The following is a 197,444-nucleotide window of genomic DNA, read 5'->3' on the forward strand; positions in this document are numbered from 1 at the left end:
GCAGGGGGGACCCTGTGGGAGAGTAGGACGCCGCCGAACAATTCTTGAGAGAAGCCCCGCCCGGGGACACCGGGCGGGGCTTCTCGCATTTCCGGATCAGATCCGCGCGACCAGGGCGTACCGCTCGTCGGAGACCGGCCCGCCCCAGAGGGTCGCGTCCTGGCTGAGCGGCGTCACCGTCAGTTCGGTGACGTGCGGGCGCAGTGCGTCGGCGAGGTCCCGGGCGCGGACGCCGCCGGCCCAGGGCAGCGGGTGGGCTCCGGGTTCGTACGGGGAGGCGGTGTCGCCCGCCTCGCGCCAGCGGCCCTCGACGAGCACCAGGGTGCCGCCCGGGCGCAGCAGGGTCACCCAGTGCCGCAGGGTGGCCGGCGGGTCGGCGAGGGTCCATGCCAGGTGGCGGCAGAGCAGGGCGTCGTAGCCGCCGGAGCGGGCGGGCGGGGTGTCGGCGTTGCCGACGTGGAAGGCGGCCTCCAGGCCCGTGGCGGCCAGTTTGGCGCGGGCCCGGGCGATCATGCCGGGGGCGAGGTCGATGCCGGTGACGTGGTGGCCCTGGTGGGCGAGCAGGAGGGAGAGCGAGCCGGTGCCGCAGCCGAGGTCGAGGACGTGGGCCGGCGGGTCGGGGAGCCATCCGTGCAGGCGGGAGGCCCAGGCGGCACGGACGGCGGGGTCGTGCAGGCCGTGGTCGGGCTCGTCGTCGAAGGTGTCGGCTGCTGCGTCCCAGTAGGCCGCGATCGGGGCGTGGGGGTCGGTCATCGGTCGAGTCTGCCAGGGGGGTACGACAGTCGCGGCCGACGGATCCGGGTGCCGTGCGGTGTCTACTCCTGTGCCGGCAGGGCGAGTTTGAAGCCGAGGTGGGAGGCGGTGAAGCCGAGGCGTTCGTAGAAGCGGTGGGCGTCGGTGCGGGTGGCGTCGGAGGTGAGTTGGACGAGGGAGGCGCCGAGTTCGCGGGACCGCTCGACGGCCCACTCGATCAGGGTGGTGCCGAGGCCGCTGCCGCGTTCGCCGGAGTGGATCCGGACGCCTTCGACGATCGTCCGGGTGGCTCCGCGGCGGGAGAGGCCGGGGACGACGGTGAGCTGCAGCGTGCCGACGGTGCGGCCGTCCCGTTCGGCGACGACCAGGTGCTGGTGGGGGTCGGCGGCGATCCGGGCGAGGGCGGCGCGGTACGGCGTGAGGTCGTCGGGGGACTCGCGGCCGGCGCCGAGCGGGTCGTCGGCCAGCATGGCGACGACGGCGGGCAGGTCGGCCTCGGTCGCGGGCCGGATGACGAGGTCGCTCATGGACCGACCCTACGCCGGTCCGACGGGGCGTCACCCGGCGGGGTGGTGCGGGGTCGCGCGGGTGGCCGTGAAGCGCCCCGGGAGCGGTGTTCTCCCCGGTGAGGGGCCCGGCTGTCCGCAGCGGGAGGTACCGTGCGTGGCACAACGGTCGCCGGCGTCGGGTGTGAGCAGGACTGGGAGGGCCTCGTGACCACGGAGCAGCAGCGCACGGGGCAGCAGCGCACGGGGCAGCCCGGCGCCGCGGGACAGGGCGCGGCGCAGCAGGGTGCCCCGCGGCAGCTCGCCCAGGTCGAGGGCGTGCTGGAGCGGATCACGTACGCGAACGAGGAGACCGGCTACACGGTGGCCAGGGTGGACACCGGGCGCGGCGGGAACGACCTGCTGACGGTGGTGGGGGCGCTGCTGGGGGCGCAGCCGGGCGAGTCGCTGCGGATGTTCGGGCGGTGGGGGTCGCATCCGCAGTACGGGCGGCAGTTCACGGTGGAGAACTACACGACGGTGCTGCCGGCGACGGTGCAGGGCATCCGGCGGTACCTGGGATCCGGGTTGATCAAGGGGATCGGGCCGCGGTTCGCGGAGCGGATCGTGGACGCCTTCGGGGTGGACACGCTGGAGGTCATCGAGAACGAGCCGGGCCGGCTGATCGAGGTGCCGGGGCTGGGCCCGAAGCGGACGAAGATGATCGCGGCGGCGTGGGAGGAGCAGAAGGCCATCAAGGAGGTGATGGTCTTCCTGCAGGGGGTCGGGGTGTCGACGTCGCTGGCGGTGCGGATCTTCAAGAAGTACGGCGACTCCTCGATCGGGGTGGTGAAGAACGAGCCGTACCGGCTGGCGGCGGACGTGTGGGGGATCGGCTTCCTGACGGCGGACCGGATCGCGCAGGCGGTGGGGATCCCGCACGACTCTCCGGAGCGGGTGAAGGCGGGGCTGCAGTACGCGCTGTCGCAGAGCAGCGACCAGGGGCACTGCTACCTGCCGGAGGAGCGGCTGATCGCGGACGGGGTGAAGCTGCTGCAGGTGGACGTGGGGTTGGTGATCGACTGCCTGTCCGAGCTGGTGGCGGAGGAGGGCGTCGTCCGGGAGCGGGTGCCGGGGGAGGGCGGGGAGCCGATCACGGCGGTCTACCTGGTGCCGTTCCACCGGGCGGAGGTGTCGCTGTCGAACCAGTTGCTGCGGCTGCTGAACGCGGAGGGCGACCGGCTGCCGGGCTTCGCGGGGGTGGACTGGGAGGCGGCGCTCGGCTGGCTGGCGCGTCGGACGGGGGCCGAACTGGCGCCGGAGCAGCGGGAGTCGGTGAAGTTGGCGCTGACCCGGAAGGTGGCGGTGCTGACCGGTGGTCCGGGCTGCGGGAAGTCGTTCACGGTGCGGTCGGTGGTGGAGCTGGCGCTGGCGAAGCGGGCGAAGGTGGTGCTGGCGGCGCCGACCGGGCGGGCGGCGAAGCGGTTGGCGGAGCTGACGGGGGCGGAGGCGTCGACGGTGCACCGGCTGCTGGAACTGCGGCCGGGAGGGGAGGCGGCGTACGACCGGGACCGGCCGCTGGACGCGGACCTGGTGGTGGTCGACGAGGCGTCGATGCTGGACCTGATCCTGGCGAACAAGCTGGTGAAGGCGGTGGCACCGGGGGCGCACCTGCTGTTCGTGGGGGACGTGGACCAGCTGCCGTCGGTGGGGGCCGGCGAGGTGCTGCGGGACATGCTGTCGGAGGGCAGTCCGATCCCGTCGGTGCGGTTGACGCGGATCTTCCGGCAGGCGCAGCAGTCGGGGGTGGTGACGAACGCGCACCGGATCAACGAGGGGCTGCCGCCGGTGACGGAGGGGCTGCCGGACTTCTTCCTGTTCGCGGAGGAGGACGCGGAGCGGGCGGCGGGGCTGACGGTGGACGTGGTGGCGCGGCGGATCCCGCAGCGGTTCGGCCTGGATCCGCGGCGGGACGTGCAGGTGCTGGCGCCGATGCACCGTGGTCCGGCGGGGGCGGGGAACCTGAACACGCTGTTGCAGGGGGCGGTGACGCCGGCCCGGGAGGGGCTGGCGGAGCGGCGGTTCGGCGGGCGGACGTTCCGGGTGGGGGACAAGGTGACGCAGATCCGGAACAACTACGAGAAGGGGGCGAACGGCGTCTTCAACGGCACGGTGGGGGTGGTCGTCTCACTGAGCGTGGAGGAGCAGCGGCTGACGGTGCGCACCGACGAGGACGAGGAGGTGCCGTACGACTTCGACGAGTTGGACGAGCTGGCGCACGCGTACGCGGTGACGATCCACCGGTCGCAGGGGAGCGAGTATCCGGCGGTGGTGATTCCGGTCACTACATCGGCATGGTCGATGCTCCAGCGAAATCTTCTCTACACGGCTGTGACGAGGGCGAAGAGACTGGTTGTACTGGTGGGGTCACGGAGGGCGATCGGGCAGGCGGTGAGGGCCGTCAGTGCAGGTCGCCGGCACTCCGCGCTTGATCATCGGCTGACGATTGGATGATCCGCCGGGGGTGCGGTACGGTCCCGGGTTGTCTTGACGTGAAGAGATTTAGGGCGGAACCTGGTCTGGTGCCGATCTTGTCCGGTTCACACCGGCTTCGGCGACAGGTTTTGTATGGCGGGCCCCTTTTCGGCCCACCCCGGGTGCGCGGCTGTCCTCCGGATGGGGGATCGTAGGAACGTCAGGGCACTCGGATGAGGATTCATTTCGTCGGTGAGGAAGACGTGAGCGACAACTCGGTAGTACTGCGGTACCAGGACGGCGAGTACGAGTACCCCGTCGTCGAGAGCACTGCGGGCAACGCCGGCTTCGACATCTCGAAGCTGCTCCCGCAGACCGGCCTGGTCACCCTGGACAACGGCTTCGGCAACACCGCCGCCTACAAGTCCGCGATCACCTTCGTGGACGGCGACAACGGCATCCTGCGCTACCGCGGCTACCCGATCGAGCAGCTCGCCGAGCGCGGCAACTTCATCGAGACCGCGTACCTGCTGATCAACGGTGAGCTGCCGAAGGCCGAGGAGCTGACGGCCTTCAGCGACGAGATCACCCAGCACACCCTGCTGCACGAGGACGTCAAGCGCTTCTACCAGGGCTTCCCGCGGGACGCCCACCCGATGGCGATGCTGTCCTCGGTGGTCGGCGCCCTCTCGACGTTCTACCCGCAGAGCCACAACCCGTTCGACGCGGACCAGCGCCACATGTCGACGGTGCGCCTGATGGCCAAGCTGCCGACGATCGCGGCCTACGCCTACAAGAAGGCGATGGGCCAGCCCTTCGTCTACCCGCGCAACGACCTGAGCTACGTCGAGAACTTCCTGCGGATGACGTTCGCCGTCCCCGCCGAGGACTTCGAGATCAACCCGGTCATCGTCAACGCCCTCGACAAGCTGCTGATCCTGCACGCGGACCACGAGCAGAACTGCTCGACGTCCACCGTGCGCCTGGTCGGCTCCAGCCACGCCAACCTGTTCGCCTCGATCTCGGCGGGCATCTCGGCGCTGTGGGGCCCGCTGCACGGCGGTGCGAACCAGGCCGTCCTGGAGATGCTCGAGCAGATCCAGAAGGACGGCGGCGACGTCGACGCCTTCATCCGCAAGGTGAAGAACCGCGAGGACGGCGTCAAGCTGATGGGCTTCGGCCACCGCGTGTACAAGGCGTTCGACCCGCGTGCCGCGCAGGTCAAGCTCCTGGCGCACGAGGTGCTCGGCCAGCTCGGCAAGAGCGACGAGCTGCTCGACATCGCGCTGAAGCTGGAGGAGCACGCGCTCAGCGACGACTTCTTCGTCTCGCGCAAGCTGTACCCGAACGTGGACTTCTACACGGGCCTGATCTACCGCGCCATGGGTTTCCCGACCAGCATGTTCACCGTGCTGTTCGCGCTGGGCCGGCTGCCCGGCTGGATCGCCCACTGGCACGAGATGATCAACGACCCGACCAGCCGCATCGGCCGTCCGCGGCAGATCTACACCGGCACCGCGATCCGCGACTACGTGGACCTCGGCGACCGCTGACCCGGTCCGTGCGAAGGGCCCGGCCGCTCCCCTCGGGGCGGCCGGGCCCTTCGGCGTTCCGTCGGGCCCCGGGGCCGCCGGGAAAGACCCGGCGCACGGCACCCGGGTGCGACCGTGCCAGGAACGGCCGCTCAAAGCGTCCCTGACCTTCGCACCCCGGCGCCGTGCGCTGTGCCACCGAACTCGTCGGCGGCGGTACCGGGGCCCGCCGGAGCCCCGTTCGCGGCAGCGCGACCGGTGCGGAGGCGTGAAGCCGTTCGCCACACCGCCGCCGGCCGGAGACAACTGCCGCAGTACACACGGTATGACGTATCCGGGGTCCGGGAGTTACGTTCCCGGAGTGTGACTTGCCTCTCTCCACGCTCCGTGTGCGCGCGGTGCCGGAGCGAGCCGAGCGGTCCGTCCCCTTATCACACGCTTTCCGGCGCGCTGCGTCACCCTCCCCGCAGTCTTCGCAACCCAGCGTGATAGGAATCGACCCATTCCGGTACGGACCGTCCGCACGTGTCTGCGGCGGCGTCGGAGCAGGGAGGGAGAGCGCGGATGACCAGGAACGTCGTCGTCACCGGTGGTGGCACCGGCATCGGGTACGAGGTGGCCCGCCGCTTCGCCGAGGCGGGGGAGCGCGTGGTGATCGTCGGGCGCCGGCGCGCGGTCCTGGAACGGGCGGCCGCCGAGCTCGGCGAGAACGTCTCCCCCCTGGTCTGCGACCTCGCCGACCCGGACGCGGTCGAGCACGCCCTGGACTCCCTGCCGGCGACCGTGGACGTCCTGGTCAACAACGCGGGCAGCCGGGAGACCGTGATCGGCGCCGGCCCGCACGCCGTACTGGCGCGCTGGCGTGGCGACTTCGAGCGCAACGTGCTCACGGTGGTGCTGCTCACCGAGTCGATCCGGGAGCGGCTCACGCCGGGTTCCGGCCGGGTGGTGACGGTCAGTTCCATCGCGGCGCTGCGCGGCGCCGGCTCGTACGGGGCGGCGAAGGCCTCGCTGCACGCCTGGAACAACTTCCTGGCCGCCCAGTTGGGCCCGTCCGGGATCACCGCGAACATCGTCGCCCCGGGCACCGTCTCCGGCACCGAGTTCTTCGGCCCGCGGCTGGACGAGGCGGAGGTCTCGCGCCGCGCGGCGCGCACCCTGCTGGGGCGGATCGGCGAGCCGTTCGAGGTCGCCGCGGCGGTCCACTTCCTGGCCTCGCCGGAGGCCGGGTTCATCACCGGCGAGATCCTGCACTGCAACGGCGGCGAGCTGCTCGGCCGCTGAGCACCACGGCGACGGCCCCGGGCGGAGATCCGCCCGGGGCCGTCGGCCTGGGCCCTCTCTTTCGGATCACGCCGGGCGTCCGCGGTGATCCGAAAGAGAGGGCCTTGTGCGGACGCCTCAGGAGGAGGCGTCGAAGCGGCGCAGCCGCAGGCTGTTGGTGACCACGAAGACCGAGGAGAAGGCCATGGTGGCGCCGGCGACGACCGGGTTGAGCAGCCCGGCCGCGGCGAGCGGGATCGCCGCGACGTTGTAGGCGAAGGCCCAGAACAGGTTGCCCTTGATGGTGCCGAGGGTGCGGCGGGCGAGCCGGATGGCGTCGCCGGCGGTGCGCAGGTCGCCACGGACGAGGGTGAGGTCGCCGGCCTCGATCGCGGCGTCCGTCCCGGTGCCCATGGCGAGGCCGAGGTCGGCCTGGGCGAGCGCCGCGGCGTCGTTCACGCCGTCGCCGACCATGGCGACCGAGCGGCCCTCGGCCTGCAGCCGCTTCACCGCGGCGACCTTGTCCTCGGGGAGCACCTCGGCGAGGACGTCCTCGGCGGGGATGCCGACCTCGGCCGCGACGGCCTCGGCGACGGCCCGGTTGTCGCCGGTGAGCAGCACCGGGCGCAGGCCGAGCGCACGGAGGTCGGCGACGGCGGCGGCGCTGGTCGGCTTCACCGTGTCGGCGATCTCCAGGACGGCCCGGGCGGAGCCGTCCCAGCCGACCACGACGGCGGTGCGGCCGGCCCGCTCGGCGGCGACGCGGGCGGCGGCCAGCTCTGCCGGCACCGGCAGCGAGCGGGCGGTCAGCAGGGCCTCGCGGCCGGCGACCACGGTGCGGCCCTCGACGGTGCCCTGGACGCCGAGACCGGGGACGTTGGCGAAGGCGTCGACCGGCGGCAGCTGGCCGGTGCGCTCGGCCGCGGCGGCGGCGATCGCGGCGGCGACCGGGTGCTCGGAGGCGTGCTCGACGGCGCCGGCCAGGCGCAGCGCCTGCCGCTCGTCGGTGCCGTCGGCGGTGTGCACGGCGACCAGGGACATCCGTCCGGTGGTGACGGTGCCGGTCTTGTCGAGGACGACGGTGTCGACCCGGCGGGTGGTCTCCAGCACCTCGGGGCCCTTGATGAGGATGCCGAGCTGGGCGCCGCGGCCGGTGCCGACCATCAGCGCGGTCGGGGTGGCCAGGCCCAGCGCGCACGGGCAGGCGATGATCAGCACGGCGACGGCGGCGGTGAACGCCGCGGTGGGGTCGGCGTCGGCCAGCAGCCAGGCGACCAGCGTGCCGAGGGCGATCAGGATGACGACCGGCACGAAGACGGCGGAGATCCGGTCGGCGAGGCGCTGGGCGGCGGCCTTGCCGTTCTGCGCCTCCTCCACCAGCCGGGCCATCCGGGCGAGCTGGGTGTCGGCGCCGACCCGGGTCGCCTCGACGACGAGGCGACCGCCGGCGTTGACGGTGGCGCCGGTGACGGTGTCGCCGACCGAGACCTCGACCGGGACGGACTCGCCGGTGAGCATGGAGGCGTCGACGGCGGAGGCGCCCTCGACGACGGTGCCGTCGGTGGCGATCTTCTCGCCGGGGCGGACGACGAACCGCATGCCGGGGACCAGCCGGGCGACCGGGACGCGCTGCTCGCGGCCGTCGCGCAGCACGGCGACGTCCTTGGCGCCGAGGTCCAGCAGGGCGTGCAGGGCGGCGCCGGCCCGCCGCTTGGACCTCGCCTCCAGCCAGCGGCCGAGCAGGATCAGGGTGGTGACCGCGGCGGCGGTCTCCAGGTAGAGCGTGGAGGAGGCGTCGCCGGTGCCGACCGCGAGGGTGAAGGCGTGCCGCATGCCCGGCATCCCGGCGTCGCCGAGGAACAGGGCCCACACCGACCAGCCGAACGCGGCCAGGGTGCCGAGCGAGACCAGGGTGTCCATGGTCGCGGCGCCGTGCCGGAGGTTGGTCCAGGCGGCGCGGTGGAAGGGCAGACCGCCGTACACGACGACCGGGCCGGTGAGGGCGAAGGCCAGCCACTGCCAGTCGTCGAACTGCAGGGCGGGGACCATCGACAGCAGCACCACCGGCACCGTCAGCACGGCGCTGACCAGCAGCCGCTCGCGCAGCGGGTCCGGCTCCCGGGCGGCGTCCGCCGGGGAGCCGGCGGCCGGTTCGGCGGCGGGCTCCGGGGCGGGCGGCGGCGGGAGCTCCGCGGTGTAGCCGGTGCGTTCGACGGTGGCGATCAGGTCGTCGACGGTGACGCCGTCGGTGAAGTCCACCCGGGCCTTCTCCGTGGCGAAGTTGACGGTGGCCTCGACGCCGTCCATCCGGTTGAGCTTCTTCTCGATCCGGGCGGCGCAGGAGGCGCAGGTCATTCCGCCGATCGACAGCTCGACGCGCTGCTGGGCGGTGTCCCCGGTGGCGTGCATGGTCGTGCTCATCTCATCTCCTCGGACGAGCGTACCGGGGGCGCGGGCTCGGGCCGCGCCCCCGCGGCGGTCTCAGGCGGTGCGGCCGACGAGCTCGTAGCCGGCCTCGTCCACGGCGGCGCGGACCTGCTCGTCGTCGAGCGGCGCGGCGGAGGAGACGGTGACGGTGCCGGCCTTGGCGTCGGCGGCGACCTCGGTGACACCGGCGATGCCGGACACCTCGGCGGTCACCGACTTCTCGCAGTGGCCGCAGCTCATGCCGGCGACGGTGTAGGTGACGGTGCTGGACATCGGTGCCTCCGGGCGGTGTCGGGGCGCGGCCTTCTGCCGTGCGCCTGCCTCTGCCAACACCATACCCCCAGGGGGTATTCCAGGACCGGCGGGTCGGCTGTGGCGTGGATCTCGGAACGTACACCGCTGCGGCGGGCGCGGGCCGTGCTGGCGCGCTCCGCGCATCCGGCGTGCGCGCGGGTGTCACCCCGTCGGCGGGCGGCCGTGGACGGCGCGATGCGGCCTCGCGTCCGATATGTTCGGTATGTGTTCCGGAGCAGCCGAGTCCAGCGCGCCGCCGTGCGCGACGCCACCGGGCTGGCCCCGGCCCGCCGCAAGTCCGCCCTGCTGGCCACCGACCTCCAGGACCTCTCCTTCCGCCGCCGCGCCACCCCGGCGCTGCTCGCCGTCCTCGCCATCTCGCTGGTCGACTTCTTCACCGGCCAGGACCGCTACCTCGCCCCGCTGATGGTCGTCGTCCCGCCCGTCTCCGCACTGCTGCTCACCCCCGTCGAGCTCCTGCTGGTCTGCGGTGTCGGCTTCCTCTCGCTGCTCTGGCTCAGCAACTACGACCAGGTCGCCAACTTCCACGACGGCCGCTTCCTGATCGGCGCCATGGTCAGCTACGTCGCGCTCACCGCGATCAGCGCGTACATCGCCGAACTGCGCATGCGCCGGGCCGCCGCCTTCGCCGCCGTCAGCTCCGTCGCCGAGGCCGCCCAGCGCGCCCTGCTGCGCCGCCCCGGACCCAAGGTCGGACCGCTGCGCCTCGCCGTGCGCTACGTCTCGGCCGCGGACGAGGCCAGGATCGGCGGCGACCTCTACTCCGCCCTGGACACCCCGCACGGCACCCGGCTGCTGGTCGGCGACGTCCGCGGCAAGGGCCTGGGCGCGGTGCAGACCGCCGCGGTGGTGCTCGGCGCCTTCCGCGAGGCCGCCTACGACGAGGAGAAGCTCAACCGGGTCGCGGCCCGGATCGAGGCCAGCGTCGAGCGGCACGTGCCCGACGGGGAGTTCACCACCGCCCTGTTCGCCGAGTTCGGCGCGCCCGGGACGGTCGAGCTGCTGCACTTCGGCCACGTCCCGCCGATCCGGGTCGCCGCGGACGGCACCGTCGCCGTGCTGGAGGCCGCCGACCCGTGGGTGCCGCTCGGCCTCGGCCCGCTCGCCACCGGCGAACCCACCGCCGTCCGGCAGCCCTTCGGGCCCGAGGACGTGCTGGTGCTCTGCACCGACGGCGTGGTCGAGGCCCGCCACCACCGCACCGGCGAGTTCTACCCGCTGGCCGAACGGGTCGGACCGCTGGTCCGCGGCACCGCCCGCTCCGCCGCCGAACTGGAGTCCGCGGTCGGCCGGGTCTACGCCGACCTGCTGGTGCACACCGGCGGCGCGCTCGGCGACGACGCCCTGCTGATGCTGGTCAGCCGCCCCGGCGACCACCCGCAGCACCCGTAGCACGGGCACTAGGGAGTGTCTTCAAGGCGTACGGGGTGCACTCCCAGGGGGCGTGGGACACCTCTCGGCCGAAGGCCGGGGAGAACTGCGCGATTCGGATGCGGGCCACCGTGGGGACCTGGGCCGAGCCGGATCTGTCAGGGGCGCCGCTCCCGGACTGCGCAGTTCCCCGCGCCCCCGGGGGTGCACCCCGTACGCCTTGAAGGCAGGTCCCAGGGAGGGCCCCGTCACGGCTCCCGGCAGGCCTCGGCCAGTGCGGTGAACAGCAGGGCCGTCGACGCCGCCCCCGGGTCGAGGTGGCCCGCGCTGCGCGGCCCCAGGTACGAGGCACGGCCCTTGCGCGCCACCAGCGGCACCGTCGCCCGCGCCCCCTGCTCCGCCGCGGCGGCGGCCGCCCCCGAAGCCGCCGTCAGCCCCTGCTCCGCCGTCTCCGCGAACGCCGCGGCGGCCGGCGTCCACGCATCGACCATCGTCTTGTCGCCGGGCCGTGCCCCGCCGAGCGCCTGCACCGCGCCGAGTGCCTCGGCCAGCGCCGCCGCGAGCTCGCCCGGCCCGGCCGTCGCCCCCGGCAGCGCGCGACCGGCCGCGCGCAGCGCACTGCCGTAGAGCGGTCCCGAGGCGCCGCCGACGGTCGAGATCAGGGTGCGGCCGGCCGCGGTCAGCAGCGCGCCGGGGGAGCGGTCGGCCCCCTCGGCGCCCCGGGCGTCCAGGCCGGCGAGGACGGCGGTGAAACCGCGGCGCAGGTTGCTGCCGTGGTCGCCGTCGCCGATCGCGGTGTCCAGGGCGGTGAGTTCGGCCTCCTGCGCGGTGACGGCGGCGGCCGCGGCGCGCAGCCACGCCTCGGTGCGGGCGCTGTCCAGCTCCATGCGGGGCTCCTACCGGTCTGCCGGGCGCGGGTCGGGTCAGGACCAGGTCAGGGCAGGGGTCGCGACCGGCGCGTCCCAGAGCCGCAGCAGTTCGGCGTCGGCCCGGGTGAGGGTCAGCGAGAAGCCGGCCATGTCGAGGCTGGTGACGTAGTTGCCGACCAGGCCGCGGGCGATCCGCACCTCGGCGTCCGCGAGCCGGGCCGCGACCTCGCCGAAGACCACGTACAGCTCCAGCAGCGGCGTCGCGCCCATGCCGTTGACCAGGGCGATCACCTCGTCGCCCGGCGCGAGCCCGTGGTCGGCCAGGACGGTGTCGACCACCTCGGCGGCCAGCTCCCGGGCCGGGCGCAGCGGCTCGCGCCGGCGTCCCGGCTCGCCGTGGATGCCCACACCGGCCTCGATCTCGTCCTCGGGCAGGTCGAAGCCGGGCCGTCCCACGGCCGGCACGGTGGCAGCGGTCAGCGCGACCGCGTACGAGCGGGAGGCGGCGTTCACCCGGCGGCCGAGCGCGGCGACCTCGGCGAGCGGTGCGCCGAGTTCGGCGAGCGCCCCGGCGGCCTTCTCCACCACCAGGGTCGCGCCGGTGCCGCGGCGGCCCGCGGTGAAGGTGGAGTCCTGCACGGCCACGTCGTCGTCGACCAGGACGGTCGCCACCTCGATGTCCTCCTCGGCGGCGAGCTCGGCGGCCAGCGCGAAGTTCATCACGTCGCCGGTGTAGTTCTTCACCACGAACAGCACCCCGCCGCCGGTGTCGACGGCCCGCGCGGCGGCCAGCATCTGGTCGGGGACGGGCGAGGTGAAGACCTCGCCCGGGCACGCGGCGTCCAGCATGCCCGGGCCGACGAAGCCGACGTGCAGCGGCTCGTGGCCCGAGCCGCCGCCGGAGACCAGGGCCGCCTTGCCGGGCGCGCCCGGACGGGCCCGGCGCACCACCCGGGCCGCGGTGTCCACGGCCAGCTCGGGGTGGGCGGCGGCGAGCCCCGCGAGGGCGTCCGCCACGACCGTCTCCGGACTGTTGATCAGCTTCTTCACGCGGCACTCCCTCGGGCCCGGCTCTCCGCGCCCGACGTTACGCCCGGCACCCCCGGTCACCGGGCGCTGCGACACGCCGGAACGCCCCGGAGCGGCCCCGCCCCGGGGCCCCGGCACCGGGCTAGGGTGCGGGGCATGACCGCACCGGTGGGCGTCGTCCTGGTCTCGCACAGCCCCGCGCTCGCCGCCGGGCTGGCCGAACTGCTGGCCGAGCTCGGCGCCGGTGAGGTGCGGGTGGCGGTCGCCGCGGGCAGCGCCGACGGCGGGCTCGGCACCAGCGACGAGAAGATCGCCCGGGCGATCGACGAGGCCGACGGCGGTGGCGGGGTCGCCGTCCTCGCCGACCTGGGCAGCGCGGTGCTGACCGCCCGGCTGGTGCTCGCGGAGCGGCCCGGCGCGGTGCTGGTGGACGCGCCGTTCGTCGAGGGCGCCGTCGCCGCGGCGGTGACCGCCTCCACCGGCGCCCCGCTGGACGAGGTGGTGACCGCCGCCGAGGAGGCCCGCGGCCACCGCAAGCTCTGACCCCGCCCGGGCCCTACTTGGCGTCGGCGTAGCAGTCGACCACGGCGGTGCTCATCGGGAAGCGGACGGGGGTGTCGCCGAAGACCAGCAGCCGGGCCTCCTCGGCCGCGCCGGCGACCTCCTCGGCGACCCGGTCGGCGAGGTCGGCCGGGGTGTGCACCACCACCTCGTCGTGCTGGAAGAACACCAGGTGCGGCCGGTCCGCGCCGGAGGAGAGCGCGGCCAGCCGGCGGCGCAGCGCGGCGAGCAGGGCGAGCGCCCAGTCCGCGGCGCTGGCCTGGATCACGAAGTTGCGGGTGAAGCGGCCGCGGGCCCGCGCGGAACGGCCGCCGGCCTCGCCCGCGGTCTCGGGCGCCTCGGTGAGGTCCAGCCAGTCCGCGGACGGCGGCGGGCAGGTGCGGCCGAGGCGGGACCGGACGACGCCGCCGTCCTCGCCCGTCCGGGCGGCGGCCTCCACGTAGCCCATCGCGGCGGGGTAGCGGCGGCGCAGGGTGGCCAGCAGCGGGCCGATGTCGCCGCTGGTCTGCCCGTACATCGCGCCGAGCAGGCCGAGCTTGGCCTTGGACCGGTCACCGTGGAAGGCGGTCGCGGCGAGCGCCTCGTACAGGTCGCCCTGGGCGGCGGTGCGGGCGAGGCCGGCGTCCCCGGAGAGGGCGGCGAGGACGCGCGGTTCGAGCTGGGCGGCGTCGGCGACGACCAGGGACCAGCCGGGGTCGGCGACCACGGCGCGGCGCAGGATCCGAGGGATCTGCAGGGCGCCGCCGCCGCGGGTCGCCCAGCGGCCGGAGACCACCCCGCCGACCACGTACTCGGGGCGGAACCGGCCGTTGCGGGCCCAGGCCGCCTGCCAGGCCCAGCCGTGCGCGGCGTGCAGCCGGGACAGCTCCTTGTAGCGGATCATCAGCTCGGCGGCCGGGTGGTCGACCCGGCGCAGCTCCCAGCTGCGGGTGGAGCCGAGCTGGATGCCCCGGTCGGCGAAGGCGCGCAGCACCTGGCCGTGCGAGTCGGGGTTGAAGGGGCGGCCGCCGAGGGAGCGCTGCAGCTCCGCGGCGAGTTCGGCCAGCCGGCGCGGCGGGGCGCCGGGGACCTGCGGGCGCGGGCCGAGCAGTTCGGTCAGCAGCCGGTCGTGCAGGTCGCTGCGCCAGGGCAGGCCGTCGCGGGCCATCTCGGCGGCGAGCAGGCCGCCGGCCGACTCGGCGGCGGCCAGCAGCCGGAACCGGTGGCGCTCGGCGGGGTCGGCGATCGCGGCGGTGCGGCGCAGCTGCTCGGCGTGGACGGCGACGACGGCCTCCAGCGCGTCGGTGCCGGGCGGCAGCTGCAGCCGGTCGGGGGCGAAGAGGCCGTCCTGGTCGTCCTCTGCGGCGCTCTCCGGCAGGTCGGCGGGGACGGGCAGCCCGCGCAGCCGGGCCCAGGCGGCGCCGAGCGAACGGGGCTCGCCGAAGCGGCCCTCCTGGCCGAGCAGCAGCGGCTCGGTGAGCCGCAGGTCGTGGCTGCGGGCGAGCCGGACGGGCAGCAGCGGCGCGTACGCGCCGTCGGTGGCGGCGAACACCCAGCGCGGCCGGTCGGCCACCTCGCGCTCCGCGACGGCGGCGGCGAGCGCGGGGACGTGCTCCGGCGGGCCGAGCGGGGTGCCGTCCTCGGCGAGCGGCCGCAGCCGGCCGCCGGGGCCGTGCTGGTCGGGGACCAGGGCGTACCGGGGGGCCATCGGCGGGCCTCCTTCCTCGCTCGTACTCGTCGTGCCGGTGTGCGACCGGGCCGGGGAGGCCCTCATGCCGACCGTAGCGCGCGGCACCGACAGGGCCCGACCGGCGCGGCGCTCCGGGGGGCCGGGAGCCGGGCCCGCGGCGAGGTTCCGCCAGCGGTCGGAAGCCGCCTCCGGAGGCCGTAGGCAGCGGTGGTGACAGCGCATAGGGTCGGCGAAATGAGCGACAACCCCTTCTTCGCGACCAGCACCCTGGTCCACGAGCTGCCGCCCTTCGCCGAGATCCGCGAGGAGCACTACCTGCCGGCCTTCGAACAGGGCATGGCGCTGCAGCTCGCCGAGATCGCCGGGATCGTGGCCGACCCGGAGCCGCCGACCTTCGACAACACGGTGGTGGCGCTGGAGCGTTCGGGTGCGATGCTGAAGCGGGTCGCCGCGGCCTTCGAGAACCAGGGGGACTCCGACACCAGCCCGGGGCTGCAGGAGCTGGACGCCGAGATCAGCCCGCGCCTCGCCCGGCACCGGGACGCCGTCCACCTCGACGCCGGGCTGTTCGCCCGGATCGACGCGCTGTACCGCCGCCGCTTCGAGCTCGGCCTCGACCCGGAGTCGCTGCGGCTGCTGGAGCGCCGGCACACCGCGTTCGTCCGGGCCGGTGCCGAGCTGCCCGCCGCCGACCAGCAGCGGCTGCGCGAGATCAACGCCGAACTGGCCGCCGCCGCCACCGCCTTCCGCCGCAACCTGATGGACGACACCCGGGCCAGGGCGATCGTGCTGGACGGGCCCGAGCAGCTCGCCGGGCTGTCCGCGGACGCGGTCGCCGCGGCCGCCGAGAACGGCCGGGCGCTCGGCCGGGACGGCTCGTACGTGCTCAGCCTGAAGAACTTCTCCAACCAGACCGAGCTCGCCCAGCTCACCGACCGGTCGCTGCGCGAGCGGCTGCTGGCGGCCTCGCTCGGCCGGGCGGCGGAGGCTAACGGGCCGCTGGCGATCCGGACGGCAGGGCTGCGCGCCGAGCGCGCCGCCCTGCTCGGCCACCCCAGCCATGCCGCGTACGTGGTGGCGGACGAGACCGCGGGCAGCGTCGCCGCCGTGGACGCGATGCTCGCCCGGCTGGCCGGCCCGGCGGTGGCCAACGCCGAGCGGGAGGCCGCCGAACTGCTCGCCGCCGCCCGCGCGGACGGCCTCACCTCGATCGCGGCGCACGACTGGGCGTACTACGCGGAGCGGGTGCGGCAGTCCGCGTACCAGGTGGACGCGGCGGAGCTGCGCCCGTACCTGGAGCTCGAACGGGTGCTGCACGACGGCGTGTTCTTCGCGGCGCAGCTGGTCTACGGGGTGGTGCTGCAGGAGCGGCCGGAGCTGGTGGCGTACCACCCGGACGCCCGGGTCTTCGAGGTGTTCGACGGGGACGGCGGCTCGCTCGGCCTGTTCATCGGCGACTTCTTCGCCCGCGACTCCAAGCGCGGCGGCGCCTGGATGAACGAACTGGTCCAGCAGTCCCACCTGTTGGGCAAGCGCCCGGTGGTGGTGAACAACCTGAACATCGCCAAGCCGGCGCCCGGCGAGCCGGCGCTGCTCACCTGGGACGAGGTGCGCACGCTCTTCCACGAGTTCGGGCACGCGCTGCACGGGCTGTTCTCCGACGTCCGCTACCCGCTGTTCGCCGGCACCGAGGTGCCGCGGGACTTCGTGGAGTTCCCCTCGCAGGTCAACGAGATGTGGATGGTCCGGCCGGAGGTGCTGGCCAACTACGCCCGCCACCACGCCACCGGGGAGCCGCTGCCGGCGGAGCTGGTGGAGCGGATGGCGGCGGCGGAGTCCTTCGGGCAGGGCTTCCGCACCGTCGAGTACCTGGGCGCGGCCGTGATCGACTGGGCCTGGCACACCCTGCCGGCCGGCACCGAGGTCGCGGACGCCGAGGAGTTCGAGGCGCAGGCGCTCACCCGGGCCGGGCTCGCGGTGGCCGCGGTGCCGCCGCGCTACCGGACGGCGTACTTCAGCCACGTGTTCGCGGGTGAGTACAGCGCCGGGTACTACGCGTACATCTGGTCGGAGGTGCTGGACGCGGACACCGTCGAGTGGTTCGCCTCCAACGGCCTCGCTGCGCGGGAGAGCGGCGAGGTGTTCCGCCGCGAGCTGCTGGCCCGCGGCGGCAGCCGGCCCGCGCTGGACTGCTTCCGCGCGGTGGTCGGCCGCGACCCGGAGATCGGCCCGCTGCTGGCCCGCCGCGGCCTGGCCTGAGGCCGCCGCCGGACTCGCGGCGGCGGCCGGCCGGGCGTCCGGCGGTCAGGGTGTCAGCAGCACGGTGACCGGGGTGCCGGGCCGGGCGGCGGGGTACTCCAGCCGCACGGATCCGGCCCGGTCGCCCTGCGGCCGGCGGACCTCCACGCGGGCGCCGGGGGCCTGCACCCGGAAGCCCTGCGGGAAGGCGCCGGCGGGCACCACGACCGTGGTCGCCGCGCCGCGCCGCCCGGTGGTGAGGGTGAGGCGGTAGCGGCCGCCCTCGAAGGTCTCGGTGCCGGGCCGGCCGGCGAGGGCGGCGGCGTACGGGCCGAAGGCGGGGCCGTCGCCGGGGGCGGGGCGGCCGTCCGGGCCGAGGGCGCAGTACCCGCCGTCGCCGTGGCACCAGTACCACATCGTCCAGCCGGCGGCGAAGCCCGTCATGGCGGCGACCTGGCGTTCCACCAGGCGTGCGTTGCCGGGGGTGCGGGCGCTCGGCGGGCCCCACTCGCCGACCAGGACGGGCAGCCGGCCGGCCCGGGGGTAGCCGGTGACCGCCTCGGTGTAGCGCTCGACGAAGCCGCCGGCCGGGTCCCAATCGTGGCCGGCCTCCACGGCGGTGTCGTAGAAGTGCGGGGCGTAGCCGATCCGGGCCGCGCCCGGGCGGGGGTCGGTGAACTGCGGCAGCCGGGTCGGCACGCCCTGGCCGACCAGCACGGTCGGCTCGACGAACAGCCAGGCGCGGTCGTCGACCCGGCGCACCGCGGTGATCAGCCGCCGGTACATCCCGGCGAGCCGGCCCTGCTCAAGTTCGGCCGCGGCGGCGGCCAGCACGGCGGGGTCGGTCGGGTCGCCGTCGACCGGCCCGAACGGCTCGTTGAACAGGTCGTAGCCCAGCAGGGCCGGGTGGCCGCGCAGTTCACGGGCGACGGCGGTGTACAGCGAGGCCTGGGCACGGCGCAGGTCGGCGTCGTCGTAGAGGTGGCGGAAGGCGGCCTGCACGGCGGGTTGGAAGTAGCCGGCGAACCAGTCGTCCGGGTCGGGTTCGAAGGGCAGTCCGTCGTCCCGGGTCGCCCAGACCGGGACGCCGCGGTCGCCGCCGCCGAAGGCGGGCCCGTACACGTCCTGGTGGAAGTCGACCACGGCCAGCAGGCCGTGCCGGGCCGCGGCGTCCAGCAGCCGGTGGACGCGGGCGAGTTCGGCCCGGTCGTAGCGGCCGGGGGCGGGTTCGAGGCGGGTCCAGGAGACGGCGATCCGGACGAGGGTGAAGCCCCGGGCGGCGATGTCGGCCAGGTCGGCGGCGTCGGCCTCGGCGTACTTGTCGAGGTTGAAGCCGCGTAGCTGCAGGACGCGGCCGTCCCGGTCGGTGAAGAGCGTCCGCCCGTCGGGCGTGGTGGTGGTGCCGGCCGGTGTCCGGGTGGCGCCCGGGGCGGGTCCGGCGGCCGCGGGCGGTGCGGCGCCGAGCAGGACGGCGGCGGTCAGGAGCAGTGCCGCAGCGGTACGGAGGACGCGCACGGGCCACCTCGCACGGGGGAGTGGGTGTGAGCGCGATGATGCGCCGTCAGTTCCCGCCGCCGCAAGAGGTGAGCAGTGCTCAGGTTTACTCGGGGGCGGCCGGTTCGGCGGCGTCCTCGGGGCCGGGTGCGGGGGGCGCCACCACCGGCGGCAGGGCGGCGGCCGCGGCGAGCCGGCCCCAGAGCAGGTCGGCCAGCGCCTGCACCATCCGCGGCCGGGGGCAGGGCCGCTGGTCCAGCCACCAGTCCCCGGCCGCCAGCACCATCCCGGTGATCGCCCGGCCCCAGGCCTCGGAGAGCAGCGGGGTGTCGGCACCCAGGTCGACCTGGGTCTGCACGGCCCGGGTGATCTCCTCGGCGATCTGCTTCAGCGCCGGCGCCAGCGCGTTGCCCGCGCCGGTGGGGTCGCCCGGCTCGGGGTGGGTGAGCAGCCGGTACACCTGCGGGCGGGACTCGATCGCCGCCAGGTAGGTGTCGATGACGTGCTCGACCTGGTCGCGGCGCTCCAGCGGCTCGCTCAGCGCCGCGCGGACGGTCTCCAGCAGGCCCGCGGTGTGGCGCTCCGTCAGGGCGGCGATCAGGCCGTTCCGGTCGCCGAAGTGCCGGTAGAGGATCGGCTTGGTGATGCCCGCCTCGGCCGCGATGGCGTTCATGCTGGCGCCCGGTCCCTCGCGCTGGACGACCCGGTCGGCGGCGTTGAGCAGCTGCTCGCGACGGGGTTCGCCGGCCGGTGCTGCGGCGGGGGTCGACACGGTGCTGCGTCCTCCTCGGTCGGGCGTTGACATCGCTACCAATGAGTAGCAGACTCCCTCGATGTTACCCGAGGTAACACCCTGTTGCGGCGCCGCCGCCCCTCCTTCCCCCTGTGCACGCTGCTGCGGAGGCCTTCCCGATGAGCACCTTCTCCCTGGACCCCGGACCGGACCAGATCGCCGTCCGCGACTGGCTGCACGGCTTCGCCGCCGACGTGATCCGACCGGCGGCCGCCGAGTGGGACGAGCGCGAGGAGACCCCCTGGCCGATCATCCAGGAGGCCGCCAAGGTCGGCATCTACTCCCTGGACTTCTACGCCCAGCAGTACTTCGACCCCTCCGGCGTCGGCATCCCGATCGCCATGGAGGAGCTCTTCTGGGGCGACGCCGGCATCGGCCTGGCGATCGTCGGCACCACGCTCGCCGCCGTCGCCGTGCTCGCCAACGGCACCGACGAGCAGATCGGCACCTGGGCCCCGCAGATGTTCGGCACCCCCGACGACGTCAAGGTCGCCGCGTTCTGCTCCTCCGAGCCCGACGCCGGCTCCGACGTCTCCGCCCTGCGCACCCGCGCCGTCTACGACGAGGCCAAGGACGAGTGGGTGCTGAACGGCACCAAGACCTGGGCCACCAACGGCGGCATCGCCGACGTCCACGTCGTCGTCGCCACCGTCGACCCGGCCCTCGGCGCCCGCGGCCAGGCCTCCTTCGTCGTCCCGCCCGGCACCCCCGGCCTCTCCCAGGGCCAGAAGTTCAAGAAGCACGGCATCCGCGCCTCGCACACCGCCGAGGTCGTCGTCGACGGCGTCCGGGTGCCCGGCCACTGCCTGCTCGGCGGCAAGGAGAAGCTCGACGAGCGGCTCGCCCGGGCCCGCGAGCGCGCCGCCGGCGGCGCCGGTTCCGCCAAGGGCAAGAACGCCGCGATGGCCACCTTCGAGGCCTCCCGCCCCGCGGTCGGCGCCCAGGCCGTCGGCATCGCCCGGGCCGCCTACGAGGTCGCCCTCGACTACGCGAAGACCCGGGTGCAGTTCGGCCGTCCGATCATCGACAACCAGGGCGTCGCCTTCCAGCTCGCCGACATGAAGACCCGGATCGACGCCGCCCGGCTGCTGGTCTGGCGGGCCTCCTGGATGGCCGCCACCAACCAGCCCTTCCACAACGCCGAGGGCTCGATGTCCAAGCTCTACGCCGGTGAGACCGCGAAGTGGGTCACCTCGCAGGCCATGCAGATCCTGGGCGGCAACGGCTTCACCCGCGAGTACCCCGTCGAGCGGATGCACCGCGACAGCGCGATCTACACCGTCTTCGAGGGCACCAGCGAGATCCAGCGCCTGGTCATCTCCCGCGCCATCTCGGGGGTGCCGATCCGCTGACCCGGGCGGCGCCGGGCCCCGGCTTCAGAACCGGGGCTCGCGCCGCTCCAGGAAGGCGGCCAGCCCCTCCCGGACGTCCGGCGCCTCGCGGGACTTGCGCTCCCACGGCGCCACCGCCGCGGCCGCCTCCTGCGCCGGCACCGACAGCGCCGCCTTCACCGCGCCGATCGTCTGCGGCGAGCGCTTCGCCAGCAGGCCGGCGAACTCCCGTGCCCGCACGTCCAGTTCGGTGGCCGGCAGCACCTCGTCCACCAGCCCGAACCGCTCCGCCCGCTCCGCGGTCACCAACTCGCCCGAGAACAGCAGGTACTTGGCCCGCGCCGGCCCCACCAGCGAGGCGAGCCGCACCGTCGGCACCGACGGGTACACCACGCCCAGCTTCGCCGGGGTGATGCCGAACCGCGCGTCGTGGGCCGCGAACCGCAGGTCGCAGGCGACCGCCAACTGGCAGCCCCCGCCCACGCAGGCGCCGTGCACCACCGCGAGCGTCGGGTGCGGGAAGGCGGCCAGCGCCTCCTCCGCCGCCACGTTGTCCGCGTGGTACGCGTCCGCGCGGGCCGGATCGCCGTACACCTCGGACAGTTCGCCGATGTCCGCGCCCGCGCAGAACGTCCGCGCCGCACCCGTCACCAGCAGCGCCCGCACGCCCGGCTGCGCCGCGATCAGCCCCAGCACCCCCGGCAGACCCCGCCACATCGCCAGCGTCATCGCGTTGCGCCGCTCCGGCCGGTCCAGCACCAGCGTGGCCACCGGGCCGTCGACTTCCGCACGCAGCCCGGCGACGCCGGTGTCGAGCACGTGGACCATCACTGCCTCCGGGGACGGGTCGGGACGCCCCTCACCCTTCCACAGCGGCGTCCTCGCGGACCACGGCGGTCACTGTGATCTCCACCAACTGGCCGGTGTAGCCGAGGCAGGCCACGCCGAGCAGCGTCGACGTGTGCGGGCCGTCGGCCAGGCCGGAGGCGTTCACCACGTCCCACACCTCGGAGAGCGGCCCGGGCTCCGGCGAGACCACGTAGACCGTGCTGGCCACCACGTCGGCGAGGGTGCTGCCGACGTGCCGCAGCGCCTCCTGGAGGTTGGCCAGCACCTGGCGGGCCTGCGCCGGGCCGTCACCGGGACCGACCAGCTTCCCGTCCGCGTCCAGCGGCACCCCGCCGGCCAGGAACACCAGGCGGGTGCCGGGCTCCACCACCGCCGTGTGCGCGTAGCCGGGCGGCGGGAAGAGGCTCGGGACGATGCTGCGCTGGACCATGCGAAAGCTCCTCGGGCTCGGCGGACTCGGCGCCGGCATCGGCCGACCCCCGATCGTCCGTCGGCGGAGCAGCCGCTGTCACCCGGTTTTCGGCCGGGCCCGGCCGGGCGGGTCCGCGGGCCGGGTCACCCGGGCTGCGCGCCCTCGCCGGCCCGCCACTCGCGGGCCAGCACCGACCACACCTCGTAGTCCTGCCGCACCCCGTTGTGCAGCACGTGCTCGCGCATCGTGCCGTCGTGGTGCATGCCCATCCGCTGCGCCACCGCCCGGCTGCGCGCGTTGCCGCTGCTGTTCCACCACTCGACCTTGTGCAGCCCGCGCTCGACCAGCGCGTAGTCGATCAGCCGGCGGACGGCGGCACTGATCAGCCCCCGGCCCTCACCGTCCTTTTCCGTCCACGCACCGATTTCGCAGACCCCGGTGGCGGCGTCGAAGTGCACGAACATCACACCGCCGACCAGCCTGCCGCCGAGCCGGATTCCGAAGATCCGACCGGTGTCCGCGGCCTGCCGATCGGCATATCCCTGCAGCGTCGCCCGGGCCGATTCGAGATCGGTGGAGCGGGTGGCCCACGGTATCCACGGGTCGGTGTTGCCCCGGGCGCGCTCCATGTGCTCGAAGAATTCCACGGCCTGCCACGGCTCCAGCGGGGTCAGCTCGGCATCATCGGCGAGCGGTACGGCGTACACGGCGGTCGTCCCTCCGGTCGGCGGCGACCGGCGGCGGATCGCGCCACCGGTACGTAACAAACGTTTGGTAGGTACCATAGCGCGCATGACGCCAGCCCGTGGGGACCACGACGCCCGCCGCCGAGACGTCTCCGAGGCGGTCTGGCGGGTGCTCGCCGACCGTGGCTTCGGCGGGCTCACCCTGCGCGCGGTGGCCGCCGAGATGGGCGCCAGCACCGGGCTGCTCACCCACTACTTCCCCAACAAGCGCGCCCTGGTGGCCCATGCGCTGGAGGTGCTGGACCGGTGGACGGCGGCCCGGCCGCGCCCCGCGGCGGAGAGCGCCGCACCCGCCGGCGGCCTGCCCATGCTGCGCGCCGTCCTGCTGGACGTGCTGCCGCTGGACGCCGCGGGCGCCGCCGACAACCGGATCTGGGTCGGCTCCTGGGACGCCGCGCTGGCGGACGACGGGCTGGCCGGCGAGCACGCCGGGCGCTACCGGAGGTCCCGCGAGCGGATGGCCGAACTCGCCGCCGAGGCCCAGCGACTGGGCGAACTGCCGCCCGGACCGGCGCCGGAGGACGTCGCGGCCGCCGCGCAGTCCTTCGTCCTGGGGCTGGTGGTGCAGGCGCTGTTCGCCCCGGAGGAGTTCCCGGCGGAGCGCCAGATCGCGCTGCTGGACGGGTACCTCGCGGGCGTGGCCGCGGGCTGACCGCCCGCCCGCGCGGGCGCTGCCGCGCTCCGCGCCCGACCGGGCCGGTGTGACTGGCGCCCCCAGCAGGATTCGAACCTGCGACCTACCGCTTAGAAGGCGGGTGCTCTATCCGCTGAGCTATGGGGGCATGGGTGGCGCGGCCCGGAGGCTGCCGACCTGGGCGACGGCGGTCTGCGGGCGTTCGGGCGGTGCCCGCGCGGGGCTCCTGGGTACGGCGGGGTGGGGTGGGGCCTCGGCCCGTCCGGCACGGGACGCCCGGGACAGGATAAGGGTGACCGCATCCTCCGCCGGGCCTTCCGGCGCCGCGTCGGGTGTGTCGGCCTCGGCGGAGCGGTCCGATAATCGCAGGTGGCGGCCGGACGTGCAGCGGTCTGAGGGGATCTGGACCCGGACGTTGTGCAGTCGTTACGGGGCTGCCTCCCCACCTGTTATGGATTCGGCGTGTGAATCGTCCGGCGGTCCGCGCGGTGGGGGTCGGATTTGGGTTACTTCGGTTGGATGACCTGGCCGGAAGCGGACGGCGGCCACCCGTTAGGGGCCCGGTGGGCGGCGTGGACCGGGCGCGGTGTTGTCATGACCTCGCGGGATGGGCCGTTCCCGGAACCTGGAATTCCTGTTCATATTCACTCGGCCGAGTGGCCGCGGTTTTCCACAGCCGAGGGTTTTCCACAGGTTTCCGCGAGGCCGCCCGGAAATTCCGCCGGTGCGACAGCATCCGGGTGCGAGCGATTCGGCTCGGACATTTTCCGCCCGGAGGGGAGTTCCCGTGAATGAGACCCTGGTGACGATCGTCGGCAATGTCGCGTCGACGGTCACGTACGCGCAGACGCCGGCCGGCGTGCCGGTGGCCAACTTCCGGATGGCCACCACCGAGCGCCGCTTCGACCGCGGCACCGGCGACTGGGTCGACGGTGAGACGAGCTGGGTGACGGTGGTGGCCTGGCGATGGCTCGCGACCAATCTGGTGAGCTCGGTGAACAAGGGCGATCCGGTGGTCGTCAGCGGCCGGCTGCGGGTCCGGGAGTGGGGCGAGGAGGACCGCCGCCGGACGTCGGTGGAGATCGACGCCCGGTCGGTGGGCCACGACCTGTCCCGCGGCACCTCCGCCTTCCGGTGGGCCGTCCGCGGACGGCCCGACCAGGAGAAGGGCGGTTCGGATGCGCTCGGTCAGTCCGGCGGCCGACGGGCGGGTGATCCCGCGCCGGTCGGCGAGGCGGTGCCGGAGTGGATCGTCGCCGCGGTGGAGGCCCGGCGGGCGGCCGGGCGGGCTACTGCCGGATCACCTGCGGCAGTTGGCCCGGTGTCACCGCCGGTGCTCGCGGGTGCCGCGGGCGGCCCGGGCGCCGAGGCCGGCTGACGGTCCGCGATCCCGTCCTCCGCGGCCGGACCGAGGGATCGACAGGGCCGCCGCAAGGACGGTCCGATGACGACCCGTGGGATCTGGTGAAGCGTCAACCAAAACGGTTGTCCGACGGCTTGATAACGGAACGGCAACGGAACTGTCCTGGTTCAGTACAACTGTGGGAAGTGTCTCAACCCTCAATATGATGCGTCGGGTCCACACATGTGCAGCGGTGTCACAGGGGGCACCGCTTTGCAGGGCGGGCTGCCATCGGCAGGGCCCGGCCCGGAGGGATCACTCATGTTCCACAGCCAGAAGCGGGCTGTCTCCCGCATAGGTACTGTCATGCTCGCGACCGGCATCGCCGTGGCGAGCGGCCTGTCGTTCGCCGGCGCGGCGTCGGCCGACAGCGGCGCGGGCATCACCGCGACGATCCAGCCGACCATGGTCAGCGGGGCCGTCGACACCGGTGGCGGCCACGTGATCCAGGGCGGTCTTTTCACGCTGAAGACGGATGACGGCAAGCTCATCCAGACGTACTGCATAGACATCGACCACGGCGTCAAGATCAAGGACGCGGTCAAGTACCAGGAGTCGAACTGGGCCTCCAGCTCGCTCGGCGCCCCGGGCAAGGAGGAGGCCGCGGGCAAGATCCGCTGGATCCTCGAGCACTCCTACCCGAAGCTCTCCCTCGACGCGGTGAAGGCCGCCGTCGGCATCAAGGGTCAGTTCACCAAGGAGGACGCGGCGGCCGGCACCCAGGCCGCGATCTGGCGCTTCTCCGACAACAAGACCGGGGCCACCCCGGTCGACGCCGAGGCCAAGCAGCTCACCGAGTACCTGGCGGGCAGCAACAACACCGGCCTGAAGGAGGAGCCGGCGCCCTCGCTGGACCTCGACCCGGCGTCCGTGAACGGCAAGTCGGGCAGCAAGCTCGGCCCGTTCACCCTCAACAGCAGCGCCTCGACGGTCAAGCTGGCGCTCTCCGGCGACACCTCCGGCGGCAAGGTCAAGCTGGTCGACAAGGACGGCAAGGCCGTCTCCGACCTCAAGGGCCCGGTCGCCAAGGACACCAAGCTGTTCCTGGACGTCCCCGCGGGCACCGCGGCCGGCTCGGCCACCGTCAAGGCCTCCGCCACCACCTCCGTGCCCACCGGCCGCGTGTTCCTCAGCGTCGGCTACACCCCGGAGAAGCACAGCCAGACCATGATCCTGGCCGGCTCCGAGGTGCTGAGCGTCGGCAAGACCGCCAAGGCCGCCTGGACGCAGGCCAAGGGCCCGCTGCTCGAGGCCACCTCCAAGGTCGACTGCACCAAGAACGGCGTCCAGGTCACCGTCACCAACAACGGTGACGAGCAGGCCACCGTGACGATCACCCCGGGCAAGTCCGTCACCGTCGGTGCCGGCAAGACCGAGACCGTGCTCGTCCCGGTCGCCGAGGACGCCACCTACGACATCAAGGTGAGCGGCCCGAACCTGAACGAGGAGTTCAAGGGCATCCTCGACTGCAAGACCACCAGCACCACCGGTGGTACCACCGGCGGCACCACGGGTGGCACCACCACCGGCGGTACGACCGGCGGCAGCACCGGCTCGACCACCGGCGGCAGCCTGGCCAGCACCGGTGGCGGCAGCCACACCGGCATGATCGCCGGCATCGCGGGCCTGCTCGTCGCCGCCGGCGGTGGCGCGGTGTTCGCCCTGCGCCGCCGCGGCCGCCACGGTCGCTCCGCGGCCTGAACCCTCCCGGGTGCGGGCCGTCCCCACGGCAGCGGCACCCGCGGTACGACCCCGGGGGTGAGACCCGGGTCGTGACACCGGGCCCGGCCCCGTCCTCCGACACCGGAGGGCGGGGCCGTCGCCTTTCCCGCCCCGGGGCCCTGCCCGAGGTCCCGGGAGACGACCCGCCCGCGGCCCGCGCTCCGGGGCCCGGCCGTGTGACCGGCGGGAGTTCGGGCGGTGCCGTGCGGTGCGGCACAATGGAAGGCTGCAAGCCGAATACACCCGACGACGCCGGAGCGATCTCACGTGGCGGAATACATCTACACCATGCGCAAGGTGCGCAAGGCACACGGCGACAAGGTCATCCTTGACGACGTGACGCTCTCCTTCCTCCCCGGAGCGAAGATCGGCGTCGTCGGCCCCAACGGCGCCGGTAAGTCCACGGTGCTGAAGATGATGGCCGGGCTGGAGCAGCCGTCCAACGGCGACGCCTTCCTCTCGCCGGGCTACACCGTCGGCATGCTCCTCCAGGAGCCCCCGCTCGACGAGTCCAAGACGGTCCTGGAGAACGTCCAGGACGGCGTCAAGGAGGTCAAGGGCAAGCTCGACCGGTTCAACGAGATCGCCGAGCTGATGGCGACCGACTACTCGGACGCGCTGCTCGAGGAGATGGGCCGCCTCCAGGAGGACCTGGACCACGCCAACGCCTGGGACCTCGACGCCCAGCTGGAGCAGGCCATGGACGCCCTGGGCTGCCCGCCCGGCGACTGGCCGGTCACCAAGCTCTCCGGTGGTGAGAAGCGCCGCGTCGCGCTCTGCAAGCTGCTGCTGGAGGCCCCCGACCTGCTGCTCCTCGACGAGCCCACCAACCACCTCGACGCCGAGTCGGTGAACTGGCTGGAGCAGCACCTGGCCAAGTACGCCGGCACCGTCGTCGCGGTCACCCACGACCGGTACTTCCTCGACAACGTCGCCCAGTGGATCCTGGAGCTCGACCGGGGCCGCGCGTTCCCGTACGAGGGCAACTACTCCACCTACCTGGAGACCAAGCAGACCCGTCTCAAGGTCGAGGGCCAGAAGGACGCCAAGCGCGCCAAGCGGCTCAAGGAAGAGCTGGAGTGGGTCCGCTCCAACGCCAAGGGCCGCCAGGCCAAGTCGAAGGCCCGCCTCGCCCGCTACGAGGAGATGGCCGCCGAGGCCGACAAGATGCGGAAGCTGGACTTCGAGGAGATCCAGATCCCGCCGGGCCCGCGTCTGGGCAGCGTCGTCGTCGAGGTGGACAACCTCTCCAAGGGCTTCGGCGAGAAGCTCCTGATCGACGACCTGAGCTTCACCCTGCCGCGCAACGGCATCGTCGGCGTGATCGGCCCGAACGGCGCCGGCAAGACCACGCTCTTCAAGATGCTGCAGGGCCTGGAGACCCCGGACGACGGCAAGGTCAAGGTCGGCGAGACCGTCAAGATCAGCTACGTCGACCAGAACCGCGCCAACATCGACCCGAAGAAGACCCTGTGGGAGGTCGTCTCGGACGGCCTCGACTGGATCAACGTCGGCCAGGTCGAGATGCCGTCCCGCGCCTACGTCTCGGCGTTCGGCTTCAAGGGCCCGGACCAGCAGAAGCCGGCCGGCGTGCTCTCCGGCGGTGAGCGCAACCGCCTCAACCTGGCGCTCACCCTCAAGCAGGGCGGCAACCTGCTGCTCCTCGACGAGCCCACCAACGACCTGGACGTCGAGACGCTCTCCTCGCTGGAGAACGCGCTGCTCGACTTCCCGGGCTGCGCCGTGGTCATCTCCCACGACCGCTGGTTCCTGGACCGGGTCGCCACCCACATCCTCGCCTACGAGGGCGACAGCAAGTGGTTCTGGTTCGAGGGCAACTTCGAGTCCTACGAGAAGAACAAGATCGAGCGGCTCGGCCCGGACGCCGCCCGTCCGCACCGCGCCACCTACAAGAAGCTGACCCGCGGCTGACTGTCCCCGCGACGACAGCCGCCGGCAACGCCGGTGCGACAAGGGCCGGGCAGGCTGCCCCTCGGGGCGGCCGGCCCGGCCACCCGCCCGCGGTCCGGCCGCGGGCGACCCGGAGTATGAGGAGATCCTTCGTGGCACGCCACATCTACGCCTGCCCCCTGCGGTGGTCCGACATGGACGCCTTCGGCCACGTCAACAACGTGGTCTTCCTGCGCTACCTGGAGGAGGCCCGGATCGACTTCATGTTCACCCAGGCCGCCGAGGCCGGTGCGGGGGAGTTCGCGGGCGGCTCGGTGGTGGCGCGCCACGAGATCGAGTACAAGAAGCCGCTGGTGCACCGCCCCGCCCCGGTGACGATCGAGACCTGGGTCACCAAGATCGGCGGCGCCTCGCTCACCGTGTCCTACGAGATCAAGGACACCGCGGCGGACGGCACCGAGACGGTCTACGTCAAGGCGTCCACCGTCGTCGTCCCCTACGACCTGGCCGAGGGCCGGCCGCGCCGGATCAGCCCCGTCGAGCGGGAGTTCCTCTCCCGCTTCATGGACGCCGTGCCCGCCGCCGTGGCCGTGGCCTGAGCCGGGCGGTACCAGCGACGTGAGCAGCACCCCCGTGACAGGTCGGCCCGCCGGACTCCTCCTCGCCGAGAGCGGCGGGGCGGCGGACCTCGCCGCGTTCCTGCGCCGGCTGCTGCGCTTCGACCGCGCCGCCGCCGTCCGCCTGCAGGCCGTGCCCGGCCGGGAGTCCGGCGGCGTCCTGGCGGTGTTCGGCCGGCTCCCGCTCGGCACCGCCGGGGCGATCGCCGTCCGCACCGCGCGCCTGGCCGGTCCGACGGCCGGGACGGACACCACCGTCTCCGCCGGGCAGCTGCTGGAGGCCGTGGACGCGGAGGTCGGCAGCGTCGTGGTGCCGCCTGCGGTCACCGGCCCGGCGTGGGCCGGTCTGCTGCCGCCCCGCACCGGCTGGCGGCTGATCGCCGAGCCGCAGGCCTTCGAGGTGCTGCCCGAGGTGTCCGCCGCGGTCGGCGAGTTCCGCCGGCGCAGCGAGGAGGTCCCGGAGCACCACCGTTCGCGGCAGGTGCTGGACGCGCTGGCCGACGAGATCTGGTCGCGCCCGCTGGGTGCGGTGCCGGAGCTTCCGCTGCGTGCCGCGCACGCGGCCTACGTGATCGGCTTCCTGCGGCCCGCGGTGCCGCTGACGGTGCACCGTGCGGGCGGCTGGCTGCGGTTGAGCGCGCCGGCCGGTTCGGTCGCCGTCCGCAGCGCGGCCGCGCCGGGCGCGGGCCTGGGCCTGAGCCCGCTGCGCTGAGGCGGCGCGGCCGGCCCCCGTTCAGCCCGCGGTGTTGATCATCGAGGCGGCGGCGTAGGTCAGGTAGTCCCAGAGCTGGCGCTCGGCGTCCTCGGGCAGGTCCAGCTCGTCGAGGGCGGTGCGCATGTGCCGCAGCCAGGCGTCGTGGGCGGCGCGGTCCACCTTGAACGGGGCGTGGCGCATCCGCAGCCTCGGGTGGCCGCGCTCCTCGCTGTACGTCCGGGGCCCGCCCCAGTACTGCATGAGGAAGAGGGCGAAGCGCTCCTCGGCCGGGCCGAGGTCCTCCTCGGGGTACATCGGCCGCAGCAGCTCGTCCGTGGCGACGCCCTGGTAGAAGCGGTGCACCAGCCTGCGGAAGGTGGCCTCGCCGCCGACCGCGTCGAAGAAGGTCTCCTCGGAAAGCGTGCTCTGCGGGATCTCGTTCACCCGACCATGGTCGCAGACGGCCGCGGGGGCCGTACACCGGTCTTCCGGCCTACGACCCCCGCCGCCCCGGGCGCGGCCCGGGGCGTTGCGCCGCTCACCGACTACACGTCGTCCCAGTTGAAGAAGCGCCAGGCGATCAGGCAGAGCACGGCCGAGAAGGCCAGCAGTCCGCCCATCGCCGGCAACGCGTCCATGACGCCGCCGCCGCGGCTGAGCACCGACTGCGAGGCGGTGACCAGGTAGCGCAGCGGGAAGACCTTGGAGACGGTCTGCAGCCAGCCCGGGCTGCCGTCGAGCGGGATGAACGCGCCGCCGAGGAAGGACATCGGCAGGATGATCAGCTGGTTGATGCCGTTCGCCGCCTCCTCGGTCTTGGCGAGTCCGCCGGTGAGCAGGCCGATCGACATGAAGGCGATGGTGGCGCAGAGCACCAGCGGAACGATCAGCCACCAGTTGCCGCTGAGCTTCAGCCCGAAGAACGGCGTGGTGGCGATCGTCAGGAAGATCGCCGTCTGGGCGAGGGCGATCACGCAGTTCACCGCGACCCGGGCGCCGATCACCGCCGGGATGGAGACCGGGGCGAGCCGCAGCCTGCGCAGCACCCGCTTGGTGCGCCAGTTGATCAGGGTGAAGGAGGCGCCGTAGACCGCGCCGGAGGCGATGGCCCAGCCGAGCAGGCCCGGGGTGAGGTACTGGATCGGCTTGAGCGACTGGTCCTCGACCTGGACGGAGGCCATGGTGAACGCCGGCGGCTTGCCGGACGCGGCCTGGTTGGCGGCCTTCACCAGGTTGTCCACGATCGCCTGGACGCTGCCGGCCTTGACCGGGTCGGCGGCGCTGTGGCGGACCACCACCTGGCCGTTCGGGCCCTGCTCGACGAGGGCGTCGATGTCTCCCTTGCGGACCTTCTCCAGGGCGGCGGCCTCGTCGTCGATCTTCGTGACGGTGAGGACCTTCTCCAGCTCCTTGCGGTCCTCGCCCCGCACGGAGTCGAGCACCTGGACGGCGCCGACCTGGGCGACCTTCACGTGCGGGGCACCCGCGCTCTTGAAGAGCGTGCCGAACATCAGCAGGAAGATCAGCGGCATCAGCAGGGTGAAGAAGAGCGCGCCGCGGTCGCGCACGAAGCCCAGCAGCATGACCCGGGCGAGTCCGACGAAGGCGCTGGCGCGTTCCGGCGCCTCGGGGGCCGGGGCGGCCGGCTCGCGCTCGGTCGCGGTGGGGGCGGTCGCGGTCATGCCCGGTACTCCCGTCCGGTCAGGCGGAGGAAGACGTCCTCCAGGGTGGCGCCGCGGACCTCCAGGCCGCGCAGCGCGTTCTGCTCGGCGAGCACCGACAGCACCGGCGCCGGGACGCGGGTCGACACCGACAGCGAGACGCCGTCGTCCTCCAGGCCGGCCAGTTCGGCGCCGGCCGCGGTGAACAGCTCGCGGGCGGTGTCGGCGGCGAGCAGCCCGGACTCGACGCTGATCCGGACGGTGTCGTCGATCTCCCGGACGAGTGCGGCCGGTGCGCCGGTCTTGAGCACCTTGCCGTGGTCCATCACGGACACCCGGTCGCAGAGCACCTCGGCCTCGTCGAGGTAGTGGGTGGTGAGGACGACGGTGCGGCCCTCGGCGTTGATGTCGCGCAGCAGGTCCCAGAGGTTGCGGCGGGCCTGCGGGTCGAGACCGGTGGTGGGCTCGTCCAGGAAGACGAGCTCCGGGTCGTGGACGAGTGCGCAGGCGATGGACAGACGCTGCGCCTGGCCGCCGGACATCTTCTCGGTCTGGACGGCGGCGGAGTCGGCCAGGCCGACCTTGTCCAGCATGGCGTCGGCCCGCTTCGGGCCCACGCCGTAGAACGAGGCGAAGGTGCGGATCGTCTCGCGGGCGGTCAGCCGGTTGAAGAAGGACGAGGCCTGGAACTGCACGCCGATGCGCGGCAGCAGTGCGGTGTTGCGCGGCCAGGGCTTGAGCCCCAGCAGTTCGACGCGGCCCTCGTCGGGCTCGCGGATCCCCTCCAGGATCTCCAGAGTGGTGGTCTTTCCGGCCCCGTTCGGCCCGAGAATCCCGTAGAACTCGCCCGCCTCGACGGTGAGTGACACACCGTCGACGGCCTGGACGTCCCCGTACCGCTTCCGTATTCCGTCGGCGGATATAGCTGCAGTCATGGTGCATGACATTAGGGGGTTCCGTGCCGGTGCGGTGGTGGTTACCAGGCAAAACCCCGGGAAAACCCGCCGGGCGGGGCCGGTCGGCGACCGGCCCCGCCCGACGGTCCGTCAGGCACGGTGCAGCGTGATGGTCGTCCAGGCGCCGACGTGGATCCGGTCGCCGTCGTTCAGCGGGATCGCGGTGTGCGGCGGCACCGGGTCGGCGCCGCCGTTCATCGTGGTGCCGTTGGTCGAGTCCTGGTCCACCAGCACCCAACTGCCGTCGGGCTGTTCGGCGAGCATGGCGTGCAGGTGCGAGGCGCCCGGGTCCTCCGGCGGCACCGACAGGTCGATCTCCGGCACGGTGCCGCGCTGCTGGCTGCGCCGGCCGATCCGCAGCTGGCCGCGGCCGGTCAGCGGGATGCGCCGCTCGGGGCAGTACGGCGGGAAGAACAGCCCCGATGCGTCCGGGCCGCTGCGCGCCATCATGTCGGCGAAGTAGTCCCGGTCGGCGCTGACCACCGCGATCCACTGGGTGCGGACCGGCGGGGGCGGCGGGGCGGCCGGACCGGCGCCGGGGTGGCCCTGCGGACCGTGCGGGCCCGGCTGGCCGTGCGGCGCCTGCTGGCCCGGCCCGGGCGGGGCCAGCCGGAAGGAGGTCCCGAAGCCGTCGCTGCCCGGGCCGCCGGCGGGGTCGGCGTAGACCGGGCCCGTCCGCTCGTAGCCGTCGGGCTCGGCGAACGGCGCCGGGGCCGGCCGGTCGAAGCCCTGCTTCTCCAGGTTGGGCGGCGGGTAGCCGGACGGCGCGGGCGCCGGGGCTCCGGCCGGCGGCGGGTAGCCGTAACCGCCGCGCGGCGCGGTCGGCGGGGGCGGCGGCGGAGCCGCGGGCGGGGCCGCCGGGGGCGGGGTGGGCGCCTGCGGCCGCTGCGGCGCGGACAGGTCGTAGTCGTAGCCGCACTCCTCGCAGTACCGGCCGGTCTGCGGGCTGCGGCAGATCGGGCAGGTGACCAGGCCCGCGGTGATGTCCGGGCCGCCGTGCGACGGCTGGCCGTGGCCGTGACCGTGGCCGTGACCCTGGCCGCCGCCGATGGACAGCCCGCCGAGGCCGCCGCGGCGCTCGTAGGGCGGCTCCTCGTAGGACGGCTCCTCGTAGGGCGGCTGCCCGTACCCGGAGTCGCGGCCGGCCGGCTCGTAGGGAGGCCGCTCGTAGCCGCCCGGGCCGCCGTACGCCGGACCGCCCGGGGGCGGCCCCGGCGGGGCGGAGGCGGGCGGGGGCGGCGGGTAGCCGGACCCGGCGGGAGCGCCGAACGGCGAGCCCTGGGCCGGCGGGGCGCCCGGGACGGCCAGACCGGGCGGCGGAGTCATCGGGAAGCCGCAGAAGTCGCACCAGTCCTCGGCCTGCGACTCATGGCCCCTAGGGCAGATCGGCATCAAATCCCCCACATCAGCAGGTCCGGCCCAGGGAATCGGCCGGTCATCTCTTCACTCGCACGGTCTTGGTCGACCGGGTCTCGAGTGTCATCGAGTCGGCCTCGCTCACGTTCTTACGGAATCGAACCGTACCCTCCTTCGGATCCACCACGTCGACCACCTTCTCCAGCAGACGGAACGTGCCGTCGTTGCCGGTCACGTGGGCGAGCCGGACGGCCGCGCCCAGCTTGGCGGTGGCCCGGTCGACGTCCCCCGCACGGTGGGCGGCGAGGCCCTCCTGGATGGACGCGGCCAGCTCGGCCTGGCCGGTGTAGTGGGCCACCTGCTGGTTGATCCGGGTGGAGGAGGCCAGGTCGTCGGTCCACACGGCCCGGACGAGGCCCTGGGAGAGCGTCTCGGCGGTGCCGTCGGGCAGCGGCAGCACCAGGCTGACGCGGGCGGCCAGCATCTCGTCGCCGACGGCGGCGGCCGGCACCTCGATGCAGACGTGGTAGTCGCGGCTCTCGTCGCCCCAGGAGCCGGTCGGGTAGTCGCCGGCCCGGGGGCCGGTGTCGGTGCGGCGGCCGGTGAGGTCCTCGACCGAGGGCGCGACCTGCTTGACGTACTTCACCACGGCGTTGGCCGGGGTCCAGATCCGCAGCGCGACGTCCGCGACCTGCTTGCCCATGGTGGCGGACATCATCGCCCGGAAGTCGTCCGCCAGGCCGGAGGGCTCGGCGACGATGTCGACGGTGCCGAGCAGCGCGGAGGAGATCCGGCGCAGCTCGTCGACCTCCCAGTCGGTGCCGACGCCGCGGCAGTCGGCGGTGAAGTACCCGGCGGCCCGCTCCAGGACGGCCTGCAGCTCGGCGGGCTTCTCGTGCTCGTTGCGCCCGTCGGTGAGCAGGATGCCGTGCCGGATGGAGCGCTCCGGGCGGCTCTCGAAGAGCCGCCGGGCGAGGGCCAGCCAGGTGCCGATGGCGGTGCCGCCCATCGGGGTGAGCTTGCGCAGGGCCGTCCTGGCGGCGGCCCGGGTGGACGGGTCGGCGACCGCCAGCCCGCCGCCGCCCGGGTAGACCTCGGCGGCCTCGTGGGTGCCGGCCACCACGGCGAAGGCGACGCCGTCGCGCAGGGTGTCGATCGCGGCGGCGGTCGCCTCGCGGGCGTTGCGCATCTTGGAGGCCGGGTAGTCCATCGAGCCGGAGCAGTCGATCATGATCACCACGGCGGCGTCGCCGCCGTCGGCGGAGGCGGGCAGCCGTCCGCCGGCGGTGCCGCCGCCCGTGGCGGTGACGGTCACGATCGCGTTGACCTCGCGGGCGCCCTCGGCGAGGTACTCGTTCTGGAAGATGTCGACGTCGAATCGGGGCGCGTTCGGCTTGGCCAGACTTGCCATGGGCTGAGGGCTCCTGTCGAGCGGGCGGGCGGGCGGTCCGGTGGGGTCGTCGTGCGGTGGTCGGGTCGTCGTGCGGGTGTGTGGGGCCGCGTCGGTGCGGGCGCGTGGCGGCGAGGGCGCGCCGGACCGCGGCGCGCCCGGGTGCGGCCGTCCTCAGTCGAGCGGTGCCGGGGCCGGCGGGAAGGGCGGCATCGGAGGTGCGGGCGGTGCGGGCGGCGCCGGGGGCGGCCCGTCCGGCAGGGTGGCGTCGTGCCCCTGCGGTGCGGGGGCCGCCTCGGCGGCGGGCCGCTGCACGGGCAGGTCGAGCAGGGTGGGCTCGTGCTCGGGCTCGCCCGGGGTGATCGGCAGCACCGCGACGGTGATGTTGTCGTGCCCGCCCGCGGTGACCGCGAAGTCGACCAGGGAACGGGCGGCGGCCAGCGGCTGTGTCCGGGCGTCGGCGCGGACGAAGAAGGCCAGGTCGGTGGCGGCCTCCGCGTAGTTCCACAGGCCGTCGGTGCAGATCAGCACCACGCCGGGCACGTGCGGGGTGAAGGCGACGGTGTGCGGCAGGAGCTCCTCGGCGTCGGCGCCGAGCCAGCCGGTGATGGCGTGCGCCCGCGGGTCGGCGTACGCCTCGGCCTCGCCCATCAGCCCGGCGGCCACCATCCGGGCGGCCCAGGAGTCGTCCTCGGTGAGCCGGTAGGGCTCGGCCGACTCGCGGTCGTCCGGGATCCAGTAGGCGCGGGTGTCGCCGACCCAGCCGATGGTGACCAGGCCGTCCGCCGCGATGGCGCTGACGTAGGTGCAGGCGGGCGCGTTGAGTCCGCCGTCCGGCCGGGCGCGGTTCTTGTCGTCGTAGGCGAGCTCGGTGACGGCCCGGGCGGCGTCGGCGATCGCGCGGCGCATCGCGGCGGTCGGGTCGTCGCCGCGTTCCAGCGAGCTGAGCAGCGACTCGGAGGCGGCGTCCACGGCGGTCGCGGAGGCCTCGTCCGGGCGGGCGGAGGAGGAGACGCCGTCGCAGACCACGGCGACGACGGCGGGCCGGCCGCCGGGCAGCGAGGTGCCGGCGACGGTGAAGGCGTCCTCGTTGCGGTGGTGGCGCAGGCCGCGGTCGCTGACGCCGGCGACGCCGGCCATGGCCCGCTCCTGGTGGTCCCGCGGCCGCGGCTGCGCCTTGCCGCAGGACTCGCAGTACCCGTCGGGGGCGAGGCCGGTGGCTCCGCAGTGCGCGCAGGCGCCCGCGGCCGGCCCGGCCGGCTGGAGGTCGGGCACGGTCGCTCCGGGCTCCCGGAGGTCGGTCACCACCCGGGCCCCGGCGGGTGCGGCGGGCTCGGCGGTGCTGTGTCCGCACGCGCCGCAGTAGGCGTCGTCCGGGGCCAGCGGCTCGGCACAGCTCGGGCACACGGTCTGCTGCTGCGGCATTGCTCACACCCACGTCCGTGGACGGGCACGGTTGGCCCGCTCCACCATCTCGATCCTCGTTCCGGCCCGGTCGGACAACCGTGCCAACACCCGGTAGGAGTGCTCCAGGGCGAAGCGCAGTTCCCGTTCGCCGGCAGGATGTCCGAGCACTTCGTAGGCCGGGTCCGCGCTGCCCGCGGCGGCCGTTCCGGAGCTGCCCGGCCGGCCCGCGACGACCCAGCCGAGGGCGGCGTCCAGCAGCTCGACGGAGAGCTCCTCGTGCCGCCGGGCGTCCAGGCCGAGCGCGGTGATCTGCTCGGAGCAGCGCACCAGCTCGGGGCCGAGCGGGTCGGTCGCCGGACGGCCGCTCAGCCGGGCGCGGACGGCGGCGATCCGTGCCGCGGTGTGATGCGCGGAGGCCTCCGGCACCGCCTCCAGGGCGGCGACCGCGCCGGCCCGGTCGCCGGCCGCGAGCCGGACCCGGGCCAGCCCGAAGGCGGCGCCGACGTAGCTGCGGTCGGTGGTGGCGACCAGGCGGTGGAACTCGGCGGCGTCCTCGCCGTTGCCGAGCAGTTCGGCGCAGAGGGCGAGGGCCAGCTTGGGCGCGGCCTCGCCGGGGAACGCGTCGTACATCGCGTCGAAGGCCTCGGCGGCGGCCCCGGCGCGGCCGGCGGCGAGGGCGGTGAGGCCGCGGTACCAGACGGCCCGCCAGTCCCCGGGGTGGTCCTGCTCGACGGCGTCGAGGTCGCGTGCGGCGGCCTCCGGGTCGCCGAGTTCCAGGTGGGCGCGCAGGGCCCGCAGGCGCAGTTCCAGCGAGGGCGCGGGGGCGGTGGCGAGCGCGGCCAGCGCCTCGCCGGGGGCGGTGCCGGCCAGGGCGGCGAGGAAGCCGGCGTTCGGGTCGGCGGTGTCCACCCGGGGCACCGGCAGGGCGAGGGCGGCGGCGGCCGGGTCCGGCGGGCCGGCGGCGGGGTCGGTGTCGAGCACCCGGACCTCGGGCCCGAACAGCGTGGAGAGCGCGGGCCGCGGCCGGCCGTCCTGCAGGGCGAGCACCTCGCGCAGGACGCCGGTGAGCTGGTCGGCCATCTCCTCGGCGGAGCCGAAGCGGCGGGCCGGGTCCGGGTCGGTGGCCCTGACGAGCAGTCGGTAGTACGACTCGTAGGCGGCGAACAGCGGGGCCTCGTCGGGGCCGGGCAGGTCGTGCCGGTGGGTGGTGTCGTAGCCGCGGAAGTCGAGGCTGAGCACGGCCAGGGTGCGGGCCACGGTGTAGAGGTCGGAGGCGGGTGACGGTCCGTCGGTGGCGATCTCGGGTGCCTGGTAGCCGACGGTGCCGTAGATCGGGCCGTCGTCGTCGAGGCGCCGGACGGCGCCCATGTCGATGATCTTGAGCGAGTCCTCGCTCTGGATCACGTTGTCGATCTTGAAGTCGCAGTACACCAGCCCGCGGGCGTGCAGGTGGCCGAGCGCCGGCAGCGCCTCCAGCGCGTACGCGATCGCCTGCTCGACCGGCAGCGGGTCGCGCCGGCCGTCCGGGGTGCGGCGCTCGTTGGCGATGTCCTTGAGCGACTTGCCGCCGACGTACTCCATCACGATGTAGCCGTCGGTGGCGCCCGTCCGCAGGTCGGGGTGCTCGGCGAAGTTGATGATGCGGACGATGTTCGGGTGGTCCACCTCGGCGAGGAAGCGCCGTTCGGCGAGCGCGACCGCCAGCGCGTCCTCGTCACCGGTGTCCAGCAGGCCCTTGAGGACCACCCACTTGTCGCTGACCCGGCGGTCGACCGCCAGGTAGATCCAGCCGAGCCCGCCGTGCGCCAGGCAGCCCACCACCTCGTACTGGCCGCCGACCAGGTCGCCGCGGCGCAGCTTGGGCGTGAACGAGTAGCCCGTGCCGCACTTGGTGCAGAAGCCCTCCGGGCGGCCCGGCTGGTCGCCCTTGGACCGGCCGACCGGCGCGTCGCACCTGGAGCAGAACCGCTTGCGCTCCGGCACCTCCGGGTCCTCCAGCACGGCCGCGGACGGGTCGGGCCGCGGCACCGCGGGCACCGTCACCAGGCCGGCGCCCAGGTTGCCGCGGCGGCCCGTCCCGGCGGTGCCGCCGCTGCTGCGCACCGAGACCGAGCGCCCGGTGCCCGTCCGGGCGGAGCGGTGCGAGCGGGACCGGCCGGACATCGTCCGCGAGGAGCCGGTGCGGGACGAGCCGGCGCGCTCGGAGTCGGGGGAGACCCGGGCCCCGGGCACCCGCGGTGCGCCGGCCTCGGCGGCCAGCCCGCACTCGTCGCAGTAGCCGTCCGCGTCGACGGTGCCCGGGCAGTCCCGGGTGCACCGCCCCGGCGCCGCGCCGGTCGCGGCCGGTGCGGCCGCCGTGCCCGCCGCCCCCGCGGCCCGTCCGGTGCCCGCCGCGGCGGCCAGGCCGCACTCGTCGCAGTAGCCGTCCGCGTCGATCACACCGCTGCCGGAGCACTCCGGCCGCGTGCACGCCTCACCCATCGCCGTCCCCGCCCCCTTCGAACTCCCCCGCCGGCCGGGTGTCCTGCACCGCCGGGGCCTGGTGGTCCTGCCCGTTCCCGCCGTCCGCGACACCCGGACCGGCCGCGACCCCCGGACCGGCCGGCAGCGCCGGCGCCGGCCGCACCGCCTGCTGGAAGCGGGCGACCGCCTCCGCGGCGGCGCGCAGGTCGCACGGCGCGCTCCACAGCAGCCAGCGCGCCTTCTCGAACCGCTCGACGACCTCCGGGTCCTCGGTGATCCGCAGCCGCGCCGCCATCGCCTTGTACGCCTCCAGCCGCCCCCGCAGCTCGGCCCGCACCGCCAGCGGCTGGGCCACCTCGGTCAGCGAGTGCCGGGCCCGGGCGAGCTCCTTGGCGGCCGCGTCCTCCAGCGCGTCCAGCAGCGGCCCCAGCCGGTACCACTGGCCGCCGTGCTGGAGTTCCACGGCCTGGCCGATCCGCTCGCGGAGCGCCGAGGCCGGGCCCGGCACGGCCGGCACCTCGGTCGCGGCGATCTTCGCCAGCACCTCGCCGCGGGCCCGCCGGGCCTCGGCGAGCGTGGCGTCCGCCCGCTGCAGCAGGTCGGCGACCTGCTGCAGCCGCTCGTGCGACTCGTCGCGCAGCCGCAGCAGCCCCTCCAGCTCCACCCGGACGTCGTCCAGCGCCCGGCCCGCCCGGTCGAAGCGGGCGGTGTCGACCACCCCGGAGACCGTGCCGGCCGTCATCGCGGCCGCGGCCGGCCCGTCCTCGGCGCGCTGCGCGGGCACCCGGGCGGGCCGCCACAGCGCCAGCGGGTCCGAGACCACCTCGGTGCGCTGCGCCGCCAGGTCCCCGGCCAGTTCGGCGAGGTCGTCGGCGAGCGGGTGGCCCCCCGGCCGCACGCCGACCGACAGCGCCAGCATCTGCACCCGGTGCAGTTCGGCGAGCAGCAGGTCGATCCGGGCGGGCAGCGCCGACCAGACCGCGTCCGCGGCGGCGACCACCTCCAGCACCGTCGCGTACCAGGCGTTCATCCGCTCCAGCAGCTCGGCGAGGCTGATCCGTTCGACCAGCCGGGCCGGTGCGCCGAGCCGGGCGCCGCCGTCCGGCAGCTGCCCGCCGGAGACGGTGACCGAGGCCCCGCCGAGCAGTTCGCCGAGCTCCGCCAGTTCGGCGGAGCCGGGCCGGTTGCGGCGCGAGCGGACGGCGCGCGCCGAGGCCAGCGCCTCCGAGTAGCGGTCGAACAACGACCACAGCACGGACAGGCCCTGCCCGGCGACGGACCACCGCTCCCGGGTGCGCCCGGTGAGGGCGGCCCCCTCCAGCAGCCGGCGGCCCGGATGGTCCTGCAGGTCGAGCAGCGCCGCCTCCACGGCGTCGCGCTCGGCGCCCAGCCGCGCGAGTGCGCGGTCCACCTCCTCCCGGCTCATCGCCGGGCCGGCAGTTCCTGCCAACGGTCCTTCCTCTCCGGTGCGGTCGCCCGGTGCCGGTGCGGCACCTCCCGCGCCCTGCGGCGCGGCCCCCGGTGACGGTGCTTCGTGTGACGGGGCGACGGGTGACGGGACGGTCGGTCGACGGGACGATCGGGTGACGGGGTGACGAGACTACGGCAGGTACGGTGCGGCGGAGGCACCCATGGTGGGCGCCAGCCAGCGCGCGTAGCTGCGCTGCCACCCCCCGCCCGTGCGGTACTCCGCCAGCACCTGGTTCACCCAGGCCACCAGGTCGGGCGCCGCCTTGTTGACCGCCACCCCCATGTAGGCGTCCGAGATGCTCTCGTCGAGCACCTGCACGGTCGGGTCCTGCGCGGCCTGCGCGGCGGCCAGCGAACCGTCGGTGAGGGTGGTGTCGACCTGGCCGAGCTGCATCAGCACCAGGCAGTCCAGCTGGTTCTCCACCACCCGCACCGCGCTGGTGCCGCGCGGGTCCCGCTTCAGCTCCGCCTCCGAGGAGGACTGCGCGGCCACGCAGGCCCGCCGGCCCTTGAAGGCCGCGGCCAGCGAGGTCACCTTGGCCGACCGCTCCACCACCACCTGCTGGCCGGTGCGGAAGTACGGGGCGGAGAAGGCCACGTCCTTCAGCCGCTCGCAGGTGATGGTCATGGTGCGGGTGATCAGGTCCACCTCGCCGTTCTTGACCGCCTCGATCCGGCGGGCGGTGGGCACCGTCCGGAAGGTGATCTTCTCCGGGTCGCCCAGCAGCGAGGCCGCGATCGCGTGCGCCAGGTCGATGTCGAAGCCCTCGATCCGGCCCGTCCGCGGATTGCGGAAGCCCCAGTTGAAGCTGTTCTGGTCGACGCCGACGACCAGTGAGCCGCGCTGCCGGATCCGCCGGACCGCCGCCCCGTTCGGGTCCTCGGCGGGCGGCGCGCTCCTGGTCACGTCGCAGTCCGCGGCCGGTGCCAGCGCGGGCGCGGCAGCGGCCGCCGGGGCCGTTCGCACCGCCGCGGGCGCGGCCGGGGCCGCCGTACCGCCCCCGAGCAGCCCGGCGGCCACCGCGAGCGCCGCCGCGGCCGCCGCTCCGGCCGTGATGCCCGCCCGCCTGCCGCGGGCCGACCTCGTGCGCTCCGTCATCCCCCGCCCCCTCACCGGTACTCGGCCAGTCGGCGGCCGATGCCCCTGACCACGCCCGCCGCCGCCAGTACGGCCAGCACGGCCGCCCCTGCGGCGAGCGCCTCGTACCCGCCGGCCACGCCGGAGGTCTTTGCACCGAAGCGGTCCTGCTCGGCCGCGCCCGCGGCGGCCAGCTGCCGGTCCATCGCGGCCCAGGCGGCCTCGGTGGTGGTGTCCGAGGCGACCGCCACGGTCGCCCGCAGCGCCGCCTCGTAGTCGCCGGCCCGGTCGCTGGCGGCGGCCGCGTCGTGCCGGGAGTCCCACTGCGCGAACTGCTTGCGGGCCTCGTCCAGCCGGTGCTCCGCCTCACCCGCGGGGGCGAGGGCGGCCGCCCGGTCCAGGGTGCCGCCGCCGGCCCGGCCGCCGCTCGGCGTCGGTGCGCCGCCGAGCGACCCGGTGACCGTCTGCCAGCGCTTGCCGTAGCTGTCGCTCGCCCCGCGGGCGACCAGGTTGAGGTTCTCCGCGGCGCGGGCCTGCAGGGCCTCCGTCCGGGCCTGGCCGAGCACCCGCAGCGGCTCGGCGCCCCCGGTGCGGCCCGCGGCCAGCGAGGCGGAGGCGACCGCGCCGCCCACCGCCAGCCACAGCACCGCGGCCAGCACCGCCGCGGAGGCCGTCACCAGGCCCGGGTTGAACACCCGGTTGGTCCGGCGGAACAGCAGCACCTGGTACCCGCCGAGCGCGGCCAGCGCGGCCAGCCCCAACAGCAGCGCCGCCACGGGCATCGCCCCGGCCGCGTCGAAGTCCTCGTCGAGCTGCCCCGACTCGGCGGTGACCAGCTGCTGCGCGGACGGCAGCATGGTGTTCTGCATCAGCCCCGAGGCGTACCGCAGGTAGGCGCCGCCGAGCGGCAGGCCGAGCCGGTTGTCGGCCCGGGCGGTCTCCACCAGGCCCGCGTACTGGGGGAGTTGGCGGCTCAGGTCGTCGATGCGGTGCTGCGCCTCGGAGTTGGCGGCCGTCCGGGCGGCGGCCCGGGTGAGCAGTTCGCCGGCGGTGGCGAGGTCGTCCTCGTACCGTTTGCGCAGCTCGGCCGGTTCGTCGCCGGCGAGCAGGAAGCCGCCGGCCGCCGTGGTGTCGGCGTCGGCGAGGGAGCGGTAGATCTCGGCCGCGTCCCGGCTGAGCGGCTGGCTGTGCCCGACCACCCGGTCGGTGGCCCCCGCCCGCCGGTCGGCCTGCCAGGCCGCCGTCCCCCCGAACAGCAGCACCAGCGCGACCAGGGCGGCGCCGGCCAGCCGCAGCCGGCCCGGCGGGGTGTCCGCCGCGCGCCGCAGTGCGGCCAGCCGCTCGCCGGCGTCCTGCAGCCCGGGCAGCCGTGCCGCGGAGTCGCGCCCTGCCGGCTCCGGCAACGGCGCCGTGCCTTCGACGACCGCCGGTCCCGTCACCCGCCCCACCCCCCTGTGTGCCCCGTGTCCCCGTGCGTCCCGCGGGACGCCGGCCCCCTGATGCCAGCAGTATGGCCGCCGGATGTGACGACCACACGCGAGTTGTGCCGATCTTGAGATTGCGCCAATGGGCCGATCCGCCCGAACGTGGACGTTCCGTGCGCGCAGCGCCCGGGCGGCCGCTCCGAACCTCCCGCCCGGGGCGCCGCGGGGGCGGTCGTAGCATGGCGGCATGCGTCTGCTCGGCACCATCACCCCGGACCGTCCACTGCTCGTCGTCGCCGTCCGGGAGGAGGCGGCCCACCTGGGCGAGCGCCTCCCCGTGCTGCTCACCGGCATCGGCAAGATCAACTCGACGGCCGCGCTGGCCACCGTGCTGGCCGGGGGAGTCCGGCCGGCCGAGGTGGTGAACCTCGGGACGGCGGGCGCACTGCGCCCCGGCCTGGCCGGCACCATGCACGAGGTCTCCCGGGTGCTGCAGCACGACATCGACACCCCGGTGCTGCGCGCGCTGACCGGCCGCAGCTACGGCGCGCCGATCACCCTCAACGAGGGCGTCGGCCCGACCCTGGCCACCGGCGACCTCTTCGTCTCGGACGGCGCGGCCCGCGACCGGCTCGCCGAGCGGGCCGACCTGGTCGACATGGAGGGCTACGCGATCGCCACCGTCGCCCGCCGGGCCGAGGTGCCGGTCCGGCTGGTCAAGTACGTCAGCGACGAGGCCGACGACGGCGCGGCGCACACCTGGCGCGAGTCGGTGGACGCCTGCGCGAAGATCCTCGCGGCCTGGGCGGACGAGCACCTCGGCGACCGCTGAGGCGCGCACCGCGCACACGGCGGAGGCCGGGACCGTTGCGGTCCCGGCCTCCGGCCGTTCGTGGCGGCGGGATCAGCCGGTGATCTGCACGCCGGTCAGCGCGGGCACGAACTGGTCCAGCTCGGAACGCCAGTAGCGGGCGACGTTCAGGCGGGTCGCCTTCTGCTCGCCGGGGAAGTGGAACTGCATCGAGCTCCACATCGCGGCCCGCTTCACCTCGGTGATCAGGGTGCGCGCCTGCTCCAGCGGCACCACGTGCACCAGCTCCTGCGGCCGGTTGCTCATCCGCGAGGCGCGGTGCACGACGACCACGCGCTCGGTGAGGGTGACGAAGTAGTACTTCACGAACAGCTGGCCGATCAGGCCGAGCTGGCTCATCAGCCACGGGCTCGGGCCGGTGACGGTGTGGAAGGTGACGACGGGCCGGTCGTTCGGCTCGATCGCCGCGATCGCCTCGGCGACCTGCTCCTGCATGGTGGACTTGCGGATCGCCATCTGGCGCTTCCCCCTGGGGATCGGGTGGGCGCCCCGTGGACGGGCGCCGTACGAAGCCGGGAGCGTAGCGTTCGTGGGACCGTCCTATCAACGTTCAAACCTCCGCACCCGCATTCTTGACCGGCCCTTGACCGGCCGGCCACCCGCGGGACACCGGTGGCCCGCCGCCCGCCCCGGGGTGTGCGGGCCCCGGGGCGGGCGGCGGGAGAGCGGGCACCCGGCGGCCGGGACGCGGCCGACCGGACGCCGGAGCGCCGGACGGCCGGTCAGGCGGCCGCCGGGTGCACCGGTTCGTAGGCGGCGCGCAGCCGCAGCTGCGCGCGGTCGTCGGCGCCGATCCGGTCGAGGCCGAGCAGGGCTGCGCCGAGGACGGGCGGTGCCACCACGATCCGCGGCTCGGCGAGCGGCGCGGCGGCGGCCAGCCGGGCCGTCACGTTGTCGACCAGCAGCGGCAGCCGGGCGGCGAGCACGCCGCCGCCGAGCACCACCGGGACGGCCTCGTCCAGCAGGCCGAGCCGCCGCAGCGCGACGGTGGCGAAGCGGACGATCTCGTCGGCCTGCCGGTCGACCAGGCCGAGCGCCACCCGGTCGCCCGCCCCGGCGGCGGCGAACAGCACCGGGACGAGCTCGTGCAGCCGCTCCGCGGCGATCTCGCCGAGGTGCATCCCCTCGGCCACGGCGGTGGCGGAGGGCCGCCCGAAGTGCGCGCCGATCGCCGCGGCGAGCCCGGTCGGCGTGCCCCGGCCGTCCTCGGCCCGGGTGGCGTGCCACATCGCCTCGGCCGCCAGTCCGCCGCCGCCGCCCCAGTCACCGGTGAGCCGGCCGAGCGCGGGGAAGCGCGCGGTGCGCCCGTCCGGCAGCAGGCCCACGCAGTTGATGCCGGCGCCGCAGACCACGGCGACGCCGCGCGGGCCGTCGGTGCCGGCCCGCAGCAGGCCGAAGGTGTCGTTGGCGACGGCCGCGGTGGTGCCCCACCCGCGGGCCTCCAGGGCGGCGAGCAGCCGCTCCTCCTCGACCGGCAGGTCGGCGTTGGCGAGGCAGGCCGAGACGTGCGCGGCCACCGGGGCACCGGGTCTCAGGCCGGCCTGTGCGGCGACCGACTCGACCAGCGGGGCGAGGCCGCCGACGGCCTCGTCGGCGCCGTCGAGCTGCGGCTGGAAGCCGCCGCCGCGGGCGGAGCCGAGCACCGTGCCGTCGGCGGCGACCAGCGCCACGTCGGTCTTGCTGTTCCCGGCGTCGACGGCGAGGACGCCGGGGAGCGGGGCGTCGTGCTGGCGGTTCATCGGTTCTCCCCGGGGTGGTGCGAGGCGGTCATCGTCGGGTCACGCCCAGCCGAGGTGGGCGCGGTTGTGGGCGATCAGCCGGTCGGTGAGCCGGTCGGCGAGGTCGATCTGGCCGACCAGCGGGTGGGCGAGCAGGGCGTCGAAGACCCGGTCCCGGCCGCCCTTGAGCGCGGCGTCCAGCGCCAGGTGCTCGTAGGCGGTGACGGCGGCGATCAGACCCGCGTAAAGCGGCTCGACCGGGCGCTGCGGCAGCGGTCGCACGCCCTGCGGGTCGACCTCGGCGGGCACCTCGATCACCGCGTCCTCGGGCAGGAAGGGCAGCACGCCGTCGTTGCGGGTGTTGACCACCTGGACGCCCGTGGTGCCGTCGGTGCCGAGCAGCGCGGCGATCAGCTGGACGGCGGCCTCCGAGTAGAAGGCGCCGCCGCGCTCGCCGAGCAGTTCGGGCTTGGCGTCCAGGGCCGGGTCGGCGTACATCTCCAGCAGCTGCCGCTCGATCGCGGCGACCGCGGCGGCCCGCGAGCCCTGCACCCTCAACTCCTCGACCACCAGGTCGTGCTGGTAGAAGTAGCGCAGGTAGTAGGAGGGCACCACGCCGAGCCGGCGGACGACGTCGAGCGGCAGGTGCAGGTCGGCAGCGATCGCCTCGCCGTGGCCGGCGAGCAGTTCCGGCAGCACCTCGCGGCCGGTGGCGGCGCCGGGGGCGTCGAGCAGGGTGACGCCGCGCTCCCAGGTGAGGTGGTTGAGGCCGACGTGGTCGAGGCGGACGCGCTCGGGTTCGACGCCGAGGTGGCCGGCGAACTTCCGTTGGAAGCCGATCGCCACGTTGCACAGGCCGACGGCCTTGTGGCCGGCGGTCTGCAGGGCGCGGGTGACGATGCCGACCGGGTTGGTGAAGTCGACGATCCAGGCGTCCGGGTTGGCCCGGCGCACCGTCTCGGCGATGTCCAGCACCACCGGGACGGTGCGCAGCGCCTTCGCCAACCCGCCCGCACCGGTGGTCTCCTGGCCGACGCAGCCGCACTCCAGCGGCCAGGTCTCGTCCTCGTTGCGGGCGGCCTGTCCGCCGACCCGCAGCTGCAGCAGGACGGCGTCCGCCCCCTGCACGCCGGCGGCGACGTCGGAGGCGGTGGTGACCCGTGCGTCGTGGCCCTGCCGGGCGAAGATCCGCCGGGCGAGGCCCGCGATCAGCTCCAGCCGGTCGGCGGCCGGGTCGACCAGGACGAGCTCGCCGATCGGCAGGGTGTCCCGCAGCCGGGCGAAGCCGTCGATCAGCTCGGGTGTGTAGGTGGAACCGCCGCCGACGATTGCCAACTTCAGTGCGGACATCAGCCCTTGACCCCTGTCAGTGTCACGCCTTCGATGAAGGCCTTCTGTGCGAAGAAGAAGAGGATGATCACCGGCGCCATCACCAGCAGGGTGGCGGCCATGGTGAGGTTCCAGTCGGTGTGGTGGGCGCCCTTGAACGACTCCAGGCCGTAACTCAGCGTCCAGGCGCCCGGGTTCTCGCTGGCGTAGATCTGCGGGCCGAAGTAGTCGTTCCAGCAGGAGAAGAACTGGAAGAGCGCGACCGCGGCGATCGCCGGCCGGGCCATCGGCAGGACCACCCGCAGCAGGGTGCGGACGTCGCCGCAGCCGTCGATCCGGGCGGCCTCCAGGTACTCGTTCGGCACGGTCAGCAGGAACTGCCGCAGCAGGAAGATCGAGAACGCGTCGCCGAAGGCCATCGGAACCACCAGCGGCCAGAGCGTGCCGGTGAGATGGAGCTGCTTGGCCCAGAACAGGTACATCGGGATCACGGTGACCTGCGGCGGCAGCATCATCATCGAGACCACCGCCATCAGGGCGAGCCGGCGGCCGCGGAAGCGGAACTTGGCCAGGGCGTACGCCACGGGCAGGCTGGAGACGACGGTGAGCAGGGTGCCGAGGCCCGCGTACAGCAGGCTGTTGCGCCACCAGGTGAGGAAGCCGGGGGTGCGCCAGACCTGCGCGTAGTTCTCCCAGTGCCAACTCGTGGGCCACATATCGGAGGTGAGCGCCTGACGGTCGCTCATCACCGAGGTGAGCAGCACGAAGACGAAGGGCAGCAGGAAGAACAGGGCGGCGGCGATCGCCAGCGAGTGCACGGCGATCCATTCGAGGGCGGCGCGGCGGCGGGCGGTGCGGGCGGCGGCCGTCCGGGCACGGGCCGGCAGCGGCAGGGCGGGGTTGAGGGTCACGGCTCAGTCCTCCACCAGGCCGGAGCCGCGCCGCAGCAGCAGGGCGGTGAAGGCCGTCGAGATCGCGAACAGGACGAGGGCGGCGGCGCAGGCGGTGCCGGTGTCGAAGCGCTGGAAGCCGAGGTTGTAGACCATCTGCGGCAGGGTCCAGGTCGAGCCGTGCGGGTAGCCGGGCTCGAACTGCTGGCCGGAGCCGCCGATCACGCCGCTGGCGACCTTCCCGGCGACGATCGCCTGGGTGTAGTACTGCATGGTTTGGATGACCCCGGTGACCACGGCGAACAGCACGATCGGGGTGATGTTCGGCAGGGTGACGAAGCGGAACCGCTGCCAGGGGCCCGCGCCGTCGAGCTCGGCGGCCTCGTACTGCTCCTTCGGTACGTCGAGCAGCGCCGCCATGAAGATCACCATCAGGTCGCCGATGCCCCACATGGCGAGCAGGGTGAGTGCGGGCTTGGACCAGTCGGGGTCGGTGAACCAGCCGGGCTGCGGCAGGCCGAGGTCTCCGAGCAGGTGGTTCACCGGGCCCGTGCCGGGGTTGAGCAGGAAGGCGAAGGCCATCGTGGCGGCCACCGGCGGGGCGAGGTAGGGCAGGTAGAAGGCGGTGCGGAAGAAGCCGGCGCCCGTCCGCACCTTGGTGATGAGCACGCCCACGCCCAGGCCGAAGGCGACCCGCAGGGTCACCATGACGGCCACCAGCCACAGGGTGTTGCGCAGGCCCTGCCAGAAGAACGGGTAGTGCGCGAAGAGGTACGTCCAGTTCTTCAGGCCGTTGAAGGTGGGCGCGGTGAAGCCGTCGTACTTCATGAACGAGAAGTAGGCGGTGGAGACCAGCGGATAGGCGAAGAACAGGCCGAAGCCGATCAGCCAGGGGGAGAGGAAGGCGAGGGTGCGGGCCCGCTCCCGGCGGCGCTTGCTGCGCAGCGCCGCCGGCCGGGGGGTGTCGGTGAGTGCCATGGTGCGTCCGTCACTTGGCCTGGTCGATGGCCGCGTCGATCTCCTTGGCGGTGGCGACGAGCCCGGCCTTCAGGTCGGTGAGCCGGCCGGACTCGTACTCGTAGCCGAGGTTCTGCAGGGAGACCTGGTACGCGCCGCCGTTGACCGAGGCGGGCGTGGTCGAGGAGTTCGGGTTCTTCGCGATGGCCAGGAAGGTGCGGAAGTTCGCGTCGGCGTCGAGCTTCGGCGAGTCGAGCGCGGCGAAGGTGCTGGGCACGTTGTGGATCGCGTTGGCGAAGCCGACGACCGCGTCGGTGTCCGTGGTCAGGTACTTGACGAGCTGCCAGGCGGCGGTCTGCTTCCGGCTGCCGTTGGCGATGCCGATGACGGTGCCGGTCTGGTAGCCGCGGCCGTAGGAGGCCGCCTGGTCGTCCGGGACGGGGAAGGGCGCGGTGGCCCACTCGAAGGCCGGCTTGTCCTCGGCGAGCGAGGCGGTGCGCCACTCGCCGTCGATGGCCATCGCGACCTGCCCGGTGGTGAACGGGTTCTTGGCGCTGAACTCGTCGCCGAAGCCGGTGCGGTACTTCTCCAGCTTCTCGAAGCCGCCGAGCTTGTCGACCAGGCCCTTCTGCCAGGCGAACATCGCGGCGACCTTCGGGTCGGCGGCCACGTCGGACTTCCCGTCCTGCCCGAAGTAGCCGGCGCCGTACTGGCCGAGGAAGTGCGAGGGGGTGGACTCGTAGCCGTGGTAGTTCGGCATGAACCCGAGCTGCTGGTAGCCGTCGCCCCGGGCGGTCGTCAGCTTGACGGCGTCCGCCTCGAACTCGGAGAAGGTCTTCGGCGGGGCGGTGATGCCGGCCGCGGCGAAGGCGGCCTTGTTGTAGTAGAGGCCGTAGGCGTCGCCGAGCAGCGGCAGCGAGCACTGGTTCCCGCGGTAGCCGCTGTAGGAGAGCATCGCGGCGGGGAAGGTCTTCGCCGGGTCGATGCCGTCCTTCTTCAGGAAGGGCGTCAGGTCGGCCCAGACCTTGGCGGAGCAGAACTTGCCGACGTTGTCGGTGGTGAAGGACGAGACCACGTCCGGGGCGTCGGCGCCGCCGGCCCGCAGGGCCTGCTCGCTCTTGTCGTCGGCGATGTTGCCGACCACCTTGACGTGGATGTTGGGGTGGAGCTTCTCGAAGGCGGCGATGTTGGCGTCGATCGCCTTGGTCTCGTTCTCCTGGCTCCAGCCGTGCCAGAAGGTGATGGTGACGTCCTTGCCCTCGGCGGAGCCGTCGTCCCCGCCGCCCTGGGGGGTGCCGGTGCAGGCGGTGAGCAGGGCGAGGGCGGCGGCGGCACCGGTGGCGGCGGTGGCGGCGGTGAGCGTCCGGCGGGTTCTGCGCGGGGTGTGCACTTCGGGTCCTCCTGGGGGGACGCGGGCAGGGGGCATCGCCCCTCGGCCCGTGTGCGGGAGACGGTGGCGTGGCGGTGGTGCGGGTCGGCGTGGCGGTGGTGCCGGTCAGTGGGTGCTGAAGGCCGCTTCCCGGGCGGTGGCCAGGGCGCGCTGCAGCGCGCCGTGCAGGACGGGGGAGCCCGGGACGGTGCTGCGGCGCACCTCGGGACGGGGGATGGAGATCAGGGCGAGCGCCTCCTCGACGAGGGCGCGCAGCCGCTCGCCGCCGGCGGTGGGGATGCCGCCGGAGAGCACCAGCAGTTCGGGGTCGACGACGGAGACGATGACGGCGAGGCCCACCGCGATCCGCTCGGCGAGCTCCGCGAGGAAGGCGTCGCCGTCGCCCTCGGTCCGCAGGGCCAGGTCGACGGCCTCCTCTGCGGTGCCGGCGGCGAGGCGGTGCGCGGCGGCGAGCTCCAGGACGGCGTCGGCGCCGGCGAGCTCCTGGAAGCCGCCGGAGTTGCGCCGCCGCACGTCGCGGACGACCGGGGCGCCCGGCACCGGCATGTAGCCGACCTCGCCGGCGCCGCCGGTGAAGCCGCGGTGCAGCCGCCCGGCGATGACGATCGCGGCGCCGATGCCCTCCTCGGCCCAGAGCAGGACGAAGTCCTCGCAGCCGTGTGCGGCGCCGAGGGCCTGCTCGGCGATCGCGGCCAGGTTGACGTCGTTCTCGATCGAGAACGGGGTGCCGAGCGCGGCCTCCAGGTCGGCGAGCAGCCGCGGGGAGTGCCAGCCCGGCAGGTGGGAGGCGTAGCGGAGCCTGCCGGTGGCGGGGTCGAGGGCGCCTGGTACGCCGATGACGACCTGGTGCAGGCTGCCGTCGGCGAGACCGGCCTCGCGGACGGTGGAGGCGAGGGCCTCGCCGACCTTCTCGACGGTGCCGGCCGCGGACCAGCCCTTGGTGGCGACCTGGTGCTCGGCCAGCGTGGTGCCGGTGATGTCGGCGACGGCGATCCGCACGTGGGTGGTGGTGACGTCCAGTCCGGCGACGTACCCGGCGGCCGGGTTGACCTGGTAGAGCTGGGCGTTCGGCCCGGGCCCGCCGGCGGTGGTGCCGACCGGCACGACGAGTCCGGCGGCCTCCAGCCGGGTCAGCAGCTGGGAGGCGGTGGGCTTGGAGAGGCCGGTGAGGGTGCCGATCTGGGTTCTGGAGAGCGGGCCGTTGGCGAGCAGCAGTTCCAGGGCGGCGCGGTCGTTGATCGCGCGGAGCAGGCTCGGGGTGCCGGCGAGCGGGGGGCGGGTGGTGTCGGTCACGGCTCGATCCTCCTCTGCGGGTCCGGCCCGGTCACCTGCGGGCCCGGCAGGTGGCACGGCGAACTGTTAGGAAAGTTTCCAATTGCTTCGAGAGGACCGTAGATCCCGGCCGGAGCAGGTGTCAATGACCCGATGTCGAAGCGTTACCCCGGGTACGCGGCCCGGGTATGCCGAGGGCCCCGCTCCCACCCGGGAACGGGGCCCTGCTGAAGTCGCACCGCCAGGGGCGCGCCAGCGCCTTGAAGGCGGCTCCTGCGGCTACTCCACCGACTGCGCCGGTATCGGCTTGACCGCGGCGGACTGCGGCGACAGCGGGTCCGACAGCGCCGAGGGCGCCGCGATCTCCGCCGCCGGGACGGCCGCGACCGGTGTCGCCGACACCGTCACCGCCTCCTCCTTGAGCTTCACCCCGGCCTCGTCGAAGGCCTGCTTGAGCCGCTGCCGCAGCGCCCGCGCCACCTGCGGCGACTTGCCCGGTGTCGTCCGCGCCTCGACCTTGAGGACCAGCGAGTCGGTCGCCACCGAGTCCACGCCCAGCACCTTGGCCCGGCCCCAGATCAGCTCGTCGTACGGGGTCTCCTTGGACAGCTGCTCGGCCGCCTCGGTGATCAGCGCCTCGACCCGGAGGAGGTCCTCCTTGTAGCCGACCTGGACGTCCACCGTGGCGGTGCCCCAGCCCTGGCTCATGTTGGCGATCCGCTTCACCTCGCCGTTGCGGATGTACCAGATCTCGCCGCCCGCGCCGCGCAGCTTGGTGACCCTCAGGCCGACCTCCAGCACCGTGCCGGAGGCCACCCCGGTGTCGATCTCGTCGCCGACGCCGTACTGGTCCTCCATGATCATGAAGACGCCGGACAGGAAGTCGGTCACCAGGTTCCGCGCGCCGAAACCGATCGCCACACCGGCCACACCGGCGCTCGCCAGCAGCGGTGCGAGGTTCACGCCCAGCGCCGACAGCACCATCAGTGCGGCCGTGCCGAGGATGGTGAACGAGGCCACGCTGCGCAGCACCGAGCCGATCGCCTCCGACCGCTGCTGGCGGCGCTCGGTGTTCACCACCCCGCTGTTGGCCAGCAGACCGCCGAGGCGGCCCATCTCCTCCTCGTCCTCCGAGGGGCGGCCCATCCGCGCCACCAGCTGCGATATCAGCTTGCGGACGACCGCGCGCAGGACCAGCGCGAGGACCACGATGAAGACGATCCGCACACCGCCCTCGACCCAGCTCTGCCAGTTCTGGTCGAACCAGCTGGCGGCCTGCTTGGTGGAGGCCGTCACCTCCTCGGCGCTGGTCGGCAGCTTCAGGTCGAGGGTGGGTTGGGCTGGCGAAGGGGTGGCTTCGGCCAGGAGGCCGGTGACACCGGAGCGGAACACGTGCGGGCCTTCCGTGGTGCGGGGTACGGCCGGCGCGCGGCACCGGCACGGCCCGGCTGGCGGACCGTCCCGTCCAACCCTAGCGGCCCGCACGGGCACCCCCGGACGGCCCGTCAGCCTGCCCCGGCCCCCGCGCACGCCCCCTCACCGGCGGCGACGCGTGCACCGGGCCCGGCGCGCGGGCATACGTCCTATGACGGATTCCACATCCGGTCCGTTACACAGGAGTGGTGGCGCCGTACGAAGGCGTAAGGCGACACTGGGGGAGATCGCGCCGCAATGCGATCACCCGCTCGTCCCGGCGCGAGCCACGCGCCGCAGGCGTCCAAGGAGGCATCCGTGCCGCATGTCCTGGTCCTCAACGCGTCGTACGAACCACTCGGAGTGGTCTCCACCCGCCGCGCCCTCATCCTGGTCCTCAACCACAAGGCGGTCAGCCTGGAGGACTCCGGAACCACACTGCACAGCGCCACCACCACCGTGACGGCACCGTCCGTCGTCCGTCTGACCCGCTTCGTGCGGGTCCCGTTCCGCGGGCCCGTCCCGCTCACCCGCCGCGCCCTGTTCGCCCGCGACCACGGGCGCTGCGTGTACTGCGGGGCCGCCGCGACCAGCGTCGACCACGTCATTCCGCGCAGCCGGGGCGGCCAGCACCGGTGGGACAACGTCGTGGCGGCCTGCCGCCGCTGCAACCACGTCAAGGCCGACCGCCACCTCACCGAGCTCGGCTGGCGGATGAAGCGCGCCCCCGCCCCGCCCAGCGGCCTGGCCTGGCGGGTCATCGGCACCGGCATCAAGGACCCCCGCTGGCGCCCCTACCTGGAGCCCTACGGCGGCCTCGACCAGTTCCGCGAGTACGAGCACCACGACCATACCGACCACGCGGGTGCCCTGCCGGCTCCGGCCACGAGGACCCACCCGACCCGCCGCCGCGGAGAGCCGGAACCGCTCTCCGCCTGACAGACAAGGGCCTGCCCGTCACACTTCGGTACGCCTCATGGGCCGCCGGCGCACCCCCAGCGGGAGCGTCGGCGGCCCGCCGTCTGCATCCCTGGAGCCCGCACCGTGCCGCCCGAGAGCCGCCCCCGCGCCACCGGCCCCCTCCCCTTCGGCGCCGTCCCGTTCGACGCCGTCCCCTTCGACGCCGTCTCCTTCGACGGCGACGACACCCTCTGGGACTTCGCCGCCGCGTTCGCCCCGGCCATCGCCCACGCCGCCGACCTGCTCGGCGCGGAGCTCGGCGGCCCACCGGTGGAGGTCGACTGGCTGCAGCGGATCCGCGAGGAGGTCGCCGCCGACCTGCCCGGCGCCACCCTGCCCGAGCTGCGCCGGGCCGCCTTCGCCGAGGCCGTCCGCCGCCGCGCCCCCGGCCGCCCCGAACTCGCCGACCGGATGTTCCTCGCGTTCATGGCCGCCCGCGCCCGCTCCACCCGGCTCTTCCCCGAGGTCGCGGAGGTCGTCGCCGCCCTCGCCGCCCGGATGCCGCTCGCGCTGACCACCAACGGCAACGCCGAACTCTCCTGGACGGGCCTCGACCCCTACTTCAGCGCGGTCGTGCGCGCGGTGGACTGCGGCCGCTCGAAGCCCGACCCGGCGATCTACCTGATCACCGCCGAGCGGCTCGGCGTCGAGCCGGCCCGCATCCTGCACGTCGGCGACCACCCCGTCGAGGACGTCGACGGGGCCCTCGCCGCCGGGTTCCAGGCACGGCTGATCGACCGGACGGGCCGCACCCCCGGCGCCCTCACCTCGCTGGCCGAGCTGCTCAGCCGGTGACGGCGTACAGCTCGACGCCCCACAGCGAGTAGCCGTACTTCGTCGCCCGGGTCACCCCCTGCACGCGCAGGAAGCGGGTGCCCGGCGCGTCGAAGCGCACCGTCTCCGTGCCGCCCGCGCCGTCGTCCACGGTGGCCACCGTCGTCCAGGTCACCCCGTCCGCCGAGGTCTGCACCTTGTAGGCGGCCGCGTGCGCGTCCTGCCAGTGCAGCACCGCCGAGCCCAGCCGCGCCGCCTGCGGCAGCTCCAGCTGCACCCACGCGCCGTCGGAGGCCGGCGAGGACCAGCGGGTCCGCGGGTCGCCGTCGTTGATGTTGGAGGCCGGGAAGGCCGGCGTCTCGTCCGCCGAGGAGGTGGCGGTCGCGCCGCGCGCCAGGTCCGGTCCGCCGGCCGGCGGCACCACGTGCACCAGCAGGTCCTGCCGGACGGTCAGCGTGCCCGCGGTGAACGTGACCGGCAGCCGGTAGGTGCCCGAGGGCGTCCCGGCGGCCGCCACCACCTGCAGCGGCACGCCCACCCGGCCGCCGCGCGGCACCGCCACCGCGGTGCCCTGGGTGACGGTCAGCCCCTTGGCGACCGCCGGCACCTCCACCTTCAGCTCGCCGCTGGTGCCCTCCGGCCGGCCGGTCTCCAGCACCGCCTTCGTCACCTGCGGCACGGCCTGCCCGGTCACCACGTCCAGGCTGGAGTCCGAGAGGCTGAGCCGCGCCGCCGGGGTGTCCGCGTACCAGGGCACGATCTGGTTGACCACCGGCGCCTGGAAGCCGGGCGCCCACACCAGCCGGATCGCGTCGGCCGGGCGGCCGCCCGCCGGGAGCTCGTTGTAGCCGGGCTTCAGCGTGCCGATCGCCGTCCAGAGGCCGTCCGCGCCGCGCACCGCCACCGTCGCGACCGCCTGCACCGTCGGGTCGGTCAGCACGGTGACCCGGTCCAGCGGGCGGGCCGAGCCCAGCTCCACCGTCAGCGGCTCCGAGGCCGCCGTCGGCGCGTCCGCGGCGCGGAACGCGGTGTCCGGGTCGCCGTCCAGCACCGCGTCCGGCGAGGAGCCCGGCGCCGCGGCCGGGCCGGTCACCACCGCCGGCGTGTCGTCCGGTGCCGCGACCGAGAACTCCCGGACGGCCACCGCGGTCTTCTGCGCCGTCCGCGCGCGCAGCCGCACCGCCTTGGCCACGGTGCCGGCCGGGGCGGTCACCGACACGCTCTTCTGGCCGTGCACCACCGCCAGCTGCTTCCAGCCGCCGCTGCCCGTGGAGTACTCCAGCACCCCGTCGCGCAGGTAGTCGTCGGCCGCGCTCGCCGCGTCCGGACCGTCGCCCCACGAGCCCATCAGCACGGTCACCCGGCCGAGCGGGCGGCCGTTGCCGAGGTCCAGGCCGACCGCGTCGCCGACCTGCGGCGGGGACGCGCTCCAGTAGAAGGTGTCCGCGGCGCCGTCCGTCATCAGCGCCGGGCCGTGGTCGTTGGCCGTGCCGATCGTGGTCGTCGGGGTGCCCGAGCCGGCGTCCACACCGGCCCAGGTGTCCGCGTCCTTCAGCGCCCGCTCCAGGAACGGGTCCAGCACCCCGGCCCCGAGCGTCACCGTGCCCTGCCCCAGCTGCTCGCGCAGCTGCCGCAGGTCCACCCGGGCCTGCCAGGCCGCACTGCCGTCGCCGCCGCGCTGCGCCAGCAGCATCGCGACCGCCGCCTGCCCGGCCCGCCCGTAGGTGGCCAGCCGGACGAGCCACGGGCCCGCGTCCTGCGCCACCGCGTCGCCGGCGAGGGCCTGCGGCGCCCCCGCCATGGTCGCGAAGGCCTCCTGCAGCGGTGCGGCCGCCGCCTGCAGCGCCGCGTGGTCCGGGGTGTCGCCCGAGGACGGCTCCAGGGCCGTCCAGAAACGCTCCATCAGCGGCGCCAGGTAGCCCGACTCCCGCTTGTCCAGCGGCGAGGACGAGCTGTTCCCGGCCAGGGCGGCGAGCGCCGCCTCGGCCGCGCCGCCGCCCGACATGGCGTGCACCGCCTGCTTCACCGACTCCTCGGCGCGGTAGCCCTCGGGCTTCCAGCCGAAGTCGGCGGCGGTCGCCAGCGGCAGCCGGGACGCCACCGGCTGCGCCATCGCCGCGGTCAGCAGCACCGCCGACCGGGTCGCCACCGCGGGGTCGCGGCTGGTGTAGCCGCCGAGGAACAGCCGGTCCGGCGTGGAGTCGTTGACCGGGTAGTTGTCCATGGTCACCAGCGGACGGTCGAACAGCGCCGCCGTCTGGGCCAGCTGGTCGCCCGTCACCTTGGGCGCGATCACCGCGCCGCCGCTCCACGCCACCTGCACGCCCGCCGGCAGCGCCGCCGCCAGCGCCTTGCGGTACGGCGTCGCACCCTGCTTCTGGTACTCCGTCGGCACCACCGACAGCGGCGCCAGCTCCGGGTGCGCCGCGATCAGCCGCGTCTGCACCTTCGCGGCCAGCTCGGCCTGGGCCTTGGCCGCCGCGGCCGGGCCGGTGCCGTAGGTGCGGCGGTCGCCCGGGCAGTGCCACTCGTCGTAGCTGACGTCGAGGAACTGCAGCTGGAAGGCGCCGAAGCCGAGCCTGCGCAGCCCGTCCAGCTTGGCGACCAGCGCGTCCACGTCCTTGCCGGAGCCGTAGCAGAACGACTGCCCCGGGTCGATCGAGTAGCCGAGCACCACGTGGTTGTCCCGGGCCCGCGCGGCGAGCCGGCGCAGCGCGTCCTGCTGCGCCTGCGGGTAGGCCTCGCGCCAGCGGGAGGTCCGGTACGGGTCGGCGCCGGGCGCGTAGAGGAAGAAGTTCTGTTTGGTGCGGCCGAGGAAGTCGAGCTGCTCCAGGCGCTCCGCGGTCGTCCACGGGGTGCCGTAGAAGGACTCGGCGGTGCCGCGGACGGGCGCGCCCGTCGGCCAGTCCCGCAGGACGACCCCGGGGAAGCCCCGGCCGGCCTCGGCCGGACCCTGGCCCTGGCCGCTCTGGATCGGCGCGAGCAGCTGCCGCAGGCTCTGCGCCGCGTAGAAGGTGCCGGTCGCGTCGGCGCCGGACAGCACCACCGCGCCGTACGTGCCGCCGCCCGCGGCGGGCAGCTGCCCGGCGGCCAGGACGTAGCCGCCGGTCGGCAGCCCGGTCACCGACACCTCCGAGGCGGCCCGTCCGGCGGCCGCGGCGAGCCGGCGCAGCACCTGGTCGGTGTCGCCGCCGGCGCCCTCCCCGGGGCCGCCCACGTACACCACCAGCGAGCCGGCGGCGGGGCTGACGGAGGGGTCGGCCTCGACGATGTCGGTGGCGCCCGCGGTGCCGAGCACCTGCCGGACGGCCGCCAGGGCGGGGCCGTCGGCGCGGCGCGGCGCGACCAGGGCGACGGTGTCGGGCACCGCGACGGCGCCGCCCGCGGCCTGCAGCTGCTGCGGGCGCGGGTAGACCTGCGGCTCGGTGATCGAGCCGAGCGGGGTGACCGGGGCGCTGGTGACGGGGCGGTCGCCGATCGACGGTGCGGCGAGGGCGGCCGGACCGGCCAGCAGACCGCCGACCACGGCGGCCGCGGAGAGCGTCGCGGCGAGCTGCAGGGCGCTGCGGCGGCGGCTGGCGGGGGTGCGCCGTTCGGCGCGGACGGAGGCGAGCAGCGGCTCGGTGCCCTTGATGTCGGCGATGAAGCGGTCCGCGGCCCGGGGCGCCAGCTGGCGTGCCGTCCGGGCGGCCGTTCGGCGTGCCGTCAGCGCGGCCGGATGGTTCAGGAGTTCGCGCAGCGCGGGGCTCTGGTCCAGCTGCTGCCTCAACCGCCGCCCGGCGGCCACCGACACCCGTGCCTGCACCGGACCTCCTCCACGCCCCGGACAGCCGGTCCACCGGGCCCGCCACCCGGTCACCGCCGTACCCGCCTCAGCGGGCCAGCCCACCAGGTGACCGGCCGGGTGTCAACGCCGGTGGCGGGTATGCCCGATTTGCGTATCCGTCGGCCGGTGACCGGGCCCGGCCCGGCGCGCGTGGGCCGCTCCGCGTCGGCGCGCCCCCTCGGCGCCGTGTCGGTCGGGGTCGCACGGCGTGCGGGCGGGTAGGACTGTGCCTGTTCGCGTTCGGTGATGTCCCGACTCCAGGGAGCCGCGAGTGGCCGCATACCTTGACCGTGACCAGGCAGCCGGGGAGCAGGTCCCCGCCGAGGACGCACCGCCCCCGCCGCCGGACCTGGTGGCGCTGGCGCACGCGTACGGGGTGGACAGCACGTACAACCCGGGCGGCGGTACGGTCCCGGTCGGCTCGGACACGCTGGTCGCGGTGCTGGCCGCGCTCGGCGTGGACGCCTCCACCCCGGAGGCCGTCCGGGCGGCGCTGCACAGCCACCGGGTGGAGACCGCCGCCCGGCTGCTGCCGCCGACGGTGGTGGTCCGTCAGGGCCGCCGCACCGCACTGGACGTGCCCGCCGAGGCGGAGCTCGCCGTCGAGCTGGAGGACGGCGGCCGCTGGGACCTCCCGAAAGGCCACTCGCACTGGCTGCCCGCCGACCTGCCGCTCGGCCGGCACCGCCTCACCGCCAAGGCCGGCCCCCGCCACGGGTCCGCCGCGCTGATCGTCGCCCCCGAGCGGCTGCCCGAGCCGCCCGGCCGCTCCTGGGGCTTCCTCGCCCAGCTCTACTCGGTGCTCTCCGACCGCTCCTGGGGCATGGGCGACCTCGGCGACCTGGCCGACCTCGCGCAGTGGGCCGGCCACGCGCACGGCGCCGGCTTCCTGCAGATCAACCCGCTGCACGCGGGCATGCCGGGCGCCCCGTCGGACCCGTCGCCCTACCGCCCGTCCTCGCGCCGCTTCGCCGACCCGGTGCACCTGCGGATCGAGGCGGTGCCCGAGTACGCGTACGCCGACGCCGGGATCCGGGACGTCGCCGAGCGGGCCGGCCGGCTGCGCGCCGAGGTGCTGGAGCACGACGGCCTGATCGACCGGGACGCCGTCTGGGCGCTCAAGCGGGAGGCCCTGGAGGCGCTGTACGCGGTGCCCCGGACGGTCGGTCGCCGGGCCGCGCTGGACGCCTTCACCGCCCGCGAGGGCGAGTGGCTGGAGCGGTACGCCACCTGGTGCGCCCTCGCCGAGCAGCACGGCCCGAACTGGCACGCCTGGCCGAAGGGCCTGCGGCGTCCCGACGGCCCGCACCTCGCCGCCGCCCGCGCGGAACTCGCCGAGCGGATCGGCTTCCACCGCTGGCTGGCCTGGCTGGTCGACGAGCAGCTCGGCCGGGCCCAGCGGGCCGCCGAGGACTCCGGCATGGCCGTCGGCCTGATCCACGACCTCGCCGTCGGCGTGCACCCGGACGGCGCCGACGCCTGGGCCCTCCAGGACGTCCTGGCCCACGGCATCTCGGTCGGCGCCCCGCCGGACGCCTTCAACGCGCACGGCCAGGACTGGGGGCTGCCGCCCTGGCGGCCCGACGCGCTGGCCGCCACCGGCTACCTGCCCTTCGCCGAACTGCTGCGGGCCGCCGCCCGGCACGCCGGGGCGCTGCGGATCGACCACGTGATGGGGCTGTTCCGGCTCTGGTGGGTGCCGGCCGGCCACCCGCCCACCCGCGGCGCCTACATCCGCTACGACGCGGAGGCGATGCTCGGCGTGCTCGCCCTGGAGGCGCACCGGGCCGGCGCGTACGTCATCGGCGAGGACCTGGGCACGGTGGAGCCGGGCGTCCGCGAGGAGCTGGCCTCCCGGGGCGTCCTCGGCACCTCGGTGCTCTGGTTCGAGCGGGACTGGCAGGCCAAGGGCGAGATCCTCCCGCCGGAGCGCTGGCGGGCTGGCTGCCTCGCCACCCTGACCACCCACGACCTGCCGCCGACCGCGGCCCGGATCGGCGGCGAGCACGTGGAGCTGCGCCACCGCCTCGGCCTGCTCGCCCGCCCGCTCGGCGAGGAGCAGGAGGCGGCCCGGACCGAGCTCGCCGAGTGGGCCGCCGAACTCACCGCCCGCGGCCTGCTCCCCGAGGGCGCGGAGCCGACGCCGGAGGCGCTGTACGCCTTCCTGCTCGCCACCCCGGCCGCCCTGGTCGGCGTCTGGCTGCCGGACGCGGTCGGCGACCCGCGCCCGCAGAACCTGCCCGGCACCTGGGACCAGTACCCCAACTGGCGCCTCCCGGTGGCGGACGGGGAGGGCAACCCGGTGACCCTCGACGCCCTCGCCGCGGCCCCCTCCACCGCCCGCCTGGTGGTCGGCCCGGCGGCCCGGCTCGGAAGGCCCACCCCGCCGAGCGGCTCCGTGTGAGCGGCCGGTACGGTGACGACGTGGACAAGAGGAACGCTATGCGCGCCGGTGCGGTCACCGCGGCGGCCACACTGATGATGCTGATGACGTCGCCCGCGATGGCCCTGACCCGCGACGACGGTGACCAGCCGGGCTCCGGGATCAGCACCGCCGAGGTCGTCGGCATCTACGTGCTGCTGCCGATCGCGCTCTTCCTGCTGATCGCCGGCCTGGTCTGCCTGCCCTCGCTGAAGAACAAGGGCAAGAACAAGTAAGACGTCCGTCCGAGCGCCGTCGGGGGCCCGCCCCGGCGGCGCTCCGGCATGTCCGGGGGAGTTCCCGGGCCTGCGGCCGGTACGCGGGAACGCACCCGCGACGGGGCGGCGGGCCCGAATCCGGCCGGGCGGCCCCGGTGGGGCGGTCAGGAGGCGGTGGCCGGGTGCCAGTCGGCGGGGCCGGCGGCCGGGAGGTGCCGGGCGAGGCCGTCCGTCCAGCGCTTGGTGCCGTCGGGCAGCACGGCGAGCGCCTCGACGCCGGGCCGGCGGGCGGCCCAGGCGAGGGCGCGGTCGGGGCCCATCGCGAAGGCGGCCGTCGCCCAGGCGTCCGTCCGGGCGATGCCGGTGCCGGGGTCGCCGACCAGGGTGAGCGAGGCGAGTCCGGCGGCGGGGCGGCCGGTGCGCGGGTCGACGACGTGCGCGCCGCGTTCGGCGGTGCCGGAGGTCGCCACCGCCAGGCCGCGGCCGCCCAGGACGGCTGCGAGCCGGCCCGGCCGCAGCGGGTGGGCGATCCCGACCCGCCACGGCCCGCCCGCGGTCTGCACGTCGCCGCCGCCGCTGACGCAGTGCTCCCGGGAGCCGGAGGTGTGCAGCATCCGGGCGGCCTCCTCGACCGCCCAGCCCTTCACCCAGCCGCTCGGGTCGAGCCGGCCGCCGGGCCGCTCGGTGAACCAGCCGTCGGTCTCCGCCGCCACCTCCCGGCAGGCCGCGAGCACGGCCGGCACCTCCGGGTCGCAGGCGCCGAGGGAGAGTTCGCCGCGGTCCAGACGGCTGATGTCGGAGTCGGCGCGGTACGGGGAGAAGACCGCGTCGATCCGGTGCAGCCGTTCGGCGATCCGGTCGAGCACCCCGGGGGTGTCCGGGCCGGGGTCGCGTACGGCGAAGGAGAAGACGGTGCCCATCACGGGCTCGGCACGGCGCAGCACGGCCCGCTCACCGCCCGGCCTTGTCGAGGGCGCTCTGCAGCGAGCGGGTGTAGCCGTCGCTGGTGAAGGTCGCACCGCTGACCACGTCGATCTGGGCGCTCTGTGCGGCTATCGCCTCCTGGTTCAGCAGCGGCAGCGCGTAGCTGTTGATCTCCTGGTCGCGGTGGTCGCTCGAGGGGTACTGGACGACGTCGATGGTGGTGATCCGGCTTCCGTCCAGGGTGACCTTCACCTGGACGGGGCCGTAGCGGGTGTTCGCGGCGTCCCCGGTGACCGTTCTCGTCGACGTCGACGACGAGCCCGAGGAGCCGGACGAGCTGCCCGACGAGCTGCCCGACGAGGTGTCGGTGGCGCCGCCGGCGCCGCCCGAGCTGATCACCGGGGCGGCACCGGCCCCGTCGTGCGGCTTCAGCGAGAGCAGCAGCACGATTCCGGCCGCGGTGGCGGCGCTGCTGACGACGGCTCGGCGCATGGGGTCCTCCTGGGGACGGGGGATCAGAGGGCGAAGGACTCGCGGTGGATGCGGTTCGGCCGCACGCCGGCGACCCGCAGCGAGCGGACGGCCTCCTCGGCCATCCCCTCAGGGCCGCACAGGTAGACCTCGTGCTCGGCGAGGTCGGGGACGAGCCGGCGCAGCGCCGTGCCGAGGTCGCCGACCTGGCTGCGCGACCCGACCAGGGCGTGCACCTGCCCGCCGCGCCGCCGGGCGACCGCCTCCAGCTCCTCCCGGAACATCAGGTCCTCGGGCCGCCGGGCCCGCTGCACCAGGGTCACCCGGCCGGGCAGGGTCTCGAACAGCGCCCGCAGCGGGGTGATCCCGACCCCCGCGCCGAGCAGCAGCACCCGCTGCTCCCGCTGCAGCCGACCGGTGAACGCCCCGTACGGGCCCTCGGCGCGCACCCGGGTGCCGGGGCGCAGGGCGGCCACCGCGGCGCTGTGCCCGCCCAGGTCCTTGACGGTGAACCGGAGGAAGTTCGGGTGCGGCGGCGCCGAGAGCGAGTACGGGTTGGCGGCCCAGCGCAGTCCGGGGGCCTGGAACTGCAGCCGGAAGAACTGTCCGGGTTCGGCCCGCAGTTCGTCCAGCCGCCGGCCGGTCAGGAAGAGCGACACCACTCCGGGAGCCTCCGGGCGGACCTCGGCGACCTGCAGCCGGTGCCGGCGGTCGAGCAGCCAGGGCCGCGCCAGCCGGTACCAGCCGACGAGGACGGCGGTGCCCAGGTAGAGCGCGTACCAGAGGGCCTCGGCCTTGAGGTCGCCGAAGTCGGCGCCGGTCGCGAGCTGGTGGCCGAAGGTGAGGGCGACGGCCACGTAGGTGGCCAGGTGCAGGTAGTACCAGGTCTCGTAGGAGAGCCGGCGGCGGGCCGCCCGGGCGGAGACCGCGCCGGTGCCCAGCAGCAGGAGCGTGCCCAGCGTCGCCTTGATCATCTCGGGGTGGTGGAACACGATGTCCACGCCCTCGGCGACCACCCCCGGTCGTTGGTCAGGGCGTACCCCCAGGTGATCGTCAGCACGTGGACGGTCACCATGGACACCATCCACCGCCCGCCGAAGGCGTGCCAACGGGCCAGTCGGTCGGCGCCGACCTCCCGCTCCAGCGGGGGCAGCCGGGCCATCAGCAGGATCAGCACGGGTGCGGCGTAGCCGGCGAGCAGTCCGGTGAGCCGGCCCGCGTTGGTGAGCCAGCCGGCCGCGCCGGCGACCGAGGCGGTGTCCTTCCACCAGAGCGCGGTGACGCCGAGCGCTCCCGCCGCGATCAGCGCGAGCACGGCGGCCGGAGCGGCGGCGACCGGACGGCGCGGGACCGCCCGGTGCGTCCGGGCCGCGGACCGCGGTGGGGCTGCGACAGCCATCGGGAACCTCCTTCGAACCCGGCGGTGAGTGCCGCCGAGGTGGCCCACGATGGCACCGCAAGCTCTCAGTTGCCTCTGAGTGCGCGGCCTCCCGGCGGCTCTCACGGAGCGCGTCCGCGCAGGTCAGGGCAGGTTCGGCGGGCGGGCAAGGGCTCCGGGGATCTCAGCGCTTTCTCATCGCTGCGGGCCAGAATGAGAGTCCGTGACAGCGCACCGAGGGAGCACCATGGACGACTCCGCCGACCGGCAGGCCTGGCGGGTCCTCGTCGTCGACGACGAACCGGACCTGGTGGAGGTGGTCTGCGGGGCGCTCCGCTACGAGGGCTGGGAGGCCGTCGGCGAGACCACCGGCGAGGCCGCCGTCCGCACCGCCGCCGCCTGGCGGCCGCACGCCGTGGTGCTCGACATGATGCTCCCCGACCTCGACGGCATGGAGGTGCTGCGCCGCATCCACGCCGCGCGGCCCGAGGTGCGGGTGCTCTTCCTCACCGCCAGGGACGCCGTCGAGGACCGGATCGCCGGGATCGCGGCGGGCGGCGACGACTACGTCACCAAGCCGTTCAGCCTGGCCGAGGTGGTCGTCCGGCTGCGCGGGCTGCTGCGCCGCACGGCCCCGCCCGCGCCCGCCGGGCAGCCGCCCGCGCACGCCCTGGTCCTCGGCGACCTCGTCCTCGACGAGCGGGCCCGCGAGGTCACCCGCGGCGGCGAGCCGGTCGACCTCAGCCCCACCGAGTACGCGCTCCTCGCCCACCTCATGCACCACCCCCGGCAGGTGCTGAGCAAGGCGCAGCTCCTGGACGCCGTCTGGTCGTACGACTTCGGCGGGCAGGCGCACGTCGTGGAGCTGTACATCAGCTACCTGCGCAAGAAGATCGACGCGGGCCGGACGCCGATGATCCACACCGTGCGCGGCGCCGGCTACCTGATCAAGGCGTCCCCGTGACGGCCGCCCGGCCGCGGACCGCGCGGCTGCGGGCGCGGGCGGAGCGGCTCGTGCCGCGCACCCTGCGGGCCAGGCTGATCGCCGGACTGCTGGTGCTGCTGGTCGTCACCTGCGCCGCGGTCGGCTTCGCCACCACCGCGGCGCTGCGGCACTTCCTGGTCGACCGGCTGGACCAGCAGCTCGCCGACACCGGTGGCCGCTACGCCGCCAGCCTGGAGCACGCCGACCGCGGCGGTGCCAGCGACACCCGGGCGCAGACCCCCGGCACCTTCGGCGCCCGGCTGCTGGACGGCCGGGCCACCGCGGCCGGTGTGGTCGACGGGGACGCCGACGACGCCGACCGCCCCAACGCCGACGACACGGTCGACCTCTCCGCGGCCGATCAGCGTGCCCTGGCCGCGCTGCCGGTCGGCGGCCCGGCGCGCACCGTCCGGCTGTCGGCCCTGGAGGGCCCGTACCGGATGCAGGCGGTCGCCGGCCGGGACGGCGACGTACTCGTCAGCGGTCTGCCGCTGCATCAGGTCGAGGACACCGTGGAGCGTCTGACGACCCTGGAGCTGACGGTCTTCGCGGTCGCCGTCACCGCGGCGGGGGTGGCCGGGGCGCTCTGGGTCCGCTGGTCGCTGCGGCCGCTGGACCGGGTGGCCGGGACGGCCGAGCGGGTCAGCACGCTGCCGCTGGCGAGCGGCGTCGTCGACCTCTCCGTGCGGGTGCCCGACGACGACCCGGCGACCGAGGTCGGCCGGGTCGGCGCCGCGCTCAACCGGATGCTCGGCCACGTCGGGGCCGCGCTCGCCCGCCGGCACGCGGTGGAGGAGCGGCTGCGGGCGTTCGCCGCCGACGCCAGCCACGAGCTGCGCACCCCGGTCGCCGCCGTCCGGGGCCACGCCGAGCTGGCGCTGCGCCATCCCGGTCCGGTGCCCGAGCCGGTGGTGCACTCGCTGGAGCGGATCGGCGCCGAGGCGGGGCGGATGGGCGCCATCGTGGAGGACCTGCTGCTGCTCGCCCGGCTGGACGCGGGCCGGCCGCTCGCCGACCAGGAGGTCGACCTGACCCGGATCGCCCTGGACGGCGTGGCCGACGCCCGTGCCGCCGGGCCGGACCACCGCTGGCGGTTGGTGCTGCCCGAGGAGCCGGTGCTCGTGCGCGGCGACGCCGACCGGCTGCGCCAGGTGACGGCCAACCTGCTGGCCAACGCCCGCACCCACACACCGCCCGGCACCGCGGTGGAGCTCGCCCTGGAGCGGGCGGGCGCGGAGGTGCGGCTGTCCGTCGCGGACACCGGCCCGGGCATCCCGCCGGAACTGGCGGACCGGATGTTCGAGCGTTTCGTGCGCGGGGACCGGGGCCGGTCGCGGGCCACCGGCTCGACCGGACTCGGCCTGTCGATCGTGCAGGCCGTGGTGCAGGCGCACGGCGGCACGGTGGACGCGGCGAGCCGGCCGGGCCGTACGGTCTTCACCGTCCGACTGCCGGCCGCGACGGCGCCGCAGGCGTGAACCACGGGGGTGAACCGCAGGCGTGAACCACGGGGGTGAACCGCAGGCGTGAACCACGGGGGGTGACCCGCGGCGGGACCGCCGGCGGCCGGGCGGGACGGGCCCGCCCGGCCGCCGGAAGGGTCAGTGGCGCTCGCCGGCCGCGCGGTCGGCGGCCTGCGCCCGGAGGGCGCGCTCGACGCCGGCCCGGGACTCGACGACCTGGCGGCGCAGGGCCGGCGCCGGGTCGGCCGAGGCCAGCCAGGCGTCGGTGGCGTCCAGGGTGGCCTGCTCGACCTGGTAGGCCGGGTACAGGCCGACGATGATCTGCTGCGAGATCTCGTGGCTGCGGCTCTCCCAGACGCCCTTCACCGCGGCGAAGTACTTCTCGCGGTAGGGGGCGATCAGCTCGCGCTGGTCGGGCTGCTGGAAGCCGCCGATGACGGCCTCCTGCACGTAGTTGGTGAGCTTGTCGGACTCCACCACGGAGGCCCACGCCTCGGCCTTGGCCCCGGCGGTCGGGCGGGCGGCCCGGCAGCTCGCGGCGTGCTCCTGGCCGGAGGAGGTGTTGTCGCGCACCAGCTCCTCGTCGACGGCCTTGTCGTCGGCGCGGCCGGCGGCGACCAGGCGGGCCAGCAGGCTCCACCGCAGCTCGGTGTCGACGGCCAGGCCCTCGATCACCTCGGAGCCGTCGAGCAGGCCGGCCAGCAGGCCGAACTGGGCGTCGGTGCGGGCGGCGGCGGCCAGGGTGCGGGCCCAGGCGAGCTGGTGGTCGCTGCCGGGGGCGGCGGCGCGCAGCTGCTCCTCGGCGGCGGCGGCCCAGCGCTGCAGGCCCTCCTCGCGCCACGCCGGGTCGGCGTACATCTCCAGGGCGAGCTTGACCTGGCGCTGCACGGACTGCACGACGCCGATGTCGGACTCGCGCTGCAGGCCGGAGAGGGCGAGGGCGAGGTAGTCGCGGGTGGCGAGCTCGCCGTCGCGGGTCATGTCCCAGGCGGAGGCCCAGCACAGGGCGCGCGGCAGCGAGTCGGCGAAGTCGCCGAGGTGGCCGGTGACGACGGCCAGCGAGTCCTCGTCGAGGCGGACCTTGGCGTAGGACAGGTCGTCGTCGTTGAGCAGCAGGACGGCGGGGCGGTGCCGGCCGACCAGCTCGGGCACCTCGGTGCGCGGGCCGTCGACGTCGAGTTCGATCCGGTCGGTGCGCACCAGGGAGCCGTCGACCAGCTCGTACAGGCCGACCGCGATCCGGTGCGGGCGCAGCACGGCCTCGCCGCGGGCGCCGGCGGGCAGCGCCGGGGCCTCCTGGAGGACGGCGAAGGACTCGATCTCGCCGTCGGTGTTGATCCGCAGCTCGGGGCGGAGCACGTTGATGCCGGCCGTCTCCAGCCAGGCCTCGGACCAGGTCCGCAGGTCGCGGCCGCTGGCCTCCTCCAGGGCGCCGAGCAGGTCGGGGAGGGTGGTGTTGCCCCAGGCGTGGCGCTTGAAGTAGGCCTGCACGCCCTGGAAGAACGCGTCCTGGCCGACGTAGGCGACCAGCTGCTTGAGCACCGAGGCGCCCTTGGCGTAGGTGATGCCGTCGAAGTTGACCTGGACGTCCTCCAGGTCGTTGATCTCCGCCATGATCGGGTGGGTGGACGGCAGCTGGTCCTGCCGGTACGCCCAGGTCTTCATCTGGTTGGCGAAGGTCGTCCAGGAGTGCGGCCACTTGGAGCCGGGGGCCTCGGCCTGGCAGACGGCCTCGGCGAAGGTCGCGAAGGACTCGTTCAGCCAGAGGTCGTTCCACCACTCCATGGTCACGAGGTCGCCGAACCACATGTGGGCGAGCTCGTGCAGGATCGTCGCGGCGCGCATCTCGTAGGAGGCGTCGGTGACCTTGGAGCGGAAGACGTACTGGTCACGCAGGGTGACGGCGCCCGCGTTCTCCATCGCGCCGGCGTTGAACTCCGGAACGAACAGCTGGTCGTACTTGGCGAACGGGTAGGCGAAGTCGAACTTCTCCTGGAAGTAGTCGAAGCCCTGCTTGGTGACCTCGAAGATCGCCTCGGCGTCCAGGAACTCGCGCAGCGAGGGGCGGCAGTACACGCCGAGCGGCACCCGCTGGTCGCCGTCGGCGTACTCGTCGAAGACGCCCACGTAGGGACCGGCCACCAGCGCGGTGACGTAGGTGGACATCCGCGGGGTGGGCTCGAAGGCCCAGGTGCGGGTCGCGCCCTCGCCGGCCGGCTCGGGGGTGGGGGAGTTGGAGACCACGACCCAGCCCGCCGGGGCCGTCACGGTGAAGCGGAAGGTCGCCTTGAGGTCGGGCTGCTCGAAGGCGGCGAACACCCGGCGGGCGTCCGGGACCTCGAACTGGGTGTACAGGTAGGTCTCGCCGTCCACCGGGTCGACGAAGCGGTGCAGGCCCTCACCCGTGTTGGTGTAGGCGCAGTCGGCGACCACCCGGAGCTCGTTCTCGGCCCGGACGGCGGGCAGGGCGATCCGGCTGTCGGCGAAGTTGGCGAGGTCCAGCGACTCGCCGTTCAGCACGATCTCGGAGACGCCCGGCGCGACCAGGTCGATGAAGGTGGCGGCACCCGGGGTGGTGGCGGAGAAGCGGACCACGGTGGTGGACCGGAAGGTGCCCCCTTCGGGGGCCGAGCCCAGGTCGAGCTCGATGTCGTACGACTCCACATGCAGGAGTGCGGCCCGGGTACGGGCCTCCTCACGGGTCAAGTTGGTGCCAGGCACTCGCAGGACTCCTTCGTCAGGCTTGGTTGGGGGCATCCTTTCACGAGCGTCCCCCGCGCGGACCTGCGATTTCCGGGGCTGTCGGGCGGTTCGGGCGTTCGGCTACGACACTCGACGTAGGGCGGTGGCTGAGGTTTCGCAACGATCTGCCTTCGCCCTTGACTCTGTATTGCGGACTTGGCTGAGCTTAGAGTTCAGAAGTTGAAGATGAACGCCCGGTTGAGGATTCGACACCGCAGGGTGACGGCCCGGCCGGCCACAACGAGCTCCGCCGCAAGGGCGCGGCAGGGGCGGGAGCGGTCGGGTTCCCGTGCCCTGGGAGGGTGAATCATGTCGATGGACACGCCGGGATCGCAGTCCTCGCTGCACCGGGCGAACCTCGAGAGGGTGCTGCGGGCCGTGCGGATGGCCGGCTCGCTGACCCAGGCCGAGATCGCCAGGTCCACCGGGCTGTCGGCGGCGACGGTGTCCAACATCGTCCGCGAGCTGAAGGAGAGCGGCACCGTCGTGGTCGCCGACACCTCCTCGGGCGGAAGACGGGCGCGCAGCGTCTCGCTCAGCGGGGACGCCGGGATCGTGGTCGGCGTCGACTTCGGCCACACCCACCTGCGGGTCGCGGTGGGCAATCTGGCGCACCGTGTGCTGGCCGAGGAGAGCGAGCCGATCGACACCGACGTGTCGGCGCAACAGGGCTTCGACCGGGCGGAGACGCTGGTCGGGCGGCTGCTGACGCAGGCCGGCTTCCGGCCGGACAAGGTGATCGGCGTCGGACTGGGCGTGCCCGGCCCGATCGACGTGGAGACCGGCGCGCTCGGCTCGACGGCGATCCTGCCGGGCTGGACGGGCGTCAACCCGGGCCGGGAGCTCTCCCAGCGCCTGGGCATGCAGGTGTACGTGGACAACGACGCGAACCTGGGCGCCCTGGGCGAGTTGGTGTGGGGCGCGGGCCGCGGGCTGAGCGACCTCGCGTACATCAAGGTGGCCAGCGGCGTCGGCTCCGGACTGGTCATCAACGGGCAGATCTACCGGGGCCCCGGCGGTACCGCCGGGGAGATCGGGCACATCACCCTGGACGAGGCCGGACCGGTCTGCCGCTGCGGCAACCGGGGCTGCCTGGAGACCTTCGTCGGCTCGCGCTACCTGCTCAACCTCTTGAACGCGAGCCACCCCGGGGAGTTGACGCTCACCAAGGTGGTGCAGCTGGCGCAGCAGGGCGACCTGGGCTGCCGGCGGGTCATCGCGGACGCCGGACGGCAGATCGGGTCGGGAGTCGCGACCCTGTGCAACCTGCTGAATCCGCGTCGGGTGATCCTCGGCGGCGAACTCGCGGAGGCCGGTGAGCTGGTGCTCTCCCCGATCCGGGACTCGGTGGCGCGGTACGCGATCCCGAGCGCGGCGCGGCAGCTCTCGGTCGTCCCGGGCACGCTCGGCGGTCGGGCGGAGGTGCTCGGCGCGCTGGCCCTGGTGATGAGCGAGATGGGTGAATCGGGCGCGATCCGGCACACCGGACTGGCCTCCGCGTCCAGTGCCTGAGCACCCCCGCGAGCCGGCCCCGAACTGCTCCTGAGCGGCCCCTGAGCTGCGCCGATCGGCCCCCGACCTGTCCCGGCAGGCGGGGGCCGCGGCCGTTTGATCTCGGCTTCGCCTTCAGGAAGATAACGAAAGGGTTCGGATCACCGCAGTTGCGGTTTTACTTATTGACGACAAGGTGCGGGCCGGGTTGACTCCACTCAACCTCGCCGCAAGGTTGCGGCACTGTCAGGGAGGCACCCCCACCATGAACGCAATGATGCGTCGCGCTGTCATCGGCACCGCTGCTGTTTCGATGGCTCTCTCCATGGCCGCCTGTGGCAAGGCCGGCAGTGACAAGAAGGACGACGCCAAGGGCGGCGACAGCAAGTCGATCGGCCTGCTGCTCCCGGAGAACGCGTCCTCCGTGCGCTACGAGTCCTTCGACAAGCCGTTCATCGAGGCCAAGGTCAAGGAGCTGTGCGGCGACTGCACCGTCAAGTACAGCAACGCCGAGGGCTCGGCCGCCAAGCAGAAGCAGCAGTTCGACACCCTGATCGCCCAGGGCGTCAAGGTCATCATCCTGGACGCGTTCGACGCGGCCTCCACCCAGTCCTGGGTGAAGGAGGCGGCCGACAAGGGCGTCAAGGTCATCGCGTACGACCGCCTGGCCACCGGCCCGGTCTCCGCCTACGTCTCCTTCGACAACGAGAAGGTCGGCGAGCTGCAGGGCCAGGCCCTGGTCGACGCCCTCGGCGCCAAGGCCGCCGACGCCAACATCGTCATGATCAACGGTGACGACGCGGACCCGAACGCCGGCAAGTTCAAGTCCGGTGCGCACAAGGTCCTCGACGGCAAGGTCAAGAAGGTCGTCTACGAGCAGTCCGGTGAGTGGAAGCCCACCGTGGCCGGCCAGAAGATCGGCGCCGCGATCACCCAGCTGGGCAAGGACGGCTTCCAGGCCGTCTACTCCGCCAACGACGGCATGGCCGCCGCGATCATCACCCAGCTGAAGTCCGCGAACATCAACGTTCCGGTCGGCGGCCAGGACGCGGGCCTCGACGCCATCCAGCGCCTCGTCAGCGGCGAGCAGTCGTACACCATCTACAAGGCGTACAAGCCGCTGGCCGACTCGGCCGCCGAGCTCGCCGTCGCGCTGCTGCAGGGCAAGGACGTCAAGGCCATCGCCTCCGCCAGCATCGACAGCGACACCGACAAGGGCATCCCGGCCAAGCTGCTCGACCCGAAGGTCGTCACCAAGGCCAACATCAAGGACACCGTGATCGCCGACAAGCTGTACACCGTCGCCGACATCTGCACCGGCACCTACGCCGACGCCTGCAAGGCCGCGGGCCTGCAGTAAGTCCACCCGGGTGGGCGCTCCCCGGCGGGAGCGCCCACCCTGCGGCGAGACCGGCTCCCCACCTCCGGCGGCGGGGCTCCACCCGGGCCCCGGCCGGTCTCCACCCCTTTTCTCGCACTAACCTTCGCGCCCGGGTCGGCGCGCGGCAGGCCGTGTCATGCCCATATCCGGGGGCTGGCGCGGAACGAAGGAGATGGTTCACGTGACAGGCGCACCCGTACTGGCGTTGCGCGGTGTCTCCAAGCGCTTCGGTGCCGTCCAGGCGCTCACCGATGTGCACCTGGAGGTCCACGCCGGCGAGGTGGTCGCCCTGGTGGGCGACAACGGTGCAGGCAAGTCGACGCTGGTGAAGACGATCGCCGGCGTGCACCCCATCGACGAGGGCGCGATCGAGTGGGAGGGCAGCAAGGTCGCGATCAACCGGCCGCACGACGCCCAGGCCCTCGGCGTCGCCACCGTCTACCAGGACCTCGCACTCTGCGACAACCTCGACGTGGTCGGCAACCTCTTCCTCGGCCGCGAGCTGCGCCGCTTCGGCGCGCTCGACGAGGTCGCCATGGAGAAGCGCGCCAAGGAGCTGCTCGACACCCTGTCGATCCGCATCCCCAGCGTCCGCATCCCGATCGCCGCCCTCTCCGGCGGCCAGCGCCAGGTCGTCGCGATCGCCCGCGCCCTGGTCGGCGACCCCAAGATCGTGATCCTGGACGAGCCCACCGCCGCCCTCGGCGTCGAGCAGACCGCCCAGGTCCTCGACCTGGTCGAGCGCCTGCGCGACCGCGGCCTCGGCGTGATCCTGATCAGCCACAACATGGCCGACGTCAAGGCCGTCGCGGACACCGTCGCGGTGCTCCGCCTGGGCCGCAACAACGGCGTCTTCGAGGTGGCCAACACCTCGCACGAGGAGATCATCTCCGCCATCACCGGCGCCACCGAGAACGCCGTGACCCGGCGTCAGGCACGTATCGCGGAGGAAGCGAAGTGACCACGGACCAGACCACCAACGCCGCGGAGAAGGCCCCCGAGCCCGCCGCCGCGCCGGCCGCCCCGGCGGTCGACCCGCGCCTCCTCGTCCGCGAGGCCGGCTTCGCCGGCTACGTCGCCGAGTTCAAGCGCAAGATGAAGAGCGGCGACCTGGGCTCCGTCCCCGTCGTGCTCGGCCTGATCCTGATCGGCGCCATCTTCCAGGGCATCACCGGCGACTTCCTCAACGCCGACAACCTCACCAACATCACCAAGTGGGTCGCCGGCCCCGGCCTCATCGCCGTCGGCATCGTCTTCGTGCTGCTGCTCGGTGAGATCGACCTCTCCCTCGGCTCGGTCGCCGGCGTCTCCGCCGCGATAGCCGCCGTCCTCTCGGTGCGCTCCGGCCTCAACGAGTGGCTCGCCTGCCTGATCGCCATCGTGGCCGCGCTCGCCATCGGCGCCCTGCACGGCTTCTTCTTCGCCAAGATCGGCGTCCCCGCCTTCGTCGTCACCCTGGCCGGCCTGCTCGCCTGGAGCGGTCTGCAGATGTTCGTCCTCGGCGACAAGGGCACCGTCAACGTCCTGAACGACGGTGTGCTCGCCAACCTGGACACCTACTTCCTCGGCGACGGCGACGTGGCCTTCACCTGGGGCTTCGCGGTCCTCGGCATCGCGCTCTTCGGCGCCGGCCAGTTCCTGGACGCCAAGCGCCGCGGCGACGCAGGCCTGCCGGCCCGCCCGATGAGCGAGATCGCGCTGCGCACCGGCGTGATCGCCGTCATCGGCCTGGTCGCCGCCTACATGCTCAACCAGGACCGCGGCCTGCCGCTGCCCCTGGTGATCTTCCTGTCGATCGTCGTCATCACCGACTTCGTGCTCCGCCGCACCGGCTACGGCCGTCAGATCTTCGCGGTCGGCGGCAGCGTGGAGGCCGCCCGCCGGGCCGGCATCAACGTCGCCTGGGTCCGGATCTCGGTCTTCATGATCTCGGCCGGCATGGCGGCCCTCGGCGGCCTCTTCATCGCCTCCCAGCAGGGCTCCGCCGACAAGCTGCTCGGCGGCGGCAACGTCCTGATGAACTCGATCGCGGCGGCCGTCATCGGCGGCACCAGCCTCTTCGGCGGCCGCGGCAAGACCTGGTCCGCCCTGCTCGGCATCCTGGTCATCCAGTCGATCATCACCGGCCTCGACCTGGTCCACGTGAACCAGGCGATCCAGTACATGATCACCGGCGCGGTGCTGCTCGGCGCCGTCGTGCTCGACTCCGTCTCCCGCCGGACCCAGAAGTCCAGCGGCCGGGGCTGACGACACGCCCGGAGCAGTGTGAGGCCCGGCACCCGAACCGATCGGGTGCCGGGCCCCGTCATGTGTAACCGGAGCCCCCATGCGCCGCATGGTGTCCGCCAGCCGGACATTAGACTCTTGCAGTCGGGGAAGCCCGGCCAGGCCGGACAGAGAGGTCTGGAACAGTGAACGAGGAGGAACGGGTGGCCCTGCTGACCCGCATTAGGGGACCGCGCGATCTCGACCGGCTCACCCCGGCGCAGCTGGCCGACCTGGCCGAGGAGATCCGCGGCTTCCTGGTCGAAGAGGTCTCGAAGACCGGTGGCCACCTCGGCCCGAACCTGGGCGTGGTGGAGCTCACCATCGCGATGCACCGGGTCTTCGACTCGCCGCGCGACCGGATCCTGTTCGACACCGGCCACCAGAGCTACGTCCACAAGCTGCTCACCGGCCGCCAGGACTTCTCCCGGCTGAAGATGAAGGGCGGCCTGTCGGGCTACCCGTCGCGCGCCGAGTCCGAGCACGACGTGATCGAGAACTCGCACGCCTCGACCGTCCTCGGCTACGCCGACGGCCTCGCCAAGGCCAACAAGATCCAGGGCCACAAGGACCGCCCGGTCGTCGCCGTCATCGGCGACGGCGCGCTGACCGGCGGCATGGCCTGGGAGGCGCTCAACAACATCGCCGACGCGAAGGACCTGCCGGTCGTCATCGTCGTCAACGACAACGAGCGCTCCTACTCGCCGACCATCGGCGGCCTGGCCAACCACCTCGCGACCCTGCGCACCACCCAGGGCTACGAGCGGTTCCTCTCCTGGGGCAAGGACGCGCTGCAGCGCACCCCCGTCGTCGGCCAGGCGATGTTCGACACCCTGCACGGCGCGAAGAAGGGCCTGAAGGACTTCATCGCCCCGCAGGGCATGTTCGAGGACCTCGGCCTCAAGTACATCGGCCCGATCGACGGCCACGACCTGGTGGCGCTGGAGTCCGCGTTCGCCAAGGCCCGCGGCTTCGGCGGCCCGGTGATCGTGCACTGCATCACCGAGAAGGGCCGCGGCTACCACGCCGCCGAGAACAACGACGAGGACCGCTTCCACGCGGTCGGCGTCATCCACCCCGACACCGGCCTGCCGGTGAAGTCCTCCGGCAAGGACTGGACCTCCGTCTTCGGCGAGGAGATGGTCGCCCTCGGCCGCGAGCGCAAGGACATCGTGGCGATCACCGCCGCGATGCTCCACCCGGTCGGCCTGGCGCCCTTCGCCAAGGCCTACCCGGACCGCATCTTCGACGTCGGCATCGCCGAGCAGCACGCGGCCGTCTCCGCCGCGGGCCTGGCCACCAACGGCCTGCACCCGGTCGTCGCCGTGTACGCGACCTTCCTGAACCGCGCCTACGACCAGGTGCTGATGGACGTCGCCCTGCACAGGCTGGGCGTCACCTTCGTCCTCGACCGGGCCGGCGTCACCGGCACCGACGGCGCCTCGCACAACGGCATGTGGGACATGTCGATCCTGCAGACCGTCCCGGGCCTGCGGCTCGCCGCCCCGCGCGACGCCGACCAGGTCCGCGCCCAGCTGCGCGAGGCCGTCGAGGTGCCGGACGCGCCCACCGTCGTCCGCTACTCCAAGGGCAGCGTCGGCCCCGCCGTGCCCGCGATCGGCAAGGTCGGCGGCATGGACGTGCTCCGCGAGAGCGGCGAGGGCGGCGGCGACAGGCGCGCCGACGTGCTCATCGTCTCCGTCGGCGCGATGGCCCCGCTCTGCCTGGAGGCCGCCGAGCTGCTCGACGCCCAGGGCATCACCTCCACCGTCGTCGACCCGCGCTGGGTCAAGCCGGTCGACAAGGCGCTGCCCGGCCTCGCCGCCGAGCACCGCGTCGTCGTCACCGTCGAGGACAACGGCCGCGTCGGCGGCGTCGGCTCCGCGATCGCGCAGGCCCTGCGCGACGCCGACGTCGACCTGCCGCTGCGCGACTTCGGCATCCCGCAGGAGTTCCTCGACCACGCCAAGCGCGAGGAGATCCTCGCCGAGATCGGCCTCACCGCCCCGGACGTCGCCCGCCAGGTGACCGCCCTGGTGGCCCGCCTCGACGCGCAGCCCGTCCAGGCCTGACCGCCGTCCGCCGGAGCCCCGGGTGCAGCCGCGCCCGGGGCTCCGGCGCGCCCGGAACCGGACGTACAGGGCGCGATCACGGGACCAGCGCGCCCGCCGACACGGGTGCCCGGTAGGTTGTCACCCGTGCCCACACCGACCTCCAGCCGCCCCGCCGTGACCGCCCGCCTCCGCGAGCAGGTCCGGACGGGCTACTGGACGAGGCTGGTGCCGGTGCTGGCCCTGCTCGCGGCGGCCACCCACGTCCCGTCCTTCCTGCGGCCGGTGTGGAGCCCCGACGAGGGCTACCTCGCCACCCAGGCCCGCATGCTGGCCGACGGCGGGGTGCTCTACGACACCGTCGTCGACCGCAAGCCCCCGCTGCTGCCCTGGCTCTACCAGGCCTGCTTCGCACTGTTCGGCTCCGGCTCGCTCTGGCCGCTGCGTAGCCTGGCGATCGTCGCCCACCTGGTCACCGCCGTCCTGCTGGCCTCCATCGCCCGCGGGCGCTGGGGCAACCGGGCGGGCGGCGCCGCCGGCGTGCTCTACCTGCTGCTGTCCATCGGCCTGTCGCCGGAGGACACCCAGGCGGCGACCTTCGAGGTCTTCATGCTGCCGGCCATGGTCGCCGCCTTCCGGTACGCCGAGCGGCGCCGCTGGCTGGCCGCGGGCATCGCGGTGGCGCTCTGCTCGCTGACCAAGCAGACCGGCGGCGCGGTGCTGCTGCCGGTGCTGTGGATGCTGCTGCAGGACGCCCGCCGGCGCGGGGTGCGCTGGCCCCCCGTGCTGGCCGCGATCGGCTTCGGGTTCGCGCTGCCGATAGCGCTGGTCGCGCTGATCCTCACCAAGCCCAAGGGCTTCCTCTTCTGGGTGGTCACCGGCAGCGGCGACTACGCCTCGCTCGGCGGCGCCTGGCTGCAGATGACCGGCCGGGCGCTCGGCAACTCCGCGATCCTGCTCGCCGCCGGACTCGGCTTCGTGGTGCCGATCGGGTACCGGCTGTGGCTGCGGCGCGGCCGCCGCGCCGTCCCCGGGGCGGGGGAGGAGCACGGCTCCACCACCGACCTGTGGGTGTGGCTGCTCTCGTCGGCGGTCGCGGTCAGCGTGGGCTTCCACTTCTTCGGCCACTACTACCTGCAGCTGATGCCGCCGCTGGTGCTGCTCGGCGTCGGCGCGGTCTCCACCTCGGCGGTGCGCTGGCGGCCGGTGCTCACCTACTCGGTGGTCGCCTGCACCTTCTTCTGGGGCCTCGCGGTGTTCTGGCCGGGCCAGAAGCTCACCCAGACCACCGAGGTGGCCACCGCGGTCGCCAAGCAGACCACGCCCAAGGACACCGTGCTGGTCTGGGGCATGCACCCCGAGCTGTACTGGCTGGCCGACCGCCGCCCCGCCAGCCGTTACCTGACCGCCGGCTTCCTCACCAACTTCAGCGGCGGCAAGGACGGCCAGAAGGTCGGCGAGCAGTACAGCGTCAGCGAGGCCTGGCAGACCTTCGACGAGGAGCTCGCCGCCAAGGGCCTGCCCGAGATCGTCGTCGACGACTCCGGCACCGCCCCCTACCAGCCGCTGCTGATCCCCCGCATCGAGAGCCTCCTCGACACCCACTACGAGGTCGTCGGCGTCACCGGCGACACCGTCATCTACCGGCTCAAGAAGAAGTAGCCCCCGAAGGCCCCGGAGACGACCTCAGGGTGCCTCCAGGACCGCTCCCGGACATGCGGAAGGCCCCCGCCGGGTGGCGGGGGCCTTCGTGTCGCTACGGGGCTCAGGCCGGGACGGAGGCCACGCCCTGGGCGAGGAAGCGCTTGCCGTTCACGCGCTCCGAGACGCCCTCGCGGTCCAGGTACGGCGTGATGCCGCCCAGGTGGAAGGGCCAGCCGGCGCCGGTGATCATGCACAGGTCGATGTCCTGCGCCTCGCCGACGACGCCCTCGTCCAGCATCAGGCCGATCTCCTGCGCCACGGCCTCCAGGGCGCGGGCGAGGACCTGCTCCTCGGTCAGCACGGTGTCGCCGAAGGTCAGCAGCTCCAGCACCTCGGGGTCGAGGACCTGCTGGCCGTCCTGCCAGACGTAGAAGCCGCGCTTGCCGGCCTTGACGAGCTTGCCGAGGTTCTCGGAGACGGTGAACCGCTCCGGGAAGGCGCCGTGCAGGGTCTCCGACACGTGCAGGGCGATGGCCGGGCCGACCAGCTCCAGCAGCACGATCGGGGACATCGGCAGACCGAGCGGCAGCACGGCCTTCTCGATGGTCTCGATCGGGGTGCCCTCGTCGATGGCGCCCTGGATCGCGTCCATGAAACGGAGCAGGATCCGGTTCACCACGAACGCCGGGGCGTCCTTGGTCAGGACGGCCGTCTTCTTCAGCTTCCGGGCCACGCCGAAGGCGGTGGCCAGCGAGGCGTCGTCGGTCTTCTCCGCGCGGACGATCTCCAGCAGCGGGAGGATCGCGACCGGGTTGAAGAAGTGGAAGCCGACGACCCGCTCCGGGTGCTCCAGCTTGGAGGCCATCTCGGTGACCGACAGCGAGGAGGTGTTGGTCGCCAGGATGGTGGTCGGCGAGACCACGGCCTCCAGCTCGGCGAAGACGTTCTGCTTGACGCCCATCTCCTCGAACACGGCCTCGATGACGAAGTCCGCGTCGCCGAAGGCGACCGCCTTGTCCAGGTGGCCGGAGACCAGGCCCTTGAGCTTGTTGGCCTTGTCGCCGTTGATCCGGCCCTTGGCGAGCAGCTTGTCGACCTCGCCGTGGACGTAGCCCACGCCCTTGTCGATGCGCTCCTGGTCGATGTCGGTCAGCACGACCGGCACCTCCAGGCGGCGGGCGAACAGCAGCGCCAGCTGCGAGGCCATCAGGCCCGCGCCGACGACGCCGACCTTGTTGACCGGGCGGGCCAGCGACTTGTCCGGCGCACCGAAGGGGCGCTTGGCGCGGCGCTGCACCAGGTTGAAGGCGTAGATGCCGCTGCGCAGCTCGCCGCCCATGATCAGGTCGGCCAGCGCCGCGTCCTCGGCGTCGAAGCCGGCCTGCAGGTCCTGGTCCTTGACCTGCTGGATGATGTCGAGCGCCTTGTAGGCGGCCGGCGCGGCGCCGTGCACCTTGGCGTCGGCGACCAGGCGGCCCCAGGCGACGGCGTCGTCCCAGGCCTTGCCGCGGTCGATCTCCTCGCGCTCGACGGCGGTCTCGCCGGTGAGCACGGAGGCCGTCCAGTGCAGCGACTGCTCCAGGAAGTCGGCCGGCTCGAAGATCGCGTCCGCGATGCCGAGCTCGAACACCTCCTGGCCCTTGAGCTGCTTGTTCTGGCTCATCGAGTTCTCGACGATGACCTTGACGGCCTTCGCCGGGCCGATCAGGTTCGGCAGGATCGTGCAGCCGCCCCAGCCCGGGACGAGGCCGAGGAAGACCTCGGGCAGCGAGAACGCCGGGATGCCGGAGCTCACGGTGCGGTAGGTGCAGTGCAGGCCGACCTCGACGCCGCCGCCCATCGCCGCGCCGTTGTAGTAGGCGAAGGAGGGGACGGGCAGCGCGGCGATCCGCTTGAAGACGTCGTGGCCGCCCTTGCCGATAGCCAGCGCGTCGCCGTGCTCCTTGAGCACCTCGACGCCCTTGAGGTCGGCGCCGACCGCGAAGATGAACGGCTTGCCGGTGATCGCCACGGCGGCGATCCCGCCCTCGGCGGCCTCGGCCTCGACCTGGTCCAGCGCCTCGGAGAGCTTCGCGAGCGAGCCCGGGCCGAAGGTGGTCGGCTTGGTGTGGTCGAAGCCGTTGTCCAGGGTGATCAGCGCCAGCTTGCCGGCCTGCTTGGGCAGGTCCAGGTGACGCACGTGCGCGGTGGTGACGACCTCGCCGGGGAACAGCTCGGCGGCGCGCTTCAGCAGCTCGGTGGTGCTCACGGTCACTTGTTCCCCTCGAAGTGCGGGTTCTCCCAGATGACCGTGCCGCCCATGCCGAAGCCGATGCACATGGTGGTCAGGCCGTAGCGGATGTCGGGGCGCTGCTCGAAGCGGCGCGCCAGCTGGGTCATCAGGCGGACGCCGGTGGAGGCCAGCGGGTGGCCGTAGGCGATCGCGCCGCCGTACGGGTTGACGCGCTCGTCGTCGTCGGCGATGCCGTAGTGGTCGAGCAGCGAGAGGACCTGGACGGCGAAGGCCTCGTTGATCTCGAAGGCGCCGATGTCGTCGATGGTCAGACCGGCCTTGGCCAGCGCCTTCTGCGTCGCCGGGACGGGGCCGATGCCCATGACCTCGGGCTCCACGCCGGCGTAGGCGAAGGAGACCAGGCGCATCTTGATCGGCAGGCCGAGCTCCTCGGCGACGTCCTCGGCGGCCAGCAGCGAGGCGGTGGCGCCGTCGTTCAGACCGGCCGCGTTGCCCGCGGTGATGTTGCCGTGCGGGCGGAACGGGGTCTTGAGGTTCGCCAGCGACTCCATGGTGGTGCCGGGGCGCATCGGCTCGTCCGTCGTCGCCAGGCCCCAGCCGGTCTCGCCGACCTCGGGGTTGGTGTTGCGGATCGCGATCGGCACCAGGTCCGGCTGGATGTCGCCGTTGGCGTACGCCTTGGCGGCCTTCTCCTGGGAGCGCACGGCGTAGGCGTCGCAGCGCTCCTTGGTGATGTGCGGCAGGCGGTCGTGCAGGTTCTCCGCGGTCATGCCCATGAACAGGGCGGACTCGTCGACCAGCTTCTCCGACACGAAGCGCGGGTTCGGGTCCACGCCCTCGCCCATCGGGTGGCGGCCCATGTGCTCGACGCCGCCGGCGACGGCGATGTCGTACGCGCCGAAGGCGATGCCGCCCGCGGTGGTGGTGACGGCGGTCATCGCACCGGCGCACATGCGGTCGATCGCGTAGCCCGGGACGGACTGCGGCAGACCGGCGAGCAGGCCCGCGGTGCGGCCGATGGTCAGGCCCTGGTCGCCGATCTGCGTGGTCGCGGCGACGGCGACCTCGTCGATGCGCTCGACGGGCAGGTTCGGGTTGCGGCGCACCAGCTCACGGATGCACTTGACGACCAGGTCGTCCGCGCGGGTCTCGTGGTAGATGCCCTTCGGGCCGGCCTTGCCGAACGGGGTGCGGACGCCGTCGACGAAGACGACGTCCCTCGCGGTACGAGGCACGGGGGCTCTCCTCCCAGGGGACATGACGTTAAGCGCAGTCCGCACGGCTCACGGGTGGAGCGGCGCTGCTTCAGAGCCATGCTACCCGCCGGTAACTAACTTGCCCAGGGGCCACACCCCCCGGACGGGGTGTGTCGCCCGACACGTCGGTGGACCGGCGAGGGCGGGAAACCGGAAGGGGCGCGGGAAACTGCGCGGGACGGAAGGTGCGCACCGCTGCCGTCCGTCCCGCGCGGTTCCCCGCGCCCCTGTGGGTTGCCCCTGATCCCGGGCTGCGCCCTAGCTCGCGGCCTGGTCGAAGGCGGTCGCGAGGGCCGGGGCGACCAGGTCGGTCTGCCACTGGCGGGCGCCGAGCCGGCGCAGCGAGGCGGCGATGTTGTCGGCGTCGGACACCGCCGGAGGCTCCCAGCAGACCCGCCGCACGAGGTCCGGCGTGATCAGGTTCTCCGCCGGCAGGTGCTTCTCCTCGGCCAGCGCCGTCACCGCGGCCCGCGCCGCACTGAGCCGTGCCGCCGCCACCGGGTCCTTGTCGGCCCACGCCCGCGGCGGCGGCGGCCCGTCGTGCGGTGCCGTGGCGGCCGGCAGCTGCGACTCGGGCAGTTCGCGGGCCCGCTGCAGCGCGGCGAGCCACTGCTCGACCTGGCGGCGGTTCACCCGGGGGCCGAAGCCCTGGACGGCGACCAGGCCGGCGGCGTTGGTGGGCATGGCGAGGGCGGCGTTGACGATGGCGGCGTCGGGCAGCACCCGGCCGGGGGAGACGTCCCGCTCGCGGGCCATCCGGTCGCGGGTCTGCCAGAGCTCGCGGACGGCGGCGAGCTGGCGCCGCCGCCGGACCTTGTGCAGCTGGGAGGTGCGCCGCCAGGGGTCGACCCGGGGGGAGGGCAGCGGTGCCGCGGCGAGCGCCGCGAACTCCTGCAGCGCCCAGTCGAGCTTGCCCTGGGCGTCCAGCTCCTGCTCGAGTGCGTCGCGCAGCTCGACCAGCACCTCGACGTCCAGAGCGGCGTAGCGCAGCCAGGGCTCGGGCAGCGGGCGGGTGGACCAGTCGACGGCCGAGTGCTCCTTGGCCAGGGAGAGGCCGAGGACGTTCTCGGTCATCGGGCCGAGGCCCACCCGGGGGAAGCCGGCGAGCCGCCCGGCCAGCTCGGTGTCGAACAGCGTCCGCGGGCGCATGCCGACCTCGCCGAGGCAGGGCAGGTCCTGGGTGGCGGCGTGCACCACCCATTCGGCGTCGGCGAGGGCCGTGCCGAGGGCGTGCAGGTCCGGGCAGGCGATCGGGTCGATCAGCGCGGTGCCCGCGCCGTCCCGGCGGAGCTGGATGAGGTAGGCCCGCTGGCCGTAGCGGTAGCCGGAGGCTCGCTCGGCGTCGACGGCGACCGGGCCCCGCCCGGCGGCGAAGGCCGCGACCGTGGCGGCGAGCGCCTGCTCGTCGGCGACGACGGGTGGCAGCCCCTCCCGCGGTTCGAGGAGCGGGACCGGGGCTGTCTCTTCTGGGATGGCTGCTACGGCGTCGGTCACCCCCCAAGGGTACGACGGCGTACGGGGCCGGGAGTGTTGTCGGACTGGTCAGACTGCGTTCGGACATATGCCCCCGGCCCGTGGCCGGTCGGCCACCGGTGCCCGGACGGGTGGGCCGACCTGGTCCGGACCGGCCGATCACCGGTCTTCGGACCGGGCGGAGGCCCGGAGGAAACGTTCCTCCGGGCCTCCGCCGGACGGTTGCGCCGGAGCCGGCCCGCGCGGGGGCCGGGCCGGTCCGGTCGTCAGTGGATGATGCCGGTGCGCAGCGCGACCGCGACCATGCCGGCCCGGTCGCCGGTGCCCAGCTTGCGGGCGATCCGCGCGAGGTGGCTCTTGACGGTCAGTGCGGACAGGCCCATCGCCACGCCGATCGCCTTGTTGGACTGGCCCTCCGCCACCAGCCTCAGCACCTCGACCTCGCGGCCCGAAAGCTCCCGGTACGCGGTGGGCTGCGCACCGGGGGCGCCCGGCGCACCGGGGGCTCCGGGCGTGCCCGCCGCTCCGGGGGCGCCGGGGACTCCCGGCATGCCGGGACGGCGCATCCGGCCCGCCAGGTGGGCGGCGCCGAGCGGCAGGCCGGGCCGGCCGGGCATGGCGAGGTTGGTGCGGGTTCCGGTGACCACGTAGCCCTTGACGCCGCCGGCGAGCGCGGAGCGGACGGCCCCGATGTCGTCGGCCGCGGAGAGCGCGAGGCCGTTGGGCCAGCCCGCGGCGCGGGTCTCGGCCAGGATGGTCAGCCCGGAGCCGTCCGGGAGGTGCACGTCGGCGATGCAGATGTCGCGTGGGGTGGCGACCCGCGGACGGGCCTCGGCGATCGAGGAGACCTCGATCACGTCGCGCACACCCAGGGCCCACAGGTGCCGGGTGACGGTGTTTCGGACGCGCGGGTCGGCGATGACCACCATGGCGGTGGGCTTCGTCGGACGGTACGCGACCACGTTTGCGGGGTGCTCGAGAAGGACCGACACCAGGCCTCCTGTGGGGAGTGGCGGACGGAACCCCGATGGGGGCGGTCGGAGTGTTCCGCGTTCGGAAAGGGTCACTGACACCTTCGGCATCATCCGTGCCCGGCTTTAGCGAAAGATCACGATCTAGTGAGTAACAATACGGACAAATCGCGCAGGTGACTGATACGACATGCCCTGGAATCGCACGGATTCGATCGCAACCGGATCGAAATGATCAATTTCAACCGGGTAATTGACACAGACCGGGACGGAAGTCACACTCCATCAGCCCTGGGGGTGGCACTGCGCCGGACCGCCCGGGGCGTCCCCCGGAAGGGCAGCGGCCCGGGCCCGGCGGGGCCCGGTGCGGGGCCCGCCGCGGAGCTCAGTGCGGGCGCGGCCGGCGTCGGGCGGGCATCGGCACCACGCCGCCGAGTGACGGGGCGTCCGGCAGCGGCATCGGCGCCCCCGCGGTCGGCGGCAGGCCGGCGCAGATGCACAGCAGGTCGCCCCAGGCCGCCAGGTGGCGCTCGAACCGCTTGTCGGCCGGCGTCCAGGACGCCCGAACCTCGATCTCGGTCGACGCCGGGCGTTCGGCCAGCGCGCCGAAGTAGTGCGAGGCGCAGCGGGTCACCGTGCCGCCCGGCTCCCCGTAGCCGGCGCCGTGCGCCTGCAGCGCGTCCATCAGCCAGGCCCAGCCGACCTCGCCGAGCATCGGGTCGCCGGCGATCTCCGGCTCCAGCTCGGCACGGGTCATGGTGACGACCCGGAAGTCGCCGTTCCAGGCGGACTGCCCGGCGGGGTCGTGCAACAGCACCAGCCGGCCGTCCGCGAGCTCGTCGCCGTCCACCTCGACCGTGGCGGTCACCGCCCACGCGAACGGTGCCAGCCGTCGGGGCGCCGGCGCGGGGGAGAGCTGCACCTCGGGCCGGAGCCGGGCGCCCGCGAGCGCCTCGACCGCACGGCGGAACTCGATCGGCGCCGCCTCCTCGTCCGTTCCGCCACCTTGTGCGGGGTGTCCGCCGACCGCTGCCATGGAGGGAAGCCTAGGTCGCCCGCGGCCCCAATCCGAGCAACTTCCCGCGGTGCGGCGCGCCGTAGCGCCACAGGTCGGACATCTCGGACGAACCTACGAGGCGCCCGGGGCCGCCGCGCGCACGGCGCGTGCGAAGATTTGACCCGTGAGCGAGACACCCGCGGCGAGCCCCGCAGCCCAGACCGACCCGCAGTCCACCGTGCGCCGCGGCGCCGCGTACGACTCCGTCTTCCTGCGCGCCGCCCGCCGCGAGCCGGTGCCGCACACCCCCGTCTGGTTCATGCGGCAGGCCGGCCGCTCGCTGCCGGAGTACCTGAAGGTGCGCGAGGGCATCCCGATGCTCGACTCCTGCATGCGGCCCGAGCTGGTCAAGGAGATCACGCTGCAGCCGGTCCGCCGGCACGGGGTGGACGCGGCGATCTTCTTCAGCGACATCGTGGTGCCGCTCAAGGCCGTCGGCATCGACGTGGACATCAAGCCCGGCGTCGGCCCGGTGATCGCCGACCCGATCCGCACGGTCGAGGACCTGCAGCGGCTGCGCCCGCTGGAGCCGGACGACATGCCCTACATCACCGAGGCCGTCGGCCTGCTCGTCGACGAGCTCGGCACCACCCCGCTGATCGGCTTCGCCGGCGCCCCCTTCACGCTGGCCAGCTACCTGGTCGAGGGCGGCCCGTCGAAGAGCCACGAGAAGACCAAGGCCATGATGTACGGCGCGCCCGAGCTCTGGGCGGGCCTGGTCGACCGGCTGGCCGCGATCACCTCCGCCTTCCTGAAGATCCAGATCGAGGCCGGCGCCTCCGCCGTGCAGCTCTTCGACTCCTGGGTCGGCGCACTCGCCCCGGACGACTACCGCCGCTCGGTGATGCCCGCCAGCACCCAGGTCTTCGAGGCGGTCGCCGACTACGGCGTGCCGCGGATCCACTTCGGCGTCGGCACCGGCGAACTGCTCGGACTGATGGGCCAGGCCGGCGCGGACGTGGTCGGCGTCGACTGGCGGGTGCCGCTGAACGTCGCCGCCGACCGGGTCGGCCCGGACAAGGGCCTGCAGGGCAACCTCGACCCGGCCGTGCTCTACGCCCCCACCCACGTCGTCGAGACCAAGGCCCGCGAGGTGCTGCACGCCGCCGCCGCGCTCGGCGACAGCGGCCACATCTTCAACCTCGGACACGGCGTCATGCCGACCATGGACCCGGACGCGCTGACCCGCCTGGTCGCCTTCGTGCACGAGGCCAGCGCCCGCTGACCGGACGGGCGGGGCCGGTCTCCCGGCCCCGCCGTCCCGTCACCCCCCGTCCGCCTGCTGCGGACCGGCCGACGGCTCCGGATCGGACGGCGGCTTCGGTTCGGCCGCCGCGGCCTGCGGCTGCGCGGGTGCCCGGACGGGCGCACCGGCCTGCTGCGGCACTCCCCAGACCGGCACCGGCGGCGCCGGCCGCGCGGGCCGGGACGCCGCCCGCCGCTTCAGACCGCGCCGCAGCAGCCAGGCCGCCGGGGCCAGCACCGCCAGGAACGGCGCCAGCGCGGCCAGCGCCACCAGCAGCCCGCGCACCAGCAGCAGCAGGGCGTGCCAGCCGCCCGCGAACGCGTGCCCGACCGCCGACCACAGCCCCCGCTCCGGCTTCTCCTCCGCCACCGGCACATCGGCGGCCCGGCGCAGCTCGACCGTGATCGTGGAGAGCGAGGTCTGCGAACCCAGCTCCTGCAGGCGCTGCTTCAGCGACTCCAGGTCCGCCTCCCGGCGGGTCAGCTCGCTCTCCAGCGACACCACCTCGGAGAGCGACTTCGCGTCCGCGAGCAGCGCCCGCACCCGGTCCACCGACGCCTGCTGGGTCTTCAGCCGGCTCTCGGTGTCCACCACCTGCTCGGTGAGGTCGTCCGCGTCGCTGCTGCGGGAGGCCACCGTACCGAGGCCGGCCAGCCGGTCCATCGCCTGCTGGTAGCGGGCCGAGGGCACCCGCAGCACCAGCCGCCCGGCCTCCGCGCCGCCGCTGTCGGAGAGCGACTCGCTGCCGACGTAGCCGCCGGTGTCCGTGGCCGTCCGGCGGACCGCCTCCGCCGTGCCGCCCTTGTCGTCGGCCTTCAACTGCAGCACCAGGCGGCCGGAGTAGGCGATGTAGCGGTGGTCGGCGGCGTTCTGGGCCGGGGTGCCGGACGGGTTGCCGGTGCCCGCCGCGGTCGGCTGCCCGGCCGGCCGGTCCGCCGCCCCCGCCCCGGCCGCGCCCCCGCCCGCGGTCGGCTCGGCCTTCGGCGCCGCCGCCCGGGCGGGTGCCGCGGCGTCCGAGGAGGAGCGGCCGCCGCCCTCCGCGCCGCAGCCGCTCAGCAGCAGCACCGCCGCCAGTGCGGTGCCCGCCAGCACCCGTCTGCCCGTGCGCCCCGTGTCCGTGCGCCCCATGTCCGTCCTCCCCTGTCCCTCCGCGCGGCCTTCCGCGCAGGTCGCACCATTGGACGTGCCCGCGGCCCGTCCGGACCCGTCCCGGCGGTCCCGAACGGGTCACGGTCCGGCCTCGCCCCGGTGTACACCGCCCGTGCGGGGAAGCGGAGTTGACGGTCCGCCGACAGTCCGGCCGGGACGGGGCGGCCAAGCCCTAGCAGGGCACCCCGGGCCCGGGGGTTAAGGAGTGCGAGACTGCAGGACATGGCAGAACCTCATGTCGTGGTGATCGGCGGCGGCATCGCCGGACTCGCCGCAGCGGTGTTCCTGACCGACGGCCCGCACCGGGTCACCGTGCTGGAGGCGTCCGAGCGCTTCGGCGGCAAGCTGATGGCGGGCGAGGTCGGCGGCGTCCGGGTCGACCTCGGCGCCGAGTCGATGCTCGCCCGCCGCCCCGAAGCGGTGGAGCTGGCCCGCGCCGTCGGCCTCGCCGACGAACTGGAGCCGCCCACCGGCGCCAAGGCCGCCATCTGGACCCGCGGCGCCCTGCGCCCGCTGCCCGGCGGCCAGCTGATGGGCGTGCCCGGCGACCTCGACGCGCTGGCCGCCACCGAGGTCCTCTCCGCCGACGGCCTGGACCGTGCCCGCCACGAGCGCCCGACCAGCGTCGGCGAGGACGTCGCGATCGGCGCCTACGTCTCCGCCCGGCTCGGCCGCGAGGTCGTGGACCGGCTCGTCGAACCGCTGCTCGGCGGCGTCTACGCCGGCCACGCCGACGAGATCTCGCTGCGCGCCGCCGTCCCGCAACTGCTCCCGCTCGCCCGGAGCGGCGGCCCGCTCGTCGACGGCGTGCACGAGCTCGTCGGCCGGGCCCGCCCCGACGCCGGCCCGGTCTTCCAGGGCATCCGCGGCGGCCTCGGCACCCTGCCGGAGGCCGCCGCGGCCCACCTGCGCCGTGCCGGCGCCGACCTGCGCACCGCGAGCCCCGTCGACGCACTGCGCCGCACCCCCGAGGGCTGGCGGGTGGCCGTCGGCGGCGAGGTGCTGCACGCCGACGCCGTGGTGCTGGCCGTGCCCGCCCCGCAGGCGGCCGCGCTGCTGCGCCCCGACGTCCCCGCCGCCGCGGCCGAGCTGGACGCCGTCGAGTACGCCGGGATGGCCCTGGTCACCATGGCCTTCGAACGCACCGACGTGGCCGCCCTCCCGTACGGCAGCGGCTTCCTGGTCCCGCCCGTGGACGGCCGGGCGATCAAGGCCTCGACCTTCTCCTCCTACAAGTGGGGCTGGCTGGACCGCGCCGCCCCCGGGGCCTTCCTGCTGCGGACCTCGCTCGGCCGGCACCGCGAGGAGGCCGCCCTCGACCTGCCGGACGAGGAGCTCGTCGCCCGCTCGCTGGCCGACCTGGAACGGGCGACCGGGCTGCGCGCCGCGCCGTTCGCCACCGCGGTCACCCGCTGGCGGGCCGGCCTGCCGCAGTACCCGGTGGGCCACCTGGACCGGACGGCCCGGGTCCGCCGGCTGGTCGCGCAGGCCGGCCGGCTGGCGGTCTGCGGCGCCGCCTACGACGGCGTGGGCATCCCTGCCTGCATCGGCAGCGCCCGCCGCGCCGTCAACGACTTGTTGACCCCGGCGGACGGCGCCGGGGCCCCGGAAGGGACAATGAGGACATGACTGAGAGCACTGAACAGCAGCCCGTGAAGAAGAAGGCCCGCGACCTCAACCAGGTCATCCGCTACACCATGTGGTCGGTGTTCAAGCTCAAGGGTGAGCTGCCCGAGGACCGTGCCGCCCTGGCCGCCGAGGTGGACGAGCTCTTCGCCCAGCTCGCCGCCAAGGACGTCACCGTGCGCGGCACCTACGACGTGTCCGGCCTGCGCGCCGACGCGGACGTCATGGTCTGGTGGCACGCCGAGGACTCGGACGACCTGCAGGAGGCGTACAACCGCTTCCGCCGTACCGCCGTCGGCCGCGTGCTGGAGCCGGTCTGGTCGAACATGGCGCTGCACCGCCCGGCCGAGTTCAACAAGTCGCACATCCCGGCGTTCCTCGCCGACGAGCGCGCCCGCGACTACGTCTGCGTGTACCCGTTCGTCCGCTCCTACGAGTGGTACCTGCTGCCCGACGAGGAGCGTCGCGCCATGCTCGCCGAGCACGGCATGATGGCCCGCGGCTACCCGGACGTCCGGGCCAACACGGTCGCCTCCTTCGCCCTCGGCGACTACGAGTGGCTGCTCGCCTTCGAGGCCGACGAGCTGCACCGGATCGTCGACCTGATGCGCGACCTGCGCCCGTCCCGGGCCCGGCTGCACGTCCGCGAGGAGGTGCCGTTCTTCACCGGCCGCCGCAAGCCGGTCGCCGAGCTCCTCGCCGGCCTGGTCTGAGCGGGCTCCCTCCCGGGCTGCCCTGCGGGCGGTGCGGCGGACTCAGGTCCGCAGCGCCGCCCGCAGCCGTTCGTCGGTCAGCGCGGCCGGGCCGACCATCGCCACCGCGGTGAGCAGCGCCTGCTCCGGGTCGCGGGTGTGACCGAGCTGCCGGGGCACCCGCGCGGTGCGCAGCACCTCCAGGCCGGCGGGCGCGGCGAACCGGGTGTAGGTGTGCACGTCCACCCGGGCCATCAGCAGGGTGCCGCAGGTGAGGATCAGCGGCAGCGAGAACCAGGCGATCGCCGCACCGGCGTCCCCGCTGCCGGGGGCGGCGAGGGCGAGCGAGGCGGCCAGCAGCAGGACGCACAGCAGCAGCGCCATCCGGACCTGCCGCACCGCCCGCGAGGTGTCCCGGCGGACGGTCTCCGGCGTCGCCAGCCCGGCCCGGGCGAGGCGGTCACCGATCTCCCGTACGGTCGGGTGCGCCGCCAGCGAGGCCCGCAGGGGCCCCGTCCGGCACTGGCCCTCGGGGCCGATCTGCTCGATCAGCGCCCGCTCCAGCCGGCTGCGGCCGCGCGGGTCGACCACGGTCGTCCAGCCGGTGTGCGCGAGGTGCAGCCGGCCGCGGCCGGCCATCAGCACCAGCGCCAGCTCCACCACCCGGCCCGGTCCACCGGCCAGGTAGGCGGTCTCGTACAGGCCGATCCCCACCGCCTCGGGCGGCCGGGGGCCGAAGCCGTCGAGCAGGTCGGCCCTGGTCGCGACCCGGACCAGCTGCAGGCAGGAGAACGCGGCAGCCGCGCAGGCCGGGATCAGGAGGAGCACCCACATGGGCTTGTTCTAGTCCCGGCAGGGGCGGGCGGGGAACACATGCCCCGCCCGCGATACGAAACTGTGACAAGCCGGGTCAGGAGCTGCCGCACCCGCCGCCGCAGCTGGAGCCGCAGGAGCTCCCCGACGAGCAGGAGCTGCCCGAGGACCCGCACGAGCTCCCGGACGAACCGCAGCCCGACGAGGAGCCGCAGCTCGACGACGAGGACCCGCAGCTGGACGAGCCGCAGCTCGACGAGGAACCGCTGTCCGAGCCGGAGCCGCACCAGGTCGCGGTGGAGCAGGACGAGGACGACGAGGCCGAGGACGAGGAGGCCAGCTGCCGGGCGGTCAGCGCCGCCCGCATCTCCTCGTCCAGCTCGTCGGTGCCCTCCAGGGCGAGCGCGCCGAGCACCGTCAGCGCGGCGACGGGCGCCACCACGTCGTACGGGCGCCAGGCGCCGCCCTCCTTCATCATCGACAGCTGGCGGCGGCCCGCCGGGGTGACCCGGCCCCGGTCCGGCCTGGTCGCCACCAGGTGGACCACGCCGGCCACCAGCAGCACCGCGAACGGGAAGACCGGCGGCGGGCCGGTGTACCGGCCGTTGAAGGTGCGGTCCGTCCAGTCGACCATCGCGAACACGCCGAGCACCACCGTCGCCAGCAGCGCCAGGCCCATCACCCGGCGGGCCCGCACCACCGCGCGGTGCCGGTCCGGCCGGCGCATCAGGCCGCGGTCGGCCAGCCGGTCGCCGATCTCCTGCACGGCGGCGCTGCGCGCCACCCGGCGGCGCAGCACGTCGGCGTCCTGCTGCCGGCCGGGGCCGGCCGCGTCGATCAGCGCCGCCTCGACGGCGTCCCGCGGCGCCGGGTCGGTGACGGTGACCAGGCCGGACCGCGCCACGATCACCCGGCCCTCCTGCTGCATCCGCACCAGGGCGGTGACCGCGACCCGGGTCGGGCCGCCGGCCAGGAAGGCCGTCTCCATCAGTTCCAGGCCGCGCCCGGACAGGCCCTGCGGACGGGGCACCCGGCGCAGCCGCGCCCGGGTGACGCCCACTGCCGTCCCGGTGGCCAGCACCAGGACGAGGGCCACGGTGAACTCCGTGCTCCACATCGTTGTCTCCCCCGTGGGTCGAACGGATCCGGCGGACCCGGTGGTGCCGTGCTCAGCCCCGGGACGGGGCCGGCCGGCCGTGGGTGGCCGCGCCGCCGCGGCGGCGCAGGCGGTCGTGCACCGCGCGGGCCAGCACGGCCAGGGCCGCCCGCAGCGGGCCCGGGGCGTGCGCGTCGGCCGCGGGCCGCAGCCAGTGCTCCAGTTCGTCCCGCCAGGCGGCGGCCGGTTCCGCGGCCAGCGCCCAGGCGGCGAACTCCCGTGCGTCGGCCCGGTACCCGCCGCGCTGCGGGCCCTGCCGGGCGTACCGCTCGAACAGCGGGCGCCAGTCGCCGCCGAGGATCCGGGCCGGCTCGGGCACCACCCGTGCGGTGGTGTCCCGCCGTTTGGCGAGCAGCCCGCGGGCCTGGGTGGCGACCTGGGCCGGGTCGAAGCCCTCCGGCACCGGGCCGCCCGCGACCAGCGCGGCCATCAGCCCGGTCTGCCGCTCGGCGAGCCGCGCCCGCGCCACGGCCAGCTCGGCGTCGTCCCCGCGCAGCAGGTACTCGTCGGACTCAGCCACCGTGCCGCACCCCCTCGGCGAGCGGGGCCCGCTCCAGGACGGCCCGGATCGCGTCGAGTTCACCGGCCAGCTCGGCCGGCGGCGGGAAGGCGTCGTCGCGCTCCAGCAGCACACCGGGCGGCACCGCACGCCCGCACAGTTCGGCGAGCACCTCCAGCACCGGCTCGGTGACCGGGTGGGCGTGGGTGTCGTGCCAGACGCCGTCCCGCTCCACCCCGCCGGCGACGTGCACGTAGGCGAGGGCCTCCAGCGGCAGCCGGGCCAGTTCGGCGGTGACGTCCAGACCCAGGTTGACCCGGTTGGTGTGCAGGTTGGCGACGTCCACCAGCAGCCGCACGCCCGTCCGCTCCACCAGCTCGGCGAGGAACTCGCCCTCGGTCAGCTCGTCGTCCGGCCAGCGCAGGTGGGCCGCGATGTTCTCCAGGGCCAGCGGCACCGGCAACTGCTCCTGCGCGATCCGGACGTTCTCCGCGACCACCCGCAGCGCGTCCCGCGACCGCGGCACCGGCAACAGGTGGCCGGACTCCATCCCGCCCGCCCGGACGAACGCCAGGTGCTCGGTGACCAGCGGCGCACCGAGCGCCTCGGCCACCTCGGCCAGCCGCTCCAGCCGGTGCGCGGCCGGCGGTTCGGCGCCCCCGAGGCCCAGCGACACCCCGTGCGGGACGACCGTGACGCCGCGCTCCCGCAGCACCTCCAGCGAAGGCGGCAGGTGACCGGCGCAGACGTTCTCCGCGACCACCTCCACCCAGTCCACGCCGGGCAGCCGCTCGACCGCGGTGTCGATCTCCGCCCGCCAGCCGATCCCCACCCCCAGCCGGGGCGGCTCCGTCGAGTGCGCCATGCGCGCTCCCCCCTCTCCTGCGTCCGATGCTGCCCGTGTCCGCTGCTGAGGGTGTACCGGCCGGACACGGCTGCCAACCACCGGCAGCCGAACTCAGAGCTGAACTTGAGCTTTCTCCGCGGTGCCACCCGATTCGCGGGCAACTCCCGTCCTGGAGGCCGATATTCGAGGGCGCGGAAGCGGCCGAGTCGTTAACGTGACGTGTCTATGACGCTCACGATCCGCGCCTTCCGGCCCGACGATGCGACAGCGGCCTGCGCCGCCCTGCGCGCCGGCCGCCCGTATCTTGTCACCACCCCCGAGACGGTCGCCTGGCAGGTCGCCGCCCAGCCCCACCTGCGGATGCTGCTCGCCGAGGCGGACGGGCGGATCGTCGCCACCGCCCGGTTCGGCGCCTACCCGGACACCGAGGAACCCGGCCACGGCTTCGCCGCCGTCCACGTCGTCCCCGGAGAGCGCGGGCAGGGCACCGGTACCGCCCTGCTCACCGCCACCGAGGAGGCGCTCGCCGCCGAAGGCGTCCGGCACGCGCACTGCTGGGTGGACGACGAACCGGCGGCGCACGGCTTCGCCGCCGCCCGCGGCTACACCCGCGGCCGGGTCGCCTACTTCGCCGGACGCGACCTCACCGCCCCGCTGCCGCCCCTGCCGGCCCGCCCGCCCGGCGTCGAACTGCGCACCGCCGCCGAGTACGCGGACGACCCGCACCCCCTCTACCTGGTCGACGTCGAGGGCACCCGGGACGAACCCGGCGACGTCGACCTCGCCGACCAGGGCTACGCCTCCTGGCTGGCCGAGATCTGGCACCGGCCCGACCTCGACCGCGAGCTCACCACCGTGGTGCTCGCCGACGGCCGGCCGGTGGGCTTCTCCGCCGCACAGACCGACGGCGAGGGCCGCTACTGGTCGTCCTTCACCACCACCGTCCGGGCCCACCGCGGCCGCGGCCTCGCCAAACTCGCCAAGGCCGACTCCCTGCACCGGGCCCGCGCGGCCGGCATCACCGCCGCCTTCACCCACAACGACGGCGGCAACGCCCCGATGCTGGCGGTCAACGACTGGCTCGGGTACGAGCGCTGCGCCGCCGAATGGAAGTACAGCCGCGAACTCACCGCGTGATCGGGAAGCAGCGCCCCTGGGGTGCTGCCCCGACCTGCTGCCCCCGGGGTGTTGCCCCCTCAGCCGACGTCGACGCCGTGGGCGCGGGCGAGGCCGGCGAGGCCGTCCGCCCAGCCCTGGCCGACCGCGCGGACCTTCCACACCTCGGGGCCGCCGGCCGACCGGTGCCGGTAGACCTCGGCGACCAGCATCGCCGACACCGCGGGGTCGGACGGCGGGCGGAACGACCAGGCGGTGCCGTCCTCGGCGTGCAGCAGCAGGTCCGCGTCGGTGAGTCCGGCGCAGGTCAGCCCGGTGTCGGCGTCCATGTTGACGGAGACGGCGACCCGGTGGACGTCCGGCGGGAGGTCGGCCGGCCGCAGCACCGCCGACTCGGTGCGCCGCCCGTCCGCGGCGGCCTTCTCGCCGAGCAGCACCGCCCCGCCCGCGGCGCTGCGCTGGTGGTAGAAGACGAAGTCGCCGTCGGAGCGGACCAGGCCCTCGGCGGTGAGCAGCAGCAGCGTCAGGTCGGCGTCCGCGCCGGCGGAGGAGAAGCGGACGGTCAGCGCGGCGAGCGCGCTCTCCGGCAGCACCGCGTTCTGCCCGGGTGCGAGCACCGTCGCCGCCGCGGCCGCCGCGGCCGCCGCGGGCACGGCGGGTGCCGTCCGCCGCCCGGTGCCGCGGCCCGCCGCGCCGTCCGTCTCGAGCCGTCCGGCGAGTCCGTGCTCGCGGAGCAGGGCGACCAGCATCGGGCCGTCCACCAGGGTCAGCGGCCGGCCCTCGACCCAGCGCCGGGAGCCGGGGCCGAAGCCGGAGGTGGTGACGAGGATGCCGCGGTTGGCGCCGCAGCGGGCCATGGTGGCGTCCAGGTCGCGGACGGCGGTGGGCGGCACGGTGTGCCGGTAGCGCTTGGCCTGGATGACGATCTGCCCGCCGGTGATCGGGTCCGGGTCCTCCGCCAGCACGTCGACGCCCTCGTCGCCGCTGCGGGCGGTCGTCCGGGTGCGCAGGCCGCGGCGGCGGAAGAGTTCGGCGATCAGTTCCTCGAAGGCGATCGGGTCCATGGTGAACAGGTCCGGCCCTTCGTCGCCGGCCGGCGCGGCCGCCGCCGCGGGGGAGCCCGTGGCGTGCGGCCGGACGCCCTCCGGCTTGTCCGGGCGCGCGGACAGCCGGCCGTCCAGCGCCTCCACCAGGCAGTCCACCGCCTCGACCCGCTCCAGGTCGAGCGCGAGGAAGTCGGCCCGTTCGGCGGCCACCGAGACCAGGCAGCGGCTCTCCTCCCGGCCGGTCGCCGGGTCGACGGCCTCGACCACGCCGTGCACCACGACGGAGGAGAGCAGGCCCGCGCCGTCCGCCCGGAACGCCTCAGCGAGCACCCGCAGCGCGCACTGCGCCACGACCTCCCGGTAGAGCGTCCGCCGCTCGCCGGCCGGGCGGGCCACCTCGGCGTCCCGGTCGTCGGTCTTCACGTACCGGTGCCGGGCGACGGCCGGCACCACCGAGAAGTCGGGCAGCGGCCACTCCACGACCAGTTGGCGGGCCCCGGCGTCCCAGCGGGCCTCGGCCGTGTGCGGGAAGCCCTCGGGCCAGTCGTCGCGCCACCCGAGCGCCGTCTCGAAGTACTCCTCGACGGCCTCCGGGGCGCCCGAGCGCAGTCCGGCCACCAACTGCCCGGCGTGGGCCGCGAGCCGCTGCCGGGAGACCAGCCAGCCGTCGAACTCGGCCCGGTACTCGGCGAGCCGGCGCTGCCGTTCCTGCTCGGCGGCCTGCGCCGCGTACCAGTCCTGTTCGAACCGGGCGCGGGCCTGCGCGGCCTGCTCGTCCCACGCCCGCCGGGCCGCCGGGTCGAACGCCTGCGCGCCCGTCAGCGGCGGTATCAGGTACCAGGACTGGTCGGGCACCGGCACCGGCACGCCCAGCTGCCCGGGGTCGAAGGCGGCCGCGGGCGCCGCCAGGTCCGCGGGCGAGAAGGGCCGCCCGCGCAGGCCCGCGGCGAGCGTCCCGCGCAGCGCCGCGACGCGGTCCTCCAGTTCGGCCGTCCGCCGGGCCGCGTCCGCCTCCCGGCTCTGCCGGTACGCCTTGAGAGCCTCGCGCTGGCCCTGGGCGGCCGCCCGTTCCGCCTCCCGGCGGGCCCGCTCGTACTGCCGCTGCGCGGCCGCGTCGGCGCGGCGCTGCGCCTCCTCCCGGCGGTGCTGTTGGCGCTGTGCCTCCGCCAGCATGGCCAGTACTCCGGAAGTGCGACGCCCTGCCACCGTTGTCCTCTCGTGCGGTTCGACCGATGATCAGTCTGGCACGGTGTGGCGCCGCGGTGACAGGGCGTGCGGAGGTGAGCCCGGGCCGGCCCCTACTCGGCGGGCCGGAGGGTCAGCGAGATGCTGTTGATGCAGTAGCGCTGGTCGGTCGGGGTCTCGTAGCCCTCGCCCTCGAAGACGTGGCCGAGGTGGCTGCCGCAGCGGGCGCAGCGGACCTCCACCCGGCGCATCCCGAAGGACGTGTCCTGGATGTACTCGACGCGGTCCTCGGCCAGCGGCGCGTAGTACGAGGGCCAGCCGCAGTGGCTCTCGAACTTCGTCTCACTGCTGAAGAGCTCGGCCCCGCAGGCCCGGCAGCCGTACACGCCGACCGTCTTGGTGTCGGTGTACTCGCCGGTGAAGGCGGGCTCGGTGCCGGCCTCGCGGAGCACGCGGTACTCCTCGGGCGACAGCTCGGCACGCCACTCGGCGTCGGTCTTCTGGATCTCGTGGGTCACGGAAGTCCTCCCATCAGGCACCGGGTGCAACGTCCGCGAGGCGGGCGAGAATTTCCGGGCCCAGGTTGGTCACGTCGCCCGCGCCCATGGTGAGCACCAGGTCGCCCGGCTTCGCCAGGGCGGCCATCCGCTCCGGGGCGGCGGCGAACGCGTGCTCCGCGGCCACGTCGGCGCCGGCCTTCCGGGCGGCGTCGATGATCAGCTCGCTGGTGACGCCGGGGATCGGGTCCTCGCGGGCCGGGTAGATGTCGAGCACCACCGAGGCGTCGGCCATCGCCAGCGCGTCGCCCATCTCCGCGGCCAGCTGCTGGGTGCGGCTGAACAGGTGCGGCTGGAAGACCACCAGCACCCGGCCGGCGCCCGCGGCCTCGCGGATCGCCTCCAGGTCGGCGGCCATCTCGGTCGGGTGGTGCGCGTAGGAGTCGATCACCTGCACGCCGGCGGCCTCGCCCTTGAGCTGCAGCCGGCGGCGCACGCCGGTGTAGCTGCCGAGCGCCTTCGCCAGGTCCGCGGCGGGCACGCCGAGCGCCACGCCGGCGGCCAGCGCGGAGACCGCGTTGTGCGCGTAGTGCCGGCCCGGCACGGAGACGGTGAAGGAGAGCTCCTCGCCGCCCAGCTCCACGGTGACCTCGCTGGTCATGCCGCGCGGCGAGACCGAGAGCACCCGCACGTCGGCGTCCTCGGCGGCGCCGACCGTCACCACGTTCAGGCCCACCCGGCCGCGGACCCGGCGGGTCAGCTCCCGGGCGCCCTCGTGGTCGGCGGAGACCACCAGGGTGCCGCCGGGCACGATCCGGCCGACGAAGGTCTCGAAGGACTGGTGGATCTCCTCGATCGAGGCGTAGTTGGCGTGGTGGTCCAGCTCCACGTTGAGGACGATCGCCACCTCGGGCGCGTACTTGTGGAAGCTCCGGTCGCTCTCGTCGGCCTCCGCGACGAAGATGTCGCCGGTGCCGTGGTGCGCGTTGGAGCCCGGCGCGTCCAGGTCGCCGCCGATCGCGTACGAGGGATCGAGGCCGAGCTCGCCGAGGCTGACCGCCAGCATGCTGGTGGTGGTGGTCTTGCCGTGGGTGCCGGCGACGGCGAGCGCGCGGCGGCCGCCCATCAGCGCGGCGAGCGCGTCGGACCGGTGCACGACCGGGATCCCGCGCTCCCGGGCGGCGGCGAGTTCCGGGTTGTCCGCGCGGATCGCGCTGGAGACGACCACGCTGCTGGTGCCGGCCGGCAGGTTCTCCGCGGCGTGGCCGACGGCGACCTCGGCGCCGAGCGCGCGCAGCGCCAGCACCGTCTCGGACTCCTTCGCGTCGCTGCCGGAGACCTTGGCGCCCCGCACCGCGAGGATCTTCGCCAGTCCGGACATCCCGGCGCCGCCGATGCCGATGAAGTGCGGGGCGTGCAGGTCGTGCGCGGCGTCGTTCAAGGGATGCTCCGTACAGCCGGGGACTGGGAGGACGAGAACCGTCCTCGCGGTGGTTCCGCAAGGACGATTCTGCACCACCGGCGGAGGAGCTCAGGAGTCGCTGGCGAACAGCTTGAGCACCGGGACGCCGACCTTGTGCCGCGCCCGCGACGCCCAGTCGCGGTGGAAGAACTCCTCCACGAAGTGCGGCGAGGTCAGCACCAGCACCTCGTCCGCGCCGTGCTCCTCGACCACGCTCCGCAGGCCGTCGAGCGGATTCTCCTGCACCACCCGGCCGGTGGCTTCGGCGCCCGACTCGCGCAGGTGGCGCAGGCTGTGCTCCAGGGACTCCTCGGCCACCGTGGGCACCGACTCGTCGTCGTGCTCGTGCACCGCCTTGTCGAGATGGCCCAGCGCCACGTCGTCGAGTGCTCTCAACAGCTCGTCCTGTTTTCCGCGCGGCTGCATCAGCACCACGAAGGAGACCTTCTCGTCGCCGTGCAGCGTGGTGACCAGCTCGACGTCCGCGTCGGACAGCGCCTTTTCGATCATCAGTACGGTCTTGAACACGTGAGTCCCTTCGTACAGTGCAGGCCCCGGATCCGCTGTCCTCATCTTGCCCGGCGGAAGCTTTCCGCACGCTGCACACGCACCACACGGGCCACAGCGGCCGCCCGGGTCACCCCGCGGACGGTCCGGTCGGGCCGACCGGACCGTCCTCGACCCGGACGTAGCGGGTGAACAGGAAGCCGCCCTCCTCGATCAGCGACTCCAGCCGCATCGCCCGCACCTGCTCGACCGCGGCGCCGTACGCGATCCTCGGTGCGTCGCCGGCCGTCAGCAGCGGCGCCAGCGACAGGCACAGCTCGTCCAGCAGCCCGGCCGCCGCCAGCCCGCCCAGCAGCCGCGGGCCGCCCTCGGTCAGCTGCCGGGTCCAGCCGCGCGCCGCCAGCGCCGCCACCGCCGCGGCCAGGTCCACCGACCGCTCGCCGGCCACCACCACGTCCGCCACCGCGGCCACCGCCCGGCGCGCCTCGGTCGGGGAGTCCTCCGTGGTGACCACCACCGTGCGCACCAGCGGCTCGGTGAACAGCGGCGCCGACAGGTCCAGCGCCAGCCGGCGGCTGACCACCGCGATCGCCGGCGCCGGGGCCTGGCCCGCCGCCGCCCGGGCCGCCGCGAACTCCTTCCGCGCCCGGGCCGGCCGGTAGCCCTCCGCCCGGACGGTCTCCGCCCCGACCAGCACCACGTCCGCGAGCGCCCGCAGCACCCCGAAGATCCGCTTGTCCGCGGCGCTCGACAGGCCCTCCGACAGGCCCGCCAGCCGGGCCGAGCCGTCCAGGCTGGACACCATGTTGGCGCGCAGCCACGGCCGCCCTCCGCGCACCCCGTCCGGGTAGGCGTACAGCGCGGCGAGCGCCTCCAGCGCGGCCGGGTCGGCGACGGGGGCTGTGAGCGGATTCATCAAGAGCTGCATGGTGGCGAGTCTTCCACGGGGCGTACCCTGTACTACCGTGCCCGCAGCCCCCCACGCCGACGCCACCGCCCCCGAGACGGCCACCGTGACAGCCCTCACCGACCGACGACCGGTCGTGCCCGCCGAGCGCCTGGTGGCCGAGATGGTCCCGCCGCCGCGGTTCGCCGGCGTCAGCTTCGGCAGCTACCTCCCGGACAGCACCCAGCCCAGCCAGTACGAGGCGGTGCAGGTCCTGGAGCAGTTCGCGGCCTCCCTCAACGGCAGCGGCGCGGCCCCGAAGCGCAGCTGGTTCCGGCGCGGTCCCGCCGTCCCGGCCGGTCCGGCCGGCATCTACCTCGACGGCGGCTACGGCGTCGGCAAGACCCACCTGCTCGCCTCGCTCTGGCACGCCACCCCCGGGCCCAAGGCCTTCGGCACCTTCGTCGAGCTGACCAACCTGGTCGGCGCCCTCACCTTCAAGGGCGCCGTCGAGACCCTCTCCGGGCACCGGCTGCTCTGCATCGACGAGTTCGAGCTCGACGACCCGGGCGACACCGTCCTCGTCTCCACCCTGCTCAGCCGCCTCGTGGAGAACGGCGTCAAGCTCGCCGCCACCTCCAACACCCTCCCCGACAAGCTCGGCGAGGGGCGCTTCGCGGCCGCCGACTTCCTCCGCGAGATCCAGGGCCTCTCGGCGCACTTCAGGCCCGTCCGGATCGACGGCCAGGACTACCGCCACCGCGGCCTGCCCGACGCCCCGCCGCCGTACACCGACGACGAGGTCACCGCCCGCGCCGCCACCGCCCCCGGCGCCTCGCTGGACGACTTCGACGCCCTGCTCGAACACCTCAAGAACGTCCACCCGAGCCGGTACGGCGCCATGCTCGACGACGTCCACGCCGTCTTCCTGCGCGGCGTCCGGCCGGTCGACGACCAGTCCACCGCCCTGCGGCTGGTCGTCCTCGCCGACCGCATGTACGACCGGGAACTCCCCGTCACCGCCTCCGGCGTCCCCTTCGACCGGGTCTTCCCCGAGGACATGCTGTGCGGCGGCTACCGCAAGAAGTACCTCCGCGCCGTCTCCCGCCTGGTCGCCCTCGCCCGCGACAGCTCCAAGGGCTGACACCGGCCGCCCGGGCAGGGCCCGGCTCCCCGTAGGGCCCTGCACTGTCGGTGCGGGGCCGTACGGTGGAGTGGTGCGCCCCATCACGAGTATCGAGCGGTCCACGACGCCCTTCGAGGTCGTCAGCCCCTACCAGCCCAACGGCGACCAGCCGGCGGCCATCGCCGAGTTGGAGCGCCGCATCCGCGGCGGCGAGAAGGACGTCGTCCTGCTCGGTGCGACCGGCACCGGCAAGTCCGCGACCACGGCGTGGATGATCGAGAAGCTGCAGCGCCCCACCCTGGTGATGGCGCCGAACAAGACGTTGGCGGCCCAGCTGGCCAACGAGTTCCGCGAGCTGCTGCCCAACAACGCGGTCGAGTACTTCGTCTCGTACTACGACTACTACCAGCCCGAGGCGTACGTCCCGCAGACGGACACCTACATCGAGAAGGACTCCTCGATCAACGAGGAGGTCGAGCGGCTGCGGCACTCCGCGACCAACTCCCTGCTGACCCGCCGCGACGTGGTCGTGGTCGCCTCGGTGTCCTGCATCTACGGCCTCGGCACCCCGCAGGAGTACGTGGACCGGATGGTGCCGCTCAAGGTCGGCGAGGAGATCGACCGGGACGCCCTGCTCCGCCGGTTCGTCGACATCCAGTACACCCGCAACGACCTCGCCTTCACCCGCGGCACCTTCCGGGTCCGCGGCGACACGATCGAGATCTTCCCGGTGTACGAGGAGCTCGCCGTCCGGATCGAGATGTTCGGCGACGAGATCGAGGCGCTCTACACGCTGCACCCGCTCACCGGCGAGATCATCAGCCAGGACGACTCGGTCTACGTCTTCCCCGCCTCGCACTACGTCGCCGGCCCGGAGCGGATGGAGCGCGCGGTCAACGACATCGAGAAGGAGCTCGGCGAGCGCCTGGCGGTGCTGGAGAAGCAGGGCAAGCTGCTGGAGGCCCAGCGGCTGCGGATGCGCACCACGTACGACATCGAGATGCTCCGCCAGATCGGCAGCTGCTCCGGCGTCGAGAACTACTCGATGCACTTCGACGGCCGCGCGCCCGGCACCGCGCCGAACACCCTGCTCGACTACTTCCCGGAGGACTTCCTCCTGGTCATCGACGAGTCGCACGTGACGGTGCCGCAGATCGGCGCGATGTACGAGGGCGACGCCTCCCGCAAGCGCACCCTGGTCGACCACGGGTTCCGACTGCCGTCCGCGATGGACAACCGCCCGCTGAAGTGGGAGGAGTTCCTGGAGCGGATCGGGCAGACGGTCTACCTCTCGGCGACCCCCGGCAAGTACGAGCTGTCCCGCGGCGACGGCGCGGTCCAGCAGATCATCCGCCCGACCGGCCTGATCGACCCCGAGGTGATCGTCAAGCCCACCGAGGGCCAGATCGACGACCTGGTGCACGAGGTCCGCACCCGCGTCGAGCGGGACGAGCGCGTCCTGGTCACCACCCTCACCAAGAAGATGGCCGAGGACCTCACCGACTACATGCTCGGCCTGGACATCCGGGTGCGGTACCTGCACAGCGACATCGACACGCTGCGCCGGGTCGAGCTGCTCCGCGAGCTGCGGGCCGGCGAGTACGACGTGCTGGTGGGCATCAACCTGCTCCGCGAGGGCCTGGACCTGCCCGAGGTGTCGCTGGTGGCGATCCTGGACGCCGACAAGGAGGGCTTCCTGCGGTCGGGCACCTCGCTGATCCAGACCATCGGCCGTGCGGCGCGCAACGTCTCCGGCCAGGTGCACATGTACGCGGACCGGATCACCCCGGCGATGGAGCTGGCGATCGAGGAGACCAACCGGCGCCGGGCCGTGCAGCAGGCGTACAACGAGGCGAACGGCATCGACCCGCAGCCGCTGCGCAAGAAGATCGGCGACATCCTGGACACCCTCGCCCGGGAGGACGTCGACACCGAGCAGCTGCTCTCCACCGGCTACCGCGGGTCGGGCGGCAAGACCCGCACCCCCGTCCCGGCGCTCGGGGCGGACCGCAAGCCGGCCAAGAGCCTGCCCGCGGCCGAGCTGGCCCAGCTCATCCAGGACCTCACCGACCGGATGCACGCCGCCGCCGCCGAGCTGCAGTTCGAGGTGGCCGCCCGGCTGCGCGACGAGGTCGGCGAGCTGAAGAAGGAGCTCCGGCAGATGCGGGAGGCCGGGATGGCCTGATCCCGCCCGGCCGGACGCGCTCCCACGGGCCGTCCCCGAGCAGGAACACCCTGCATGACATGTGCCCGCAGGCCCTAGGCTGGCCTGCGGGCACCGGTCGTCGAACAGGAGACCCGGCCGCGCGGGCGCGGCGGGCGGCGGCGGTGCGGCCGCAGGGCACTGGGGGCCTCGGCCGGGGGACGGCAACGGGGTGTTCCGTCCGAGCGCGGTGGGACCGCTCCCGCCGGGCCGAGCAGAGAGAGGGAAGCACCGTGTCGGTGAATCTGGCCAAGGGGCAGAGCGTCAGCCTGCAGAAGAGCTCGGGGGAGTCGCTGACGGTCGTGCGGATGGGCCTGGGCTGGCGGGCCGCCGTCCGCAAGGGCCTGTTCGGCAGCCGCAGCCGCCAGGTCGACCTGGACGCCTCGGCCCTGCTGTACGCCGAGCGCACCCCCTCCGACGTCGTGTTCTTCCAGCACCTGGCCAGCAACGACGGCTCGGTGCAGCACACCGGGGACAACCTGACCGGTGGTGCAGGCGGGGGCGACGACGAGGTGATCCTGGTCGACCTGATGCGGGTGCCGGTGCACATCACCCAGATCGTGTTCACCGTCAGCTCGTACACCGGGCAGAGCTTCACCGAGGTGCAGGACGCGCACTGCCGACTGGTCGACGAGTCCACCGGCCAGGAACTGGCCCGCTACGAGCTGGCGGCGGGCGGGCGGCACACCGGGCAGATCATGGCGAAGGTGTACCGCGAGCCGGAGGGCGGCTGGGCGATGCAGGCGATCGGCGCACCGGCGCGGGCCAGGACCTTCCAGGACATGCTGCCCGCGATCGAGCCCTACCTCTGAGGCCGCCGGGGGCGTCCGGCGGCACCCCCCGGGCGGCTCCGCCCCCGACGACTCTTTACCTTCTTTACCTTGTCTTGGGGATTCTGTTAGCCTCGGCGTAGAGCGGAGGGGAGTACTCCCCAGCGGCAGCCCCGTCATCACGGACGTCCGCCCATCGGGTGTCCCGGGGTGCCGGCCCGCGTGCTCCTTCGGTGAGCCGCAGGGTGGAGGAGACCTCCGGCAGTGACGATGCCTGTTCGCCTACCTGCCGGAGGAGCAGACGTGGACGTTTCCCTTGGCCTGTGGATCGGCACGATCGGGGTGCTGGTCGCCCTGATCGTGGCCGACTTCTTCATCGGCGGCCGCAAACCGCACGAGGTCTCCGTCAAGGAGGCCGGGATCTGGACGGTCGTCTGGATCGTCCTCGCGGTGCTGTTCGGCGCCTTCCTCTGGAAGCAGTACGGCTCGCAGCCCGCGAGCGAGTTCTTCGCCGGCTACATCACCGAGAAGTCGCTGAGCGTCGACAACCTCTTCGTCTTCATCCTGATCATGGGCAAGTTCGCGGTGCCGCGGATCTACCAGCAGCGCGTGCTGATGTTCGGCGTGATCATCGCGCTGGTGCTGCGGGCGGTCTTCATCGCCGGCGGCGCGGCCCTGGTCTCCACCTTCTCGTGGGTCTTCTACATCTTCGGCGCCTTCCTCGTCTGGACGGCGTGGAAGCTCGTCCAGGACGCCCGCTCCGACGAGGAGGAGGAGTTCGAGGAGAACCGCCTGCTCAAGGCGATCGAGAAGCGCTTCCCGGCGACCGACAAGTACCACGGCACCAAGCTCTTCGTCGTGGAGAACGGCCGCCGGCTGATGACCCCGATGCTGATCGTCATGCTGGCGATCGGCACCACGGACGTGCTCTTCGCCCTGGACTCGATCCCCGCGATCTTCGGCCTGACGCAGGACCCGTACATCGTGTTCACCGCGAACGCCTTCGCGCTGATGGGCCTGCGCCAGCTGTACTTCCTGATCGGCGGCCTGCTGAAGAAGCTGGTCCACCTCGCCTACGGCCTGTCGGTGATCCTCGGCTTCATCGGCGTCAAGCTGGTGCTGCACGCGCTGCACGAGAGCGGCGTGCACGTGCCGGAGGTCAGCATCGGCGTCTCGCTGGGCTTCATCGTGGCGGTGCTCGCCGTCACCACGGTCACCAGCCTGGTCGCCTCCCGCCGGCAGGAGCGCGCGGCCCTCGAAGCGGCGGACGAGCGCGACGGCGCGGACGTCTGACCCACCCGATCCCGCAGCGGCGGGGTGCGACCGCGGGGACCGGTCACGCCCCGCCGCTGCGTCCGCGTGCGGCGGCCACCGCGTCGGTGTACGCCTCGGCCGTGAGGTCCGCGGGCGGCACGCCCAGCTCGGCCAGGACGCCGCGGACGGCCGCCAGGGCCGCCGGCAGCTCGTCCTCCCCGCAGACCGTCTCCACCTCCAGGAAGATCCCGGTGAGCTCCGGGACCTCGACCAGGGTGGCCAGCAGCTCGCGGCCGTCCCGGCGGAGCGGATGGTTGCGGCAGTGCTTCTCGAAGGCCAGCGCCGGCCGGTAGCCGAGCCCGTGCAGCACCGCCGCGGTGCCCGCCGGGTCGGCGACGGCGGTCTCGGCCTCCGGTTTGGCCCCGGACACCGCGTCGAGGCGGGCGTCCTTCCAGGTCAGCAGGGTGCGGCTGCCCGCCGGGCCGGTGACGGTACGCAGTCGCAGCTCGCGGTCGCCGCGGGCCAGCGAGCCGTCCGGCAGGTCGTAGTAGGTGTCCCGGTACACCTCGGCCCGGCCGGGGCCGGCCAGCGCGCGGAGCCGGGCCCGGACGGCGGCGGGATCGCGGACGACGGCCTTGAGCTCGGCCTCGACCGTGCGGCCCGGCGGCGCGCCGCCGCCGTCCCGGTGCAAGGTCACCGGCCGGTCACCAGCCGCGCTCGCGCCACTCGCCGAGGTGCGGGCGCTCGGCGCCGAGCGTGGTGTCGTTGCCGTGGCCGGGGTAGACCCAGGCCTCGTCCGGCAGCACGTCGAAGATCTTCTCGTTGACGTCGCGGAAGAGGCTGGCGAAGGCCTCCGGGTCCTTCCAGGTGTTGCCGACGCCGCCGGGGAAGAGGCAGTCGCCCGTGAACACGTGCGGATGGCCCTGCGGGTCGTCGTAGACCAGCACGATCGCGCCGGGGGTGTGGCCGACCAGCTTGCGCACGGTGAGCTCGACCTGGCCGACCCGCAGCACGTCGCCGTCATCCAGCAGCAGCTCGGTGGGGACGTCGATGGCCTCGGCGTCGATCCGGCCGGCCGCGGTGCGGGCGCCGGTGGCGGCCACCACCTCGGCCAGCGCGGCCCAGTGGTCGTGGTGCCGGTGGGTGGTCACCACCGTGGCCAGGGTGTCGCCGACCGTCTCCAGCAGGGTGGGCGCGTCGGCCGCCGCGTCGATCAGCAGCTGCTCGTCGGTGGCACGGCAGCGCAGCAGGTAGGCGTTGTTGTCGTACGGCCCGACCGCCACCTTGGTGACGATCAGGTGGGCGAGCTCCCGCACGTCGGGCGGGCCGCCGACCTTGACCGCTCCGTGGTAGGACATCGCTACGCTCCTCGATCGTCGGGGCCGGGCACCGCGGCGCGGCCGGGTGCCGGCTGAAGGTCCGTCACCTGCAATCATCGCCTGTTCAGTTCAGCGGCGGAAGCTGCGGCAGCACGGTCCGCGGGTCGGGCAGCAGCACTCCGGCCCGGTGCACCTGCAGGCCGTCGCCGTCGGAGCGGCCGGAGAGCCAGGCGGTGAGCGCCCGGACGGGGCCCTCCACGGCCAGCTCGGGGCCGGCCGGCTCGCCGATCCTGGCCCGGGCCCCGGTGTCCTCGGCGGTCAGCGCGACGCCGGGCAGCCCCTCGGCGCCGTCCAGCCGGGCGGCGAGGCGGGCCAGCTCGGCCGAGGCGAAGGACTCCGGCCAGTGCGCGGGGGTGTATCCGGCGTCCAGGTCGACGTGGTGGTACTCGACCTCCATCAGCCGCTTCCAGGGCACGTCGTACGCGGGGAAGACGTAGCCGGTGCGGTGCCGCAGCGGCACCGTCCAGGCGGTGCCCGGCAGGCTCCCGGCGGCCGCGGCCAGCCGCTCGGAGCTCCGCCGCAGGTCGGCCAGCTGCTCGTCGAGCGGGCGGCCGGCGCCGTCCCGGATGCCCTGCTCGCGCGCCTCCGGGCTCGCGTACTGGGGGACGTCGACGCCGGTGCGGGCGGTCTCCAGCAGGTTCACCAGGGAGTCGGCGTTGCGCGAGAGGTGGGCCAGCACGTGGCCGCGGGTCCAGCCGGGCAGTGCGGACGGGCCGCCGAGGGCGTCCGGGTCGAGGTCGGCGACGGTGCGCAGCAGGTGGCCGGTGCCCTCGGCGACGGCCTTGAGGTTCTCGGCGGCCCTGGCCGCGGCCTCCTCGGGCGGGATGCCGGCGGATGCGGGGTCGGTCATGGCGCTCTCCCGGGGCGGTGCCGTGGTGCGTCCGGCGTTTCCCCTCGGGGCCGCCGGTCGTTGTCACGGCGACGCTACCGCCCGTCGACCGCGCCGAGCTGGGGCTTTCCCCGCCTTGATGATCAACGCGTCGAGGCCGCATCACTCATTCGGGTGGTCTCCACTGGACAAGGTCGATATTCGAACGCCTGCGCTATAGGCTGGCTGTCCCGAGTCGGAAGAAATCGCCCGTCCAGCTGGTTGCCTTCCCTGGGGCATGCTCGCGGCCGCCACCGGTGCGGCCGCTGCCGCCAGGGCCGGGCCGCGGTGGGATCCGAGGACGCGCCGACCGCCCGCACGCATGCCCCGAAGCACCCCGAAGCACCCCGAAGCACTCCAGAGCCCCTCGGAAGCGCTCCGAAGCCCTCAAGCCCCCGAAGCCCCACCTCCCCGGAGAAAGGCGCCAGAAGCAGTGGCCGACCGCCTGATCGTCCGCGGTGCTCGCGAGCACAACCTCAAGAACGTCTCGCTCGACCTGCCCCGCGACTCCCTCATCGTCTTCACCGGCCTCTCCGGGTCCGGCAAGTCCTCGCTGGCCTTCGACACGATCTTCGCCGAGGGGCAGCGCCGCTACGTCGAGTCGCTGTCCTCCTACGCCCGGCAGTTCCTCGGCCAGATGGACAAGCCGGACGTGGACTTCATCGAGGGCCTGTCGCCCGCGGTCTCGATCGACCAGAAGTCCACCAGCCGCAACCCGCGGTCCACGGTCGGCACCATCACCGAGGTCTACGACTACCTCCGCCTGCTGTTCGCCCGGATCGGCAAGCCGCACTGCCCGCACTGCTCGCGGCCGATCGCCCGGCAGTCGCCGCAGGCCATCGTCGACCGGGTGCTGGAGCTCACCGAGGGCACCCGCTTCCAGGTGCTCAGCCCCGTGGTGCGCGAGCGCAAGGGCGAGTTCGCCGACCTCTTCGCCGACCTGCAGTCCAAGGGCTACGCCCGGGCCCGGGTGGACGGCGCGACCGTCCAGCTCACCGAGCCGCCGGTGCTCAAGAAGCAGGAGAAGCACACCATCGAGGTGGTCGTCGACCGCCTGACGGTCAAGGAGAGCGCCAAGCGCCGGCTGACCGACTCGGTCGAGACGGCGCTCAAGCTCTCCGGCGGCATGGTGGTGCTCGACTTCGTCGACCTCGCGGAGGACGACCCGGAGCGCGAGCGGATGTACTCCGAGCACCTCTACTGCCCGTACGACGACGTCTCCTTCGAGGAGCTGGAGCCGCGCTCCTTCTCCTTCAACTCGCCGTTCGGCGCCTGCCCGGAGTGCTCCGGCCTCGGCAACCGGATGGAGGTCGACCCGGAGCTGGTGATCCCGGACGAGGAGAAGTCGCTCGACGAGGGCGCCATCCACCCGTGGTCCCAGGGCCACACCAAGGAGTACTTCCAGCGCCTGATCGACGCGCTCGCCGGCGAGCTCGGCTTCCGCACCGACATCCCCTGGGCCGGGCTGCCCGCCCGCGCCCGCAAGGCCCTGCTGTACGGCCACCGCACCCAGGTCGAGGTCAAGTACCGCAACCGGTACGGCCGCGACCGCTCGTACACCACGTCCTTCGAGGGCGCGGTGCCGTTCGTGCAGCGCCGCCACTCCGAGGCCGAGAGCGACTCCAGCCGCGAGCGCTTCGAGGGCTACATGCGCGAGGTGCACTGCCCCGCCTGCAACGGCACCCGGCTCAAGCCGGTGGTGCTCGCCGTGACGATCCAGGACAGGTCGATCGCCGACGTCTCGGCGATGTCGATCAGCGACTGTGCCGAGTTCCTCGGCGCGATGAAGCTGACCGCCCGCGACAAGAAGATCGCCGAGCGGGTCCTCAAGGAGGTCAACGAGCGGCTGCGCTTCCTGGTCGACGTCGGCCTGGACTACCTCTCGCTCAACCGGGCCGCGGGCACCCTCTCCGGCGGCGAGGCCCAGCGCATCCGGCTCGCCACCCAGATCGGCTCCGGCCTGGTCGGCGTGCTCTACGTCCTCGACGAGCCGTCCATCGGCCTGCACCAGCGGGACAACCACCGGCTGATCGAGACGCTGGTGCGGCTGCGCGACATCGGCAACACCCTGATCGTCGTCGAGCACGACGAGGACACCATCAAGACGGCCGACTGGGTCGTCGACATCGGCCCCGGCGCCGGCGAGCACGGCGGCAAGGTCGTGCACTCCGGCTCGCTGAAGGAGCTGCTAGCCAACGACGAGTCGCTGACCGGCCAGTACCTCTCCGGCCGGCGCTCCATCCCGACCCCGGCCGTCCGCCGCCCGCGGGACAAGAAGCGCCAGCTGATCGTGCACGGCGCCCGCGAGCACAACCTGCAGGACGTCACCGTCGGCTTCCCGCTCGGCACCTTCACCGCGGTCACCGGCGTCTCCGGCTCCGGCAAGTCCACCCTGGTCAACGACATCCTCTACACCCACCTCGCGCGGGAGCTCAACGGCGCCCGCAGCGTGCCCGGCCGGCACACCCGGATCACCGGCACCGACCTGGTGGACAAGGTGGTGCACGTCGACCAGTCGCCGATCGGCCGCACCCCGCGGTCCAACCCGGCCACCTACACCGGGGTCTTCGACCACGTCCGCCGGCTCTTCGCGGAGACCCAGGAGGCCAAGGTCCGCGGCTACCTGCCCGGCCGGTTCTCCTTCAACGTCAAGGGCGGCCGCTGCGAGAACTGCTCCGGCGACGGCACCATCAAGATCGAGATGAACTTCCTGCCGGACGTCTACGTCCCGTGCGAGGTCTGCCACGGCGCCCGCTACAACCGGGAGACGCTGGAGGTCCACTACAAGGGCAGGTCCATCGCCGAGGTGCTGGACATGCCGATCGAGGAGGCGCTGGCCTTCTTCGAGGCCGTCCCGGCGATCGCCCGGCACCTGCGCACCCTCAACGACGTCGGCCTCGGCTACGTCCGGCTCGGCCAGTCCGCGCCGACCCTGTCCGGCGGCGAGGCCCAGCGCGTCAAGCTCGCCTCCGAGCTGCAGAAGCGCTCCACCGGCCGCACCGTGTACGTCCTCGACGAGCCGACCACCGGTCTGCACTTCGAGGACATCAGCAAGCTGATCAAGGTGCTGGAGGGCCTGGTCGACAAGGGCAACACGGTGATCGTCATCGAGCACAACCTCGACGTGATCAAGACCGCCGACTGGATCGTCGACATGGGCCCGGAGGGCGGCAACGGCGGCGGCACGGTCGTCGCCGAGGGCACCCCGGAGGAGATCGCCGCGATCACCGCCAGCCACACCGGCAAGTTCCTGCGGGACATCCTCGCCGGGGTCTCCGACGCGGCCGTTCCCGCCGCCCGCCGCGGCGGCAGCCGCAGCACGGCGGCCAAGGCCGCGGGCAGCACCGCCGGGGCCGCGGGCGCCGCCGCCAAGTCCGGCACCGGCACCGCCCGCAAGCGGGCCGCCGCCAAGAAGTAGCCGGGCACACGCTCACCGAACCTCCCCGGCCCGCTGCCGGCCGGGGAGGTGGTGTGTCAGTACCTCTCGGCCGGGCGGGAACGCCCAGGTACGGGGCATAGACTGCGGCCGGTCCGCCCGTACCCGCGTCCGAGGAGCCGCCCGCATGAACGAGCCCGTCGCCACCGCCTCCGCCGCCGAGACCGACCGCGGCCCCGCCGCCTCCCGCCGCACCCTGCTGTGCGGCGCGGCCGCCGTGCTCGCCGCGGGCGGCGCCGTCGCGGTCACCGGCTGCTCGTCCTCGGGATCCTCCGGGTCCTCGGGTTCGTCCGGCTCGACGGGCGGCTCCGGCGGCACCCAGGCGCAGAACGCGGCCCCGGTCGACCTCGGCCCGGCCGCCGACATCCCGGTCGGCGGCGGCAAGGTCTTCCGCGAGCAGAAGATCGTGGTCACCCAGCCCGCCGCGGGCGAGTACAAGGCGTTCAGCGCCAAGTGCACCCACGCCGGCTGCATCGTCGACGAGGTCAAGGACAAGACGATCGACTGCCCCTGCCACGGCAGCCGCTTCTCGATCACCGACGGCGCCGTCGAGGGCGGCCCGGCCCCCAAGCCGCTGCCCTCCTACGAGGTGGCCGTCGTCAACAACAACGTCCAGGTCACACCCGCCTGATCGGTTCGCGGCCGCACCCCGGGAAACCGGCCACGGGCGGTCATCGGCAGTCGGTACGGTAGGGGGCATGGCAGACCCGTCCACCTACCGTCCGGCGCCCGGTGCGATCCCGCTCTCACCCGGGGTGTACCGGTTCCGCGACGAGCACGGCCGGGTCATCTACGTCGGCAAGGCCAAGAGCCTGCGTCCCCGGCTCTCCTCCTACTTCCAGGACCTCGCGGGCCTGCACCCGCGCACGGCCACCATGGTCACCACCGCCGCCTCGGTGGAGTGGACGGTGGTCGGCACCGAGGTCGAGGCGCTGCAGCTGGAGTACTCCTGGATCAAGGAGTTCGACCCCCGCTTCAACGTCAAGTACCGCGACGACAAGAGCTACCCCGAGCTCGCCGTCACCCTCAACGAGGAGTTCCCCCGCGTGCAGGTCATGCGGGGGGCGCACAAGAAGGGCGTGCGCTACTTCGGCCCGTACGGCCACGCCTGGGCGATCCGCGAGACCGTCGACCTGCTGCTCCGCGTCTTCCCCGTCCGCACCTGCTCCAACGGCGTCTTCAAGCGCGCGAGCCAGGTCGGCCGGCCCTGCCTGCTCGGCTACATCGGCAAGTGCGCCGCACCCTGCGTCGGCAAGGTCTCCGCCGACGAGCACCGCGCCCTCGCCGAGGAGTTCTGCGACTTCATGGCCGGCCGCACCGGCGGTCACCTGCGCCGCCTGGAGCAGCAGATGCAGGAGGCCGCCGCCGCCATGGAGTACGAGAAGGCGGCCCGGCTCCGCGACGACATCGGCGCCCTCAAGCGTGCCATGGAGAAGAACGCGGTCGTCCTCGCCGACGGCACCGACGCCGACGTGCTCGCCCTCGCCGAGGACGAGCTGGAGGCCGCCGTCCAGATCTTCCACGTCCGCGGCGGCCGGGTCCGCGGCCAGCGCGGCTGGGTCACCGACCGGGTCGAGGACGTCGACACCGCCTCCCTGGTCGAGCACGCCCTGCAGCAGCTGTACGGCTCCGGCACCGAGAACGTGCCCCGCGAGGTGCTCGTCCCGGCGCTGCCCGAGCCGGCCGGGCCCGTCCGCGAGTGGCTCACCGGCCTGCGCGGCGCCCAGGTCGACCTCCGCGTCCCGCAGCGCGGTGACAAGAAGGACCTGATGGCGACGGTGCACCGGAACGCCCAGCAGGCGCTCGCGCTGCACAAGACCAAGCGCGCCTCCGACCTCACCACCCGCAGCCGCGCCCTCCAGGAGATCGCCGACGCGCTGGAGCTCGACTCCGTGCCGCTGCGCATCGAGTGCTTCGACATCTCCCACCTGCAGGGCGAGGACGTGGTCGCCTCGATGGTCGTCTTCGAGGACGGCCTGGCCCGCAAGAGCGAGTACCGGCGCTTCCAGATCAAGGGCTTCGCCGGGCAGGACGACGTCCGCTCGATGCACGAGGTGATCGGCCGGCGCTTCCGCCGCTACCTCCAGGAGCGCGAGCGGACCGGCGAGTGGGCCGTCCCCGAGGACACCGGCGCCGACGAGGCACCCGACGGCGCCCCCGGGCCCGGCGGGGACGCCGCCGGCCCGGTCGACCCGGAGACCGGCCGCCCCCGCCGCTTCGCCTACCCGCCGCAGCTGCTGGTCGTCGACGGCGGTCAGCCGCAGGTCGCCGCCGCCCGCCGGGCCCTCGACGAGCTCGGCATCGACGACGTCGCCCTCTGCGGCCTCGCCAAGCGGCTGGAGGAGGTCTGGCTGCCCGGCCAGGACGACCCGGTCGTGCTGCCGCGCACCAGCGAGGGCCTCTACCTGCTGCAGCGGGTGCGCGACGAGGCGCACCGCTTCGCCATCGCCTACCAGCGCTCCAAGCGCTCCAAGCGCCTCACCACCGGCGGGCTGGACGCGGTGCCCGGGCTCGGCGAGACCCGCCGCCAGGCACTGCTCAAGCACTTCGGCTCCCTCAAGCGGCTGCGGTCCGCCACCGTGGACGAGCTGTGCGAGGTGCCCGGGATCGGCCGCCGCACCGCGGAGACCGTTGCGGCCGCGTTGGCCTCCCGGCCACCTGCCGTCCTCGCGGTGAACACCGCCACCGGCGAGATCATTGACGACAGCGCCGACCCCGCAGGGGCCGGCGCGCCCCGGGAGACGCCATGACGGCCGATGACGCCCGTCGCCGCGCTGTCCCCGGCACCGCCCCCGCCGGTGGTGCCGGGAAGCACCGCCGGGTCCGGGGCGTTCTTCCGAAGCGAATCACCGAGAGCGGGGAACCGAAGTGAACGTGTCCGACGTGGGCGACAACGCACCGGAGCTGGTGATCATCTCCGGCATGTCCGGCGCCGGCCGGAGCACCGCGGCCAAGTGCCTGGAGGACCTGGGCTGGTTCGTGGTGGACAACCTGCCGCCCGCGCTGATCCCCACCATGGTGGACCTCGGCGCACGCTCGCAGGGCTCCGTGCCCCGGATCGGCGCCGTCGTCGACGTCCGCGGCCGCAGCTTCTTCGACGACCTGCTCACCTCGCTGGAGGAGCTGGAGAAGCGCGGCGTGCGGCTGCGCGTCGTCTTCCTGGACTCCTCGGACGAGGCGCTGGTGCGCCGCTTCGAGTCCGTCCGCCGTCCGCACCCGCTGCAGGGCGACGGCCGGATCGTCGACGGCATCGCCCAGGAGCGCGAGCTGCTGCGCGACCTGCGCGGCGAGGCCGACCTGGTGATCGACACCTCCAACCTCAACGTCCACCAGCTGCGCGCCAAGCTCGACGCCCAGTTCGCCGACAACGACGAGCCCGAGCTGCGCGCCACCGTGATGTCCTTCGGCTTCAAGTACGGCCTGCCGGTCGACGCCGACCTGGTGGTGGACTGCCGCTTCCTGCCGAACCCGCACTGGGTGCCGGAGCTGCGGGCCCACACCGGTACGGACAGCGACGTCGCCGACTACGTGTTCAAGCAGCCCGGTGCCCAGGAGTTCCTGGACGGTTACGCGGAGTTGCTGAGGATCGTGACCGAAGGGTATCGCCGGGAGGGCAAGCGCTACATGACTCTTGCCGTAGGCTGCACCGGTGGCAAGCACCGCAGCGTCGCCATGTCCGAGCGGCTGACCAGGCGTCTGATCGCGGACGGCGTCGAAACGGTGCTCGTCCACCGCGACATGGGCCGGGAGTGACCGGCCGGGGCTGACCCCGGCCGGGCGTCCCGGGCCCGCCCAAGGGAGCACGAGACAGGAACATGGGGTCGGTGTGACGGGATACTCGCCAGCACGGCAGTTCCAGCAGAGGTCTGGCGAGCGAGCCCCGGCCGGAAGCAGTCCGGCTGCCCAGAAGTCGCGCCCCGGGGCGCCCAGGATCACCGCGCTCGGCGGCGGCCAGGGGCTGTCCGCCTCGCTGTCCGCGCTGCGCCGGCTCACCAACGAGCTCACCGCCGTGGTCACCGTCGCCGACGACGGCGGCTCCAGCGGGCGGCTGCGCGCCGAGCTCGGCGTGCTGCCGCCGGGCGACCTGCGCAAGGCGCTCGCCGCGCTCTGCGGCGACGACGAGTGGGGCCGCACCTGGTCCGAGGTCATCCAGCAGCGCTTCACCGGTGACGGCGACCTCGGCGGGCACGCCGTCGGCAACCTGCTGATCGTCGCCCTCTGGGAGAAGCTCCGCGACCCGGTCGAGGCGCTCAACTGGGTGGGCCGGCTGCTCAACGTGCAGGGCCGGGTGCTGCCGATGTCGGCCGTCCCGCTGGAGATCAAGGCCGAGGTCCGCGGGCACGACCCGGCCCGTCCGCACGAGCTCACCGCCGTCCGCGGGCAGGCCGCCGTCGCCGTGACCCCCGGCACCGTGCAGTCGGTCCGGCTGCTGCCGGAGGAGCCGCCGGCCGTGCCGGAGGCCGTGGAGGCCGTGCTGGAGGCGGACTGGGTGGTGCTCGGCCCCGGCTCCTGGTTCACCAGCGTGCTGCCGCACCTGCTGGTGCCCGAGCTCGCCAAGGCGCTGGTCGAGACCCGCGCGCGCCGGCTGCTCACCCTGAACCTCGCCCCCCAGCCCGGGGAGACCGAGGGCTTCAGCCCGCAGCGGCACCTCGACGTGATCGCCGACCACGCGCCGGACCTCGAGGTCGACGCCGTGCTGGTCGACGAGCGGGCGGTCACCGGCGGGGCGTTCGGCCTCGCCGACCTGGCCGGGCTGGAGAAGGCCGCCGAGCGGATGGGCGCGGCCCTGGTGCTCGGGCGGGTCGCCCGGGCGGACGGGACCCCGCGACACGACCCGGAGCTCCTGGCGGCTGCGTACGACCGGATTTTCCGGACACATGGAAGGATCGGCCCATGGCGATGACTCCTGCGGTGAAGGACGAAATCTCCCGGCTCCCGGTCACCCGGGCCTGCTGCCGGAAGGCCGAGGTCTCGGCGATCCTGCGGTTCGCGGGCGGCCTGCACATCGTGAGCGGCCGGATCGTGATCGAGGCGGAGCTGGACACGGCCATCGCGGCCCGGCGCCTGCGCAAGGACCTGCTGGAGATCTTCGGGCACTCCTCGGACCTGGTCGTGATGGCCCCCGGCGGGCTGCGCCGCGGCAGCCGGTACGTGGTCCGCGTGGTCAAGGACGGCGAGCTGCTCGCCCGGCAGACCGGCCTGGTGGACGGGCGCGGGCGGCCGATCCGCGGCCTGCCGCCGGCCGTGGTGTCCGGTGCGACCTGCGACGCCGAGGCCGCCTGGCGCGGCGCCTTCCTGGCGCACGGCTCGCTCACCGAGCCCGGCCGCTCCTCCTCGCTGGAGATCACCTGCCCCGGCTCCGAGGCGGCGCTCGCCCTGGTCGGCGCGGCGCGCCGGCTCGGCATCCCGGCCAAGGCCCGCGAGGTCCGCGGCGTCGACCGGGTGGTCATCCGGGACGGTGACGCGATCGGTGCGCTGTTGACCCGGCTGGGGGCGCACGAGGCGGTGCTCGCCTGGGAGGAGCGCCGGATGCGGCGCGAGGTGCGCGCCACCGCGAACCGGCTCGCGAACTTCGACGACGCCAACCTGCGCCGCTCGGCGCGCGCGGCGGTCGCGGCGGGCGCGCGCGTGCAGCGCGCGCTGGAGATCCTGGGCGACGAGGTGCCCGAGCACCTGGCCGCCGCCGGCCAGCTGCGGATGCAGCACAAGCAGGCCTCGCTGGAGGAACTCGGTGCGCTCGCCGACCCGCCGCTGACGAAGGACGCGGTGGCCGGCCGGATCCGCCGCCTGCTGGCGATGGCCGACAAGCGCGCCGCGGAGCTCGGGCTGCCGAGCACCGAGGCCAACCTCACCGACGAGATGGCGCTCAGCTGACAATCCGTGTTTCGCCATTCGGACACATAAAGGGGCGCGGGGAACGGCGCGAATCGGAAGGCGCGACTGCGCACCAGCCGATTCGCGCCGTTCCCCGCGCCCCTTTATGCACGCCCGCCACAGGAGTTACTCGCGGGTAATCCGATGGGCGGTCCGCGCGGTGCCGGGCCGCTCCGGGCGGAGAGGCGATGTGCCCAGCGGAGCCGCGGGGAGGTAGGGTCATGGGTGGTCGGGGACATCCCATTTCAACCCCCGTCGGAATTCAGTCCGGCGTACCTAAGAGGAGATCGGTTCGTGACGATCCGGGTAGGCATCAACGGATTCGGCCGTATCGGCCGCAACTTCTTCCGTGCGGTTCAGGCTCAGGGCGCGGACATCGAGATCGTCGGTGTCAACGACCTGACCGACACGAAGACCCTCGCGCACCTGCTCAAGTACGACTCGATCCTCGGCACCCTGCAGTCCGAGGTCTCCCACACCGCCGACAGCATCACCGTGGACGGCAAGACCTTCAAGGTCGTCGCCGAGCGCGACCCCGCGAACCTCCCCTGGGGTGAGCTGGGCGTCGACGTCGTCATCGAGTCCACCGGTATCTTCACCAAGGCCGAGCTTGCAAAGAAGCACGTCACGGCCGGCGCGAAGAAGGTCATCATCTCGGCGCCCGCGACGGACGAAGACGTCACCATCGTCATGGGTGTCAACGACGACAAGTACGACCCGGCGAACCACACCGTCATCTCGAACGCCTCCTGCACCACCAACTGCGTCGCCCCCCTGGCGAAGGTGCTGAACGAGAACTTCGGGATCGTCAAGGGTCTGATGACCACCGTCCACGCGTTCACCAACGACCAGGTCACGCTGGACTTCCCGCACAAGGACCTGCGCCGTGCCCGTGCCGCGTCGCTGAACATCATCCCGACCTCGACGGGTGCCGCGAAGGCCACCGCCCTGGTCCTGCCCGAGCTCAAGGGCAAGCTCGACGGCACCTCGCTGCGCGTCCCGGTGCCGACCGGCTCGATCACCGACCTGGTCGTGACCCTGGAGCGCGAGGTCACCGTGGAGGAGGTCAACGCGGCCTTCCAGAAGGCGGCCGAGGGCGACCTCAAGGGCATCCTGCAGTACACCGAGGACCCGATCGTCTCCTCCGACATCGTGAACTCGCCGTTCTCCACGATCTTCGACTCCCTGATGACCATGGCCCAGGGCAACCAGGTCAAGGTCTTCGGCTGGTACGACAACGAGTGGGGCTACTCGAACCGTCTCGTCAACCTGACCACGCTCGTCGGCGGCCAGCTCTGACCCCTGCGCGGGAGCTGACGTGACGTGAGGTGCGGGGCCCGGAAGGCTGACGCCGTCCGGGCCCCCGCTTCGCGTCCCCACCCTCGCCCGTCGTGTCATCCGGTGGCCCGCCGCCGTGCCGCCGACACGCACCACCTTCCTCGGGAGACCCAAGACCGTGAAGACGATCGAAGACCTCCAGGTCGCCGGCAAGCGGGTGTTCGTCCGCGCCGACCTGAACGTGCCGCTGTCCGGCGGGACCATCACCGACGACGGCCGGATCCGCGCCGTCGCGCCGACCATCGCCAAGCTGGTGCAGGCCGGCGCCAAGGTGGTCGTCGCCTCGCACCTGGGCCGCCCGAAGGGCGAGCCCGACCCGCAGTACTCCCTCGCGCCGGTGGCCGTCCGCCTCGGCGAGATCCTCGGCGTCCCGGTGTCCTTCGCCACCGACACCGTGGGCGAGAGCGCGAAGGCCACCGTCGCCGCCCTGGCCGACGGCGAGGTCACGCTGCTGGAGAACCTGCGCTTCAACACGGGCGAGACCGCCAAGGACGACGCCGAGCGCGGCGCCTTCGCCGACGAGCTGGCCGGCCTGGCCGACGTGTACGTGGGCGACGGCTTCGGTGCGGTGCACCGCAAGCACGCCTCGGTGTACGACCTGCCGGCCCGCCTGCCGCACGCGGTCGGCGACCTGATCGCCACCGAGGTGGGGGTGCTGAAGCGCCTCACCGACGAGGTGGCCCGCCCGTACGTGGTGGTGCTCGGCGGTTCGAAGGTCTCCGACAAGGTCGGCGTGATCGAGAACCTGCTCGGCAAGGCCGACAAGATCCTCATCGGCGGCGGCATGATGTACACCTTCATCGCGGCCCAGGGCCACGGCGTCGGTGCCTCGCTGCTGCAGGAGGACCAGATCCCGGTCGTCCAGGACTACCTGAAGCGCGGCGCCGAGCAGGGCGTGGAGTTCGTGATCCCGGTGGACACCGCGGTGTCCGGTTCGTTCCCGGACGTCAAGGGCGGGGCCCCGGTGGAGGACTTCGCGGTGGTCGACGCGGACGCCATCCCGGACGGCGCGCTCGGCCTGGACATCGGCCCGCGGACGGCGCAGCTGTTCGCGGAGAAGATCGCCGACGCGAAGACCGTGTTCTGGAACGGCCCGATGGGCGTGTTCGAGCACCCGGCGTTCGCCGAGGGCACCCGGGTCGTGGCCCAGGGCCTGATCGACTCCGACGCGTTCACCGTGGTCGGCGGCGGCGACTCCGCCGCGGCCGTCCGCACCCTGGGCTTCGACGAGACGAAGTTCGGGCACATCTCGACCGGCGGTGGCGCAAGCCTCGAGTACCTGGAGGGCAAGACCCTCCCCGGTCTCGCCGCCCTGGAAGGCTGAGGAAGATGACTGAGCGCCTCCCGCTGATGGCGGGCAACTGGAAGATGAACCTCAACCACCTCGAGGCCATCCAGCACACCCAGAAGCTGGCCTTCGCGCTGGCCGACAAGGACTACGAGGCCGTCGAGGTCGCCGTGCTGACCCCGTTCACCGACCTGCGGTCGGTGCAGACGCTGGTCGACGGCGACAAGCTGAAGATCAAGTACGGCTCGCAGGACATCTCGCAGCACGACTCCGGTGCCTACACCGGTGAGATCTCCGGGCCGATGCTGGCCAAGCTGAAGGTCACCTACGCGGTGATCGGGCACTCGGAGCGCCGCCAGTACCACGGCGAGGACGAGGAGATCGTCAACGCCAAGGTGAAGGCCGCCTACCGCAGCGGGATCACCCCGATCCTGTGCATCGGCGAGCCGCTGGACGTCCGCAAGGCGGGCACCCACGTCGAGCACACCCTGGCGCAGCTGGACGGCGCCCTGGAGGGCGTGCCGGCCTCGGACGCGGAGACGGTCGTCGTCGCGTACGAGCCGGTCTGGGCGATCGGCACCGGCGAGGTGGCGACCCCGGAGGACGCCCAGGAGGTCTGCGGTGCGATCCGCGCCCGCCTGGCCGAGCTGTACGACGCCGAGCTGGCCGGCAAGGTCCGCATCCTGTACGGCGGTTCGGTGAAGTCCTCCAGCGCGGCCGGCCTGATGGCCAAGCCGGACATCGACGGCGGTCTGATCGGCGGTGCCTCGCTGGACGCCGAGGAGTTCGTCAAGATCGTGCGCTACCGCGAGCAGGCAGTAGGCTAACGCCGCCGCAGCAACGTAGGCTTTGGGGCCGGACCGCTTCCACGCGGCCCGGCCCCTTCGCCGAAGATACGAGAGAGTTGGTCCCGCCGTGGTTCTCGGGTTCTCGATTGCCCTGATCATCTTCAGCCTGCTGATGATCCTCCTGGTGCTGCTGCACAAGGGGAAGGGCGGCGGCCTGTCCGACATGTTCGGCGGTGGCGCGATGTCCACCGGCGGCGGCTCCGCGGTGGCCGAGCGGAACCTCGACCGCATCACGATCCTGGTGGGCATCGCCTGGTTCGCCTGCATCGTGGTGCTGAGCCTGCTGCTCAAGTACAAGTAGCCGACGTCCCGTCCGGCCCTCCGCGGGCCGGTCGCAGCCCGCTTCGGCAGGCGGTGGTGGCAGAGCTTTAACTCCCGCTTACACTAGGACGACTTCGCCACCGTCCGCACAGCCGCGGCCGGGCGGCACCAGCACGCAGGGAGTCCAACCGTGGCAAGTGGCAACGCCATCCGAGGAAGCAGAGTCGGCGCAGGCCCCATGGGCGAGGCGGAGCGCGGCGAGTCCGCCCCCCGTAACCGGATCTCCTTCTGGTGCGCGAACAAGCACGAGACGCGCCCCAGTTTCGCCGCCGAGGCGGCGATCCCGGAGACCTGGGACTGCCCGCGCTGCGGGTTCCCGGCAGGCCAGGACGAGCACAACCCTCCGGCCCCGGCCCGCAACGAGCCGTACAAGACCCACCTCGCGTACGTGCGCGAGCGCCGCACCGACGCCGACGGCGAGGCGATCCTCGCCGAGGCGCTGGCCAAGCTCCGCGGCGAGATCTGAGGGAGCGACACGAAGGGCGCCGCCGGTGACGGCGGCGCCCTTCGGGCTGTTCCGAGCGAGCCGTCCCCCGTACCACCGACTGGAGTGACCCCGTGCGCAAGCTGACCCACGCCGAGTTCCTGGGGATGCGCAGGTTCGACGCGCTCGACGGTCTGCGCGCCTTCGCCGCGGTGATCGTGGTGTTCTTCCACTTCGCCGGGCCGCGCGCGGCGTTCCTCTCCGGCTGGATCGGGGTGCACGTCTTCTTCGTGGTGTCCGGCTTCCTGATCACCACGCTGATGCTCCGCGAACGGGACCGGACCGGCCGGATATCCCTGCGCGACTTCTACCTGCGCCGGATCTTCCGCATCATGCCCCTCTACTACGTGGTGCTGGCGGCGACCGCGGTCACCCAGTACCACAACGGCCAGGGCTGGAAGCTGCTCCGCGGCCACCTGACGCACTACGCGACCTTCCTCAACGAGTACGACCTGGCCGCCGGCACGCCGTTCCTCCACTCCTGGACGATCGGCATCGAGCAGAAGTTCTACCTGGTCTGGCCGCTGGCGCTGATCCTGGCCGGCGCGGTCGCGCTCCGGCTGCGGATCCCGGTGGCGCTGCTCGGCATCGCGGTTCTGCTGGTGCCGTTCTCGGCGGCTTGGGAGTCGCTGGCCGTCCACTACACGGTGCTGATGACCGGCGCGCTGCTGGCCCTCGTCCTGCACAGCCGCCGCGGGTTCGCCCTGCTCGCCCCGCTGACCCATCCGGTGGCCGGGGCGGTGGTGGGCGCCGCGTTCCTGGTGCTGCACCTGTCGGTGCCCCGGCTCACCGCGGCCCTGCACGGCGAGCGCCACGTCGTCGTGGTCTACGGCGTGGGCGTGGCGCTGCTGCTGCCCTCGCTGCTCGGCCCGGGAGCCGGGCGCTGGCTGCTCTCCCGCCGTCCGCTGGTCTTCGTCGGCGAGCGCTCGTACGGCCTCTACCTGGTGCAGACGGTGGCAGCGTCCGCGGTCTTCGGCATGGCGCCGAAGCTGCACCACGGCTCGCCGGCCGCGGGCGTCGCGGTGGCGGTCGTCGCACTGTTCGCGGCGGACGTGTTGTACCACCGGGTCGAGCAGCCGATGATCGTCCTCGGCCGGAAGCTGATCAAGCGGCTGGACGCCCGCGGTGCCGCGGGCGGGCCGACCCCGCCCGCGCCGGAGGCCGGCCCGGCCGCCGAGGAGCGGGCGCCCGCCCCGGCCGCCGCCTGACGCCGGCCGCCGCCCGACCCCGTACGCACGTGCGCCCCGCCGGACAGGACGTCCGGCGGGGCGCATGCGTGTGCCGCGGGCCCGGTCAGGCCGAGGCGGGCGGGTACAGCTGGGGCGGCAGCTCGGACGCCGCGGAGCGGTCGAGCAGCCAGAGGGTCCGGGCGGTGCCGTACGCGCCGGAGGCGGGCGCCTGGAGCTCCCCGGGGCCGCGCAGGGCGAGGGAGACCGCCCCCGCCTTGTCCTCGCCGGCGGCGAGCAGCCAGACCTCGCGCGCCGCCCGGATCGCCGGGAGGGTGAGCGAGATCCGGGTGGGCGGCGGCTTCGGCGCCCCGCGGACGCCGATCACGGTCAGCTCCTTCTCCCGGACACCGGGGTGTTCCGGGAAGAGCGAGGCGACGTGGGTGTCCGGGCCGACGCCGAGCAGCAGCACGTCGAAGGCCGGCACCCCGGCGTGCTCGCCGGGCCCGGCGGCCCGGGCGAGCTCCTCGGCGTACCGGGCGGCGGCCGCCTCGACGTCCGAGCCGTCCGGGCCGTCCGAGGCCGGCATCTCGTGCACCCGGGCCGGGTCCAGCGGGACGCCGTCGAGCAGTTCGGCACGGGCCTGGACGGCGTTGCGGTCCGGGTCGCCGGCGGGGACGAAGCGCTCGTCGCCCCACCAGAGGTCGAGCCGCGCCCAGTCGACCGCGTCGCGCGCCGGGGAGGCGGCGATCGCGGCCAGCAGGGCGTTGCCGTTCCGCCCGCCCGTCAGCACCACCGAGGCGGTGCCGCGGGCGGACTGGGCGTCCACGATGCGGGTGATCAGCCGGGCCGCCGCGGCCTGCGCCATCAGCTCCTTGTCCCGGTGCACCACCAGCTGCGGGGTCGCCGCCGTCACGAGGTGCTCCGCTTGCGCGGGGCGGCCTTCTTGGCGGACGGCTTCTTCGGCGTCGGCTCGGCGTCCGTGGGCTCGGGACCGGCCGGCTCCGCGGCCGCAGGCTCGGCGTCCGGCAGCTTCGCGGTGACCCGGGCCGGCGCCGCGGCCTCGGCCGGGACGGCCTCGGACGACGGCGCGGGCTCCGCGGGCAGCTTCTCGCGCAGCCGGTCCACCGGGGTGCGGACGGCCGCCGCGTAGATGTCGTCCGGGTCGAGCCGGCGCAGCTCCTCCGCGATGAGCTCGGCGGTGTCGCGGCGCTTGAGCGCGACCATCCGGTCCGGCGAGCCGGGCATGGACAGCGTGCCCATCAGGCCGTCGGGACGGTCCAGGACGATCTCGCCGTCCTGGGTGCGCAGCCGGACGGCGGTGATGCCGGGGCCGCCGGTGACGATCCGCTCGACCGGCACCCGCAGCCGGTTGGTCATCCACAGGCCGAGCAGCTCGACGCTGGGGTTGTACGACTCGCCCTCGACGACCGCGCCGGTGATCGTGGCGGGCCGCTGGTCGAGCGCGGCGGCCAGCATGGAGCGCCAGCCGGTGATGCGGGTCCAGGCGAGGTCGGTGTCGCCGGGGGTGTAGCTGGCCGCCCGCTGGGCGAGCTGGCCGACCGGGGACTCGGCGGTGACCGCGTCGGTGATCCGGCGCTGGGCGAGCGCGCCGAGCGGGTCGTTCGCCGGGTGCAGCGGGGCGTTGTCCGGCCACCAGACGACGACCGGGGCGTCCGGCAGCAGCAGCGGCAGGACGACGGACTGGGCGTGCGCGGCGAGCTCGCCGTGCATGCGCAGGACGACCGTCTCGCCGGAGCCCGCGTCGCTGCCGACCAGGATCTCGGCGTCGAGGCGGGTCTCGGCCCGGGCGCGCGGCGAGCGCCCGGCCCGCTTGATGACCGCCAGGGTGCGCGAAGGGTGCTCGCGGGAGGCGTCGTTGGCGGCCTTGAGGGCGTCGTAGGCGCTGCCCTCGTCGGTCACGATCACCAGGGTCAGGACCATGCCGGCCGCGGTGGAGCCGCTGGCCCGGCGGGCGTCCATCAGCGCCGCGTTGATCCTGCTGGAGGTGGTGTGGGTCAGGTCGATCTTCATGGCCGGCGCCAGCTCCTGCCGTCTCGTGCGAGCATCTCGTCGGCCTCGATCGGGCCCCAGGTCCCGGCCGCGTACTGCGCGGGCTTGTCGTGGGCGTCCCAGTACTGCTCGATCGGGTCGAGGATCTGCCAGGAGAGCTCGACCTCCTGGTGCCGCGGGAAGAGGTTGGCGTCGCCGAGCAGCACGTCGAGGATCAGGCGCTCGTACGCCTCCGGGCTGGACTCGGTGAAGGACTCGCCGTAGGCGAAGTCCATCGTGACGTCGCGGACCTCCAGCGCGGTGCCGGGCACCTTGGAGCCGAACCGCACGGTGACGCCCTCGTCCGGCTGCACCCGGATGACCAGGGCGTTCTGCCCCAGCTCCTCGGTGGCGTAGGAGTCGAACGGCAGGTACGGGGCCCGCTGGAAGACGACCGCGATCTCGGTCACCCGGCGGCCGAGGCGCTTGCCCGTCCGCAGGTAGAACGGGACGCCGGCCCAGCGCCGGTTGTTGATCTCCAGCTTGATCGCCGCGTAGGTGTCGGTCTTGGACTCGGGGTTGATGCCGTCCTCGTCCAGGTAGCCGACGACCTCCTCGCCGCCCTGCCAGCCGGACGCGTACTGGCCGCGCACGGTGTGCTTGCCGAGGTCGGCGGGGAGCTTCACGGCGCTGAGCACCTTGAGCTTCTCGGCGACCAGGGCCTTGGGGTGGAAGGACGCGGGCTCCTCGATGGCGGTGAGCGCCATCAGCTGGAGCAGGTGGTTCTGGATGACGTCGCGGGCCGAGCCGATGCCGTCGTAGTAGCCGGCGCGGCCGCCGATGCCGATGTCCTCGGCCATGGTGATCTGCACGTGGTCGACGTACGACCGGTTCCAGATCGGCTCGAACATCTGGTTGGCGAAGCGGAGCGCCAGGATGTTCTGGACGGTCTCCTTGCCCAGGTAGTGGTCGATCCGGAAGACCTCGTCCCGGGGGAAGACCTCGTGGACGATCCGGTTCAGCTCCTGGGCGCTCTCCAGGTCGTGGCCGAACGGCTTCTCGATCACCGCGCGGCGCCAGGAGCCCTTCGGTGGGTCGGTCAGACCGTGCTTCTTGAGCTGCTGGACGACGGTGGGGAAGAACTTCGGCGGCACCGACAGGTAGAAGGCGAAGTTGCCGCCCGTGCCCTGGGCCCGGTCGAGGTCCTCGATGGTCTTCCGCAGGGTGTCGAAGGCCTCGTCGTCGCCGAAGTCGCCCTGGACGAACCGCATGCCCTTGGCGAGCTGCTGCCAGACCTCCTCGCGGAACTGCGTGCGCGCGTGCTCCTTGACCGCGTCGTGCACCTCCCGCGCGAAGTCCTCGTCCTCCCACTCGCGGCGGGCGAAGCCGACGAGCGAGAAGCCCGGCGGCAGCAGTCCGCGGTTGGCGAGGTCGTAGACGGCCGGCATGAGCTTCTTGCGCGACAGGTCGCCGGTCACGCCGAAGATCACCAGGCCGGAGGGCCCGGCGATCCTCGGCAGCCGGCGGTCCGCCGGATCGCGCAGCGGGTTGGAGGGCAGCAGGGGGTCACCCTGCCCGACCTCGGCCCCCTCGACATCGGGAAAAGCAGGGGTGTTGCTCACTGGTGTTGGCTCCGCTCTCCGTGCGCTTGGTCGTGAGCAGTCGTGTCAGTTCTGGTCGCCGTGCGCGGCGAGCGAGGCCGCGACCGTGTCCAGCAGTTCCTTCCAGGAAGCCTCGAACTTCTCGACGCCCTCGTCCTCCAGCAGCTGGACGACGTCGTCGTAGTCGACGCCGGCCGCGGCGACGGCGTCCATCACGGACTTGGCGTCGCCGTAGTTCGGGGTGATGGCGTCGCCGGTGACCACGCCGTGGTCGTCGGTGGCGTTGAGGGTGGCCTCCGGCATGGTGTTGACGGTGCCGGGGGCGGCCAGCTCGGTCACGTAGAGGGTGTCCGGCAGGTTCGGGTCCTTGACGCCGGTGGACGCCCAGAGCGGGCGCTGCGGCTTGGCGCCGGCGGCCTCCAGGGCCTTCCAGCGGTCCGAGCCGTCGCGCTTGGCGTCGACCGGGCCGAAGACCTCCTCGTACGCCTGGTAGGCGAGGCGGGCGTTGGCCACGCCGGCCTTGGAGCGCAGCTCCTTGGCGTCGCCGCCGATCTTGTCGAGGCGCTTGTCGATCTCGGTGTCCACGCGGGAGACGAAGAAGGAGGCGACCGACTCGATCTGCGAGAGGTCGAGGCCGGCGGCCTTGGCCTTCTCCAGGCCGGAGAGGTAGGCGTCCATCACGGCGCGGTACCGCTCGAGCGAGAAGATCAGCGTGACGTTGACGCTGATGCCCTTGGCGATGACCTCGGTGATGGCGGGCAGGCCGGCCTCGGTGGCGGGGATCTTGATGAACACGTTCGGGCGGTCCACCAGCCACCACAGCTGCTTGGCCTCGGCGATCGTGGCGGCGGTCTCGTGCGCCAGGCGCGGGTCGACCTCGATGGAGACCCGGCCGTCGCGGCCGTTCGAGGCGTCGTAGACCGGGCGCAGCACGTCGGCCGCGTCGCGGACGTCCGAGGTGGTGATCATGCGGACGGCCTCGTCCACGGTCACCTTGCGGACGGCCAGGTCGTTCAGCTGGCCGTCGTAGGCCGCGCTGCCGCCGCCGATGGCCTTCTGGAAGATGGTCGGGTTGGTGGTCACGCCGACGACGTGCTTCTCCTGCACCAGCTCGGCCAGGTTGCCGCTGTTGAGCCGCTCGCGGCTGAGGTCGTCCAGCCAGATCGCCACGCCTTCGTCGCTGAGGCGCTTCAGAGCGTCAGTCATGGTGCTACATCCTCTGTGTTTCGTACGTCTGCTGTGGGGTCGTCAGACAGGCCGGGTACCCGATGTGCGGTCGGACACCCGGCCTGGAGCGAAACTGCTAGCGGGAGACGGCCTCGACCGTGCGGAGCGAGGCGCGGGCGGCGTTGGCCACGGCGTCGGCGGTCAGGCCGAACTCCTGGAACAGCACCTTGTAGTCGGCGGAGGCACCGAAGTGCTCCAGGCTGATGATCCGGCCGGCGTCGCCGACCAGCTCGCGCCAGCCCTGGGCGATGCCCGCCTCGACCGAGACCCGGGCACGGACGTTCGGCGGCAGCACGCTGTCGCGGTATGCCTGGTCCTGCTCGTTGAACCACTCGATCGACGGCATCGAGACGACGCGGGTCGGGATGCCGTCCGCCTCCAGGGCCTCGCGGGCCTGGACGGCCAGCTGCACCTCGGAGCCGGTGCCGATCAGGATGACCTTCGGCGAGGCGCCCTCGGCCTCGGCCAGCACGTAGCCGCCCTTGGCCGCGCCCTCGGCGGAGCCGAACACCTCGCGGTCGTAGGTGGGAACGCCCTGGCGGGTGAGCGCCAGGCCGACCGGGCCGGGGTGGCTGGTCTGCCGCTCCAGGATCGTGCGCCAGACGACGGCGGTCTCGTTGGCGTCGCCGGGGCGGACGACCGCGAGGCCGGGGATGGCGCGCAGCGCGGCCAGGTGCTCGACCGGCTGGTGGGTCGGGCCGTCCTCGCCGAGGCCGATGGAGTCGTGCGTCCACACGTAGGTGACGGGCAGCTTCATCAGCGCGGCGAGGCGCACCGCCGGGCGCATGTAGTCGGAGAACACCAGGAAGGTGCCGCCGTAGATGCGGGTGCGGCCGTGCAGCGCGATGCCGTTCATGATCGCGCCCATGGCGTGCTCGCGGATGCCGAAGTGGATCGTCCGGCCGTACGGCGAGGCGGTCTTCAGCGGGTTGCTCGCCGGGAGGAAGGAGGAGTCCTCGTCGATGGTGGTGAGGTTGGACTCGGCGAGGTCCGCCGAACCGCCCCACAGCTCGGGGACGTGCTTGCCGACCGCCTTGAGGGTGTCGCCGGAGGCCTTGCGGGTCGCGACGTCCTTGCCGGCCGGGAAGACCGGGAGGGCCTTCTCCCAGCCGTCGGGCAGCTCGCCGATCTGGATCCGGTCGAACTCGGCGGCGCGCTCCGGGTTGGCCGCGCGCCACGCGTGGAAGGAGGCCTCCCACTCGGCGCGGGCGGCCTTGCCGCGCTGCACCACCTTGCGGGCGTGCTCGATGACCTGCTCGGTGACCTCGAAGGTCTTCTCCGGCGAGAAGCCGAGCACCTTCTTGGTGGCGGCGATCTCGGCGTCGCCGAGCGCGGAGCCGTGCGCCTTGGCGGTGTCCTGGGCGTTCGGGGCCGGCCAGGCGATGATGGTGCGCATCGCGATGATCGACGGGCGCTCGGTCTCGGCCTTGGCGGCGGCCAGCGCGGTGGCCAGCGCGTGCACGTCGACGTCGCCGTCGGACTTCGGCGTGATCCGCTGGACGTGCCAGCCGTACGCCTCGTAACGGGCGAGGACGTCCTCGGAGAAGGCCGTCTCGGTGTCGCCCTCGATGGAGATGTGGTTGTCGTCGTAGAGCGCGACGAGGTTGCCCAGCTTCTGGTGGCCGGCCAGCGAGGACGCCTCCGCGGAGATGCCCTCCTCCAGGTCGCCGTCGGAGACGATGGCCCAGATGGTGTGGTCGAAGGGGGACTCGCCCTCCGCGGCCTCCGGGTCGAACAGGCCGCGCTCGTAGCGGGCGGCCATCGCCATGCCCACCGCGTTGGCGACGCCCTGGCCGAGCGGACCGGTGGTCGTCTCGACACCCGCGGTGTGGCCGTGCTCGGGGTGGCCCGGGGTGCGGCTGCCCGCGACCCGGAAGGCCTTCAGGTCGTCCAGGGACAGACCGTAGCCCGAGAGGTAGAGCTGGGTGTAGAGAGTCAGCGACGTGTGCCCGGGGGAGAGGACGAAGCGGTCGCGGCCGACCCAGGCGGGGTCGGTCGGGTCGTGCCGCAGGAAGCGCTGGAAGATCACGTATGCAGCCGGGGCCAGCGACATCGCGGTGCCGGGATGCCCGTTGCCCACCTTCTGCACGGCATCCATCGCGAGGACGCGGGCCGTGTCGACGGTCCGCTGGTCCAGTTCGGTCCATTCGAATGCGTTCGTCGGCGTGGTGCTCACCCTGTCTCAGGGCTCCTTCCTGGTGGTGAAGAGTGACCCCGTGAAGGGGACCGGTCGGCCACGTCGCTGTGGTCCTGACGTTCGCTGGTGCCGGTCACGGAGGGTTGATCCCGCTTCTCTGTGCGAGCCTACCGCTCACAAGGGGCCTCACCTTGCGTGCCGGGGCAACCGGGGTGGCGCTATCGGCATTCCCGAAGGGCTTCGCGGGCTCCGTCCTACCCTCACCCGGACGCGAACGGTCCGCTCGTCCGAGGGGCAAGACGGGCGGGCCGCGCCCGTCCGGTGCGAGCTGCGGCGATTCACCCGCGGGTGTGCGGCTCCGGCTCGCCGGGGCACCCCGGGGCGGGACGGGACATATGGAGCGTCTAAGGTGGCGTGGTACGCGCAGCGCGGACGCACCGGAGCCCACGGGCCCAGAGGACGCCTGTGGAAGTTCATCGTGAGTTGGGGTGTTCGTGACCGCCGTCGAATCCCGCCCCGCCGGGGCGGTCGGGGCGACGCCTGCGCACCGGCCGTTCGGGGCCCGTGTCGGCGCATTCGTCGCACTGACCAAGCCGCGGATCATCGAGCTGCTGCTGATCACCACCGTCCCGGTGATGTTCCTGGCGCAGCACGGTGTACCCGACCCGTGGCTGGTCGTCGAGGTCGTGGTCGGCGGCTACCTCTCCGCGGGTGGCGCCAACGCCCTCAACATGTACATCGACCGCGACATCGACGCGGTGATGTCCCGCACCGAGCGGCGGCCGATCGTCACCGGCATGGTGTCCCCGCGCGAGGCGCTGGTCTTCGGCATCGCGCTGGCGATCGGCTCGACCCTCTGGCTGGGCCTGCTGGTCAACGCGCTCTCCTCGGCGCTGGCGCTGGCCGCGCTGCTGTTCTACGTCTTCGTCTACACCCTCGGCCTGAAGCGCCGCACGGCCCAGAACATCGTCTGGGGCGGCATCGCCGGCTGCATGCCGGTGTTCGTGGGCTGGGCGGCGGTGACGAACTCGCTCTCCTGGTCCGCGCTGGTGCTCTTCCTGGTGATCTTCTTCTGGACGCCGCCGCACTACTGGCCGCTGTCGATGAAGGTCCGCGAGGACTACGCCAAGGCCGGCGTGCCGATGCTCCCCGTCATCAAGGGCAACCTGGCCGTCGCCCGGCAGATCGTCGCCTACTCCTGGGTGATGGTCGCCGTCTCGCTGTCCCTGTGGCCGCTCGGCCACACCAGCTGGCTGTACCCGGTCTCCGCGGTGCTGCTCGGCGGGTTCTGGCTGAAGGAGGCGCACGGCCTGCACGCCCGCGCCAAGGCCGGGGTCGTCGGCGCCAAGCTCAAGGAGATGCGCCTCTTCCACTGGTCCATCACCTACCTGACCCTGCTCTTCGTGGTCATCGCGGTGGACCCGTTCGTCAAGTGACGGCGAGCGCCTGACACCGACCGGAGCCCCGGGGCCTGCGCCCCGGGGCTCCGCCGTTCCCGCCGTTCCCGTCGCTTCCTGTCGCGCTCGTGCGGCTAGCGGCCGAGGACGGCCATCGCGGCGTTGTGCCCGGGGATCCCGCTGACCCCGCCGCCGCGCACCGCGCCGGCGCCGCAGAGCAGCACGTTCGGGTGGGCGGTGGCGACGCCCCAGCGGTCGGCCGGGTCCTCGCCCCAGGGGAAGGCCAGCTCGCGGTGGAAGATGTTGCCGCCCGGCAGGCCCAGGTCGGCCTCCAGGTCCAGCGGACTCTTCGCCTCGATGCAGGGCCGGCCCTCGCCGTCCACCGCCAGGCAGTCGGCCAGCGGCTCGTCCAGGCACTCCTGCAACGGTGCGAGCACCGCCTCCAGCGCCGCCGCCCGGGCCTTCTCCGGGTCGTCGGCGAACAGCCGGGCCGGCTGGTGCACCCCGAACAGGGTGAGGGTGTGGAAGCCCTGCGCGGCGAGCTCCGGGCCCAGGATCGACGGGTCGGTCAGCGAGTGGCAGTAGATCTCGGACGGCGCCGGCGCGGGCGTCCGGCCCTCGGCGGCCTGCCGGTAGGCGGTCTCCAGCTCGGTGTACGACTCCGCCAGGTGCAGGGTGCCGGCGAAGGCGTCCCGCGGGTCCACCGCGGTGTCCCTCAGCCGGGGCAGCCGGCGCAGCAGCATGTTGACCTTCAGCTGGGAGCCCTCCGGGGCGGGCTCCGGCGGCGCCTCGCCGAGCAGCCGGGCGAGGGTCTGCGGGGCGGCGTTGCACAGCACCGTCCCGGTGCCCACCCGGTGCTCGCGGCCGTCGTGCCGGAAGGCGACCTCGGCGGCGCCGCCGGCGGTGCCCGGGTCGATCGCGGTGACCTCGCAGCCGGTGCGGATCTCGGCGCCGGCCGCCCGGGCCGCGTCCGCCAGCGCGTCGGTGAGCGCACCCATGCCGCCCACCGGCACGTTCCAGTCGCCGGTGCCGCCGCCGATCACGTGGTAGAGGAAGCAGCGGTTCTGCGCCAGCCCCGGGTCGTGGGCGTGGGTGAAGGTGCCGATCAGGGCGTCGGTGAGGACCACGCCGCGGACGAGGTCGTCGGCGAAGGCGCCCTCCACGGCCTCGCCGATCGGCCGCTCGAACAGCGCCTCCCAGGCGGCCGGGTCGTCGATCCGCCGCCGCAGCTCCGCGCGGGTGGGCAGCGGCTCGGTGAGGGACGGGAAGACCCGCTCGGCGACCCGGGTGGTCCGCCCGTAGAACTCCTGCCAGGCCGCGTACTCCCGGTCGGAGCCGGTCAGGGCGCGGAAGGACGCGGCGGTGCGGGAGTCGTCCGCCCGGTCCACCAGCAGCCCGGTCGGGCGTTCGCCGCGCACGGCCGGCGTGTACGAGGAGATCCGCCGGGGCCGCACCGCGAAGTGCAGCCCCAGCTCGTCGACGATCTTCTGCGGCAGCAGGCTCACCAGGTACGAGTACCGGGAGAGCCGGGCGGCGACGCCGGGGAAGGCCTCGGTGGAGACCGCGGCCCCGCCGGTGCGGCCGAGCCGCTCCAGCACCAGCACGCTGCGGCCGGCCCGGGCCAGGTAGGCGGCGGCCACCAGGCCGTTGTGGCCGCCGCCGACCACGACGACGTCGTAGCGGCCGCGGACGGGAGAATCGGGCGTGTTCGCGTCACCTCGGGAGGGCTGCATGCGGCAGGTCTACCAGAGGCGGTGCGGGGCGGCCAGGGTACGGACAGGAGTGTCGGGCGGCTGCGCCGGTGTCAGCGCGGCGGGAGCTCGCTCGGGCCGACGTGCCCGTCCAGCCAGTCCTTGAGCGGGCGGGAGGCGCGCAGGAAGCCGGCGATCCGCTCGTACGCCTGCGCGGTGCCCAGCCAGGCGGCGGGCTCCCACTCCTGCCAGGCGATCAGGCCCTTGTTCCGCAGCAGCCCGATCCGCGGATGGTCCTTGGGGTAGCCGCGCGGCGCCGACTTCAGCGGGTCCCGGCCGACCACCGAGGGCCCGGCCTCCTCGACCGAGGCGATCACCCGCTCCAGCTCGGCGCCGGTGACGTCCTCCGCGACCGCCTCCCGGTAGCGGCGCAGCTGGTCCGTCGCCAGCTGGTACATGCCGTTGCCGCAGGCCAGGCCGTCCGCCGAGAGCTGGATGTAGCCGCCGGCCTCCAGGAAGGCGCCGATGTGCGTCTTGTACGGCGACTTGTCGGCGCTGAACCGGACGTCGCGGTTGGGACGGAAGATCTTCCCCGGGCCGAACTCGTCCTCCAGGGCGTCCAGCAGGTCGGCCGTAGGGGCCCGGACGGACTGCTCGTAGCGGTCCTTGTGCGCCGTCCAGAAGGTCTTGGAGTTGTCGGCCTCCAGCTGCTCGTAGAACTCGAGCGCCTCGGCCGGCCAGCCATCGAAGGTCATCCCGCCAGGGTAGGGGGCCGGTGTGGCCCGCCGCACACCTCGCCGCCGTCGCCACGCGTTCTACCGCTCGGTAGCATGCGGGCATGACCAGCGCAGAGACCGCCACCCCCACCGCGCAGGACGCGCGCGCCGAGCGGCGCGCCAAGCGCATCGCCAAGCACATCACCGCTTTCACCGCCCAGCACGGCGGCAGCGCGGACGGCGTCGTCGAGTACGTCGGCCGCACCGCCACCCGGATCGTGCTCGTCGGCGCGGACGGAACCTGGGGCGACCAGGTCGCCCCGACCTACGCCATCGGGCAGCGAGCGGCGCAGCTCGCCGGCGTCACCCTGCACGACACCTTCGAGGGCGAGCTCGGCCTGAAGGTGAAGACCGGTGCCTACGAGTGGAAGCGGATGGCCGGCATCCAGATCTGAGGCCTGCGGAGAACCGCTCAGGGGCGCGGGGACCGCGCGAATCGGAAGGCCACGGTCGGCCTCTTCCGGTCTCGCGCAGTTCCCCGCGCCCCTGACGTGCGTCCGCGTCAGCTCGCGGGCACCAGCTGGGCGGGGACGGGGGCCGGGTCGGTGGCGGGGCGGGTGCGCAGGGCCAGCGGGGTGCGGAGGGCGGCGGCCCAGGTGAGGGCGGCGCCCAGCATGTGCAGGCCGACCATGATCTCGGGGGCGTCGGTGAAGTACTGGACGAAGCCGAGGACGCCCTGCAGCAGCAGCACGACCAGCAGGTCCCGGACCCGCGCCCGGGCCGCCGGCGGGGCCTTCACCGCGGCGAGCACGAACACCGCCGCCAGCGTCAGGCCGATCGACAGGAAGGCCAGGTCGGCGTGGGCCTGGGCGAGGCGGTCGTAGTCGACCGGGATGCGCCAGACGTCGCTGGAGGAGCCGGGGTGGTGGCCCGCGCCGGTGACCAGGGTGCCGGCCGCGACCAGCAGGCCGACCACGGTGACGAGGACGTACGACAGCTGCTGCAGCGGCCGCGGCACCAGGAGTTCGGGGGCGCCGTCGCCCTCCGCGGTGCGCTCCCACATCAGCACGGCGACCCAGACCAGGCCCATCGCGGCGACCATGTGCACCGCCACCACGTACGGGTTCAGGCCGGTGAGCACGGTGATGCCGCCGATCACGGCGTTGCTCATGACCAGCCAGAACTGCGCCCAGCCGAGCCGGGTGAGCGAGCGGCGCCACGGCGTGGCGCAGCGCGCGGCCAGGGTGGCCCAGGCGATCGCCGCGCACAGCACGTAGGTGAGCATCCGGTTGGTGAACTCGATGACGCCGTGGATGCCCATCTCGGGCGTCGGCGTGATGCTCTCGCCGGTGCAGCGCGGCCAGGTGGTGCAGCCGAGGCCGGAGGCGGTGAGCCGTACGGCGCCGCCGGTGAGCACGATGACCACGCTCATCACCAGGGCGGACAGCGCCGCCCGGCGGACGGTCGCGGCCGTCGGGTGCCAGCGGTCGGCGAGGAGTGCGGTGGGGGTGAACACCGCTTCATCCTAGATTGCCCTTATCCGATCACCGACCGCGGCCCGGTCGCGGGCCGCCCGTGCGGGCCGGCGCGCGACCGGGCCGCGGTCGTCAGGCTGCGGCCCGCCGTTTTCCGCGGACCTTGCGGGGATACGGGAAGAGCCGTGGCGAGCGTTTCGCCGCGACGTCCTCGATCCAGCCGAAGCCGAGGACGAACAACCCGATCAGCGGGATCGCCGCGAAGAGCTGCGGATAGGGGCTGCCGAGCACCGAACCCCAGTTGTCGGCGAGGTAGTCGACCCGCCAGAGCTGGTCGATCACCGGGACGGACAGCTCCAGGGCGAGCGTGTGCCAGAGGTAGACGCTGACGGCCCGGGCGTTCAGCAGGCTGATGATGCCGTTGAACGGTTCCAGGCGTCGCGGCCACTGCTCCCACGAGGGGCTGAGGTGGAGCAGCAGCAGCACGTAGCCGAAGGACCAGACGGCCTGGGCGATCGGCACGCCCTCCAGGTCGCCGACGTCGGTCGGGTCGAGCACCGGCCGGCTGACGTACCACCAGTACCCGGCGACCATGATCATCGGCGCCACCGAGGGGGCGACGTACTGCGGGAGCTTCTTGAGCAGGCCCTCGTTGTGGGCCATGCCGAGGATCCAGCAGGAGCCGAAGATCGTGAAGTCGGACCAGGTCTCCCAGATCCGGCCGTCCTCCGGGAGCAGGCCGGAGAAGAAGGTCAGCACCAGCGGGGTGAGCACCGTCACCAGCGGGAAGCGGCGCAGCGCGCGCAGCATCAGCGGCGACAGCAGCACGTACCAGAGGTAGGCGCGCAGGTACCAGAGCGGGACGCCGACCTGGGTGCCCCAGCTGTCCTCCATGAGCCCGAAGCCCGGCAGGTCCCCCTGGGGGTAGGGCGGGGTGCTGATCGGCAGGATCCAGAAGGCGAGCTTGCCCCACCACCAGTTCGGGTGGCCCTCGGCGTCGGGGCCCCAGCCGTCCAGGATCCACAGGGTCATCACCACGACGCCGAACAGCCACATCGGCGGCAGCAGGCGGCGCAGTCGGCCGCGGATGACGGTCAGCGCGGGCCGCTTCAGCGAACGGGCCATCAGCGAGCCGGCCAGCGCGAACATCACGCCCATGGACGGGAAGACCAGCGGCAGCCAGGCCCAGCTGAAGTTGTGGTACAGCACGACGCGGACGAGGGCCAGGCCGCGCAGCATGTCGAGGTAGCGGTCGCGGCCGCCGCCGGAGCGGGCGGGCTTCTGCTCGGGGGCGGCCTCCTCCTCGTCCTCCGCGGGGGTGCCCGGCGGCCGGGCGTACTGGGCGTCGAAGGCCTTGGCGAGCGCGGCGAGCTCGTCCGGGACGCGGAGCTTGAGGGTCTCCTCGTGCCGGGGCAGGGTGCTGCGGCCCGTGTCGGGCGGGGCCGTCCAGCCGGCCTCGGCGGCCCGGTCGTGCGCGGGCCCGTCGAAGGACGGCCGCTCGGCGGTGCGCTGTGCGGTCGCCGGACCGGGCTGGGGACGGCCGGGCGCCGAGGACTCGGGCGAGCGGCGCTGCGGGGGCAGGCCGCCGCGGCCGCCGGGCGGCGGGGGAACGCGCAGGGCCATGGTCTCGTCGGGGGAGAAGCCGCTCCGGGGTGCGGACGCGGGGTGCTCCCCGCCGCCCGGACGCTCGGCGGCACGGGGCCGCGGCCGACCGGTGCCGTCGGCCGGGCCCTGCGGGCGGCGGCCGCCGCCCGGCCCCTGCGCGCCCGGACGGCCCGGGCCGTCCGGGCGCGGCATGCCGCCGGGACGGCCGGCCGGACCGAGGTCGCGGCCGGCACCGGGGTCGCGGGGGACGCCGGGCGGGGGCCCCGACGGCGCACCCGGCCGACCCTGCGCGGTCGGGCGGTCGGTGCCCTCGGCGGGCTGCGGCTGGGGGCGCTTGCGCGGGGTGAAGAAGCTGTCGGCGGGCTCGGTCGGCTCGGACACGCTCAGACCTCCACGATCGGGGCGGAGACCTCGCCGGTTCGCGGCGCCGTGGACTGCAGCGCGAGGTCGGGGTGGGTGAAGGTGCGCAGGCCGGTCCCGTGGCCTCCGTCGGAGCCGAGCACGAGGGCGGGGCCGGGGGTCCGGTGGCTGACCGGCCCGGCGTGGAACACCTCGCCGGTCGCCGTGCCGCCGAGCACCGTCGGGCCGAGCGGGCGGACCGCGGGGGCCGCCGGCAGGAGGAGGCCCGGCGGCGGGGCGGCGGGGCGGCGGGAGCGGTGGACCGACTGCCGACGGGGCTGACTGCGGGACAAGGGCTTTCCTGGTGGGCCGGTACGGGGCGACGGACGGCGGTGCGCCGGCTCAGTGGCCGACGGAGCCGGTGGTCGCGGTGACGCCGGTCGTGCCGGTCCTGGTGGTGGTGCCGGTCTTCGTCGCGGTACCGGGCTTGGCGGAGGTCTTGGTGCCGGCCGGGTGCGAAGCGGTGGCCTTGGCGGTGCCGGACTTGGACGCGGAGGCGCTCGGCTTGCCGGACGCGCCGGCGTGGCCGATCTGCGTGGCCTTGCCGGACGCGGTGGGCGAGGGGGCGGCGGTCACGGAGGGCTGGGGCTGCGGACTCGGCACGGCGGTGGACGAGGCGAGCGAGTCGGGCAGCTCCAGCGGAGGGGCCTGGGCGACCGCGCCGAAGAGGCTGACCACCATGGCCACGGCGAAGAGCAGGCCGCTGCCGCCGACCAGCCAGCCCAGGTGTCGCAGACGGCGGCCGCGGGTCCCGGACTCGTCCACGAAGACCGGCGCCGGTTCGGCTTCGGCGGGTATGCCGCTCCGGTCGTCGGTCCGGGGTTGGGAGATCGACATCGGGATCCGGGCCTTCCAGGGTCAGGCGGGCAGGCAGAACCGCCGAGCCAGACCGTAGTGCACCCGGTCGACCTGAATCAGTGTCAATGTCCGATGTGGGGAGATATGCGGTGAGCTTGTGACCGGATCGAGACGTGCGGCGCGCGCCTCCGGTGCGGATCGGACCGCCTCGGAGGGGGCGCGGGCGTGCGCGGTTCCGGGCATCCGGCACTGCGCGTGGGAAAGCGGGCAATCGGGGGCACTCCGCCCATTGGTCTTGACCAATGTCCCGGCGGGTCGGGAGAGTGCGCAGTGATCACTCCCACTCTCTCCGCGGAGCCCCCCTTCCCATGCGCATGTCCCGACCCGCCGCCGCCCTGGCGCTCGGCGGTTCCCTCGCCCTCGGTGCCCTCGCCGTCCCGGCCGCGCACGCCGCCCCGGCCGGCAGCACCTGCCGGAGCCTCGGCACGGCCACCCTCTACGGCGAGTTCGTCGAGGGCGACGACACCCACTCGCCGGACGCCGAGGGCGCGGTCGCGGTCGGTGGCAACGCCGACTTCCGCGGCGGCTTCTCGGTCGGCAACGAGCTGACCGACGCCCAGGTCACCGCCCTGCCCGGCGGCAACACCCTGGTCGTGGCCGGCGGCATCAGGGGCGACGTCCAGGTCATGAAGGGCAACGGCGTGTACGGCGGCACCCTCGCCGGCACCGCCGAGGCCCACCACGGCAAGGTGGTGCACGGCGCCTCGCCGATCGACTTCGCCGCCGAGTTCGCGAAGCTGCGCGCGGTCTCCGCCGACCTGGCGAAGCTGACCACCCCCGGCGCCGTGATCAAGGCCGCCGGCGGCACCCTGACCCTCACCGGCACCGACGCCGGCCTCAACGCCTTCGTCGTGACGGCCGCGCAGCTCCAGGGCGCCAAGGAGGTCCACCTGCACGTGCCGGCCGGCGCGGTCACCGTGGTCAGCGTCACCGGAGACGGCTACGACCAGGCGGCGGCGCACACCAGCGGCTTCTTCCTGTGGGACGCGGCCGCCGGGAGGTACGTCCTGGACGACAAGACGCAGTCCGCCTCCGGCGGCGCCGTCCGGGCCCGACTGCTGTGGAACTTCCCGACCGCCACCGAGGTCGTCAAGAACAGCGGCAACGCCTGGCCCGGCAGCGTGCTCGCGCCCGACGCCCACGTCGACCTCGGCTCCGGCGGCCCGGTCAACGGCTCGGTGATCGCCAAGTCGCTCAAGGGCAGCGGCGGGGCCGAGACCCACCACTACCCGTTCGAGGGCTGCCTGCCGGGCACCGACACCCCGAAGCCCACGCCCTCCGGCTCCACCCCGCCCGTCACCACCGGCGGCTCCACCGGCACGACCGGCACCACGGGCGGCACGACCACCACCGGCGGCACGGCCGGCACCACCGGCGGCGGCAGCCCGTCCCCGACGCCCTCCGGCTCCGCCCCGGCGACCCCGCCCGCCACGACCGGCTCCACCACCGGCGGCCTCGCCCTCACCGGCGCCGACGGCGTGATCCCGCTGGCGGTCGGCGGCGCCCTGGTGCTCGCCGCGGGCGGCGGCATCGTCCTCGCGGTGCGCCGGCGCCGCGCCTGACCGGCCCCGGACGCGGCGGTGCCCCCGCACCCGAGGGGTACGGGGGCACCGCCGCGCCGGGACTCACTCCCAGCGGAAGAACCGCGCCGCCGCGGCCAGCCCGAGCACCGACCAGACGGCCAGCACCCCGAGGTCCGACCAGGGCACCCCGGCGCCGTACTGCAGCACCGAGCGCAGCCCGTCCGAGAGCGCGCTGATCGGCAGCAGCTCCAGCACCGGGCGGACGGCCTCCGGGAAGCGCGACAGCGGCACCACCACGCCGCCGATCAGCAGCAGCAGGACGAAGACCAGGTTCGCGCCGGCCAGGGTGGCCTCGGCCTTCAGCGTGCCGGCCATCAGCAGACCCAGGCCCGAGAAGGCGGCGGTGCCGAGCACCAGCAGCCCGGCGACGGCGAGCGGGCTGCCCTGCGGCGACCAGCCCAGCGCCAGCGCGATCGCCGTCAGCAGCGCCACCTGCAGCACTTCGGTCACCAGCACGCAGCCGGTCTTCGCGGTGAGCAGCGCCCAGCGCGGCAGCGGCGTCGCGCCGAGCCGCTTCAGCACGCCGTAGCGCCGCTCGAAGCCGGTGGCGATCGCCTGGCCGGTGAAGGCGGTGGACATCACCGCGAGCGCCAGCAGGCCCGGCGCCAGGAAGTCGACCCGCTTGCCGGGGCCGTCCGCGGCGACGATGTCCACCGCGCTGAACAGCACCAGCAGCACGGTCGGGATGATCACCGTCAGCAGCAGCTGCTCGCCGTTGCGCAGCAGCATCCGGGTCTCCAGCGCGGTCTGCGCCAGCAGCATCCGGCCGACCGGGGCGGCGCCCGGCCGCGGCGAGTGGTCGGTCACGAGCGCAGCTCCCGTCCGGTGAGTTCCAGGAAGACGTCCTCCAGGCTGCGCCGTCCGACGGCCAGCCCCTCCGGCATCACGCCGGCCTCTGCGCACCAGGCGGTGACGGCGGCGAGCAGCTTCGGGTCGACCGGGGCGTCCACCCGGTACGCGCCGGGGGCGTGCTCGACGGCGACCGCGCCGGCCGGCAGCACGGCCCGCAGGCCGGCCAGGTCGAGCCCGCCCGGCGCGCCGAAGCGCACCCCGGCCTCGGCGCGGCAGAGCTCCTCGGGGGTGCCGGTGGCGACGACCCTGCCGTGGTCGACGATGGCGACCTCGTCGGCGAGCTCCTCGGCCTCGTCCATGTGGTGGGTGGTGACCACCACGGTGACGCCGTCGGCCCGCAGCTCGCGGACCAGCTCCCAGGTGGCGCGGCGGGCCTGCGGGTCCAGGCCGGCGGTGGGCTCGTCCAGGAAGACCAGCTCGGGGCGGCCGACCACGGCCATGGCGAGGGCGAGTCGCTGCTGCTGGCCGCCGGAGAGCCGGCGGTAGGCGGTGCGGCCGCAGGAGCCGAGGCCGAGGCGCTCGACCAGGGCGTCCACGTCCAGCGGGTCGGCGTACAGCTTGGCGGTGTGCCGGAGCATCTCGACGGCGCGGGCGCCCGGGTAGACGCCGCCGGCCTGCAGCATCACGCCGATCCGCGGGCGCAGGGCGGCGCCGTCGGCGACCGGGTCGAGGCCGAGCACCCGGACGGTGCCCGCGTCGGCGCGGCGGTAGCCCTCGCAGATCTCGATCGTGGTGGTCTTGCCGGCGCCGTTGGGGCCGAGCACGGCGGTGACGGTGCCGCGGGCGATGGTGAGGTCGAGGCCGTCCACGGCCGTCTTCTCGCCGTACCGTTTGACCAGCCCGGCCACCTCTACGGCGGGTTCGAGTCGCATACCGGCGAGTGTAAGAGGCGGCCGGCCCGGCCCCGGACACCGGGCCGCCGACCCCGTCCACGCAGGTCAGGTAAGCCTTACCTGCGTGATTGAGGACACCGCTGAGGCGTGGATCACGGCTTGTTCCCCCGGAACGAATTACGCAACAATGGTGTTGTGAAAAACATGCGCGAGCACCTGGCACAGGACGGGGCGGCCGAGACGGCCCCCGGCTGCGCCGTGCCCGCGACGGCTGCGGAGGTCCTGCTGGAGGGCCATCGGGCGACCCGGGACCGGGTCGCCCGCTCGATCCTCGACCACGGCCCGTCCTCCGCCGCCGACCTGGCCAGCCGCCTCGGCCTGACCGCCGCCGCCGTCCGCCGCCACCTCGACTCGCTGGCCGCCGCCGGCCTGGTCGAGTCCCGTGAGCAGCGGGTCTACGGCAGCCGCGGCCGCGGCCGCCCGGCGAAGGTGTTCGCCCTCACCGAGTCCGGCCGGGACGCCTTCTACCAGGCGTACGACCAGATCGCCGCCGACGCCCTGCGCTGGATCTCGGAGTCGGTGGGCGGCGGCAAGGCGGGCGAGGAGGCGGTCGCCGCCTTCGCCCGGGCCCGCTTCGCCAAGCAGGGCCAGAAGTACCTGAGCAGCGTGGAGCAGGCGGCGGCCGGCCACCGCGCCGAGGCGCTGGCCGAGGCGCTGAGCGCCGACGGGTACGCTGCCACGGTGCGGCGTGTGCCCTCCGCCGCGGCCGCGAAGGCCCCGGCGGGCGCCCAGCTCTGCCAGCACCACTGCCCGGTCGCGCACATCGCCGAGCAGTTCCCGCAGCTCTGCGAGGCCGAGACCGAGGTCTTCTCGCAGCTCCTGGGCACCCATGTGCAACGGCTGGCCACGATCGCCCACGGCGACGGGGTCTGCACCACCTATGTGCCGGCATCCGGTGCCGCACCGTCGTCCGCCGAGCGGGCGCCCGGTGCCGTGCCGACTGCCGGTACGTCCCCCAATGAAACGGCTCGTCCGCGCGGAGGAAATTCGCATGACTGACATCGCACACCCCGAGCTCGAGGGCCTGGGCACCTACGAGTACGGCTGGGCCGACTCCGACGAGGCCGGCGCGGTCGCCAAGCGCGGTCTCAGCGAGGAGGTCGTGCGCGACATCTCGGCGAAGAAGAACGAGTCCGAGTGGATGCTCAACCTGCGTCTCAAGGGCCTGAAGCTCTTCGGCAAGAAGCCCATGCCGACCTGGGGCTCCGACCTGTCGGGCATCGACTTCGACAACATCAAGTACTTCGTGCGCTCGACCGAGAAGCAGGCCGAGTCCTGGGAGGACCTGCCCGCCGACATCAAGGCGACGTACGACAAGCTGGGCATCCCGGAGGCGGAGAAGCAGCGCCTGGTCGCCGGTGTCGCGGCGCAGTACGAGTCCGAGGTCGTGTACCACCAGATCCGCGAGGACCTGGAGCAGCAGGGCGTCATCTTCCTGGACACCGACACCGCGCTGCGCGAGCACCCGGAGCTCTTCAAGGAGTACTTCGGCACCGTCATCCCCGCGGGTGACAACAAGTTCGCCGCGCTGAACACGGCGGTGTGGTCCGGCGGCTCGTTCATCTACGTGCCGAAGGGCGTGCACGTCGACATCCCGCTGCAGGCCTACTTCCGGATCAACACCGAGAACATGGGCCAGTTCGAGCGGACGCTGATCATCGTCGACGAGGACGCCTACGTCCACTACGTCGAGGGCTGCACCGCGCCGATCTACTCCTCGGACTCGCTGCACTCCGCGGTCGTCGAGATCATCGTCAAGAAGGGCGGCCGCTGCCGCTACACGACCATCCAGAACTGGTCGAACAACGTCTACAACCTGGTCACCAAGCGCGCCGTGGCGTACGAGGGCGCGACCATGGAGTGGGTCGACGGCAACATCGGCTCCAAGGTCACCATGAAGTACCCGGCCGTCTACCTGATGGGCGAGCACGCCAAGGGCGAGACGCTGTCCATCGCCTTCGCCGGCGAGGGCCAGCACCAGGACGCCGGCGCCAAGATGGTGCACATGGCGCCCAACACCTCGTCGTCCATCGTCTCCAAGTCGGTGGCCCGCGGTGGCGGCCGCACCTCGTACCGCGGCCTGATCGAGATCGGCGAGGGCTCGCACGGCGCCAAGTCCAACGTGCTCTGCGACGCGCTGCTGGTCGACACCATCTCCCGCTCCGACACGTACCCCTACGTCGACGTCCGCGAGGACGACGTCTCCATGGGCCACGAGGCGACGGTCTCCAAGGTCAGCGAGGACCAGCTCTTCTACCTGATGAGCCGCGGCCTGGGCGAGACCGAGGCGATGGCGATGATCGTCCGCGGCTTCGTCGAGCCGATCGCGCGCGAGCTGCCGATGGAGTACGCGCTGGAGCTCAACCGGCTGATCGAGCTGCAGATGGAGGGAGCGGTCGGCTGACACCCCGCCGCCCCCGTCCGTCCCGTTCCCCAGGAAGAGAGCACTACGACAGCCATGGCTGACGTCAACACCCCTAGCGGTGCCACCACCGCCGGTTCGATCGAGGTCGGCACCGCCGGCGCCGGCGCGCAGCTGGCCGGCCCCGGCACCGGCCGCAGCACCGCCGTGCAGCAGCCGATCGACGCCCGCGTCGCGGTCGAGCCGTCCTACGACGTGAACGACTTCCCCGTGCCGCACGGCCGCGAGGAGGACTGGCGGTTCACCCCGCTGCACCGCCTGAACGGCCTGCACGACGGCACCGCCGCCGAGGGCGCCACCGGCCAGGACAAGCTGGAGCTGGCCCTGCCGGACGGCGTCACCGCCGAGACCGTCGGCCGCGACGACGCCCGCCTGGGCACCGCCGGCAAGCCGGTCGACCGGGTCGCCGCCCAGGCGTTCAGCGCCTTCGAGCAGGCCCTGGTGGTGACCGTCCCCAAGGAGCAGGTGCTCACCGAGCCGGTGAAGATCGACGTGCACGGCGAGGGCGGCGTCCGCTTCGCCCACGTGGTCGTCGACGTCAAGCCGTTCGCCGAGGCCGTCGTGGTGATCAACCACACCGGCACCGGCACCCGCGCCGCCAACGTCGAGCTGCTCGTCGGCGAGGGCGCCAAGCTGACCTTCGTCTCCGTCCAGGACTGGGAGCGCGACGCGGTGCACGCCGCCCAGCACACCGCCCTGGTCGGCCGCGACGCCACCTTCAAGTCCGTCGCGGTCACCTTCGGCGGCGACCTGGTCCGCATCCACCCGCGGGTGGTCTACGCGGCCCCCGGCGGCGAGGCCGAGCTCTTCGGCCTGTACTTCGCCGACGCCGGCCAGCACCTGGAGCACCGCCTGGTCATCGACCACGACACCCCGCACTGCCGGTCCAACGTGGTCTACAAGGGCGCCCTGCAGGGCCAGGACGCGCACGCGGTCTGGGTCGGCGACGTGCTGATCCGCGCCGCCGCCGTGGGCACCGACACCTACGAGCACAACCGCAACCTGGTGCTCACCGACGGCGCCCGGGTCGACTCGATCCCGAACCTGGAGATCGAGACCGGCGAGATCGTCGGCGCCGGCCACGCGTCCGCGACCGGCCGCTTCGACGACGAGCAGCTGTTCTACCTGCAGGCCCGCGGCATCCCGGCCGAGGAGGCCCGCCGCCTGGTGGTCCGCGGCTTCTTCGCCGAGCTCGTCCAGCAGATCGGCGTCGCCGAGATCCAGGACCACCTGATGGAGAAGATCGAGGCCGAGCTGGAAGCGACGGTCGCATGAGCTTCCTCCGTGCGTGTGCGCTGAGCGACCTGGCCGAGGACGTCCCCCGCCGGGTCGAGCTCAACGGTGTCGCGGTGTCGGTGGTCCGCACCGACGAGGGCGTGTTCGCCGTCAACGACACCTGCTCGCACGCCAACGTCTCGCTGTCCGAGGGCGAGGTCGAGGACTGCATGATCGAGTGCTGGCTGCACGGATCGAGCTTCGACCTGCGCACCGGCAAGCCGTCCGGGCTGCCCGCCACCAAGCCGGTCGCCGTCTACCCCGTAAAGATCGAAGGGGACGACGTGCTCGTCTCCGTCAACCAGGAGTCCTGAGCCCCATGGCAACGCTTGAAATCCGCGACCTGCACGTCTCCGTCGAGGCCGAGAGCGGCCCGCGCGAGATCCTCCGCGGCGTCGACCTGACCGTGAAGCAGGGCGAGACCCACGCCATCATGGGCCCCAACGGCTCCGGCAAGTCCACCCTCGCCTACTCGCTGGCCGGGCACCCGAAGTACACCGTGACCGGCGGCTCGGTGCTGCTGGACGGCGAGGACGTGCTGGCGATGTCCGTCGACGAGCGGGCCCGCGCGGGCGTCTTCCTGGCCATGCAGTACCCGGTCGAGGTCCCCGGCGTCTCGGTCTCCAACTTCCTGCGCACCGCCGCCACCGCGATCCGCGGCGAGGCCCCCAAGCTGCGCACCTGGGTGAAGGAGGTCAAGGAGGCCATGGCCGCGCTCCAGATGGACCCGGCCTTCGCCGAGCGCAACGTCAACGAGGGCTTCTCCGGCGGCGAGAAGAAGCGCCACGAGATCCTCCAGCTGGAGCTCCTCAAGCCGAAGATCGCGATCCTCGACGAGACCGACTCCGGCCTGGACGTCGACGCGCTGCGCGTCGTCTCCGAGGGCATCAACCGGGTCCGCTCGACCGGCGAGGTCGGCACCCTGCTGGTCACCCACTACACCCGCATCCTGCGGTACATCAAGCCCGACCAGGTCCACGTCTTCGCGGGCGGCCGCATCGTCGAGTCCGGCGGTGCCGAGCTGGCCGACAAGCTGGAGGAAGAGGGCTACGAGAGCTACGTGAAGGGCGGCGCTTCCGAGTGACGACGACTCATACCGGCTCGGCGCTGACCGGGCTCCTCGACACCGACGCGATCCGCAAGGACTTCCCCGTCCTGCAGCGCCTGCTGCACGACGAGAAGCCGCTGGTCTACCTGGACAACGCGGCCACCTCGCAGAAGCCGCGCCAGGTGCTGGAGGCGCTGAACGCGTACTACGAGCGGCACAACGCCAACGTGCACCGCGGTGTGCACGTGCTGGCCGAGGAGGCCACGGCGCTGTACGAGGGCGCCCGCGACAAGGTCGCGGCCTTCGTCAACGCGCCGAGCCGGGACGAGGTGATCTTCACCAAGAACGCCTCGGAGTCGCTCAACCTGGTCGCCAACATGCTCGGCTGGGCCGACGAGCCCTACCGCGTCGACGCGGACGCCGAGATCGTGATCACCGAGATGGAGCACCACTCCAACATCGTTCCGTGGCAGCTGCTCTCGCAGCGCACCGGCGCGAAGCTGAAGTGGTTCGGGCTGACCGACGAGGGCCGGCTCGACCTGTCGAACATCGACGAGCTGATCACCGAGCAGACCAAGGTGGTCTCCTTCACCCTGGTCTCCAACCTGCTCGGCACGCTCAACCCGGTCGAGACCATCGTCCGCAAGGCCCAGTCGGTCGGTGCGCTGGTCGTGATCGACGCCTCGCAGGCCGCCCCGCACATGGTGCTGGACGTGCAGGCGCTGGAGGCCGACTTCGTCGCCTTCACCGGCCACAAGATGCTGGCCCCGACCGGCATCGGCGTGCTGTGGGGCCGTCAGGAGCTGCTGGAGGACCTCCCGCCGTTCCTCGGCGGCGGCGAGATGATCGAGACCGTCACCATGGGCTCGTCCACCTACGCCCCGGCGCCGCACAAGTTCGAGGCCGGCACCCCGCCGATCGCGCAGGCGGTCGGCCTCGGCGCGGCCGTCGACTACCTGTCGGCGATCGGCATGGAGAGGATCGCCGCCCACGAGCACGCGATCACCGAGTACGCGATCGAGCGCCTGCTGGAGGTCCCGGACCTGCGGATCATCGGCCCGCGCACGGCCGTGGACCGCGGTGCCGCGATCTCCTTCACGCTCGGCGACATCCACCCGCACGACGTGGGCCAGGTCCTCGACGAGCAGGGCATCGCCGTGCGCGTCGGCCACCACTGCGCCCGGCCGGTCTGCCTGCGGTACGGAATTCCGGCGACCACCAGGGCGTCGTTCTACCTGTACTCCACGCCGGGCGAGGTCGACGCGCTGATCGACGGTCTGCACCACGTCCGCAACTTCTTCGGCTGAGGTGACGGGATGAAGCTCGACTCGATGTACCAGGAGATCATCCTGGACCACTACCGCAACCCCCACGGCAAGGGGCTGCGGGAGGGCGACGCCGAGGTGCACCACGTCAACCCGACCTGCGGCGACGAGATCACCCTGCGGGTGAAGCTCGACGGCGCCACCGTGGCGGACGTCAGCTACGAGTCGCAGGGCTGCTCGATCAGCCAGGCCAGCGCCTCGGTGCTGAACGACCTGGTGGTCGGAAAGACCGTCGGCGAGGCCCAGGCCGTCCAGGAGGCATTCCTGGAGCTGATGCAGAGCAAGGGTCAGGGCGAGGGCGACGAGGACGTGCTGGAGGACGCCGTCGCGTTCGCCGGCGTCTCCAAGTACCCGGCCCGGGTCAAGTGCGCCCTGCTCAGCTGGATGGCCTGGAAGGACGCCACCGCCAAGGCCCTGGGCGAGCAGCCCGCCATCAACGACTGAAACGGACGGACTCTCCCATGAGTGACAGCGAGACCCCGGCCGAGCAGGCCGCCGAGCCCGTGACCGAGGCCCCCGGCGCCTTCACCACCGCCGGCACGGTGTCCGTCGAGGACCTCCACGAGGCCCTGATGGACGTCGTCGACCCCGAGCTCGGCATCGACGTGGTCAACCTCGGCCTGATCTACGGCATCCACATCGACGAGGACGACGTGGCGACCGTCGACATGACGCTCACCTCGGCGGCCTGCCCGCTGACCGACGTCATCGAGGACCAGGCGAAGACCGCCACCGACGGCCTGGTCAAGGACCTGCGGATCAACTGGGTCTGGATGCCGCCGTGGGGCCCCGACAAGATCACCGACGACGGTCGCGACCAGCTCCGCGCCCTCGGCTTCAACGTCTGAGTCCCGCGCCCCGCGCGGTGCTCCCGCCGCCCCCGTCCCGCTCGCCGGGCCGGGGGCGGCGGCGTGCCCGCCCGGCCGCCCCTTTGCGCCGTACGGGTCCGGGCAGGTGTCGCGGCCCGTCCCGACCGGGAATGTCATCCGGGGCGTGTCTTACAGATCTTGTCGGATCAGCCTGCGGCGTCCGGGTGCGTGCCCGGGGCGCGGGCCCGGCAGGATCCGTGGGACACGCCCCAGTCCGCACCGGTCGAGACCAGGGAGCACAGCGTGGCGACGGGCAGTTGGCAGGTCCCCCAGGGCAGCATGCCGCTGGAACTCCTCCCCGAGCTGGACGTCCCGAAGGCCGGGCCGCAACGCCGCTGGACGATCCTGCTGCGCTGGCTGCTGCTGATCCCGCAGTTCGTCGTGGTGTGGGTGCTGGGGGTGCTGGCGATTCCGGCCGTCATCGTCGGCTGGTTCGGCGCGCTGTTCCTCGGCCGGCTGCCGGAGCCGATCGAGGAGTACCTCTCGGGCTTCGTCGGCTGGGACACCCGGGTGCGAGCCTCCGCCATGCTGCTGGTCGACGACTACCCGCCGTTCGCCTGGCGGCCCGAGGACTACCCCGTCCGGGTGGAGTTGCGGCCGGGTGAACTGAACCGGCTCGCCGTGTTCTTCCGCCTGATCCTGATGATCCCGGCGGCGATCGTGCAGAGCCTGGTGCTCAGCGGCTGGTACGCGGCCGCCTTCGTCATCTGGCTGATCGCACTGGTCCTCGGCCGGATGCCCGACCCGCTGTTCGGCGCGACCGCCGCGACCCTGCGCTACGCGATGCGCTTCAGCGCCTACGTGCTGATGCTCACCTCCGCCTACCCCAAGCGGCTCTTCGGCGACGACGGGCTGCCGCCGGTGGCGGCAGCCCGTTCCGCGACCCGCCCGCTGGTCCTCACCGGCGGCGCCAAGGCGCTGGTCGTGCTGTTCCTCGTGCTCGGCCTGGTCAGCGGAAGCGTCCGGGCCTTCGTCAACGACGACGACAACGGCTACTACGGCCTGCGGGCACCCCGCGGCAGCAGCACCGCGCCCGCCAGCCCGAGGCAGACCAGCGCCGCCACGGCCGCGAATCCGCTCACCGCGGGCAGCAGGCCGTAGCGCTGGGTCAGCCAGCCGACCGCCACGATCGGCAGCGAACTGCCCAGGTAGACGATCACCCACAGCGCCGACAGCTCGCTGCCCCGGCGCTCCGGGTCCATCGCCGCGACCGCCGTGGTGAACAGCGAGCGGAACGCCACGCCCTGGCAGGCCCCGCCCAGCACGCTGCCGATGAACAGCAGCGCCGGCGTGCCCGTGTACCCGGCGGCCACCACCAGGGCCAGGCCCGTCGCCAGGCCGCCCAGGCCCGCGGCGATCACCGGCCGGTCCGCGGTCGGCGGCACCAGCAGCTGCGCCGCGGCCGAGGAGCCCAGCAGCAGCGCCGCCACCACCGCGCCGGTCAGGTGCGAGTCCGAGTGCAGCAGCCGCGCCGCGAAGGCCGGCGCCAGCGACAGGTACACCCCGAACACCGCGTACGAGACGAAACCGGCGCCGGCCGCCAGCAGGAAGGTCCGGCGACCGCGGCGCGGCAGCCGCAGCCGCTGCGGACGCAGGTGGGCCGGGGTGGTGATGCGCGGCGGCGCGGCCGGCGGGCGCACCCGGCCGGGCATCCGCGGGTGCACGACGGCCAGCGGCACGCACAGTGCCAGCAGCGCCAGCGCGTGCAGCAGGAACGGGGTGAGCAGCGGGTGCGCGCCGGTGGCGAGGCTCGCCCCGACCACCGGGCCGAGCGCGACGCCGCCCGCCGAACAGGCCAGGGTCAGCTTCGCGGCCAGCGAGGGCCGGTCCGGCAGCAGGTCGCCGAGCGCCGCACCGGCGGCGCCGGTCGACAGGCCGACCGCCACGCCCTGGACGGCGCGGCCCGCCACCAGCAGGCCGAAGCCGTGCGCGTCGGCGAACATCAGGTCGCCGACCGCGGCCAGCGCCACCGCCGGCAGGATCAGCGCCCGCCGGCCCAGGTGGTCCGACCAGTGGCCGACCACGGCGAGCACCGGGACGACCGCGAAGACGTACACCGTGAACAGCACGGTGGTGTGCAGCGGCGTCAGGCCGAGCTGCTGCTGCAGCAGCGGGTAGATCGGCGTGGCCAGGTTGGCGCCGACCAGCATCAGCAGCAGGGCGCCGGCCACCAGGCCGACGCGGATGCCGCGCAGCGCGTTCCAGCGGCTGATCGCGGCGAGGCGGAGCTGCGCGCGCGGCGCGAGTTCCGGGGGGAGCAGGGCCTCCGACAGTCGGCGTCCGGGGAAGTGCGCGGAGCGCAGGCCGGGGCCGGCGGGGGAGAGGTCCGCCATGGCAGGGGTCTCCTGTGGCCGGGCACCACCGGGGACGACGTGGCCAGGGGTGGCGGCCGCGACAACGAGCCCGGGCGGCGCGGTGAGCGTACGGACCCTCCGGCCCGTGGGAGGGGCGGAGGGAGGAGGGCTTCGTTGCCCGAGGGGCCCGCGCGGGGTGTGCGCGGCGCCCGGAGCAGTTTACGCGCCCGACCGGGGCCGCCGGGCCGTCCGGACCCCCCTCCACCGGCGGTTCTGCGTCACACCCCGGGCGGCGCGCGCCCCGCGGGCACGGCGGCGGGCCGCCCCGCCCGATACGCTGAGTGGATGGGCCGACACGCGACGGCCCGGGCCCAGCACAGCCACCACGGGAGATCGCCAACGATGGCCGGACGACGCCGCAACACCCCTGACCACTCGGCCGGTGCCGGGCCGCAGGCGGCACCCGCCGAGAGCCTGCTGCCCGCCGACTACGACCTGGCCGAGCTGTACGGGGCCGGCGGCCGCGACGAGGACGACGAGGACCTCGACGACACCGCGGTGCTCGTCCCGCCGATCGCGCTGCCCCCCGAGGCGGAGCTGGCCGCCGCCGCGCTGGCCGTCCCGCTGATCGCCCGGGCGGTCGCACTGGCCCGCTGGGCCGCCCCGCACCGGGTCGTGGACGAGTTCGGCGACCTGGTCGAGGACGACCGCGGCCCGGCCGCCCGGCTGATCGGGCTCGCCCCGGAGGAGGGCGAGGTGTCCGAGGAGGCCGTGGTCGAGGTGCTGCGGGCCTGGTCGCTGGCGTGCGACCTCGACCTGGTCGAGCTCGGCACCACCCAGGCCGGCGAGCACGTCGCCGTCCCCATGGAGGAGGTCGCGGACGCCGAGGCCGGCGACCCGTCCACCGTCCTCGACCTGTGGCTGACCGCGGCCGGCATCGTCCGCGAGCTCGCCGTCGACACCGACCTGCTCGACATCGAGGGCGAGGGCCCGGGCGAGGGGGCGGGGGCGGGCGCCGCCGGGGACGCCGACGACGAGGACGCCGCCGAGAGCGCGCTCGCCGAGGTCGAGGAGGCCAGCGAGGCCGCCGCCGAGCTCCTCGACGAGGCGCTCCAGGTGCTGTACGAGCTGACCGCGTTCGCCGAGCCCGGCGAGGAGACCGTGCCGCTCGGCGTGCTCGCCGCGCTGCTGGTCGTCCCCGAGGGCGAGGAGCCGGACGAGGAGATGCTCGGCCAGATCACCGACCTCATGGTCGAACTCGACCCGATGCTCGCCGACCTCGCCGAACTCGGCCTGGTCGAGCACCGGCCGATCGACCCGGAGCTCTTCGAGGAGGAGGAAGAGGGCGAGGAGGCGGCACCCGCTGCCGAGGCCGCCGGCGAACCCGACGAGGAGGACACGGCCCGCTTCGGCCTCGTCCGGCTCACCCCGCTCGGCCAGTACGGCGTCCGCGAGTGGCTGCTCGCCGACGGCTACGACGCCCCGCTGATCGGCGACCTCGCCCAGGGCGACGCCGCCGCCCTGCTGCGCGGACTCGCCGAGTCCCCGAACGTGCTGCCCGACCGGGAGATCCAGGTCTGGCTCGCCCGGCGCGAGCCGCTGGACGGTGCCCGCGACCTGCTCGCCGCCTCCCGCGGGCTGGACGCGCACAGCCCGGTGCGGCGGATGTTCACCGCGGCCGCGCTCGACGACCTCGGCGAGGCCGGCGACACCGCACTGACCGAGGTCGTCGACGACCCGGAGCTCGGCGGGCTCGCCCGGGAGCTGCTGCGCAGCCACGGCCACGACGTCGCCGCCGCCGAGCGGCCGGTCGCCCTCTGGCGCACCGTCGACCACTTCTCGGCCGTGCTGCTGGTCGGCCGCGGCGACGCCGGCCAGCTCCGCGAACTGGTCGCCGGCCTGCCAGTGACCGACAACCCGGCCTCCTACTTCGGCGAGCTCTGGCGGGTGCCGCACCCCTACACGGCGCTGGTCCTCGACACCGTCGGCGAGCTGCACACGGACCGCGCCGTCGCCAAGGAGGCCCGCAAGGCCGCCTTCAAGGCCAAGTCCCAGCAGGGCAACGGCTGACCGGGGCCCTGCTGCGGACGCGGCCGGCGGGACCGCGGGGCGGGGCCTACGGCAGGTCGAGGCTGCCGTCCTCGGTGAAGGGGAAGAAGGGGTTGTGGGCCAGCTCCCAGAGGTGGCCGTCCGGGTCCTCGAAGTAGCCGGAGTAGCCGCCCCAGGAGGTGGCGGTCGGGGGCTTGACCACGGTGGCGCCGGCGGCGACGGCGGTGGCGAGCGCGGCGTCCACCTTCGCGGTGGACTCCAGGTTCACCGCGAGGGTCACCCCGCGGAAGGACGGCTCGCCGGCCGCCGGGACGCCGGCGTCGGCGGCCAGTTCGTCCGCGGGGAACAGACCGAGGACGGAGTCGGCGGTGCGGAACCAGACGATCTCCGGGCTGGACGCCGCCGAGCGGCGCCAGCCCAGTGCCTCGTAGAAGGCCGTGGAGCGGCCCAGGTCGGTGACCCCGAGGGTGACGATGCTGATCCGGGCCGGGAAGTCGGTGGTCGAAGTCATGCCGCTCAGGGTAGGCAGCGCCGCCGACATCCGGCGGGTGTTCCCGGGCGGTCGGCGGGTCGTGCGGCCTGATGGCCTGCCAGGTGTGCCGACCCGTATCGTGGGGCGGACGCGGTGCGGTGGTCGGGTCGGCGCCCGGCGGCCGCCGCGGACGGCGCGGCGAGGACCGGGGGTGCGGCCAGCATGACGAGACGGCACGTGGGCGGGCCCCACGACCCCGAGGGCGCGGCCGGCCCCGCGCGCACCCCGCAGGAGCGGCACCGGGAGCACGAGGAGCACGACCTCCGGGTGCTGGCCGGCGCGGACTTCCCGTTCTACGCCGCCGCAGGCGGTCCCGCCGGCCGGGACTGCCTGGCCGGGTACGAGGTGCTCGACGGCCGGCTCCGCTGGGTCGAGCTGTGCTCCGGCGACTGGACGAGCCCGCAGGGCCCCCACGTCACCGTCCGCACCCAGCGCACCGCCGACCCCGCCGATCCCGCCCGGGCGCTGCCGCTGCCCGAGCTGGAGGACGCGGTGGAGGACGAACGCGACCGCGTCTACGACCAGTTGGACATCGACGAGGGCGACGGGCCCGGGCGGACGAGGGCGCTGCGCGGCTGGATCTCCGTCGACGGAGCGCCCTGCCCGGTGGAGATCCACGAGGACGTCCGGCCGTCCGGCCCCGACGGCACGGACCCCGCCGGGGGCGCACCGGTCTGGGCCGGCCGGCTGCAGCTGGGCGGCGTCGCCGTGACCGTCACCGCGCGGGGGCTGCCGCCGGGCGGCGTCGAGCTGCGCCGGGTCGGCGACGCCGCTCCCTTCGTGAGCGGCCGCACCGCGCAGGCCCGTGAGCTGGCGGCACGTCAGTGGCGGCGTGCCGTACCGGTGGAGGAGCGGGAGCTGCCGCCGGCCGCCGGGCTGGAGGCGCACCGGGCGGTGGTCGAGCACGGCATACAGGAGGCCATCGCGATGGAGGCGCAGCTGTGCGCCCGGCGGACCGGCCGGATCCCGCGGCGGCTGCGCGGCGAGGCCGGGGCGGAGTGCTGGGAGTCGGCGGTGCGCCAGCAGATGCGGCTGGCCTCGGAGTCCCGCCGGGAGGCGGTGGAGGCGGTGTCCGCCCTGGTCAACCAGTTGACCTGGCTGGCGCAGCGGACGGACTGGCTGGTGGGGACGGCGGAGGGCGAGGCGGCCGTCGCGGAGTCCGTCCGGTACACCGTCTTCGCCAGCGAGGTGCCGAGCCTGGCGGCGCAGCTGGCCTGGGCCCGGCTGTGGGCGGGCGGGGCGCCGGGCGGGGCGGACGGTGCCGAGGAGGCGTGGCTGGCGGCCTGGGAGGACTGGCGGGCCCTGCGCCGCGACTGAGGCGTTGCCGACCGGGGCGGTCGGGCCCCTGGTGCGGCTCGCGCGAGAGCCCCGGTGCGGCTGGAGCGGTTTCTGCGGTCCTTGGTGAAGAGCAGGTCATGGGTTCGCATGAGGACGGCAAAACACCACCGCGCCGCAGCCCCCGGTTCACACCGGGTTCACCCGCCGCGAAGAGTCTGCTGCGCGTCCTTCCCGTACACCCACCCTCAGGAGTGACCGCCATGTCGCTGTCCCGCCGGGACTTCGTGAACCGCTCGACCGTGCTCGGGGCCGGTGTCCTCATCGCCGGCAGCGCCGAGGTGCTGGCCACCGCCCCGGGCGCGATCGCGGCCCCGCTCGGCGGTGACGCCCCGGCGGCCGGGAAGGGCGCGCACACCGCGCTCGGCTACGGCCCGCTGGTCTCCGACCCGGACGGCATCCTGGCCCTGCCCAAGGGCTTCACGTACCGGATCATCACCCAGACCGGGAAGACCACGCTGGTCACCGGCGAGTCGACGCCCAGCAACCACGACGGCACCGCGGCCTTCCCCGGCCGGCACGGCGCCACCCTGCTCGTCAACAACCACGAGCTGAAGGGCAAGCGCAGCAACTGGCCGCACCCGGTGCCGCTGCTGGAGGGCCACGTCTACGACCCGGGCGCGGCCGGCGGCTGCACCGTCGTCGAGGTCGCCGAGCACGGCAGGCGGGTCCGCGAGTGGGTGGGCATCGCCGGCACCTCCACCAACTGCGCGGGCGGCGCCACCCCGTGGGGCACCTGGCTGTCCGGCGAGGAGACCGAGGACCGGGCCGGCCAGAACGGCATGACCAAGGACCACGGCTACATCTTCGAGGTGGACCCGTACGACCAGGACGCCAACCGCGACCCGAAGCCGGTCAAGGCCTTCGGCCGCTACCCGCACGAGGCGGCGGTGGTCGACCCGAAGCGCGGCCACGTGTACCTGACCGAGGACGCGGCCGGCCCGAACGGCCTGCTCTACCGCTGGACCCCGCCGGCCGGCTTCCACCACGGCCGGGGCAGGCTGCGCACGCTGGCCGACGACGCCGGTGTGCTGGAGGCCTTCAAGTGCTTCGACCCGCACGGAAAGCTCGTCGACGACCTGTCCCGGGCGACGGCGATCGGCACCACCTACGGCGTGGACTGGGTGAAGGTGCCGGACCGCGACGCGAAGACGGTCTCCGTCCGCAAGCAGTTCAAGGACGGCGAGATCACCCGCTCCCGCAAGCTGGAGGGCATGTGGTGGGGTGACGGCGGCACCTACTTCGTGGCGAGCTACGCCCGCGAGGAGAGCCCCGTCCAGCACGACGGCCAGGTGTGGTTCTACAACCCGGCCCGCCGCACCGTCACCCTGAAGGTGCTGCTCGGCGTCAACAAGGACGTCTGGGCGGACAACGGCAACTTCGACGGCCCGGACAACATCACCGTCTCCCCGCACGGCGGTCTGGTGATCGCCGAGGACGGCGAGGGCCAGCAACACCTGTTCGGCACCACGGACGAGGGCCGGACCTTCCCGATCGCCCGCAACGAGCTGAACCTCGGCACCGCGGAGAAGCCGGAGTACAGCGAGTTCACCGGCGTCACCTTCTCGGCCGACGGCGGGACGCTGTTCGCCAACATCCAGGAGCCGGGCATCATGCTCGCCGTCACCGGCCCGTGGCACCGCCTGCGCCGCCACCACTGACCGTCCCGGCCCGCGGGCCGGACAGGACCGGTGTGCTGCCCGTCGTCGACGCCGTCAGGCGTCCTCGGCGGGCAGCCGCAGTTGCAGCATCGCCAGCAGCCGCTGCTGCGGCTGGGCGAGGTCGAGCCCGGTGATCTGCTCGGCCCGGCGGACCCGGTAGCGCAGGGTGTTGGGGTGGATGTGCAGGGCGTCCGCGGCGACCCGGACCTCGCCGAGCGCGTCCAGCCAGGCGAGCACCGACTCGGCGAGCCGGGTGCCGTGCTTCCGGTCGTACTCGGCCAGTTCGGTCAGCCGCGGGTCGCGCAGCCGGGTGTGCTCCTGCAGCAGCGCCAGCACCTCGCTGACCAGCACCTCCGCCTGGACGTCGGAGAGCGCCGCGACCTGGCGGGCGACCCCGCCGCGGACCATCGCGTCCAGGATCCGGTCGGCCTGCGCCCGGGACTCGGTCACCTTGGCCAGGCCGTCCACGGTGGTGCCGATCGCGGCCCGCAGCCGCACCCCGAGGTGCTCGTGGGCCGCGTCGACCACCTCCTGCGCCCAGCCGCGCAGGGTGGCGGCGGGCAGCGCGGGCGGCAGTTCGGGCAGCAGCACGTACACCCGGTTCTCGATCGGGGCGAGCAGCGCCCCGCGGTGGCGGGCCGCGGCGTGCACCGAGATCAGGCCGGTCACCTCGGCGCGGGTGAGTTCGGGGTCGGCGCCCCCGGTGGGGGAGTCGGCGGCGTACGCCAGGACGGTCGCCGGGCGGCGCAGGCCCAGGCCGAGGTGGGTGGCCAGCGACTGCGGCCCGGTGGAGCCCTCCAGCAGGCCGGTCAGCAGGGTGCGGGTCAGCCGGACGTCCGCGGACAGCTCGCGCCGCCGCCGCACCAGCTGCCCGGCCGCGACCCGGGCGGCACCGACCAGCGCCTGCTCGGACTGCTCGGCGAGCGGCTGGGCGCCCTCCTGGACCCAGATGGTGCCCAGCGGCTGCGCGCCGGCCCGGATGCCGATCGCGAGCCGGCGGCGGATCCCGAGGTCCGGGTGGGCGTCGATCTCGATCACCGTGTCGGAGCCGCGCAGGTGCTGGAAGACGCCCCACTCGCGCAGCTTGGACAGGTACGGCTCCGGGCCCTGCCAGCCGAGGATGGACAGCCGGCGCAGGTCGTCCAGCTCGTCCGAGTCGGAGGAGCGGGAGTAGGCGAGCACCCGGCTGGAGGTGTCCTCGATGGAGACCACGCCGTGGGTGAGCACCGCGACCGTCTGCGCGAGCGAGAACAGGTCGCCGGCGTTCGGCTCGGCGGCCTCCGGGGTGTCGGGGCCGGCGATCAGCATCCGGGCCAGCCCGTCGAGGTGCTCCCAGCGGGTCTCCGGGCGCACCGACAGCAGCGCCACCCCGGCCTCCGCCGCGGCCTCCCGCAGCGCGTCCGGGACACCGCCCGCGTCCAGTTTGACGGCGACCGCGGCGGCCCCGCCCCGGCCCGCCGCGCGCACCACCGGCAGCGCGGCCCGGCCGCGGACGCCGATCGCCAGCACCAGCTCGCCGGGGCCGGCCGCGGGCGGCTCCTCCGGGTCGAGGATCGCCACGTCGCGCACCGGCACGTCCAGGCCGGCCGGGGCGGCCTGCAGCTCGACCAGCGGCTCCCCCAGGGACATCAGCAACTGCCGCAGCGGCAGGCCCGGAACGGCGGTCACCGGGCCGCCCCGGGTGCGGAGCGGGCGCCGCTCACCGGACGGCGGCCTTCGGCTGGTCGGCGGGTCTGTTCACACGTACAAGGGTATCGGCCGCACTTTGGCGGCCAGGCCAATCAAGCGGGCCCCGGCCGCGGCATAGCGTTGCCGCATGGCCGACGTGCGACCCCCGCCGGCCGACCCATGACGAGAAGGAGAGCGTGCGCGCCATGGATGCTGTGACCCAGGTCCCCGCGCCGGTGAACGAGCCGGTCCACAGCTACGCCCCCGGCAGCCCGGAACGGGCCCGCCTGGAGGCGAAGCTGAAGGAGCTGGGTGGCCAGGAGCCGCTCCAGCTCACCATGACCATCGGCGGCGAGCACCGGATGGGCGGCGGCGACGAGATCCACGTCGTCCAGCCGCACAACCACGCCGCCCGCCTCGGCACCCTGCGCAACGCGACCCGGGACGACGCGCAGGACGCGGTCGAGGCCGCCCTCGCCGCCGCCCCGGCGTGGCAGGCGCTCTCCTTCGACTCCCGCGCCGCGATCTTCCTGCGGGCCGCCGACCTGCTGGCCGGCCCCTGGCGCGAGACCCTGGCCGCCGCCACCATGCTCGGCCAGTCCAAGACCGCGCAGCAGGCCGAGATCGACACCCCCTGCGAGCTGGTCGACTTCCTGCGCTTCAACGTGCACTTCGCCCGGCAGATCATCTCCGAGCAGCCGATCTCCTCGGACGGCGTGTGGAACCGCAGCGACCACCGCCCGCTGGAGGGCTTCGTCTACGCGATCACCCCGTTCAACTTCACCGCGATCGCCGGCAACCTGCCGACCGCGCCCGCGCTGATGGGCAACGTGGTGATCTGGAAGCCGTCCCCGACGCAGCAGTTCGCCGCGCACTACCTGATGCAGCTGCTGGAGGCCGCCGGCCTGCCCAAGGGCGTCATCAACATGGTCACCGGCGACGGCCTGGCCGTCTCCGAGGTGGCCCTCAAGCACCCCGCGCTCGCCGGCATCCACTTCACCGGCTCCACCGCCACCTTCCAGCACCTGTGGCGCGAGGTCGGCACCAACATCGCCGGCTACCGCACCTACCCGCGGATCGTCGGCGAGACCGGCGGCAAGGACTTCCTGGTCGCCCACCCGTCCGCCGACAAGGCCGTGCTGAAGACCGCGATGACCCGCGGCGCCTTCGAGTTCCAGGGCCAGAAGTGCTCGGCGCTCTCCCGCGCCTACGTCCCGGCCTCGCTCTGGGCCGAGCTGAAGGACGAGTTCCGCGACGAGGTCGAGTGGCTCACCATGGGCGACGTCAGCGACCTGTCCAACTTCATGGGCGCCGTCATCGACGAGCGCTCCTTCGCCAAGAACAAGGCCGCGATCGACCGCGCCAAGGCCGACCCCAAGGTCGAGGTCCTGGCCGGCGGCACCTACGACGACTCGGTCGGCTACTTCGTCCGCCCGACCGTCCTGGTCTGCGAGGACCCGGCGAGCGAGTACTTCCGCGACGAGTACTTCGGCCCGATCCTCGCCGTGCACGTCTACCAGGACGAGGAGTACGACGAGATGCTGGCCCAGATGGAGTCCGTCGCCGCGTACGCGCTGACCGGCTCGATCATCGCCCAGGACCGCGAGGCCGTGCAGCACGCCATGCACGTGCTGCGCCAGGCCGCCGGCAACTTCTACATCAACGACAAGCCGACCGGCGCCGTCGTCGGCCAGCAGCCCTTCGGCGGCGGCCGCGCCTCCGGCACCAACGACAAGGCCGGCGCCAAGCAGAACCTGATGCGCTGGACGTCCACCCGCTCCATCAAGGAGACGTTCGTCCCGCCGACGGACTACCGCTACCCGCACATGGGCTGACACCCCGTTGCACCCCGGTGCGGCGGCCCCCACCCCGGGCCGCCGCGCCGCCCTCTCCACCACTCCGGAAGAAAGCCCAGGAGTCACCGATGCTCCGTTCCGCCCTCCTCGCAGCGTCCCGTTCCCCGCAGGTGCGCACCGTCGTCGAGAAGTTCCCGCCGACCCAGGCCATCGTCAAGCGCTTCGTCGCCGGCGAGACCCTGCAGCAGGGCATCGACGCCACCGCCGAACTCGTGGCCAGCGGCCGCCGGGTGACCCTGGACCACCTCGGCGAGGACACCGCCGACGCCGCCCAGGCGGCCGGCACCGCGGAGGCGTACGAGCACCTGCTGGCGGCCCTGGCGGAGACCGGCCTCGCCGCGAACGCCGAGGTCTCGGTCAAGCTCTCCGCGGTCGGCCAGTTCCTGCCGGTGGACGGCGAGAAGATCGCGCTGGAGAACGCCCGGCGGATCTGCGAGGCCGCCGCCGCGGCCGGCACCACGGTGACCCTCGACATGGAGGACCACACCACCACCGACTCCACCCTGGAGATCGCCCGCGAGCTGCGCACCGACTTCCCGTGGCTCGGCGTCGTCCTCCAGGCCTACCTGCGCCGCACCGAGGCCGACTGCCGCGACCTCGCGCACGCCGGCTCGCGCGTCCGCCTCTGCAAGGGCGCCTACAAGGAGCCCGAGTCGGTCGCCTTCCAGGGCAAGGAGCAGGTCGACCTCGCCTACGTCCGCGCGCTCAAGGTCCTGATGGGCGGCGAGGGCTACCCGATGATCGCCAGCCACGACCCGCGCATGGTCCGCATCGCCGGCCAGCTCGCCGAGTGGAACAAGCGCGACACCGACAGCTTCGAGTACCAGATGCTGTACGGCATCCGCCCCGAGGAGCAGCTGCGCCTCGCGGAGGAGGGCAACACCATGCGCGTCTACCTGCCCTACGGCCAGGAGTGGTACGGCTACTTCATGCGCCGCCTCGCCGAGCGCCCGGCGAACCTGACCTTCTTCCTGCGCGCCATGGCCACCCGCGGCTGATCGCACCGTCCGCCGCGGGGGATGTGGGACCGGCCGACAGCTGCCGGCCGGTCCAAGGAGGGGACGGGCGTGTGGGCGCCCGTCCCCTTCGTCATGCCGTGCCGCACGCCGTGCCGCGGGGCTGCTAGAGCATGCGGGCCGCGGGGTCGACCATGCCGCGGGCGGTCTTGGCGTCGACGTACTCCTCGAGCGCGGTCATCACCCACTCGCCGGAGAACTGGCGGACCAGCTTGCACATGGCCACGCCGGTGCGCGACTCGGCGTGGGTGAGGTCGAAGCGGACCAGCTCCTGGCCGCTGCCCGCGTCCAGCAGACGGCAGTAGGCGTTCTTGACGTCGGTGAACTTCTGGCCGGAGAAGGAGTTGACGACGAAGACCAGACCGCACACCTCGGGCGGCAGCCCGTCCAGGTGGACGGTGATGGACTCGTCGTCCCCGGAGCCGGCACCGGTGAGGTTGTCTCCGGAGTGCGCGATCGCGCCGTTGAAGATCGACAGCTTCATGAACCAGGCCGTTTCGATCTTCTTGCGCTGCGCGTCGAAGGCGATGCAGGAGGCGTCCAGGTCGACGTTGCGGCCGCGCCCCGCCGGCTCCCAGCCGAGGCCCATCCGCACGGCGGACAGGAACGGCTTGCCGCCCTTCTCCAGCGAGACCGAGCCGCCCTTGGTGAGGCTGACCCGGCCCTTGTCCAGGGTCACCTTGTTCATCGATGGCGCAGCAGGCGCAGCGGGAGCGGGCGCAGCGGCCGCCGAGGGCTGCGGCGGCGCGGCGGGCTTCTGCATCTCCTGTGCGGGAGGGGCCTGTGCCGGAGGGGCCTGCAGGGGCGGCGCGGCGGGCATCGGCGGCGGCGCCGCGGCGGCCGCCGGACCCGGGTCCTCCACGTTGACGCCGAAGTCGGTGGCGATGCCGGCCAGGCCGTTCGCGTAGCCCTGGCCGACCGCGCGGACCTTCCAGACGCCGCCGCGCCGGTAGACCTCGACGACCACCAGGGCCGTCTCGCTGCTGAGTCCGGGCGGGGTGAAGGTCACCAGCACCTCGCCGCTGCCGGCGTCCCGCACGGTGGCGGTCGGCTCGGTGCCGGCGAAGGTCGCGCCCGCCTCGTCGAGGCTCGCCGTCACCACGATCTTGTCGATGCCGTCCGGCACCGACGCGGTGTCCACGGTGATCGCGTCGGGCGTGCCGCCGCCGCCCGGCCGGTGGGTGACGCCGGGGCCGTGCGGGGCGTTGAAGAAGACGAAGTCGTCGTCCGAACGGACCTTGCCGGCCTCGGTCAGCAGCAGGCCGGAGACGTCCAGGGCCTTGGGTGCCGTCACCTCGACCGTCACCCGGGCGGCGTTGAGTGGGGCGTTTGCGCCCTGGGTCAGGACCGTGGTCACGGTGCTCCTCCTCGCTCCTCGCGGCGGCCGGGCTTCTCCCCGGCCACCCTAGGGCACCCCGGCCGCCGGACGGCGGGTGACCCGCTGTCAGCCGCTTCCCGCTGTGAGAGAACAGGGCTTGTCGCACCCGCCCGGCTGGGAAAGCATGCTGGAATGCCAGCACTGCAACGTTCCGAGGCCGCCGTCCGTGCCCAGCTGCTCGACGTGCGCTCGTACTCCGTCGACCTCGACCTCACCCGGGGCGAGGACCTCTTCCGCAGCGCCACCGTGATCCGGTTCGGTTGCGCGGAGCCCGGGCGGGACTCGTTCGTCGACGTCAACCCCGCAGCGCTGCTGCGCGCCGAGCTGAACGGGCGGCCGCTCGACCCCGCCGCCCTCGACGGCAACCGCCTCGTGCTGCCCGGGCTGGCCGCCGAGAACGAGCTGCTCGTCGAGGCCGACATGGCCTACTCGCGCACCTGCGAGGGCCTGCACCGCTTCGCCGACCCGGCCGACGGCGCCGTGTACGTCTTCGCGAGCCTCGGCCCCGACCTCGCGCCGCAGATGTTCGCCTGCTTCGACCAGCCGGACCTGAAGGCGCCGTTCACCGTCACCGTCACCGCACCGGACGACTGGACGGTCATCGGCAACGGCACCTCCGCCCGGCTGCCCGACGGCCGCTGGGAGATCGCCCCGGTCGGCCCGGTCTCCACCTACCTGGTGACCGTGGTCGGCGGCCCGCTGCACGCCGTCCGCACCGAGCACGACGGCATCCCGCTCGGCCTGTACGCCCGCCGCTCGCTCGCCGCCGAGCTCGACCGGGAGGCCGAGGAGCTGTTCGAGGTCACCCGGGCCTCCTTCGACCGGCTGCACGGCCTCTTCGACGAGCGCTACCCGTTCGGGACGTACGACCAGGCCTTCGTCCCCGAGTTCAACTGGGGGGCGATGGAGAACCCGGGCTGCGTGGTCTTCCGCGACGAACTGCTCTTCCGCTCCGCGCCGACCGAGGCGCAGCGCGAGATGCGGGCCATGGTGGTCTGCCACGAGATGGCGCACATGTGGTTCGGCGACCTGGTCACCATGGCCTGGTGGGACGACCTGTGGCTGAACGAGTCCTTCGCCGAGATGCTCGGCTACCGGACGGCCGCCGACTCCACCCGCTTCACCGGCGCCTGGACCTCCTTCGCGGTCAAGCGCAAGGGCTGGGGCTACGACGCCGACCGGCGCGGCTCCACCCACCCGGTCGCCGCCGTCGGGATGGGCTCGGTCGCCGAGGCACTGGTCAACTTCGACGGCATCTCCTACGCCAAGGGCGCCTCGGCGCTGCGCCAGCTCGTCCACTGGCTGGGCGACAAGGCCTTCTTCGCCGGCCTCAACGCGTACTTCGCCGAACACCGCTGGGGCAACGCCGACCTCGCCGACTTCCTCGCCGCGCTGAGCGCCGCCGGCGGCCGGGACGTGCCCGCCTGGGCCGAGGCCTGGTTGCGCACCAGCGGCGTCGACACGCTGCGCCTGGAGGTCGAGGCCGAGGGCGACGTGCTCGCCTCGGTCGCCCTGGTCAACGACGGCACCCGCCCGCACCGGGTGAAGGTCGGCGTCTACGACCTGGCGGACGGCGCGGTGGTGCTCCGCGGGCGGATCGACGCGGAGGTCGCCCCCGGCGGCCGCACCCCGCTGCCCGAGCTGGCCGGCGCCGCCCGCCCGGCGCTGCTGCTGCCCAACGACGGCGACCTCACCTGGGCGCTGATCCGCCTCGACGAGCACTCCGCCGCGACCGTCGGCACCTCGCTCTCCCGGATCGAGGACGAGCTCGCCCGCGCGGTGCTCTGGGAGCACGCCCGCGACCTGGTGCGCTCCGCCGAACTGCCGGCCGCCGGATACCTGCGGCTGGTCGCCGACCACCTGCCCGCCGAGACGGCGGTGACCATCGTCGAGGCGGTGCTGAAGTTCGCCGCCGAGCACGTCGTCGCCCGCTACCTCGACCCCGCCGACCGGCCCGCCGCGCTGGCCCTGGTCAACGGCGCCGCCCGTGCGGTGCTGGCCCGGCCGGACGCCGGGGAGAGCCTGCGGATCGCCGCGCTGCGCGCCGCCGTCGCCACCGCCGCCGGCCCCGAGCGGCTCGCCGAACTGGCCGGCTGGCTGGACGGCCGCGACCTGCCCGGCGGGGTGCCCTTCGACACCGAGCTGCGCTGGGCCGTGCTGGTGCAGCTGGCCGCCGCGGGCGAGGCCGACGAGGAGCGGATCGCCGCGGAGCTCGCCGCCGACCCCAGCAACACCGGTGAGCAGGGCGCCGCCCGGGCCCGCGCCGCGCTGCCCGACGCGGCCGCCAAGGAGCGCGCCTGGCAGGCGATGTTCACCCCGGACGGGCTCTCCAACCACCTGCTCGTCGCCACCGCTGACGGCTTCTGGCGCTCCGGCCGGCCGGACCTCCAGCAGGCCTACATGCGGCGGTACTTCGAGCAGATGCCGGCGGTGGGTGCGCGCGGCGGCGCGGTCGTGAAGGCGCTCGGCCACTCGCTCTTCCCGGTCGGCCTGGCGCTGTCGGGCACCGTCCGGGCGGCCGAGGCGTGCCTGGCCCGCACCGACCTCACGCCCACCGTCCGCCGGGTGCTCGCCGACGAACTGGACGACCTGCGGCGGGCGGTCGCCCACCGGGCTTGACCCGCCCGGACGGCTCCGTCCCCCGCCCGGGGACGGAGCCGGCTGCGGGGCACCCGGTCAGGAGCCCCGCGGCCACTCGAAGACGCCGCGGACGGCGACCGCCCGCGGATCGCGGCCGTACGGGACGAACGCCGAGGCGCTCCAGACCTCCTGGGCGGTGCCCGCGGGCAGGCCGCCGGGCAGCCGGGTGCCGAGCACCTCGAAGGTGTACGTGCCGGGCTCGACGTCCAGCCCGGGCCGCAGGGTGTACCGGTGGACGAGGACGCCGTGCTCCTGGGAGACGGTGGTGACCACCCCCGGCAGGCTCGTCCACGGCGCCGTGCCCGGCAGCACGGCCGGACGCTGCAGCCGCAGCTCCACCTGGAGCGCGGTCATCGGCTCGCGCACCTCCAGCACCAGGGTGTGCCGGGTGCCGGCCGGGCCGATCAGCTCGACGCCCGCCCGGCCGGAGAGCGGCTCGATCCCGACCGGCTTGTCCGGGGACGGGCCGCCGGTCGACAGGGTCGGGCCGGGCCGGGCCGGCTCCGGGGCGGCGGGCCGCGCGTCGGTCGGCTGCGGGGAGGGCGAGGTGCCGGCCGTCCCGGCGGCCGTGCCGGTCGTCGCGGAGCCGGACGGCGAGGGCGAGCCGCTCGGCGCCCCCGCGGACGGCGTGCCGCCCGAGGACGCCGCCGCCGAAGGGCGCCCGGAGGCGGCCGCGGGCGCGCTGCCGGTGTGGGTGCTGCGGGTCGGCGCGGTGGGCGCGGTGTGCACGGTCTCCGCCACGGGGGCGGTGCTCCCGGTGCCGTGTCCGTCCTGGCTGGGCAGCGGTGGGCTGGCGCCCACGTTCGACATGCCCGGGCGGCGCCCGACGCCCTGCTGCTCGTTCAGCAGCCAGGTCGTGGCGATGCTGATGCCGACCACGGTGGACATCGCCACCGCCGCACCCGAGAAGCGGATGGTGGGCAGCCGGAACCTGCCCCCGATCGGTTTGGGCCGGCTGTGCCGTCCGTACCGGACGGCCGTGCGGACCGGCCCGGTGTCCTCGCGGAGCGCCACCGGCTCCCCTCCTCCCCACCCGACGCCGTTGCTCCCGGGCTCGCCACGGGCCCTGGGCCGCAGTGACAAGGGCACGAATGTAGCAGCGGTGACCGCGGTCTCCGCCAGTCCCGGAACGCAACGGATGTGTTAACCGTAATGACGTACTGTGTCGGATAACTGACGCACCGTCCAATCGGACGGTCACCCGATCGCTGCAACCTCTTGCAACCGTTGCCGCGCGCGCCCGCGTGCCGCACGCTGGAGCGAACCCCAGCCGCCTCGGAGAGACCGTCATGCCGCGCGACCCGCTGTCCGTACCCTCCGACCCGATCGCCGCCACCCCCACGGGCGACGACCCGGGCCGAGCCGGCACCGCACGAGCGGTGCTGGACGAGGTGATGACCCTGCGGATCGCACTGGACGACGACCAGGTGGGAGAGGTGCGTACCCGGTTCCGGTACGCCACCGAGCGGCCCTGCGAGGTGCTGCTCACCTTCCACCTGGGCCGTCCCGACGAGGCGGACTGGGTGTTCTCGCGCGAGCTGCTGCGCGACGGGCTGGACGCGCTCAGCGGACAGGGCGACATCAAGCTGTGGCCGGCGTACTGCCCCTGTCACGGCTCCACCCTGCACGTCGCGCTGGACTCCCCGCACGGCAGCGCCCTGCTGGAGGCCTCGCTGCCGCGGGTGCGGGCCTGGCTGGAGCGCACCTACGCGCTGATCTCCGCCGACGAGGAGCTGGGCGCCGGCCCCACCGACGCCGAACTCGCCGCGCTCCTCGCCACGGGCTGACCGGCGGACGCCTCTCGGGGCCGCTCAGGCCGGCAGGCGGGCGGTGCCGGCGTGGAGGGCGGCGCGGAGGTCGCGGACGGCCGGGGCGGAGGAGGTCGCGAGCAGGTCCAGCGGTTCGACCGGGCCGTCGACCGTGACGGCGGCGGAGGCGGTCAGCCGGTACGGGCGGTGGTCCAGCAGGGCGCCCAGGTAGCGCCGCAGCCGGGAGAGTTCGGCGCGGACGGTGACGGTGCGGGCCCGGTCGCCGAACAGTCCCTCGGCGAGCTGGGCGGCGCTCAGGCCGGTGCGGTGCACCGCGAGCAGCAGCAGCACCTCCGCGTGCCGCGGGCTGAGCACGTGCGACCAGCTGCCGGCCCCGCCGGAGACGTGCAGTTCCGGCCGTCCGGGCTGCCGCAGGTCGAGCCGGATCCGGGCGCCGGTGCTCAGTTCGTCGATGCCGGCGGCCGAGGTGCCGAGCGGGCGGACCAGCCAGCCGCCGCCGAGCGGCTCCACCGCGCACTCGCCGAGCGTCGGCAGCCACTCCACCGGCCGGCTGCCCCAGCCCTCGGCGGGCAGCCGCAGCCGCTGCACCGGCGGGACGCCGACCGCGGCGGCCGTCCAGCCGGCCCCGTCGACGACCAGGGCAGGGCCGCTGACCCGGGCGAGCAGGCCGGTGGCGAGGGTACGCAGGCGGTGCAGCGACTCCAGCTGGGCGGCCCGCAGTTCGGTCTCGGCGAGCCGGGCGGCGGTGGCGGTCAGCCGCATCAGGTGGGGCTGCACCTGGTGGGCGGGCCCGCTCAGGTCGAGGATGCCGAGCAGCCTGCCGGTGCGCGGGTCGCGGACGGGGGCGGCGACGCACGTCCAGGCGTGGTGGCTGCGCAGGTAGTGCTCGGCGGAGTGGACCGCGATCGGCCGCTCGGTGCGCAGCGCCATGCCGATGCCGTTGGTGCCGACCTCGTCCTCCGTCCAGCGGGCGCCCGTCTCGAAGCCGATGTCGTCGGCGTTCCGGCGCAGGTGGCGGGCGCCGTCGAGCCAGAGCAGGTGGCCCTGGGGGTCGGTGACGGCGAGCAGGACGGGCGCGTCGTCCGAGGCGAGCAGGGTGGTGCGGAGCATCGGCAGGACGGTGTCGAGCTGCGATTCGCGGCGGCGGTGCTGGACGTCGGCGACGCCGATCCGGCGGACGTTGCGGCCCGCGTCCGGGTCGAGGCCGAGCCGGCGCAGGCGTTCCCAGGAGTCGGTGATCTCGGGTCTGGGGACGGGGCCGGCGAAGTCGGTGTCGTGCGGGCCGTTGCCGAGGACGAGGTCGTAGGTGGTGGTGAGGGCGGCGGTGGAGATCGGTGCACGGTGGTTCCGGGCGGGCCGGTGCGTACTGCGCATACCCATCACCCGCCCCTCGTCGACTCTCCCCGGTCCGCAGACAGGGTAAGGCTGCTCGATCTGGACATGCCGAGGGAGTCGGAATTCTCATTTTTCCCGTCCGGGATCGGCCATGATGGCCGGTTCGCGTGGTTGCGGGGCCGGGTGGCGACGTGGATGTCCGCCGCGTGCACGACCGGTGACGTTGTGTCAGGGATTCCGCCCGGGGCGCGCTGGGCGGGCGTGCGGGCCGGCGTGCGGAGGGTGCGGCGGCGGGGTGTCCGGCGGTCGTCTACAGTCGTGTCGACCGTCTACGCCTGTGTAGACGATCGCGGCGTCCCGCCGGGCGCCGCTGCACACGCACCGGAGGTCCGCCGATGACACCTGCACTGCTCGCCTACGACGGGAGCGGGATCGACGGCGGTCTCTACACCCGGGTCGTCGGCTGGGCGGGCTCCGCCCCGGCCTGGCTGGACGGGCTGATCGCCGACTGGTCGGCGCTCGGGCTCGGCGTGTTCGCCCTGCTCATGCTCGGCGGCTGGTGGCGGGCGAGGGGCGCCGCGCCGGAGGTGATGGCCCGGGCGCTGGCCGCCCCGGTGGTGGTGGTCGCCGCGTACGCCGCCGACACCGTGTTCAAGTCGGCCGTCGAGGAGGTCCGGCCGTGCCGGCAGCTCGCCGTCCGGGCCCCCCTGGAGGGCTGCCCGGCCGCCGGCGACTGGTCCTTCCCCAGCAACCACACGGTGATCGCCTTCGCCGCCGCGGCGGCGCTGTGGACGGCGGACCGGCGGCTCGGCGCGGTGGCGCTGGTCGCCGCCGTGCTGATGGGCGCCTCCCGGGTCTGGGTGGGCGTGCACTACCCGCACGACGTGCTGGCGGGCGCCGTGATCGGGGTGGCCGCGGGCGTCCTGCTCGGGGCCGCCGCGGGCCGGGCCGCGCCGCTGGTCGAGCGGGCCCGGGCGGGGCGCCTCGGCGGGGTGCTCGGCGTGGGCGCCCCGGCCTGAGAAGCGCGCCCCGGTCCCCGGCGCGGGGGGCTCCGGCGTCCCGGCCTCCGGGCGGTCAGCGGCGGATGAGGCCGCGGGTGGTGGCGGCGGCGACGGCGGCGGTCCGGGAGTCGACGCCGAGCTTGGCGTAGATGTGCACCAGGTGGGACTTCACGGTGGCCTGGCTGATGTGCAGTTCGCGGGCCACGTCCAGGTTGGCCAGGCCGCGGGCGACCAGCTCCAGGACCTGCACCTCGCGCAGGCTGAGCGCCGTCGCGGGAGCGCGCATCCGGTGCAGCAGCCGGTCGGCCACCGCCGGGGCGAGGGCGGTGCGCCCGGCGGCCGCGTCCCGCACGGCGGCGGCCAGTTCGGCGGGCGGCGCGTCCTTCAGCAGGTAGCCGGTGGCTCCCGCCTCGATCGCGCTCAGGGTGTCGGCATCGCTGTCGTAGGTGGTCACCACCAGCACCCGGGGCGCCCCCGGCCGGGCGGTGATCTCGGCGGTGGCCTGCGAGCCGTTCATCCCGGCGCCGAACTGCAGGTCCATCAGCACCACGTCGACCGGCTGCTCGGCCGTGAGCCGGACGGCCTCCTCGGCGGTGGCCGCCTCGGCGACGATCACCAGGTCCGGTTCGGTCTCCAGGACGGCGCGCAGCCCGGCCCGCACCACCGGGTGGTCGTCCGCGAGCAGCAGCCGGATCGGGGCGGTCATACCCGCTCCTGCTGCGCCTCGCGCGCCGCCGGCACACCCCGGTCCGCCGGCTCCGCGGGGGCCGTCGCGCCGCGGTGGGCGGCGGGGGCGGGCAGCGGGAGCTGGGCCGCCACCGCGGTGCCCTGGCCCGGCGCGGACTCCACCGTCAGGCTGCCGCCGAGCGCCTGCACCCGGTGCCGCATCGCGGCCAGTCCGAAACCGCCGCCGTCGTTGCCGTGGCTGCCGCCGTTGCCGTGGCTGCGGTCGGCGACGGCCGCGGGGTCGAAGCCGGAGCCGTCGTCGACCACGTCCAGCGCCACCTCGGCGCCCATGTAGCTGAGGGTCACCTCCACCTGCCGGGCGCCGGCGTGCTGCGCCGCATTGGCGAGGGCCGACTGGGCCACCCGCACCAGCGCGGGCTCGAACGGGCCGGGCAGCGGCGCCGGGGAACCGGAGAGCGTGAAGTGCACCGGCAGCCCGTACCGGTCGGCGGAGGTCGTGCAGAGCCGTTCCAGGGCGGCGGCCAGCGGCAGCCCGTCCAGCACCGGCGGGGCCAGCTCGCGGACGAAGCGCCGGGCCTCCGCCAGGTTGTCCTGGGCGGCCTCCCGGGCCACCCGGACGTGCCGTTCGGCGGCCGCCGGGTCGGCCGGCAGGGCGCGCTCGGCGGCGCGCAGCAGCAGCTGGATCGAGGACAGGCCCTGCGCCAGGGTGTCGTGGATCTCGCGGGCGAGCCGCTCGCGCTCGGCGAGCACCCCCGCCGCGTGGTCGGCCGCCGCGAGGTCGGCCCGGGCGGCGCGCAGCTCGTCGATCAGCCGCCGCCGCTGCTCGCTCTCCCGGTACAGCGCCTGGTAGCCGAGCACGGTCGCGGTGGCGACCGCCGCGCCGAGCACCGGGCCGATGAAGACGGCCGCCTCCAGCGTGCCCTGGTGCAGCGCGAATCCGCCGGCCGCGGCCAGTGCGGTGGCGAGCACCGCGGCGAGGCCCGCCCGGCGCGGCAGCAGGTGCAACTGCACGAAGTACAGCGGGAAGGCCAGCCACACGCCGTCCCGGCTGACCGCCAGCAGCGCCAGCCAGGCGGCGCCCAGCGCGGCCAGCCACAGCGCGGTGGCGGCCCGCCGCCGGCCCACCGCCGGGGTGAGCGGGCCCGCCGCGTACACCGCGCCCGCGGCCAGTGCGGCGAGCACCGCCCGCGGGGCGTCCGGCCCGCTGCCGTGCACCGCCCGGGCCGCCGCCAGCGCCAGCAGCCCGGCGACCAGCAGGTGCAGGCAGTGGTTGACGACACGCAGCACGGGGGTCAGGGCACGGGGGTTCATGGTCCTTCCACGGTACCGGGCGACACCCCGCCGACCGATCGATCAAAAGGTTGATTCCGGTCACCGCCCTTCGATTCCGGAGGATCGAACCGCGGCGCGATGTGAAGGCAAGGCGCGATGACGAGAGTGGAGCCCGTCCACCGGAACCACCGCGGAAGGAGCCCGCGCCGTCATGTTCGTCGCCTGGAGGGACCTGAGGTTCGCCAAGGGCCGGTTCGCCCTCATGGGGGCGGTGGTCGTGCTGATCACCGTGCTGGTCGGGCTGCTGTCCGGCCTCACCGCGGGCCTCGCCCGGGGCAACGTCTCCGCCGTCACCGGACTGGACGCCGACCACCTGGCGTTCGCCGCCCCGGCCGACGGACGGGGGCCGTCCTTCGGGGACTCCGTCCTCCCCGAGCGGAGCTGGCAGCAGTGGGCGGCGGTGCCCGGCGTCCGCGCCGCCGAACCGCTCGGCATCACCACCACCAAGGCCGCCGCCGGCAGCCGCTCCACCGCGGTCTCCGCCTTCGGCAGCCGCCCCGGCGCCGGCCTCGCCCCGCAGCCCGTGCAGGACGGCACGGCCGTGCTCTCCGCCACCGCGGCCGAGGACCTCGGGGTGCACACCGGGGACACCGTCCTCCTCGCCCGCCACCCCCTCACCGTCGCCGCGATCGCCGGGGACGCCGCCTACAACCACACCCCGGTCGTCTGGACGGGCCTCGCCGACTGGCAGGCGATCGCCCCCGGCGCCGCCGGGGACGGGCCGCACGCCACGGTCGTCGCCCTGCGCACCGGCCCCGGCACCGACCTCGCCGCCGCCGACGCCCGGCTCGGCACCCGCACCCTGAGCCGCGGCGACTCGCTCACCGCGATCGGCGCCTACACCTCGGAGAACGGCTCGCTGCAACTCATGCGCGGCTTCCTGTTCGCCATCTCCGCCCTGGTGATCGGCGCCTTCTTCACCGTCTGGACGATCCAGCGGACCGGCGACATCGCCGTCCTCAAGGCGCTCGGCGCCTCCACCCGCCGCCTCACCGGCGACGCCCTCGGCCAGGCCGCCGTCCTGCTGGTGCTCGGCACCGCGCTCGGCAGCGGCATCGCCGCCGCGGCCGGCGCCGCCGTCTCCGGCACCGTTCCCTTCGTCCTCGACGCGCCGACCCTGCTGCTGCCCGCCCTGGTGATGGTCGCGCTCGGCTCCGCCGGCGCCGCCCTCGCCGTGCGCCGCATCACCGCCGTCGACCCGCTGACCGCCCTGGGGAGCACCCGATGAGCCTCCACCTCTTTGACATCACCCTCAGCTACCCCGACGGCGACGGCCGCCTCACCGCCCTCGACCGGGTCGGCCTGGACGTGCCGCGCGGCTCGCTCACCGCCGTGGTCGGCCCGTCCGGCTCCGGCAAGTCCAGCCTGCTCGCCGTCGCCGCCACCCTGATCACCCCCGACAGCGGCCGGGTCCTCGTCGACGGCACCGACACCGCCGGCCTCACCGCCGCCGGACGCGCCGAGCTGCGGCGCGACCGGATCGGCATCGTCTTCCAGCAACCCAACCTGCTGCCCTCGCTCACCGCCGCCGAACAGCTCCAGCTGATGGCCCACCTCGCCGGCCGCCCGGCCCGCGCCGCCCGGGCCCGCGCCCTCGACCTGCTCGACGCGGTCGGCCTCGCAGACCTCGCCGACCGACGCCCCGGCAGGCTCTCCGGCGGCCAGCGGCAGCGGGTCAACATCGCCCGGGCGCTGATGAACGAACCGCGGGTGCTGCTGGTCGACGAACCGACCAGCGCCCTCGACCACGAGCGCGGCGCCGCCGTCGTCGACCTGCTCGCCGCCCTCACCCGCGAGCGCTCCACCGCCACCGTGCTCGTCACCCACGACCGCACCCACCTCGCCGCCGCCGACCAGGTCGCCGAGGTACGGGACGGGCACCTGCGGGTGCTCGCGCAGGAAAGGTGATCCCCCACGCGCCCCCGAGCCGGCAACGGCCCGAATTGCTGCGGCGACCGCTCCCCCGATTGCGCAGTTCTCCCCCAGCCTTCGGCCGGGAGGTGCCCCACGCGCCCCTGGGTGGTTGCTGCCGCCCCTGGAACGGTGGTTGCCGGGGTGCGGGGGCGGGTGCTGTGCTGGGGTGGTGGTCGAGGACGGGGGGTCGGCGGTGGTGGTCGTGCGGGTGTGTCTGCGGGACGGGCGCGGTGGCAGTCCGACCGCGGTGGTGGTCGGGGCCGACGCGGGGGAGGCCGTGGGGCGGGACGTGGCCGTTCGGGCGGGGGCCTCGCATGCCGTGTTCGTGTCGGTGGGGGACACCGGGCCGGGCGGTCCGGAGGTGGCGTTGCGCTTCTTCACCGCCGCGGGGGAGCTGCCCGCGTGCGGCCACGGGACGCTGGCGGCGCTGGCCCTGCTGGCCGAGCGTGCCGGGGGCGGGGAGCTGCGGGCCGTCGTGCGGACGGCGGCCGGGGTCTTTGCAGGTCGGGCGGCCCGGGTCGGCGGCGTGCTCACGGCCTCGTTCGACCTCGGGGCCGTCGAGGTGTGCGGGCCCGCGGCGGCCGGTGCGTTCGACGAGGTGCTGGAGGCGCTCGGTCTTCCGCCCGGCGGGCCCGCGGGGGGTGCCCGGGTCGCCTCGGCGGGGCGGCCGCGGCTGCTCGTCCCGGTGGCCGGCCGGTCCGAACTGGCCGCGCTCGCCCCGGACGCCGACCGGCTCCGGGCCGCCTGCGACCGGCTCGGCCTGCTGGGCTGCTACGCGTACAGCCCGCCGACCGCCAAGGGCCGGCTGGCGGCCCGGATGTTCGCCCCGTCGATCGGCGTCCCCGAGGACATCGCCAACGTCAACAGCACCGCGTGCGTCGCCGCCCGTCTGGCCGGGGCCGGTGTGCCCTCCGTCGCGGTCGACATGGGTGACGCGCTCGGCGCCCCCGCCACCGTCACGGCCGCGCTGCGGGGGAGCGGGCCCGGGGCCGCCGTGCGGGTCGGCGCCGAGGCGGTGGTCGAGCGCACCGTCCGTGTGCGCTGACGGCTGGTCCGGGGCCGCGTCCGGCGGGACGACCGACGCATCTTGTCTGTACAACTTTGCGGCCGGTTCATCTCCGGGCCGCCGACCGGACGACCCTCCGACACCCGGGCGCCCGAGGCTGGCCGCATGAGAGTCATCGTCGTAGGAGCCGGGGTGCTCGGCACCATGCACGCCTGGCACGCCGTCGAGCGCGGCCACGAGGTCGTCCACCTGGAACGCGAGGCGGAGGCCCGTGGCGCCTCCGTCCGGAACTTCGGCCTGATCTGGGTCGGCGGCCGCGCCCGGGGTGAGGAGCTCGCCACCGCGCAGCGCGCCCGCGAGCTGTGGCAGCGGATCGGCGAGCGCGTCCCCGGCCTGCGCTTCCGGGCCAACGGCTCGCTCACCGTGCTGCGCACCGAGGCCGAACTCGCCGTCGCCGAGGAGGTGGTGAAGGGCGAGGAGGCCGCCGGACGCGGCTTCCGGCTGCTCGACGCCACCGAGACCCGGGCCGTCAACCCGGCCCTGCGCGGCAGCCACCTCGGCGCCCTGCACTGCACCCGCGACGCCGCCGTCGAACCCCGCACCGCCCAGCCCGCGCTGCGCGCCGCCCTGGAGGCCACCGGCCGCTACACCTTCCTGCGCGGCCGCGAGGTCCGCGAGGTGATCGGCAGCTCCGCCGTCCGCGACGACCACGGCCGGGTGCACGCCGGCGACCTCGTCCTGCTCTGCACCGGCGCCTGGACGGGCGGCCTCGTCCGCGAACTCGCCCCCGAGCTGCCCGTCCGCCGCGTCCGGCTGCAGATGATGCAGACCGACCCGCTGGACGAGCCGCTCACCACCTCCGTCGCCGACGGCGACAGCTTCCGCTACTACCCCGCCTACGCCGGCACCGCCCTGGACGCCCTGAAGGCCGGTCAGCCGCAGGGCGCGACCGCCGCCGAGCACCGGATGCAGCTGCTCATGGTCCAGCGCACCGACGGCGGGCTCACCATCGGCGACACCCACGAGTACGAGCAGCCCTTCGGCTTCGACACCGTCGAGGAGCCGTACGAGCACTTCACCGCCGTCGCCGAGGCCCTGCTCGGGCGGCCGCTGCCGCGGATCCGCCGCCGCTGGGCGGGCGTCTACGCCCAGTGCCTCGACACCACCCGCGTCGTCCACCGCGAGCGGATCCGCGACGGCGTCTGGCTGGTCACCGGGCCCGGCGGCCGCGGCATGACCTGCTCGCCGGCCATCGCCGAGACCACCGCCGACCTCGCCGAGCTGTAAGCCGAGCCGTAAGGAACACCCCGCATGAGCACCGACATCCGCCTCGTCGTCCTCGACATGGCCGGCACCACCGTCGCCGACGGCGGCCTGGTCGAGCAGGCCTTCCGCGCCGCCGCGGCCGAACTCGGCGTCGCCGACGGCAGCGCCGAGCACGCCCGCATGCTCGACCACGTCCGCGCCACCATGGGCGAGTCCAAGATCTCCGTCTTCCGCCACCTCTTCGGCGACGAGGACCGCGCCCGGCAGGCCAACCGCTCCTTCGAGGCCGCGTACCACGACCTCGTCGACGCCGGGCACTGCAGCCCGCTGCCCGGCGCCGCCGAGGCGATCGGGCGGCTGCGCGGCGCCGGCCTGAGGACCGTCCTCACCACCGGCTTCTCCCGTGCCACCCAGGACCGGATCCTCGCGGCGCTCGGCTGGCAGGACATCGCCGACCTCACCCTCTGCCCCGCCGACGCCGGCCGCGGCCGCCCCTACCCGGACATGGTGCTGACCGCGCTGCTGCGCACCGGCACCGACTCCGTCCGGCAGGTCGCCGTGGCCGGGGACACCGGCTACGACATGCTGACCGGCACCCGGGCCGGCGCCGCCGTCGTCGCGGGCGTCCTCACCGGCGCCCACGAGGAGCAGCGGCTGCGCGCGGACGGTGCGACCCACGTGCTGGCCTCGGTGGCCGACCTGCCGGAGCTGCTCGGCGTCTGACGGCGGGTCGGGGTGCCTCAGGCCGCCTTCAGCCGGGCCACCTCGCGGGCCCGCTGGTCGAGGTGGGCGACCGTCCGGTTGCCCAGGTGCGGGCGCAGGCCGCTGCGCAGCGCGCTGAAGTGCTCGTCGCCGCGGACGCTGCTGATCCCGGCGTAGTCGTCGAGGAAGGACGACCAGGTCGCGGCGGCCGCCTCGACGTGGCCGTGCTCCATCTGGCGGCGGGCCAGCAGGCCGAGGCCGTGCACCCGGCCCTGGCGCTCGGCCCGCGGCCGGACCCGGTTGGAGGTCTGCAGCGCCGCGATCGAGCCCGGCAGGTCGCCCAGCTCGTACAGCACGTGCGCGAGGTGGAACTGGTACGCCGCCAGGTCGTAGCCGCCGACGGCGTCGTTGCGGCCGTCCGCCTTCGCGAGCGCCGCCTCGGTCTCGGCCAGCCGGGCGAAGGCCTGCCGCCGGTCCTTCACCATCGCCGCCCCGTGCGCCTGCTGGCCGCGCAGGAAGGCGGTGAGCCGGGGACCGGCGGCGGGCGCGGCCTGCGCCGCCGAGTCCGCGTACTCCAGGGCGCGCGGCCCGTGGCCCAGGCTGGAGGCCTGCAGCGACATGCCGCGCAGCGTGCGGCAGTACGTGACGTGGTCGCCGGCCTGGTCGGCGAGGCGCAGCGCCTGCACGTAGTACGACTGGCCGAGGCCCTGCGCGAGCTCGTAGACGGCGGACCAGCCGGCCAGGTAGGTCAGGTCCGCGGCGGCGGCGAGCATGTCGCCCTTCGACCGGTCGCTGCCGGCCGCCTGCAGCCACGGGCCGACGCTGTTCACCAGGAAGCTCGCCATCATCGGGCGGGCGTGCGCCGCCCCCAGCTCGTCCAGGATGCCGGCCAGCCGGTCGGTCATCGTCCGGACGGTGGCCACCTCGCCGTCGCCGATCCGCACCGTACGGCCCGCGGCCGCCCGGTCGATCCGCTCCGCGGCCTCGCCGAACCCGGGCACCGACAGCGCCGCGGAGTACAGTCCGGCTGCCAGCACGCTCCGGCGGGACGGGTCCATGTCGGCCCGGCCGAGCGCCACCAGCCCGCTGACCGGATCGGTGGCCTCGTGGTCGCCGAGCCCGGTCTCCTCGGCCGCCACCGGCCGGCCCAGCCGCCGCGCGAACGCCTCCCGCACGACCCCGGCGACCTCCGCGCGCGGCCGCGACCCGGCCAGCCAGTGCGACACGGTGGTCTTGTCGTACGTGAGTCTGAGCCCGGCCTCCGCGCCGGTGCGGCGGACCGCCCGGGCGAGCTGGTCGTTGCCCCAGTCCGCCTCGCGCATCAGCGCGGCGAGAGCGGCGTTCGGTGTACGCGTGCGTCGTCCCATGTCGGCCTCGACTCGTGTTCAACCGGTTCAACCCTGTCCACAGCATGGACTGTTCTCTCCTGTGGAGTAAACGAGTTGACTGAACGTGAGCCGTTGGAGGGACTGGATCCGGCGGCTCCCCGCGGCCTGCCCCGGTTTCCCCCCACCGGCGGCAGGCCGCGTCCCCCGCCGTCCCGGGAGAGCAGGAGCGACCCATGACGACCGCCGCGAGGTCATCGACCGCCGTGACGCGCCAGGCGCCGCCCGCCGTCGCCGAACTGCCGTGCGAGGAGCGGTCGGCGCAGCTCGCCCGCGGGCTCGTCCGGGCCCGCCTCGGCCACCTCGGGCTGGCCGCGCTCGTCGAGGACGCCGAACTGGTGGTCTCCGAACTGGTCGGCAACAGCGTCCGGCACTGCGGCGGGCGGCGGATCCGGGTCGCCGTCCGCCGCCGGCTCGACGGCCGGGTCCGGATCAGCGTCGAGGACGCCTGCCGCACCCCGCCGACCCTGCTCACCGCCACCGAGGACGACGAGTGCCACCGTGGACTCGCCCTGGTCGACACGCTGGCGGACCGGTGGGGGACGGCGCCGACCGCGTGCGGGAAGGTGACCTGGGCCGATCTGCGCTGAGGGCCCGCGCTCGCGGTGTGTCGCCCGGACGGCGTGCGTGGCTCCGCCGGTGATCGGGACGGCCCGGTCTAGCGTGAGGGGGGCGGCCGGACCGGCCGCGGCTGAGGAGGGCGCCCGTGTCGTCGCATGCCCGCTGGTTGACCGTCTCCCTGGTGATGCTCATGGCGGCCTGCGCGACCGCGCCGCGGACCGGCGCCGGGCAGTCGTCCGCGACCCCGCGGCCGGGGTCGACGTCCGCGTCGAGAGCTGGGAGTGCCGCCCTGGGGCCGTCGCGAGCGCCCTCGTCCGCGTCGGCCGACTCGGCGGAACCGACCTGGCGGACGCTGACGCCCCCGGCGACCGGGCCGGTCACCGACGAGCAGCTGGCCGGACAGCGGATCGTGTACTCCTACCCGGGCCCGGTCGTCCCCGACTCCGTGCTGGCGGCCGTCCGCGGCGGACGGGCCGCCGGGGTGATCTTCTTCGCGGAGAACATCCCCGACACCGCCACCCTGCGGACGGCGGTGGACCGGCTGCGCGAGGCGCAGCGGCAGAGCCCGGTGGCGGCCCCGCTGCTGCTGATGACCGACCAGGAGGGCGGCAGGGTCCGGCGGCTGCCGGGCGCGCCCGAACTCTCGGCGCGGGAGGTCGGCGAGTCCGCGGACGCGGTGGCGGTGGCCGCCCGCACGGGCACCGAGGCGGGCAGGAACCTCGCCGCCGCCGGACTGAACGTCAACCTGGCGCCGGTGCTGGACGTGTACGGGGCGCCCGGCAACTTCATCGACGCCAAGCACCGCTCCTACGGCCGGGACCCGGCCGTGGTGGCCGACCTGGCGGCGGCCTTCGCGGTGGCCCAGCGGCAGGAGGGGGTGGCCGCCACCGCCAAGCACTTCCCGGGGCTGGGCACGGCGCCGGCCGGGATGAACACCGACGCCGGCCCGGTGAGCCTGCCGGTGCCGCTGGAACGTCTGCGGTCCGCGGAGGAGGCGCCCTACCGGGCGGCGCTGGCGGTCGGAGTGCCGCTGGTGATGCTCTCCTGGGCGGTCTACCCGGCGCTGGACGCCGCACGGCCCGCCGGGCTGTCGCCGACCGTGGTCCGCGGCGAACTGCGCGAGCGGCTGGGCTTCCGCGGGGTGACGGTGACCGACGCGCTGGAGGCCGGGGCGCTCGACGGCTTCGGCGACACCGGTGCGCGGGCGGTGGCGGCCGCCGCGGCCGGGATGGACCTGATGCTCTGCTCCGCCCGCGACGCCGACCAGGGCGAGCGGGCGGAGCAGGCCCTGGCCGGGGCACTCGCCGACGGCCGGCTGGACCGGGCCGGCTTCACCGCCGCGGCCGCCCGGATCGCCGCCCTGCGGGGCGCCCTGCGGTGAGTCGCCGGGCGCCTCGCGGGCGGGACGTCAGTGCAGGGTGCCCGCGTACCGGCGCAGGAAGCGGGTGCCGGTTCCGGCGGTCACCACGACGTCGTAGCGGCCCTGGTCGAGCGGCCAGTCGACGGTGGTGGCCGAGCCGGGGGCGACCCAGACCGTGCGGGCGGTGCCGGCGTAGTCGTTCGGGGTCAGGGTGAACGAGCACTCGGTGCGGCCGTCGTTGGCGAGCCGCAGGGTGATGCTGCCGGCCCCGACGGCGGCGGTCACCGAGGGCACGGCGACGTCGTCCTGCGCGGCGCGCACCACCGTGCCGGCGAAGCGGCGGACGAAGCCGTCCGGGCCGTGCACGGTGAAGTCGTAGCGGCCGTCGGTGGACGCGGCGTCCCAGGTGTACGTGCGGCTCCCGCCGGCCGGGACGGTGTACGGGGTGCCGGCGAACGGCAGCGCGATGTTCGGGTAGACGGTGTACGGGAAGGCCACCGCACCGGAGTTGGCCAGCGTGCAGGTGACCGCGCCGGTGCCGCGGTCGACCGCGGCGTCCGCCCACGGCCGGTACGGCAGCTTCCGGTGCGGCCGGCTGCCCGGCTCCTGGGCGGGCATCGCCTGGGCGCCGGTCGCGGGCAGCTTGACCGCGGGCAGCTTGGCCCCGGCGTCGGCCCTGGCCATCAGGGCGACGGTGTCCGGCAGCGCGGGGATGCTGAAGTCCGGTGCGGTGAAGTCGAGGCAGCTGGTGAGGTCGCCGCAGACGGCCCGCCGCCAGGCGGAGATGTTCGGCTCCTGGACGCCGGTCACCAGCTCCAGGAAGCGCAGCACCGAGGTGTGGTCGAAGACCTGCGAGTTCACCCAGCCGCCGCGCGACCACGGCGAGGCCACCCAGAGCGGCACCCGGTTGCCCAGGCCGATCGCCCGGCCCTGGGTGTACTCCTCCGCCGTGCCCGGCTCCGGGGTGGGCGGCACGACGTGGTCGAAGTAGCCGTCGTTCTCGTCGTACATCACCAGGAAGACGGTGTGCTGCCAGACCGCCGGGTTCGACATCAGCGACTGGAGTGCCGTGTTGACCCAGTGCGCGCCGTAGTCCGGGCTGGCGCTGGGGTGTTCGCAGAACAGGTAGGGCGCGACCAGCCAGGAGACGGTCGGCAGGGTGCCGTCCTTGCAGTGCTGGTCGAAGGCGGTGAGGTCCCACTTCGTCATCGCGTTGACGTACCGCGGGTCGGTGGCGGGGAAGGCGTGGAACTGCTTGAAGTAGGAGAGCGCGTTGTCGTCGTAGTCGCCGGTGCGGTCGTCCTTGCCGGGGTTGTGGTAGACCCGCCAGCTCACCCCGGCGGTCTGCAGCCGCTCGGCGTAGGTCGTCCAGTCCGCGACGGGGTTGTCGGTGACGGGGGTGTTGTCGATCCACGGGCCGGTGGTGCCGTCCCGGCCGGGGCCGGCGGTGCCCGTCCACAGGTAGAGCCGGTTGGGGTCGGTCGGTCCGGCCATCGAGCAGAAGTAGGCGTCGCAGAGCGTGAAGGCGTCGGCCAGCGCGTACTGGTACGGGATGTCCTCGCGGGTGAAGTAGCCCATGGCGCGCTCGCCCTTGGCGGCGATCCACTTGTTCATCGCACCGCCGTTGATGGCCTGGTGGCCCGTCGCCCAGTCGTGCGCGAGGCCGCCGGCGTTCTGCGCGTTGTACTGGGTGGTGTCCATCCGGAACGGCAGCATCGCGCCGCCGTCGCTGCGGCCCGCGTCCGGCTGGCGGAAGACGTCCGTGCCGTCCGGGAACTGCAGCGCCTGCTTGTCGGCGAAGCCGCGGACACCGTTCAGGGTGCCGAAGTAGTGGTCGAAGGAGCGGTTCTCCTGCATGAGTACCACCACGTGCTTGACGTCGGCGATCGAACCGGTCGCACCGGCCGCGCGGGCGGTGGTGGCGGGCAGGCCGACGGCGGCGGCCGCGCCGGTGGCCGCCGTCGCGGCGACGAAGCTGCGGCGGCTGAGCTGGGGGGTCATGGCACGGCCTCTCAGAGGGTGAAGGTGGCGACGGCGGCGGCGGTGTCGCTCGGCCAGCCGTTGGCGGCGGCGTTCGGCTCGGCCTGCGGCCAGCCGGTGGCGAGGGTGTGCGCCTCGACGAGGGTCAGCGCGCCCGCGAACTGGACCTGGTCGATCCGGTCCTGCGGCTCCGGCTTGCTGCCGCGCACCGTCCGGGTCGGCGACCAGGTGTTGCCGGGGGAGGCGACCGGGTCGGGGTGCGCGCTGCGGTGGGCGTCGGTCAGGCCGGCGTCCCGCAGGGCGGTGGTGACCGGCCAGGCGAGCGCCGGACGGCCGCCCTGGCCCGTCCAGTCCAGGTGCGAGGGCGAGGCGAGGTCGGCGGCGAGCACCACCCGCTGCCCGGCGGCGATGTCGGCCTGCACGGCGGCGGCCAGCGCGACGGCCTGCCTGCCGCGGGTGGAGGCGGCCTCGGCGGCCTGCACCTGGGCGGCACTCTGCCCGTCCTGGATCGCGTACGGGCCGTAGTTCGACTCGTCCAGGTGCGCGGCCCAGAAACGGACGGTGCGGCCGCCCGGCAACTGCACCGTGGCACCGGCGGCGGGCAGCGAGGCGGTCGGCGCGGTGACGGCGGTCAGCGGCCAGCGGCTGAGGATGCCCACGCTGCCGGAGCTCTGGTACGCGTACCAGCCGAGCGCGGTCGCCAGGGCCTGCGCAGCGGCGCCGGCGGTCTCCTGCAGCGCGACCACGTCCAGGCCCTGGGTGAGGACGGCGGTCAACTGCTTCTCCACCGCGTCGGTGAACGCCGCACCGGCGTTCGCCAGGTTCCAGCTCGCCGTCTTGAGGGTGAACGGCCCGGCCGGGTCGCGGACGGGGACCTGCATCGTCACCGTGTCGGTGGCACCCGCCGGGTCCTTGATGCCGACGGTCACCACCGCTGGGTGCGCCTGCGCGGCGGGCGCGGTGCCGCTCACCGTGCCGTCGGCCGCCACCGACAGCCAGGAGTCGCCGGAGACCTTCCGGTACACCGCCGTGCCGGTGCCCTTCGTCCACAGGCCGGCCAGCTTCACCGAGACGGCCGCGCCGGGCGCCACCTGGGCGGTCGTCAGTGCGTCCACCACGGCGTGCGGCCGCGGCGCCGCCGGCTTCGGGCGGAAGGTGAACGGTGCGGTCTGCGCCAGGACGCCGTAGCCGTCCTTCGCCAGCAGGTACGCGGTGTACGGGCCGCCGGTCAGCGCCGAGGTGTCCAACTGGACGTCCCCGGAGGTGCCGGGCGTGTACTTCCACAGCAGCGAGGACCCGTTGCCCGGCTGCCGGGTCCCGTCGTAGATCCCCACCCAGTTCTTCGGGTCCGGGGAGCCGGTCGTCCAGTGGAAGGTGATCCGGTCGCCCTCGGTCGGGTTCGCCGGCGTCGCGATGACGAGCGTCGAGCCTGTCGCCACGGAAGTCCTGTCCGCCGCACCGCCCTTGGCGCAGCTGGTTCGAGTTGGCTGAACAACTCGGACCATTGACCCGAGTGGTAACGGATTCGCCGTGAACGGCAGGTGACGGGCCATCGGGAACTTGCCCAACGCCAGCTGCGCGCGCCGCGCCGCGTCGTCGCAGGGCTGCGCTACTGTCGCGCGCACCGTGACCATGGATGAGGAGGGACAGGCTGTGGCTGCTGCGCTTGCCTGGATCTACGACGCACTGATGCCCTCGTGGATCGGCTACGGCGGTGCGGGTGTCGGCCTGCTGATCGCAGGTGAGTTGACGCTTTTGCGAAAGCGCGGGCGGCCGCTCTGGCGGCGGTTGAACCGGCTCGGCCGACCGCAGGCGGCAGAGCGCCGCGCCCGTGAGAATTGCGCCGTGCTGGCAGGCCCCGAGGTTCCCGGACCGCTGAGTGATCGGCGGGCCGAGGTCGAGAGGGCGCTGGCCGTCTGGTACCGCCTGACAGGACAGCAGACCGCCGAGACCGCCTGGGTGGCCGTGCTCGCACTGGTGCCGGTGCTTGCTGTGGTGCCGGCTCTGTGGCTGCTGGGTCCGACCGAGGTGGTGCTCGTCGGCGCGGCGCTGCCGGCCGGTTGTCTGGTCGGACTGTGCTTGGTGTTACTGCGGTTGGACGGTGAGGCGATTCACCGGTGGCACAGTGCAGAGCTCGTGGATTTCGCCGCGGCCGAGGTGATGCTCGCCTGCGCCGACGATGCCGCGGCTCCCTCGCGCCGTACCCGTGTCTCCCTCGATGCCGCGGTCAGGCGTTTTGCCGCTGCCGCGCTCGTGGACGCCCGCTACGGCGTGTCCCTCAGCCCGGGATTGCAGCGTGCGCTGCTCGGCCAGGCGGCCGGGGCACTTACGCGCGTGGAGGATTGTCTCCGCGATGTGCTCCGCGGGCGTGCCGGAGCCGAACAGGTGGCGAGCGAGATTTTCCGCTTGAGGGACGGTGCGTTGCTATGCCCGCTGGGCCTGGTCGACCAGGAGACCGGAGCCGCCCTGGAGCCGGCCGTGGAGGATCGGCCGGCACAACGTCGGACAGCGTGGTCGCAGGCGGCGGCCCTGCTGGTGGGGATCGGGGTGCTCGTGGTCGCCACGCGGTGGCTCGGACTGGAGATCGAGGCCCTTGCCCTGATCACACCGGCCATCCTCCTCGCCACCCGGGTGCCCGCTGTGCTCATGGGACGTGGTGTGAGCCCCGGGGCGGCTGCACCGGAGTCCCTGGAGCCCACCGCTCCAGTGGTCCCGGACGTACCTGAACAGCCCCAACCCCGCTCGGTCAGTGGCCGCCGCGGAGGTTGATGACGACGACGCCCGTGATGACCAGGGCGATGCCCAGCCACTGGAGGCGGCCCAGGGGTTCGGCGAAGAAGGTGGCGCCGATCGCGGCCACGGCCGCCGTGCCCGCGCCGGACCAGACGGCGTAGGCCACCGAGACGGGGATGTGCTTCAGGGCGCGGCCGAGCAGCAGGAAGGAGAGCACGTAGCCCAGGGCCACCCCGATGCTCGGCCACAACCGGCTGAAGCCGTCGGTGAGTTTGAGCAGGCTGGTGGCGCAGACCTCGCTGGCGATGGCGAGCGCGAGCAGCAGGTACGGCATCAGGCCGGCCGGGCGGCGGCGAGCGCGTGCAGCAGGGCCACGTCGGCCTCTTCGAGGCTGTCGAGCAGGGTGATCCGGCCGTGCGCGGCGATCGGCACGGTGGACGGCACGGCGAGCACCGCGCAGCCCGCCGCCGCGGCGGAGGCGACCCCGGCCGGGCTGTCCTCGACGGCGACGCAGGTGGCCGGGTCGAGCCCGAGGCGGGCGGCGGCGGCGAGGTACGGGTCCGGGTCGGGCTTGGTGCGCTCGGTGTCCTCGGCGGCGAGGGTGGTGGTGAACCAGCGGTCGCCGATCGCGCCCAGCACCAGGTCGACGACGCGCCGCGGCGAGGCGGAGACGAGTGCGGTGGGCACCTCGGCGGTGCGCAGGGCGGCGAGCAGGCCGAGGGCGCCCGGCCGGGGGACGACCTCGGCGGCGACCTTGCCGGCGAAGGCCCGGTTGAGCTGCTCGACGAGTTCGGTCTCGGCCCGGTCGGTGCCGCTCGCCCGGTGCAGGTGGGCGGCGGTGTGCTCGGCGGCCCGGCCGAGCACCTCGGGCAGGTCGTCCTCGGTCAGGGCGAGGCCGAGACCGGCGGCCGTCTCGGCGGCGGCCTGCCACCAGAGGGGCTCGGTGTCGACGAGCGTGCCGTCCATGTCGAAGAGGACGGCGGCGGGGGTGTGGGGCATGGGTGCACCTTACGCAGTTGGGTTGTCCCCCGGGGCGTGGGGGAACTGCGCAGTGCGGCGGTGGATGTCGCGACGGTACGGGCGGAACCGTGATCTGTCCGGTGGCGCGCATCCGAATTGCGCAGTTCCCCGCGCCCCTGAGGGGTGGGCCGCTCTACCGGCGGCGGTCGACGAGGACGGGGCGGTCGGGCAGGGCGAGGTGGGCACGGCTGCCGGGGGGCAGGGCGGCGGCCGCCTCGGTGGCCAGGTCGGCCTTGACCTCGGTGCCGTCGGCGAGCCGGGCGGTGAGCCGGGTGACGGCGCCGAGGAAGGAGGCGCCGGTCACCTGGGCGGTGCCGTCGGCGTCGGGGCGCAGCACGACGTTCTCCGGCCGGACGAGCACCTCCAGCGGGCCGTCCGCGGGCAGCGTGCCGTCGACCGGGTACGTCCGGCCGAGCAGGGCGACGCCGGCGCCGGCGCGCTCGCAGGGGATGCGGCTCATGGTGCCGACGAACTCGGCGACGAAGGCGGTGGCCGGGCGGGCGTACAGCTCGGCGGGTGCCGCGCACTGCTCCAGGCGGCCGGCCCGCAGCACCGCGACCCGGTCGGCCATGGAGAGGGCCTCCTCCTGGTCGTGGGTCACGAAGAGGGTGGTGATGCCGAGTTCGCGCTGGAGGCGGCGGATCTCCTCGCGCAGGGTGAGCCGGACCTTCGCGTCCAGGGCGGACAGCGGCTCGTCGAGCAGCAGCACGCGCGGGGTGAGGGCGAGGGCGCGGGCGAGGGCGATCCGCTGCTGCTGGCCGCCGGAGAGCTGGTGCGGGTAGCGGGCGGCGTGCTGCGGCAGGCCGACGAGTTCCAGCAGTTCCTGGGCGCGGGCGCGGCGTTCGGCCTTGCCGGTGCCGCGCATCCGCATCCCGAAGGCGACGTTGTCGAGCGCGGTCAGGTGCGGGAAGAGGCTGTACGACTGGAAGACCATGCCGGCGTCGCGGCGGTGCGCGGGGATGCCGGTGACGGGCTCGCCGTCGACGAGGACCTCGCCGGCGTCGTGGGTCTCGAAGCCGGCCAGGATGCGCAGCGCGGTGGTCTTGCCGCAGCCGGACGGGCCGAGCAGGGCGAGGAGTTCGCCGGGGCGGACGTCCAGGTCGAGGCCGTCCAGGGCGGTGGTGGCGCCGAACGCGCGGCGCAGGCCGCGGAACTCGACGGTGGCACCGCCCGCGGCGGTCGCGGTGGGCAGGGTGTGCGGGGCGGCGGTGCTCATGCGGGGTCTCCGGGTCAGGAACGGGCGGGTGCGGGGCGGCGCTCGCGGCCGGCGGCGGCGAGCAGGAGCAGCAGCACCCAGGTGATCAGCAGGCTGAGCACGGACACCGCGACGGACATCTGGCCCTGGCTGTTGCCCACCGAGTACACCCAGACCGCGAAGGGCTGGTAGCCGAGGATGGAGGCGGCGGTGAACTCGCCGAGCACCAGGGCCAGGGTGAGGAAGGCGGCGTTCAGCAGGGCACCGCGCAGGTTCGGCAGGACGACGGTGACGACGGCGCGCGGCCAGCTCGCGCCGCAGCTGCGGGCCGCCTCGACCAGGGTGCGGACGTCGACGGCGCGCAGGCCCGCGTCCAGGGCGCGGTAGGCGAGCGGCAGCGACATCAGCACGTAGGCGATCACCAGGACGAGCGGGAACTCGGGCTGCTGGACGAACACGATCGTCTGGAAGAAGGGCGTGTCCATCAGGTGGTCGGGGCCCCAGCGCAGCACGCCGATCAGGCCGGCGGTGAAGGCGACCGGAGGCACCACCAGCGGCAGGGTGCAGACCACCTCGAGCACGGCCCGCATCCGGGCGGTGCCGAGCCGGGCGGCGATCAGCGCCGGGACGAGCAGCGCCAGCAGCACCACCACGGTGGCGGCCGCGAGTTCGAGGGTGAGCAGCAGGGCGTCGGTGAAGCCGGGGGCGCTCAGCAGGCCGGTGTAGGCGTCGAACTGCACGCCGCCGTTGGGGTCGTCGACCGAGAACCAGACCGAGGCGGCCATCGGGACGAGGAAGTACAGGCCGGCGACGAGCAGCACGGCCCCGCGCCACGGGCGCGGACGCCGGCCGCCGACGGCCTTCGGGGTCAGCTGAGCCATCGGGCGCTCCGGCGCTGGAGGGGCAGGTAGACGGCCATCACCAGCACGGCGACGACGATCATGTCGAGGCTGAGGGCGAGGGCGAGGTTGCCCTGGCCGACCAGGACGTTGCCGGAGAGCGCGTCGGCGATCGACCGGCTGATCAGGGGCACCGTCGCGCCGACCATCGCGGCGGCGGTGGCGTACGCGGCGAAGGCGCTGCCGAACAGCAGCACGTAGCCGCCGAGCAGCGAGGGCAGCAGGATCGGCAGGGCGACGTGCCGCCAGTACTGCAGGGCGGTGGCCCGGTTGTTGGCGGCAGCCTCGCGCCACTGCCGGCGCAGTCCGTCCAGGGCGGGGGTGATGGTGAGCACCATCAGCGGCACCAGGAAGTACAGGTAGGCGATGCTCAGGCCGGTGAAGCCGTAGAGCGTCCAACCGTGCTCGGTGAGGTGGAACAGCTTGGTGATCTCGCCGGCGTTGCCGAGGGTGGCGACGAAGGCGAAGGCCAGCGGCAGGCCGCCGAAGTTGGCGAGGACGCCGGAGGCGGTCAGCACCGCCTCGCGGACGGCGCGGAAGCGGGAGGTCACCACGGCCTGGGCCAGCGGGAGGCCGACCACGGTGCCGACCAGGGCGGTGAGCGCGGAGAGCTTGACGCTGCTCAGCAGGGCCGTCCAGTAGGCGCCCTGCACCGAGTCGGTGACGTTGGCGGTGGTGAACGAGCCGGCGCCGGTCTCGGCGTCGGAGGAGAGCGTGAACGCGCCGGTGGCGATGGCGATCGCGGGCAGGCCGAAGCCGATCGCGAAGAACGCCAGGAGCGGCAGCGCGGCCAGCCAGGATCCGCCGCGCAGGCGGCGGGCCCGGGGGGCGGGCGGGGGAGTCGCGGGCCCGGCGGCCACGGCGCCCGGGCCGCCGCTGGGGTCAGCGGCGGCCGGGGCCGGCACCGGGGTGGGAGCCGTGGTCATGGTGTCGATCAGCCCGCGATCGCCTTGGTCCAGTTCTCGGTCACGACCTTCTTCGCGGCCGTGATCTGGTCCTGGGTCGGGAAGGTGGTGAAGGGCTTCTCGACGGCCGGCAGCTTGGCGGCCGCGGCGGTGTCGAGGGTGCCGTCCTTCTTCATGGCGTCGAACAGCGCCGGGGTGGCGTAGCCGCCCAGGTAGAGGTTCTGGCCCTCGGCGCTGAACAGGTACTCCTGCCACAGGCGGGCGGCCGCCGGGTGCGGCGCGAACTTGTTGACGCCCTGGTTGTAGTACTGGGCGTAGGAGCCGTCCGAGGGGACGGAGACCTGCCAGTCGATGCCCTTGCCCTTGAACTCGTCGGTGTAGCCGGCGTTCAGGTAGGACCAGTCGATCGAGATCGGGGTCTCGCCCTTCTCGACGGTGGCCGGGGTCGACTCGACCGGGTTGAAGTTGCCGGACTGCTTCAGCTTGGCGAAGAAGTCGATGCCGGGCTGGATGTTGTCCAGCGTGCCGCCGTTGGCGAGCGCGGCCGCGTACACGCCGCCGAAGGCCGAACCGGACTTGGTGGGGTTGCCGTTCAGCGCGACCTTGCCCTTGTACTCGGGCTTCAGCAGGTCGGCGAAGGTCTTCGGGCAGGTGCCGACGCGCTTGGCGTCGCAGCCGATCGAGATGTAGCCGCCGTAGTCGTTGACCCGCAGGCCGGCCGGGTCCTTCATGGTGTCGGCGATCTTGTCGAAGCCGGCGACCTTGTACGGGGCGAGCAGCCCGTCCTTGGCGGCCTGCAGGGCGAAGGCGCTGCCCAGGTCGACCACGTCGGGGGCGCGGTCCTGGCCCTTGCGGGAGGTGATCGCGTTGATCTCGTCCTGGCTGGAGCCGTCCGGGTTCTCCTCCTCGATCTCGATGCCGTACTTGGCCTTGAAGCCCTCGAGGATCTTGCCGTAGTTCGCCCAGTCGTGGGGCAGCGTGATGACGTGCAGCTTCCCCTCCTTCTTGGCGGCGGCGACCAGGGCGTCCATGCCGCCGAGGTCGGCGGCGGAGGCGGCGTCCTTGGCGGCCTTGGCGCCCGCCGCGGGCTTGCCGGCGTCGCCGGAGGCCGCGGAGGAGCCCGCGGAGCCGCAGGCGGACAGGGAGAGCGCGGCGGCGGTCAGCACGGCCGCGAAGGCGGCGGCACGGGCGCGGTGCACGGTCACGGATGGTTCTCCAGGGTGAGGGGCGCTGCTGCGGGATTCGCTCGGGGAGGCGCCGGCCGGACGGGCCAAGTTGGCCAGCCAACTTTCGGCGACGCCGGTAAGTACGCCGGAGAGCGGTGACGGGAAGGTGAACGGACGCCCCAGGACAGGGGGCGGCTGCGGGAACGGTGGAGACCGGCCCGCCGATCGGTGATCGAAAACGGTTACAGTCGGTGCCGTCCGCCCCGCGCCGAATGCGGCGGACACCTGCCAGGAAGGACCACACCGCCGTGCCAGCAGACCCGGACCGCGCAACCGGCGCCCTCTACCGCACGGTGGCCGCCGACCTCCGCGAGGCGATCACCACCGGCCGCTACGGCGAGGCCGGCCGCCTCCCCGCCGAGGGCGCCCTCGCCGAGCGGTACGGCGTCTCCCGCGGCACCGTCCGGCAGGCCCTCGCCCTGCTGCGCGCCGACGGTCTCGTCACCTCCCGCCGCGGCACCCGCCGCGTCGTGCTCGGCACCGCCCGCGTGCAGAGCTTCTCCGAACTGCTCAGCTTCACCCACTGGGCCCGCTCCATGGGCGAGGAGCCCGGCGGCCGGCTGGAGTCGCTCGTCCGCCGCCCCGCCGACGCCACCGAGTGCGAGCTGCTCCGTCTGGAGCCCGGCTCGGAGGTGTACGTGACCCTCCGTCTGCGCACCCTCTCCGGGACGCCGGTGATGGTCGAACGGACCGTCTACCCGCCCCGGGTCGGCGAGATCGTCGCCGAACTCCCCGCCGACGCCGTCTCGCACACCGAGCCGCTGCGCGAGCACGGCATCCTCTTCACCGACGCCGACCACACCATCGACGTGGTCGCCGCCAACACCGAGGACGCCCGCCTGCTCGGCTGCCGCCGCGGCAGCCCGCTGCTCCGCGAGAAGCGTCGCACCACCGACCCCACCGGCACGCCCGTCGAGTGGTCCCAGGACCGCTACCTGCCCGGCACGGTCGCCTTCTCCATCCACAACTCCCTGGCCTCCTCGGCCCTCTCGCGCCACGCCCGCGACGGCGACTGACCCGGCCGCGCCGCACCGCACCGCGCCACCCCACCCCGCGCTGCGCCGCGCCACCCCGCGCTGCGCCGCGCCGCACCGCACCGCACCGCACCGCCCGCGATCGGCCGGGCGTGCGAGAGGCGGTTGAAACCTCGTCAGGTGTCACCCGATCGGGTCGAGTGTGCGGCGAGTCGGGTGCTGCGGCTCGCCCGGACGGCCGCGGGTTGGTGCACTCGTGCTGCACGGTCCGCCGGGGCCGGTGCGCGAGGGAGGGGAACCCCATGGCACGGACCGGACCGACCGGGCGGGTGGAGCGGCTGCTCCGGCGGGCGGTCACCCTGGCGCTCGCCTGTGCGGCGGCCACCGCGGCGGCCCCGCCCGTCCCGGTCGCCGCCCCGGACGGCCCGGCCGACCGTGCCGCCCCCCGGGCCGCCGGCTGGCACGCCGTCCGGCTGCCGCCCGCCCCGCGCAACCAGGAGCTCCGTTCGGTCGCCGCGCTCGGGCCGGACGCGGCGTGGGCGGTCGGCTACGAGGAGAGCCAGGCCGGCGGCGCCCCGCTGGTGGAGCGGTACGACGGGCGGGTCTGGCGCCGGCTGAAGGTGCCCGGCCACCGCGGTGCGGGCAGTCTGGAGGCCGTCCTGCCGTTCGGGCCGGGCGACGTCTGGGCGGTCGGCAGCCGCAGCGACCCGGCGGCCGGCGAGGACCGCGGTCTCGCCCTGCACTGGGACGGCCGCGCCTGGCGCGAGGTCCCGCTGCCCGCCGGGCCGGCCGACCGGTCCGTCCACCCGCTGGCCCTCGCCGCCGCCGGCCCGCGCGACCTGTGGGCGGTCGGCGCCACCGCGCAGGACCGCACCACCGCCCCCCGCCCGCTGGCCCTGCACTGGGACGGTTCGGCCTGGCGCACCGTCCCCACCCCGGGGACGGAGGGCGACGCCGCGCTGCTCGGCGCCGCCGCCGACCGCGCGGGCGGCCTCTGGGCCGTGGGCGTCGCCTACGACCCGGACGGCACCGGCCGGCCGCTGACCGAGCACTGGGACGGCCGGGCCTGGCGCATCGTCGACGCCCCCGGTGAGGACGGCCGCAGCACCACCCTGGAGTCGGTCGCCGTGCTCGCCCCCGACGACGTGTGGGCGGTCGGCTCCAGCACCGACGAGGACGGCCCGGCCCGGCCCCACCTGCTGCACTGGGACGGCGGCGACTGGCGGCCCGCCGACCCGCCCGCCGAGGTGGAGGGCCAGCTCCACGGGGTGGCCGTCGCCCCCGACGGCACCCTCTGGGCGGCCGGCGAGCAGCCCGGCGCCGCCGTTCCGGCCTTCACCCTCCGGTACCGCGACGGCGCCTGGACGCACCACCCGGCCGACCCGGCCGCGGCCGGCGCCTCCTTCTTCTCGGTCGCCCCCGTTCCCGGCACCGGCGCGCTCTGGGCCGTCGGCTCCACCCAGCCGCAGCTCCAGGACGCCTGGCACCCCGTCGTGGAGTCGTACACCCCGTGACGGCCGCGCCGGGCCGCCGTGGCACAGTGACCGGATGCTGCTGCCCCCCGAGAACGCCCGCTTCGTGACGGGTCCGGTGCCCCCGCTGCTGCTGCTCGGTGCGGCGCCCGTCCACAGCGTCCTGCCGGCGCTGAGCGAAGGCCCCGACGGGCGACTGCCCGTCTGCGAGGGGTGGACGCTGATACCGAGTCTGATCATGTGCGTGGTCGACGGACCCGGAGGGGCCGGCTGCGTGATCCCGACGCTCACCGCTCCCGGCGACCCGGAGGAGGCCGCGTACATCGACGCCTGGTGCGCCGAGGTGGCGGAGGCCGGCGGCGCCGTGGTGGTCTCCCTCGACGCGATGCCCGAGCAGGTGGACCGGGCCGAGGTGTTCGGCGGGGACGCCGCCCGGGGCGGGTTCGTCGCGCTCGCGGCGCTCGCCTGACACCTTCTTCGCCGCCCTGCCCGTGGCGGCCCGTGGGTAGAGTGCGGGACATGAGCGATGGCGCGGTGCTGCACATCAAGGGGCGGGTGCTGGTCGGGCCCGAGGACGTCCGGGACGAGCTGTGGGTGGTGGACGGGCGGGTCACCTTCGACCGCCCCGCGCACGCCGCCGACGTCCGCACCGTCGCCGGCTGGGCGATGCCGGGCCTGGTCGACGCGCACTGCCACGTCGGCCTGGACGCGCACGGCGCCGTCGACGAGGCCACCAGCGAGAAGCAGGCGCTCACCGACCGGGACGCGGGCACCCTGCTGATCCGCGACGCCGGTTCGGCCGCCGACACCCGGTGGATCGACGACCGCGAGGACCTGCCGCGGATCGTCCGGGCCGGGCGGCACATCGCCCGGACCCGCCGCTACATCCGCAACTACGCGCACGAGATCGAGCCCGGCGACCTGGCCGCGTTCGTCCGGCACGAGGCCCGCCGCGGAGACGGCTGGGTCAAGCTGGTCGGCGACTGGATCGACCGCGAGGAGGGCGACCTCACGGCCTGCTGGCCCGGGGACGCGCTGCGCGAGGCGATCGCCGCCGCGCACGAGGAGGGCGCCCGGGTCACCGCGCACTGCTTCGCCGCCGCGTCGCTGCCGGACCTGGTCGCGGCCGGCATCGACTGCATCGAGCACGCGACGGGGCTCACCGAGGAGCTGATCCCGCAGTTCGCCGAGCGCGGCGTGGCCATCGTGCCGACCCTGGTGAACATCGCCACCTTCCCGAAGCTGGCGGCGGGCGGCGAGGAGAAGTTCCCGGCCTGGTCGGCGCACATGCGGCGGTTGCACGAGCGCCGGTACGACACGGTGGGCGCCGCGCACGACGCGGGCATCCCGGTGTACGTCGGCACCGACGCGGGCGGCTCGCTCGCGCACGGCCTGGTCGCCGAGGAGGTGGCCGAGCTGGTGAAGGCCGGTCTGTCGGCCACCGAGGCGCTGTCGGCGGCGAGTTGGGCGGCCCGCGCGTGGCTGGGGCGGGACGGCCTGACCGAGGGCGCCCCGGCCGACCTGGTGGTGTACGCCGAGGACCCGCGGGCGGACGTCAGGGTGCTGGCCGATCCGCAGGCCGTGGTGCTGCGCGGCCGGGTGGTGGCCTGAGCGGGACGGCGTCGGCGCCGTCCGTGAGTAGGGGCGGGGCGCGGACGTCAAGCTCCCCGATGGCGTGTCGGCGGGGGCCGCTAGGGTGATCACCATGGCACCCCGTCCCCTGCACGAGATCGTCGAACCCGGCTGGGCCCGCGCCCTGGAGCCCGTGGCGCCGCGCGTCGCGGCCATGGGCGACTTCCTGCGCGCCGAAATCGCGGCCGGCCGCACCTACCTGCCCTCCGGCCCGAACGTGCTGCGCGCCTTCCAGCAGCCCTTCGACCAGGTCCGCGTCCTGATCGTCGGTCAGGACCCGTACCCGACCCCGGGCCACGCGGTGGGCCTCAGCTTCTCCGTGGCGCCGGAGGTCCGGCCGATCCCGGCGAGCCTGGTGAACATCTACCGGGAGTACGGGACGGACCTCGGCTTCCCGCCGCCGTCCAACGGCGATCTCACTCCGTGGACGCAGCAGGGCGTGCTGCTGCTCAACCGCGTGCTCACGGTGGCGCCGCGCACGCCCAACGCGCACAAGGGCAGGGGCTGGGAGGAGGTCACCGAGCAGGCGATCCGCTCGCTGGCCGCCCGGGGCGGCCCGCTGGTGGCGATCCTCTGGGGCTCGGCCGCGCGCAACCTCCGTCCGCTGCTGGGCGGGATCCCGTCGATCGAGTCGGCGCACCCCAGCCCGATGTCCGCGGACCGCGGCTTCTTCGGCTCCCGCCCGTTCAGCCGGGCCAACGAGCAGCTCGTCCGGCAGGGCGCGCAGCCGGTGGACTGGCGCCTGGCGTAACGGAGTTGGCGTCAGTCTCGGGTGCCGCGGCCGGCGGGTGTCAGGCCGCGGCGTCAACCTCACCCGAAGGAGTGAACTGACGCTCCGTGGTGCTCGGGTGACGCACGGTTCGAGTGAGACTGATTGTCAGTCCAGAGCACGAGCCCCGTCCCCGGACCGGTGCGCGCCCCGTTTTCTCCGCGCCCGCGCCAGGGATGTCTCCGCGCCCCGCGCGGGGTGACGTCCCCGCGCCCCGCGCAGGACGACGTCGGTGGCGCGCTCCTCCTCGTCCATGTGTGGGGGTCACTCCGTCATGCCGTCCCGTTCTTCCGTCCGCGCCGTCGCCGCCTCGCTCGCCGCCTCTGCGCTCGCCGTCTCGCTGCCGGCCGCCACCGCGCAGGCCGCCACGCCCAGGGGGTCGGCGGGCAGCGCCCGGGCGGTCACCGCCGAGGTCGACCTGGAGGTGTCGCTGCTCGACAAGGCGGTGCGCGTCCCCGTCGACGCGACCCTCAACAAGGTGCAGACACCCGCCGAGCGGAACGCCTCGATGCTCACCGCGGCGGTGGACGGCGTCGACCGCGGCCGCCCGGTCACCCTGGTCAAGGCGGACGTCGGCCGCTCGGTCATGCACGCCGACGACCGGGGCACCTCGGCCTCCGTGACGCTCGCCGACGCCGACGTGCACGCCCCCGGCCTGCCCGGCACCACCCTGCTCGGCCTGCAGGCGCTCTCCGCCGAGGTCACCTGCCCGGTGGACGGTCGGCCCACCGCCAAGGTGACCTCCCCGCTGAAGCTGACCGTGCTGGGCCGCCCGGTCGGCGTCGGCCTGAACAGCCCGAGCCGGGTCGCCGTGCCCGCCGTCGGCACGGTGGAGGTGGAGTTCTCCAAGAAGACGGTCACCACGACGACCGCCGCGGCCTCCGCCCTGGAGGTGTCGGTCGACCTCAACCCGCTCGACCTCAACGTCGCCCGGGTGACGGGCAAGGTGACGGTCGCCTCCGTTTCGTGCGAGAAGCCCACCGCGGCGCCCGTGGTCCAGACCTCATCGCCCGCGTCGAAGCCCGTGAAGGCCGACGCCGCCGCCCCCGCCGAGCAGCCCGCGGCCCTCGCCTCCACCGGCAGCAGCGGCACCGGCACGCTGGTCGGCGGAGCGGCGACGCTGCTGGTCACGGGTGGTGCGGCGCTCTGGGCCACCCGCCGTCGGCGGGCCCACGCACGCCGCCGCTGACCGCCCCGGGTGAACCAGCCGTCCCACCGGTGCGCCCACATCCCGAGACGTGCACTGTCCGAGGGTGAGCGTGCCGCCGCGGACGGTTGGTTCACATGGGCGTTACATAGGAGGAACAACCGGGAAACGGCGGCTTGCGACGCTACGCGGGCACCCACCACCCAAGCAGTGAGGTTCACCGCAATGGCAATCAAGGCCGAGTACATCTGGATCGACGGCACCCAGCCGACCGCCAAGCTCCGTTCCAAGACTCGGGTGCTGCCGAACGCGGACAAGATCCCCACCTGGGGCTTCGACGGCTCGTCGACCAACCAGGCCGAGGGCCACGCCTCGGACCGTGTGCTCGAGCCGGTGAAGGTCGTCAAGGACCCGATCCGCGGCGGTGACAACATCCTGGTGCTGTGCGAGGTCTTCGAGATCGACGGCACGCCGCACGTGTCCAACACCCGTGCCAAGCTCCGCCCGATCGCCGAGCAGTACGCCGCCCAGGAGTCGATCTTCGGCATCGAGCAGGAGTACACCTTCTTCAAGGGCTCCCGCCCGCTCGGCTTCCCCGAGGGCGGCTACCCGGCCCCGCAGGGCGGCTACTACTGCGGCGTGGGTGCCGAGGAGGTCTTCGGCCGCGAGATCGTCGAGCTGCACCTCGACCGCTGCCTGGACGCGGGCCTCGCGATCTGCGGCATCAACGCCGAGGTCATGCCCGGCCAGTGGGAGTTCCAGATCGGCCCGGTCGACGCGCTGACCGTCTCGGACGACATGTGGATCGCCCGCTACCTGCTCTACCGCACCGCCGAGGAGTTCGGCATCGACGCCACCCTGGACGCCAAGCCGGCCCGTGGCGACTGGAACGGCGCGGGTGCGCACACCAACTTCTCCACCAAGGCGATGCGCGAGGGCTACGACGCGATCATCACCGCCTGCGAGTCGCTCGGCGCCTCCCAGGACAAGGTGATGGAGCACGTCAGCCAGTACGGTGACGACATCCAGTCCCGCCTCACCGGCAAGCACGAGACCGCCCCGTGGAACGTCTACTCCTACGGCGTCTCGAACCGCGGTGCCTCCGTCCGCATCCCGTGGCAGGTCGAGGTGGAGCAGAAGGGCTACATCGAGGACCGCCGCCCGAACGCGAACGTCGACCCCTACGTCGTCACCCGCCTCCTGATCAACACCTGCTGCGAGGCGCTGGAGAAGGCCGGCCAGGTCTGATCCGCGCTCCCGGAGCCTTCGCCCGCCGCTCCCTCCGCACCGCGGAGGCGAGCGGCGGGCGCTTTCCGTACCCGCCGCGCACGGCCTTCCGTAGGGTGGTTCCATGGCGGACGCCCCCGACCCCACGCCCGACTTCACGCCCGAGCAGACGGCCCGCGGCCGGGCCCTGCGCCGCGCCCAGGTGCCGTGGCTGCTCGGCGGTGCGCTCACCGCGCTCGCCCTCACGCTGGTGCTCGGCCTCACCCCGGCCGGTGCCGGGCTGGTGACGTGGGCGGGCGGGCTGTTCGGCGGCTCGCGGACCGCCGAGGTGCTGGGCGGTGCGGCGGCGCTGGCGGTGCTCGGCCAGGCCGTCCGGATGCCGTTCGGGGCCCGGATCAGGGCCGTCCGCGCCCGCTACGGCCTGGTCACCCAGGGCTGGGGCGGCTGGGCGCTCGACGCGCTGCGCGGCCTCGGCCTCGGGCTGGCGCTGCTCCTGCCCGCCGCACTGGGCCTGTACGCCCTCACCGGACGTTCCCCGGACGGCTGGTGGATCCCCGGCGCGGTGCTCGCCGCGCTGCTGGTGACGGCGCTGTCCTTCCTGCACCCGCTGCTGATCGAACCGGTCTTCAACCGCTTCTCGCCGATGCCCGCCGGTCCGCTGCGGGACGCCCTGCTGGGCCTCGCGGACCGGGACGGCGTCCGGGTGCGGGACGTCCTCGTCGCGGACGCCTCGCGCCGCACCACCGCGCTCAACGCCTACGTCTCGGGCCTCGGTTCGACCCGCCGCATCGTGGCCTACGACACCCTGCTGAACACGGCCGAACCGCGCGAGGTGGAGCTCGTCGTCGCCCACGAACTCGGCCACGTGAAGCACCGGGACGTGCTGACCGGCACCCTGCTCGGCGCGGCCGGGGCCGCCGCGGCCACCGTGCTGATCGGGCTGGCGGCGAACTGGCAGCCGCTGCTGGACGCGGCCGGCGCCGACAGCGCCGCCGACCCCCGCTCGCTGCCGCTGCTGGCCGCCCTGGCCGCGCTGATCGGGTCCGCGACCGGCCCGCTGCAGGCCGCCGCCAGCCGCCGCATCGAGGCCCGCGCGGACCGGCACGCCCTCGAACTCACCGACGACCCGGAGCAGTTCATCGCGATGCAGCGCCGCCTCGCGGTGGCCAACGTGTCCGACGTCGACCCGCCGCGCCTGCTGGTGCTGCTCTTCGGCACCCACCCCAGCGCCACCCGCCGGATCGCCGCCGCCCGCGCCTGGCGCCCGGCCGGCTGAGGCCCGGGCGCCGCCGACCGTCGTGCCGCCGACCGTCGTGCCGGCGTCCACGGCTGCGGCCGTAGACTCGCGGGAGTCGTCACGGAACGTATCGAACAAGGACTCTGATTCATGGTGGACCCTTCCCCCAAGGTCGTCGTCGTGCCCACGTACAACGAACGGGAGAACCTGCCGGTCATCGTCGGCCTGCTCGCCGACCTGGGGATGCCCGACCTGCACGTGCTGGTCGTCGACGACAACTCGCCGGACGGCACCGGTGAGGTCGCCGACAAGCTGGCCGCCGGGTCGCCGGACACCGTCGGCGTGCTGCACCGCACCGACAAGGACGGTCTCGGCCGTGCCTACGTCGCCGGCATGAGCCGGGCGCTCGACGAGGGCGCCGACGTGGTCGTGCAGATGGACGCCGACCTGTCGCACCCCGTCGCCGTCCTCCCGGTCATGGTCGAGACCCTGCTCTCCGGCGACGCCGCGGTGGTGCTCGGCTCCCGCTACGTGCCGGGCGGCTCGACCGCCGCCGAGTGGCCGTGGCACCGCAAGGCGCTCTCCGCCTGGGCCAACTTCTACGTCAACGCGATCCTGCGGCTGAACGTCAAGGACGCCACCGCCGGCTTCAAGGCGTGGAAGGCGGACACCCTGCGGGCGATCGACCTGCAGTCGGTGCACAGCAACGGCTACTCCTTCCAGGTCGAGATGAACCACCGCACCGTCCGCCGCGGCCTGCGGATCGCGGAGGTGCCGATCCGGTTCGAGGAGCGGGTCAAGGGCGCCTCCAAGATGAGCTTCGGCGTCCAGGTCGAGTCGGCGCTCGCGCCGTGGAAGCTGCTGTTCGCCGGGCGCCGCTGACCGGCCCCCGCAGCGGCGGGCGGCCGCAGCTCGCCGTCGGCGGGGAGACCGTCGCCGGCTACCTGGACGCGGGCAACGGCCGGCTCCACGCCTTCTTCGCCGGCGTCGACAACACCCGGGCCGCCGACGTCGACGACTTCCTGGAGGTCGTCGACGACGTCACGAACGTCGCCGCGCTCCTCCAGCAGCAGGCCGCCCGCCACCCGCACCACTGACGGACCGCCACCACCGGGGCGGGGGGGGGGCGCCCCCGCCCGCCCCCCCCCCCCCCCCCCCCCCCCCCCCCGCGCCGCCCCCCCCCCCCCCCCCCCCCACCCCCCCCCCCCCCCC

The 197,444-nt window shown here is 74.1% G+C and carries 168 protein-coding genes and 1 tRNA gene; 84 read left to right on the forward strand and 85 right to left on the reverse strand.

The window, feature by feature from the left end:
• Positions 1 to 96: 96 nt before the first annotated feature.
• The gene (locus AB0442_RS05315; protein WP_366160733.1) at positions 97 to 753 is read right to left on the reverse strand and encodes a class I SAM-dependent methyltransferase; all 657 of its coding nucleotides are present in this window, start codon (positions 751 to 753) and stop codon (positions 97 to 99) included.
• Positions 754 to 815: 62 nt separating this feature from the next.
• Complete coding sequence (locus AB0442_RS05320) at positions 816 to 1,280, reverse strand: GNAT family N-acetyltransferase (protein ID WP_366160735.1); 465 nt, start codon at positions 1,278 to 1,280, stop codon at positions 816 to 818.
• Positions 1,281 to 1,577: 297 nt separating this feature from the next.
• Here AB0442_RS05320 and AB0442_RS05325 point away from each other — a divergent pair, with 297 nt between their 5' ends.
• From AB0442_RS05325 to AB0442_RS05335, 3 genes are all read left to right on the forward strand, one after another.
• On the forward strand, positions 1,578 to 3,752 hold the full coding sequence (locus tag AB0442_RS05325; protein ID WP_366160896.1) for an ATP-dependent RecD-like DNA helicase: 2,175 nt from the start codon (positions 1,578 to 1,580) through the stop codon (positions 3,750 to 3,752).
• 224 nt (positions 3,753 to 3,976) lie between these two features.
• Positions 3,977 to 5,266, forward strand: coding sequence for a citrate synthase (locus AB0442_RS05330; RefSeq protein WP_363550306.1), 1,290 nt, complete (start codon positions 3,977 to 3,979; stop codon positions 5,264 to 5,266).
• A 543-nt stretch (positions 5,267 to 5,809) separates the two neighbouring features.
• Complete coding sequence (locus AB0442_RS05335; RefSeq protein WP_366160736.1) at positions 5,810 to 6,529, forward strand: SDR family oxidoreductase; 720 nt, start codon at positions 5,810 to 5,812, stop codon at positions 6,527 to 6,529.
• Between the two features lie 117 nt (positions 6,530 to 6,646).
• Here AB0442_RS05335 and AB0442_RS05340 read toward each other — a convergent pair whose 3' ends face one another.
• Positions 6,647 to 8,929, reverse strand: a complete 2,283-nt coding sequence (locus AB0442_RS05340) for a heavy metal translocating P-type ATPase (protein WP_366160737.1) — start codon at positions 8,927 to 8,929, stop codon at positions 6,647 to 6,649.
• A 60-nt stretch (positions 8,930 to 8,989) separates the two neighbouring features.
• Positions 8,990 to 9,208 (reverse strand): cation transporter, encoded by a 219-nt coding sequence (locus tag AB0442_RS05345; protein ID WP_030266153.1) that lies wholly within the window; start codon positions 9,206 to 9,208, stop codon positions 8,990 to 8,992.
• 246 nt (positions 9,209 to 9,454) lie between these two features.
• Here AB0442_RS05345 and AB0442_RS05350 point away from each other — a divergent pair, with 246 nt between their 5' ends.
• Positions 9,455 to 10,642: a PP2C family protein-serine/threonine phosphatase gene (locus AB0442_RS05350; protein WP_366160739.1), complete on the forward strand. Its 1,188-nt coding sequence runs from the start codon at positions 9,455 to 9,457 to the stop codon at positions 10,640 to 10,642.
• Between the two features lie 227 nt (positions 10,643 to 10,869).
• Here the strand turns inward: AB0442_RS05350 and dhaL are convergent, their stop codons facing one another.
• Positions 10,870 to 11,508: a dihydroxyacetone kinase subunit DhaL gene (gene dhaL, locus AB0442_RS05355; RefSeq protein ID WP_366160741.1), complete on the reverse strand. Its 639-nt coding sequence runs from the start codon at positions 11,506 to 11,508 to the stop codon at positions 10,870 to 10,872.
• A gap of 36 nt (positions 11,509 to 11,544) precedes the next feature.
• Positions 11,545 to 12,540: a dihydroxyacetone kinase subunit DhaK gene (dhaK, locus tag AB0442_RS05360; RefSeq protein WP_363544783.1), complete on the reverse strand. Its 996-nt coding sequence runs from the start codon at positions 12,538 to 12,540 to the stop codon at positions 11,545 to 11,547.
• 135 nt (positions 12,541 to 12,675) lie between these two features.
• On the opposite strand from dhaK, the gene dhaM reads away from it, so the two are divergent.
• Positions 12,676 to 13,062: a dihydroxyacetone kinase phosphoryl donor subunit DhaM gene (gene dhaM, locus AB0442_RS05365; protein ID WP_366160743.1), complete on the forward strand. Its 387-nt coding sequence runs from the start codon at positions 12,676 to 12,678 to the stop codon at positions 13,060 to 13,062.
• Positions 13,063 to 13,075: 13 nt separating this feature from the next.
• On the opposite strand, the gene AB0442_RS05370 is transcribed toward dhaM, so the two are convergent.
• The gene (locus AB0442_RS05370; protein WP_366160745.1) at positions 13,076 to 14,767 is read right to left on the reverse strand and encodes a bifunctional 3'-5' exonuclease/DNA polymerase; all 1,692 of its coding nucleotides are present in this window, start codon (positions 14,765 to 14,767) and stop codon (positions 13,076 to 13,078) included.
• A 216-nt stretch (positions 14,768 to 14,983) separates the two neighbouring features.
• Between AB0442_RS05370 and AB0442_RS05375 the strand changes: the two genes are divergently transcribed.
• The gene (locus AB0442_RS05375; protein WP_366160747.1) at positions 14,984 to 17,008 is read left to right on the forward strand and encodes a M3 family metallopeptidase; all 2,025 of its coding nucleotides are present in this window, start codon (positions 14,984 to 14,986) and stop codon (positions 17,006 to 17,008) included.
• Positions 17,009 to 17,053: 45 nt separating this feature from the next.
• On the opposite strand, the gene AB0442_RS05380 is transcribed toward AB0442_RS05375, so the two are convergent.
• Complete coding sequence (locus AB0442_RS05380) at positions 17,054 to 18,502, reverse strand: cellulase family glycosylhydrolase (protein ID WP_366160748.1); 1,449 nt, start codon at positions 18,500 to 18,502, stop codon at positions 17,054 to 17,056.
• Between the two features lie 85 nt (positions 18,503 to 18,587).
• Positions 18,588 to 19,253, reverse strand: coding sequence for a TetR/AcrR family transcriptional regulator (locus AB0442_RS05385; protein ID WP_366160750.1), 666 nt, complete (start codon positions 19,251 to 19,253; stop codon positions 18,588 to 18,590).
• 140 nt (positions 19,254 to 19,393) lie between these two features.
• Between AB0442_RS05385 and AB0442_RS05390 the strand changes: the two genes are divergently transcribed.
• Positions 19,394 to 20,626 carry an acyl-CoA dehydrogenase family protein gene (locus AB0442_RS05390; RefSeq protein ID WP_363544765.1) on the forward strand — a complete coding sequence of 411 codons (1,233 nt, stop codon included), beginning with the start codon at positions 19,394 to 19,396 and terminating at the stop codon, positions 20,624 to 20,626.
• Between the two features lie 24 nt (positions 20,627 to 20,650).
• Here AB0442_RS05390 and AB0442_RS05395 read toward each other — a convergent pair whose 3' ends face one another.
• The 3 genes from AB0442_RS05395 to AB0442_RS05405 all read right to left on the reverse strand — a co-directional run bounded on the left by AB0442_RS05395 (position 20,651) and on the right by AB0442_RS05405 (position 22,573).
• The gene (locus tag AB0442_RS05395; protein ID WP_366160752.1) at positions 20,651 to 21,433 is read right to left on the reverse strand and encodes an enoyl-CoA hydratase/isomerase family protein; all 783 of its coding nucleotides are present in this window, start codon (positions 21,431 to 21,433) and stop codon (positions 20,651 to 20,653) included.
• Positions 21,434 to 21,464: 31 nt separating this feature from the next.
• On the reverse strand, positions 21,465 to 21,884 hold the full coding sequence (locus AB0442_RS05400; protein WP_366160754.1) for a RidA family protein: 420 nt from the start codon (positions 21,882 to 21,884) through the stop codon (positions 21,465 to 21,467).
• Positions 21,885 to 22,009: 125 nt separating this feature from the next.
• Positions 22,010 to 22,573, reverse strand: a complete 564-nt coding sequence (locus AB0442_RS05405) for a GNAT family protein (RefSeq protein ID WP_366160755.1) — start codon at positions 22,571 to 22,573, stop codon at positions 22,010 to 22,012.
• Between the two features lie 85 nt (positions 22,574 to 22,658).
• Here AB0442_RS05405 and AB0442_RS05410 point away from each other — a divergent pair, with 85 nt between their 5' ends.
• Complete coding sequence (locus AB0442_RS05410) at positions 22,659 to 23,264, forward strand: TetR/AcrR family transcriptional regulator (RefSeq protein WP_366160756.1); 606 nt, start codon at positions 22,659 to 22,661, stop codon at positions 23,262 to 23,264.
• 54 nt (positions 23,265 to 23,318) lie between these two features.
• Here AB0442_RS05410 and AB0442_RS05415 read toward each other — a convergent pair.
• Positions 23,319 to 23,394 (reverse strand) — tRNA-Arg (locus AB0442_RS05415).
• A gap of 639 nt (positions 23,395 to 24,033) precedes the next feature.
• On the opposite strand from AB0442_RS05415, the gene ssb reads away from it, so the two are divergent.
• From ssb to AB0442_RS05440, 5 genes are all read left to right on the forward strand, one after another.
• The gene (ssb, locus tag AB0442_RS05420; protein ID WP_366160757.1) at positions 24,034 to 24,624 is read left to right on the forward strand and encodes a single-stranded DNA-binding protein; all 591 of its coding nucleotides are present in this window, start codon (positions 24,034 to 24,036) and stop codon (positions 24,622 to 24,624) included.
• Between the two features lie 330 nt (positions 24,625 to 24,954).
• The gene (locus AB0442_RS05425; protein ID WP_366160758.1) at positions 24,955 to 26,349 is read left to right on the forward strand and encodes a Cys-Gln thioester bond-forming surface protein; all 1,395 of its coding nucleotides are present in this window, start codon (positions 24,955 to 24,957) and stop codon (positions 26,347 to 26,349) included.
• 288 nt (positions 26,350 to 26,637) lie between these two features.
• The gene (gene ettA, locus AB0442_RS05430; protein WP_030266199.1) at positions 26,638 to 28,302 is read left to right on the forward strand and encodes an energy-dependent translational throttle protein EttA; all 1,665 of its coding nucleotides are present in this window, start codon (positions 26,638 to 26,640) and stop codon (positions 28,300 to 28,302) included.
• A gap of 131 nt (positions 28,303 to 28,433) precedes the next feature.
• A complete protein-coding gene (locus AB0442_RS05435; RefSeq protein ID WP_344627034.1) occupies positions 28,434 to 28,880 on the forward strand; it encodes a thioesterase family protein in 447 nt (148 codons plus the stop codon).
• A 34-nt stretch (positions 28,881 to 28,914) separates the two neighbouring features.
• Positions 28,915 to 29,610 (forward strand): hypothetical protein, encoded by a 696-nt coding sequence (locus AB0442_RS05440; protein WP_366160760.1) that lies wholly within the window; start codon positions 28,915 to 28,917, stop codon positions 29,608 to 29,610.
• A 21-nt stretch (positions 29,611 to 29,631) separates the two neighbouring features.
• Here the strand turns inward: AB0442_RS05440 and AB0442_RS05445 are convergent, their stop codons facing one another.
• The 10 genes from AB0442_RS05445 to AB0442_RS05490 all read right to left on the reverse strand — a co-directional run bounded on the left by AB0442_RS05445 (position 29,632) and on the right by AB0442_RS05490 (position 42,812).
• Positions 29,632 to 30,036, reverse strand: a complete 405-nt coding sequence (locus AB0442_RS05445; protein ID WP_344627036.1) for a globin — start codon at positions 30,034 to 30,036, stop codon at positions 29,632 to 29,634.
• Between the two features lie 101 nt (positions 30,037 to 30,137).
• Complete coding sequence (locus tag AB0442_RS05450) at positions 30,138 to 31,274, reverse strand: ABC transporter permease (RefSeq protein WP_366160762.1); 1,137 nt, start codon at positions 31,272 to 31,274, stop codon at positions 30,138 to 30,140.
• Positions 31,271 to 32,200, reverse strand: a complete 930-nt coding sequence (locus tag AB0442_RS05455) for an ABC transporter ATP-binding protein (protein ID WP_366160763.1) — start codon at positions 32,198 to 32,200, stop codon at positions 31,271 to 31,273. Before AB0442_RS05455 ends, AB0442_RS05450 begins: the two co-directional genes overlap by 4 nt.
• A 99-nt stretch (positions 32,201 to 32,299) precedes the next feature.
• Positions 32,300 to 33,601: an FHA domain-containing protein gene (locus AB0442_RS05460; RefSeq protein ID WP_366160764.1), complete on the reverse strand. Its 1,302-nt coding sequence runs from the start codon at positions 33,599 to 33,601 to the stop codon at positions 32,300 to 32,302.
• Between the two features lie 43 nt (positions 33,602 to 33,644).
• The gene (locus AB0442_RS05465; protein WP_366160766.1) at positions 33,645 to 34,976 is read right to left on the reverse strand and encodes a VWA domain-containing protein; all 1,332 of its coding nucleotides are present in this window, start codon (positions 34,974 to 34,976) and stop codon (positions 33,645 to 33,647) included.
• A 153-nt stretch (positions 34,977 to 35,129) separates the two neighbouring features.
• Positions 35,130 to 36,380 carry a PP2C family serine/threonine-protein phosphatase gene (locus AB0442_RS05470; protein WP_366160767.1) on the reverse strand — a complete coding sequence of 417 codons (1,251 nt, stop codon included), beginning with the start codon at positions 36,378 to 36,380 and terminating at the stop codon, positions 35,130 to 35,132.
• 3 nt (positions 36,381 to 36,383) lie between these two features.
• Positions 36,384 to 38,843, reverse strand: a complete 2,460-nt coding sequence (locus AB0442_RS05475) for a tetratricopeptide repeat protein (RefSeq protein WP_366160768.1) — start codon at positions 38,841 to 38,843, stop codon at positions 36,384 to 36,386.
• Complete coding sequence (locus AB0442_RS05480) at positions 38,836 to 40,251, reverse strand: hypothetical protein (RefSeq protein ID WP_366160897.1); 1,416 nt, start codon at positions 40,249 to 40,251, stop codon at positions 38,836 to 38,838. Before AB0442_RS05480 ends, AB0442_RS05475 begins: the two co-directional genes overlap by 8 nt.
• A gap of 174 nt (positions 40,252 to 40,425) precedes the next feature.
• Complete coding sequence (locus tag AB0442_RS05485; RefSeq protein WP_366160770.1) at positions 40,426 to 41,394, reverse strand: glutamate ABC transporter substrate-binding protein; 969 nt, start codon at positions 41,392 to 41,394, stop codon at positions 40,426 to 40,428.
• An 11-nt stretch (positions 41,395 to 41,405) separates the two neighbouring features.
• A complete protein-coding gene (locus AB0442_RS05490; RefSeq protein WP_366160771.1) occupies positions 41,406 to 42,812 on the reverse strand; it encodes a CHASE3 domain-containing protein in 1,407 nt (468 codons plus the stop codon).
• Between the two features lie 232 nt (positions 42,813 to 43,044).
• Between AB0442_RS05490 and AB0442_RS05495 the strand changes: the two genes are divergently transcribed.
• Positions 43,045 to 43,629 carry a nucleosidase gene (locus AB0442_RS05495; RefSeq protein ID WP_363544721.1) on the forward strand — a complete coding sequence of 195 codons (585 nt, stop codon included), beginning with the start codon at positions 43,045 to 43,047 and terminating at the stop codon, positions 43,627 to 43,629.
• Between the two features lie 72 nt (positions 43,630 to 43,701).
• On the opposite strand, the gene AB0442_RS05500 is transcribed toward AB0442_RS05495, so the two are convergent.
• From AB0442_RS05500 to AB0442_RS05535, 8 genes are all read right to left on the reverse strand, one after another.
• Positions 43,702 to 44,124: a hypothetical protein gene (locus AB0442_RS05500; RefSeq protein ID WP_344625701.1), complete on the reverse strand. Its 423-nt coding sequence runs from the start codon at positions 44,122 to 44,124 to the stop codon at positions 43,702 to 43,704.
• Between the two features lie 266 nt (positions 44,125 to 44,390).
• Positions 44,391 to 45,407 carry a BadF/BadG/BcrA/BcrD ATPase family protein gene (locus tag AB0442_RS05505; protein WP_366160772.1) on the reverse strand — a complete coding sequence of 339 codons (1,017 nt, stop codon included), beginning with the start codon at positions 45,405 to 45,407 and terminating at the stop codon, positions 44,391 to 44,393.
• A 39-nt stretch (positions 45,408 to 45,446) separates the two neighbouring features.
• Positions 45,447 to 46,727 carry a 6-phospho-beta-glucosidase gene (locus AB0442_RS05510; protein WP_366160899.1) on the reverse strand — a complete coding sequence of 427 codons (1,281 nt, stop codon included), beginning with the start codon at positions 46,725 to 46,727 and terminating at the stop codon, positions 45,447 to 45,449.
• Positions 46,728 to 46,735: 8 nt separating this feature from the next.
• Positions 46,736 to 47,626: a carbohydrate ABC transporter permease gene (locus tag AB0442_RS05515; RefSeq protein ID WP_366160774.1), complete on the reverse strand. Its 891-nt coding sequence runs from the start codon at positions 47,624 to 47,626 to the stop codon at positions 46,736 to 46,738.
• A 3-nt stretch (positions 47,627 to 47,629) separates the two neighbouring features.
• Complete coding sequence (locus AB0442_RS05520) at positions 47,630 to 48,583, reverse strand: sugar ABC transporter permease (protein ID WP_366160776.1); 954 nt, start codon at positions 48,581 to 48,583, stop codon at positions 47,630 to 47,632.
• Positions 48,584 to 48,593: 10 nt separating this feature from the next.
• Positions 48,594 to 49,877: an extracellular solute-binding protein gene (locus tag AB0442_RS05525; RefSeq protein ID WP_366160900.1), complete on the reverse strand. Its 1,284-nt coding sequence runs from the start codon at positions 49,875 to 49,877 to the stop codon at positions 48,594 to 48,596.
• A 180-nt stretch (positions 49,878 to 50,057) separates the two neighbouring features.
• Positions 50,058 to 51,245 carry an ROK family transcriptional regulator gene (locus tag AB0442_RS05530; protein ID WP_366160778.1) on the reverse strand — a complete coding sequence of 396 codons (1,188 nt, stop codon included), beginning with the start codon at positions 51,243 to 51,245 and terminating at the stop codon, positions 50,058 to 50,060.
• A gap of 258 nt (positions 51,246 to 51,503) precedes the next feature.
• A complete protein-coding gene (locus AB0442_RS05535; RefSeq protein ID WP_366160902.1) occupies positions 51,504 to 52,547 on the reverse strand; it encodes a mechanosensitive ion channel family protein in 1,044 nt (347 codons plus the stop codon).
• Between the two features lie 408 nt (positions 52,548 to 52,955).
• Here AB0442_RS05535 and AB0442_RS05540 point away from each other — a divergent pair, with 408 nt between their 5' ends.
• Positions 52,956 to 53,576 (forward strand): HNH endonuclease, encoded by a 621-nt coding sequence (locus tag AB0442_RS05540; protein WP_363544703.1) that lies wholly within the window; start codon positions 52,956 to 52,958, stop codon positions 53,574 to 53,576.
• A gap of 105 nt (positions 53,577 to 53,681) precedes the next feature.
• On the forward strand, positions 53,682 to 54,392 hold the full coding sequence (locus tag AB0442_RS05545) for an HAD family hydrolase (protein ID WP_366160780.1): 711 nt from the start codon (positions 53,682 to 53,684) through the stop codon (positions 54,390 to 54,392).
• On the opposite strand, the gene AB0442_RS05550 is transcribed toward AB0442_RS05545, so the two are convergent.
• Entirely contained in the window at positions 54,382 to 58,176 is a 3,795-nt protein-coding gene (locus AB0442_RS05550; protein ID WP_366160782.1) for a beta-N-acetylglucosaminidase domain-containing protein, read from the reverse strand. The two genes, AB0442_RS05545 and AB0442_RS05550, sit on opposite strands and share 11 nt — an antisense overlap.
• A 397-nt stretch (positions 58,177 to 58,573) precedes the next feature.
• Here AB0442_RS05550 and malQ point away from each other — a divergent pair, with 397 nt between their 5' ends.
• Together malQ and AB0442_RS05560 are read left to right on the forward strand one after the other, a co-directional pair.
• Positions 58,574 to 60,601: a 4-alpha-glucanotransferase gene (gene malQ / locus AB0442_RS05555; RefSeq protein ID WP_366160903.1), complete on the forward strand. Its 2,028-nt coding sequence runs from the start codon at positions 58,574 to 58,576 to the stop codon at positions 60,599 to 60,601.
• 20 nt (positions 60,602 to 60,621) lie between these two features.
• Positions 60,622 to 60,855 carry a hypothetical protein gene (locus AB0442_RS05560; protein ID WP_344625710.1) on the forward strand — a complete coding sequence of 78 codons (234 nt, stop codon included), beginning with the start codon at positions 60,622 to 60,624 and terminating at the stop codon, positions 60,853 to 60,855.
• Positions 60,856 to 61,001: 146 nt separating this feature from the next.
• On the opposite strand, the gene AB0442_RS05565 is transcribed toward AB0442_RS05560, so the two are convergent.
• The 4 genes from AB0442_RS05565 to AB0442_RS05580 are packed head-to-tail and all read right to left on the reverse strand — an operon-like array spanning position 61,002 to position 63,631.
• Positions 61,002 to 61,757, reverse strand: coding sequence for an FAD:protein FMN transferase (locus AB0442_RS05565; RefSeq protein ID WP_366160905.1), 756 nt, complete (start codon positions 61,755 to 61,757; stop codon positions 61,002 to 61,004).
• 31 nt (positions 61,758 to 61,788) lie between these two features.
• Positions 61,789 to 62,253: an FMN-binding protein gene (locus AB0442_RS05570; RefSeq protein ID WP_366160783.1), complete on the reverse strand. Its 465-nt coding sequence runs from the start codon at positions 62,251 to 62,253 to the stop codon at positions 61,789 to 61,791.
• Positions 62,254 to 62,276: 23 nt separating this feature from the next.
• Positions 62,277 to 63,233 carry a ferric reductase-like transmembrane domain-containing protein gene (locus AB0442_RS05575; RefSeq protein WP_366160784.1) on the reverse strand — a complete coding sequence of 319 codons (957 nt, stop codon included), beginning with the start codon at positions 63,231 to 63,233 and terminating at the stop codon, positions 62,277 to 62,279.
• On the reverse strand, positions 63,203 to 63,631 hold the full coding sequence (locus AB0442_RS05580) for a ferric reductase-like transmembrane domain-containing protein (RefSeq protein WP_366160785.1): 429 nt from the start codon (positions 63,629 to 63,631) through the stop codon (positions 63,203 to 63,205). The genes AB0442_RS05575 and AB0442_RS05580 overlap by 31 nt, the downstream gene beginning before the upstream one ends.
• 226 nt (positions 63,632 to 63,857) lie before the next feature.
• Between AB0442_RS05580 and AB0442_RS05585 the strand changes: the two genes are divergently transcribed.
• Both AB0442_RS05585 and AB0442_RS05590 read left to right on the forward strand, forming a co-directional pair.
• Complete coding sequence (locus tag AB0442_RS05585; RefSeq protein ID WP_344625713.1) at positions 63,858 to 64,574, forward strand: response regulator transcription factor; 717 nt, start codon at positions 63,858 to 63,860, stop codon at positions 64,572 to 64,574.
• A complete protein-coding gene (locus AB0442_RS05590; RefSeq protein WP_366160787.1) occupies positions 64,571 to 66,073 on the forward strand; it encodes a HAMP domain-containing sensor histidine kinase in 1,503 nt (500 codons plus the stop codon). The genes AB0442_RS05585 and AB0442_RS05590 overlap by 4 nt, the downstream gene beginning before the upstream one ends.
• A 123-nt stretch (positions 66,074 to 66,196) precedes the next feature.
• On the opposite strand, the gene pepN (AB0442_RS05595) is transcribed toward AB0442_RS05590, so the two are convergent.
• A complete protein-coding gene (gene pepN, locus AB0442_RS05595) occupies positions 66,197 to 68,779 on the reverse strand; it encodes an aminopeptidase N (RefSeq protein ID WP_366160788.1) in 2,583 nt (860 codons plus the stop codon).
• A 336-nt stretch (positions 68,780 to 69,115) separates the two neighbouring features.
• Between pepN (AB0442_RS05595) and AB0442_RS05600 the strand changes: the two genes are divergently transcribed.
• The 6 genes from AB0442_RS05600 to AB0442_RS05625 all read left to right on the forward strand — a co-directional run bounded on the left by AB0442_RS05600 (position 69,116) and on the right by AB0442_RS05625 (position 77,650).
• The gene (locus AB0442_RS05600) at positions 69,116 to 70,312 is read left to right on the forward strand and encodes an ROK family transcriptional regulator (RefSeq protein ID WP_344625732.1); all 1,197 of its coding nucleotides are present in this window, start codon (positions 69,116 to 69,118) and stop codon (positions 70,310 to 70,312) included.
• A gap of 244 nt (positions 70,313 to 70,556) precedes the next feature.
• Positions 70,557 to 71,651, forward strand: coding sequence for a substrate-binding domain-containing protein (locus tag AB0442_RS05605; protein WP_366160790.1), 1,095 nt, complete (start codon positions 70,557 to 70,559; stop codon positions 71,649 to 71,651).
• A gap of 193 nt (positions 71,652 to 71,844) precedes the next feature.
• The gene (locus AB0442_RS05610; protein WP_344625717.1) at positions 71,845 to 72,633 is read left to right on the forward strand and encodes an ATP-binding cassette domain-containing protein; all 789 of its coding nucleotides are present in this window, start codon (positions 71,845 to 71,847) and stop codon (positions 72,631 to 72,633) included.
• Positions 72,630 to 73,919: a sugar ABC transporter permease gene (locus tag AB0442_RS05615; protein WP_363544667.1), complete on the forward strand. Its 1,290-nt coding sequence runs from the start codon at positions 72,630 to 72,632 to the stop codon at positions 73,917 to 73,919. Before AB0442_RS05610 ends, AB0442_RS05615 begins: the two co-directional genes overlap by 4 nt.
• Before the next feature lie 182 nt (positions 73,920 to 74,101).
• Positions 74,102 to 76,009 carry a 1-deoxy-D-xylulose-5-phosphate synthase gene (gene dxs, locus AB0442_RS05620; protein WP_366160792.1) on the forward strand — a complete coding sequence of 636 codons (1,908 nt, stop codon included), beginning with the start codon at positions 74,102 to 74,104 and terminating at the stop codon, positions 76,007 to 76,009.
• Between the two features lie 126 nt (positions 76,010 to 76,135).
• Complete coding sequence (locus AB0442_RS05625; RefSeq protein WP_366160794.1) at positions 76,136 to 77,650, forward strand: glycosyltransferase family 39 protein; 1,515 nt, start codon at positions 76,136 to 76,138, stop codon at positions 77,648 to 77,650.
• A gap of 103 nt (positions 77,651 to 77,753) precedes the next feature.
• Here the strand turns inward: AB0442_RS05625 and AB0442_RS05630 are convergent, their stop codons facing one another.
• The 5 genes from AB0442_RS05630 to AB0442_RS05650 all read right to left on the reverse strand — a co-directional run bounded on the left by AB0442_RS05630 (position 77,754) and on the right by AB0442_RS05650 (position 84,601).
• On the reverse strand, positions 77,754 to 79,880 hold the full coding sequence (locus AB0442_RS05630; protein WP_366160795.1) for a 3-hydroxyacyl-CoA dehydrogenase NAD-binding domain-containing protein: 2,127 nt from the start codon (positions 79,878 to 79,880) through the stop codon (positions 77,754 to 77,756).
• Between the two features lie 2 nt (positions 79,881 to 79,882).
• Positions 79,883 to 81,100: an acetyl-CoA C-acyltransferase gene (locus tag AB0442_RS05635; RefSeq protein ID WP_344625722.1), complete on the reverse strand. Its 1,218-nt coding sequence runs from the start codon at positions 81,098 to 81,100 to the stop codon at positions 79,883 to 79,885.
• Between the two features lie 279 nt (positions 81,101 to 81,379).
• Positions 81,380 to 82,615: a ribonuclease D gene (locus tag AB0442_RS05640; RefSeq protein WP_366160796.1), complete on the reverse strand. Its 1,236-nt coding sequence runs from the start codon at positions 82,613 to 82,615 to the stop codon at positions 81,380 to 81,382.
• A gap of 245 nt (positions 82,616 to 82,860) precedes the next feature.
• A complete protein-coding gene (locus AB0442_RS05645) occupies positions 82,861 to 83,586 on the reverse strand; it encodes a response regulator transcription factor (RefSeq protein WP_359981895.1) in 726 nt (241 codons plus the stop codon).
• 364 nt (positions 83,587 to 83,950) lie between these two features.
• A complete protein-coding gene (locus AB0442_RS05650) occupies positions 83,951 to 84,601 on the reverse strand; it encodes a DUF3000 domain-containing protein (protein ID WP_366160797.1) in 651 nt (216 codons plus the stop codon).
• Positions 84,602 to 84,800: 199 nt separating this feature from the next.
• Between AB0442_RS05650 and hemE the strand changes: the two genes are divergently transcribed.
• The gene (gene hemE / locus AB0442_RS05655; RefSeq protein WP_366160907.1) at positions 84,801 to 85,847 is read left to right on the forward strand and encodes a uroporphyrinogen decarboxylase; all 1,047 of its coding nucleotides are present in this window, start codon (positions 84,801 to 84,803) and stop codon (positions 85,845 to 85,847) included.
• 39 nt (positions 85,848 to 85,886) lie between these two features.
• Here the strand turns inward: hemE and AB0442_RS05660 are convergent, their stop codons facing one another.
• Positions 85,887 to 86,996 (reverse strand): DUF4349 domain-containing protein, encoded by a 1,110-nt coding sequence (locus AB0442_RS05660; RefSeq protein WP_366160799.1) that lies wholly within the window; start codon positions 86,994 to 86,996, stop codon positions 85,887 to 85,889.
• 243 nt (positions 86,997 to 87,239) lie between these two features.
• On the opposite strand from AB0442_RS05660, the gene hemG reads away from it, so the two are divergent.
• Both hemG and hemQ read left to right on the forward strand, forming a co-directional pair.
• On the forward strand, positions 87,240 to 88,646 hold the full coding sequence (gene hemG / locus AB0442_RS05665; protein WP_366160800.1) for a protoporphyrinogen oxidase: 1,407 nt from the start codon (positions 87,240 to 87,242) through the stop codon (positions 88,644 to 88,646).
• Complete coding sequence (hemQ, locus tag AB0442_RS05670; RefSeq protein ID WP_366160801.1) at positions 88,643 to 89,356, forward strand: hydrogen peroxide-dependent heme synthase; 714 nt, start codon at positions 88,643 to 88,645, stop codon at positions 89,354 to 89,356. The genes hemG and hemQ overlap by 4 nt, the downstream gene beginning before the upstream one ends.
• A 42-nt stretch (positions 89,357 to 89,398) precedes the next feature.
• On the opposite strand, the gene AB0442_RS05675 is transcribed toward hemQ, so the two are convergent.
• The 4 genes from AB0442_RS05675 to AB0442_RS05690 form a co-directional block, all read right to left on the reverse strand.
• Entirely contained in the window at positions 89,399 to 90,169 is a 771-nt protein-coding gene (locus AB0442_RS05675) for a TIGR04222 domain-containing membrane protein (RefSeq protein ID WP_366160802.1), read from the reverse strand.
• A 76-nt stretch (positions 90,170 to 90,245) separates the two neighbouring features.
• A complete protein-coding gene (locus tag AB0442_RS05680) occupies positions 90,246 to 91,265 on the reverse strand; it encodes a TIGR04222 domain-containing membrane protein (RefSeq protein ID WP_366160804.1) in 1,020 nt (339 codons plus the stop codon).
• Between the two features lie 52 nt (positions 91,266 to 91,317).
• Positions 91,318 to 91,824 (reverse strand): hypothetical protein, encoded by a 507-nt coding sequence (locus tag AB0442_RS05685; protein ID WP_366160805.1) that lies wholly within the window; start codon positions 91,822 to 91,824, stop codon positions 91,318 to 91,320.
• Positions 91,817 to 92,668: a DUF692 domain-containing protein gene (locus AB0442_RS05690; RefSeq protein ID WP_366160806.1), complete on the reverse strand. Its 852-nt coding sequence runs from the start codon at positions 92,666 to 92,668 to the stop codon at positions 91,817 to 91,819. The genes AB0442_RS05685 and AB0442_RS05690 overlap by 8 nt, the downstream gene beginning before the upstream one ends.
• A 207-nt stretch (positions 92,669 to 92,875) precedes the next feature.
• On the opposite strand from AB0442_RS05690, the gene AB0442_RS05695 reads away from it, so the two are divergent.
• Positions 92,876 to 93,787, forward strand: coding sequence for a GNAT family N-acetyltransferase (locus AB0442_RS05695; RefSeq protein ID WP_366160808.1), 912 nt, complete (start codon positions 92,876 to 92,878; stop codon positions 93,785 to 93,787).
• Positions 93,788 to 93,846: 59 nt separating this feature from the next.
• Here the strand turns inward: AB0442_RS05695 and AB0442_RS05700 are convergent, their stop codons facing one another.
• The 5 genes from AB0442_RS05700 to AB0442_RS05720 all read right to left on the reverse strand — a co-directional run bounded on the left by AB0442_RS05700 (position 93,847) and on the right by AB0442_RS05720 (position 99,391).
• On the reverse strand, positions 93,847 to 95,985 hold the full coding sequence (locus AB0442_RS05700; protein ID WP_366160809.1) for a restriction endonuclease: 2,139 nt from the start codon (positions 95,983 to 95,985) through the stop codon (positions 93,847 to 93,849).
• 125 nt (positions 95,986 to 96,110) lie between these two features.
• Complete coding sequence (msrB, locus tag AB0442_RS05705; protein ID WP_344626228.1) at positions 96,111 to 96,515, reverse strand: peptide-methionine (R)-S-oxide reductase MsrB; 405 nt, start codon at positions 96,513 to 96,515, stop codon at positions 96,111 to 96,113.
• 13 nt (positions 96,516 to 96,528) lie between these two features.
• Positions 96,529 to 97,935: a UDP-N-acetylmuramate--L-alanine ligase gene (murC, locus tag AB0442_RS05710; RefSeq protein WP_344626229.1), complete on the reverse strand. Its 1,407-nt coding sequence runs from the start codon at positions 97,933 to 97,935 to the stop codon at positions 96,529 to 96,531.
• Between the two features lie 90 nt (positions 97,936 to 98,025).
• Complete coding sequence (locus tag AB0442_RS05715) at positions 98,026 to 98,484, reverse strand: indole-3-glycerol phosphate synthase (protein ID WP_363542096.1); 459 nt, start codon at positions 98,482 to 98,484, stop codon at positions 98,026 to 98,028.
• Positions 98,485 to 98,593: 109 nt separating this feature from the next.
• Positions 98,594 to 99,391, reverse strand: a complete 798-nt coding sequence (locus AB0442_RS05720) for a dihydrofolate reductase family protein (protein ID WP_366160812.1) — start codon at positions 99,389 to 99,391, stop codon at positions 98,594 to 98,596.
• A gap of 37 nt (positions 99,392 to 99,428) precedes the next feature.
• Between AB0442_RS05720 and zapE the strand changes: the two genes are divergently transcribed.
• The 4 genes from zapE to AB0442_RS05740 all read left to right on the forward strand — a co-directional run bounded on the left by zapE (position 99,429) and on the right by AB0442_RS05740 (position 104,741).
• Positions 99,429 to 100,493 carry a cell division protein ZapE gene (gene zapE / locus AB0442_RS05725; protein WP_366160813.1) on the forward strand — a complete coding sequence of 355 codons (1,065 nt, stop codon included), beginning with the start codon at positions 99,429 to 99,431 and terminating at the stop codon, positions 100,491 to 100,493.
• A 73-nt stretch (positions 100,494 to 100,566) separates the two neighbouring features.
• Positions 100,567 to 102,660 carry an excinuclease ABC subunit UvrB gene (gene uvrB, locus AB0442_RS05730; RefSeq protein WP_366160814.1) on the forward strand — a complete coding sequence of 698 codons (2,094 nt, stop codon included), beginning with the start codon at positions 100,567 to 100,569 and terminating at the stop codon, positions 102,658 to 102,660.
• A gap of 251 nt (positions 102,661 to 102,911) precedes the next feature.
• Complete coding sequence (locus AB0442_RS05735) at positions 102,912 to 103,490, forward strand: TerD family protein (protein ID WP_359980102.1); 579 nt, start codon at positions 102,912 to 102,914, stop codon at positions 103,488 to 103,490.
• A gap of 261 nt (positions 103,491 to 103,751) precedes the next feature.
• The gene (locus AB0442_RS05740; protein WP_366160815.1) at positions 103,752 to 104,741 is read left to right on the forward strand and encodes a TerC family protein; all 990 of its coding nucleotides are present in this window, start codon (positions 103,752 to 103,754) and stop codon (positions 104,739 to 104,741) included.
• A gap of 43 nt (positions 104,742 to 104,784) precedes the next feature.
• Here AB0442_RS05740 and AB0442_RS05745 read toward each other — a convergent pair whose 3' ends face one another.
• From AB0442_RS05745 to AB0442_RS05755, 3 genes are all read right to left on the reverse strand, one after another.
• A complete protein-coding gene (locus tag AB0442_RS05745; protein ID WP_366160816.1) occupies positions 104,785 to 105,399 on the reverse strand; it encodes a CYTH domain-containing protein in 615 nt (204 codons plus the stop codon).
• 7 nt (positions 105,400 to 105,406) lie between these two features.
• On the reverse strand, positions 105,407 to 106,060 hold the full coding sequence (locus tag AB0442_RS05750; RefSeq protein WP_344626237.1) for an MBL fold metallo-hydrolase: 654 nt from the start codon (positions 106,058 to 106,060) through the stop codon (positions 105,407 to 105,409).
• 85 nt (positions 106,061 to 106,145) lie between these two features.
• Entirely contained in the window at positions 106,146 to 106,931 is a 786-nt protein-coding gene (locus tag AB0442_RS05755) for a maleylpyruvate isomerase family mycothiol-dependent enzyme (protein ID WP_366160818.1), read from the reverse strand.
• A gap of 451 nt (positions 106,932 to 107,382) precedes the next feature.
• Between AB0442_RS05755 and uvrA the strand changes: the two genes are divergently transcribed.
• From uvrA to AB0442_RS05815, 12 genes are all read left to right on the forward strand, one after another.
• Positions 107,383 to 110,367, forward strand: coding sequence for an excinuclease ABC subunit UvrA (gene uvrA, locus AB0442_RS05760; RefSeq protein WP_363542087.1), 2,985 nt, complete (start codon positions 107,383 to 107,385; stop codon positions 110,365 to 110,367).
• 145 nt (positions 110,368 to 110,512) lie between these two features.
• Positions 110,513 to 111,016, forward strand: a complete 504-nt coding sequence (locus tag AB0442_RS05765; RefSeq protein ID WP_366160819.1) for a Rieske (2Fe-2S) protein — start codon at positions 110,513 to 110,515, stop codon at positions 111,014 to 111,016.
• Positions 111,017 to 111,083: 67 nt separating this feature from the next.
• Complete coding sequence (gene uvrC / locus AB0442_RS05770; RefSeq protein ID WP_366160820.1) at positions 111,084 to 113,135, forward strand: excinuclease ABC subunit UvrC; 2,052 nt, start codon at positions 111,084 to 111,086, stop codon at positions 113,133 to 113,135.
• A gap of 124 nt (positions 113,136 to 113,259) precedes the next feature.
• Positions 113,260 to 114,138: an RNase adapter RapZ gene (gene rapZ / locus AB0442_RS05775; protein WP_363542116.1), complete on the forward strand. Its 879-nt coding sequence runs from the start codon at positions 113,260 to 113,262 to the stop codon at positions 114,136 to 114,138.
• A gap of 73 nt (positions 114,139 to 114,211) precedes the next feature.
• Positions 114,212 to 115,288: a uridine diphosphate-N-acetylglucosamine-binding protein YvcK gene (yvcK, locus tag AB0442_RS05780; RefSeq protein ID WP_366160821.1), complete on the forward strand. Its 1,077-nt coding sequence runs from the start codon at positions 114,212 to 114,214 to the stop codon at positions 115,286 to 115,288.
• Entirely contained in the window at positions 115,279 to 116,259 is a 981-nt protein-coding gene (whiA, locus tag AB0442_RS05785) for a DNA-binding protein WhiA (RefSeq protein ID WP_030266394.1), read from the forward strand. Before yvcK ends, whiA begins: the two co-directional genes overlap by 10 nt.
• Positions 116,260 to 116,553: 294 nt before the next feature.
• Entirely contained in the window at positions 116,554 to 117,558 is a 1,005-nt protein-coding gene (gap, locus tag AB0442_RS05790) for a type I glyceraldehyde-3-phosphate dehydrogenase (protein ID WP_366160822.1), read from the forward strand.
• A gap of 157 nt (positions 117,559 to 117,715) precedes the next feature.
• On the forward strand, positions 117,716 to 118,921 hold the full coding sequence (locus AB0442_RS05795; protein ID WP_366160823.1) for a phosphoglycerate kinase: 1,206 nt from the start codon (positions 117,716 to 117,718) through the stop codon (positions 118,919 to 118,921).
• 5 nt (positions 118,922 to 118,926) lie between these two features.
• Positions 118,927 to 119,712, forward strand: coding sequence for a triose-phosphate isomerase (gene tpiA, locus AB0442_RS05800; RefSeq protein ID WP_363542082.1), 786 nt, complete (start codon positions 118,927 to 118,929; stop codon positions 119,710 to 119,712).
• Positions 119,713 to 119,800: 88 nt separating this feature from the next.
• On the forward strand, positions 119,801 to 120,034 hold the full coding sequence (gene secG, locus AB0442_RS05805; RefSeq protein WP_263103283.1) for a preprotein translocase subunit SecG: 234 nt from the start codon (positions 119,801 to 119,803) through the stop codon (positions 120,032 to 120,034).
• 198 nt (positions 120,035 to 120,232) lie between these two features.
• Positions 120,233 to 120,520: an RNA polymerase-binding protein RbpA gene (locus AB0442_RS05810; RefSeq protein WP_257019256.1), complete on the forward strand. Its 288-nt coding sequence runs from the start codon at positions 120,233 to 120,235 to the stop codon at positions 120,518 to 120,520.
• Positions 120,521 to 120,612: 92 nt separating this feature from the next.
• Positions 120,613 to 121,746: an acyltransferase gene (locus AB0442_RS05815; protein WP_366160824.1), complete on the forward strand. Its 1,134-nt coding sequence runs from the start codon at positions 120,613 to 120,615 to the stop codon at positions 121,744 to 121,746.
• Positions 121,747 to 121,831: 85 nt separating this feature from the next.
• Here the strand turns inward: AB0442_RS05815 and pgl are convergent, their stop codons facing one another.
• From pgl to tkt, 5 genes are all read right to left on the reverse strand, one after another.
• Entirely contained in the window at positions 121,832 to 122,620 is a 789-nt protein-coding gene (gene pgl / locus AB0442_RS05820) for a 6-phosphogluconolactonase (protein WP_366160825.1), read from the reverse strand.
• Positions 122,617 to 123,738 (reverse strand): glucose-6-phosphate dehydrogenase assembly protein OpcA, encoded by a 1,122-nt coding sequence (gene opcA / locus AB0442_RS05825; RefSeq protein WP_366160827.1) that lies wholly within the window; start codon positions 123,736 to 123,738, stop codon positions 122,617 to 122,619. Before opcA ends, pgl begins: the two co-directional genes overlap by 4 nt.
• A complete protein-coding gene (zwf, locus tag AB0442_RS05830) occupies positions 123,735 to 125,258 on the reverse strand; it encodes a glucose-6-phosphate dehydrogenase (RefSeq protein WP_344626258.1) in 1,524 nt (507 codons plus the stop codon). The genes opcA and zwf overlap by 4 nt, the downstream gene beginning before the upstream one ends.
• Positions 125,259 to 125,363: 105 nt before the next feature.
• Positions 125,364 to 126,503 carry a transaldolase gene (gene tal, locus AB0442_RS05835; RefSeq protein ID WP_366160829.1) on the reverse strand — a complete coding sequence of 380 codons (1,140 nt, stop codon included), beginning with the start codon at positions 126,501 to 126,503 and terminating at the stop codon, positions 125,364 to 125,366.
• A gap of 97 nt (positions 126,504 to 126,600) precedes the next feature.
• Positions 126,601 to 128,700 carry a transketolase gene (tkt, locus tag AB0442_RS05840; RefSeq protein WP_366160830.1) on the reverse strand — a complete coding sequence of 700 codons (2,100 nt, stop codon included), beginning with the start codon at positions 128,698 to 128,700 and terminating at the stop codon, positions 126,601 to 126,603.
• A gap of 455 nt (positions 128,701 to 129,155) precedes the next feature.
• On the opposite strand from tkt, the gene AB0442_RS05845 reads away from it, so the two are divergent.
• Positions 129,156 to 130,097, forward strand: coding sequence for a heme o synthase (locus tag AB0442_RS05845; RefSeq protein WP_366160908.1), 942 nt, complete (start codon positions 129,156 to 129,158; stop codon positions 130,095 to 130,097).
• Between the two features lie 95 nt (positions 130,098 to 130,192).
• Here AB0442_RS05845 and AB0442_RS05850 read toward each other — a convergent pair whose 3' ends face one another.
• On the reverse strand, positions 130,193 to 131,791 hold the full coding sequence (locus AB0442_RS05850; RefSeq protein ID WP_366160832.1) for an NAD(P)/FAD-dependent oxidoreductase: 1,599 nt from the start codon (positions 131,789 to 131,791) through the stop codon (positions 130,193 to 130,195).
• A 71-nt stretch (positions 131,792 to 131,862) separates the two neighbouring features.
• Positions 131,863 to 132,504: a DUF2461 domain-containing protein gene (locus AB0442_RS05855; protein ID WP_366160833.1), complete on the reverse strand. Its 642-nt coding sequence runs from the start codon at positions 132,502 to 132,504 to the stop codon at positions 131,863 to 131,865.
• An 83-nt stretch (positions 132,505 to 132,587) separates the two neighbouring features.
• Here AB0442_RS05855 and AB0442_RS05860 point away from each other — a divergent pair, with 83 nt between their 5' ends.
• Entirely contained in the window at positions 132,588 to 132,920 is a 333-nt protein-coding gene (locus AB0442_RS05860; protein ID WP_366160835.1) for a hypothetical protein, read from the forward strand.
• A gap of 107 nt (positions 132,921 to 133,027) precedes the next feature.
• On the opposite strand, the gene AB0442_RS05865 is transcribed toward AB0442_RS05860, so the two are convergent.
• The 4 genes from AB0442_RS05865 to AB0442_RS05880 all read right to left on the reverse strand — a co-directional run bounded on the left by AB0442_RS05865 (position 133,028) and on the right by AB0442_RS05880 (position 136,781).
• Positions 133,028 to 133,981 (reverse strand): COX15/CtaA family protein, encoded by a 954-nt coding sequence (locus AB0442_RS05865; RefSeq protein ID WP_366160836.1) that lies wholly within the window; start codon positions 133,979 to 133,981, stop codon positions 133,028 to 133,030.
• 91 nt (positions 133,982 to 134,072) lie between these two features.
• Positions 134,073 to 135,926 (reverse strand): acyltransferase family protein, encoded by a 1,854-nt coding sequence (locus AB0442_RS05870; protein WP_366160838.1) that lies wholly within the window; start codon positions 135,924 to 135,926, stop codon positions 134,073 to 134,075.
• 2 nt (positions 135,927 to 135,928) lie between these two features.
• Positions 135,929 to 136,237 (reverse strand): hypothetical protein, encoded by a 309-nt coding sequence (locus AB0442_RS05875; protein ID WP_366160839.1) that lies wholly within the window; start codon positions 136,235 to 136,237, stop codon positions 135,929 to 135,931.
• Between the two features lie 49 nt (positions 136,238 to 136,286).
• Positions 136,287 to 136,781 (reverse strand): hypothetical protein, encoded by a 495-nt coding sequence (locus AB0442_RS05880; RefSeq protein ID WP_366160841.1) that lies wholly within the window; start codon positions 136,779 to 136,781, stop codon positions 136,287 to 136,289.
• Between the two features lie 329 nt (positions 136,782 to 137,110).
• Between AB0442_RS05880 and AB0442_RS05885 the strand changes: the two genes are divergently transcribed.
• Positions 137,111 to 138,364: a choice-of-anchor A family protein gene (locus AB0442_RS05885; RefSeq protein WP_366160842.1), complete on the forward strand. Its 1,254-nt coding sequence runs from the start codon at positions 137,111 to 137,113 to the stop codon at positions 138,362 to 138,364.
• A 63-nt stretch (positions 138,365 to 138,427) separates the two neighbouring features.
• Here the strand turns inward: AB0442_RS05885 and AB0442_RS05890 are convergent, their stop codons facing one another.
• Together AB0442_RS05890 and AB0442_RS05895 are read right to left on the reverse strand one after the other, a co-directional pair.
• Positions 138,428 to 139,147 (reverse strand): ABC transporter permease, encoded by a 720-nt coding sequence (locus tag AB0442_RS05890; protein ID WP_366160909.1) that lies wholly within the window; start codon positions 139,145 to 139,147, stop codon positions 138,428 to 138,430.
• 41 nt (positions 139,148 to 139,188) lie between these two features.
• Positions 139,189 to 140,109: an ABC transporter ATP-binding protein gene (locus AB0442_RS05895; RefSeq protein ID WP_344628251.1), complete on the reverse strand. Its 921-nt coding sequence runs from the start codon at positions 140,107 to 140,109 to the stop codon at positions 139,189 to 139,191.
• Positions 140,110 to 140,274: 165 nt separating this feature from the next.
• On the opposite strand from AB0442_RS05895, the gene AB0442_RS05900 reads away from it, so the two are divergent.
• From AB0442_RS05900 to AB0442_RS05940, 9 genes are all read left to right on the forward strand, one after another.
• On the forward strand, positions 140,275 to 141,129 hold the full coding sequence (locus AB0442_RS05900) for a helix-turn-helix domain-containing protein (protein ID WP_366160843.1): 855 nt from the start codon (positions 140,275 to 140,277) through the stop codon (positions 141,127 to 141,129).
• The gene (sufB, locus tag AB0442_RS05905) at positions 141,122 to 142,534 is read left to right on the forward strand and encodes a Fe-S cluster assembly protein SufB (protein WP_363492338.1); all 1,413 of its coding nucleotides are present in this window, start codon (positions 141,122 to 141,124) and stop codon (positions 142,532 to 142,534) included. The genes AB0442_RS05900 and sufB overlap by 8 nt, the downstream gene beginning before the upstream one ends.
• 54 nt (positions 142,535 to 142,588) lie before the next feature.
• Entirely contained in the window at positions 142,589 to 143,827 is a 1,239-nt protein-coding gene (sufD, locus tag AB0442_RS05910; protein WP_366160844.1) for a Fe-S cluster assembly protein SufD, read from the forward strand.
• The gene (locus AB0442_RS05915; RefSeq protein ID WP_344628247.1) at positions 143,824 to 144,141 is read left to right on the forward strand and encodes a bifunctional 3-phenylpropionate/cinnamic acid dioxygenase ferredoxin subunit; all 318 of its coding nucleotides are present in this window, start codon (positions 143,824 to 143,826) and stop codon (positions 144,139 to 144,141) included. Before sufD ends, AB0442_RS05915 begins: the two co-directional genes overlap by 4 nt.
• Before the next feature lie 5 nt (positions 144,142 to 144,146).
• A complete protein-coding gene (gene sufC / locus AB0442_RS05920; RefSeq protein WP_366160845.1) occupies positions 144,147 to 144,911 on the forward strand; it encodes a Fe-S cluster assembly ATPase SufC in 765 nt (254 codons plus the stop codon).
• The gene (locus AB0442_RS05925; RefSeq protein WP_366160846.1) at positions 144,908 to 146,182 is read left to right on the forward strand and encodes a cysteine desulfurase; all 1,275 of its coding nucleotides are present in this window, start codon (positions 144,908 to 144,910) and stop codon (positions 146,180 to 146,182) included. Before sufC ends, AB0442_RS05925 begins: the two co-directional genes overlap by 4 nt.
• Positions 146,183 to 146,191: 9 nt before the next feature.
• On the forward strand, positions 146,192 to 146,644 hold the full coding sequence (sufU, locus tag AB0442_RS05930; protein WP_344628244.1) for a Fe-S cluster assembly sulfur transfer protein SufU: 453 nt from the start codon (positions 146,192 to 146,194) through the stop codon (positions 146,642 to 146,644).
• A gap of 17 nt (positions 146,645 to 146,661) precedes the next feature.
• The gene (locus AB0442_RS05935; RefSeq protein ID WP_366160847.1) at positions 146,662 to 147,048 is read left to right on the forward strand and encodes a metal-sulfur cluster assembly factor; all 387 of its coding nucleotides are present in this window, start codon (positions 146,662 to 146,664) and stop codon (positions 147,046 to 147,048) included.
• A 300-nt stretch (positions 147,049 to 147,348) separates the two neighbouring features.
• A complete protein-coding gene (locus tag AB0442_RS05940) occupies positions 147,349 to 148,170 on the forward strand; it encodes a DUF4389 domain-containing protein (protein ID WP_366160910.1) in 822 nt (273 codons plus the stop codon).
• On the opposite strand, the gene AB0442_RS05945 is transcribed toward AB0442_RS05940, so the two are convergent.
• Positions 148,065 to 149,402 carry an MFS transporter gene (locus AB0442_RS05945; RefSeq protein ID WP_366160848.1) on the reverse strand — a complete coding sequence of 446 codons (1,338 nt, stop codon included), beginning with the start codon at positions 149,400 to 149,402 and terminating at the stop codon, positions 148,065 to 148,067. The genes AB0442_RS05940 and AB0442_RS05945 overlap by 106 nt on opposite strands.
• Before the next feature lie 363 nt (positions 149,403 to 149,765).
• Between AB0442_RS05945 and AB0442_RS05950 the strand changes: the two genes are divergently transcribed.
• A complete protein-coding gene (locus AB0442_RS05950; RefSeq protein WP_366160849.1) occupies positions 149,766 to 151,433 on the forward strand; it encodes a hypothetical protein in 1,668 nt (555 codons plus the stop codon).
• A gap of 46 nt (positions 151,434 to 151,479) precedes the next feature.
• Here the strand turns inward: AB0442_RS05950 and AB0442_RS05955 are convergent, their stop codons facing one another.
• Positions 151,480 to 151,923 carry a VOC family protein gene (locus AB0442_RS05955; protein WP_363542041.1) on the reverse strand — a complete coding sequence of 148 codons (444 nt, stop codon included), beginning with the start codon at positions 151,921 to 151,923 and terminating at the stop codon, positions 151,480 to 151,482.
• Between the two features lie 183 nt (positions 151,924 to 152,106).
• On the opposite strand from AB0442_RS05955, the gene AB0442_RS05960 reads away from it, so the two are divergent.
• Together AB0442_RS05960 and AB0442_RS05965 are read left to right on the forward strand one after the other, a co-directional pair.
• Positions 152,107 to 153,261 carry a hypothetical protein gene (locus tag AB0442_RS05960; protein ID WP_366160850.1) on the forward strand — a complete coding sequence of 385 codons (1,155 nt, stop codon included), beginning with the start codon at positions 152,107 to 152,109 and terminating at the stop codon, positions 153,259 to 153,261.
• Between the two features lie 221 nt (positions 153,262 to 153,482).
• Positions 153,483 to 154,940 (forward strand): alkaline phosphatase PhoX, encoded by a 1,458-nt coding sequence (locus AB0442_RS05965; RefSeq protein ID WP_366160851.1) that lies wholly within the window; start codon positions 153,483 to 153,485, stop codon positions 154,938 to 154,940.
• A 54-nt stretch (positions 154,941 to 154,994) separates the two neighbouring features.
• On the opposite strand, the gene AB0442_RS05970 is transcribed toward AB0442_RS05965, so the two are convergent.
• Positions 154,995 to 156,608, reverse strand: a complete 1,614-nt coding sequence (locus AB0442_RS05970; RefSeq protein ID WP_366160852.1) for a helix-turn-helix domain-containing protein — start codon at positions 156,606 to 156,608, stop codon at positions 154,995 to 154,997.
• Between the two features lie 206 nt (positions 156,609 to 156,814).
• Between AB0442_RS05970 and pruA the strand changes: the two genes are divergently transcribed.
• Positions 156,815 to 158,443: an L-glutamate gamma-semialdehyde dehydrogenase gene (pruA, locus tag AB0442_RS05975; protein ID WP_366160853.1), complete on the forward strand. Its 1,629-nt coding sequence runs from the start codon at positions 156,815 to 156,817 to the stop codon at positions 158,441 to 158,443.
• A gap of 89 nt (positions 158,444 to 158,532) precedes the next feature.
• Entirely contained in the window at positions 158,533 to 159,462 is a 930-nt protein-coding gene (locus tag AB0442_RS05980) for a proline dehydrogenase family protein (RefSeq protein WP_366160854.1), read from the forward strand.
• Between the two features lie 124 nt (positions 159,463 to 159,586).
• Here the strand turns inward: AB0442_RS05980 and AB0442_RS05985 are convergent, their stop codons facing one another.
• Positions 159,587 to 160,825, reverse strand: coding sequence for a TerD family protein (locus AB0442_RS05985; protein ID WP_366160911.1), 1,239 nt, complete (start codon positions 160,823 to 160,825; stop codon positions 159,587 to 159,589).
• Between the two features lie 165 nt (positions 160,826 to 160,990).
• On the opposite strand from AB0442_RS05985, the gene pepN (AB0442_RS05990) reads away from it, so the two are divergent.
• A complete protein-coding gene (gene pepN, locus AB0442_RS05990; protein WP_366160855.1) occupies positions 160,991 to 163,477 on the forward strand; it encodes an aminopeptidase N in 2,487 nt (828 codons plus the stop codon).
• 57 nt (positions 163,478 to 163,534) lie between these two features.
• Here the strand turns inward: pepN (AB0442_RS05990) and AB0442_RS05995 are convergent, their stop codons facing one another.
• Positions 163,535 to 164,512 (reverse strand): hypothetical protein, encoded by a 978-nt coding sequence (locus AB0442_RS05995; RefSeq protein ID WP_366160856.1) that lies wholly within the window; start codon positions 164,510 to 164,512, stop codon positions 163,535 to 163,537.
• A gap of 275 nt (positions 164,513 to 164,787) precedes the next feature.
• Here AB0442_RS05995 and AB0442_RS06000 point away from each other — a divergent pair, with 275 nt between their 5' ends.
• A complete protein-coding gene (locus AB0442_RS06000; protein ID WP_366160857.1) occupies positions 164,788 to 165,285 on the forward strand; it encodes an SsgA family sporulation/cell division regulator in 498 nt (165 codons plus the stop codon).
• A 24-nt stretch (positions 165,286 to 165,309) separates the two neighbouring features.
• On the opposite strand, the gene AB0442_RS06005 is transcribed toward AB0442_RS06000, so the two are convergent.
• Positions 165,310 to 166,641 (reverse strand): GAF domain-containing protein, encoded by a 1,332-nt coding sequence (locus tag AB0442_RS06005; RefSeq protein ID WP_366160858.1) that lies wholly within the window; start codon positions 166,639 to 166,641, stop codon positions 165,310 to 165,312.
• A 356-nt stretch (positions 166,642 to 166,997) separates the two neighbouring features.
• On the opposite strand from AB0442_RS06005, the gene AB0442_RS06010 reads away from it, so the two are divergent.
• Entirely contained in the window at positions 166,998 to 167,621 is a 624-nt protein-coding gene (locus AB0442_RS06010) for a phosphatase PAP2 family protein (RefSeq protein ID WP_366160860.1), read from the forward strand.
• Positions 167,622 to 167,676: 55 nt separating this feature from the next.
• Here the strand turns inward: AB0442_RS06010 and AB0442_RS06015 are convergent, their stop codons facing one another.
• Complete coding sequence (locus AB0442_RS06015) at positions 167,677 to 168,309, reverse strand: response regulator transcription factor (RefSeq protein ID WP_366160861.1); 633 nt, start codon at positions 168,307 to 168,309, stop codon at positions 167,677 to 167,679.
• A complete protein-coding gene (locus AB0442_RS06020) occupies positions 168,306 to 169,601 on the reverse strand; it encodes a sensor histidine kinase (protein ID WP_366160863.1) in 1,296 nt (431 codons plus the stop codon). Before AB0442_RS06020 ends, AB0442_RS06015 begins: the two co-directional genes overlap by 4 nt.
• 172 nt (positions 169,602 to 169,773) lie before the next feature.
• Between AB0442_RS06020 and AB0442_RS06025 the strand changes: the two genes are divergently transcribed.
• The 5 genes from AB0442_RS06025 (at position 169,774) to AB0442_RS06045 (ending at position 174,531) form a co-directional block, all read left to right on the forward strand.
• Positions 169,774 to 170,850: an FtsX-like permease family protein gene (locus tag AB0442_RS06025; RefSeq protein WP_366160865.1), complete on the forward strand. Its 1,077-nt coding sequence runs from the start codon at positions 169,774 to 169,776 to the stop codon at positions 170,848 to 170,850.
• Complete coding sequence (locus AB0442_RS06030) at positions 170,847 to 171,530, forward strand: ABC transporter ATP-binding protein (protein WP_366160866.1); 684 nt, start codon at positions 170,847 to 170,849, stop codon at positions 171,528 to 171,530. Before AB0442_RS06025 ends, AB0442_RS06030 begins: the two co-directional genes overlap by 4 nt.
• 214 nt (positions 171,531 to 171,744) lie before the next feature.
• Positions 171,745 to 172,581, forward strand: coding sequence for a PhzF family phenazine biosynthesis protein (locus tag AB0442_RS06035; RefSeq protein ID WP_366160912.1), 837 nt, complete (start codon positions 171,745 to 171,747; stop codon positions 172,579 to 172,581).
• A gap of 126 nt (positions 172,582 to 172,707) precedes the next feature.
• Positions 172,708 to 173,829, forward strand: a complete 1,122-nt coding sequence (locus AB0442_RS06040; RefSeq protein ID WP_366160867.1) for a TIGR03364 family FAD-dependent oxidoreductase — start codon at positions 172,708 to 172,710, stop codon at positions 173,827 to 173,829.
• Between the two features lie 24 nt (positions 173,830 to 173,853).
• Positions 173,854 to 174,531, forward strand: coding sequence for a phosphonatase-like hydrolase (locus AB0442_RS06045; RefSeq protein ID WP_344621989.1), 678 nt, complete (start codon positions 173,854 to 173,856; stop codon positions 174,529 to 174,531).
• A gap of 17 nt (positions 174,532 to 174,548) precedes the next feature.
• Here AB0442_RS06045 and AB0442_RS06050 read toward each other — a convergent pair whose 3' ends face one another.
• Positions 174,549 to 175,877, reverse strand: coding sequence for a hypothetical protein (locus tag AB0442_RS06050; protein ID WP_366160869.1), 1,329 nt, complete (start codon positions 175,875 to 175,877; stop codon positions 174,549 to 174,551).
• 194 nt (positions 175,878 to 176,071) lie between these two features.
• On the opposite strand from AB0442_RS06050, the gene AB0442_RS06055 reads away from it, so the two are divergent.
• Entirely contained in the window at positions 176,072 to 176,485 is a 414-nt protein-coding gene (locus AB0442_RS06055) for an ATP-binding protein (RefSeq protein WP_344621987.1), read from the forward strand.
• Between the two features lie 116 nt (positions 176,486 to 176,601).
• On the forward strand, positions 176,602 to 177,837 hold the full coding sequence (locus tag AB0442_RS06060; protein WP_366160870.1) for a glycoside hydrolase family 3 N-terminal domain-containing protein: 1,236 nt from the start codon (positions 176,602 to 176,604) through the stop codon (positions 177,835 to 177,837).
• A 27-nt stretch (positions 177,838 to 177,864) separates the two neighbouring features.
• Here AB0442_RS06060 and AB0442_RS06065 read toward each other — a convergent pair whose 3' ends face one another.
• Together AB0442_RS06065 and AB0442_RS06070 are read right to left on the reverse strand one after the other, a co-directional pair.
• Positions 177,865 to 179,817, reverse strand: coding sequence for a phosphocholine-specific phospholipase C (locus AB0442_RS06065; protein ID WP_366160871.1), 1,953 nt, complete (start codon positions 179,815 to 179,817; stop codon positions 177,865 to 177,867).
• A gap of 11 nt (positions 179,818 to 179,828) precedes the next feature.
• Positions 179,829 to 181,235 carry an endonuclease/exonuclease/phosphatase family protein gene (locus AB0442_RS06070; protein ID WP_366160873.1) on the reverse strand — a complete coding sequence of 469 codons (1,407 nt, stop codon included), beginning with the start codon at positions 181,233 to 181,235 and terminating at the stop codon, positions 179,829 to 179,831.
• Positions 181,236 to 181,422: 187 nt separating this feature from the next.
• Between AB0442_RS06070 and AB0442_RS06075 the strand changes: the two genes are divergently transcribed.
• Positions 181,423 to 182,565, forward strand: a complete 1,143-nt coding sequence (locus AB0442_RS06075) for a hypothetical protein (protein WP_366160874.1) — start codon at positions 181,423 to 181,425, stop codon at positions 182,563 to 182,565.
• Here AB0442_RS06075 and AB0442_RS06080 read toward each other — a convergent pair.
• From AB0442_RS06080 to AB0442_RS06105, 6 genes are all read right to left on the reverse strand, one after another.
• Complete coding sequence (locus AB0442_RS06080) at positions 182,543 to 182,863, reverse strand: multidrug efflux SMR transporter (protein ID WP_030266578.1); 321 nt, start codon at positions 182,861 to 182,863, stop codon at positions 182,543 to 182,545. The two genes, AB0442_RS06075 and AB0442_RS06080, sit on opposite strands and share 23 nt — an antisense overlap.
• Complete coding sequence (locus AB0442_RS06085) at positions 182,863 to 183,528, reverse strand: HAD family phosphatase (RefSeq protein ID WP_366160875.1); 666 nt, start codon at positions 183,526 to 183,528, stop codon at positions 182,863 to 182,865. The genes AB0442_RS06080 and AB0442_RS06085 overlap by 1 nt, the downstream gene beginning before the upstream one ends.
• A gap of 154 nt (positions 183,529 to 183,682) precedes the next feature.
• Positions 183,683 to 184,765 (reverse strand): ABC transporter ATP-binding protein, encoded by a 1,083-nt coding sequence (locus AB0442_RS06090; RefSeq protein WP_366160877.1) that lies wholly within the window; start codon positions 184,763 to 184,765, stop codon positions 183,683 to 183,685.
• Positions 184,766 to 184,779: 14 nt separating this feature from the next.
• Positions 184,780 to 185,625: an ABC transporter permease subunit gene (locus AB0442_RS06095; RefSeq protein ID WP_366160878.1), complete on the reverse strand. Its 846-nt coding sequence runs from the start codon at positions 185,623 to 185,625 to the stop codon at positions 184,780 to 184,782.
• Positions 185,613 to 186,569 carry an ABC transporter permease gene (locus AB0442_RS06100; RefSeq protein ID WP_366160879.1) on the reverse strand — a complete coding sequence of 319 codons (957 nt, stop codon included), beginning with the start codon at positions 186,567 to 186,569 and terminating at the stop codon, positions 185,613 to 185,615. Before AB0442_RS06100 ends, AB0442_RS06095 begins: the two co-directional genes overlap by 13 nt.
• A gap of 8 nt (positions 186,570 to 186,577) precedes the next feature.
• Positions 186,578 to 187,753, reverse strand: a complete 1,176-nt coding sequence (locus AB0442_RS06105; protein WP_366160880.1) for an ABC transporter substrate-binding protein — start codon at positions 187,751 to 187,753, stop codon at positions 186,578 to 186,580.
• A gap of 269 nt (positions 187,754 to 188,022) precedes the next feature.
• Between AB0442_RS06105 and AB0442_RS06110 the strand changes: the two genes are divergently transcribed.
• The 10 genes from AB0442_RS06110 (at position 188,023) to AB0442_RS06155 (ending at position 197,329) form a co-directional block, all read left to right on the forward strand.
• Positions 188,023 to 188,790: a GntR family transcriptional regulator gene (locus tag AB0442_RS06110; protein WP_344621978.1), complete on the forward strand. Its 768-nt coding sequence runs from the start codon at positions 188,023 to 188,025 to the stop codon at positions 188,788 to 188,790.
• 260 nt (positions 188,791 to 189,050) lie between these two features.
• Positions 189,051 to 190,262, forward strand: a complete 1,212-nt coding sequence (locus AB0442_RS06115) for a hypothetical protein (RefSeq protein WP_366160882.1) — start codon at positions 189,051 to 189,053, stop codon at positions 190,260 to 190,262.
• A gap of 34 nt (positions 190,263 to 190,296) precedes the next feature.
• The gene (locus AB0442_RS06120; RefSeq protein ID WP_366160884.1) at positions 190,297 to 190,689 is read left to right on the forward strand and encodes a hypothetical protein; all 393 of its coding nucleotides are present in this window, start codon (positions 190,297 to 190,299) and stop codon (positions 190,687 to 190,689) included.
• Positions 190,690 to 190,739: 50 nt separating this feature from the next.
• Positions 190,740 to 191,831 carry an amidohydrolase family protein gene (locus AB0442_RS06125; RefSeq protein WP_366160886.1) on the forward strand — a complete coding sequence of 364 codons (1,092 nt, stop codon included), beginning with the start codon at positions 190,740 to 190,742 and terminating at the stop codon, positions 191,829 to 191,831.
• Between the two features lie 94 nt (positions 191,832 to 191,925).
• Positions 191,926 to 192,603, forward strand: a complete 678-nt coding sequence (locus tag AB0442_RS06130) for a uracil-DNA glycosylase (RefSeq protein ID WP_366160888.1) — start codon at positions 191,926 to 191,928, stop codon at positions 192,601 to 192,603.
• 292 nt (positions 192,604 to 192,895) lie between these two features.
• The gene (locus AB0442_RS06135; protein ID WP_366160889.1) at positions 192,896 to 193,810 is read left to right on the forward strand and encodes an SCO1860 family LAETG-anchored protein; all 915 of its coding nucleotides are present in this window, start codon (positions 192,896 to 192,898) and stop codon (positions 193,808 to 193,810) included.
• Between the two features lie 183 nt (positions 193,811 to 193,993).
• Positions 193,994 to 195,016 carry a glutamine synthetase GlnII gene (gene glnII, locus AB0442_RS06140; RefSeq protein ID WP_366160891.1) on the forward strand — a complete coding sequence of 341 codons (1,023 nt, stop codon included), beginning with the start codon at positions 193,994 to 193,996 and terminating at the stop codon, positions 195,014 to 195,016.
• Positions 195,017 to 195,119: 103 nt separating this feature from the next.
• A complete protein-coding gene (locus AB0442_RS06145; RefSeq protein ID WP_366160892.1) occupies positions 195,120 to 196,271 on the forward strand; it encodes a M48 family metalloprotease in 1,152 nt (383 codons plus the stop codon).
• Between the two features lie 111 nt (positions 196,272 to 196,382).
• Positions 196,383 to 197,114 carry a polyprenol monophosphomannose synthase gene (locus AB0442_RS06150; protein ID WP_366160893.1) on the forward strand — a complete coding sequence of 244 codons (732 nt, stop codon included), beginning with the start codon at positions 196,383 to 196,385 and terminating at the stop codon, positions 197,112 to 197,114.
• Positions 197,084 to 197,329, forward strand: coding sequence for a hypothetical protein (locus AB0442_RS06155; protein ID WP_366160894.1), 246 nt, complete (start codon positions 197,084 to 197,086; stop codon positions 197,327 to 197,329). Before AB0442_RS06150 ends, AB0442_RS06155 begins: the two co-directional genes overlap by 31 nt.
• The last annotated feature ends 115 nt before the right edge of the window (positions 197,330 to 197,444 follow it).

This window comes from Kitasatospora sp. NPDC085895, from assembly GCF_040702125.1.
In the GTDB taxonomy this organism is placed as follows: domain Bacteria; phylum Actinomycetota; class Actinomycetes; order Streptomycetales; family Streptomycetaceae; genus Kitasatospora; species Kitasatospora arboriphila.

What these genes read in the sequence shown, in the direction of transcription:
- AB0442_RS06000 (WP_366160857.1), top strand. Translation starts at nt 164,788, where the DNA reads ATGCCGCGCGACCCGCTGTCCGTACCCTCCGACCCGATCGCCGCCACC.
- uvrC (WP_366160820.1), top strand. Translation starts at nt 111,084, where the DNA reads ATGGCAGACCCGTCCACCTACCGTCCGGCGCCCGGTGCGATCCCGCTC.
- AB0442_RS06025 (WP_366160865.1), top strand. Translation starts at nt 169,774, where the DNA reads ATGTTCGTCGCCTGGAGGGACCTGAGGTTCGCCAAGGGCCGGTTCGCC.
- hemQ (WP_366160801.1), top strand. Translation starts at nt 88,643, where the DNA reads ATGACTGAGAGCACTGAACAGCAGCCCGTGAAGAAGAAGGCCCGCGAC.
- sufC (WP_366160845.1), top strand. Translation starts at nt 144,147, where the DNA reads ATGGCAACGCTTGAAATCCGCGACCTGCACGTCTCCGTCGAGGCCGAG.
- AB0442_RS06015 (WP_366160861.1), bottom strand. Translation starts at nt 168,309, where the DNA reads ATGACCGCCCCGATCCGGCTGCTGCTCGCGGACGACCACCCGGTGGTG.
- AB0442_RS05895 (WP_344628251.1), bottom strand. Translation starts at nt 140,109, where the DNA reads ATGCGACTCGAACCCGCCGTAGAGGTGGCCGGGCTGGTCAAACGGTAC.
- AB0442_RS06085 (WP_366160875.1), bottom strand. Translation starts at nt 183,528, where the DNA reads ATGCCCCACACCCCCGCCGCCGTCCTCTTCGACATGGACGGCACGCTC.
- AB0442_RS05565 (WP_366160905.1), bottom strand. Translation starts at nt 61,757, where the DNA reads ATGGGCACCGTCTTCTCCTTCGCCGTACGCGACCCCGGCCCGGACACC.
- AB0442_RS05690 (WP_366160806.1), bottom strand. Translation starts at nt 92,668, where the DNA reads ATGGCGCACTCGACGGAGCCGCCCCGGCTGGGGGTGGGGATCGGCTGG.
- AB0442_RS05680 (WP_366160804.1), bottom strand. Translation starts at nt 91,265, where the DNA reads ATGTGGAGCACGGAGTTCACCGTGGCCCTCGTCCTGGTGCTGGCCACC.
- pruA (WP_366160853.1), top strand. Translation starts at nt 156,815, where the DNA reads ATGGATGCTGTGACCCAGGTCCCCGCGCCGGTGAACGAGCCGGTCCAC.
- AB0442_RS05960 (WP_366160850.1), top strand. Translation starts at nt 152,107, where the DNA reads ATGACGAGACGGCACGTGGGCGGGCCCCACGACCCCGAGGGCGCGGCC.
- AB0442_RS05370 (WP_366160745.1), bottom strand. Translation starts at nt 14,767, where the DNA reads ATGGCCCCCCGGTACGCCCTGGTCCCCGACCAGCACGGCCCCGGCGGC.
- AB0442_RS06020 (WP_366160863.1), bottom strand. Translation starts at nt 169,601, where the DNA reads ATGAACCCCCGTGCCCTGACCCCCGTGCTGCGTGTCGTCAACCACTGC.
- AB0442_RS05750 (WP_344626237.1), bottom strand. Translation starts at nt 106,060, where the DNA reads ATGTCCTACCACGGAGCGGTCAAGGTCGGCGGCCCGCCCGACGTGCGG.
- AB0442_RS05935 (WP_366160847.1), top strand. Translation starts at nt 146,662, where the DNA reads ATGAGTGACAGCGAGACCCCGGCCGAGCAGGCCGCCGAGCCCGTGACC.
- AB0442_RS05880 (WP_366160841.1), bottom strand. Translation starts at nt 136,781, where the DNA reads ATGTCGATCTCCCAACCCCGGACCGACGACCGGAGCGGCATACCCGCC.
- AB0442_RS06115 (WP_366160882.1), top strand. Translation starts at nt 189,051, where the DNA reads ATGGCACGGACCGGACCGACCGGGCGGGTGGAGCGGCTGCTCCGGCGG.
- AB0442_RS06120 (WP_366160884.1), top strand. Translation starts at nt 190,297, where the DNA reads ATGCTGCTGCCCCCCGAGAACGCCCGCTTCGTGACGGGTCCGGTGCCC.
- AB0442_RS05965 (WP_366160851.1), top strand. Translation starts at nt 153,483, where the DNA reads ATGTCGCTGTCCCGCCGGGACTTCGTGAACCGCTCGACCGTGCTCGGG.
- AB0442_RS05390 (WP_363544765.1), top strand. Translation starts at nt 19,394, where the DNA reads ATGAGCACCTTCTCCCTGGACCCCGGACCGGACCAGATCGCCGTCCGC.
- dhaM (WP_366160743.1), top strand. Translation starts at nt 12,676, where the DNA reads ATGACCGCACCGGTGGGCGTCGTCCTGGTCTCGCACAGCCCCGCGCTC.
- sufB (WP_363492338.1), top strand. Translation starts at nt 141,122, where the DNA reads ATGACTGACATCGCACACCCCGAGCTCGAGGGCCTGGGCACCTACGAG.
- AB0442_RS05335 (WP_366160736.1), top strand. Translation starts at nt 5,810, where the DNA reads ATGACCAGGAACGTCGTCGTCACCGGTGGTGGCACCGGCATCGGGTAC.
- AB0442_RS05675 (WP_366160802.1), bottom strand. Translation starts at nt 90,169, where the DNA reads ATGTGGGTGCTCCTCCTGATCCCGGCCTGCGCGGCTGCCGCGTTCTCC.
- AB0442_RS06095 (WP_366160878.1), bottom strand. Translation starts at nt 185,625, where the DNA reads ATGGCTCAGCTGACCCCGAAGGCCGTCGGCGGCCGGCGTCCGCGCCCG.
- AB0442_RS05950 (WP_366160849.1), top strand. Translation starts at nt 149,766, where the DNA reads ATGGCCGGACGACGCCGCAACACCCCTGACCACTCGGCCGGTGCCGGG.
- AB0442_RS05700 (WP_366160809.1), bottom strand. Translation starts at nt 95,985, where the DNA reads ATGCTGGCGGAGGCACAGCGCCAACAGCACCGCCGGGAGGAGGCGCAG.
- AB0442_RS05320 (WP_366160735.1), bottom strand. Translation starts at nt 1,280, where the DNA reads ATGAGCGACCTCGTCATCCGGCCCGCGACCGAGGCCGACCTGCCCGCC.
- AB0442_RS05485 (WP_366160770.1), bottom strand. Translation starts at nt 41,394, where the DNA reads ATGACGGAGCGCACGAGGTCGGCCCGCGGCAGGCGGGCGGGCATCACG.
- AB0442_RS05755 (WP_366160818.1), bottom strand. Translation starts at nt 106,931, where the DNA reads ATGACCGACCCCGCATCCGCCGGCATCCCGCCCGAGGAGGCCGCGGCC.
- AB0442_RS06100 (WP_366160879.1), bottom strand. Translation starts at nt 186,569, where the DNA reads ATGACCACGGCTCCCACCCCGGTGCCGGCCCCGGCCGCCGCTGACCCC.
- AB0442_RS06145 (WP_366160892.1), top strand. Translation starts at nt 195,120, where the DNA reads ATGGCGGACGCCCCCGACCCCACGCCCGACTTCACGCCCGAGCAGACG.
- AB0442_RS05500 (WP_344625701.1), bottom strand. Translation starts at nt 44,124, where the DNA reads ATGGCGATCCGCAAGTCCACCATGCAGGAGCAGGTCGCCGAGGCGATC.
- AB0442_RS05720 (WP_366160812.1), bottom strand. Translation starts at nt 99,391, where the DNA reads ATGCAGCTCTTGATGAATCCGCTCACAGCCCCCGTCGCCGACCCGGCC.
- AB0442_RS06135 (WP_366160889.1), top strand. Translation starts at nt 192,896, where the DNA reads ATGCCGTCCCGTTCTTCCGTCCGCGCCGTCGCCGCCTCGCTCGCCGCC.
- AB0442_RS05915 (WP_344628247.1), top strand. Translation starts at nt 143,824, where the DNA reads ATGAGCTTCCTCCGTGCGTGTGCGCTGAGCGACCTGGCCGAGGACGTC.
- AB0442_RS05465 (WP_366160766.1), bottom strand. Translation starts at nt 34,976, where the DNA reads ATGGCAAGTCTGGCCAAGCCGAACGCGCCCCGATTCGACGTCGACATC.
- AB0442_RS05605 (WP_366160790.1), top strand. Translation starts at nt 70,557, where the DNA reads ATGAACGCAATGATGCGTCGCGCTGTCATCGGCACCGCTGCTGTTTCG.
- AB0442_RS05855 (WP_366160833.1), bottom strand. Translation starts at nt 132,504, where the DNA reads ATGACCTTCGATGGCTGGCCGGCCGAGGCGCTCGAGTTCTACGAGCAG.
- AB0442_RS05455 (WP_366160763.1), bottom strand. Translation starts at nt 32,200, where the DNA reads ATGTCATGCACCATGACTGCAGCTATATCCGCCGACGGAATACGGAAG.
- AB0442_RS05450 (WP_366160762.1), bottom strand. Translation starts at nt 31,274, where the DNA reads ATGACCGCGACCGCCCCCACCGCGACCGAGCGCGAGCCGGCCGCCCCG.
- AB0442_RS06030 (WP_366160866.1), top strand. Translation starts at nt 170,847, where the DNA reads ATGAGCCTCCACCTCTTTGACATCACCCTCAGCTACCCCGACGGCGAC.
- AB0442_RS05610 (WP_344625717.1), top strand. Translation starts at nt 71,845, where the DNA reads ATGGTTCACGTGACAGGCGCACCCGTACTGGCGTTGCGCGGTGTCTCC.
- AB0442_RS05600 (WP_344625732.1), top strand. Translation starts at nt 69,116, where the DNA reads ATGGACACGCCGGGATCGCAGTCCTCGCTGCACCGGGCGAACCTCGAG.
- AB0442_RS05340 (WP_366160737.1), bottom strand. Translation starts at nt 8,929, where the DNA reads ATGAGCACGACCATGCACGCCACCGGGGACACCGCCCAGCAGCGCGTC.
- sufU (WP_344628244.1), top strand. Translation starts at nt 146,192, where the DNA reads ATGAAGCTCGACTCGATGTACCAGGAGATCATCCTGGACCACTACCGC.
- AB0442_RS06005 (WP_366160858.1), bottom strand. Translation starts at nt 166,641, where the DNA reads ATGCGCAGTACGCACCGGCCCGCCCGGAACCACCGTGCACCGATCTCC.
- AB0442_RS05375 (WP_366160747.1), top strand. Translation starts at nt 14,984, where the DNA reads ATGAGCGACAACCCCTTCTTCGCGACCAGCACCCTGGTCCACGAGCTG.
- AB0442_RS06050 (WP_366160869.1), bottom strand. Translation starts at nt 175,877, where the DNA reads ATGGGACGACGCACGCGTACACCGAACGCCGCTCTCGCCGCGCTGATG.
- AB0442_RS05765 (WP_366160819.1), top strand. Translation starts at nt 110,513, where the DNA reads ATGAACGAGCCCGTCGCCACCGCCTCCGCCGCCGAGACCGACCGCGGC.
- AB0442_RS05860 (WP_366160835.1), top strand. Translation starts at nt 132,588, where the DNA reads ATGACCAGCGCAGAGACCGCCACCCCCACCGCGCAGGACGCGCGCGCC.
- AB0442_RS05585 (WP_344625713.1), top strand. Translation starts at nt 63,858, where the DNA reads ATGGACGACTCCGCCGACCGGCAGGCCTGGCGGGTCCTCGTCGTCGAC.
- AB0442_RS05475 (WP_366160768.1), bottom strand. Translation starts at nt 38,843, where the DNA reads ATGGGTGAGGCGTGCACGCGGCCGGAGTGCTCCGGCAGCGGTGTGATC.
- AB0442_RS05470 (WP_366160767.1), bottom strand. Translation starts at nt 36,380, where the DNA reads ATGCCGCAGCAGCAGACCGTGTGCCCGAGCTGTGCCGAGCCGCTGGCC.
- pepN (WP_366160855.1), top strand. Translation starts at nt 160,991, where the DNA reads ATGCCAGCACTGCAACGTTCCGAGGCCGCCGTCCGTGCCCAGCTGCTC.
- AB0442_RS06150 (WP_366160893.1), top strand. Translation starts at nt 196,383, where the DNA reads ATGGTGGACCCTTCCCCCAAGGTCGTCGTCGTGCCCACGTACAACGAA.
- AB0442_RS05520 (WP_366160776.1), bottom strand. Translation starts at nt 48,583, where the DNA reads ATGGCACTCACCGACACCCCCCGGCCGGCGGCGCTGCGCAGCAAGCGC.
- AB0442_RS06010 (WP_366160860.1), top strand. Translation starts at nt 166,998, where the DNA reads ATGACACCTGCACTGCTCGCCTACGACGGGAGCGGGATCGACGGCGGT.
- AB0442_RS05980 (WP_366160854.1), top strand. Translation starts at nt 158,533, where the DNA reads ATGCTCCGTTCCGCCCTCCTCGCAGCGTCCCGTTCCCCGCAGGTGCGC.
- AB0442_RS06080 (WP_030266578.1), bottom strand. Translation starts at nt 182,863, where the DNA reads ATGCCGTACCTGCTGCTCGCGCTCGCCATCGCCAGCGAGGTCTGCGCC.
- AB0442_RS05660 (WP_366160799.1), bottom strand. Translation starts at nt 86,996, where the DNA reads ATGGGGCGCACGGACACGGGGCGCACGGGCAGACGGGTGCTGGCGGGC.
- AB0442_RS05810 (WP_257019256.1), top strand. Translation starts at nt 120,233, where the DNA reads ATGGGCGAGGCGGAGCGCGGCGAGTCCGCCCCCCGTAACCGGATCTCC.
- AB0442_RS06090 (WP_366160877.1), bottom strand. Translation starts at nt 184,765, where the DNA reads ATGAGCACCGCCGCCCCGCACACCCTGCCCACCGCGACCGCCGCGGGC.
- AB0442_RS05480 (WP_366160897.1), bottom strand. Translation starts at nt 40,251, where the DNA reads ATGAGCCGGGAGGAGGTGGACCGCGCACTCGCGCGGCTGGGCGCCGAG.
- glnII (WP_366160891.1), top strand. Translation starts at nt 193,994, where the DNA reads ATGGCAATCAAGGCCGAGTACATCTGGATCGACGGCACCCAGCCGACC.
- AB0442_RS05505 (WP_366160772.1), bottom strand. Translation starts at nt 45,407, where the DNA reads ATGAACCGCCAGCACGACGCCCCGCTCCCCGGCGTCCTCGCCGTCGAC.
- AB0442_RS05940 (WP_366160910.1), top strand. Translation starts at nt 147,349, where the DNA reads ATGCCGCTGGAACTCCTCCCCGAGCTGGACGTCCCGAAGGCCGGGCCG.
- AB0442_RS05425 (WP_366160758.1), top strand. Translation starts at nt 24,955, where the DNA reads ATGCTCGCGACCGGCATCGCCGTGGCGAGCGGCCTGTCGTTCGCCGGC.
- opcA (WP_366160827.1), bottom strand. Translation starts at nt 123,738, where the DNA reads ATGAAGATCGACCTGACCCACACCACCTCCAGCAGGATCAACGCGGCG.
- sufD (WP_366160844.1), top strand. Translation starts at nt 142,589, where the DNA reads ATGGCTGACGTCAACACCCCTAGCGGTGCCACCACCGCCGGTTCGATC.
- tpiA (WP_363542082.1), top strand. Translation starts at nt 118,927, where the DNA reads ATGACTGAGCGCCTCCCGCTGATGGCGGGCAACTGGAAGATGAACCTC.
- AB0442_RS05395 (WP_366160752.1), bottom strand. Translation starts at nt 21,433, where the DNA reads ATGGTCCACGTGCTCGACACCGGCGTCGCCGGGCTGCGTGCGGAAGTC.
- AB0442_RS05885 (WP_366160842.1), top strand. Translation starts at nt 137,111, where the DNA reads ATGCGCATGTCCCGACCCGCCGCCGCCCTGGCGCTCGGCGGTTCCCTC.
- AB0442_RS05495 (WP_363544721.1), top strand. Translation starts at nt 43,045, where the DNA reads ATGCGTCTGCTCGGCACCATCACCCCGGACCGTCCACTGCTCGTCGTC.
- AB0442_RS06045 (WP_344621989.1), top strand. Translation starts at nt 173,854, where the DNA reads ATGAGCACCGACATCCGCCTCGTCGTCCTCGACATGGCCGGCACCACC.
- AB0442_RS05650 (WP_366160797.1), bottom strand. Translation starts at nt 84,601, where the DNA reads ATGGCAGCGGTCGGCGGACACCCCGCACAAGGTGGCGGAACGGACGAG.
- AB0442_RS05345 (WP_030266153.1), bottom strand. Translation starts at nt 9,208, where the DNA reads ATGTCCAGCACCGTCACCTACACCGTCGCCGGCATGAGCTGCGGCCAC.
- AB0442_RS06055 (WP_344621987.1), top strand. Translation starts at nt 176,072, where the DNA reads ATGACGACCGCCGCGAGGTCATCGACCGCCGTGACGCGCCAGGCGCCG.
- dhaL (WP_366160741.1), bottom strand. Translation starts at nt 11,508, where the DNA reads ATGGAGCTGGACAGCGCCCGCACCGAGGCGTGGCTGCGCGCCGCGGCC.
- AB0442_RS05850 (WP_366160832.1), bottom strand. Translation starts at nt 131,791, where the DNA reads ATGCAGCCCTCCCGAGGTGACGCGAACACGCCCGATTCTCCCGTCCGC.
- AB0442_RS05570 (WP_366160783.1), bottom strand. Translation starts at nt 62,253, where the DNA reads ATGCGCCGAGCCGTCGTCAGCAGCGCCGCCACCGCGGCCGGAATCGTG.
- AB0442_RS05900 (WP_366160843.1), top strand. Translation starts at nt 140,275, where the DNA reads ATGCGCGAGCACCTGGCACAGGACGGGGCGGCCGAGACGGCCCCCGGC.
- AB0442_RS05955 (WP_363542041.1), bottom strand. Translation starts at nt 151,923, where the DNA reads ATGACTTCGACCACCGACTTCCCGGCCCGGATCAGCATCGTCACCCTC.
- AB0442_RS05315 (WP_366160733.1), bottom strand. Translation starts at nt 753, where the DNA reads ATGACCGACCCCCACGCCCCGATCGCGGCCTACTGGGACGCAGCAGCC.
- AB0442_RS06130 (WP_366160888.1), top strand. Translation starts at nt 191,926, where the DNA reads ATGGCACCCCGTCCCCTGCACGAGATCGTCGAACCCGGCTGGGCCCGC.
- AB0442_RS05400 (WP_366160754.1), bottom strand. Translation starts at nt 21,884, where the DNA reads ATGGTCCAGCGCAGCATCGTCCCGAGCCTCTTCCCGCCGCCCGGCTAC.
- AB0442_RS06125 (WP_366160886.1), top strand. Translation starts at nt 190,740, where the DNA reads ATGAGCGATGGCGCGGTGCTGCACATCAAGGGGCGGGTGCTGGTCGGG.
- whiA (WP_030266394.1), top strand. Translation starts at nt 115,279, where the DNA reads ATGGCGATGACTCCTGCGGTGAAGGACGAAATCTCCCGGCTCCCGGTC.
- AB0442_RS05945 (WP_366160848.1), bottom strand. Translation starts at nt 149,402, where the DNA reads ATGGCGGACCTCTCCCCCGCCGGCCCCGGCCTGCGCTCCGCGCACTTC.
- AB0442_RS05695 (WP_366160808.1), top strand. Translation starts at nt 92,876, where the DNA reads ATGACGCTCACGATCCGCGCCTTCCGGCCCGACGATGCGACAGCGGCC.
- AB0442_RS05410 (WP_366160756.1), top strand. Translation starts at nt 22,659, where the DNA reads ATGACGCCAGCCCGTGGGGACCACGACGCCCGCCGCCGAGACGTCTCC.
- AB0442_RS05580 (WP_366160785.1), bottom strand. Translation starts at nt 63,631, where the DNA reads ATGGCTGTCGCAGCCCCACCGCGGTCCGCGGCCCGGACGCACCGGGCG.
- AB0442_RS05460 (WP_366160764.1), bottom strand. Translation starts at nt 33,601, where the DNA reads ATGCCGATCTGCCCTAGGGGCCATGAGTCGCAGGCCGAGGACTGGTGC.
- AB0442_RS06040 (WP_366160867.1), top strand. Translation starts at nt 172,708, where the DNA reads ATGAGAGTCATCGTCGTAGGAGCCGGGGTGCTCGGCACCATGCACGCC.
- AB0442_RS05890 (WP_366160909.1), bottom strand. Translation starts at nt 139,147, where the DNA reads ATGCTGCTGGCGCAGACCGCGCTGGAGACCCGGATGCTGCTGCGCAAC.
- hemG (WP_366160800.1), top strand. Translation starts at nt 87,240, where the DNA reads ATGGCAGAACCTCATGTCGTGGTGATCGGCGGCGGCATCGCCGGACTC.
- tal (WP_366160829.1), bottom strand. Translation starts at nt 126,503, where the DNA reads ATGACTGACGCTCTGAAGCGCCTCAGCGACGAAGGCGTGGCGATCTGG.
- AB0442_RS06065 (WP_366160871.1), bottom strand. Translation starts at nt 179,817, where the DNA reads ATGACCCCCCAGCTCAGCCGCCGCAGCTTCGTCGCCGCGACGGCGGCC.